Below are 230,686 nucleotides of genomic sequence, written 5' to 3'. Positions count from 1 at the left end.
GGTGTCCAGGGCCTGGCTGTACGCGACTGCCACCTGCTCGGCGCTGGCGAAGATCTTGCCCTTGCCCTCGTCGGTCGCCTTCTGCACCGCGCCGGTGTAGACCTTCTCGAAGACCCGGGGTACCGAGAGCACGAAGGTCGGTCTGAACCCCTGCAGTTCGTCGACGAGTCTCTTCGGGTCGGAGCAGTGCGCCATGGTGGCCCGGGCGTGGACCGCGCCGAGCTGGATCAGCCGGGCGAACGAGTGCGCCAGCGGCAGGAAGAGCAGTGTCGAGGCGCCCTCGTTGAAGAGGTTCGGCAGCACCGGGATGGCGTTGCGGATGTCGGAGAGCAGGTTCCGGTGGGTCAGTACGCAGCCCTTGGGGCGCCCGGTGGTGCCGCTGGTGTAGATGATGGTGGCGATGTCGGCCGCCCCGACCCCCTGGCGCCGCACGTCGACCTCGGCCGGGTCGACCCGTTCGCCGAGCGCCACCAGCTCGTCGAGGCCGCCGACCTCGATCTGCCAGACCTGCTCCAGCTTCGGCAGTTGGTCCCGGACCCCGGCCAGCGCCATCGCGTGCCCGTTGGTCTCCAGCACGCAGGCCACGGCCCCGGAGTCGGAGAGGATCCAGTTGATCTGTTCCGGGCTGGAGGTGTCGTAGATCGGCACGGTCACCCCGCCGGCCGCCCAGATCGCGTAGTCGACCAGGGTCCACTCGTACCGGGTGCGGCTCATCAGGCCGACCCGGTCGCCCGGGTTGATCCCGGCGGCGATCAGCCCTCGGGCCAGGGCGACCACCTCGTCGCGGAACTGCCGGCAGGTCACGTCGGTCCAGCCGGCCCGCGGGCCGGCGGCGTCGACGGCCCGCCGGGCGAACTGCACGGTGTCCGGGGACTCCTCGGCGTTGTCCCAGACCGGGTCGGTGAGGTTGGCCGCGTCCCCGACCGTGACCACTGGGGGAACCGAGAACTCGCGCACCTGCACTCCCTCGTGCTCGTAGCGATTCGGCCAGCTTGGCCGGTCGGACTACCCGCAACCTACCTTCGACCGGCCCGGACCGCCCGGCCAGGTGGGCGGGGGGAACGAACGGGTCGAGCCGGTCAGCCGGAGTCACCCCGTTGCGCGGTAGCCTGCCGAGCATGGCGGAATCCTCCACCCAGTCCATCATGATCGCCGCGCCGCCGCCCCAGGTGACGGCGGTGATCTGCGACTTCCGGCGATATCCCGAGTGGGCCGACGCGGTCAAGCGGGTCGAGGTGGTCGAGGAGTACGAGGACGGTTACCCGGCCAGGGTTCGGTTCGTCCTGGACGCCTCGGTGATGACCGACGAGTACACCCTGGCGTACGAGTATGCCGAGGACGTCTCGCGGATCGAGTGGCACCTGGTGGAGCCCTCGCGGATGCAGAAGGTCCAGAACGGTTCGTACGACATCGAGGACAACGGGGACGGCACCTCGACGGTGACCTACACCCTGGAGGTCGAGCTTTCGGTCGGCATGCTGGGGATGTTCCGGCGCAAGGCCGAGAAAATGATCATGGATGCCGCACTGACGCAGCTCAAGCGGCGGGTGGAGACTCTCAACGGGACGCGGTGACGGGATCGGGTGGGGCGCCGGACCCACCCGGAGCGGGGCGGGCGTAGAGGAGCCGATCATGGGAGACAGGGGTTCGTACGGCGGAGCGCCCGATCCGGGTTCCGCCCGGGACGAGGCCGAGCGGCTGGTGGCCGCCGCGCTCGCGATGGCCCGCTCGGCCGCGTCGCAGGCGCGGGACCGGGCGAATGCCTTCGGTCCGCTCGGGCAGGTGATCTCCGACGTACTGGACCAGGCCGGGGTGGTGCCCCGACCCGGCCGGCCGGGGTCGGCCACCCCACCGGCGGACCGTCCCGAGCCGACCCCCACCGACCCGCCCCGGGCGGCCCGCCCGCACGGGGCAACGGCGGAACCCGAACCGGAACCGACGCCCGAAGCGGTGGCGGAGCCCCAACCGGCGACCGAACCGGAACCGACGCCTGAAGCGACGGCGCAGCCCCAACCGGCGACCGGGCCGGAAGCGACGGCGCAGCCCCAACCGGCGACCGGGCCGGAAGCGACGGCGCAGCCCCAACCGGCGACCGGGCCAGAAGCGGCGGCGGAGCCCGAACCGGCCGGACCTGAAGCGTCGGCCGGACCCGCAGCGCCGTTCGGGGCCGGGTTCGCCACCGGCGATCCCGAATGTTGCGTCTGCCCGGTCTGCCGCTCCATCGCCGCCCTGCGCGATCCGAGTCCCGAACTCGCCGAGCGGCTGGCCACCGGCGCCGGTGACTTCGCGGCCGGGCTGGCCAGCCTGCTGCGCGCCCTCTCCTCGGTCACCGGCCCCACCGGACGCCGCGACGGTACGGCCCGAACCACCGGCCCGGGCCGGGACGCCGGGGACGACGACGCCGGGGACGACGACGCCGGGAGTCCTACCGCCGTGGTCGGTCCGGAGGCCGAAAGCGGGGACGGCCCGGAGTATTCCGCCGGCCCCTCCACCCCGCCCGGGGACGGGTCGACCGAGGCGCCGGGCAGGTGGCGGGAGACAGTGTGGCGCGATGCGGCCAGCACCAGGCATGATTCGTGGCCGGTGGACGAACCGGACGACGTCTGGGCGGCCGCCACCCGTGCCCAGGCCGGAACCCGGGAGACCGGGACGACCGCCGGCCCGGACCGGGTGACCCCGGCCGGGACGGAACCGGCCCGGCCCGACGCGCCGACGGCTGCCGGTCGACCACCGGTACCCGCGTCGCGGACCCCGGCGGGACCGGTCGCCACCGGTTCCGGCGAGCAGGCCGCACCCGGCCAGGACGGCTGACCGCCGGGCCGGGTCCGCCGGTGCCCACCGGGCCGGCACGGTACGGCGACAGTGGCGTGGCGGGACAGTGACCGCGTGGGTGCGGTGTGGCAGAGGGGAGCGGCTCGGTGACGCTGACCATCGGAGTCGACGTCGGGGGTACCAAGGTGGCAGCCGGGGTCGTCGACGTCGACGGTGAGGTGCGGGCGCAGACACGCCGGGACACTCCCGCCGAGGACGTGGCCGGGACCCGCCACGTGATCGTCGAGGTCGTCAAGGAGCTGGCGGCCGAGCACGAGGTGACCGCGGTCGGCATCGGAGCCGCCGGCTGGATCGACGCCGCCCGCTCCACCGTGCTGTTCGCCCCGAACCTCGCCTGGCGGGACGAGCCGCTGCGCGACTTCGTCGGCAACGCCGTCGGGCTGCCGGTGATCGTGGAGAACGACGCCAACGTCGCGGCCTGGGCGGAGTTCCGGTACGGGGCGGCCCGGGACGCCGACGACTCGATGGTGCTGTTCACCATCGGTACCGGGGTGGGCGGCGGCATCGTGCTCGGCGGGGAGCTACTGCGCGGCGCGCACGGCATCGCCGCCGAACTCGGGCACATGCTCTCGGTACCGGACGGCCACGTGTGCGGCTGCGGCCGGCTCGGCTGCATCGAGCAGTACGCCAGCGGCAACGCCCTGGTCAGGTTCGCCCGGGCCGGTGCCCGGCAGGAGCCGGGCCGGGCCACCATCCTGCTCGACCTGGCCGGCGGTGACGTGGACGCGATCAGCGGGCCGATGGTGACCACCGCCGCCCGCTCCGGCGATCCGGTCTCCGGTACGGCGTTCGCGCAGATCGGCCGCTGGCTCGGTACCGGGCTGGCCGACATGGCGCAGATCCTGGACCCGCAGGTGCTGGTGGTCGGCGGGGGCGTGGTGGAGGCCGGTGACCTGTTGATGGGCCCGACCCGTCGCTCCTATCTGGAGGCTCTGGCCGCGCGTGCCAGAATTCCGGTGGCCGAGATCCGCCCGGCCGAGCTGGGCAACTCGGCCGGGATGGTCGGCGCCGCAGACCTGGCCCGGCGCCGCTAGCCGGGCGGCACACGGGCCGGGGAACAGCAGCGGAGCAAGGGGTACGGCGTGGGTCAGCAGCAGTCCTCCGGCGCGGAGGCGTCACCGGTGCACCTTCGGGTGCTCTCCTACAACGTGCACGGCCAGCGGGACGACGTCGACGCGCTGGCCGAGGCGGTCCGGGCGCTGCGCCCGGACGTGGTGATCGTGCAGGAGGCACCGCGCCGGTTCCGCTGGCGGCACAGGTGCGCGGCCCTGGCCGACCGGCTCGGTCTGGTGGTTGCGGGCGGCGGCCTGCCGGCCCTGGGCAACCTGCTGCTGACCAGTCTCCGGGTCCGGGTCTACCAGACCTGGTGCCGGCAGTTTCCACTGACGCCGGGCCGGCACATGCGCGGTGCGGTCTTCGCCGAGTGCGGGGTCGGGGCGTCCCGGTTCACCCTGGCCGGCTCGCACCTCTCCACCGACCCGGCCGAGCGGCCCGGTCAGGCGTTGCTCCTCAAGCAGGAGCTGGCCGCGACGCGGCTGCCGGTGGTGGTCGGGGCGGACCTGAACGAGAACTCGGGCGGCGGCGCCTGGCGTACGGTCGCCGACGGGCTGACCGACGCGGCCGTGGTGGCCGGCGGCGAGTCCCGGTTCACCTACCCGTGCCAGCAACCGCGCGACCGGATCGACGCGCTCTTCGTCGACCCTCGGATCGGTGTCCTCGACTACGACGTGGTGGACACCGAGCAGACCCGGCGGGCCAGCGACCACTTTCCGATCCGCGCCGACCTGCTGCTCCCGGCCGCCGGCTGACCGAGACCAGGGTGCGGAGCATCGTGCTCGGGCGCGTACCCGCCGCCCCGACACCTACCGGCGGGTGTCCGAGAGCCCGCGATGGGAGTACCTTGTCCGCGTGAATCGTCGCCGATCGCGTGCCGCCGTTGGTTTTGCCCTCTTCGTCGTGCTGTTCGGATCGGGTGTGGTGGTTCCGGGCCCGGCGGCCGCGGCGACGGAGACCATCACCGTCTACGCGGGTGGTGGCGGCGACGACCGGGGGGAGGTGCCCGCCCTCCTCTTCGGTGCCAACCACCGGTACACCTTCGACGGTTACGGGGTGTGGGACGCGGCGGCCGGAGCGCCGGTCCCGGACGTCGTGGCCAAGGCCCGGGCGATGGGCATGAGCCTGCTCCGCTGGCCCGGTGGCACCGTCGGCAACACCGTCTGGTGGAAGGGCACGATCGGCCAGAACCGGATGTGCCAGCGGGACGGCCGGGCGAGCACCCTCGGCGTGCTGGCCGATCCCGCCGACGATGTGCTGCCGGCCCGCAGCCCGTCGTACGGGCTGGACGAGCACATGCGGTTCGCGGCGGCGGTCGGCGCGGAGACCCAGGTCATGGTGCCGATGACCATCGGCAACCCGTTCGACGCGGCCGACCTGGTGGAGTACCTGAACACGCCTTCCGGCGACGGGGTCAACCCCAACGGCGACATCGACTGGGCCGAGGTACGCAAGGCGAACGGGCATCCCGAGCCGTACCGGGTGACCCACTTCGAGCTCGGCAACGAGCACTACCTCGCCAACCAGCGGTACTGGATGGCGCAGAACACCGCGGGCTCCCCGACGCCGGTCAAGGAGGCCATCACCCAGTACATCAACGGGGGCACCCGACGGATCACCGGTGCGGGCCTGGGCAAGCTGACGCTGCGCGACGCCGCGGGTAACAAGCTCTGCACGGGCTCGACGGCGGCGGTGCCCAGCGACGGCACCCCGGGCCAGATCTTCAACGTCACCTACCCGTCGGTGGTGGTGGGCACGTTCACGCTCCGCGTCGGCGGCACCACCTGGCGCCGGGTGGACAGCCTGGACACGGCCGGGCCGACCGACCGGGTCTACACGCTGCGTCCGCACATCGGCGAGGTGGCCTTCGGCGACGGTCGGCACGGGGCGATCCCGCCGAGCGGGGCCTCCGTGGTCGCCGACTACACCTCCACCCACCTCGGCTTCGTCGACTTCTACCGCAAGATGAAGGCCGTCGACCCGAAGATCAGCGTCTGCGCCACCTGGGGGGCGGCGAACTTCCCGGACTGGTTCCGCAAGCTGGCCCCGGCGGGCAGCAGGTACGACTGCCTCGCCATGCACCCGTACACGAACTTCAAGGCGCAGGGCAGGGCTGACTGGGACAGCCCGCTGGAGGCACACGACTGGCACATGCTCAGCGCCTGGGACCAGAGTGAGCAGATGGTCGACGTGCGCGGGGCGGTCGACGCGCACACCGGTACGCCCCACCCGTACGTCGCGGTCTCCGAGTACGGCGCGCTCTGGGGACCCGACCAGGACAACCCCTTCCCCGAGTACGCGCACTCGATGACGCACGCGCTCTACATGGCCACCCAGTGGATCAGCTGGTTGGAGATGGGCATCCCGTGGGCGCTGGGCAACGACTTCTCCTCGCACGGCTGGTACACGTTGCTCGGCCCGCCGAACAGCGGGTTCGTCTACTCCGCCGAGGCGGTCGCCCGGGAGGCCGTCAAGCCGATGTTCGAGTCCCGCGGCAGCTGGATCCGGCACTCGATCGCCGTCGACTCGATGCGGGATCCGTCCGACACGGAGCTGTGTGACGCGAACGCCCCGGCGCGGTGCCGGGAGAAGTACCACAAGCTCTGGGTCACCGCGACGCGTGACCCGGCCGGCGCCGTCTACCTGATGGTGGTCAACCGGTCGCCGACGGCCGGTGACGCGGTCACCGCCCGGGTCGTGGTCAACGGCTTCACCGGCAACGGCACCGCCGAGGTGCGCCAGGTGGCACCCGCCGACTTCACCGCGCACAACGACGCGCAGACACCGAACGCGGTCACCATGGCCCGGTCCACCGTCCCGGTGGACGCCGACGGTTTCAACACGACCTTTCCGCCGTACTCGATAACCCTGCTCAAGCTGCCGCGAGCCTGACACGCCGGAGGCGCGGCCGGTCCCCGCCGGGGTGGTACGTACCGGGCGACCGCGCGCGTTGGGCTGGACAAGGGCGACGGCAGCCGAGAGGATTCCCCCGCACGTCGGCACTCGTGCCGGACAAAAGGAGACTCGTCGGTGTCCACCTTCAGTGACCAGGAGAGCAACGGCCCGGCCGCGACCCTCTGGCGGGACGGGCGCCCGGTCTACGACCGGGCCGGCACCGTCTGCGTGATCGGCGCCGGGGCCAGCGGCCTCACCGCGATAAAGAACCTGAAGGAGTACGGCTTCGGCGTCGACTGCTACGAACGGGAGACCGGGGTCGGCGGGGCCTGGAACTGGCGGCACGACCGCAGCCCGGTCTACGCCAGCACCCACCTCATCTCGTCCCGCCCGCTGACCGAATATCCCGACTTCCCGATGCCGGACAGCTGGCCGGACTATCCGCACCACAGCCAGTTGCTGTCCTATCTGGAGCACTACGCCGACCATTTCGACCTGCGGCCGCACATCTGGTTCGGCACCGAGGTGGTCCGGGTCGAGCCGGCCGACGGGGACCGCTGGGACGTCACCACCCGCAGCACCGGCGGCTACGGCGCCGAGCGCACCTCCCGGTACGCGGCGGTGGTGGTGGCGAACGGGCACAACTGGGCACCGAAGATGCCCTCGTACGAGGGGCTGGAGGAGTTCCGGGGCAAGGTGATCCACGCCTCGGCGTACAAGGACGCGACCCAGATCCGTGGCAAGCGGGTGCTGGTGGTCGGGGCCGGCAACACCGGCTGTGACATCGCGGTCGAAGCCGGCCAGCAGGCGGCGAAGTGCTGGCACTCCACCCGGCGCGGCTACTGGTACGCCCCGAAGTACGCCTTCGGGCGCCCGGCCGACCAGGTCAACGACTCCCTGGTCCCGTTCCGGCTGCCGCTGCGGCTACGGCAGTGGCTGTTCCACCGGATGCTGAACCTGACCGTCGGTGACCTGACCCGGTTCGGGCTGCCCCGCCCCGACCACCGGGTCTTCGAGACCCATCCGATCGTGAACAGCCACCTCGTCCACCAGCTCGGGCACGGGTCGATCACGCCGGTGCCGGACGTTGGCCGGTTCCGCCGCAACAGCGTGACCCTGGTCGACGGAGAGGAGATCGAGCCGGACCTGGTCGTCTTCGCCACCGGCTACCTGCCGCGCTTCGAGTTCCTCGCGCCGGAGCTGCTCGGCACCGACGCGGCGGGCCGGCCGGCCCTCTACCTCAACGCCTTTCCGCGGCGGCATCCGACGCTGGCCGTGGCCGGCCTGCTCCAGGCGGATTCCGGCCTGCTGCCGCTGGTGCACTGGCAGACCGTGGTGATCGCCCGCTGGCTCCGGCTGCGCGAGACGGCGCCGGATCGGGCCCGCTCCTTCGCGGCCCGGATCGATGCCGAGGCCGGCAACCGGTGGCACTCCGCCAAGGTGAAGGAGAGCACCCGGCACTGGTTCGAGATCGGGCACATCGACTACCTGCGCGTGTTGCAGCGCACCCTGGACGAGATGGAGGTGGCGGCGTGAAGACCCGGGTCGTACGGGTGCGGGACTGGACCCGTCCGGTGCCGGCGGTGTTCCGTGAGGTACGCGCCGCCACGCCGGAGGCGCCGGAGGGCAAGCCGCCACTGCTGTTCGTACCCGGATTCGGGCACGGGGCGTGGGCGTTCGCCGAGCACTGGCTCGAACACGCCGCGTCGCGGGCGTTTCCGGCGCACGCGGTCAGCCTGCGCGGGCACGGCGGCAGCGGGCCGGCGCCGGATGCGACGCTGCGGGCGTACGCGCACGACGTGGTCCAGGTGGCCACGGGCCTGGACCGGCAGGCGGTGCTGGTCGGGCACGGTGCCGGCGCGCTCGTGGTGGCACACGCGCTGGCCCGCTATCCGGCCCGGGCCGGTGTGCTGCTCGCGCCGGTCTTCGGCGGCTGGCGCACCCTGGGCACCGCGCTGCTGCGCAACCCCGTCGGGACGCTGCCGGCGGTCTTCGGCGGGCGGCTGCGACTGCACCACCGGCAGTTGTTCAGCCGGGAGCTGCCGGACGCGGCGGCCCGGGAATACACTGCCCGGCTCGGTCGCGCCTCCGCCCGGGCCCAGTGGCAGCTGCTCTGGCAGCGGTCGGTCGAGCCGGCGGTGGGCAACCCGCCGGTGCTGGTGGTCGGTAGCCCCGACGACCGGGTGGTGCCGCCGGCGGCGCTGACCCGGGCGGCCGGCCGGTACGGCGTCGCCCCGCTGCTCTTCCCCGGGATGGGGCACGACATGATGCTGGACGCCCGGTGGCGGGAGCCGATCGACGCGATCCTCGACTGGCTCGACAAGAACCCCGCCGCCTGACCACCCACCCGGCGCCCCATGATCCAGTAGCGTTCGGCGCGCTCCGGCGAGCCCAACCACCGGATCATGGGGCGCCTCGTGCGGGGCGGGTCAGGTGGTGATGCGTTGCAGCAGGTTGCCGCTCTGGTCGAGTGCGGTCAGGTAGGACCGGGCCCAGGCCTGGATGTCGTTCACCCGCAGCTGCTCGCGCATCGCGGTCATCCTGGCGGTCAGGTCGGCCGGGATGGCCTGGAGCGCGTGCATCAGGGTCAGCTTGAGCCCCTCCAGGTCGTGCGGATTGACCAGGAACGCCTCCGGGAACTCCGCGGCGGCACCGGCGAACTCGCTGAGCAGCAGGGCTCCGCCGTTGTCGACCCGGGCCGCCACGTACTCCTTGGCGACCAGGTTCATCCCGTCCCGCAGCGGGGTCACCGCCATGATGTCGGCGGCCCGGTAGAGCGCGGCGAGCTCCGCCCGGTCGAACGGTTGGGTGAGGTAGTGGATCGCCGGTTCGCCGACCCGCCCGAACTCGCCGTTGATCCGGCCGACCTCGCGCTCGACCCGCTCGCGGAGGATCTGGTACTGCTCGACCCGCTCCCGGCTCGGGACCGCGACCTGCACCATCACGGTGTCCCGCACCTTGACGTGTCCGGTGGCCAGCAGTTCGCTGTACGCCTTCAGCCGCTGCTCGATGCCCTTGGTGTAGTCCATCCGGTCGACGCTGAGCAGTACGTGCTGGGGGTCGCCGAGGTCTCGCCGGATCCGGGCGGCCCGGGCGGCCACGTCCGGGCAGCCGGCCAACGCCTCCATCTCGGCCATGTCGATGGAAACCGGGAACGCACCGATCCGCACCACCCGGTCGTCGACGGCGATCCGCCGGTCGGTGGCGGCCAGCCCGAGCACCTTCGTGGCGAGCTGGGCGAAGTTGTGCGCCGCCTGCGGGCGCTGGAAGCCGACCAGGTCGGCGCCGAGCATCCCGAGCAGCAGTTCGGCGCGGCGGGGGAGCTGCATGAACAGCTCCGGTGGCGGGAACGGCACGTGCATGAAGAAGCCGATCCGCAGGTCGGGGCGGATCGTCCTCAGCAGTCCGGGTACGAGTTGCAGGTGGTAGTCCTGCACCCAGACCACTGCGCCCGGCTCGGCGGCCTCCGCGGCGGCCTCGGCGAACCGCTGGTTGACCCGCTGGTACGCCTCCCACCAGCGACGGTGGTAGACCGGCTGCTCCACCGCGTCGTGGTAGAGCGGCCAGAGCGTCGAGTTGGCGAAGCCCTCGTAATGGTCCCGTACGTCGTCGCGGGCCAGCGCGACGGTGTGCATGCGTACGCCGTCGATGTCGGCGAGCATGGGGGCGGGGCCGGTGCCGCCGGCCCAGCCCACCCAGGTGGCCGGGGTGTGTTGGAGCAGGGGGTGCAGGGCGCTGACCAGTCCACCGGGACTGCGGCGCCATTCACAGGCGCCGTCCGGCGCCACGCTGTCGTCTACGGGCAGCCGGTTGGCCACCACCACGAGGGAACTCTGTCGCAATCGGGCACCTCGTTCCGGGCGAGGCGACCACCGCGAATAGGAGCGATCGGGGCAGTCGTGAGGGGTACGTAACTTACAGCAGTATTCCTACTGAGGCGAAATTACGCGAGTGTTACGCCTTGCCTCCACCCGGTGATGAATCTCGCGATCTGGACGGCGCGGGTCAGACCACCGCACCGTCGTCGGGGTCGTCGTCCTCGTCGTTGCCCGGCCGCAGCCGCCAGACCAGCGTGACGAAGCCGCCGAGGATGCCGGCGAAGCCGAGCAGGGTGACCAGGCCCCGGTCGATCGGCAGCAGGTGCGGGAAGAGGAAGAGCGTGAAGCCGGCGACGATGGCCAGCACCCCGACCACGGCGTACTTCGAGAGCCGGGGCAGCGGTGGCGGTGGCGGCGGTACGTAGCGTTCCTCCGGGTCGTCCGGCAGGTCCGCGCCGAAGGTGTCCAGCCCGTCGAGCAGTGACGGGTCGTCGGCCCGGCCGCCGACCGAGATCCCGGAGAACTCGGTCGCGGACGGCAGCCGGCGTACGCCCGGGTCGGCCGGCCCGGGCAGGTCCGGGCCCGGCCGGGTGGTCGCCGTCCCGGCGGCCCGGTCCGTCGACTCGCCGACGGCGACGTCCTCGGCGGCGGGCCAGGACCGGGAGTCCGCCGCGACCTCGGTGTGGTAGCCGGCGATGATCCGGGCCCACTCCGCCTCCACGTCCGGGTCGGGGTCGGGTCGGGGCGCCGGTGGCTGGCTCGGGGGGTCCTCGTCGGCGAGCTGGGTCAGGTAGTCCTTGGCGGTGGCCAGGAAGCTGCGGTCGACGTACAGCCGGTCCACCGGCCGGGGCGGCACCGTGGTGGTCCGGGTCACCGGGTTCAGGTCGGCCGAGGGTTGCAGGTAGGCGGCGATGCCGCCCGCCGCCAGCACGTCGAGCAGGTGCTCGCCCAGCCGCGGGTCCACGTCGCCGGCGACGGCGTACTCCGTCGCCTCCAGCCCGTTGTCCCGCCGTCCCCGGCGGGCGCCACCCGCTGACACCCGACACCCTCCCTACCGGCCCGTGACGCGGGCGACCGTGTTGCCGACCGCCGCTGCGCCGATTGTGCCGTGCAATGAATCGTGACACGGCGGGCACGGGTTGCGGGAGTGCGTTGTGGCGCGGCGTACCCGCTTCGTAGGCTTCTTGCCGACAGTTCCCGCCCGCGGCCGTCGACGGCGCCCCGACGCGTACCGTGTCCGTGCCCCGCCTCGGCGGCCGACGTGGGGACGCGCGGGACTCTCGGGAAGGACACCGGTGCTGTACGGGCTGATGAAGTACGTCATCCTCGGGCCGTGGCTGAAGTTGATCTTCAGGCCACAGGTCGAGGGGAGGGAGAACGTGCCCGACTCCGGTCCGGCGATCATCGCCAGCAACCACCTGTCGTTCTCCGACTCGATCTTCATGCCGCTGATGGTCAAGCGAAAAGTGACCTTCGTGGCGAAGGCCGAATACTTCACCGGCAGAGGGCTGAAGGGCGCGCTGGTGCGGATGTTCTTCGTGGGTACCGGCACCATCCCGGTGGACCGCTCCGGCGGGCGGGCCGCGCAGGCGGCGCTGGACACCCAGCTCAAGGTGCTGCGGGCCGGCAATCTGGCGGGGATCTACCCGGAGGGGACCCGCTCGCCGGACGGCCGGCTCTATCGCGGCAAGACCGGGGTGGCCCGGCTCGCGCTGGAGAGCGGCGCCCCGGTCGTCCCGGTGGTGATGCTGAACGCCGACGAGATCCAGCCGCCCGGAAAGCTGCTGCCGAGGATCAAGCGGGTGAAGATCAGGTTCGGCCGGCCGCTGGACTTCTCCCGGTACGCCGGCATGTCCGGGGACCGGTTCGTCGAGCGGGCGATCACCGACGAGATCATGTACGAGCTGATGGAGCTCTCCGGCCGGGAGTACGTCGACATCTACGCCCAGAAGGTCAAGAACCAGCAACCGACGGCGGCCGCCGGCAAGCTGGCCACCGACTCGTCCGCCGGCCCGCTGGCTGCCTGACGCCCCGACTGGCTGCCTGACGCCCGACTGGCGCTGCCTGACGGGCGGGTCGGTCGGGTCGACGGCCGGCGTCAGCAGGCGAGCATCGGGGTGCCGGCGCCTGGCGCGGGCGGGGTGTGGCCGAGCCGGAGCAGGCCGGGCACCCGGTTGCGCAGCGCGAAGCCGCGCACCTCGGCCAGCGCCGCCTCGGCGGCGGAGTCGTCGCCGGCCCGCGTCAGCTCACCCGCGGCGAGCGCCAGCCCGAACATCCGGTCGGTCACGTCCGGGATCTGCGCGTAGCTCTCCGCCGCAGCCGTGTAGAGCTGCCCGGCCCGGGCATGGTCGCCGTCCGCGCCGGCCAGCGCGGCGGTCACGGTACGCAGCGCCGCCTCGACCCAGAGCGTGGAGTGGGTGACCGCGTCCAGCATGCCCCGGACGCGTACCGCCGAGTCCCGACCGGTGAGTGCGGCCGCGTACGAGGCGGCCGGGATCCACTCCCCGCTGGCCAGCGCCGGCACCGGCGCCCACGACCCGGCCAGCTCGTCGAGCAGCGCCGCCGCCTCCCGGGTACGCCCCTGCAGGGCCCGGCAGAGCGCGCCCAGGCCGAGCATGTTCCAGTGCAGCCGGTGGAAGCCACTGCGCCGGGCGGTCACCAGGGCGTCCGTCACGTCGTCGGATGCGGCCACCCCGGGGCGGCGACCGGCGGGTGTTCCGCCCGGCACCGGCTCGGCACGCAGCACCCGCAGGTACGCCCGCATCCCCCGGACCTGCATGTCCCAGCGACCGGCCGGGGTGCCCACGAAGCCGTCGGCCACGGTCAGCAGCCGGCCGATGTCGCCCTCGTAGTACGCCCGCACCGCCTCCGCCGAGCCGCCGGTGGAGAGCGCCTCGGCCTGGGCCAGCGCGGGGCAGGAGGCGACCAACTCGTCGGCGCGGATCCAGTCGCCCTCCTCCCGCATCACGTGCGAGAGGTTGCGCACCACCCGGGGCATGACGACGAGCTGGGAGTCCTGACAGAACCGGAGGATGGCGTGCAGCTCGTCCAGCCCGGCGCGGTCGCCGGACTGGTAGCGGGCGGTCGCCACGGTGATCCGGGCGTCGGTCTGGGTCTCGACCAGGTCGAGCCGCTCGGCGATGTCGGCCGCCGCGCCGGCCGCGGCCACCGCCGGGTCGCGTTCGTAGTTGAGCATGTGCAGCCGGCCCAGCTCGGCGTAGGCGTCCGCCTTCTGCGCGGTGTCCGGCAGCGCGTCGAACAGCTCGACGGCCCGGTCCAGGCAGGACAGTGCCTCGGCCCGGTCGGCCCGCAGCCAGGCGGCCTTGCCGAGCAGCGTCCAGGCCCGGGCCGCACCGCCCGGCTCGTCGTACGCGTATAGCCGGTCGGCCAGCGCGTGCAACTGGTCGGTGCCGCCGGCGGCCAGGAAGGCGGTGCCGTCGCGGAAGTACGAGATCTCGGTGAGCAGCAGCTCCAGTTGTAGCCTGCCGACCGGATCGCTCTCGTCGGCCAGCCCGAGCGCCCGGCCGGCATGGTTTGCCGCCGCGTCGAGCGCGTGCAGCGCGTACGCCCGCCGGGCCGCCCGGTGCAGCGCATCCCGGGCCGGCGGGGCGTACCGCTCGGTGTCCACCCCGAGGGTGTGCGCGATCTCGTGCGCCGCCCAGCGGTGGTGGGCCAGCACCTCGGCCAGGTCGGTGTCCCGGCCCCGGGACATGTCGTCCAGCCAGTTCGCCGTCCGGTCGTGCCGGGCGACCCGTTCGGTCCGGGGGAGCCGCTGATAGCAGACGTCCCGGACCAGCACGTGCCGGAACCGGAACTCCGGCTGGCCGGCCATCGCCGAGCTGGCCTGCTCGTGCACGAAGTCCCGCTGCTCCAGCCGGCGCAGCGCCCGCTCCACCGCCTCGACCGGCTGGCCGAGGGCGGCGGCCACGGCTCCCGGCCAGAACTGCATGCCGACCACCGAGGCGGCCAGCAGCACCATCCGGTCGGGTCCGTCCAGCAGGTCCACCCGGTTCGCGATCACCGAGTGCACGCTCTCCGGCATCGCGAGGTCGTGCTGCTTCTCCAGCGACCAGCCCCGGCCGGACTGACGCAGGGCACCCTGCTCGACCAGCATCCGGACGTACTCGTGGGCGTAGAGCGGGTTGCCGTCGGCCACCTCGACCAGCGGGCTGAGGGTGTCGATCGAGAAGGCCGCCTGGCCGAAGATGTGCCCGTAGAGCGAGGCGATGCCGGTGTCCCGCAACGGCGGCAGGGTCACGGTCATCGAGCCGGTGATGGTGCCGGCCCAGCTCGGTTCCCGGTTGACCAGCTCGGGACGGGCGGTGCAGAGCAGCAGCAGCGGCACGTTCTGCGCGTACGCCCCGAGCAGCTCGACGAAGTTCAGCATCGCCTGGTCGGCCCAGTGCAGGTCCTCCAGGACCAGCACCGTCGGTTGGCGGGCGGCGAGCGCGACCAGGAACCGTCGCCACGCCGACTCGGACTCCTCGGCCGGCAGGGTCGGCCCGGGCAGCCCGACCACCGGACGCAGCGCGTCCATCAACCGGTCCGCCGGGCCCGGCCCGACCAGGTCGACCAGCGCCGACTTCAGCCGGCGGGTGGCGGTCGGCGCCGGGTCGGTGTCCAGGATCCCGGCCTCGGCCTTGACGATGTCGGCCAGCGCGGCGAACGTGACGTTCTCGCCGAACGGCCGGCACCGGCCGACCCGCCAGGTCAGCGGCTCGTCGGTGAGCCGTTCGGTGTGCCGGAACAGCTCCCGGACCAGCCGGCTCTTGCCGATGCCGGCGTGCCCGAGCACCGTCACCATCTGCGGCAACCGGTCCCGCATCGACCGGTGCAACGCGTTGACCAGCAGGCCCAGCTCGTGCTCCCGGTCGATCAGCGGGGTGGTGTCCGGCTCCCGGTCCGGCGGCTGTCGGTCGACCGGGGCCAGCGCCAACCACACCTCGGTCGGCGAGGAGCGTCCGCGCAGGGTCACCGGCGCCTGCTCGGAGTAGCGGACCGCGTCCCGGGTCAGCGCGTACGTGGTGCCGCAGACGAGCACCCCGCCGGGCGGTGCCACCGACTGCATCCGGGAGGCGGTGTTCACCACGTCACCGGCCACGATGGCCTGACCGCCGTCCCGGGCCGCGGCCACGTCGACCAGCGCCTCGCCGGTCGCCACCCCCACCCGGAAGCGCAGGTGGTCGGCGCCGGTCGGGGTGAACCGGGTCAGCACCCGCTGCAACTCCAGACCCGCCCGTACGCAGCGCAACGGGTCGGTCTCGGTTGCCACCGGCGCCCCGAAGATCGCCATCACGGCGTCGCCGATGTACTTCTCCACCACCCCGCCGTACTGACCGATGACCCGGCGGGCGGCCGAGAAGAAGGCGGTCTGCATGCCCCGGACCAGCTCCGGGTCGGCCCGCTCGACGTACGGGGTGAAGTCGATGAGGTCCACGAAGAGTACGCTGACCCGCCGCCGGTCCTCCTGGCTCATCGGGGCCGGCCGGGCGGGCTGGGTCGGTCGGGGCTTGCCGCAGGCCGTGCAGAACGCGGCATCGGCGGCCAGTGGCTGGTCACAGTGCGGGCAGGCCGGGGTCAGCTCGGTGCCGCAGCCGCCGCAGAAGCGGTCGCCAGCGGCGGCGATCCGGCCGCATCTGGTGCAGGTAGCGGAGATGCCGTCCTCCTACCGCGTCGAAGGGACGTGCTGTCCACCTCCGGCGGCGCCGCCCGGCCGTGGCCGCCGGGCCGGAGGCTGGGCGGGCCGCCGGCGAGTCGGGTGTGCGGGGAATGCGCCACCGCCGAGTATCGAGTGTCCGGCCCGGTGTCGGGAACCGGGCTGTTAGCTAGCGGACACTCCCACCCATAGTGATCCAAGATACAGTCGTTGACGCCTACCGATCGACGAGTTATCAGGGAGATGGGCAATGGTGTACGTCCGACTGGAGAAGGAGTGGACCGACGGCGACGGCGTCGGTCACTCCTCTGGGGACATGATCGACGTGGACGCCGCCACCCTGGCGAAGCTCCAGGCCGCCGGGATCGTCGGCGGGGAGAACGCCGACCTGCCGGGAGCGGGCGGCGGAGGCAGCCAGAGCACGACCAACTGGCCCGGGGCGACCTGATCCTCCCGGCGCCCGGCACCTGACCCGGGCGTTCCGGAGGCCGTACTCCGGCTCCGGGACGCCCGCCGTCGTGTCCGGGTTGCTCGTCGTGTCGTCGGTTCCCCGTCGTGTCCGGGGTGCTCGGTGCGGTCCGGCCGGTGGGTGGGTCAGCGCTCGGCCATGCCGGCGCGGCGGCGCAACGCCGCCACATCGGTCACCACGATCCGCCGCCCCTCGGTACGCAGCCAGCCCCGGCTGGCGAACGACCCGATGGCCTGGTTGACGCTCTGCCGCGAGCCGCCGGCCATCTCGGCCAGCTGGCTCTGGTTGAGCTCGATGGTGATCATCGGCGCCTGGCTCTCGCCGGCCAGCCGGACCAGCGTCTTGGCGACCCGGCCGGGCAGGTCGAGGAAGACGTGATCGGCGTTCTGCTCGGTCAGTCGGCGGATCAGCCCGCCCAGCGACCGCATCACCGCGTCCAGGATCCGCGGATTGGAGTGCACCAGCTCCATGAACGCGCCCCGGGACAGCGCCAGGGCGGTGCAGTCCTCGATCGCCTCGGCGGACGCCGATCGGGTGGAGGCGTCCAGTAGGGACACCTCGCCGAGTACGTCCGGCGGGCGGATGACGTTGAGCACGGCACGCTCGCCCGTCGGCGCGGTGCGGAACACCGCGACCGCCCCCCGGCGCAGGACGATCAGAGACTCGCCGGGATCGTTCTCGACGAACAGCAGCTGCCCCTTGCGATAGGTGCGCGGCACCGCCGCGGCGATCACCCGTTGGCGCACCTCTGGCTCAAGGCCGGCGAACATGTCGACGCCCGTGAGGGCGTCGCCCGGCTCAGGCAGGCGAACCTCCACGGCTCAACCCCTCCCCGGTAAATATCCCAGTTTTGCTCTCGATCGACCCGCAACCGACCGGAGAAGCAAGGTGAAACTGATACCGGTAGGGTCCGGTAGCGGTACACATCAGATCATGACGGTCGTGTCGCTTGCTGTACACCCCTCAAATCACTTCTGTGACAGTTCTGCTGCTGACCTGCGGGCATTCTGGTGTCAGATCCGCCACTGGGTGGGGACCGTACGGGGGCGTGGCGGATGCGTGGGGGCGCGGGAAGCCGCGACCGGCCGGAGGCGAGCAAGTCCCGCTGGCCGGCCGCGGTGGACCCGGCCACGATCGGCGTGGGGGCGCCGATCGGGCCGACAGGGACGGCGTGTTGATCGCCGACACTTGAACGATCACCACGCCGACCTTGTCCGCGCAGTACCCCGACCGGGCGCGGCCGGCGCCGAATGGTGGAAATTCCACCCCCGATTCCCGTACGGCGGGACGGATGGGCGAGGATGGCGGGGATGGTCTACCGCTATTTCTACGACTGCGAGTTCATCGAGGACGGCCGCCTCGTCGACCTCGTCTCAATCGGTGTCGTCGACGAGTACGGTCGTGAGTTCTACGCGGTCTCCACCGAGTTCGACGACTCCCGGGCGGTGCCGTGGGTACGCCGGCACGTGCTGGACAAGCTGCCGTCGCCGGGCGACCGGGCGTGGCGTTCCCGGGAGCGGATCCGGGACGATCTCTACGAGTTCCTGATGGAGCCGGTCCGGGACCGGCCGGGGGAGAAGCTGGAGCTCTGGGCCTGGTACGCGGCCTACGACCACGTGGCGCTCGCCCAGCTCTGGGGAGCCATGCCGGCGCTGCCCCGGGAGATACCCCGGTTCACCAAGGAGCTGCGCCAGCGCTGGGAGGACCGGGGCAGTCCGCCGCTGCCGGACGCCGCCGCCGACCGGCACGACGCACTGGTCGACGCCCGGCACAACCTGGCCCGGTGGCAGGCGATGCACGGCCCGCCACCGCGGTCCTGAACCGGTTTACGGCTCATGATCGGTTGCGCCCGGATGAAGATCATCGGGTCAGCCACGCCCACCTCGCCCGGGGTACGGTGGTCCTGCCCCGGACGGGCGACTACAGTGCGCAATGACGGCCCGCCCCGGGCCGGCAACGACGCCGACGGTCTGACCTGACTACCACCCTGGGGCTTGACGGGCTCAATCGAAGCTCCTGGAGGAGAAGCAGATCATGCGTATCGGCGTGCTCACCGGTGGTGGTGACTGCCCGGGTCTGAACGCGGTGATCCGAGCGGTGGTGCGTAAGGGTGTTGCCACCTACGACCACGAATTCGTCGGGTTCCGTAACGGCTGGCGCGGCCCGCTGGAGGGGCTGACCAGGCCGCTCGGCATCGCCGAGGTGCGGGGCATCCTGCCGCGCGGTGGCACCATTCTCGGCTCCTCCCGGACCAACCCGTTCAAGATCGAGGGCGGGGTCGAGCAGATCAAGAACAATCTGGCGGAGCAGGGCGTGGACGCGCTGGTGGCGATCGGCGGCGAGGACACCCTCGGCGTTGCCACCAAGCTGCACGATCTCGGGGTCCAGGTGGTCGGCGTACCGAAGACGATCGACAACGACCTCGGTGCCACCGACTACACCTTCGGGTTCGACACCGCGGTCAACATCGCGATGGAGGCGATCGACCGGCTGCACACCACCGCCGAGAGCCACCACCGCACCCTGGTCGTCGAGGTGATGGGCCGGCACGCCGGCTGGATCGCCCTGCACGCCGGTCTGGCCGGCGGCGCGAACGTGATCCTGCTGCCGGAGCGGCAGTTCGACGTCGACCAGGTCGCGACCTACGTCGAGAAGCGCTTCCAGAAGCAGTACGCCCCGATAGTGGTGGTCGCCGAAGGTGCCCAGCCGCTCGACGGCCAGATGCGCCTGCAGAACCAGGAACTCGACGCGTTCGGGCACGTCCGGCTCGGTGGCATCGGGCAGTGGCTCGCCGAGCAGTTGGAGGAGAAGACGGGCAAGGAGGCCCGGACGGTCGTGCTCGGGCACATCCAGCGCGGCGGTACCCCGACCGCGTTCGACCGGGTGCTCGCCACCCGGCTCGGCCTGCATGCGATCGACGCCGTCAACGAGGGCGACTGGGGCAAGATGGTCGCCCTGCAGGGCACCGACATCGTCCGGGTCCCGCTGGCCGAGGCGACCCGCGAGCTGAAGACCGTGCCGCTGCACCGCTACAGCGAGGCCGAGGTCTTCTTCGGCAGTTGACGGTCGCGGTCCCGGGGTGGCCCCTCGTGGCCGGTTCCGAGCGGTCGGCCGACCGCTCGCCGGACGCGGGGCCGCCCCGAGCCCCCTTCCACTCGCGAGGAGGAGCGATGGCGCCGGGAGCGCACACCGTTGCCGTGATCGGCACCGGCAAGATCGGTGAACTGATGCTCTCCGGGCTGCTTCGGGCGGGCTGGCCGGTGGACCGGCTGCTGGCGACCACCCGGCGGCAGGGCCGGGCCGAGGAGATCGCCATCCGGTACGGCGTACGGGTGGTGGACAACCTGGTGGCGGTCGCCGAGGCGGACGTCCTCACGGTGTCGGTCAAGCCGCAGGACGCCGACGCGCTGCTCGACGAGATCGGCCCGAAGGTACCGGCCGACAAGCTGGTCGTCTCGCTCTGCGCGGGGCTGCCGACGAACTTCTTCGCCCGGCGGCTGCCGGAGCGCACCCCGGTGATCCGGGTGATGACCAACACACCGGCCCTGGTCGACCAGGCGATGACGGCGATCTCCGCCGGGGTGCACGCCACCGCGGAGCACCTGGAACTCGCCGAGGAGATGTTCCGGCCGCTGGGCGCGACGATCCGGGTGCCGGAATCCCAGCAGGACGCGGTGACCGCGCTCTCCGGCTCCGGCCCGGCCTACTTCTATCTGCTGGTCGAGGCGATGGTCGACGCCGGCATCCTGCTCGGGCTGCCCCGCCAGGTGGCACACGAGCTGATCGTGCAGACCGCCATCGGTTCGGCGGTGATGCTGCGCGACTCCGGCGAGCACCCGGTGAAGCTGCGCGAGGCGGTGACCTCGCCCGCCGGTACCACCATCTCGGCGATCCGGGAGCTGGAGAACCACGGCGTACGCGCCGCGCTGCTGGCGGCGCTGGAGGCGGCCCGGGACCGGGCGCGGGAGATTGCCGCGCAGAACGACTGAGCGGTACCCGTCCGGCCCGCCGCCGGTCCCCGGTGGCCCATACTGTGCGCGTGTTCACCCTTGCCCAGGCACGTCACCTGGCCGCGACGCTGCGGCCCCGGATCGACGAGCTGATCGTGCTCCGCGCGGACCTGACCGAGCTGCGGGTCGACCTGACCGAGCGGGGCGAGAGCCCGCTGGGCGGGCTGGCCGAGGTCAAGGGCCTGGAGGCCCGGATCTTCGGCATCCTGGAGGAGCTGACCGGGCACGACATCCAGGTCAAGGGCTTCGCCCCGGTGCTGCTCGACTTTCCCGGTGAACGGGCCGGCCGGCCGGTGCTCTGGTGCTGGCTGGAGGGGGACAGCGACCTGAGGTGGTACCACCGGGTGGAGTGCGGTTTCGCGGGCCGGCGCCCGGTCTGACCCCGCCGGGACGGGCCCGGCGGGGTCGCCTCGACCGATCCCGGTCAGCCGGAACGGGATCCGCCGGTCACCCGCCAGGCTCGGACGATGGTCTGCTCGACGCGGTTGCCGTCCCGGTCGACGGCGGTCACCCGGAGGGTGGCGAACTCCGTTCCGGCGGGGGCGGCCGGCAGGGTCGCCACCACCTCCCGGCCGCCCCGGGTACCCGCGTCCCGCCAGTGCGCACCGTCGTCGTACGAGACGGCGACCCTTACCGTGAACCGCCCCGGTCCCGTCGCTCCGGGCTGGTATCCGGGGTGCAGTACCAGCCGGTACGGCCGATCGGCCCGGACCGCGTTGGTCAGGTCGGTCTCGATGTCGTAGCCGAGCTGCGGCAGCGGCAGCACCACCGGCCGCTCGCCCCGGGGTCGCCCGGAGCGGAACGTCCAGGTCGTCGACGTGGCGGTCGAGGTGGTCCACCAGGGACGCTCGGGGAACGAGTCCCGAACGACGTCGAGGCGGAGCTGGTAGCGCCCGGTGCCGCGCGGCACGGTGAACTGGGCGGACGACCCGCTGCTCCGGCCGACGACCCTGCCGTCCCGGGTCAGGGTCAGCTCGCTGCGGTCGGAGCGGCCGTCGACCCAGCCGTACGCGGTGACGTCGCCGTCCGCGTACTGCGGGACCGCGACCCGGATCGCGTCGTACGCCCGGTTCACCGGCAGCCCGTACGCGTGGTCGGGCGTCACCGTCGCCGGTACGGCGGGCCGGGTCAGGGCCGGGAACCACACCTGGCGGGCCCGCTCGCCGGCCCGGTACGTCCGCAGCGGACCCCACATCTGCCCCTGCGGGTTACCGACCTGGTACGCCTCCAGGATCGCGCTGCTGCGCCAAGCGACGCCCCGGGTGTTGACGTGGTCGGTGCGCCGGTGCGCGGCGGTGATGGTCCGGCTGAAGCCGAATCCGGTCGACACCCCGTCCGGGTAGCCGGAGCGGGTCTCCCGGGCGAGCATCTCCGGCGTGTGCCGGTGGAACTCGGACTCCACGGTGGCCAGCGCGAGCTCGTCGGCGCGGTAGTGCAGGTCCGTCGGCACCCGGCCCTGCTCCGGCAGTAGCAGGTCGTAGCGGTAGGGCGACCGGGCGACGGCGTCCAGCGCGACCGTCGCCGGCCCGGCCGCCAGCCGTTCCCGCAGCCGCTGCGCCACGCCCGAGTCCACCCGGTACGCCGGCACCGGCGAGCCGTACCCGTTGGCGAAGTGGTAGCCCGGCGTCGGCCCGGCCAGGAAGACCGCCCGGGCGCCGGCCGCACCCGCCGCCCGCAACTGCGCGACGCCGGGATCCTCCGCGCCACCCGGGTCGAGCCGGACCAGCACCACCGCGTCCCGGGCCCCGGCCCGGGCCAGTTCGGCGGGGGTGCCGTCGCCGCCGTCGACCAGCCGGGCGCTGCTCCGGCCGTCCAGCAGCGGTGCACCGTCGACCTTCCGCGGTTCCGGCACCGGGAAGCCGTCCGGGCCGGTCACCGTGGCGGTGAGCACCGGCGCGGCCAGGTCCCACCGACTGAAGAACCGGAAGGTACCGGTCGACACCGGTCGGGTCGGCGTCGCGTACACCCGGCGGATGGTGTCCACGTTGAACGACTCGCCGGAGAGCAGCGACGCCGCCGCCGTACCGCGCTGCCAGACCAGTGCCGCCTGGGCGGCGCTGGTCGGGTCCGGGGTGTCGATCCGGATCTCCCGCCCGCTGCGGGCGTCGTGCCGCACCGTCCGGTCCGCCTCGACGGTCAGCTCCGGTTCGGCGATCAGCGTGGCGTCCCTCGGGTAGCCCGACTCGGACATGGTGAACATCCAGGTCGCCAGGGCGTAGCGGCCGGCCGGCAGCTCGACGCTGCCGGACTGCCCGTCGAGGAAGTGCACCCAGTGCTCCTCGCCGGTGTCCAGGTTGAACAGTTGGGATCGGCTGAAGAAGTCGGTGGGAGGCTGGCCTTCCCGGTCCACCGCGTGGATCGTCAGGCGGTGGGTCGGCGGGACGAGGTGGAACCCGATCGGGGTACGCAGTTCGGTGCCGCCGCCCCGGGCGGTCAGCAGTCCGGCGTACAGGTTGGGTGCGGTACGGGTCGGGTCGAGCCGGACGACCGCGCTGGCCCGCCCGCCGGCCGGTACGGTGAGCCGGGCCGGCGAGACGCCGATGGCCGCACGCCGCTGGTCGGCCCCGAGGGCGCGGGCCTCGACGGCGAGGTGGAGCGTCACCGGCCGGCGGCCGGGGTTCGTGAAGCCGACGGTGGCCTTCCGGGTCGGCGTACCGGCGGGAACCCGGCCCAGGGCGAGCGTCGCGGTGTCGACGGTGACCGGCTGGTCCAGGGCGTCGGCGACGTCCACCCGGCCGGCGCCGTGGGTCTGCACCGGCGTGTCCCTGGTCCCGGTGGCGCTGCTGACCAGGGCCGCCTTGAGCTGGTCGGCCCGCCAGTCCGGGTGCCGCTGTGCGAGCAGTGCCGCCGCACCGGAAACGTGCGGGGCGGCCATCGAGGTGCCGGACATCGAGGTGTGGTCGGCGTCGATCACCTCGCCGAGGGTGGTGCCGGCGGCGCGGGCCGCCACGATGCCGACCCCGGGGGCGGTGATCTCCGGCTTGACCGCGCCGTCGCCGAGTCGCGGGCCCCGGCTGGAGAAGTCGGCGATCCGGTCCCGGCCGTCGACCGCGCCGACCGTCAGGGCCCGGTCCGCGGTGCCCGGCGTGCTGACCGTTTGCCGGCCCGGTCCGGCGTTGCCGGCGCTGACCACGAAGAGTGCCCCGGAGCTGGCGGTGAGCGCGTCGAGCGCCACGGTGACCGGGTCCGGTCCCTCACCGGCCGGGCCGCCGAGGCTCAGGTTGACCACCCGGGCGCCCTGGCGCACCGCCCACTCCATGCCGGCGATCACCCAGGAGAGGTCTCCGGACCCGTGGTCGTCGAGCACCTTGCCGATGAGCAGCCGGGCGCCTGGGGCGACACCCTTGCCGCCCGGTCCCTTGCCGTCGGCGGTGCCGGCGCCGGCGATGGTGGCGGCGACGTGGGTGCCGTGCCCGACCCGGTCGGTGGTGTCGGGGCTACCGGTGAAGCTGGCCGCCGCGGCGACCCGACCGGCGAGGTCGGGGTGGTTCGGGTCGTAGCCGCTGTCCAGTACGGCGACCTTCACGCCCCGGCCGTCGTACCCGGATCGCCACGCCCGCGGGGCACCGATCTGCGGCACGCTCTCGGCCAGGTCGGCCCGGACCCGCCGGTCCAGCCACAGCTTGCCGAAGCCGCTCGCCAGCGTGCTGGCGCCGGCCGCCGTCGGGCCGGACTTCGACCGGTTGCCGTCGGCGTGCGGGCCGCCGGTGACGGCGGACCAGAAGTCGGCGGCCCGGGACTTCTCGGTGCCGACCGCGATCGCCCCGATGCTGGGCAGTTCGCGGTGCCGGGTGGCGCCGGTCGGGGTCACCGGCGCGGCGGCCCGCGGGCCGGGCCCGGCCGGGGCACCGGTGAGCAGCAGCGGCAGGCTGGAGCGGGCCGCGTCGGAGTAGCCCTCGGCCACCAGGTCGGTGACGTTGAACAGGGCCGGGTCCACCCGCCCGGCGTTGACCAGCGGGAGCGCCTCGTACGGCGTGACGTGCAGGTCGCCGTCGCGCTCGGAGAGCTGGAAACCGAGCCCCCTGCGCGGGCCCCGGTCGTCCACCTCTGCGGTCTGCCGACCGTCGGCGAAGGTGTGCAGCCGGACGACGTCCCCGGTGACCAGGGTGACGGTGTGCACCGCCGCCGGTCCGGAGGGGACCGCTGGCGCGACTGCGCCACCGTGCGGCGCGGCGGCGGCCGGTGGGGGCCCGGCGGCCAGGATGGCGACGGCGACCGCGAGCGCGACGACCGTACGTGGTGGCTTGACCACGAAAGCTCCCTTGACGTGCTGCTAGATCATCGGGCAGCGTCACACTTCGTCACCGGACCGGTAAAGGATCTACAGTGAGCGCAACTGCGCCATGACCTAGATGCGCCAGGAGGGTCGGCCGTGCTGAAGTTCGCCGGGCTGAGCGCGGTGGAGGAGTCGGCGTACCTGGCGCTGATCCGGCAGGGCGGCGCCCGGCTGGTCGAACTCGGGGACCGGCTCGGGCTGTCGGAGGTGCGGGTACGCCGGGTGGTCGGGGTCCTCGAACGCGAGGGCTTCGTGCACCGCACCCCACCACCGGCCGAACGGGTCGTACCGGTGCCGCCCGACCTCGCCGTCGAGCAACTGATCCGGCGCCGGTACGCGGAACTGGAACTCACCCGGGAGGCGGCGCACCGGCTCGCCGCCGAGGCGCAGGGGCGGGCGAGCAACCGGCGTACCGAGGAGCTGATCGAGATCGTCTCTGGGCGGGCGGCGGTCGGCCGGGCCTTCGAACGGGTGCAGCGCAGCGCGCGGCAGGAGATGAGGGTGCTGGTGGCACCGCCGTACGCGGTGCCGACCTCGGTGAACAGCACCCAACTGGACCGGGAGGCCGCCGGGGTGACCTACCGGGCGGTGTACGACAGCAGCGCGCTGGACGATCCCGAGTTCGCGGCCAGTGTCGCCGCGCACGTCCGGGCGGGTGAACAGGCCCGGCTCGCCGTCGCGCTCCCCACCAAGCTGGCCGTCGCGGACCGAACCCTGGCGTTGCTCCCGCTGGCCTGGACCGCGTCCGCACACAACGCGGCGCTGCTGGTGCACCCGTGTGGCCTGCTGGACGCCCTGGTGGCGCTCTTCGAGACGCTCTGGACCCAGGCGACACCGCTGCCGGCGGCCGGCGGTGCCGGTGACCACCAGCGGGGCACCGGGCCGGAGCGGCTGCCGACGGAGGCCGGCATCTCCGCCGAGGACCGGCACCTGCTGTCGCTGCTGGTGTCGGGCCTGACCGACGAGGCGGCCGGTGCCCGGCTCGGGCTGAGCCGCCGGACCGTCGTACGCCGGGTGCAGGTGCTGATGCAGCGCACCAACTCCCGCTCCCGGCTGCAACTCGGCTGGCAGGCCCACGAGCGCGGTTGGCTCTGAGGCCGGGCCGCTGCTGGGGCCGGTCTGCGGCCCGGGACTACCGCGGCAGTACCCGCTCGATGGCGGTGGTGATCTCCGGCGACTCCGGGGCGACCTGCGGCGCGAACCTGGCGACCACCACGCCGTCCGGGTCGACCAGGAACTTCTCGAAATTCCACCGGACGTCGCCGGAGTGACCCTCGTCGTCCGCCGTGTCGACCAGCGCGGCGTAGAGCGGGTGCCGGCCGGCTCCGTTCACGTCGACCTTCTCGGTGATCGGGAAGGTCGCGCCGAAGGTGGACCGGGCGAACTCGGCGATCTCGGCCGGGGTGCCCGGTTCCTGGCCGGCGAACTGGTTGCTGGGTACGCCGAGCACGGTCAGCCCGCGGTCCGCGTACGTCTCGTGCAGGACCTGTAGCCCGGCGTACTGCGGGGTCAGTCCGCACTTGGAGGCGAGGTTGACCACCAGCATGGCGGTACCCCGGAACTGCTCCAGGCCGACGAAGCCGTCACCGGTCAGCGCACCGATCTGGACGTCGAAGACGCTCACCGGGCGTCCCCGCCGCCGGGCCGCCGTACCGGGAGGGGGCGTCGGGCCGCGCCCCGACTGGGATTCACGTTCCGCTCGGTCATGGTCGAGAGGCTACCGGGCGCCGCCGCGTCCCGATCGGCGTCCCGGCCACTCGCGTGCCTGCCTCCGTCCCGGACCCTCCGGCTGGCTCGCGGACAGAAATCGAAAGATGGACATCTTGACGAAGTGGTGAACCCGTGAGTAGCGTCGCCTCACTATCTGGAAAGTTTCCTATCAATAAGGAGACGCCACCATGAGAAGATCCATCCGCCGGGCACTCTGTGCCGGCGTCGCGGCCGCGGTGGCCGTCGCCGTGGTCCCGATCACCGCGGCCCTCGGCGCCGGCAGCCTGACCACGACCTTTGCCGCCACCTCCGACTGGGGCTCCGGCCACGAGGTCAGGGTCACGGTCACCAACGGCACCGACGCGCCGGTCGCCAGCTGGCGAATCGAGTTCGACCTGCCGGCCGGAACCACCATCGGCAGTTTCTGGGACGCCGACGTCACCCGCAGCGGCAACCGCTACGTGGCGGTCAAGAAGAGCTGGGCCGGCGCCCTCGCCCCGGGCGCCTCGGCCACCTGGGGCTACATCGGCAGCGGCGCCTACCGGGCCCCGACGAACTGCACCGTCAACGGCGGCGCCTGCGGTGGTGGCGGCACTCCCCACCCGACACCCACCACCCCCCGGCCGACCGTGACCCCGACCACCCCCACCCCGACCACCCCGCCGCCGACCACGCCGCCGCCGAACCCGGGCGCGCAGAAGGTGGTCGGCTACTTCGCGCAGTGGGGCGTCTACCAGCGGGCGTACCACGTCAAGAACATCCACACCAGCGGCTCGGCCGCCAAGCTGACCCACATCCTGTACGCCTTCGGCAACACCACCGGTGGCCGCTGCACCATCGGCGACAGCTACGCCGACTACGACCGGGCGTACTCGGCGGCGGAGAGCGTGGACGGGGTCGCCGACACCTGGGACGCGGGCGCGCTGCGCGGCAGCTTCAACCAGCTCCGCAAGCTCAAGCGGATGTACCCGCACCTGAAGGTGATCTGGTCCTTCGGCGGCTGGACCTGGTCCGGCGGCTTCACCCAGGCCGCGCAGAACCCGGCCGCGTTCGCCGAGTCCTGCTACAACCTGGTCGAGGACCCGCGCTGGGCGGACGTCTTCGACGGCATCGACATCGACTGGGAGTACCCGAACGCCTGCGGCCTGACCTGCGACGCCAGCGGCCCGAACGCGTTCAAGAACCTGATCTCCGCGCTGCGTGGCCGGTTCGGCTCGTCGAACCTCGTGACCGCGGCGATCACCGCGGACGGCAGCAACGGCGGCAAGATCGACGCGGCCGACTACGCCGGTGCGATCAACAACCTCAACTGGCTGATGCCGATGACGTACGACTACTTCGGTGCCTTCGCCCCGCAGGGTCCCACCGCCCCGCACTCGCCACTGACCTCGTACGCCGGGATCCCGCAGCAGGGCTTCTGGTCCGACGCGGCGATCCAGAAGCTGAAGGGCAAGGGCATCCCGGCCAGCAAGCTGCTGCTCGGCATCGGCTTCTACGGTCGAGGCTGGACCGGGGTCACCCAGGCCACCCCGGGCGGTACGGCCACCGGGGCGGCACCGGGCACCTACGAGGCCGGTATCGAGGACTACAAGGTGCTCAGGAACACCTGCCCGGCCACCGGCACGATCGCCGGCACGGCATACGCGAAGTGCGGCAGCAACTGGTGGAGCTACGACACCCCGGCCACCATCGGCGGCAAGATGTCGTACGCCAGGAGCCAAGGGCTGGGCGGCGCGTTCTTCTGGGAACTCTCCGGCGACACCGGCAACGGCGAACTCATCACGGCGGTCGCCAACGGGTTGCGATAGCCGGGACCCCGGAAGACGTTTCCGGGGCGGGTAGTGGGGGCCGACTCCGGCGGGACACGGAGCCGGCCCCTCTCGTCCCGCCGGGTCCGGGTAGCCGGCGCCGTCGCTGCCGGAACATCGGCGGCGCCACCGGGGGCCGAATCCTTTTCATATGACGTCGAGGGAGCCGAGTCGCGGTTTCCCCGCTTACCTGCCGGGCACGTGAATCCGCACGGTACGGGGCGACGTGCGGAGGGGCGATGCTGCCGGGACTGAACAGCGGCGAGGTGGGGAAGGCGGGGCCGACGGGTTGGGCGACCCGCTGGGTGCTGGGCACCGCGGTCGGGCAGGTCGTGTTCACCGGGACCGTACGCCTCGTGCTGGCGGTGCTGATGGGCGCCGCACTCGGTGGCCTGGTGGTCTGGCTCGTCCTGCGCCGTCGTCGGCCGGCACCGCAGCCGTACGCCTTCGCCGCGACCGCCGGCTCCATCGATCTGCGGGTGCGGGCAGGTGTCGAGGTGCCGAACCCGGCGCATCCGGGGTGTCCAACCCGGCCGGGCGTCGAACGCGTACGGCCGCGCTTCTCGCCACGGGCCAACCGGTCCGGAAATGGCTACGGGCGGACCCGACCCCACTCCTAGTGCCTCGTCTTCGAAGGTTGATTGGGTGAGCCGTTTGGTCCGGGGCATGTGGCGGACGTCTTCCAGCCGTTGCGATCGTCTCGGTGATCCGCGGCGACCGGCGGGCGGAGCGGGGGTGGTCGGCGCGGAGACTGTCGAGCTGGGTGCACAGGCGGACCCGAGTCAGGAGATCGCCGGCTCGGAGATACCTCGAAGCACCGGGTTACCCGATCAACCCTCAAAGACAGGGCACTAGGTTGGTCCGGTGGTCGCCGCCCTGGAGTTGTATCTCGACACCGACGCCACCCGACGGATCCGGGTGCTCTGGGACGCGCTGGAATCCGAGGGTGTGCAGAGCCTCCGCTCGTTGCTCGGCCAGCGGCACCGGCCACACCTCTCCCTCGCCGTCGCGCCCCGGCTCGATCCGGAGCAGGTCGCCGATGCCCTGACCGGTACGGTGGTGGCCGCTCCACTGCGACTGTCGTTCCAGTACGCCGGCCAGTTCGTCGGCCGGGTGCTGTGGCTCGGCCCGTCTCCCACCCCGGAACTGCTGGCCCACCAGGCGATGGTGCACGAGCGGCTGACCCGGGCCGGTGTGCCGGTGAGCGAGCTGTATCGCCCCGGGCGCTGGGTGCCGCACTGCACGCTTTCGATGCGGGTGCCGAACACCCTGATGGCGGCGGCGGTGCGGCGCTGCCTGGAGGTGCTGCCGGTCGAGGCGACGGTGGTCGGCGCGGCGGTCATCGACCACGCCAGGGACATCGCCCGCCCCCTGGGCTGACGGCGGGGGAGTTCTCCGGTCAGCCGGTCGGGTCGCCGGGCGCGACGAGCCCGGTCTCGTACGCCACTACCACGGCCTGGGCGCGGTCCCGGAGGTCGAGCTTGGCGAAGATCCGGGCGACGTGGGTCTTCACCGTGGCCTCGCTCAGGGTCAGCCGGTGCGCCAGCTCGGTGTTGGAGAGCCCGCGACCCAGCAGGGTCAGCACCTCCCGCTCCCGGGGCGTCAGCGCCGCGAGTGCCCGCTGCCCACCCGCCCGCCCGACCCCGTCCCCGCGCACGCCGCCCCGGGCGGGATCACCGCCGCTCCGGCCACTGCCGGTGCCGCCTGTGGCGCGAGCCGGGTCGGTGGTGGCGAACCGTTCCACCAGGCGTCTGGTGATCGACGGAGCCAGCAGGGCGTCGCCGGTGTCGACCAGCCGGACGGCGGCGGCCAGGTGTTCCGGGGTGACGTCCTTGAGCAGGAAACCGCTGGCTCCGGCGGCCAGCGCGGCGTAGACATACCGGTCCAGGTCGAAGGTGGTCAGCATGATCACCCGACACTCCGGGGACTGCGCCAGGATCCGCCGGGCCGCCTGGAGACCGTCCATGTTCGGCATCCGGATGTCCAGCAGCACGACGTCCGGCCGCAGTTCCTGCACCGCCGCCACCGCCTCGACCCCGTCGGCGGCCTCGCCCACCACGTGCAGGCCCCGCGCGGTCAGGATCATCCGGAACCCAATCCGGACCAGCGCCTGGTCGTCCACGATCAGCACCCGGGGCGTCGACTCGGCGGGATCCGTCACGGCCGGTCCAGCGGGATGCGGGCACGGACCCGGTAACCGCCGCCGAGCCGGCGGCGGGCGTCCAGGTCGCCGCCGTAGAGCGCGACCCGCTGGCGCAGCCCCAGCAGGCCCCGCCCCGCGCCAGGTCCGCCGCCCGGCCCGGCGCCTCCGGATCCCCGCCCCTCCGACGCGGACCGTTTCCCGGCGTGCCCGGTGCCCGGCCGCCCACCGGCGTGCCCGCTGCCGGATCGTCCGCCGGTGGAGGTGCCCGTGGGCCGCCGGCCGGAGAGCACGCTCGGGCCGGTGTTGAGCACCTCCACCCGCAGATAGTTGTGCGCGTACCTGATGGTCACCTCGGCCTTCTCCCCGTCGCCGTGCCGCAGCGCGTTGGTCAACGCCTCCTGCACGATCCGGTACGCGGTCAGATCGATCCCGGCCGGCAGCGGGCGCCGCTGCCCGGAGATGCGTACCTCGACGGGCAGCCCGGCGAAGGCGATCCGGTCGACCAACTGGCCGAGCCGGTCCAGCCCGGGTTGCGGATCCAGCCCTGACCCCTCGGCGGCGGGCTCCTCGCCGTCCTGCGGCGGGGCCAGCAGGCCGAGCAGGTGCCGCAGCTCGGTCATCGCGTCCCGGCCGGCGGTCTCCACCGCCAGCAGCGCGGCGTTCGCCTCGTCCGGCATGCTGGCCAGCACCTCCCGGGCTGCCCCGGCCTGCACCACCATCAGGCTCACATTGTGGCTGACGATGTCGTGCAGCTCCCGGGCGATCCGGGCCCGCTCCGCCTCGACCGCGATCCGGGCGGCGCTCTCCCGTTCCCGCTCCAGCAGCCAGCTCCGGTCGCCGAGCGCCCGCTGGTGCCGCCGCCGGGCCCGGGCCAGCGCCACCGCCAGCCACCCCACGGTCGCACCGGCCGCCGCGAGCGCGGCGACCAGCCAGCCGACCGTTCCGGTTCCCCCCACGCGACCACCTTCGCAGTACGCGGCACGATCCGCGTCATTCCCGGGCAGCATTGCCGTACATCCCCGGGATGACCTGGCCGGACGTTACCTCTCCGGGCTGATGCCGGCCGGGCCGGCCCTGCCTAGGTTGGTGGCCATGACCAGCGAAGAGAGCACGCCGGACGTCGTCGTGCGGCTGACCGACGTGCGCAAGGAGTACGGCGACACGACCGCCCTGGCCGGGGTGTCGCTGCAGATCCGGGCCGGCGAGGCGGTCGCCGTGATGGGGCCGTCCGGCTGCGGCAAGTCGACCATGCTGAACATGGTCGCCGGACTCGACCGGCCCACCTCCGGGGACGTCATCGTGCACGGCGAGGACCTGGGCCGGCTCGACGAGACGGGCCGGGCACTGTTCCGGCGTCGCCGGATCGGGATGATCTTCCAGTTCTTCAACCTGCTCGACGACCTGCCGGCGCTGGACAACGTCGCGCTGGCCGCACAGCTGGTCGGGGTATCGGCCCGGCAGGCGCGCCGGCGGGCGCTCGAACTCCTCGACGAACTCGACATCGCCGACCGGCGCGACATCTATCCGGCCGCGCTCAGCGGCGGGGAGCGGCAGCGGGTGGCGGTGGCCCGAGCGCTGATGAACCGGCCCGCCCTGCTGCTGGCCGACGAGCCGACCGGCGCACTGGACAGCTCCGCCGGTGAGCAGGTGATGGACCTGCTGCTCGACCTCAACCAGATCGGCCAGACGCTGCTGCTGGTCACCCACGACGAGCGGCTGGCGACCCGGTGCGCCAGCCGGCTGGTCGAGCTGGCCGACGGCCGGGTGACCGGCGAACGCAGCCTGGAGCGGTCGGCATGACCCGGCTGGGCCAGCCGGTGCCGTTCCGGGAGCGCGGCACGGGCGCGATGTGGCGGGCCGCCCGCGCCGCCGTACGGCGCCGGAAACTACAGACCGTCGTGATCGGGCTGGTCCTGCTCTTCTCCGCCGCCACCACCGTGATGGCGCTGGGTCTGCTGGTCGCCTCCACGGCCCCGTTCGACGACGCCTTCGCCCGGCAGCGCGGTGCGCACGTCGTGGCGACGTACGACTCCGGGCTGGTCACCGGGGCGCAGCTCGAACAGACCGCCCGGCGGCCCGGTGTCGAGGCGGTCGCCGGCCCCTTCGCGCAGGCCGTGCTGGAGGTGACGCCGACCGGCCCCGGAATGATGGGCGGGCCGCTCAACGTGGTGGGTCGGGCGGACCCGGCCGGCCCGGTGGACCGGGTGGAACTCTGGGCGGGGCGCTGGCCCAGCGCGCCCGGGGAGATCGTGCTGAACGACACGCCGCCGCCGGCCGACCTGGCGGGCTTCGGGCCGGAGCCCGGGCAGCCGCCGATCCTCGGCAGCACCGCCGAGGTCCCGGGCGGGCCGACGCTGACCGTCGTCGGCATGGCGTACAGCCTCGGCCGGACCGCCGACGCGTGGGTCACCCCGGAGCAGGTGCGGGCGTTCCGGCCGTCCTCGGTGCAGATGCTCTACCGGTTCGCCTCCGCCGCCACCGACCAACAGGTCGAGGCCGGGATGGCGACGGTGACCGAGGGACTGCCGGCGGAGGCGCTGCTCGCCGCCCAGTCGTACCTGCTGATCAAGCAGTCGGTCGCGGCCGAGCCGGGGGTGTTCGTGCCGTTCCTGATGGTCTTCGGGATCCTCGGGCTGGTGGCGGCAGTGCTGATCGTCGCGAACGTGGTCAGCGGGGCGGTGGTCTCTGGCTTCCGGCACATCGGCATCCTCAAGGCGCTCGGTTTCACCCCCGGCCAGGTGCTCGCGGTCTACCTGGTGATGGTCAGCGTGCCGGCGGTGGTCGGGTGCGCGATCGGCACCGTGCTCGGCAACATCGGGGCGCGGCCGCTGCTGGACATGTCGTTCCAGGGGATGGGCTTCGGGCCGGTCGGGATCAGCCCGCTGGTGAACGTGGCGACGCTGCTCGGGATGCCGGTCGTGGTGGTACTCGCCGCGCTGGTCCCGGCGTCGCGGGCCCGCCGGCTCTCCGCGGTCGAGGCGATCAGCGCCGGCAGCGCGCCTCGGGTCGGCCGTGGGCTGCGGGTGCAGCGCTGGCTCGGCGGTACCCGGTTGCCCCGCGCCGTCAGCCTCGGCCTCGGCCTGCCGTTCGCCCGGCCGGGCCGGACCGCGCTGACCATGTCGGCGGTGCTGCTCGGGGTGACCACGGTGACCTTCGCGACCGGTCTGACCAGCACGGTCACCCGGTACGCCGACGCCACCGACGGGAACGACCACGTCGGGGTGCGCGCCGCCGATCCGGCACCGGGTGCTGGGCGCCCCGCGTCTTCGCTGACCGATCAGCAGATCGAGGCGCTGCTGCGAACGCTCCCGGGCACCAACCGGGTGACCGTGAACCTGACCCTCGACTTCGCGCTCGTCGGCTCCACCCGACCGGTCGGGGTCAACTTCCTGCGCGGTGACGTCGAGACCCAGGGCTATCGGGAACAGCTGGTCGAGGGGCGCTGGCTGGCCGGCCCGGACGAGCTGGTCGCCCCGTCGGAGTGGTTGGGGGAGCGGGGCCTCGCCGTCGGCGACCGAATCGTCCTGGAGGCCGAGGGGCGGCGCAGCCCCGCCACCATCGTCGGCGAGACGATGAGCGGCCCACCGGGCCCGTCCAGGCTGCTCGCCGACTGGTCGGCGCTCGCCCGGCTCGCCCCGGCGCGCGAGGTCGGAAACCACGAGATCCTCTACCAGATCCAACTAGCGCCCGGCACCGACGTGCCGGCGTACACCGCGGCGGTGCAGGCGGCCGATCCGGGCCTGGACGTCTGGGACAACGGCGGTACCGACAGCTTCACCGTGGCGGCGGTCAGCCTCGCGGCAGCGGTCACCCTGATGTTGGGGCTCGTCACGGCGCTCGCCGTCTTCAACACGGTGGTGCTGAACACCCGGGAACGCCGTCGCGACATCGGGATGCTCAAGTCGATCGGGATGACCCCGAGGCAGGTGACGGCGATGATGGTCACCTCGATGGCGGTACTGGGCCTGCTTGGCGGACTGCTCGGCATCCCGGTCGGGATCGTCGTGCACCGCCTGGTCGTGCCGATCGCCTCCGGTGCGGCGCAGATCCGGGTACCGGACTCGTTGATCAACGTCTGGGAGGCGCCGCTGCTCGGTGTACTGGCGCTGGCGGGGGCGGTGATCGCGATGGTCGGGGCGCTGCTGCCGGCCCGCTCGGCGGCGCGTCTGCCGATCGCCGAGGTGCTGCACAACGAGTGAGTACCGGCTGGGCCGGTGGCGGGTGGGGCAACGGAATTCCGGCTGCCCCGCCCGCCGAGGCAGCGGTGTCTCCCGGCCCGGCGGCCGTCGGGCGCCGGGATGACGCGAACGGTCCGGGAGCTCTCGGTGTGGGAAGTGGCGGTGCGACCTGCTCAGGGACTGGCGGTGCGACCGGCTCAGGAAGTGGCGGGGATGTGCCCGCCGCTGCCCGCCCCCGGGCGTGTGGTGATCTTCCAGTGGTAACCGTCGGGGTCGGTGAAGCGCCCGACGTAGTCGCCCTGGTCGGTCTGTGTCGCGTCCGCGGTGACCCGTCCGCCAGCGGAGTCGGCGGCGGTGAGGAGCGTGTCGACCTCGGCGCGGGAGGCGGCGGTGTGGGTGAGGCCGACCGCGGAGAATCCGTCGCCCTGCTCGTCGACGCCGGCGTCCCTGGCGAGGTCCCTGCGCCGCAGCAGGCCGAGTCGGCAGACGCCGCCAGCGACGGTGAAGTCGATGAACTTGTCGCCGTAGTCGTGTTCGGTTCTCATCCCGAGCGTCTCGTAGAAGGCCTTGGACGCCTTCGGCTCGGCGACGCCGAGATAGATGGCGGTCTCGGTCGGCCTGGGCGGACTCGGGACGGGACCGCTGTCCTTCTTTGATGATGCCGCCAGTTTCCACACGGCGCCGTCGGGCGCCCGGTACACGGCGGTGAATTCGCCGAAGAGTTGTTTCTTTGCCGGCTTGACGATCGTCGCCCCGTTGGCGGTGGCGGTTTCGAGGAGGGCCCTCACCTCGCTTGGCCCACCTACGATCGACGACAGGACGTAACCGCGGAAACCCGAGGACGCCGGGCGTGCACCGACATCCGCGGCGAGCGCGTCGATCTGACGAAAGGCGAGGTGACCGGTACCGTGCAGATCCAGGCCGATAGCGCGGTCGTCGCCATTGTTCGGAGGTGCGAACGCAGCCGTGTAAAAGGTGTACGCGGCGTCTACCTGCGGTACTCCGAGGGTGATGACATCAAGCGTGATCGCCATGCGAATTTGCTCCTTGCGCTGTCAGAACGGGATGTCCATGACCGCCACGCTAGACACGGCTGTCCGCCGTGTGCTTCTTGATTCCTGACCGGGCTGCCCCGGTGGTGCCAGCACCACGACGGCACCCCGCCGGGCCGGTCATGAATCAAAGAAGCCGCGGATCCTCGGTTGTTGCACTACAGACCTTGAACGTTCAGGTCATGCCGAGATGACGGGTGGGGCGACCCGGTGCTGCCCCACTTCGGGAGGGTGGCATGCGCCCAGGCCGCTAGGTTGTCCATTATGCGATGGCTGGAGATCAGGCGACACTCGCTCACCAAGAAGGGCGATGCACGTGGGCGGGGCTCGCATCTGTCGGCGGCCGGGGTGTCTCTCGCCCGCGCGGTGGGCGCAGAGCTAGGCGCCTTCGCGTACGTGTTGAGCAGCGCGTCGCCTCGCGCCATCGAAACTGCGGTGGCCATGGGCTATTCCGTTGACGACACCGTGGAGATGCCGTCGGGCTACGTCGAAGGCGAGGTCGCACACCACGACCAGTGGCGGTGGCAATCGCCGTACGAGGTGTACACGGAGCTCATCGAGAGCAAGGGCGGCCTTGCGCAGGCGGCCCGGGCCAACCTCGACCTGTGGATCCAAGTTGCCGCATCGGTGCCGGAAGGATGCGCCGCGCTGGTCGTCGCCCATGGGGGCAGTATCGAGCCAACGTTGGTGAGTGCCTTACCGGAGGCGAACCACAGGGGCTGGGGTGCACCGTTCCGGCATTGCGACGGCTGCCGCCTCGCCTTCCGGGACGGGCGTTTCCAGGAGGTCACCTTCAGTCGGGCACCCGTCCTCGGCTGACCAGCAAGGAGCCAGCGGCGAGGCCGGTACGTCGAGCGGTCATCGAGGGTTGCGCGAGCTGAGCACGGCTCACGGCTGGCCCGTGTGCAGCGCGGCGAAGGCCAGCAGTAGCTCGGCGGTCCGTGGCGGATCTTCGAGCATGGGTGAGTGCCCGACACCGGGCAGCAGTTCGACTCTCGCGCCCGGAACGACGCGGTAGCCGTCGGCGGCCGAGGAACGCCATCGCCGGTCCTCCTCGCCGAAGATCACCAGCAGCGGCTTGTCGAGCGGCGCCAGCCGATCGGGGAGCGGGCGCTGCCTCAGATAGTCGTCGGCCGCCCGGGACGTCGCGGTGAGCGCGTGGTAGGTCATGCCCCGCACGTCGTCGACGAGCTGTTGCGGGATCTCGTAGTCGCGGCTGCTGACCGCGGTACCCAGGCCCCGGCGGACGATCCCGTCGGTCCGGGCAGGCCACAGGAGTTGCCCGACGACGGGGACGAACAGCAGTTGGCCGACGAACCCGTCCGAGATGAAGGCGTCCAGATCCGGCCCGGAGTTGACGAGGGCGAGCGCGGTCACCAGGTCGCGTCGTTGCTCGGCGAGTGCGGTGGCCACCGAGCCGCCGGTGGAATGGCCAACCACCACGGCCTGCCGCACGCCAAGCCGGTCGAGGGCCGCGCCGACCCGGCGTCCCTGTTCCGGGATCGTGTAGCCCTCGCCGGCCGGCTTGGCCGACCAGCCGTGCCCGAGCAGGTCGACCCGGATGACGCGATGGGACCTTGCCAGCATCGGCACCAGCGGGTCCCACCAGTGGGTCGACCCGGCGAGCCCGTGCACGAGTACCAGCGCCGGGGCATCAGGGGGTCCGTCCTGGCGTACGTGGATGCTGCCGCCGTCAAGGGGCAGGGTCGAGTCTGTCCTGGCTTCGGCCTCCTGCCACGACACCATCACCGTGTTCGCCAGGAGCAGACCGACGGCCGTCAGGACGACGGCCGAGGCGGTGACGCGGCGCTTCCGGCGACTTCCCGCGACTCGCGGGTCGGGCTGCCCACCAGCCGGCCGCGGATCGGTCTCGTTCGACCCGCCGGCGCTGGCGATCCTCGGAAGATCAGTCATCGGCCTACTCTGGCCGTCGATCCGGGCCGGCGGCTTGCACAAATGTCCGGGTCGCCGGGGCCCGGCGGAAGCGATCAACAAGTCCGGACCCCGGTTTGGCGGCTCGCATATCATTCGGGGATGCGGTCCGCCGTGCACGAACGCGCCGGCACGGCGGCGTGGGAGCTGGCCCGGCCGGCGCGGCCCAGCCGGGTCGCCGGGGTCAGCATGGCTGGTTTCCGCGACCGTGGCACGTCCCCGGCCGGGCATCGGGCGATCCCACACCCAGGTGTGACGCTGGCTCTGGCGTTCGGTGCCGGCCCGCTCATCGTGGACGCCGCCGGGCGGCAGCAGCGGGGCAGTGTCGTCGCCGGGCTCGGCTTCGGACCCGGCACGGTCCGGGTGCGGGGTGAGCACTTCGAGGCGGTGCAGGTACGTCTCTCTCCGGTCGTCGCCCGTGCGGTGCTGGGGGTGTCCCCGGCCGACCTGGACGGCGCCGTGCTGCCGCTGGACGACCTGTGGGGCCGCGAGGCGTCACGGATCCGTGAGCGACTAAGTGAGATTTCGTCCTGGGAGGACCGCTTCGCGTTGACGGACGCGTTGCTGGCCCGCCGCGCGGCGGGACCGGCGGTAGACCCAGAGGTGTCCTGGGCCTGGGAGCAGATCGTCGCATCGCGCGGCCGGGTCCGGGTCGACAGGCTGGCGGCCGAGATCGGATGGAGCCGCAAACGCCTCTGGTCCCGGTTCCGGTCGCAGATCGGCCTGCCGCCCAAGCGCGCCGCGAAGCTGGTCCGTTTCGATCATGCTGCCCACCGGCTCGCCGCAGGTGCGGACGCAGCCCGAGTCGCCGTGGAGGTCGGCTACGCCGACCAGTCCCACCTGCATCGGGACGTCCTGTCGTTCGCCGGGGTGACCCCGGTGGCCCTGGCCGGCGAGCCGTGGCTGGCGGTCGACGATATCGTCTGGGCCGGCCACGGCACACCGGGTCAGCGCCGTCTATGGCGCCGGTCGCCGGTCCCGGAACCTGCGGCCAGGCCACGGACTCCTTCGCCAGGGCCTGACCCGGGCGTCGTCAGGCGGTCGGGTCGAGCCGCTTGGCAAGGCTGACGAACGCCTGCCAGTTGGCCGGGGTAAAGGTGAGGGTGCCGCCGTCGCGGTCCTTGGTGTCGCGTACGAGCACGGTGCCGGGCAGGTTGTCCGCCACCTCCACACAGGACCCGCCATTCGAGCCAGAGCGGGTGGACTTGCGCCAGTTGGCGCCGGTCACGTCCATTCCTTCGTCGCCTCCCTGATCAGTTCGAGCGATTGCACCATCGGAAGGGCCTCGCTGCGGATCGCCTCCCAGGTCCCCTGGAGGGTGGCGAGATCTTCCGCCCGGTCGACGATCTGCGCCCGCACCTGATGGTCCAGATGCGCCACCACGGACTGGTCCGGCAGCGTCGCCAGGATGAAGCCTCCCTGGAGCCCAGGGTAGAGCCCGACCTCTTTCGGTACCACGAGGATCTGCACCTGCGGCAACTCCGCCATGTCGGCGAGGTGCTGAAGTTGTTGCACCATCACACCCGGCTCGCCACGCACGGGCCGCCGGAGGACCATGGCGTCGATGACGAAGACGAACTGTGCTGGGCTCTCAACGGTCAGGATCGCCTGCCGCTCCAACCGGCTCTGAGCCCGCTGCTCGATCTGCTCGGGTCTGAGGTGCCTACCGGCCATCGTCGCTCGGGCGTACGACTCGGTCTGTAGCAGGCCGGGGACGAAGGCCGGCTCGTACCAGCGGAGCAGCCGGGCAAGGCGTTCGAACTCGATCCAGTCGCGGAGCCAGGCCGGCGTGCTGTCCAGCTTGGCCAGCTTCTTGAGCATCCGGCTGAACGTGCCGCCGGTCTGGAAAGCCTGGTCGATCTTTTCCATGTATTCGTCGGTCGGCGGACGCTGGCCGGTTTCCACGGAGCTGACGTGTGATCCGGAATAGCCGATCTTGCGCCCGAACTCCTCCTGACTGAGTCGTTGCTCAGCGCGGAACAGCCTCAGCTCGGCGAGGACGTATTCCGTGACGAGTCCCATCGATAATCCCACCTCTGCTCACCGTCGGAGACGAGTTACACAAAATTGCTCGCCACCCGTGTTGACCTGCACAGATGGCGCGAGCACGTATCGACCGTAGTGCACTCCACAGCAGAGTGTCACTAGCGGAACCGCTCGGAATTCAAATGGCATGGTGACCGGCCGGGCGGAACCTGCGGGGGCCATCTCTCTTCCCCCCGTACAGAGATGGCCCCCTTCCAACCCGGAAGGAGACACGATGCGGAAAGTACGCCGCACCCCGCCCGTCCCACTCGTTTTCCGGCACCGCCTCGACTGGCGCCGGCTGTGGTGGCGGATGTGGTGCCGGTGCGGGCGGCGGTGGGCGTCGTGCCCGTACCGTGGACTCTCGATCTTGCTCCCGCAGACGGTCCCGACGCCCGACCTGCCGCCCCAACTCGCGATGCCGGCCGCTGCGCCGACACCCGGCTCGCCGCCGTCGCGCCTGTCACCGCCGTCGCGTGGGCACAACCAGCGCCCTCGCTCCAACGCCGGGCACCGGACCCACCGCGTCCTGCCGGCGTGGGCGGACGGCGGTCGCGTCGACACCGGGGCGGGGAGATGATCGACCCCGAGTCGCCGGTCGGCGTCCACACTCCACTGCGGCCGATCTGGCTGTGCCGCACCGACGGGCAGCCGTGGCCGTGCGCCGCCGCCCGGCTCAGCCTGGTCAGGGGCTATCCGGACAGCCGGCTCGCGCTCTGTGTCCGGCTCGGCTCGTCGCTCGCCGAGGCGTACCGCGATCTGCACGCGCTCCACCCGGCCGGCGCACCGGCGGCGATGGTGCTCAGCGAGCGCTTCCTCGGCTGGGTGCCCGGCCACCGCTGAGCCCGTCGGCCACGGCCGCGCTCCGGCGTGGTGCCCGACCGGTTCCCCTTACCCTCAGTTGACCAGGGCGGGAATCCGAAAACAAGACTGGAATTCGGCCCGGAACGGGCACACGATTCTGGGCATGCGATGGGACCCTCACAGCACCCTGCGGCGGGCACTCTGGATCGGTGGCGGCCAGTGGGCCGGCAAGTCGACGGTGGCCGGGATCCTCGCCGAGCGGTACGGCCTGACGCACTACCACTACGACTACCACGACGCGCGCGGGCACGACGATCGCCGGATGATGAGCCGGATCCGGCGTGGCGAACCGCCGGAACCGGACTGGGAGGCGGTCTGGGTCCGCACGACGCCGGAGGAGATGGCCCGGCAGGTACTTGTGGAGTTCGCCGAGCGATTCGAGTGGGTGCAGGACGACCTGCGCGCGCTCGTCTCGCCCCGGCCGCTGCTCGCCGAGGGCTGGGGGCTGCGCCCCGAGCTGGTCGCGCCGGTCGCCGGGTCGACCCGGCAGATGGTGGTGATGGTGCCGACCGAGGAGTTCCGGCGGCGACAACTTGACCGGCTACCCCGGGCCGGCCGGCTCGGCCACCAGGTCAGCGACCCCGAACTCGCCCAGCGGAACCGGGTCGAGCGGGACCGCCTGCTCGCCGAGGACGCCGTGTGCGGCGCCCGACGGCTGGGCATCCCGGTGATCGAGGTCGACGGCAGCCGGGACGCCGAAGGGGTCGCGGAACTGGTTGCCGAGTACTTCGCGCCGCACCTTCCCTAGCCCCACCCGTGCCTGCCTGCATCGCTGTCTCCGCAGATCAACGACATGGCCGGCCGGGGTGGTCGCGCGTCGTTTCCGACAGAAGCTCGACTGCACGACGTGTGCCGCCTTCGGAGCGCACCAGCTCGCCGATCTCGGCGGCCCTGCGGGGCATCGTGGTGTCGGATCTCGTCGCTTCGACTGCCTCGATGAGGCGTTCGGCGGTGATCTGCCGCTGTGGGACGGGGTCTGGGGCAACGCCGATGGATTGCATTCGCCCGGACCAGAACGGCTGGTCACCGGTGAAGGGGCAGATCACCTGTGGGCGTCCGGCGAGCAGCGCGGCAGCTGTCGTTCCTGCTCCGCCGTGGTGGATGATCGCCGCGGTGCGGGGGAAGAGCCAGTCGTGCGGAGCGTCGTCGACGACGTGGACGGAGTCGGTGTTCGCACCCGCCAGTGTGATCCCGCCGGCGCCGGTTGCGACAACGGCTCGTACTCCGGTTGCCTGGACCATCTGTTGGACCATCTCGCCGATCGCCTCGGGGTTCTGGCCCCGCATGCTGCCGAAGCCGACGTAGACCGGCGGCGCTCCGCTGTCGAGGAACCTGGCCAGGGCGGGCGAGGGGTCCTGGTCCTCGCTGGCGAGGGTCCAGTATCCCGTCACGGGCGCGTGTCCGGGCCAGTCGGCCGGCTGCGGCAGGACGTGGCGACTGAACGCCTGCAGTACGAAGGCCGGGCCTCCGTCGGGGCGGCGGAACGGGTCACCGGATCCACGCCGAGACCTCAGCCCGAGTCGTGCACGCCAGCGCTTGCCTACCGCTCCGAGGAGCATCCGAGGCGCGAGCGCGGCCGGCCGGTAGCTCAGGCGGTTGAGGGATCTGGGCAGCCACGGTGGGGCCCACATCGGGCACGGAAAGGCGCTGGTCGGCACCCAGTTGGGCTGCAGTGCCACCGGGACGGAGGGAACGCCGAGGGCCTCGGCGAGGTGCTGGCCGGGCAGCATGGTGTGGTGCACCACGACGTCGGTCCGGGCGGGAACGGCCGCGGTGATGTCGTCGAGCGCGGCGGCGACGTACCGCCGGGTCCGGCGCACCACCTCGATGGCTGTCCGTTTCGCCTTTGGTCCGCGGTAGTTCGTCGCGAGTGCCTCCTGGATGTGGGGCTCGTCGGTGAGCCGGTTCCACCGGTCGTCGACGGGCGCGAACGGAACGCCGGCGGCTGCGGCGAGTGACCCGTAACACGCCGGCCCGGCCACCAGTGCCTCGTGGCCGGCGTCGGCCAGCGCGCGTCCCAGGGCGACGAACGGCTGTACGTCGCCACGCGTCCCGAACGCGAGCACGAATGCCCTCATCCTGCTGGGTCCCCTCTGTTCGGCCGCGTCCCGAGGACCTCCGAGACCGGCAGTCCGCTTTCTGACCTGGCTGAAATTTCAGTACCGAGCATGACTCTCACCGCCGGGGTGGTCAAGTCCGGTTTGCGGAGAGTGTGCGATGTCGCATGGGACCGGGGTGGCCGGGCGGGCTAGGGTTTCCTCTGATGGCCGACCAGGGTGCGACGGGGAAGGCTTCGCTCACGCAGCAGGCCTACGCAGCGCTGCGTGCCCGGATCGTGACCTGTGAGCTTCCGCCGGGGTCGTCGCTCACCGAGCGGGGACTGGCCCGCTCGACTCCGTACGGGCTGACGCCGATTCGTCGGGCGCTCGCTCGTCTGGACCGCGAGGGGTTGATCATCACGCTGCCCCGGGCCGGGTACGTCGTGAGCCCCCTCGACGCTCAGGAAGTGTCGGAGCTGGTCGAGGCGTGGGATCTCATCGGTCCCGAGCTTGTCCGTCTGGGTTTGGAGCGCCTTTCCGACGTCGAGGCGGACGAGCTTGCCCGGCTGTTGATTGAGTGGTCCCCGCCCGATACCGACGGTGATGATCGGTTGGAGGCGGTCCTGCGCTTCTCCGAGCTGTCGATGCGGGTCTTCCAGGTCCTGGCCGTCGCGAGCGCGAACCGCTGGTTGCGGTCGACCTTCGACCAGCTCTCGGACCAGATGTCGCGCCTGTGGGTCACCCTGCTCAAGGGCCGCGAAGTCCCGGAACAGCTACAACAGCTCATGGACCGCTGGAACCGACACATCGCGGGCCGGCAGCCCGAAGAGATCGCCGAACATCTACCGCGGTTGATCAAAGACAGTGGCCGAGCGGCACGTGACCTGTTCCACCAACTCCCGACGGCACCGGGCCCGGCGGCACTGCCCGGGGCGACGGCGGCAGATCCCGGGTCAGGAACCCGGAGCGGGTGAGGTATCCGGACCGGGTGAGGCGTCGACGAGCAGCCGGCGGGCGGCGGCACGGGTCGGTCGTGGTGAGCGTGTCGACCCGGGCCCGGAACTCGGCGGTGGGCAGCGGCCGCCAGCCGGGCTGGTGGTGGATCGCGTCGAGTTCGACGTACGGCACGCCGAGCCGGGCGGCCAACGCCCTGGCCAGGGTGCTCTTGCCCGAACCCGAGTTACCGACCACCGACACCCGCCGCACAACCTCCGACCGTAGCCCGGCGACGCCAGCCGAGCATCCCGGCCGGGGGACGATGTCCACGATGGAAGTGATGACCGGAGGCTCCATGGAGATCGAACCGGACCTGCCCGGGGTCACGCCCTGCTGATCGCGCCCGACCCGGGCGAGGGCTGCGCCCCCGCCGACCTGGACGCGATCGAGACTTTCGCCCGGCGGCACGCCGTTCCCTGAGGGTGCTGAGCTGAACCGTCGTCCCGGGTTTACCGGGTGCCGGGTATGGGGACATTTGCCACTGTCGGCCGCGCGAGGTACCGCCGGTCGCCGCCCCAGACGCGAGGAGCAACCGAGGAGCGACCCGATGCCCGACGAGCAGCATGCCGAACCGCAGCAGGAGCCACCAGGCACCCTCGACAAGATGCGTTCCAAGCCCGACCACGGCGAGGACTCCTACCGGGGCTCCGGCCGGCTGGCGGGCAAGAAGGCGGTGATCACCGGCGCGGACAGCGGCATCGGCCGGGCGGTCGCCATCGCGTGCGCCCGGGAGGGCGCCGACGTGCTGATCTCGTACCTGAACGAGCACGAGGACGCCCGGGAGACCGCGAAGCTCGTCGAGGACGCGGGACGGCAGGCCGTACTCGTCGCCGGGGACGTCGGCGATCCGGCGGTGTGCCGTGCGGTGGTGGACCGGGCGGTCGAGGAGTTCGGCCGGATCGACGTACTGGTCAACAACGCCGCCTACCAGATGACCCACGAGAGCCTCGAAGAGGTGACCGACGAGGAGTGGCAGCACACCTTCGACGTCAACATCACGGCGATGTTCCGGCTGGTCCAGGCGGCGCTGCCGCACCTGGGCGAGAAAGCGTCGATCATCAACACCAGTTCGATCAACTACGACACGCCGCGCCCGACGCTGCTGCCGTACGCGACCACCAAGGGCGCGATCGCGAACTTCACCGCCGGGCTGGCCCAGATGCTCGGCGAGCGGGGAATCCGGGTGAACGCCGTCGCGCCCGGCCCGATCTGGACTCCGCTGATCCCGTCCACCATGCCGCCCGAGCACGTCGAGAAGTTCGGCAAGAACACCCCGCTGGGCCGCCCCGGCCAGCCCAGGGAGGTCGCCCCGGCGTACGTGCTGCTCGCCTCGGACGAGGCCAGCTACATCTCCGGCGCGATCATCCCGGTCACCGGAGGCAAGCCCATCCTCTGACCATCGTTTCTCTCCCCCGGAAGGAGTGCGTCATGCCCGCAGGGTCGAGTCCGAAGCGGGAACGCCAGTACAAGCACATCAAGGCCAGTGCGCGCAAGCGCGGCGAGTCGACCGACCGCGCCGAGGAGATCGCCGCCCGGACGGTCAACAAGGAACGCGCCCGGGCCGGCGAGTCGAAGACCGCCAGCCGTTCGTCGGTCAGGGACGTCTCCTCCGGCCACCGGGGCGGAAAGCGGTCGCACACCGGCGCGCAGGGGCGTACCAAGGAACAGCTCTACAACGAGGCGAAGAAGCGCAACATCAAGGGCCGGTCGAGCATGTCCAAGGCCCAGTTGGAGAAGGCGCTCGCGCGCTGAGCAGACCCGCGGGACGGTACGGCGGCCGTACCGTCCCGCGGGTCACGGCCGGCCGGGGTCACCGGCCGGCCGCCGTGATCCGGGCCCCGATCGCGTCGAGGACCAGGTCGAGCCCGAAGTCGAAGCGGTCCAGCGCCCGTCGAAGGGTGTAGGGGAGCGTGCTGTCGGAGACCGCGAACGCCCCCGCCGCACCGAGTGCGTCGAGCCGGGGAAACCGTCCGGCCATCCGTTCGGCCAGCAGCGGGGCGCGCCGTTCCCACCACTCGTCGTCGGTGCTGCCGGTCTGCCGGGGCGCCTGTTCGGCCTCGACCACCGCCGCCGCCGCGCCCCTGGTGTACGACTCGACGGCCGCGACGCAGGACGCCACCTCGATCGCGGCCAGGCCGTACCCGTCGAGCAGCGCCAGTGCGGCGTCATAGCGGGTGATCACGTGCGGGCCGAAGACGGTGCGCGACGTCGCCACCTGGAGCAGCCAGGGGTGGGCCCGGAAGGCGGCGAGGTCGGCGGCGGCCAGCTCACCCAGTCCGGCCCGCCAACCCGCGTCGGCGCGGGGCAGGGGCTGGCCGGCGGCGATCCGGTCGACCATCAGCTCCAGCAGCTCGGCCTTGCCCGGCACGTAGGTGTAGAGCGAGGCGGCACCGATGCCGAGCGTCTGGGCCAGGGCCCGCATCGACAGCGCGGCAGGTCCGGCGCGGTCGGCCTCGGCGATCGCCGTGTCGACGATCCGGGTCAGGTCGAGCCGGTGTCGCGGCCCGCGTCGGGGGACGGGCGCACCGTCCCAGAGCAGCGCCATCGTGCGCGCCGCGTCGCCGCGCCCCGGGTACTCCATTTCAGGCCCTCTCGCCAGCATTACTCCGAACAGCGTACGATGTTTGCGTGCCCACCGAACTCGCCATCCCCGGCCTGCCCTGCCGAGACCTGGACGACGTCCTGCCGTTCTACACCGCCCTCGGTTTCGAGGTGACGTACCGGCAGCAGCGTCCCAACCCGTACGCCGCCGTCCGGCGGGGCGGGATCGAACTGCACTTCTTCGCCGTACCCCAGTTCGACCCGGCCGACTCGATGGGAAGCGTGGTGCTGCTCGTCCCGGACACCGGCGAGTTGCACACCGCGTTCGCGGCAGGGCTGCGGGCCGCGTTCGGCAAAGTGCCGGTCGCCGGGATTCCCCGGATGACCCGGCCGCGTCGCCGCCAGGGCACCGCGGCCGGGTTCACGGTGGTCGACCCGGGCGGCAACTGGCTGCGGATCAGCCGGCACGGCGACCCGGACGAGGCCAGTACCAGCGGTACTAGCGGCACCGGGGACGGCGGGAGCGCCGGTGCCGACGGCTCCGGCGACCGGACCGGACCGGGAGGCCGGCTGACCCGGGTGGTGGCCACCGCCGCCCGGCAGGCCGACTCGCACGGCGACGAGAGCGCCGCGATCCGGGTACTGGAGAACGGCCTCGCCCGGCACGCGGACGCGGCACCCGCGCAGCGGCTTCCCGCGCTGGTCTACCTCGCCGAACTGCGCTGGCGCACCGGCGATCCTGAGGCGGCGGCCCGGCTGCTCGCCGAGGTCGACGCGGTGGAACTCTCCGCCGACGAGCGTGCGGCGCTCGCCACCGACCTGGCGACCGCCGCCGAGATCCGCGCCGAACTGGACCGCTGACCGGCGGTGCTGGCGGCGCCGGGAATACCGGTCGCGGCTGGCGGCGTTCTCGCCTAACGTGATCGCCATGTTCGGCACGCTCGGCTCTGTGCGGCCCGCAGGGTTCCTCCTGCTGGGCCCCGCCGCCGTGTGCCTGGCGTCGTCCCACCCTGCCGCGCTGCCGGTCCAGCCGATCCAGCCGAACCGGCTGGATAGCGGCGCGCGAGGCTGACCCTCCTCCCGCACCAGCAGAACCCACGGAGGAGGGTGGCCCGGATCCCCGGTGCCGCCCTTTCCTGGCGCACCGGATGCGCGGTTCTGGCGCGGTCTCCCTTCTCGCGGTCTGGCACCCGCCCGCGCTCGTCGCCCGCCGACCCGTCTCTGCAATGAGGACATTCCGATGGCCAAGAGCCAGTTCGTACGCACCAAGCCGCACCTCAACATCGGCACGATGGGACACGTCGACCACGGCAAGACCACGCTGACCGCCGCGATCACGAAGGTGCTCGCCGACCGGGACCCGGCGGTCAACCGGTTCGTCGCCTTCGACGGCATCGACCGGGCGCCGGAGGAGGTCGCCCGGGGCATCACCATTACCATCGCGCACGTCGAGTACGAGACCGCCACCCGGCACTACGCGCACGTCGACATGCCGGGCCACGCCGACTACGTGAAGAACATGATCACGGGGGCGGCGCAGGTGGACGGGGCGATCCTGGTCGTCTCGGCGCTGGACGGCGCGATGCCGCAGACCCGGGAACACATCCTGCTCGCCCAGCGGGTCGGGGTGCCGTACCTGGTGGTGGCGCTGAACAAGGCGGACGCGGTGACCGACCCCGAACTGCTGGACCTGGTCGAGCTGGAGGTGCGGGAGCTGGTCAGCGAGTACGGCTTTCCCGGTGACGAGGTGCCGGTGGTGCGGGTCTCCGCACTGCGGGCGCTGGAGGGCGACCCCGGCTGGGTCAGGTCCATCGCGGACCTGCTCGACGCGGTCGACCGGTACGTCCCGGTGCCGCCGCGCGAACTCGACCGGCCGTTCCTGATGCCGATCGAGAACGTGCTCACCATCTCCGGCCGGGGGACCGTGGTGACCGGAGCCGTCGAGCGCGGCTCGCTGCGCGCCGGTGACCCGGTCGAGGTGGTCGGGCTCGCCCCGACCCTGTCGACCGTGGCGATCGGGCTGGAGACCTTCGGCCGGTCGCTGGAGTCGGCGCAGGCCGGGGACAACGCGGCCGTACTGCTGCGCGGGGTCAAGCGCGACCAGGTGCAGCGGGGGCAGGTGGTGGCTCTGCCGGGCAGCGTCACGCCACACCGCCGGTTCACCGCCCAGCTCTACGCGCTGACCACCGCCGAGGGCGGTCGGCGTACGCCGTTCCACGCCAACTACCGGCCGCAGTTCTACTTCCGGACCACCGACGTGGTCGGCGCGGTGGACCTGGGCGAGCTGCCCCAGGTCGCCCCCGGCGACACCGTGACGATCACGGTCGAGCTGGGCAAGCCGATCGCGATGGACGTCGGGCTCGGCTTCGCCGTCCGGGAGGGCGGCCGGACGGTCGCCGCCGGCACGGTGACCGCCCTGCTCGACTAGGCTCCACCGGCAACTCGGCCGGGTTCGTCGACCAGGGCGGCTCAGCCCGGGTCTCAGCCCGGTCTCAGCCCGGGTCTCCGGCCGGGACCTCAGCCGGCGGTCCGCTCGTCGGACCGCCGGCTGATCCGGACCAGCCGGTCGCCGTCGGGCGTGCGGAAGTAGAGCACGTACCGCCCCGAGCGGCGTCGCCGCACGAGCTGGGCGTCGAGCAGCACCCGCAGGTGCCCGCCGACCGAGCCCAGCCCGTGCCCGGTCGCCGCGACCAGCCCGGTGGTACTCGCCGGCGACTCCAGCCGGGCGAGGATCTCCGCCCGGACCGGGCCGAGCAGTCGGCTCAGTGCCGCCGGAGGGGCGCCGTAGGCCGGATCGGCCAGGATTCCCCGGCACGGGTAGACCACCGTGTGTCGGTCCGGACGGTCGGAACCGACCCAGCCCCGGGCCGACGTACTCGGCACGAAGAGCAGCCCGGCGTCGCCGAGGTCCACCGGCGGCAGGTCGTACGTGTTGATCTGCAGCCGGCCGTGCCCCAACCAGCGCATCCCCGGTCGCATCTCGTCCAGGGTGGCCGCCCAGCCGCCCGAGCTGAGCAGGTGGGTCCGGGACACGATGTCGGCCTCGAAGAGTCGCTGCCGGCGCGGCCAGTCCGGGCGCAGCGTGCGGGTCCAGACCCATTCCAGCAGCTCGGCGACGCGTTCCGGCAGGTCGGCGCCGCCCAGTTCGGCCGGGAGCGGCGCGTCGAGGCCGGCCTGCAGGTCGGCCCGGGCCGTCCCGGCCGGCGTCTCGCGGATCCGGCGCAGCTCGCCGGCGAACGTCACCTCGGCGTCGCCGGCCGGCGCGCCGACGAAGCCGGCCGGCGCGCCGACGAAGCCGGCCGGCGTGCCGAGGAAGTCGGGCAGCCAGCGCGGCGGGAAGGCGGCCCGGACGAACGCCGCGCTGAACGGGTCGCCGGCCAGCCGGGACCGGTACGCGGCCGAGTGCGTGTCGAGCCAGGCCCGCTGACCCGGGAGCGTCGGATGCCCGCCCAGCGCCTTGAGGGCCGCGACAGTCTCGACCAGGGGCGAGACGGCGAACCGGCTGCGGGCCAGCACGTCCGCGTCGAGCAGCCAGAGCCCCACGACCACCTCCGGTTTCGTCTCCAGGTGAAAAGGTAACGGCTCGCCGGACGGTCCACCCAGACTGCTGCCGTGCGAACCTATCGACAGTTGTTCCGGGTCCCCGAGTTCCGCCCGCTCTTCCTGGCGACCGCCGCCCAGGTCGCGGCGGGCACCGTCAACGGGCTCGCCCTCGGCACCCTGGTGTACTCCGCCACCGGGTCACCGCTGCTCGCCGCGCTCAGCCTCTTCGGCCCCTCCTTCGCCCAGATGCTCGGCGCCACCACCCTGCTCTCGATGGCCGACCGGGTGCCGCCGCGCGCCGCGCTGGTCAGCGTCACCCTCTTCCTCTGCGCCGCCACCCTCACCATGGCGCTGCCCGGAATGCCGATCGGGGCCATGTTCGTGGTGATCGGGCTGATGGGGCTGGCCGGCTCGATGGGCGGCGGGGTCCGCTGGGGACTGCTCGGCGAGATCCTGCCGGACGGCGGCTACCTGCTCGGCCGGTCGGTCATGAACATGTCGGTCGGAGCGATGCAGATCACCGGCTTCGCGCTCGGCGGTGCCCTGCTGGCCGTCGTCGCCCCGCGCCAGGTGCTGCTGATCGGCGCCGACCTGTACCTCAGCGCCGCCCTGGTCGCCCGGTTCGGCCTCACCGGCCGCCCACCGAGGGCCGCCGGCCGGCCGTCGGTGCGGCAGACCTGGCAGGTCAACGCCCGGCTCTGGGCGGCACCCGCCCGCCGGTACGTCTACCTCGCGCTGTGGCTGCCGAACGGGCTCGTCGTCGGCTGCGAGGCGCTGTTCATCCCGTACGCCCCGGAATCGGCCGGGGTGCTCTTCGTCGCCGGTGCCCTCGGGATGCTCGCCGGAGACACCGTCGTCGGCCGGTTCGTCCCGGCCCGGTGGCGGCAGCGGCTCGTCACGCCGCTGCAACTCTCGCTCGGGGTGCCGTACCTGCTCTTCGCCCTGCCGATCCCGCTGCCGGTCGCCGCGCTCGCCGTGGCGACGGCCTCGGCCGGATTCGGCGCCGGGGTCCTGCTCCAGCAGCGCCTCGTCGATCTCACCCCGGGTCAGATGCGCGGCCAGGCGCTCGGACTGCACTCCTCGGGGATGCTGACCATGCAGGCGGTGGCGGCGACGCTGGCCGGCACCGTCGCCCAGTACCTGCCGGTCGGGATGGCGATGACCGTGATGGCGGTGCTGTCCCTGCTGGTCACGCTCCTGCTCCGCCCCGGACTGCGCGTTCCGGCCGAGGCTCGTACCCCGGAACCGGCGCCGGTGTGACCGGCCGCCGGCTGCCGGCTGCCCGCCTCGCCGGGGCGTCGGGGCGGGCCGCTCGACGGCGGCTCGACTAGGGTGGGAACCCCCTCGGTGAAAGGAGCGCGATGGTCGGCGTACGGCGGCGGCTGGTCGGCGTGGTCACGGTGCTGGCGATGGTGCCGCTGGGTCTGGCCGGCTGTAGCGTGTTCGACGGGCTCGTCGGGCAGGGCGCCGAGCCCACCCCCACCCCGGACGAGGGCCCGGACCGGGCCCGGGAGCGGGTGCAGGCATATCTGGACGCGATGAAGGCGAAGAGTGTCGCGGATGGCCGCGAACAGCTCTGCGAGCCGCTGCGGGAGTCCTTCGACCAGGCGGCCACCGGCCCGAACGGCGACTTCGCCAAGCACTTCTCGGTCTCGGCGGCGAAGATCACCGATGTCCGGGCCAACGGTGCCGACCAGGATGTCAGCACCTCGATCACGGTGAAGGTCGGTGGCAAGACCAGCGCGACCAAGGTGCTCTTCACGGTCGCCCGGGCCGACGGGCAGTGGTGCATCGCCAAGGAGGCGATCGGCGGCCACACCCCGGCCCCGTCCGGCTCCCCGACCGAGCCGACCTGATCGCTCGCCGATCGGGCCGGCCTGATCGCCCCGGTATCGCCGGATCCCCGGCCCGCCCGGGCGCCTCGGGCGGGCTCCCACGCTTCGGACGGGCATACCTCGCTCCCGGCACCGTGCGGGTTCCGCCGTACGCTTTCAGACATGCGCCATGAGTGGCACCAGTTGAGCTACCCCGCGGTGGGCAACACCGCGCTGCAGACCAGCCGGCCGACCGAGGACTCCGCCGAGGACGAGGCGCTCGGCCTGGACAGATGGCGGGAACTGCCCCGGGCCCAGACACCGCCGTGGCCGGATCCGGCGGTGGTGGACGAGGTCTGCAAGATCCTTCAGAACGTGCCCTCGATCGTCGCGCCCTACGAGGTCGACCAGCTCCGGCAGCGGCTGGCGCTGGTCTGCGAGGGGCGGGCGTTCCTGCTCCAGGGCGGCGACTGCGCCGAGACCTTCACCGACAACACCGAGAGCCACCTGCTGGCCAACGCCCGGACGCTGCTGCAGATGGCGGTGGTGCTGACGTACGGGGCGTCGCTGCCGGTGGTGAAGGTGGCCCGGGTGGCCGGGCAGTACACCAAGCCGCGGTCGCTGCCGACCGACGCGCGAGGGCTGCCGGCGTACCGGGGCGACATGATCAACTCGCTGGAGGCGGTGCCGGAGGCACGGATCGCCGACCCGCAGCGCATGATCCGGGCGTACGCGAACTCGGCCGCCGCGATGAACATGCTCCGGGCGTACCTCGCCGGAGGGCTGGCCGACCTGCACGCCGTGCACGACTGGAACAAGGGCTTCGTCAAGAACTCCCCGGCCGGCGAGCGCTACGAGGCGATCGCCCGGGAGATCGACCGGGCGCTCGCCTTCATCCGGGCCTGCGGGCTGACCGAGGAGGAGGCACTGCGCACCGTCACCCTCTACTGCTCGCACGAGGCGCTGGCCCTGGAGTACGACCGGGCGCTGACCCGGGTCTCCGACGGCCGGGCGTACGGGCTGTCCGGGCACTTCCTCTGGGTCGGCGAGCGCACCCGGCAGATCGACGGGGCGCACCTGGACTTCATCTCCCGGATCGCCAACCCGATCGGCGTCAAGCTCGGCCCCACCACCACCCCGGACCAGGCGATCGAGCTGTGCGAGAAGCTGAACCCGGAGAACGTTCCGGGCCGGCTCACCCTGATCAGCCGGATGGGCAACGGCCGCGTCCGGGAGGTACTGCCGCCGATCGTGGCCAAGGTCACCGCGGCCGGCGCCAAGGTCGTCTGGCAGTGCGACCCGATGCACGGCAACACCCACGAGTCGTCCAACGGCTACAAGACCCGGCACTTCGACCGGATCGTCGACGAGGTGCTCGGCTACTTCGAGGTGCACCGGTCGCTGGAGACGCACCCGGGCGGCCTGCACGTCGAGCTGACCGGCGAGGACGTCACGGAGTGCCTCGGCGGCGCGCAGGCGATCGAGGACATCCACCTGCCGGACCGCTACGAGACCGCCTGCGACCCCCGGCTCAACACCCAGCAGTCGCTGGAACTCGCCTTCCTGGTAGCGGAGATGCTTCGTGGCTGACGACCCGATCTCCCGGCTCGTCCCGTTCGGCGCCCGGAACGCGTCCCCGACCCCGGACCCGGACCGCCCTGTCGACCTCCGGTCCGACACCGTCACCCGACCCACCGCAGGCATGCGCGCCGAGATGGCCGCAGCCGAGGTCGGCGACGACGTCTACGCCGAGGACCCGACCGTCAACGCCCTCGAAGCCGAGGTCGCAGCCCTCTTCGGTCACGAGGCGGCCCTCTTCGCCCCGACCGGCTCGATGGCCAACCAGATCGCCATCCAGCTGCTGGTGCCGCCCGGCGAGGAACTGCTCTGCGACGCTGACGCGCACGTCGTGACGTACGAGATCGGCGCGGCGGCCGCGATCGGCGGCGTCTCCACCCGGACCTGGTCGCCGGCCGGCGCCGACCTCGACCCGGAGGTGGTCGCGGCGATGATCCGACCGGACGGCTACCACGCGGTGCCGACCCGGGCGATAGCGGTCGAGCAGACCCACAACCGGGGCGGCGGCGGGGTGATCCCGCTGGCCACCCTCGGTGAGTTGCGCCGGGTCGCCGACGACGCCGGGATCGGACTGCACTGCGACGGCGCCCGGATCTGGCACGCGCACGTCGCCGACGGCGTGCCGCTGGCCAGCTACGGCGAGCTGTTCGACACCCTGTCGGTCTGCCTCTCCAAGGGGCTCGGCGCGCCGGTCGGTTCGTTGGTGGTCGGCAGCGCGGAACGGATCGCCCGGGCCCGGGTGATCCGCAAGCGGATGGGTGGCGGGATGCGCCAGGCGGGGATCCTCGCCGCCGCCGGCCGGTACGCGCTGCGACATCACGTGCGGCGGTTGGCCGAGGACCACGCTCGGGCGGCCCGGCTGGCGGACGCGCTCGCCCCGTTCGGGGTGCTGGCCGGTTCGGTCCGCACCAACATCGTTCCGCTGGACCTGACCAAGTGCGGGATCGAGGCGGCCGAGCTGGCTACGGCGGCCCGGGACCGGGGCGTACTCGTCTCGGTGCTCGGCCCGCGCGCCGCCCGGCTGGTGACCCACCACGATCTGGACGACGCCGGAGTGGAGCTGGCCGTCACCGTGCTCACCCAGATCTTCCGGCGCTGACCGGACCGGCCGCCGGGATCGCGGCCGGCAGGGATCGCTGCCCTGCCGGGATCGCGGCCGGATGGGAACGCGGCAGGGATCACGCCCCGCCGGGATCGCGGCCGGACGGGTCGGCGGGTCAGCCGCTGGTGCGGGTGAAGTGCTGGTAGTCCGGGGAGCGCCAGCCGCCGCCCCACTGCCAGCCGGCGGCGGCGAACGCCTCGACCAGTACGCCGCCGCGGACCGCCATCCCCGGTCGGTAACCGGAGCGGTCCCGGTACGCCACCCCGGCGGGCGGCAGGACCCGACCGCCGATCAGGTACGGATTCTCCACCGGGTTGACGTCGATCGCCTTCCCGTACGCGTGCGCGGACCACTTTTCCGCGCCGGTGGTGACCGCCCGGCGACAGTTGAAGCCGGAGGTGTTGTCGTCGGCCATCGAGCGGTCGTCGCTGCCGGCGTACGCGTCGACGGGCTGTAGCCGCCGGATCGGGAAGCGTTCCCGGTAGAGGGTGGCGAAGATCTCGACCACCTCGGCGGCGACCGACCGATGCACGACGATCGTGCCGACCCGGGGTCGGCCGTCGAAGTCCCAGTAGCCGAGCCGGATCCGCCGGAGCTGCTCCGGCCCGACCGGGCAGCCGGGCCGCCAGCTCGCGCCCAGGTCGGCGGCGGTGACCGTGGAGATGTCGTACGCGAACCCGGAGAGTGCGCCCGGCGGGTCGCCGGGGCGGGTCGCCGTCGGCCCGGACGGGGTGGCCGAGGCACCCCCGCCACCGGCCGCGCCGGTCGCCGGGTCACCGGCCGCGCCGGTCGACCGACCACCGGCCGCGCCGGTCGCCGGGTCGCCGGGCGTGCCCGTCGAGTGGCTGCCGCAGCCGGCTGCCGTGAGCGCGGTCAGCAGCCCGGCCAGCAGCATCCCCCGCACACTCCGTCTCACCGCCGCCACGCTACGCCGTCCAGATCCTTCACCCCACCGGGAGAGGGGCCGGAGTCAGGGGCGGAGGCGCTTGAGGGTGGCGATGTCGTCGGCGTGTCCGTGATTCTCGCTCGGCGTCTCGGCGACCACCGGGATGCCGGCGGTCGCCGGATGGGTCATCAGCTCGGCGAAGGCCGACTCGCCGATGCTGCCCTTGCCGATCGTCTCGTGCCGGTCCCGGGTCGAGCCGCACAGGTCCCGTGAGTCGTTGGCGTGAATCAGCCACAGCCGCTCCGCGCCGATCGCGTCGACCAGCGTGTCCAGCGTCTCGCGCATGCCGCCCTCCCGGGCCAGGTCGTGCCCGGCGGCCCAGGCGTGACAGGTGTCGAAGCAGGCGCCGAGCCACGGGTGCCAGTCGACGGCCGCCAGGTACGGCTCCAGGTGCTCGACCCGGGAGGCCAGCGACCGGCCGCCACCGGCGCTCGGCTCCACCAGCAGCTTCGGCCCGCCGCTGGCGGCAGCCGAGTCGAGCAGCGGTAGCAGCCCCTCGCGTACCTGACGCATCGCCGCCTCGGCGTGCCCGGCGTCGACCGCGCTGCCGGCGTGGAAGACCACCCCGGCGGCACCGATCGCGGCGCCCCGGTCCAGCGCGTGCGCCAGGGTCGCCACCGACCTCTCGACGGTCGCCGGGGTGGGCGAGCCGAGGTTCACCAGCAGCGACGCGTGGATGTACGCCACCAGCCCGCGTTCCGCACAGCCGGCCCGGAACGCCGCGTCCTGCCCGGGGTCACCCGGGGGCAGCGCCCAGCCCCGCGAGTTGCCGACGTAGACCTGCACCACCTCCGAACCGACCGCGTCGGCGTACGGCAGGGCCGCCCTGGCCAGCCCGCCGGAGGTGGGCGTGTGCGAGCCGACGGGCCGGCTCGGCGCGACCCGGCCGCCGGACCCGCTGCCGGAGGTGGCGACGCGCTCAGAGGCGGGTTCAGAGGCAGGTGAGGACAACCTGGGTCCCTGGCGGCACCGGAGTGTTCTCGTTCGGGTTCTGGATCCGCACCGTCCCGTTCGGGTTGAGCTGCACCGCGACGGCCAGACCCTGGCCCTCCAGGAGCTGCTTCGCCTGCTGGCAGGGCAGGTCGATCACCCGGGGCATGTTGATGGCCGGTGGTCCGTTGCTGACCTCGACTTTGATCTGCGCGTTCTTCACGACGCCGGAGCCGTCCGGCGGGGTCTGCGCGATCACCTGGTCCTTGGGCTTGTCGGAATCCTTGTACTCCTCGCTGAGCTTGAGGCCGAGTTCCTTGATGATGTTGCGTACCTCTTTGATGTCCTTGCCGACCAGCACCGGGACGCTGATCGGCGCCTTGCCCTTGCTGACGATAACCGTGATCTTGTCGCCCGGCTTGACCTCGGTGCCGACCTTCGGGCTGGTGGCGATCACCACGCCCTCCGGCAGGTTGTCGTCGTACCGGTCGGTGCCGCGGGCCATGACCAGGTTCGCGTTTTCCAGGTCGAGTTGGGCCAGGTCGAGGGTCTTGCCGACCACGTCCGGGACGGGAAAGCGCTCCGGGCCGAGGGAGAGGGTGAGGGTGATCGTGCCGCCCCGCTGGATCCGGCTCGTCGACTCGGGATTTTGGGCGAGCACCTTGTCCTTGGCGATGTCCTCGCTGTAGCGGGGATTCGCGTACTTGACCTCGAAGCCCGACCGTTCGGCCCGCGCCTCCGCCTCCGTCCCGGCCAGTCCGGCCAGGTTCGGCGTCTCGGTGTAACGGCCGAACGCGAACCACCAGCCGGTCATCCCGATCACCAGGGCGAGCGCGACCACGGTCACCACGACCGGGACCCGGCCGGCGAAGAGTCGCCCGCCGACCTCGCGGACCCGGCCGAGGAAATCGGAACCGGAGCTGGCCGCCGCGCGGCGGCGGTGCGGGGTGCTGCCTTCCCGGGGCTGGTCGGGCAGGCGGGCCCAGGCCGGTCGCTGCGAGGGTTGTACCGGTGAGACGACCATGGTCGGCTGCTGCACCACCATGGTCGGCTGGTCGACGGCGGGGATCTGCCGCAGTACCGCCGTGTTGGCGTTGGCGACGGTGCCGAGGTCGTCCCGGACCACCTGGACCGCGGCCTGGAACGCGCCCGCGTCCGTCGGCCGGGCTCCCGGGTCGCGCCGGGTCGCCCGGCGGACCAGCTCGTCGAGGACCGGCGGCAGGCCGGGAACCAGCCCGGACGGCGGTGGCACGTCCCGGTCCACGTGCTGCCAGGCGACGTCCACGGCGCGGTCGGCATCGTACGGGACCCGGCCGGTGAGCATCTCGAAGAGCACGATCCCGGCGGCGTAGACGTCGGTACGCGGATCGGCGCGGCCCTCGGTGACCAGTTCCGGTGCCACGTAGGCGACCGTGGCCATCAGCTGGTTGCCGCCCTCGGTGTCGGAACTCGCCTCGACCGCCCGGGCGAGCCCGAAGTCGGCGACCTTCACCACACTGTCGACGAGGTTGCCCGCGCCGCCACTCGGCGCCTCGGCAACGAGCACGTTCTCGGGTTTCACGTCCCGGTGCACCAGGCCGGCCCGGTGCGCGGCGCCGATCGCGGCGAGCATCTGCTCCATGATCGCGAGCGCCTCGCTCGGGTTGAGTCGCTTGCGCTCCGCCAGGATCTCGCGCAGGGTCCGGCCCCGGACGTACTCCATGACCAGGTACGGCAGGCCGCCGTGGGTGCCCTGGTCGTAGACGGCCACCACGTTCGGGTGGGTCAGCCGGGCGATGGTCTTGGCCTCGTCGGTGAACCGCTCCAGGAACCCGGCGAGCTGTACCTGCGCGGCCTGCGCCTGGGTGGGGTGAATGATTTTGATCGCGACCGTACGGTCGAGCCGCTCGTCGATGGCGGTGTAGACGGTCGCCATCCCACCACGGGCCACGCGACCGCGGATGCGGTAGCGTCCGTCGATCAGCGAGTTCAGCAGCGTGTCGGCGACCTGTATGTCCATCGGCAGGCAGTCTATGTCTCCAGGGGGCAGGGGCAGAACAGGATGCCACAGCCGACACCGAAGCGAGAACTTCGTGTTGCCGTTCCGCGCTCGACGGAGATCACTTTTCGCGGGATTTGCCGGTGTCGTCCTGCTCAGGCGTGGTGCCGGCGCCACTGGCGGGGGAGTCGGGGAGCCGTTCGCCCGGCCCGGCGGCGGCGTGGCAAGGTGAACGGGTGACCGAATCCTCACCCGCCGACCCGCAGCCGACCGAGCCGACCGGCTGGCTGAGCCTCCCGGACGTCGCCGATCGCCTCGAGGTGTCGATCAGCAAGGTGCACCAGATGATCCGGGACCGCGAACTGCTGGCGGTCCGTCGGGACGGGACCCGGGTGATCCCGGCCGAGCTGGTGGCGAACCGGACCGTACGCAAGCACCTGCCGGGCATCCTCACCCTGTTGCACGACGCCGGCTACGACGATGAGGCGGCGTTGCGCTGGCTCTACCTGCCGGACGACACCCTGCCGGGCACCCCGGCGGCGGCGCTCGGCGACGATCGGGCCCGCGAGGTCAAGCGCCGGGCCCAGGCCACCGGCTTCTGAGGCGGATCCGGCCGGATGGAGCGATTCAGCTACCTGGCGGTGCTCGCCGGGTGCGTCGGCGCCGCGCTGTGGCTGGAGCCGGTCCTGCGGGTCAACGTACTGCGGCGGTGGCGGCGGTTACTGCTCACCCTGCTACCCGTGGTGGTGCTCTTCGCGCTCTGGGACCTGGCCGCGATCGCCGCCGGGCACTGGACCTTCGACCCGGCGCAGACCACCGGGGTACTGCTCCCCGGCGACCTGCCGCTGGACGAATTGCTCTTCTTCGTCGTCGTACCCTGCTGTGCTGTCCTCGGCTTCGAGGCGGTCCGCGCCGTGCTGCGCTGGCCGGCCGGTGACGAGTCGCCGATTCTGCCAGGCCGCTCAGGTGGAGGCCCGAGCCACGACGAGTCGCCGTGAGCTACACGGTGGCCGCCCTGCTCGGGGTGGCCGGAGCGGTGCTGGTCGACCTCTTCGCGCTGCGTACCCGGCTGCTGCTCCGGCCGGTGTTCTGGGCCACGTACCCGATCATCGTGTTCTTCCAGTTGATCTCCAATGGCATCCTGACCGGCCGGGACATCGTCCGGTACGACCCGGACGCGATCCTCGGCCCGCGGTTGGCGTACGCGCCGGTGGAGGACCTGCTGTTCGGCTTCGCCCTGGTGTTGCTGACCCTTGCCGTATGGGTCCGGCTGGGCCGGGCCGGCATCCAGCGGACCCCGGCCGCCGGGCAGGGCGCCGCACTGCTCCGGCTGCTCGACCGGCGACGGTCCGGCCTCCACCGGGAACCGCCCGGGACCGACCGGTCCGGCCTCCACCGGGAACCGCCCGGGACTGAACGGTCCGGCCTTCACCGAGAATCGTCCGGGACCGACCGGAGGGACTCCGGCGGGCGTCAGCGTCGGGACCGGGACCGCCACCTCCGGTAGGCCACGGCGGTGAGCACCGCCACCAGGGCCACGTCGAAGAGGGCACCGGGCAGTTTGGTCAGCACGGCCAGCCCGAGTCCGCCGGGCAGGACCAGGAAGCTGAGCACGATCACCGCGACCGCGACCCGGTGGACCTGGCGCCGCGCGCGGAGTCCCGCCGCGAGCACGGTGACGGCGATCAGCCCGTACCACGGGTAGAAGATCGGGGAGAGCAGGGCGAGGGCGGTGAAGGCCAGGCCGGTGACGGTCACCAGGCGACGGCGGGCGCGGGTCGGGTCGGGTGCCGCGACGGCCTGACCGGCCCGGACCAGCAGGGCCGCGATCGCCCCGGCCAGCGCGACGAGGCCGAGGAGTCGGGCCGCCGTCACCGCGGCATCGACCGCATCCGGCTGCCCGGCGAGCCGCAGCAGGTAGCCGGCCGCCATGCCCAGCCCGGTCGGTACCGAGGTCCACTGCACGAGCCGGCCGGTGTCGGAGAGGGCGGAGACCCAGCCGAGGTCGAGCCCGGTGGCCAGGGTCACCGCCGCGAACGCCAGGACCGAACCGGCCGATCCGGCGGCTGCCGAGGCCGCGATCTGCCGACGACCGGGGAGTACGCCGGGCCGGACCGTGATGATCAGGAGGGCGAACGGCAGTGCCACGATCGCAGTGATCTTGATCGCGACCGCCAGGCCGAGCAGTGCACCGGTGACGAACCCCGCCCGACTCGCGCCGAGCCCTCCAGGAGCGGCACCGAGCCCTTCAGGAGCGGCACCGAGCCCCGCCCCGCCGGCACCCCGCCGGAGGCGCATCATCGGCGTGCCGAACGCCGACGGTCCGCCGGCCGCCAGGGACAGCGCACTCACGACCAGCCCCAGCACCAGGGCGTCGTTGTGTGCCCCGCCGACCGCGTGGACCAGCACGAGTGGGGAGACCAGGCCGAGCCAGCAGGCCTGCACCGGGTCGAGACCACCGGCCCGGGCCAGCCGGGGCAGGAAGCCGGCGACGAGTACGACGCCGGCCAGCGCCTCGACCCGGAGCAGTGCGACGGCGACCAGTAGCTGGCCATCGGTGGAGGTGCCGACCAGCCTGGCCACCGCGACCGCCCCGCCGGCAAGGGCCAGCGCCAGCGGACCGTACGGGCTCGGGGTGTCCCGCCAGAGCGCGGGTACCGCGTCCGACCAGACGCATCCGCCCGGCAGCACCCCGACGGCGTACGGGTCGACGCCGTCGAGCCAGAGCGCGCCCTGGCAGGCGTAGGCGTAGGCGTCCCGGCTGGCGATGGGGGGTGCGACCAGCAGCGGAGTCGCCCAGAGCAGCCCGGTACGCAGCAGCCACCCCAGTGGCACGCTCGCCGGCCGGCGCCGCACCCACGCCCCGAGCCGCCACCAGATGCCCGCCAGCGCGGCCAGTCCGGCGACCCAACCGGCCAGGCCGAGCCAGTAACCCCAGGTGTCCGGCGCCGCCGCCTCGACGGGACCCGTCAGCGGTGCTCCCGCCCCGTGGGCGCCGGCCGTCAGCGTGGCACCGGCGGCCAGTCCAGCCAGCCGGAGCCGGCTGGGCCGCTCCAGGGAAGGCAGCTCACCGACGGGTCGCACGAGAACAGCATCCCCAGTCCCGGGTGGTCCGGGCCGGCGGTTCCGCTCCGGAAGCCGGGAAAGGAGCGGTGGCCGGTCGTGCCGGTCATTCCTTCCGGCGGGTGGCCACGACGGCGAGGTCGACCAACACCTCGCGGGCCTCGTCGTCCAGGTCGGCGCCGACCAGTGCGGCCAGTGCCGTGTCGGTGAGCGTGGCGATCCGCCGCTCGGTGCGGTCCAGCGCCCCGCTGCTGGTAATGATCTCGCGCAGCACCTCGATGCCGGCCGGGTCGAGCCCGGGGTCGCCGAGCCGTCGGTTCAGCAACTCCCGCCCGGTCGGGCTGGTGGCCTCCAGGGCCGCCGCCACCAGATAGGTACGTTTGCCCTCCCGCAGGTCGTCGCCGGCCGGTTTGCCGGTCTGGTCGGGATCGCCGAAGACACCGAGTACGTCGTCCCGGAGCTGGAACGCCTCGCCCAGCGGCAGCCCGTACGCCGAGTACGCGGCCCGCAGCTCGGCGGGCGCGTCGGCGAGCGCGGCGCCGAACAACAGCGGGCGCTCGACCGTGTACTTGGCGGACTTGTACCTGGCCACCTTGCTGGCCCGGTCGACCGAGGCGTCCCGGGTCGCCTGGGCGAGCACGTCCAGGTACTGCCCGATGGTGACCTCGGCGCGCATCTCGTCGAACACCGGACGAGCCCGGCTGACCACGATCGGGTCGATGCCGCTGCCGTGCAGCAGTTCGTCGGACCAGACCAGGCAGAGATCGCCGAGCAGGATGGCGCCGGACTCGCCGAACCCGTCCGGTTCGCCACCCCAGCCGGCAGCCCGGTGCTGGGCGGCGAATCGGCGGTGGATCGACGGTTCGCCGCGCCGGGTGTCGGACCGGTCCATCAGGTCGTCGTGGATCAGGGCGCTGGCCTGCACGAACTCCAGCGCGGCCAGTCCGTTGACAATCTCCTCGGAGTCGAGCCCGCCCGCCCCCCGGAAGCCCCAGTAGCCGAATGCCGGCCGCAGCCGCTTGCCGCCACCGAGCACGAACGCCTCCAGCGCCTCGGCGACCGTGTCGAGACTGTCGTCGATGTCGATCATCCAGGCACGCTGTTTGCCGAGGAACCGGGCCAACGAGTTGTCGACCCGCTGGCGCAGGCCAGCGCGGTCGACCGGTGGGACGGGGGCGGATGCGGTCACGCCATGACGCTAGTAGACCGACCATCCGAGTGCGCGGTGCGGCTACGCCACCCATCCGATGAACCGGGCGTACAGTCCGACCGGGTCCGGCCCTGGGTTCGGGTTGAGTCGGCACAGATCAGAGGATGCCTCGTACAGCATCACTCCGAGGTACACCCGCAGCGCCGTCAGGTCGGCCGCGTATTCGATCGGCAGCAACGACCGGGCCGTCAGGCACGGCCACTCGGTGTCACAGATGCGGCACGTCCACAGCGGCCGGCGGGGTGTGTGTTCGGGGCTGCCGGTCACTACGACTCCCTGCCGGGAGGAACGGCTACCCGACAGCAAACTGGCCGCACGTAGTGCCAGGTCTCCCGTACTGCCTCCAAGCCGTCCGGGTCGATCAGATAGCCACGCAGTAGTAGGAAGCCGTCTCGTGCTGAATCGTCGCGGGGTACGACGGTGACCCGTAGCCGGAGATCACCGAGGATGCGCGGTGTCGCGTCGTAGGGCTGATAGTGGTGCCCCTCCGGGGCGTACAAGGTGTCGCCCGGTGTCACAGGCTGCCGGGCGCGGCGGAAGATCGGTGCCCGGTCGGGTTTCGGGGCGCTCTCGCTGGGCATGCCCAACCGTCCCACCGGCCTTTACGACTCGTCAAGTAGCCCTGCATGACGTGTCGTAAAGGGTGGCCCGTCGGAAGGTCTGCCGGTGACCGAGGAAGTGATGGCGATGGCTGAGATTGCCGACTTCCTTGGCATCTCCCGGCAGCGAGCTAACGTCCTGGCGGACCGGGACGACTTCCCGGCACCGATCGCACACCTGACAGTTGGCCGGGTCTGGGCCACCAAGGATGTTCGAGCGTGGGCCGAGAGGCGCCGTAAGGAGCTTGAGGGCGAGCACGGCTGACCCGTAGGCAGTTGCCAAGGGGGAGCTGCCGCCGGAGGCGGTGCAGCCGATGGGACCGTACCCCGGTGGTGCCCGCTGGGTGGGACCGAAAAGCGGACTCCCCGCCCCGAATGGGACCCAATGGTGCGAGATCCGGTCGACCCGCCCGGTAGAGTCGCCGCGTGGCGCTCGGTCTTCCTTCCGTCCTCCCCGACTCGGGACCGTCGATCGGGGATCTCGTCCGTGGTCCCGCCCCGACCTTCTCCTTCGAGTTCTTCCCACCGAAGACGGAGCAGGGCGAGCGGCTGCTCTGGCAGGCGATCCGCGAGCTGGAGTCGCTGCGGCCCTCGTTCGTCTCCGTCACCTACGGTGCCGGCGGATCGAGCCGGGACACCACCGTCGCGGTGACCGAGCGGGTGGCGACCGAGACCACCCTGCTGCCGATGGCGCATCTGACCGCGGTCAACCACTCGGTCGCCGAGCTGCGCAACGTGATCGGTCGGCTGGCCGGGGCGGGGGTGCGGAACGTGCTCGCGGTGCGCGGCGACCCGCCGGGCAACCCGATGGGCGAGTGGGTGCGGCACCCGGCCGGGGTGCTCTACGCCGAGGAGCTGGTCCGGCTGGTCCGCGAGGCGGGCGACTTCAGCGTCGGGGTGGCGGCGTTCCCGTACAAACATCCCCGGTCGCCGGACATCGCCACCGACACGCGGTACTTCATCCAGAAGTGCCGGGCCGGGGCGGACTTCGCGGTCACGCAGATGTTCTTCGACGCCGACGACTACCTCCGGTTGCGCGACCGGGTGGCGGCGGCCGGTTGCGACACGCCGATCCTGCCCGGCGTCATGCCGGTCACCCAACTCAGCACGATCGAGCGCTCCCAGCAGCTCTCCGGAGCGCCGTTCCCGGCCGCGCTCGCGGCGCAGTTCGACCGGGTCGCCGACGATCCGGAGGCGGTGCGCCGGCTCGGCGTGCAGCAGGCCAGCGAGATGTGTCGCCGGCTGCTGGACGAGGGTGTGCCGGGGATCCACTTCATCACCCTCAACCGGTCGACCGCGACCCGCGAGGTCTGGCAGAGCCTCCAGGCCGGCGTCGGAGTCTGAGCGGATGCGGCCCCGAGCCGGCGTCGGCCCGGTGCGGCGACAACCGATGTCGCGCCGCGCCCGCAGCCGGCCGCGATCCGGGCCGCGGGCGCGACCTGGGCCCCCGTCCGGCGGTTGAGCCAGCGTGGGCAACTGGTTGACGTGGGACGAGTACGCCAACAAGTGGGCGCGGCTGCACGGCGGCTTCGACCCCCGGATGGCCACCACGTCGGTGCGTCGATGGCTGCGGATGTCGTACGTGCTGGGCTGTGTTCTCGCCCGGCTGCACGTGTCGCCGACCGCGGTGACGGTGCTCGGGGTGCTGCTCTGCGTCTGCGCACCGGTGGCCGTCGCCCAGTCCCGGCCGGGGCCGGTCGGGCCGCTCCTGGCGGCGGGGTTCGTGCTGCTCGCCGCCGTGGCCGACAGCATCGACGGCGCGGTAGCCGTGGTCACCGGCCGGACGACCCGGCTCGGGTACGTCTACGACTCGCTGGCCGACCGGGTCGGTGAGGTCTGCTGGCTGATCGCGTTCTGGCTGGTCGGCGCCCCCGGCGTACTGGTGGTGGCGGCCGGGGCGCTCTCCTGGTTGCACGAGTACACCCGGGCCCGTTCGGTCTCGGCGGGGATGAAGGAGATCGGCACCGTCACCGTGGGGGAGCGGCCGAGCCGGGTCAGCGTGGCCGCGGTCGGACTGGCGATCGCCGGACTAGCGCACCTGATCATGCCGGGGCTGGCGGCCGGCACGATCACCCTGGCCACCGCGATCTGGGTACTGCTCGGCTTCTTCGGCATGGTCCAGCTGCTCTCGGCGGTGCGCCGGTCGCTGGACACCGGCAAGGAGTCGCCCGCCAGGGGACCGAGCGGTTCCGGGCCGGGCGGACAGCCACCGGCCGCGGGGCGACCGGTGGCCGCGGAGTCGTCCGGCCGGCAGCCGATCGGGGACGAGGCGACCGGCACCGGGCCGGCTCCCGGCCGGGAACTGGCCCGCCGCGAGCCGACCGGAGTGGAACTGAGCCGCCGCGAACCGCCCGAGACGTAACCGCGCAACCTCGGGCGGAGCCGACGGGTCAGCGACGACGGAGCCGACGGATCAGCGCGACGATCGCCGCCGCTGACCGGGGTCAGCGTGTCGCGGCTTCCCAGGAGAACCCGTCCGGGTCGGTGAAGGATCCGGCGTCGGTGCCGATCCCTAGCCGGTGCGCCCCGGTGCCGTCCGGGGAGACCCCGGCGACCTTGGCGAGGGCGCGGCGCTTGTAGAGCGTCAGCTTGACCGGGCCCGTGTCGAACTCGACGTATCTGCCGCCAAAGCTCTTGGCCACGACGAAACCGTGGTCGGCGTAGAACCGCTTGCTCGCGGCCACGTCCTCGACGCCCAACTGGAGCACGACGTCGTCGATCTGTCGGGTGGCCGGGCCGCTGTCCTTCTTCGACGAGGACGCGAGCGTCACGATCGTGCCGTCCGGGGCCTGCACGACGCCGCCGTAGCCCCACAGCGACTTCGCGGCCGGCTTGAGTACCGTGCCGCCGGCTTCGACAGCGGCGTCGACGATGACGTTGACGGTGGCTGGCTGGGACACGATGAGTGACAGCGTGAAGCCGCGAAAGCCGCTCGTCGGTGCCTCCGAGTCGCGCACGCGCACCCGGTCTTCCAGGTTGAGCGCTTCCGTGTAGAACCGCTTGGCGACCGTAGGGTCGGTGACCTCGATGGTAACGAACTCGATGGTAGCCATAGCGCCACGTTAATTGAGGCCGGAGAGTCGCGCTTCTTGAATCCTGATCGGATGGCCATCCGGCTCGCTCGTGCTTCAGAAAACTACCCTGAGTCACCGCCTGGCTTCGACCGCCGGAGGACTCAGCGGACCTCCTGGATGCGGATCAGGTTGCCGGCGGGATCGCGGAAGGCACAGTCGCGCAGCCCGTACGGCTGCTCGGTCGGCTCCTGGACAACCTCGGCGTCGCCGGCCCGCAGCCGCTCGAAGGTGGCGTCGAGGTCGGCGGTGGCCAGGGTGATCCAGCCGTAGGTGCCCTTGGCCATCATCTCGGTGATGGTGCGGCGCTCGTCGTCGGTGATGCCGGGGTCGGCGGCCGGCGGCGCGAGCAGGATGGACGTGCCGGGCTGGTCGGCGGGACCGACCGTGATCCAGCGCATCTTCCCCTCTCCGACGTCGGTGCGGACTTCGAAGCCGACGGTGTCACGCCAGAAGGCCACGGAGGCGTCCGGCTCATCATGCGGAAGGAAGGTCGTGTGGATGGTGAGGTCCATGGCGATCACCCTAATCGCGCCTCATCGACCTGGGCCTGGCGAATCCGGATCGACCCCGGCCGGGGGAGCGGGCCGGTCAGGGGAGCGGGCCGGTCAGGCCGGGCCGACCTCGCCCGCGACGATCTGGGCCGAGAGAGTCACCATCGGCAGGCCGCCGCCGGGGTGGGTGGAGCCGCCGACCAGGAACAGGCCGCGGCACGGGCCCCGGTTGGCCGGTCGCAGCAGCCCGCCGACGCTGCCGTGGATCGCCCCGCCGGGGGCGCCGGCCGCGCCGGCCAGGTCGTCCGGGGTACGCGGTTCGCGGAACACCAGCCGGTCGCGGACGTCCACGCCGCGCTCGGCGAGCACGTCGAGAACCCGGTCGGCGTAGGCGTCCGCCAGCCCCGGCCGGCGCCAGTCGACCCCACCCAGCGTCCCTCCCTGTCGGGGCGCGTTGACCAGCACGAACCATGCCTCGTGCCCGGCCGGTCGGACCAGCGGATCGTCGGGCACGCTGACGAACACCGTCGGGTCGGCCACCGGGCGGGCCGGTACGCCCCGGCCGGGATCGCCGAAGACCGCGTCGAACTCGGCGTCGTGGTCGGTCGGGAAGAAGACGTTGTGGTGGGCCAGGCCGGAGTCGCCGCGTACCCCGAGCAGCAGTACGAAGCCGGCCAGGCTGCGGTCGGTCAGCCCGGCCAGCCGGTCCGGGGTCGGCAGCAGGTCCCGGTAGAGGGTCAGCGCGTCGGTGTTCGCCACCACCACATCCGCCGGTACCGGGCTGACGGCACCGGCCAGGCGTACCCCGTGCACCCGACCTCCGGCCGCGTCGATGCCGGTGACGGTGCTGCCGGTCGCCACCACCACACCCAGGTCGAGGCAGCGGGAGAGCAGCGCGTCGGCGAGGGTGCCGAGCCCGCCGCGCGGGTACCAGCCACCGAAGGTCAGCTCGGCGTACGGGATCGCGGCGAGCGCGGCCGGCGCCCGGCGCGGATCGGCGCCGGTGTAGGTGGCGTACCGGTCCAGCAGCATCCGGAGCCGTGGTTCGCGCAGGTGACGCCGACCCAGGTCGCGTAACGTCCGACCGGGGGCGATCGCGGCCAGGTCCCCCAGTCGCCAGGCCAGCCTCGCCAGGTCCCGGGGAGAGTCGACGGGCCGGCGCAGCACGTCCCGCCAGGAGGCCGTCCAGATCCGCCCGGCGCGGCGCCACAGCCGGCGCCAGTCGTCGGCGGCCTCCGCGCCGAACCGCTCGGCGATCCGGGCCGCGAAGATGTCGTGGTCGGCACACGAGTCGAGCACCGCCCCCGGGCCCGCCGTCCCGGCCACGGGCGCGAAGACGTGCCGGACGATCGGGTCCAGTGGCGTCAGGTCGACGTACTCGTCGAGTTTGGCGCCGGTCGCCTCGAACAGGTCGGCGAAGACCTGCGGCAGGGTGAGCAGGCTGGGACCGGTGTCGAACCGGAACGTCCCGAGCGGCGTCTCCCGAACGTACCGACCGAGTTTGCCACCGACCACATCGGAGCGCTCGTAGACGACGACCTCGTGGCCGAGAGCCGCTAATCGGGCAGCGGCGGCCAAACCGCCCACGCCCGCGCCGATGACGACCACCCGACTCACGTACTCCCCCTCGTCACGGTCACACCGCCGTCGTCGTACCGGTGGCCGGAGCAGTGCCGGTGACCCCCCGTCGCCGGCTCGGCGCACCGACGACCGTCCCCCGCACGGATCAGCGCACCGGTCGGCCCCGCCAGACGAGCCGCCCCCGCCTCCGCAGATGGTACGACCGGATGGTGAGCCAACCGAGGACCGCGACCGACAACGGATGTGCCAACGCGTCCGGCCAGCCCCGGCCGCCGGTCGCCCGGGCGCTGACCAGGCGTCCGAGTACCCCGAGCAGATAGCCGAGCAGCGCCGCCAGGGCGACCCCCGGCGCGTCGCCCAGCGCCGCGCCGACGGCGAGCAGCGGCGGCACGGCGTACAGCAGGAGCAGCAGGAGCACGACGGCGGTGGCGCCGGCCGGCGACCCGAACGCGGCCCAGAGCGACTTGGTGTAGCCGTCCCGCAGCTCCGACCAGGAGCCGTACATCCGGCACTCGGCGAGCCGGGAGCCGTCGGCGAGCGCGATCCGCCCGCCGGACCGCTTCACCGCCCGGGCCAACTCGATGTCCTCCAGGATCCGGTCCCGGACCGCCGCGTGCCCACCGGCCCGCCGGTAGCCGGCCCGGTCCAGCACCAGGAACTGGCCACCCGCGGCGGCCAGGCTCGGCCGGGGCGAGCGCTCCATCGCCGCCAGCGGCAGGAAGGTCAGCCAGAGCCACTGCAACAGCGGCTGGACCAGCCGCTCACCCGGCGAGCCGGCGACGATCCGGGGGTACGGGGAGAGCAGCACCGCCTCCGCCGACCGGAGCGTGTGTACGGCGGCGGCGACCGCGTACGGGCCGAGCGTCACGTCGGCGTCCACGAAGACCAGTACCCGGGCCGCCGGCCCGGCCCGCTCGGCGAGCTGCTGGCAGGCGTACGGCTTGCCGAGCCAGCCCGGCGGCGGCGGCGCGCCGTCGAGCAGGCGTACCCGGGGATCCCCGGCCGCGACCGTCCGGACCACCTCGGCGGTGCCGTCGGTCGAACCGTCGTCGAGCACCACGATCTCCAGCTCGGGTACGCCCCGCTGGGCGAGTAGCGCCCGCAGGCACCGCCCGACCCGGGCCGCCTCGTCGCGTACCGGTAGCAGCACCGCGACCGGCTCCTCGGTGCTGACCGGGCCGGGCGGGGGACGGCGCAGCCAGCGGGTGGCGTTGAGCCAGGCGTGCCCGGTCAGCAGGCCGATGACCACCACGACTGCCCAGCCGACCAGCGTCCCACTCATTCAGCCGACCGGTCCGTGTGTAAGGAGGGGCCCCTTCTTGTCGTTTTCTGTAGAAGGGCCCCTTCCTTCCAGGCGAGCGGGCCGGCGACGACCGCCATGACCAACCCGCCCCAGCCGGCCGACGCGGGCAGGCCGAGGAAGGCCGCGTGCGCGAGGACGCTGCCGGCGTAGGTCCAGAGGTAGAGGGCGTACATCGGGGCGTCCCCGGCGGCGGCGAGCCCGGCGGCCCGGCCGGCGACCGGCCCGAGCAGCGCCATCAGGAGCACGGCGAAGAGCAGCCAGCCGAGGTAGTTGCTGACCGGGACGTCCGGCACCCCGGGCAGGGCCGGATCCGGGTCCCGCCAGCTCCAGTAGCCCTCGGCGACCATCTGCGGGTCGAGGAACAGGTCCCAGCCGGCCAGCCCCAGCGCGGCCAGGGCGATCCGTCCCGCCCCGGGCCGGGTCAGCCGGACCGCGGCGAGCCAGGCCGGCCAGGCCATCCAGGTCCAGGCCAGCGGGATCACCAGCGGTACCCCGACCAGCATCGGACCCAGCTGGCCGGAGTAGGCGTACCCGCCGAACGGCACGCCGGTGGCCACGCCGAGCGCCTCGACCGCCAGCCCGCCGCCGGTGGTGACCAGCACCAGCCCGACGGCCGCGCGGAGACCCCGGGTGAGCAGGGCGTGGCTCACCGAGAGCAGGAAGCCGAGGCAGACCGTGACGACGGTCAGCCGGGCCCGGTCGGTGCCCCCGGTCAGCGGATAGCCGATCTGGGCCAGCACCAGTACGCCGAGCAGCAGCCAGCTCGGCCGAGCGGCCCGGACCTCCGCCGCGGTCATCGCTCCGGCGGGGGCAGTGGCAGCTCCCGGCCGAGCACCGCGAAGGCTCGCTCGTCGCCGGGGAAGTGGAAGTCCCGGAGCACGTCCACGAAACCGAACCGCCGGTAGAGCCGCCAGGCCCGCGAGGTCCGCTCGTCCGCCTCCGGGGTGGAGAGCAGCGTGGTGCTGCCCCCGGCCATCCCGAGCAGGGCGCGGAGCTGACGGGCGCCGAGCTGGTGCCCCTGGGCGGCGGGACGGACGTGCAGCTCGACCACCTCGAAGCAGTCCGCGAACCAGGTCTTGCGGGCGTCACCGGACAGCGCGCTGGAGACCTGGTCGTGCCACCACTGTCCGGGAGCGGAAAGGTAGCCGTAGCCGAAGCCGACCAGGTGACCGTTGGTGCTGAGGCTGGCGACGGCCCGGAACCCCGGCCGGCGTACGTGGGTCGCGATGTAGCCGCGCCGGGCCTCCAGCAACTCGGCCCGGTACCCCATCGCCTCGCCGTAGACCGCCATCACCTCGTCGAGCCGGCGGGCGAGATCATCCGGCTTCCACGGCACCAGCCTCATCGTCGTCCGCTCCTCACTACCTGGCCGGTGCCGGCTCCGGGGCGTCGCCGGACCCGACCCAGCCGAGTACCGCCGGGTCGCCGGCGAGATTCCGTACCTCGAACCGCGCGAACAGTTCCTCGGCGTACCAGCGCTGCTGGGGCGTACGGGTGATAGCCGTGCGGTGCTCCGGGGAACGGTACGCGAACTGACGCAGGTCCGTCGCGTTCCGCCACACGCTGACCGTGCCCTGCCAGCCGAGCGGTGCCTCGCCGATGCCGAACCGTGCCAGTAGGCCGGGGGCGTCCCGCAGCGCGGCGGCGACGGGCGGGACGGCCCGCCAGAAGGTGCCGGCCCGCAGCGGTCGCAGCCGGGCCCGGGTGAGCGCCAGCACCGGCCGGCCCGCGGTACCGTCCACCGCCGTGCCGTCCCCTGGTGCGCTGCCCGCTGGTGCGCTGCCCGCCGGTGTGTCATTCCCGTTGGGCCGGGCCGGGGCGCCGAACGGCTCTACTCCGGACCATCGGCCCCGGCTGGTCAGTGGTCGCAGGTCGAGGCGGACGCCGGTCCTGGCGATCCTCCGCCAGGCCCGGCCCACCCGGCTCTCGTCGAATGCGGTGGCCCGCTCCGGATCGGCCCAGACGATCAGGGCGGCCCAGCGGGTCGGGTCGGCGTCGGTGGGTCCGAATCCGGTGCCCGTCCCGGTGCCGAGCAGTTTGCCGAAGCGTACGCCGGGAACCGCCCACAGCCGACGCCGGTCGACGGCCATCCGGGTCAGCGCCCGGGGCAGGGCGCGCGGCGGCACCCGCCAGACGTGCAGGGTGACCAGCGGTACCGGGGTCGGTTCGCCGGGGGGCCCGGACGCGGCGCGTCCGGTCGTGCCACGGTCGGGACTGCTCACGCCACCTCGGCGGGGCTGCCGGCGGTGATCCGCAGCAGTTCGGCGAAGGTGGTCGGGAAGACGGCCCGGGGCACGCCGCCGGCCGCCCAGATCTCCGGGTAGCCGGCGAGCGCGGTGTCGACCAGGGTGCGGATCGGCTTCGGGTGGCCGAGCGGGGCGACGCCGCCGATCGGCTGGCCGGTGCGCTCCCGGACGAACTCCGGGGCGGCCCGGCGCAGCGCGGGCAGCCCGAGGTCGGCGGCGACCCGGGCGGTGTCCACCCGGTGCGCCCCCGAGGTGAGCACCAGCAGGGGCTCGCCACCCGCGTCGAAGATCAGCGAGTTGGCGATCTGGCCCACCTCGACCCCGAGGGCCGCCGCCGCGGCCGCGGCGGTGTGCACCGCCTCGGGCAGGACCCGAACCTGGCTGGGCGCGCCCGAGCCGTCGCGTCCGCCCGCGTTGTCCAGTGCGTCCTGCACCGCCCGCACGTTCGGATGTGGCTGCATGGGCTCTATCTTGCCTGCCCGGCCGGGAGTGGCGCGCCGAGGTCGCCCGCCCGACATGCATCGCCTAACAGGGTTATCATCGCGTTATGGCGATGAATGATGCGCGCAGGTGACCGGGTGGCCACGACCCTGACCCCGGGCCGACGGGTACGGCTCAACCGGCGCAGCCTGCACCTGGCCTACGCCACCGCCGGATACAACCTGCTCGAGGGCGTCGTCGCCGTCGCAGCCGGCGCTGCGGCCTCCTCCACGGCACTGATCGGCTTCGGCCTGGACTCCTTCATCGAGGTTTCCTCGGCCCTGGTCGTGATCTGGCAGTTCCGCTCCCGCGTCCCCGAAGCCCGGGAACGGATGGCGCTGCGGCTGATCGCCCTCTCGTTCTTCGCCCTCGCCGCGTGGATCGGCGTCGACGCCATCCGATCCCTGCTCGGCCAGGGCGAAGCCGAGCCGTCCCCGGTCGGGATCGGCATCGCGGCCATCTCGGTGGTCGTGATGCCGATCCTGGTCTGGGCCAAACGGCGCACCGGCCGGGAACTCGGCTCCGCCACCGTGATCGCCGACTCCACCCAGACCCTGCTCTGCACCTACCTGTCCGCGATCCTGCTCGGCGGGCTCGTCCTCAACGCGCTGGTCGGCTGGTCCTGGGCCGACCCGGTCGCCGGCCTGGTCATCGCCGCCGTCGCCGTCCGCGAGGGCGTCGAAGCATGGCGCGGCGAGCACTGCGACGACTGCGCCATCCCCACCGGTCCGGACGGCGAGCCCGACGGGTGCGACCGTGGACCAGAGCGCACCGACGCGTGCTGCATGCCCCAGGACGGGAACCCGCGATGATCGCGGCGGCCGCAGGACGTACTGCGCGGCCTCGACCAGGACCGGGCAGCCCGCCGCGAGCATCAGGATCCGGGACACCGACGCCAGCGCCGCGAACCGTAGCGGGGCGAGGTACCCCAGCGCCGCGAAGACCAGCAGGTTGCCGACGACCTGGACCGTCAGCGTCAGCAGCCCTCCGTCGGCGAGGATCGTGAACAGATCCCTCAGGCGGCACCGGGCTCACCCGACCGGGGACGGCGCCGGCCGGCCGGGGAGCCCGGTCAGCGGGGTGCGGCGACCACGCCGGAGGCGGGAAGGGGTGGGATCCGGGCCGGCGACTCGGCGATCCGGGCCGTCTCGGCGAGGGCGACGCCGACCAGTACCAGCAGGCCGCCGCCGAGCTGGGCGGCGTTGAGCGCCTCGCCGGCACCGAGCGCGACCCAGGCGACCGCGGCGGCCAGCACCGGCTCGACCATGCCGACGATGCTGACACTGGTCGCCGGCAGGTGCCGCAACGCGCCGGCCACCAGCAGGAAGGGCAGGATCGAGCCGAGCAGGACGACGTACCCGCAGAGCAGCGCGACCGGCACGCCGCCGCTGGTTTCGCGCAGCGGCGCCCAGCCATCGGTGCCGTCGGTGACCGCCCGGGTGAGCAGCCCGGCCACGGCCGCGGCGCCGAACGCCCAGGTGGTCAGGGGAAGCGTCTCGTGCCGCTGTACGCCCCGGGCGCCGATCAGGTAGTAGCTGGCCAGCATTACGGCGGCACCGAGGCCGGCGAGTATGCCGAGTCCGTCGAGTTTGAGTTCTCCCCAGATCTCGGCGACGCAGGCCAGGCCGGCGAGGCCGAACGCCAGCCCGACCCAGAGCCGGGGGCGTACCCGCTGGTGCTGGCCGAACCGGGCCCAGAGCGCGACCAGCAGCGGAGCGGTGTACTCGAACAGCAGCGCGATGCCGACCGGCAGCCGGGAGATGGCGACGAAGTAGAGCATCGGGGTCAGGAAGAACCCGGTCAGGCCGTAGGCGACCAGCAGCGGCAGTTGCCTCGCGGTGATCCGGAGCCGGCGGGCGCCGGGCCGGAGCAGCAGGCTCAGCGCGAGCAGTCCGACGAACGCGCCGGCGGCCCGGATCAGGGTGAGCTGTGTGGCCTCGATGCCGGCCCGGAGCACGAGCTTGGAGACGGTGCCGTTGACGGCGAACAGGGCGCCGGACGTGAGCACCATGAGCACGCCGAGGGCGGGTCTGCGAGTCGTCACCGGGAGAGGGTAACCGGCCGTCGGTCAGGAGCTGAATCGCTTTTGGTCATTACCTCGCCGACTCCCCGACGCCGCGCGCGGAAGGATCCGGTCCGGAGGCCCGATTCATCGATGGCGTTGACTTGATTGAAACGATTCGATACGTTGCCGACGTTGGGAAAGGCCTTTCCGTTTCCGGCCCTGTCCCGTCGGTGTGCCGTCTCGGCGCACCGGCTCCGGCGGTTGTCCTGGCGAGCCCTCCGGCCCGTCGCCCGGCACCGGGCCTTCCCGGCACACCGTTCCCCAGCTCAGGAGGACCAATGACGCTCACCACCACCACCACCGACCGGAGACCGCCCGGCCGCGGGTCGCGACGACGCGGCTGGCGAGCCGGCCTGGTGCTGGCGCTCACGACCGTGCTGGCCGGCGCCGGCACCGCGGTCGGGCTGCCGCCCGCGGCCGCCGCCACCATCGACACCAGCGCCCACTACGTCCTCGTCTCCCGGCACAGCGGCAAGGCGCTCGACCTCTACAACTTCGCCACCGACGACGGTGCGCCGATCGTGCAGTGGGCCCGCAACGACGGCAACCAGCAGCAGTGGCAGTTCGTCGACGCGGGCAGCGGCTACTACAAGATCAGGTCGCGGCACAGCGGCAAGTTCCTGGAGATGCCGAACGCCTCCGACGGTACCCAGCTGATCCAGAGCTCCGACAACGGCACCACCCGCCAGCACTTCGGGGTCGCGGACTCCGACGGCGGGTACGTGCGCCTGATCAGCCGGCACAGCGGCAAGGTGCTGGACGTCTGGGAGTGGTCCACCGCCGACGGTGGGATCATCGCCCAGTACCAGGACCTGAACGGCTACAACCAGCAGTGGCAGATGATCCGGATCGGTTCCGGCGGTGGGGACGGCGGCGGCAGCGGCGACTGCGGCAGCGGCTCGTTCAACGCCGAGGCGGTGCTGAGCGGCGGCACCTGGACCGCCCGCAACGGCGGCAGCACGGTCTACACCGGCAGCGACATGCGGTCCGCGGTGCAGGCCGCGGTGAACAGCCTGTCGTCGGGGCGTACCTCGAAGCAGCGGGTGGTCGTCCGGGGGTCGGGTTCGGTGAGCGCCAACTCCCGGATCTCCCTGCCGAGCTACACGATCCTGGACGTCTGCGGCACGATCAACGTGACCGGCTCCGGCTCCGGCGACCAGGCCCCGGTGTACGCCCGGGGCGCCACCGACATCGAGGTGCAGCACCTCAACCTGACCGGGTCGCCGCTCTACGGCATCTTCATGCGCAACGTGAACAACCTGACGCTGGGCCAGATCGACATGCGGCTGAGCAGCGGCCTCGGGGTGCGGATCGACAACCACGGGGGCGACCGGGCGGTGAAGGTGCGCAACATCCGGATCGACAACGTGTACGTGCAGGGCACCAGCAGCCAGGGCGTCGAGACGTACGGGGTGGACGGGCTGACCGTCGGCACCGTCACCGCGCGCAGCGTCGGCGAGTCCGGTCTGTTGCTCAACGACACCGTCAACGCCACCATCGGTACGGTCGACGCGGACAACGCCGGCGCCGGCACCGGGTACGCGGCCTTCCGGATGGCCAACCGCAACGGCCGGGTGGGCAGCAGCTACCCGACGAACATCCGGGTCGGCAACGTGATCGCCCGGGGTGGCGGGCGTGGCATCTTCTGCGTCTCGGAGAGCGGCGGCGCGGTGATCGACCGGGTGACCATCTCGAACACCGGCAACAACTCGATCCTGATCGAGAACTGCTACAACGTCACCATCGCCGGGCAGTCCGGCACGGTGACCGGCGGCGGCGAGGTCCGGATCGCGGCGCGCAGCGAGTTCCCGCTCTCCTCGAACATCACCCTGCAGAACCTGACGGTGACCAACACCAACATCCGGCAGAGCCCGTGCGGTGGCGCCAACAACGTGATCCGGAACGTCACCCGGAACAACTCCACGCTGACCTGGTGCTGACCCGTACCCGACGACCGCGCCGACGGATCGCGTTCGCTTGCGTTTTTGTCGGTGTCGGGGTGTACTCTCTCCAGTAGTTAGAACGAGTGTTCGATTGGCTGCCAGTTGATTGGCTGCCAGTTCGGCTGGCTGGATGTTCAGCTGACTGATGGTTCGGCTGGCTGACGTTCGATGCGAGTCGGACCGCCGGTCGGGCGCTCGGACTGACGCCGGGGGTGGCGTTCGCGGCGTAACCCCCGAGGTGCGGTTTCGCGGGCCGCACGGATCCGGATCCGCGAGTCCGGACCCACCAAGGCAGGATCGTCGTCCGCCGCCCACGACCCCCGGGCGGCGGACGACGAACCCGCCGGTTCGGCCGGCCGGGTGTGGTGTGGGGAAGCGTCCACATCCGGCCGGCTACACACCGGTGCGTCTTCCTCCGCAGCCGGCTAGTTCGACGTGGTGCGTCGCCCACGGCCGCCGCGCTGGCACCCGACCAGCGCCGTCGCCCGGCCGGCACGGTGACGCGGTGAACGGGTTGACGCGGAGGAGACAGTCCCATGCCGACCAGCCAGGCTCAGGCGCCGACGGTGCCGTCGCACGTGCTGCCGCACCGCACCCCGGCCCAACTACTGACGATCGCCCGGATGGGGTTGGCGGAGGCCGCCGAGACCCGCCCCGACGGCCTGCGGTACGCCGCCGCGCACCTGGCCGCGTTGCGGGCCGCCGCGGCGATGCTCGCCGCCCGGGCGCGTCCCGCGCCCACCCGCCGAAACCGGGTCACCAGCGTCTGGGCGCTGCTCGTGGTCGTCGCCCCGGAGTTGGGGGAGTGGGCCAACTACTTCGCCACGGGTGCCACCAAGCGGGCCGCCGCCGAGGCGGGCATCCCCCGGGTGGTGAGCGCCCGGGAGGCCGACGACCTGCTTCGCGCGGCCGAGCAGTTCGTCGCGGTGATCGAGGTGGCGCTCGGGGTGGCGCACCAGCCGGCGCTCGACGGCATGGCCGCCTGAGGTAACACCGACGGGGGGCAGGCACGATGGCGGGGCGGATGGTGCTCGGTTCCACCGCCCTGGCCGGGCTGGTGCGACCGGCGAGCGGCCCGGCGACGACCGATCCGCACCGGACTCTGCCGGTGCTGTCGGAACTGGCCGGGCTGTTACCTCAGCGCGGGCTACGGCGCGGCAGCACCGTGGCGGTCGGTCGTCCCGGCGCCAGCGGTGGCACCTCGCTGATGCTGGCGCTGCTCGTCGAGGCTTCTCGGGGTGGGGCCTGGTGTGCCGTGGTGGGGATGCCCACGCTCGGCGCGGTCGCCGCCGCCGAACTCGGCATCGCGTTGGACCGGCTCGCCCTCGTCCCCCATCCCGGCCCGGAGTGGGCGACCGTGGTCGCCGCCCTGATCGACGGAGTTGACGTCGTGGTCGCGGTGGTACCCGGCACGGTCTCCGCCTCGGTCGCAGACCGGCTCGCCGCCCGGGCCCGGCAGCGCGGCAGCGTCTTCGTGCCGTACGGCCGCTGGACCGGGGCCGATCTCACCCTCCAGGTGCTGCGCGGCCGGTGGGAGGGACTGGAGCAGGGGCGTGGCAGGTTGCGGCGACGGGAGGTGACCATCTCGGCCCGGGGCCGTGGCGCGGCGGTACGTCCCAAGGAGATCCGGGTGTGGCTCCCGGGTGACCGGCGAACGGGGCCGGCGGCACCGGTTCCGACCCCGGTCAGGTCCACCACGCGGCGAAGCGCGCTCACCGTCGTCCGGGCGTGACCGCTGTCTGCGTCCGAGGACCGCTGCACGGCGTCCGGGCGCGGTGACCGCTGTGCGTCGGAACCCCGTAGTGTTCCGCCCGCCCGTCGGTGCGAGCGGGCGGGCGGAACGCGGCCGGAAGTCCGGGCGACCGGGCTCAGCCGGTGGGCAGGCCCTCCAGGCCCTTCAGATCCTTCAGCATCTCGCCGAGGTCAGCGGTCTCCGAGTCGGCCGGAGTGTCGATGTTCACCGGCTTGCCGTAGTCGGTGTAGTCGATCTCCATGTCGGTCATCGTGCCCATCACCATGTGAGCCCGACGCGGCAGGTACTCCTCGTCGACCCAGAGGTCGATCTTGACTTCCTTGATGCCGTTCTTGGCCAGCTCCTGCTCGACCGCCTTGCGTGCGTCGGCGTCGAGCTGCCCGAGGTAGGACGCCAGCGGGGCCGTGACGGTGTAGTGGACCGTAGGCACCCCGTTCAGGGTCTCCTCGCCGACGACGGTGGTCCCCTCGATCGCCAACAGGGTCTTGACCTGCTTGGTGGGGTCGACGTCCTTGAGCTGCTGGGCGAAGTCCATACCCGTCTGGGCACTGGCGGCGCTCAGATCCATCTTGATCCAGCGCTTCCCGTCCATGTCCGCGCGGTCCGCCTCGGGCACCTCGACGTAGATGACGGCACCGATCATCCGCATGGTCATCGGGTCGCCGTCGGGACCCTTCATCGTCATCTCTGCCTTGACCGGGTCGCGCAGGTCCAGAGCCCCCTGCATCTCGACCTTCTCGCCGGCCGCGGTGCCCTTCATGGTCATGGTCACGGAACTGGTCGTGCCGGTCTTGTCGACGACCTTCTGCAGCGAACCCTTGAGGTCGCTGGCGAGCTGCTCCAGTACGCTCGGCTGCTTCGACTCGCCGGGCGTTTCCGTGCCCGAGCCGCAGGCGGTCAACGCCAGGGCCGTGAGCGCGGAGACGGTGAGGACCGCGGCGTTCTTCCAACGTGACAAGTGACAGCCTTTCCCCGAAATGGTGGGACTCCCCCAAGAACGGGCGACACAGTACCTCACCTGGGCAACCCCATGGTGGCGGGCTCGTGCGGTGGCGGGGTGGGCGGGTGGGCCGACGTCCGGGCGACGAGCCGGGACAACGCGACTCGAACACACGTTCTAAGATCGGCTTAACCGCAGGTCAAAGGAGGTGTGGATCAACGTGTCCTCGCAGCCCGTCGCCGCGCGTACCATGCTGGTCTGGTGCCCCGACTGGCCGGTGGTCGCGGCCGACATCGTCGACGGGATCTCCGCCGCCACGCCGGTCGCGGTGTCGCACGCCAACCGGGTGGTCGCCTGTTCCGGGGCGGCTCGGGCCGACGGGGTGCGACCGGGGCTGCGCAAGCGGGAGGCGCAGAGTCGCTGCCCGCAACTGACCGTCGTGGAACACGACCCCGGCCGGGACGCCCGCGCCTTCGAGCCGGTGGTCGCCGCCGTAGCGGAGATCGTCGCCGGGGTCGAGGTGATCCGTCCGGGGATGTGCGCGGTCGCCGCCCGGGGACCGGCCCGCTACTTCGGCGGCGAGGAACTGGCCGCCGAACGGATCGTCGAACACATCGCCCAGACCTGCGAGGTGGAGTGCCAGCTCGGCATCGCCGACGGGGTCTTCGCCGCCGGGCTGGCCGCCCGGTCCGGGCGGATCGTGCCGCCCGGCGGCACCCCGGAGTTTCTCGCCGGTATGCCGCTCGGGACGCTGGGCCGGCCGTCCCTGGTCGACCTGCTGCGCCGGCTGGGCCTGCGGACCCTGGGGGACTTCGCGGCGCTGCCCGCCGGGGACGTACTGGCGCGGTTCGGCTTCGACGGGGCGCTGGCGTACCGGCTGGCGAGTGCCCGGGACCACCGGCCGCTCGCGGTCCGGCGCCCGCCACCCGACCTGGCGGTGACCGAGACGTACGACGAGCCGCTCGACCGGGTCGACGCCGCCGCGTTCGCCGCCCGGGCGCTCGCCGAGCGGCTGCACGACGGACTCGCCAGGCACGCCCTGGCCTGTACCCGGCTCGGCATCGAGGCGGTCACCGCGCACGGTCAGGAACTCCACCGGATCTGGCGGCACGACGGCCTGCTGACCGCGACGGCGATCGCCGACCGGGTGCGCTGGCAGCTCGACGGCTGGATCTCCGGGACCAGTCGGCGGCCCGGCCCGGCCCGTCCGACCGCCGGGATCGTCCGGCTGCGGCTGGTCCCCGAGGGAGTACTCGCGCACCTCGGCCTGCAACCGGGGCTCTGGGGCGAGACCGGAGAGGAACGCGAGCGGGCCCGCCGGGCCCTGAGCCGGGTGCAGGGCCTGCTCGGCCCCGAGGCGGTGGTCACCGCCGTGCTCGGCGGCGGACGTTCCCCGGCCGAACAGGCCCGGTTCGTGCCGTGGGGCGACGAACGGGTCCCGCTCCGGCAGCCCGCCCCGCCCTGGCCGGGCCGACTGTCGGCCCCGGCCCCGGCCGTCGTACTGCCCGAGCCGATGCCGGCGGCCGTCCTCGACGCCACCGGTGAACCGGTCCGGGTCACCGCCCGGCTGGAGGTGAGTGCGTCGCCGGCCCGGCTGGAGATCAGCGCGCCGGCCGGTGTCGCCGGCTGGGCCGGTGGGGCCGCCGGCTGGACCGGTGAGATCGTCGGCTGGGCCGGCCCCTGGCCGGTCGACGAACGCTGGTGGGCTCCGGCCGAGGCCAGCCGGCGGGCCCGGTTCCAGGTGGGGCTGGCCGACGGCGCCGCGATGCTGCTCTCCCTCGCCGGCGGACGCTGGTGGGTGGAGGCGATCTATGACTAGCCCCCGGTGGCCCATGACCAGCTCCCGGTGGCCCGCGACCAGCCCCAGGTGGCCCGTGACCAGGGTCCGGGTGGGGACCGGATGAGTTTCCACAATCCCGACGTGCCCTGGTCGGAGCTGGAACGAGCGCTCTCCGGACGGCCGCCCCGCCGGAGCGGACACCTGCACGTGGTGGATCCGCTCGCGGTCGACGCCGACGGCGGAGACTCCCCGGCCTGGACCCGCAAGCGCCCCGGCTACACCCCGGCCGAGCTGCCCACCCCGGTCGAGGGCGCGGTGCCGTACGCGGAACTGCACGCGCACACCAACTTCAGCTTCCTCGACGGGGCCAGCCACCCCGAGGAGCTGGCCGAGGAGGCCGCCCGGCTGGGCCTGACCGGGCTGGCGGTGACCGACCACGACGGGTTCTACGGGGTGGTGCGGTTCGCCGAGGCGGCCCGGGCACTCCGGCTGCGCACCATCTTCGGCGCCGAACTGTCGCTCGGGCTGCCCGGCCCCCAGAATGGCGAACCGGACCCGCTCGGCCGGCACCTGCTGGTGCTCGCGCACGGCCCCGAGGGATACGCCCGGCTGGCCAGCACCATCGCCCGGGCCCAGCTGCGCGGCGGCGAGAAGGGCCGCCCGGTCTACGGCGAGCTGGAGGAGGTGGCCGAGGCGTTGCGGGACCACGTCCTGGTGCTGACCGGCTGCCGGAAGGGGACGGTACCGGCGGCGCTGCTCACCGAGGGGGTCGAGACGGCGGCCCGGGAGCTGGACCGGCTGACCGCGCTGTTCGGGGCGGAGACGGTGGCGGTGGAGCTGACCGACCACGGCGACCCGTACGACGGAGACCGCAACGACGCGCTTGCCGAGCTGGCCGCCACCGCCGGGCTGCCCACCGTGGCCACCAACAACGTGCACTACGCCACCCCGTCCCGCCGCCGGCTGGCCACCGCGCTGGCGGCGGTACGCGCCCGGCGCAGCCTGGACGAGATCGACGGCTGGTTGCCGGCGGCCGGTACCGCCCACCTGCGCAGCGGTGCGGAGATGGCGGCCCGGTTCGCGGCCTATCCCGGCGCGGTGGCCCGGGCCGCCGAGTTCGGCGCCGAGCTGGCCTTCGACCTCAACCTGGTGGCGCCGAGGCTGCCGGACTACCCGGTGCCACCCGGGCACACCGAGATGAGCTGGCTGCGCGAGCTGACCATGGACGGCGCACTGCGGCGGTACGGCCCCCGCGACGCGCACCCGGAGGCGTACCGGCAGCTCGACCACGAGCTGGGGATGATCGAGGCGCTCGGCTTTCCCGGCTACTTCCTGGTGGTCTACGACATCGTGAAGTTCTGCCGGGACAACGACATCTACTGCCAGGGCCGGGGTTCGGCGGCCAACTCCGCGGTCTGCTACGCGCTCTGGATCACCAATGTGGACGCGGTCCGGCACCGGCTTCTCTTCGAGCGTTTCCTCGCCCCGGAACGGGACGGGCCGCCGGACATCGACGTCGACATCGAGTCCGACCGCCGGGAGGAGGTGATCCAGCACGTCTACGCCACGTACGGCCGGGAGCACACCGCCCAGGTCGCCAACGTCATCTCGTACCGGCCCCGGTCGGCGGTGCGGGACGTCGCCAAGGCGTTCGGCTTCTCGCCCGGGCAGCAGGACGCCTGGAGCAAGCAGATCGACCGGTGGGGCAGCGTGGCGGCGGTCGACGTGGACGACATCCCCGAGCACGTGATCACCTATGCCAACGAACTCCAGACGTTCCCCCGGCACCTGGGCATCCACTCCGGCGGGATGGTGATCTGCGACCGGCCGGTCATCGAGGTGTGCCCGGTCGAGTGGGGGCGGATGCCGGGCCGCACCGTGTTGCAGTGGGACAAGGACGACTGCGCCAGCGTCGGGCTGGTCAAGTTCGACCTGCTCGGCCTCGGCATGCTCTCGGCGCTGCACTACGCGTACGACATGATCGAGTCGACCCTCGACCTGAGTTCGATGTCCCTGGACGACCCCGAGGTCTACGACATGTTGCAGCGGGCCGACTCGGTCGGGGTGTTCCAGGTGGAGAGCCGGGCCCAGATGGCGACCCTGCCCCGGCTCAAGCCCCGGGAGTTCTACGACCTGGTGGTCGAGGTGGCGCTGATCCGGCCCGGCCCGATCCAGGGCGGTTCGGTGCACCCGTACATCCGGCGCCGCAACGGGTTGGAGGAGGTCACCTTCCCGCACCCGCTGATGCGCAACGCGCTGGAGAAGACCCTCGGGGTGCCGCTGTTCCAGGAGCAGTTGATGCAGCTCGCGATCGACCTGGCCGGCTTCGACGCCGGTGGCGCCGACGAACTGCGCCGGGCGATGGGGTCGAAACGCTCGGCCGAGCGGATGGCGCAGATCCGGGACCGGCTCTACGCCGGGATGGCCGAGCGGGGCATCACCGGCGAGGTCGCCGACGACGTCTACCTCAAGCTCTCCGCCTTCGCCAGCTTCGGCTTCCCGGAGAGCCACGCGATGAGCTTCGCCTATCTGGTCTACGCCAGCTCCTGGCTCAAGCGCTACCACCCGGCGGCCTTCCTGGCCGCGCTGTTGAACGCCCAGCCGATGGGCTTCTACTCGCCGCAGACGCTGGTCGACGACGCCCGCCGGCACGGCGTCGAGGTACGCCGGCCGGACGTCAACGCCAGTGCTGCCAAGGCCACCCTGGAATCGACCCCGGAAACCCGGTGGGGGAGCGCACCCGGCGAGCCGCCGCACCGCTGGGGGCTGGGCGGCCCGGCGGTCCGGCTCGGCCTGTCCGGGATCCGCACCCTCGGCGACGACCTGGCGGAGAGGATCGAGCGGGAGCGGACCGCGCACGGACCGTACCGGGACATGGCGGACCTGGCCCGCCGGGTCGGGCTGACCGCCGCTCATCTGGAGGCGCTGGCCACCGCGGACGCCTTCGCCTGTTTCGGGCTGACTCGCCGGGCCGCGCTCTGGGCGGCCGGTGCCGCCGCGCAGGACAAGCCGGACCGGCTACCCGGGACCATCGCCGGGGCGCAGCCGCCGACCCTGCCCGGGATGGACGCGGTGGACCGGCTGGTCGCGGACGTCTGGGCCACCGGGCTCTCCCCGGAGAGCCACCCCGCCCAGTTCGTCCGGGCCCAGCTCGACGCGGCCGGCGCGGTGCCGATCGCCCGGCTGGCCCAGGTCACACCCGGCACCCGGGTCCGGGTCGGCGGCATCGTCACCCACCGGCAGCGCCCGGCCACCGCCGGTGGGGTCACCTTCATCAACCTGGAGGACGAGACCGGCATGCTCAACGTCACCTGCTCGCCGGGGCTGTGGCAGCGCTACCGGAAGGTCGCCCGGACCAGCACCGCGCTGCTGGTGCGGGGCAGGCTGGAGAGGCACGACGGGGTGACCAACCTGGTCGCCGACCGCCTCGACGCGATCACCCCACCGGTCACCCCCGCCTCCCGCGACTTCCGCTGAGCTGCGCGGAAGAGCCCTACCCGGCGACGGGTCCGATCCGGCAGCCTCGATGCAGGTAACCGGCCGTACCGAAGATGAACAACACGGCGACCGTCAGCCAGGAGGCGGTCACGCCGGATGGCTGTAGCGGCCAGGCCCACACGCCGGCGACCCCGCCGATCTGCCGAGGCCTCGCGGCGTAGACGGCGCAGGCGTATCCGAACGCGGGCAGCCAGGCCAGGCGAGTACCGAGGAGCACTGCGGCCGCGGCGACCAGTCCGGCGTAACCGAGGGTGTTGCGGACCATGGCGTACGCGCCGAACACCCCGGGCGCGTGCAGCCCGGTCAGGGCCAGCGCCGCGCCGATCGACGCGACCCCGAGCAGGATGTGGCCGGCTCGCCAACCCGGCCAGCGAAGCGAAGTGCCACGCTCCAGTTCCTCGTCGGCCCCGCCCAGGGTGGGGGCGAGCAGCAGTACGCCGAGCAGCGGCGCGAGCGCGACGACCGGTATCCGGGCGGCGGGCCCGTCGAAGTAGGGTCGGCTGGCGAGCCAGCTCCCGGCGGCCCAGGCCAACGGCGCCACGACCGCGACCCCGAGCGCGAACGCGGGGCCGCCTCTGGCCCGGGCGTGCAACAGCAGGAGCCGGCCGTTCACCGCAGTTCCCCCAACTCGATCAGGCGCGGAACGTCGCACCGGTGCGTGGCGTCGAGGAACGCGGCGAACCAGGCGCGCTGCTCGTCGAGGGAGAGTGTGTAGAGCCGTCCGACGCGGGCGTCGAGGGCCGGACGTTCCTCGAACAGCCACGCCTGTGCGACATCGAAGGTTCGCCAGACCCGTTCATCGGGCCTGGCGAGTCGCTGGTGGCAGTTCGCGGTGACGATCTGGCGCAGGTCGGCGTGGAGCCAACCGAGGTTGGCCAGGCCCTCGCCGGTCGCGGTGGGCTGGTCTCCCAGGTGCAGCCAGAGCGTGTCGTCCGCCGGCCCGCCCGGCTCACCGTCGCCCTGCAGGACCGCGTCCGCCGCCCGGGTCGGCGCTCCGGGGATGCCGGCCACCCGGTGCAGCACCGGCTGGATGAGCGGTGCCAGGTCGTCCAGCAGGAAACCGTTGATCCGGGCCACGCATACCGGCGGTCCCTCCGTCGTGCAGGTCGGCTCGACGGCACCCGGGTCGGTACGGAGACCATCGTCGCCGGCTCCGGTGGCGATCGGTACCGCCACGGCGACGGCGAGGATGCCGGAGAGCAGGGCGGCCCGACGCAGCCGGGCCGCCAGTGCGAGCAGCGTGCCGGTCAGCGCCAGCAGCCAACCGGCTTGCAGGGCGTGCGTCCCGGCGGGCGGCAGCCATTCGGGGCCGGAGCCGGGATGGACCGGGGACAGCCAACTGACGCCGCTGGTGTCCCAGTAGGTGAGGATGGCGAGCCCGAGATAGGTGCCGAGGCCGGCGATGGGGGCGACCACCCGCAGCGGGACGAGACGCCCGATCAGCACCCCGAACGCGGCGGCCGGGTAGAGCGCGAGGACGCCCACCGCCAGGGTCCACCACCAGCCGCCACCCGCGTAGGTGGCGACCCGGCCGACCAGCACCGCCGCGCCGAGGAAGGCGGCGAGCAGCCCGGCGGTACCGGCGAGTGAGACCGCCAGCCAGGCCACCACCAGTGGTTGCCAGCCCGGACGGGCCGTCGAGCCGAGTAGTTCGGCCATGCCCCGGCGCCGCTCCCGACCGGCCTGCCAGGCGCCGGCGGCGACCATCAGCGCGCAGAGCACCATCAGCGACGTCCGGAGGTACCCGGCGAGCCCGGCCCACCGACCGCCCCAGTCCGCTGGATGTACGGCCAGCAGCCACCCGCCGACACCCAACATCAGCAAAGCCGCTCCCGGTGCCGTACCCCGACGCAGTTCCACCCGCAGCGGACGCCTCACTGCCGGGCCGCCCGGGCACTGCGCAGTACGGCGGTGTAGCCGCGCTCGATCGCCGAGTCGCCACTGCCGCCGTCCACGCCCGTGCCGGCCAGCTCCTCGGGCGTGCCGGTGAAGACCAGCCGGCCGCCCTCGACCAGGCTCACCCGGCCGCACGCCGTACCGATGTCCTCGACCAGGTGGGTGCTGACCAGCACGCAGGCGTCGACGCCCAACTCCCGCAGCAGTTCCCGGAAGTCGACCCGCTGCTCCGGATCCAGACCGGCGGTCGGCTCGTCCAGCAGGATCACGCGTGGATCGTTGACGATCGCCTGTGCGATGCCGGCCCGGCGCAGCATTCCGCCCGACAGGTGCTTCATCCGCTCGTCGGCCCGGTCCAACAGCCCGACGCGGTCCAACGCCCGCTCGACCGCGAGCGGTACCCGGGTTCGGGGCATCTCCTTCAACCAGGCGAAGTACTCGACGAACTCCCGGACGGTGAAGCGCGGGTAGTAGCCGAACGTCTGCGGCAGGTAGCCCAGTTGCCGGCGCACCCGCCGGAGCGCGGCCTGGTCCGCGATGTCCTGACCCAGCAGCCGTACCCGGCCACGGTCCGGGCGGGCGACCGTGGCAAGCACCCGCATCAGGGTCGTCTTACCGGCGCCGTTGGGGCCGAGTAGCCCGTGTACGCCCACTGTCAGCTCCATGTCGAGGTCGTCGAGCACGACCCGTCTGCCGTAACCGACCCGCAACCCCTCGATGCTGACCGTCATCGTGCCGACATCTCTCTGACTGCTCCCGATCTCTCTACGCCGCATCAGGGAGCCACCTCTCCGCCCAGTCGACTCTGCCGGGCGAGCAGCAACGCCACGGCCGCCGCGATGACGGCCGTCCACACCGGTGCGGCCACCGGCGCGACCAGCCATCCGTCGCCGATCGGCGGGACTGGTGACGCGTTGCCCTGTGGCAGCAGCACCAGCACGGCCCACCCGGTCGCCACCGTCAAGCCGGCCCGGGTCGGCTCGATCAGCGAACCGAGCCCGAGGGTCAGAGCGGTCAGGCCGAGGCACGGCAGCAGCCACAGCACCGGCGTACCGATCCGGGACACCGCGCCTCCGAGGAACGCGACCGGAACCGTGACCGCCAGGACCGACAACGTCCGCCACAGGATGATCCGTAACCCGGCGTACGGGCTGGCGGCGACCAGTTCGTGCAGCGGGTCGGCGTGCCGGCCGTAGGAGACGGCAACGCCGAGCACCGGCAGCAGCGGCGCGAGCAGCAGGAGTATCCAGGGCCGGGCCGGCAGTGGACCGATCTCCATCGCCACCGCCAGCGCCAGGGTGACGACGACCGAGCCGAGCCAGCCGACCCGGGCAGCCGGTCCGGCGCCGAGCAGCACCGCGACCTGCCGCCACCGGGTACCCGGCCGGGTTCGTCCCTGGCTCGGCAGGCGTGCCGCGAGCGCCGTGCCGACCTCGGCGACGAGTCGTCCGATCGGCTCGTCCAACGGCAGTCGGGCCCGGCAGATTTCGCACCGGTCGAGATGTGCCTCGACCGACCACGCGTCGGCGTCGGCGAGCCGGTCCTCGGCGTAGGCCCGAAGCGCGGCCTCGGTCACGTGGAAGCTGTTCACGACAGCGCCGCCCGCAGTTCCCGCCGTGCCCGCATGGCCCGGGTCTTGATCGTTCCCTCTGGCAGCCCCAGCAACAGGGCGGCCTCACGCACGGTGAACCCGTCGAGGACGGTCGCCTGCACCACCGCCCGCAGCTCTGGCGACAGCCGGTGCAGGGCATGTTCCAGCCGCGCGTCGTAGGTGCCCAGCATGGCTTCCTCCTCTGCCGACGGTGACCAGGCGAGAAGGGTCTCGTCGGCCGGGGCGGCGGGCCGTGGGCGGGCGAGGGCTCGACGACTCGCGTCGACGAGACGGTGCGCGGCGATGGTCCACACCCAGCCCACCGCCTCACCGCTGCCGCGATAGGTGCCCGCCGCCCGCCAGACCGCCAGGAAGGTTTCCTGTAGCAGATCGGCAACGAGTTCCGGATCCCGGCAACGGCGGCGCAGCCGCAGAGCCAGCCACGGGGCATGCCGGGCGTAGAACATCTCGAACGCTCGCCGGTCACCGGTACCGACGAGGCGCAGCAGTTCCTCGTCGCCGACCTCCATCACATGAAGTTAGGACGCGGCCCGGCCGGAAATGGTTCTCCCGGGCCGGACGCCCCGGACGGACCTGGGAAACGTGAACTCGTCGGCCGCCGGAGGCACCCGCCCGGCCGGGCGCAGCGGGCGATCACGTCGGGGGCCGGGTGGCTTAGGCTCGTCGGGTGGAGCGAACCCAGAGTCGTCCGTCCGGCCCGGCGTCCGGCCCGCGTACCGCCGTGGTCTGGACCGTGCTGCGCCGTGAGCTTGCCCGGCAGCGGGGCGGGACGCTCACCGTGCTCGACGTCGGCGGCGGGACCGGTGGTTTCGCGGTGCCACTGGCCGAGGCCGGCCACCTGGTGACGGTGGTCGACGCCAGTCCGGACGCGCTCGCCGCGCTGACCCGGCGGGCAGCCGAGGCCGGGGTCGCCGATCGGGTACGCGCGGTGCAGGGTGACGGTGACGCCCTCGCCGGACTGGTCGAGCCGGCCAGCGCCGACCTGGTGCTCTGTCACGCCGTGCTGGAGGTGGTCGACGATCCGGCCGGAGTGGTCGGGGCGATCGGCACCGCACTGCGCCCCGGCGGCGCGGCCAGCGTACTGGTGGCGAACCGGGCCGCCGCCGTGTTGAGCCGGGTCACGAACGGGCACCTGGACGTCGCCGCCACGATGCTGCGCGACCCGGACGGGCACGCCGGGCCCCGGGACACCCTGCGCCGGCGGTACGACGCCGACGGCGCCGCCGCGCTGCTGGAGGCCGCCGGGCTGGCGGTCGAGCAGACCCACGGGGTACGCGTCTTCGCCGACCTGATCCCGGCGGTGGCCGCCGAGGCGGATCCGCCGGCCCTGCTGGAGCTGGAGTTGGCCGCCTCGGCCCTGCCGCCGTACCGGGACATCGCCGCCCAGTTGCACCTGTTCGCCCGCCGGCCGGCATGACCAACCCACTCGACCAGGTCCGGCCGCACTACGTCGGCGGCAGTCTCGCCGACGTGATGCCGAGCGCCCTGTCGGTGCTTGGCGTGCCGGCCGGTGACCCCGAAGTGCCGGGCCGGGCCGATCCGCTCGGGCTGGCCGACCAACTCGCCGGGGTACGCCGGATCGCGGTGCTGCTGGTCGACGGGCTCGGCTGGTACCAGTTGCCGGTCGCCGCCCCGCACGCACCGGCGCTGACCGACCTGGCCGCCCGGTTCGGACGCCCGCTCACCTGCGGTTTCCCCTCCACCACCCCGACCAGCCTGGTCAGCTTCGGCACCGGGGCCGCACCCGGCGCGCACGGGGTGCTCGGCTTCCGGGTCAACGTGCCCGGCACCGACCGGGTACTCACGCACATCGACTGGCCGAGGTCGCCGGTCGACGGCCCGGACTTTCCCGGCGGCGGCCCGGACTCGCCGGTCGGTGGCCCGGACTTTCCCGGCGGTGGTCCGGACTCGCCGGTCGGCGGCCCGGCGCCCGCGACCGCCGCCGGATCGGGCGACGATCCCGATCCGCGTCGCTGGCAGCCGCTGCCGACCCAGTTCCAGCGGGCCGAGGCGGCCGGGGTCGCGGTGACCGTGGTGAGCCGGCCGGCGCTGGCGAACACCGGGCTGAGCGTGGCCGCCTACCGGAGCCGGGGGTACCGTGGCGCGGCCGACGTCGACGCGCTGGCCAGCGAGATGCTCGGCGCGCTCACCGCCGGGGACGGCCCGACCCTGGTCTACGGCTACCACCCGGAGGTGGACCGGCACGGCCACCTCAGCGGCATCGACTCCGCCGGCTGGCGCTCCGCCGTCGCCGAGGTCGACGCGCTGGTCGCCCGGCTGGTCGACGGGCTGCCCCCGGACGCGGCACTGCTGGTCACCGCCGACCACGGCCAGCTCGACATCCCGGCGCAGGGGCGCTACGACCTCGACACCGACCCCCGGCTGCGGGCCGGGCTACGGGTGGTGGCCGGCGAGGCACGGGTGCGCTACCTGCACACCCTGCCCGGGGCGACCGCCGACGTGGTGGCCGCCTGGTCGGAGGTGCTCGGCGAGCAGGCCTGGGTGGCGACCCGGGCCGAGGCGGTCGCGGCCGGCTGGTTCGGCCCGGTACCCGAGGCGCACCTGCCGCGCATCGGTGACGTGGTGGTCGCCTGCCTGGCGCCGACCGTCGTACTCGCCTCGAAGACGCACCACCCGATCGAGACGACGCTGGTGGCGTACCACGGCTCGTGTACGGCGACCGAGATGACGATCCCGCTGCTGGTCGTACCGGCGCAGCGCGGTTAGCAGGCCCAACCGCATCGGTCAGGTGGGCGCGCCTGCGCTGTCCATGATCCGGCCGACCGCCTCTCGCGCGTGCGGGTGCAGGGGGCCGGGCGCGTCCAGGTCGCCACCGACGACGATGCCGTCGCGGAGCATCATCAGCATCGCGGCGGTGCTCTCCGGCTCGGGATGGCCGGCCTCGGCCAGCAGGTCGCGGAAGAGTCCACGGTTCCAGCGGCGGTAGTCGGCGATGGTTCGGCGTACCGGGTGGGTCGGATCGGGGTACTCGGCCGCGGCGTTGGTGAAGGGGCAACCGCGAAACTGTGGGTTGGCGGCGTTGCGGACCAGGAGGTCGAAGATGTCCAGCAGCGCCTCGCGTGGCCCGGTCGCGTCCTGCCGTACCGCCTCCAACGCGGCCCGCTGGCGCTGGTACTCCGCTTCCAGGTACGCGCGGACAAGCTCGTCCTTGGCCGGAAAGTGGTGGTAGAAGGTCGCCTTGGCCACCCCCGCCTCGGCGATGATCCGGTCGATGCCCACGGTGTGGATACCTTCGGCGTAGAACAGCGCCGACGCCGTTTCCAGCACGCGGCGGCGGGCGGAGCTTTCCCGCGATCTGACGATCACTCCTTGACTCTAACAGACAGCTCTGTCTAGTCTGACGACGAGCAGACAGACCTGTCTGCCTACCTAACGTTTGGAGTAGTCATGGGATCAGTTCAGAGGGAGATCGTCATCGACGCGCCGGCGGACACGGTCTGGGGCATCGTGGGCGACTTCGTGGCCGGTCCGCCGCACATGGCCGGCGGCGCCCTGGTCGAGAGCAAGCTGGTGGAGCCGGACGTCCGAGCGCTCGCCTTCGCCGACGGCACCGTCGTCCGGGAGCGGCTGGTCGCCCGCGACGAATCGGCCCGCCGCATCGCGTACGCCTGGGTCGGGGACGACGTGGCGCACGACAACACCTCGATGCAGGTCTTCGCGGATGGCCGGGCGCGATGCCGTCTGGTCTGGATCCACGACACGTTGCCCGACGAGCTCACCAACTGGCTGGCCACCACGATGGACCGGATGTCGCCCGTGCTCCAACAGACGCTCAGGTCCGCGTAACACACCGCGCCGGCATCCTCAGGGGGTACCCGACCGGTGCCAACCGACATCGTCGGCGGGGTCGCGTCGTACCTTCGGGTCGATCGTCGTACCCGGCGGTTAACCTGCCGTCATGGGTCGCAGCCACTCCGTGCCACGCGGCGGTGATCCGCGCTTCGGCGCGGACGCCGACGACTCCGGCTCGCCGATCCTGCACGTCGACATGGACGCGTTCTTCGTCGCGGTCGAGGTCCGCCGCCGCCCCGACCTGCGCGGCCGGCCCGTCGTGGTCGGCGGGATCGGCCCGCGCGGCGTGGTCAGCTCGGCCAGCTACGAGGCCCGGGTGTTCGGCGTGCGCAGCGCGATGCCGACGATGCGGGCCCGGGCGCTCTGCCCGTCGGCGGTCTTCCTACCACCCGACTTCCCGCGGGTGGCGGCCGCCTCCCGGGCGGTGATGGAGATCTTCCGCGACGTGACCCCGCTGGTCGAGCCACTCTCGCTGGACGAGGCGTTCCTCGACGTCGCCGGGGCACGCAAGCTGCTCGGCCGGCCGGCCGAGATCGCCCGGCTGATCCGGGCCCGGGTCGCCGAGCAGGAGGGGCTGACCTGTTCGGTCGGGGTGGCGCCGACCAAGTTCGTGGCCAAGCTCGGCTCCAGCCGGGCCAAGCCGGACGGGCTGCTCGTGGTGCCGACCGACCGGGTTCTGGACTTCCTGCATCCGTTGCCGGTCGAGGCGCTCTGGGGGGTGGGGGAGCGGGCGGCGGAGACGCTGCGCCGGCTCGGCCTGCGGACGGTCCGGGACATTGCCGAGGCGCCGGTCGGGATGCTCCGGGGCAGCCTGGGCGACGCGGCGGCAGCCCACCTGCACGAGCTGGCCTGGGGGCGCGATCCGCGCCGGGTCAGCCCGGAGCACGCGGAGAAGTCGATCGGTGCCGAGGTCACCTTCGACACCGATCTGGCCGAGCCGGAGACGATCCGACGGGCCCTGCTCGCGCTCGCCGAGAAGGTCGGTGTCCGGTTGCGCCGGGCGGGGCAGGTGGGCCGGACGGTTTCGATCAAGGTCCGGTTCGCCGACTTCCGGACGATCAACCGGTCCCGCACGCTCGGCGGGCCGACCGACGTGACGCGGGAGATCTTCGACACCGCATGGGCGTTGTTCGACGCTCTCGGCCCGGGTGACCGGATCCGGCTGATCGGCGTCCGGGTCGAGGGACTCAGCCACGGCGACCAGACACCGCGACAGCTCGCGCTCGGCGCGCCCGAGCACGGCTGGCGGGAGGCGGAGGCGGCGGCGGACGCGGCGGCTGCCCGATTCGGGCGTTCCATGGTGCGTCCAGCGAGTCTCCTGGGGCATCGCGACCTGCGCCAGACGGAAAATCAACCGCGGCCGTAGGTCGTCCCGCTTTCCGACCCGCGAGCCCCCTCGTAGACTGGCGGGTAAGCAGCCGGTTGGCTGCCACGGTCTGTCGGTCCGACCGGACCGGCCAACGTGACCGGGGAGGAGTGCCGTGCCGCTCTCGGAGCACGAGCAGCGGCTGTTCGAGCAGATCGAGCAGTCGCTTGCCGAGGACCCCAAATTCGCCTCGGCTGTGCGCGCCAGCGATCCGCGTTTCCACGCGCGACGTCGCCTGCTCGTCGCGGTCAGCGTGATCATCGCTGGCCTAGCATTGGTCGTCTACGGCACGGTGAGCAAAACTCCGCTGCTCGGAGTGGCGGGTTTCGTGGTGATGCTCGGTGCGGCCGCGTTCGCGATGCTGTCGCAGCGCAAGGCCCAGTCACCGGACCTGCACGTGGTCGGCGGCACCGCCAGCCGCCGCGTCCGCAGCGGGCGACGCTCGTCGTTCATCGACCGACTCGAGGAGAGGTGGCGTCAGCGGCCAGAAGGCCACCGCTGACCGTCTTTCGTCCGTGGGGCACCCCCCGCGCTGACGAGACCGCCGGGACCCGACCCGGTGAGCGGTGGTGATCCGCCATGCCTCCGCACCTGCCGCCCGACCCCCCAAGCTGCTGGCCCCGGGGGTTCCCAGCGCACCGAGAGCACAGCCCAAACGAGAGAGCACAGCCCAACCGGCCCACCCCGCGACTTTCTAGGGTGGGCCGTTGCACGGGCCCTTCCGGTCGACGTCACCGGTACGGCTCGGGTCAGCGGGACGGGCGTCCGGCGAGCACCCGTCGCGGGTTCCACCGCAGCAGGCGGTCCCGGATCCGGCCGGTGATCGTTACGAACCCGGTCGACAAGTCCATGATCGTCAATCGCCAGCGGGACAGCACCGACGGCGGCAGCGTGGCGGCGACCAGCCGGGTACGCCGGTCGGCTCCGGCGCTCAGCGCCCGGCGTACCGAGCGGAGGGCGTCGCCGAGCGGACCGTGCCGCAGCGGCTCCCGGGCGTACCTGGCGCGTTCCTCGGCGTGCCCGAGCAGGCGGATCGCCTCGTCGGCGCCGCCGGTCAGCCCGTCCCGGACCAGCCGCTCGGCGGTGGCCCGGGGCGTCTCCGTCGGATCCACCCGGAGCCGGAAGTCGACCAGGGTGTCGACCAGCTCGTCCCATGCGGCGTGTGCGTCGGCCCGGGCCCGGGCCAGCTCGGAGTCGCTGAGTACCACCCGGGCCACCCCCGGGGCCGCGTCCCGGTCCGCCGCGACCGAGGCCAGGGCGCTGGCCGCCGCGGCGGCGCGGGCCTGGCGGCGCCGCCGGAGCAGCACCCGCCGGAGGGCGGGCACGGTGAGCAGCAGGACCAGCAGCACCGCCCCGGCCAGCACCCAGAGCGGCCAGTTGGGCCCGCTCTCCGGCGCGATCCCGGCGGTGCCGTCGAACGCCTCGTCGAGCGGGCGCTCCGATCCGTCAGCAGCATCCGGGCCGGCCGACGGGTCGGCGCTCGTGCCGGTCGGGGTGTCGGTACTGGTCGAGGTCTCCGGGGGCGCGTCCGGGTCCGGCGCCCACTGGGAACGCCACGAGCCGGCGACGCTGGCCGCCGGCGTCGCGTCGAACGGGACCCAGCCGATGCCGGTGAAATAGACCTCGGTCCAGGCGTGCAGGTTGTTGTTGGTCAGGGTGTAGGTGTTGCCCGACTGGTTGGCGCTGGTGAAGCCGAAGGCCACCCGGGCCGGGATACCCGCCTCCCGGACCAGCCAGGTCAACGCGGCGGCGTACTGCTGGCAGAAGCCGGTCTTGTTGGTGAGGAAGTTGACGATGTCCTGCCCGCTGGTGCCGCCCTCGGTGTTGAGGGCGTAGCTGAACCCGTTCTTCCGGGAGAAGTGGTCGTAGAGGGCCCGGACCCGTTCGTAGTCGTTCCGCTTGCCCGCCGTCAGCCGGCCGACGAGTTCCTCGACCTCCCGGACCGGCTCCACCGTCGTGTAGAGCTTCCGGAACGCGTGCTCCGGCGCCAGCGTCGGCGCGGCGGCGAGCGCGGCCGGGGTGTACTCCGAGCGGACGAAGTCGAAGGAGTACCTCCGGTTCCGCGACGACGCCCGCTCCGAGTAGACGACCTGCATGGTCGCGTCGTAGCGCCAGTTCGCGTCGATCTGCCGGGTACTCACCGGGGCGGTGTAGATCGGCAGGAACGGCATGACGAAGTCGAGGATCTCGACATCCGCGGTGTACTCCTCCCGGCTGATGCCCGGGATGCCCCGGGTCACCGCGCGCGGGTCCGGCAGGCCCTGGGGCACCGGGGTCCCCTCCGGGGAGCGCGGCCCGAACCCGGTCCGCTCGAAGTCGTCGGCGACCGCGAACCGCAGGTAGAACGGATCGGGGTCGCTGGTGGTCACCCGGACCATGTCGCGCTGCTCCGAGCGGTTGAGTTCACCACTGAGCTGGGCGAAGAGGTTCACCCGGCCCGGCGAGCCGCCCGAGCCGGCCCGGCCGTTGCCGTCGCCGCCACCACCGGTGCTGAACTGGCTGAGCAGCCCCGAGGTCATCCCCGGTACGGCCAGCGGCAGCAGTACGGCGACCGCGACACCGATCACCGCCAGCCGACGGCCGGCGGCGGCCAGCGGCGACGGCTCCCACACGTCCACGTCCCGCCCGTCGCCGGTGAACCGGCGTCCGAAGTGGCGGACCCGGTCCACGTTGTCGGCGGCGAGCAGCCACAGGAAGCCGGCCGCCCCGACCACGAACGGCACCGCCGAGACGCTGTCGACGTGCACCGCCACCGGCACCGAGTAGATCGCCAGCATCGGCAGCCCGGCCAGGGCGGGACGGCGGATCCCGACGGTGAGCAGGTCCACCACGATCGCCACCCCGCCGACGCCGAGCGCCGTGAGGAAGAGCAGCGAGTCGAGATCCTGCACCGGTACGCCGTACGCCCGCATGTCCCCGCCGGAGCTGGCCAGCAGCGAGCCGAAGTGGGTCAGGGTGCCCGGGGTGGGCAGCAGGGAGAGCATCTCCTCCCCGCTCGGGAAGATCCAGGTGAGCCCGAACAGCAGTGCGGCCACCATGCCGAGCCCCTGGGCCCAGACCGGTGCCCGCCACCAGCGGGTCAGGGTGGCCGCACCGGCGATCAGCGCGACGACGACCGCGCACTGGACCAGCCAGGTCCACCGGTCGTAGATGGTGGACATCGGTGCGGCGGCGAGCAGGGTGGCCCCGGCCGCCACGAACCCCAGGTGTCGGCGTCCCCTCATCACACTTTCCCGTCCGTGCCGGTGCTGCGGTTCCGCTTCATCTCACCGCACCCCGCCGGCGACCGTCTCGGCCAGCACCGCCCGCCAGGCGAAGCCCTGCGAACCCCGGGCCGCCTGCGGCCACAGTGCCGGCAGCTTGCTGCCGTGTTCGACGCCGACCACCCGCCAGCCGCTCTGCATCAGCCCGAGCGCGGCGGCGCCGTGCGCGTGATTCGCCTCCTCGCGGGCCTGCTCGGTCAGGTTGAGCCAGGTCGAGCTGTCCACCAGGAACGCGATGCAGGTCGCGCCGTTGCCGCGCAACCCGGCCAGCAGGTCCGCCTCGGCGGTGGTCAGCGTGCCGAGCAGCGCGATGACCAGCCCGCCGTCGGAGCGCTGTCGGACCCGCTCGACCAGGGTGGCCACGTCGCCGCGCTGGCTGAGCCGCACGTCGGCGAGGTAGTCCAGCAGCAGGCCCTCGCCACCGGCGTCGTTCGCGCTGGCGTCGATGCCGGAGTCGCTGACCAGCCGGAGCTTGTAGCCGGCCTGCCGCAGGTGCACGGCGATGCTGGCCACCGCCGACACCGCCCACTCGAAGCTGGCGGTCGGCCCCTCACCCCGGTGCGCGAACGCCCGGGTGTCCAGCACCACCGTCGCCCGGCTCTCCCACGGCTGCTCCTCCCGGCGCACCATCAGCTCACCGGTGCGTGCCGTGGACTTCCAGTGCACCCGGCGCAGGTCGTCGCCGCGCCGGTACTCCCGGGTCGCCGCGTCGTCCTCGCCGTGCACCGCCACCGAGCGCGCCCGGCTCTCGCCGGTGCCCGCGTACTCGCCGGCCAGCCGGATCGAGGGGAGCGGGGTGACCTGCGGGATGACGGTGAGCGGGTCGACGCTGGGAAAGGCCCGGGTCAGCTCGCAGAGCCCGAACGGGTCGGTCAGCCGGATCACCAGCGGGCCCACCTCGTAGCGGCCGCGCACGTCGGCCCGGACGGTGTACGCCACCGAACTCGCCTGGTGTGCGCCGAGCCGCTCCAGCACCACCCGGGGGCGGCTGCCGAGCGCGTACGGCAGCCGGTCCTCCAGCAGCAGCGTCCCGGTCGGCAGCCGGGACATGTTCTGCAACCGGAGCACCACCCGGGAACTGGCCCCGACCGGCACCCGGCGCGGCTCCAGGGAGCGGCTGCAGGCGAGCTTGTAGCGGCTCCGCCCGACGTAGAGCGCGGCGAGCAGCGGCAGTACGCCGAGCAGGACGGCGACCCGGAGCAGGTCCTTCTCGCCGAGGATCAGCGCGGAGATCGCCGCCGCCACGGCGGCGGCCAGGAAGGACCGCCCCCGGGTGGTGAGGCCGCGTAGTGCCTCGCGCACCGTCACCGCCTCCGCGGCTCGTACTGGGAACGTCCGGTGCCGTCGGACGACGACGGCCGGGTGTCGTACGGCGAGCGCTGCCGCTCGTGCGGCAACGGCAGCCGGTGTACCAGATCGGAGACGATCGCGTCGGTGGTACGCCGGGCGAGCTGCGCGTCCGCCGTGGAGATCACCCGGTGCGCCAGCACCGGTACGGCGAGTGCCTGGAGGTCGTCGGGGAGGACGTAGTCGCGTCCCTCCAGCGCGGCGACCGCCCGGGCGGTGCGCAGCAGTTGCAGGGTGGCCCGGGGGGAGGCGCCGAGTCGCAGGTCGGGGGATTCCCGGGTGGCGGTGACCAGATCGACGGCGTACTGCTTGACGGCGTCCGCCACGTGCACCTCGCGGACAGTGGCGATCAGCTTCCGCACGGTGGCGGCGTCGGAGACCGGCCGCAGCTCGTGGATCGGGTCCCGGCCGCCGTGCACGTCCAGCATTGCCAGCTCGGCACCGGGGTCGGGGTAGCCCATCGCGATCCGGGCGGTGAACCGGTCGCGCTGCGCCTCCGGCAGCGGATAGGTCCCCTCCATCTCGATCGGGTTCTGGGTGGCGATCACCATGAACGGTGCCTGTAGTTCGTAGGTGACGCCGTCGACGGTGACCTGCCGCTCCTCCATGCTCTCCAGGAGCGCGGACTGGGTCTTCGGCGAGGCCCGGTTGATCTCGTCGCCGACCACCAGGTTGGCGAAGACCGCGCCCGGCTTGAACTCGAAGTCGTGCGTCTCCTGGTTGTAGACGCTGACCCCGGTGACGTCGCTGGGCAGCAGGTCGGGGGTGAACTGGATGCGCCGGACCGAGCAGTCGATCGACCGGGCGAGCGCCTTGGCCAGCTTGGTCTTGCCGACACCCGGCACGTCCTCGATCAGGAGGTGGCCTTCGGCCAGCAGGACTGCGAGCGCGAGCCGGACCGTCGCGGTCTTGCCCTCGATGACCTCCTCGATGTTGGCCACGATCGCGTCGCTGGCGGTACGGAACTGGTCGCTCGGCAGGGTGCCACCCAGTTCGTCCCAGGTCTGTTGAGTCACGGGCCTCCTCCTCGTCGGTCACGGCCGCCGTTAGTTAAGAGTCCTTGGGCCGACCGTATGGTTCGCGGGAGAGTACGTCCGTCCGGAGTAACCGGATCACCCGCATCACGGATCACCCGCATCACTCAGGCTAACCGTATTCGGCGGGAGAGCCGAGCACACCCGAGAGCCCGGGGGCCGGATACCGGCCGGAATCGGGTGCGACAGCCCTGCCGGCGGCGCGGTACGATGACCGCATGTCCAGGGTCCACCTGCTCCTTAGCGAGCCGTGCTGACGCGACAGACAGCGACAGCACGGCCACCCCTCCTGCGTGAGGGGCTTTTTTGTGCCCGGAGAACGGACCCGGCCCACAAACCTGAATTCGATGCTCAGCCAGCTCGGTCGACCAGGGCGGGCCGACGAGGAGAGACGTAGCGAGGAGACGACATGACGACCGAGGCAGCCGAGCCGGCCGCGGACATTCCGCCGTACCGGTACACGGCCGAGCTGGCCGGCGAGATCGAGATTCGCTGGCAGGACCGGTGGGCCGAGCGGGGCACCTTCCGGGCGCCCAACCCGGTCGGGGCGCTGGCCGACCCCGACCATCCCCGGGCGGACGCGGAGAAGCTGTTCGTGCTGGACATGTTCCCGTACCCGTCCGGGGCGGGGCTGCACGTCGGGCATCCGCTGGGCTACATCGGCACCGACTGCTACGCCCGCTACCAGCGGATGGTCGGGCGCAACGTGCTGCACACGATGGGCTTCGACGCGTTCGGGCTGCCCGCCGAGCAGTACGCGGTGCAGACCGGCACCCATCCCCGGACCACCACCGAGGCGAACATCGGCTACTACCGGTCGCAGCTGCGCCGGCTGGGGCTGGGGCACGACGACCGGCGCTCGGTGGCGACCATCGACACCGACTACTACCGCTGGACGCAGTGGATCTTCCTGCAGATCTACAACGCCTGGTACGACACCGCCGCCGCCCGGGCCCGGCCGATCGCCGAGCTGGTCGCCGAGTTCGAGGCGGGCACCCGGGACACCCCGGACGGCCGGTCGTGGGCCGAACTGTCCCCGGCGCAGCGGCGGCGGATCGTCGATGACCACCGGCTGGCCTACGTCTCCGAGGCGCCGGTCAACTGGTGCCCCGGGCTGGGCACCGTGCTGGCCAACGAGGAGGTGACCCCGGACGGCCGCTCGGACCGGGGCAACTTCCCGGTCTTCAAGCGCAACCTGAAGCAGTGGATGATGCGGATCACCGCCTACGGTGACCGGCTGATCGACGACCTGGACGCGCTGGACTGGCCCGAGCCGATCAAGCTGCAACAGCGGAACTGGATCGGCCGGTCCACCGGCGCGCACATCGAGTTCCCGACCGCCGCCGCGCCGATCCGGGTCTTCACCACCCGGCCGGACACCGTCTTCGGGGCCACCTACATGGTGCTGGCCCCGGAGCACCCGCTGGTCGAGACGCTGGCCGGCGACGCCTGGCCGGCGGGGACGAAGGACGCCTGGACCGGCGGGCAGGCCACCCCCCGGACCGCCGTGGACGCCTACCGGAAGGCGGCCGGCGCCAAGACCGACATCGAGCGGCAGGCGGAGAACCGGGAGAAGACCGGCGTCTTCATCGGGGCGTACGCCACCAACCCGGTCAACGGGGCGCAGATCCCGATCTTCATCGCCGACTACGTACTGGCCGGCTACGGCACCGGCGCGATCATGGCGGTGCCCGGGCAGGACGAGCGGGACTGGGAGTTCGCCGAGGTCTTCGAGCTGCCGATCGTGCGTACCGTGCAGCCGCCGGAGAACTTCGACGGCAAGGCGTACACCGGGGAGGGCCCGGCGATCAACAGCGCCGCACCAGAGCGCGGCCTGGACCTGAACGGGCTGTTCGTCGCCGACGCCAAGGCGAGGACCATCGAGTGGCTGGAGGCGCACGGGCACGGCTCCGGCGCGGTCACCTACCGGCTGCGGGACTGGCTGTTCAGCCGGCAGCGCTACTGGGGCGAACCGTTCCCGATCGTCTACGACGAGCAGGGCAACCCGCACCCGCTGCCCGAGGAGATGCTGCCGGTCGAGCTGCCCGAGGTGGACGACTTCGCGCCGCGCACCTTCGACCCGTCCGATGCCGACTCCGACCCGGAGACCCCGCTGTCCCGCCGCAAGGACTGGGTCGAGGTCGAGCTGGACCTGGGTGACGGGCCGCGGCGCTACACCCGGGAGACCAACGTGATGCCGCAGTGGGCCGGCTCCTGCTGGTACGAGCTGCGCTACCTGGACCCGGCCAACCCGGACCGGTTCGTCGACCCGGCCAACGAGGCGTACTGGATGGGCCCGCAGTCACCCGGCGACCCGGGCGGGGTCGACCTGTACGTCGGCGGCCAGGAGCACGCCGTGCTGCACCTGCTGTACGCCCGCTTCTGGCACAAGGTGCTGTACGACCTGGGCCACGTCTCGTCGTTCGAGCCGTACCGACGGCTGTACAACCAGGGCATGATCCAGGCGTACGCCTTCCAGAACGACCGGGGCAGCTACGTCGAGGCCGCCGAGGTGGAGGAGGTCGACGGCAGGTACTACTTCGGCGACCAGCAGGTCACCCGGGTCTACGGCAAGATGGGTAAGTCGCTGCGGAACGTGGTGACCCCGGACGAGATGTGCGAGGCGTACGGCGCCGACACCTTCCGGGTCTACGAGATGTCGATGGGCCCGCTGGACGTCTCCCGGCCCTGGGAGACCCGGGCGGTGATCGGGGCGTACCGGTTCCTGCAACGGGTCTGGCGGACCGTCGTCGACGAGCAGACCGGGCAGCTGCGGGTCACCGACGACCCGGCCGACGAGCAGACCCGGCGGCTGCTGCACCGGGTCATCGACGGGATCCGGGGTGACCTGGACGGCATCCGGATGAACACCGCGATCGCCAAGCTGATCGAGCTGACCAACGGGCTGACCCGACTGGCGGCAACCCCCCGTGAGGTGGCCGAGCCGCTGCTGCTGATGCTGTCGCCGTTCGCCCCGCACATCGCCGAGGAGCTGTGGCACCGGCTGGGGCACGCCGAGTCGCTGGCGTACGAGCCGTTCCCGGTGGCCGACCCGAGCCTGCTGGCCGCCGAGACGGTGACGTACCCGGTGCAGGTCAACGGCAAGGTCCGGGGCCGGATCGAGGTGCCGGCGCAGGCGGCCGAGGAGGCGATCCGGTCCGCCGCGCTGTCGGCGGTCGCCGAGCAGCTGGCCGGTCGAGAGCCGCGCAAGGTGATCGTGGTGCCGGCCCGGATGGTCAGCGTCGTCGTCTGACAGTCCACCCGGCGCCCCACCCCGGCCGCGGCCGGCGGCGGGTCCCCGGCGCACCGTCGCGAGCGGCGGCCGGTCTCGACCTGGACGTCCGAGGCGTTACGCGGCACGGATAACGCCTCGGACGTCCAGGTGAGCGGTCTGGCCCACCCGCCGGTGTGGCCGGGGGGCGGTCGAGGGTCGCTCGTGGCGGCTGGGCTGCGTTGCGGCGGCGCCCGAGCGGGCCCCGCATGATCCGCGGGGCCTCCTGGTCCGCTTGTAGGCTCACTCGACATGCGCGTGACCCACTCGCTCCTGCACGCCGAGGACCTCGCTCAGCTGGTGGAACGGGAGTACGCCATCGCGGCGCCGGCCAAGGTGAGCCTGTTGAACCGCGGCTTCAACGACAGCTACCTCGTCACCGACGTCGAGGGCGGCCGCCGCGTGCTGCGGGTCTACAACCGGGAGAAGTACTGGATCCGTTCGGACTCCGACCTCCGCTTCGAGCTCGACCTGCTTGAGCACCTGGCCGCGGCCGGGCTGGGCGTCATCCGCCCGTACCAGCGGACCCTCGGCGACCGGCTCGGCCGGCTGATGGCGCCCGAAGGCGAACGATGCTTCGCGCTGTTCACCCACGCGCCTGGCATGCCCTTGTACGAAGCCACGCTGACCGCCGAGCAGTGGCGCGAGTTCGGCGCCGGCATCGCCCGGATGCACCTGGAGATGGACGCCTTCCACACCGGCCACGACCGCTACCACCTCGACGGACGCATCCTCGTCGAACGGCCGCTGACCAGCCTGGCACCCTATGCCGGCTCGGGCCGGGCCGCGGCGGACCTCGCCGAACTCGGCAGGCTCGGCGAGCGACTGACCGGCGAGATCCAGCGGCTCCGAGCGATCGACGGGGCGTACGGGATCATCCATGCAGACCTGCACCGGGGCAACACCAACATCGACGGCGACGGACGGTTCGTCACGTTCGACTTTGACCACTGCGGGTTCGGGTTACGTGCGTACGACCTGACCGTCTACTATCGCGGGTCCGACGCGCCGGCGGAGGAGCGCGAACGGTGGGCAGCGGTCCTCGCCGGCTACCAGCAGGTCCGTCCGCTGAGCCGGAGCGAGGTGGCCGGCTTCCCCGTCCTGGCCGCCTGCCGGGCGATCTGGGACGTCGGTGATTGGCTGGGTGGCGCCGACCGTACCGGCGACGCCTGGATGAGGGAAACGGTGATCGCCAGGCTGCTGGCGGACGTCCGCAAAGCAGAAGTACCGTCCGGGCTGGGAACATCTGGCTTGCCGAAGGCTTGAACATCCCGTCAGGGAGGCACCTGCCCGGTGCGGCTCAGAGCAGGTCCTCGACGGTGATCGGGAGGTGCCGGATCCGCCGGCCGGTGGCGTGGTGGACGGCGTTGGCGATCGCTGCGGCGGTGCCGACGATGCCGATCTCACCGACGCCCTTCACCCCGAGCGGGTTGACCACGGAGTCGGGTACCTCGATGACGTCGACCGTGACGTCCGGGACGTCGGCGTTGAGCGGGACCAGGTAGTCGGCGAGGCTGGCGTTCGCCCAGCGCCCGGTGTGCGGGTCCATCCGGGTCGCCTCCAGCAGCGCCTGGCCCAGCCCCCAGAGCATCCCGCCCATCAGCTGACTGTGCGCGGTCCTGCGGTTGAGGACCCGGCCGGGGGCGAAGACGCCGACCAGCCGGCGTACCCGGACCAGCCCGAGTTCGGTGTCGACGGCCACCTCGGCGAACTGGGCGCCGAAGGTGTGCATGGCGTGCTCCGTCATGGGCGGCAGGACCGGCATCCAGGTGCCCACCGTCTCCACGTCCGGGATGTGGTTGCGGGTGAGCAGCTCGGCGTAGGTCTCGCCGACCTCGGGCCGGTCGCGCAGGCACATCCGGCCGTCCCGGACCACCACCCCGGCCGGGTCGGCGCCGTGCAGCGGCGAGTGCTGGTCGGCCACCGCCTGCCCGACGAGCTGGTCGCGCAACTGGGTGCAGGCCAGGTGTACCGGTGCACTGGTCGCCCCCGCGCCGGCCGAGCCGACCGCCGAGGCGACGTTCGGCAGGTCGGTGGTGCCGCCGAGGAACCGTACCCGGTCGATCGGCAGGCCGAGGCCGTCCGCGGCGACCTGGGTCATCGCGGTCAGCGCACCGGTGCCGAACTCGGAGATGCCGGCCTCGACGACCGCGCTGCCGTCGATGTACAGCCGGGCCCGGGCCCGCTGCGGGCTGATCGGGGCGGCCACCGGATATGCGGCGGTGGCCATGCCGGTGCCGATCAGACACTGCCCCTCGCGGCGGATGCCGGGGGTCGGGTCGCGGTCGGCCCAGCCGAAGAGCTCGGCGCCGCGCTGGTAGCACTCCCTGAGCCCCTTGCTCGACCAGGGTTTGCCGGTGTCCGGGTCGACGTCGGTGTGGTTGCGCAACCGCAGCTGCACCGGGTCGACCCCGGTGGCGTACGCGAGTTCGTCCATCGCGGACTCCAGCGCGAACATCCCGGTCGCCTCGCCCGGTGCCCGGGTGAAGGTCGGGGTGATGATGTTGCCGCGAACCAGCCGGTAGCCGCCGGCGTAGTTCGGCGAGGCGTACGCGATCGCGGCCGACTCCAGGGAGGTCTCGGCCCAGTCGTCGAAGTGCGAGGTCAGCGAGATCTTGTCGTGGGTGAGCGCCACGAGTGTGCCGTCCCGGCCGGCGCCGAGCCGGACCCGCTGCTCCTGCTCCTCGCGGAAGCCGCAGGAGTGGAACATCTGGTCCCGGCTGAGCGTGAGCCGGACCGGCCGGCCGACCTGTCGGGCGGCGAGCGCGGCGAGGGTGACGTGCGGCCAGATCAGTGCCTTGGCGCCGAAGCTGCCACCGACGTAGTGGCTGACCACCCGGACCTGGGTCGGTGCCAGCCCGAGCAGTTCGGCGACGCTGAGCTGGGTCGCGGTCGGCCCCTGGGTGGAGTCGTAGAGGGTGAGCCGATCGGTGTCGTCCCAGACCGCCGTGGTCGTCCCCGCCTCCAGCGGGTTCTGGTGGTTGGCCGCGAACCGGTACGTCAGGTCGAGGCGCACCTCGGCGTCGCGCAGCGCCGTCTCCGGGTCGCCCCGGGTCGGGTTCCGGCCGGGCACCAGCCCACCGAAGATTCGTTCCGGCTCGTACGCCTGCTCGCGCCCCTGGTCGAGCAGGGTCACCGACGGCGTCTCGGCGTAGGTCACCTGGACCAGGCTGCCCGCGTACTCGGCCCGTTCGACGGTGTCGGCGACCACGATCGCGACCGGCTGGCCGGCGTAGTGCACCACGTCGTCCTGGAGCGGGAAGAAGCTCTGCCCGTGCGCGGTCAGCCCGGCCAGCGACGGGAACAGCCTCGGCTGGGCCGCGACCCGGGGCAGGTCGAGGTGGGTCAGTACCGCGAACACGCCGTCCGCGACGCCTGCCTGCCGGCAGTCGATCCCGATGATCCGGCCGCTCGGCACCCGGGCACCGACCAGCACCGCGTGGGCTAGGTCGGGCAGGTTCAGTTCGCCGGAGTACCGGGCCGCGCCGGTGACCTTGGCCCGGCCGTCCACCCGGTCGAGGGCCGCCCCGAGTACCGGGCTCATCCGTGCGGTCCTTTCACGATGCGGTTCCGTCGCCGCCGACCATCCGGGCGTCGCCGGTGACCGTGCGCAGTGCCCGGACGATCGTGCGCCGACCCAGTTCGATCTTGTACGCGTTCATGCCGTGCGACACCGCGTCGGCCAGTTCCGCCTCGGCCGCCGCCCGGAACGACTCGACGCTGGCCGGGGCGCCGACCAGCACCGATTCGGCCCGTCGGGCCCGCCAGGGCGTGGTCGCGACACCGCCCAGCGCCAGCCGTACGTCGGTGACCACTCCGGTGTCAAGCGAGACGGCGACCGCCGCCGAGGCGAGCGCGAACTCGTACGACTCCCGGTCCCGCACCTTCAGGTAGTTCGACGTACTGGCCATCGCCAGCGGCGGGATCTCCACGGCGACCACGAGTTCGCCGTGCGCGGTCGGGTGCTCGCGGTCCGGAGTGTCCCCGGGCGCCAGGTAGAAGTCGTCGACGGGGATCCGGCGGTGCCCGCCCGGCCCCTGGGTGAGCACCACCGCGTCCAGCGCGACCAGTGCGACGGCCAGGTCCGAGGGGTGGGTGGCGATGCAGTACTCGCTGGTGCCCAGGACCGCGTGGCCCCGGTTGATTCCGTTCATCGCGCTGCAGCCGGTACCCGGCTCGCGCTTGTTGCAGGGCGCCGCCACGTCCCGGAAGTAGCCGCAGCGGGTCCGCTGCATCAGGTTGCCGCCGATCGAGGCCATGTTGCGCAGTTGCGGGGAGGCGCCGAGCAGCAGAGCCTGGGAGACCATCGGGAAGCGGCGCCGGACCGGCAGGGCCTGGGCGACGTCGCTCATCCGGGCGACCGCACCGATCCGGACCCCGCCGCCGGGAAGTTCCTCGACCTGGCGCAGCGGCAGGTCGTTGATGTCCACCAGCCGCCTCGCCCCGGCGACGTGGATGCGTTGCAGGTCGACCTCGGTGGTGCCGCCGGCCAGGAAGGTGCTGCCCGGGTCGGCGGCGACCGTCCCGATCGCGGTGGCCACGTCGGCCACCCGGGAGTAGCTAACCGGTCGCATCGGGCCCACCCGTCCCGGCCTCGTCCCGGACCTGCCGGATGGCGGCCCGGATGTTCGGGTACGCCGCGCACCGGCAGATGTTGCCGCTCATCCACTCCCGGATCTGCGCGTCGTCCGCGGCGTGCCCCTCGGCGAGGAAGGCCACCGCCGACATGATCTGGCCGGGGGTGCAGTATCCGCACTGGAAGGCGTCCTGGCTGATGAACGCCGTCTGCATCGGGTGCAGATCGGTCCCGTCGGAGAGCCCTTCGATCGTGGTGACCTCGCGGGTCTCGCAGGTGATCGCCAGGGTGAGGCAGGCCAGTACCCGTCGCTTGTCCACCCAGACCGTGCAGGCGCCGCAGGCGCCCTGGTTGCAGCCCTTCTTGGTGCCGGTGAGGTCGAGCCGGTCGCGAAGCGCGTCCAGCAGGCTGACCCGGGGTTCGACCAGCATGTTCCGGACGGTGCCGTTGACGGAGAGCCGGACGACGGTCGCGTTCGGGCCGCGTACGACGGCGGTGTCGGCGACCTCCACCGCGCCGGCTGTCTCGGCGTACGACTTCACCCGTCACCTCGCTGACCATCGTTGCGCGTGGGCGCCGCGCCCGGCGGAAGCGCCCACCGCCGGGGCCGGGGGTGGCCCGGCCCCGGGGTGAGGCTCGACCCTCCGTCCTCCGGGGGCTGCCGCTGAAGGAGGACGGCGGCGTCCAACAGCCTATCGCCGAACGGTCCTTATAGGGCAAATACCGTGAATCGCACGATCCCGCTCGTCCGTGTCCTCGCCGAGCCGCTACCGGCTACTCCGGGTGCGCCGCCGGACCGCTGGCCTTCGTGGCGCGTTCGGCCCGCCACCAGCGCACCGCCAGGACGACGGTGGCGACCAGGCCCAGCGCCCCCGGGGTTACCGCCAGCCAGTTCACCTCGTCCGGCGAGACCGCCGCCGCACCCACCGCCGCGTAGCCGAACGCGGACGGGGCGGCGGCCAGCACACTGCCCAGCAGGAACGGCGCGAGCCGCGCCCCGGTGGTGCCGTAGCCGTAGCTGACCAGCCCGAACCCGCCGATCGGCACCAGCCGGACGCTGATCACCCCGAGCACGCTCTGCCGGGCGAACCATCCGTCGAGCCGGGCCAGTCGGCCGCGTACCCGTTCCGCGACGAACTCCCGACCGAGCAGCCGGCCGACCGCGAAGCCGGCGAGCGCGGCGAGCAGCGCGGCGGCCAGCGTGTAGCCGGCGCCGAGCAGTGGCCCGAAGATCGCTCCCCAGACCACCGTGATCGCGGTCCGGGGCACCAGTGCGACCAGTAGCAGCGCGCCACCGCCGATCGCGGCGACCGGCGCCAGCGAACCGAGCCGGTCGGCCAGCCGGGGCAGCTCGGCCACCTCGGGCCGGGGCGCCAGCAGCAGTACCAGGCCGAAGAGGCCGAGCACCAGGAGCAGTACGGCGAATCGTGCGGCCGACCGCTGCCGCAGCGGCAGCCGGACGAATCCGGTCACCCCTTTCTCGACCCGAACCGTACGCTCGACCCGAGCCGCGCGCTCGACCCGAACCGCACGGCGCTCACGCACCGCGTTCGACCACGCGGTCCGCCGGACCCGCGGGGGTAGGTGGCGCGACTCTCACTGCCGGGCGGCGGCCAGGGCCGCGCTGCGTTCGGCCCGCAGCCGATCCGACCAGGTGTCGTCCAGCGGCGGCAGCTGCGGCGCGCCGGTCGCCCAGCGCAGCAGCAGGTCCGCCAGGGCCGGGTTGCGGGCCAGCGCCGGCCCGTGCGAGTACGTGCCCAGCAGCTTGCCCCGCCACGCCCCCTCGGTGGTGCCGTCGTTGCCGAGCCCGGCGCTGATCCGGGCCAGCGGTGACACCCCGGCGCCCAGGTGGGTACGCCCGCCGTGGTTCTCGAAGCCGCTCAGCGGCGGCAGCCCCAGCCGGGGGTCGATGGCACCGGCGAGTTCACCGACCGCCCGGGACGGACCCCGGTCGGAGTGCAGGTCGAGCAGGTCCAGGCCGGCGCACTTGGCGCCCTTGGCAAAGAACGAGCCGCCCAGCAACTGGTAGCCGGCGCAGACCGCGAAGACCACCGAGCCCTGGTCTGCGGCCCGGCGCAGCCCGCCGTCGGCGATCAGTCGCTGCGCGCCCAGCGCCTGCGGGCCGTCCTCGCCGCCGCCGAGCAGGTAGATGTCGGCCGAGACCGGCAGCCGCTGGTCGGAGCGGATCTCGATGCACTCCACCGGCAGGCCGCGCAGCTGGGCCCGGCGGGCCAGGATCAGCATGTTGCCCCGGTCGCCGTAGGTGGAGAGCAGGTCCGGATAGATCCAGACGATCCGCAGCGTGCTCTCCCCGGTGGCCGGGCCGGGCATGCGGTAGGCGGGATCAGTTGACACGGTCGCACTCCGCTCGGATGTCCTGGAACGCCGTGTAGTTGGCGATGACCTCGAGCCGGCCCGGCGGGACGCTCGTGATCGCTTCGGTGAAGGTCCTGACGTGCTGGAACGGTACGCCGTTGACGTCCAGCCGGACCGCGAGGTCGTACGCCCGGTCGCCGGTGACCAGCACCTGCCGCCCGCGCAGCGGGGCGAAGTCGACGTCGAACAGCCAGGAGGTGTCCAGCCCGTCGGGATCCCGGGCGTTGATCGACAGCAGCGTCGGCGCCTCCTCGGCCATGTCGAACGCCTCCAGCCAGCTCGCCGGGTTCTTCGCCAACAGCAGCCGGATCGTCCGGCCGTCCTTGACCACCTGGGCGTACCGGCCGGCGACCGAGGCGACCCCGCCGAGCCGGGACACCGCGTCGGTCGGGCGTACCCCGAACTCGGCCGCCACCGCCAGCGCGGTCGCCGCGTTGCCGAGGTTGACCCGGCCGGGCAGTTGCAGGACGACCTTGTGCCAGTCACCGGCCGGGTCGAGCACACCGTCGTCCTCGACCACCCACTGCGGCTCCGGCCGGCGCAGCCAGCAGCCGGTGCACCACCACTGGTCAGCCATCCGCTCGATCGGGGCGCCGCACTCCGGGCAGACCCAGGAGTCGTCGTGCCAGCGCTGTCCGGCGCTGAACCAGGTGACCGCTGCCGGGGTGACCTGCGGGCTGCGGGTCGCCGGTGGGGTGGCCGCCCAGACCACCATCGGGTCGTCGGCGTTGGCGACCACCCGTACCGACGGGTGCCGGACCAGCGCGGCCCGCCAGAGCTGGGCCATCATCGCCACTTCCTTGGCCCGGTCGAGCTGGTCGCGGGAGAGGTTCAGCAGGGCCACCACCCGGGGCTCGGTGGCCTCCAGTACCTGGGCCAGGTAGTGCTCGTCTACCTCGAGGACCGCGTACGGGGTGCTGCCGGCCTTGGCCAGTGCCGAGGTGTGTCCGGTGGGCATGTTCGCCCCGAACGAGTTGGTCGCCACCCGGCCCAGTACGCCGACGGCGGCCGCGGCCAGTCGGGTGGTGGTGGTCTTGCCGTTGGTCCCCGACACCAGCGCGATGGCCCGGCCGGTCGCCAGGTGGGCGAGGAGATCAGGATCGATCTTGAGACCGATCCACCCGCCGATCACCGACCCGTCGCCCCGGCCGGCGGCCCGGGAGAGGGCCGCGGCGGTGCGCGATACCGAACTGGCCACCTTTGCCCGGAGAGGCATCTTCCCGTCCGTCACGCGAGCGAGGTTACCGGACGGCGCCGGTCGGGTGGCCGTCGCACGAAAGCCGCGAATTTTTCCTCCACTTTCCTCCCGCCCCGCTCCGGCGGGGTGGTGGAGGCAGCCGGATGCGTCGGAAAAAGCGGTCTAAATCCGGTCGCCGAACGACCGCCGTATCGCTGTCGGATAGCGGACCCCGGCGAGGGGAGGCCCGTTTCCCTCCACCGCAGGGCACCCCTTCTGACGTGCGGTTTCACTCCGAGGACAGCCGGTCTTTCCGGGCGATTCCGGTTGCGGGTGGAGGGAAGTGGAGTAGAGTGGGGCGCGATGGGGGGCCAGGAGGGCCCGCCGGCCCGGGGGGCAGCGGCGCCGCGAACGCCGTTGGTAGGGCGAGGGGGTTGGGCCGGTGTTTCTCGGCACGCACACCCCGCGCCTGGACGACAAGGGCCGGCTGATCCTTCCGGCCAAGTTCCGGGACGAGCTGGCGGGAGGTGTCGTGATCACGAAAGGGCAGGAGCGCTGCCTCTACGTCTTCCCGATGCCCGAGTTCCAGCGCATCGCGGGACAGTTGCGCGAGCAGCCGATGACGCACAAGGCGGCCCGGGCCTACAGCCGGGTCTTCTTCGCCAGCGCGCACGACGAGATCCCGGACAAGCAGGGCCGGGTCACCATCCCGATCCACCTGCGGGAGTACGCCGCACTGGACCGGGAGCTGGTGGTCATCGGGGCGAGCACCCGGGTGGAGATCTGGGACAAGCGGTCCTGGGAGACCTACCTCGCGGAGAGCGAAGGGGACTTCGCCGACATCGAGGAGGGGGTGCTGCCGGGCGGACTGTAGGGCGGCGCGTGCCGACGCCCGACGTACTGCGAGATCTCCACCCGCTCGAAGTTCCTGGCGCCTCTTCCCCGGTGCCAGGCGCGATCCACCGAGGGTCCGAAGGTCGGCCTCGGGGAGCTGAGCGGATGGGGATCTGGCGGTACGACGAGCGCGACAGTTACCGGGCACGTCCGGACGAGACAGGGGTCACTGGGGGTCGACATGGGGGAGCTACGCGGTACGCACGTGCCGGTGCTGCTTGAGCGGTGTCTCGAGCTGTTCGCCCCCGCCCTGGACCGCGCCGACGACCGGACGACGGTGTACGTCGACGCCACCCTCGGGCTGGCCGGGCATGCCGAGGCGGTGCTCGCCGCGCATCCGCGTACCGTCCTGATCGGACTCGACCGGGACACCGAGGCCCTGGCGCACGCGCGGGCCCGGCTCGACCGGTACGCCGACCGGATCCACCTGGTGCACGCGGTCTACGACGAGTTGCCCGAGGTGCTGGAGCGGCTCGGACACGACCGGGTGGACGGCGTGCTGTTCGACCTCGGCGTCTCCTCGCTGCAACTCGACGCGCCCGATCGCGGGTTCGCCTACGCGCAGGACGCGCCGCTGGACATGCGGATGGACCAGTCCGCCGGTACGACCGCCGAGGAGGTCGTCAACGGCTACTCGCACGGCGAACTGGCCCGGGTGCTGCGGGTCTACGGCGAGGAGCGGTTCGCCGGCCGGATCGCCTCGGCGATCGTCCGGGAGCGGGAGCGCCATCGGCTCACCTCGTCGGCCCGGTTGGCCGAACTGGTCAGGGAGTCCATCCCGGCACCTGCCCGACGAACGGGTGGACATCCGGCCAAGAGGACGTTTCAGGCTTTACGGATCGAGGTAAACCGGGAACTGGCGGCGCTGGAGACGGCGTTGCCGGCCGCCCTGGACGCACTGTCCGTGGGTGGTCGCGCGGTGGTGCTGTCCTACCACTCACTGGAGGACCGGATCACCAAGCAGGTGTTCGCGGGCCGTGCCCGGAGTACCGGGCCGGTCGACCTTCCGGTCGAGCTGCCCGGTACCGGGCCGATGCTGCGGCTGCTCAGCAGGGGAGCCGAGCTGCCGGGCGAGGCGGAGGTCCAGGCGAACCCGCGGGCCGCGTCGGTGCGGCTGCGGGCGGCCGAACGGATCGAGCGGGACGGCGGTGCGAGCACGACGACGAGGCGGGCTGTCCGCGAACGGCCCGGGCGAGTCGTCGGGACGACAGGCCCGGCCGGTGCGGGGGCACCGGGCGGGTCCGACGGAGCGCGACGGGACATGCCGCGGCCGGCATCCGACGGCGGCGGCACGACAGTACAGGGGGAGGGAAGATGAACGTCAACAGGCGCGAGCGTCGGGAACAGCCCGACGCGACGCGCGACGCGCAGCAGCGCACACCGCGGTCGGGGGGCCGGACCACGGTGCAGCGGGCACAGCGGGCGGGCGGTGGCCGGTCGAACCCGGCGCCGGAGACCCGCGCGCGGGGGGCGCGACGGTATCCGACCCAGGGCAGTGCCGCACTGCGTGAGCGGGACTGGGAGCAGCCGGCGGAATCCGCCCGGGGGCTGCAGGTCTGGGACAGCTCTGACGAGCTGCCGGAGCGCGCACCGGAGTCGGCGACGCCGGCCCGGCGCTCCCGGCTCCGGGTGGCGCCACCGCTGCCGGTGGCCCGACCGCGGGTCTCCTTCGTGGCGCTGATCCTGGTGCTGGTGGTCGGCGGGATGCTCGGCATCCTGGTGGTCAACAGCAAGGTCAACGAGAACGCGTTCCGGCTGGAGCGGCTGCAGCAGCAGCAGTCCACGCTGGACATCCAACAGCAGGAGCTGGAGCAGAAGATCGCCGACGCCGAGGTGCCGGGCAACCTGGCCGCCCGGGCCCGCCAACTGGGCCTGGTCGACTCGGGGCCACCGGCCTTCATCCGGTTGCCCGACGGTCGGGTGATCGGGGTGCCGCAGCCGGCCGGCGGCGAGCCGGCGATCACCAGCCAGCAGGGCGCCGGGGGATGACCCGGTGACGCCGCGGTCGGACGAGCCGCGCCGGGACGCTTCGGCGGCCCGGCGCGGCTCTTCGCGCGCCGACCGGGACACCGAACGCGGCTCCGGCGGCCGCTCCGGCTCCGGCATCGGTGGCATCTCCGACGCCCGGGCCTACACCCCGCGCGGCCGGACCGTGCGGGACAACCCGGAACTCCGGCGCACCCCCGGCGTCGACGGCGGCTCCACCGAGCAGGGCGGCCGGTCCCGGCGTACCCCCAGGACCGGACGGTCGGCCGACCCGTTCCGGCCAGCGCTGCAGGTCCTCGACGGCGGCCGGAACGGCGCGACCCGGACGGCCCGGCGCACCGTGCCGACCGCCGCCGGACGCACCATCACCCCACGCCCCGTCCGGGGCGGTGCCGACGTCGCCAAGCCGGTCCGGCGGCGTCCGGCCGACCCGCCCGGCGGCCCCGCCCGGACCAGCACCGGAGCGCCCGCCCGGCGCCCGGCCCGGCGACCCCGCCGGCCACCCCGGCTGGCCGACCCGCACCGGCGGCTGCGGCTCGGCACGCTGCTCGCGCTCGCCATGTTCACCACCATCGGCATCCGGCTGGTCGCACTCCAGGTCGTCGACGCCCCGGAGTACGACGGCGGCGGTGTCGGCGACCGGCTGCGTACCGTCGTCCTGCCCGCCCCCCGCGGAACCATCTACGACCGCTTCGGGGCGGCGCTGGCGGAGAGCGTCGAGGCCCGTTACGTCTACGCCGACCCGGAGATGATCGACGATCCGGCCCGGACCGCCACCGCCCTCTCGCCGCTGCTCGGCACCCCCGCCTCCAAGCTGACCGAGGAGATGCGGAAGCGGAAGCGGCCCGACGGGCGTCCGTCGAACTTCGAATACCTGGCCCGGGGCGTCGAGATCGGCACCGCCGAGAAGATCATGGATCTCAACCTGAAGGGCATCGGCACCGGGCGGGACGAGCGGCGCCAGGTCCCCGGTGGCGACCTGGCCGCCAACCTGCTCGGCTTCACCAGCCAGGACCGGGTCGGCCTGGAGGGCATCGAGGCCCGCTACGACGAGCTGCTGCGCGGGGTGAACGGCGAGCGGGAGTACGAGGTCGGCAAGGGGGCACTGGCCGCCGAGATCCCCGGCGGCTACAACCGGGTCACCCCGGCCCGGCCGGGCAGCTCGCTGCAACTCACCATCGACCGGGACCTGCAGTTCATGGTGCAGCGGATCCTGGCCAAGCGGATGCAGGAGGTCAACGGCACCACCGGGGCGGCCGTGGTGCTCGACGTACGCACCGGCGAGGTGCTGGCCCAGGCGAGCTATCCGACCTACGACGCGGCCGACTGGCAGAAGTACGACGCCAGCGACCGCAACGACGCCGCCACCAGCTTCGTGGTCGACCCCGGATCGGTGCACAAGGCCGTCATCTTCGGCGCCGGGCTGGAGGAGGGGGTGATCACCCCGGACACCGCCTGGCCGACGCCGAACAGCATCCGCAAGGGCGACCAGACGTTCCGGGACACCCACAACGCGCAGGGCCGCAAGCTCAGCGTCGCCGGGATGCTCGGGTTCTCCTCCAACGTCGGCACCATCCGGATCGCCGACCGGCTCGGCGCGGAGAAGGTCTACGAGTACCAGCTCCGGTTCGGGCTGGGGCAGCCGACCGGGGAAGGGGTGCCGGGCGAGGCGTCCGGCCGGGTGCTCAAGCCGTCGGAGTACAGCGGCTCGACGTACGGGTCGGTGCCGATCGGGCACAGCGTCGACGTCACCCCGTTGCAGATGGCCGCCGCGTACGCCGCGATCGCCAACGACGGCACCTGGGTCCAGCCCCACCTGGTACGCGAGATCATCGGCCCGAAGGGCAAGCGGAAGCCGGTACCCGACCCGAAGACCCGGCAGGTACTGCGGCCGGAGACCGCCGCCGCGCTGCGTACCCTGCTGGAGGCGCCGGTGACCATCGACGGCGGCACCGCCACCCAGGCGGCGATCGAGGGCTACCGGGTCGCCGGCAAGACCGGCACCGGATCCCGTGTGGTCAACGGCGAGTACGCCCCCGGCGAGGTCGCCTCGTTCATCGGCATGGACCAGGCGGACGACCCGCGGTACGTCATCGCGGTCTTCGCGCACACCCCGTCCGGTGGTGGCGGCGACGTCTCCGCACCGGCCTTCAAGGAGATGATGGAGTACGTCCTGCGGCACTATCGGGTGCCCTCGACCGGCACCGCGCCGCCGAAGTTCGTCGTCTATCCGCGCTGACCTGCCGGAACGGGACATCATCGGTGGGTGCGGGCAAACCACCGGGGCGGCTGTGCGGGGTGGACCCTCCGACGGGGTAGGGTCTGACGCCGTGCCCGGCAATCCCCGTCCCCGCGCCGTGACGCCGGTCCGGCTCACCGATCTCGCCGCGCGAGTCGGCGCCGAGCCGCCTCCGGACGCCGCCGACCTGGCCGTCACCGGGGTGACCCATGCCAGCGGCGAGGTGCACTCCGGCGACCTCTACGCGGCACTCCCGGGTGCCCGCCGGCACGGCGCCGAGTTCGTGGCACCGGCGGCGGCGACCGGCGCGGTGGCCGTCCTCACCGATCCGGCCGGTGCCCCGGCGGCGGCCGAGGCCGGGTTGCCCGCCCTGGTCGTGCCGGATCCGCGCGCGGTGCTCGGCGAGCTTTCCAGCGCGGTATACGGCGATCCGACCGCCGGGCTGACCGTCGTCGGCATCACCGGCACCGCTGGCAAGACCAGCACCAGCTACCTGATCGAGTCGGGGCTGCGGGCCGCCGGCGGTGTCACCGGCCTGATCGGCACCGTGGAGTGCCGGCTCGGCGACCTGGTGGTGGAAAGCGTCCGGACCACTCCGGAGGCCACCGACCTGCACGCGATGCTGGCGGCGGCCCGGGAACGCGGTGTCACGGCGGTGGCGATGGAGGTCTCCAGTCACGCCCTGGCGATGGGCCGGGTCGGCGGGGTCCGGTTCACCGTCGGCGGCTACACCAACTTCGGCCACGACCACCTGGACTTCCACGCCGATGTCGCCGACTACTTCGCGGCCAAGGCGCGGCTCTTCGACGGCCGGTGCGACGTCGAGGTGCTCAACCACGACGATCCGGCGCTCGAACCGCTGCGCCGGCCCGACACCGTCACCTACTCGGCCGTCGGCGATCCGGCCGCGACCTGGCGGGCCGGCGGGATCCGGGAGTCCGGCTACACCCAGACCTTCACCGCGTACGGTCCGGACGGCCTGGCGGTCGAGGCGGGGGTGGCGCTGCCGGGCCGGCACAACGTGGCCAACGCGCTGCTGGCGATCGCCACGCTGGTCGGCGCCGGGGTCGATCCGGCGGTCGCGGCCCGGGGCGTGGTGGCCTGTCCGGGCGTTCCCGGCCGGCTGGAACTGGTCGAGGCGCCCGGCCCGGTGCGCGGGGTGGTCGACTTCGCGCACACCCCGGACGCGGTGGTGGCGGCGCTGAGGGCGCTGCGGGACCTGACCAGCGCCGGCAACCGGCTGATCTGCGTGCTCGGCTCCGGCGGCGACCGGGACCACGGCAAGCGCTCGCTGATGGGAGCCGCCGCGTCGGCCGGAGCCGACCTGGTGGTGGTCACCGACGACAACCCGCGCGGCGAGGACCCGGGAGTGATCCGGGCCGAGGTGCGGCGCGGTGCCGAGCAGGTCGGCGGGTCGGCGCTGGTGCGGGAGGTGGCCGGCCGCCGGGACGCGATCGAGGAGGCGGTCCGGCTCGCCGAGCCAGGTGACGTGGTCGCGGTCCTCGGCAAGGGGCACGAGCGCGGCCAGGAGATCGCGGGCCGGACGTACCCGTTCGACGACCGGGTCGAGCTGGCCGCCGCGCTCGCCGCCCGGTTCGGCAACCTGGTGGAGGGCCGCCGATGATCCCGTTGACCCTGTCCGAGGTGGCCGCCGCGGTCGACGGCCGGCTGGTCGCCGCCGACCCGACGCTGCGGGTCACCGGCCCGGTCGAGTTCGACTCCCGCAAGGTACGTCCCGGCGGGCTCTTCGTGGCCTTCCCGGGTGAGAAGGTGGACGGGCACGACTTCGCGGCTTCGGCGGTGGCCACCGGTGGTGCGGTCGCGGTGCTCGGCTCCCGGGCGGTCGACGGGGTGCCGACGGTGCTGGTCCCGGACGCCCGGGCCGCGCTCGGCCGGCTGGCCCGTGCGGTGCTGGACCGGCTCCCCGACCTGACCGTGATCGGCCTGACCGGGTCGTCCGGCAAGACCACCACCAAGGATTTGGTGGCCCAGCTCACCACCCGGCTCGGTGTCACCGTCGCGCCGCCCGGCTCGTTCAACAACGAGCTGGGGCACCCGTACACGGCGTTGCAGGCCGACGCCGAGACCCGGTTCCTGGTGCTGGAGAAGGGCGCCCGAGGGCTGGGACATGTCCGCTACCTGTGCGAGATCGCCCCGCCCCGGATCGCGGTCGTGCTCAACGTGGGCGTGTCGCACATCGGCGAGTTCGGCTCGCAGGAGGCGATCGCCCAGGCCAAGGGCGAACTGGTCGAAGGGCTGCCGGCCGACGGGCTCGCGGTGCTCAACGCCGACGACGAGCGGGTACGCGCGATGGCGGCCCGCACCGCCGCCCGGGTCGTGCTGGTGGGCGAGGCCGCCGACGCCGAGGTGCGGGCCGAACAGGTCGGGCTGGACGATCGCGGGCGGGCGTCGTACACCCTGGTCACGCCGGAGGGGCGGGCGGCGGTCCGGCTCGGGATCAGCGGCCGGCACCAGGTCGGCAACTCGCTCGCCGCGGCGGCGGTGGCCCGGGACCTCGGCATGCCGCTGGCCGAGTTGGCCGGTGCGCTCGGTCAGCTCGGCCTGCCCTCGACCCGCCGAATGGACGTCTTCGACCGCACCGACGGGGTGACGGTGATCGACGACTCCTACAACGCCAACCCCGCCTCGACCTCGGCGGCGCTGCGGGCGTTGGCCGGGATGGGTGAGCGGCGGCGGACCTTCGCGGTGCTCGGCTACATGGCCGAGCTGGGCGATTTCGAACGGGACGGGCACGAGCAGGTCGGTCGGCTCGCGGCCGAGCTGGGCGTCGACCGGCTGATCGTGGTCGGCGATCCGGCCGCGCCGATCCACGACGGCGCGGTGGCGATGGCGAATTGGGGAGGAGAGTCGGTGCTGGTTACCGATCAGGCGGCGGCGGTCGAGGCGCTGCGCCGCGAGTTGCGGCCGGGCGACGTCGTCCTGGTGAAGGGCTCGCGCTACCGCACCTGGGAGGTGGCCGACGCGCTGCGCGCCGAGGCCGTCCAGTCCGAGGGCGGTGCCCGGTGAGCGCGGTGGGTCGGCGGGATTCGACGGAAGGCGTTCCGGCGTGAGGGCGGTCATCGTCGCCATCGGTGTGGCGTTCCTGATTTCGCTCTTCACCACGCCAATCGCCATCAAGGTCTTCACCCGGCTCAAGGCCGGCCAGCCGATCCGGGCCGAGGGCCCGGTGATGCACCAGGGTAAGAAGGGCACGCCGACGATGGGCGGCGTGGTCTTCATCGTCGCCACGGTGATCGCGTACGTCGCCGGACACGTGGCCCTGACCACCCTGCCCGACGAGCAGATCGCCCAGGTGGAGCCGACCATCACCGCGCTGGTGCTGCTCGGGCTGATGGTCTTCTCCGGTGCGGTCGGCTTCATCGACGACTTCCTCAAGGTGCGCAAGCGGAACAGCGCCGGACTGAACAAGCGGGGCAAGCTACTCGGCCAGATCCTGGTCGGCGCCGTCTTCGGGGTGATCGCGCTCTCCTTCCCGAGCACGATGACCGACGCGTCGGGCGTGGCTACCAACACCGAGACGGTCGGCAGCACCACGCTCTCCTTCATCCGGGACATCGACGCGCTGGAGGTCGGGAAGGTCGCCTCGGTGATCATCATCATCTTCGTGGTGATGGCCGCGACCAACGGTGTCAACCTGACCGACGGACTGGACGGGCTGGCCACCGGTGCCTCGGTGATGGTGCTGGCCGCGTACGCGCTGATCGCCTTCTGGCAGTACCGGCACTGGTGTGCGGACTCGGACTACGTCCGGGGCGGTGCGTACTGCTACACCGTCCGGGACCCGCTGGAGATCGCCCTGATCGCCGGGGCGGCGGCCGGGGCCTGCGTGGGCTTCCTCTGGTGGAACACCTCACCGGCCCGGATCTTCATGGGCGACACCGGGGCACTCGGGCTGGGCGGTCTGATCGCCGGGATGGCGATGTCCACCCGGACGCTGCTGTTGCTGCCGATCCTCGGTGGTCTCTTCGTGATCATCACCATGTCGGTGGTCATCCAGATCATCTCGTTCCGGACCACCGGCAAGCGGGTGTTCCGGATGTCGCCACTGCAGCACCACTTCGAGCTGGCCGGCTGGAGCGAGGTCAACATCGTCGTACGGTTCTGGATCATCGCCGGGATCGGGGTGGCGATCGCCCTCGGCCTGTTCTACAGCGAGTTCCTCACCGCCGTCACCTGACCTTGGCCGGAGCGGATCGGTTCCGGACCCGCCCGGCGGCGGGGGCGCCGGAGCCGGTGCCCGTCCGGGGACACGCCGTACCGTTCGACACGCCGGTCGGCCGCCTGCGCCAGGCCGGCCGGACCAGCGTCGATGATGGGCGGATGGGGGAGGACGAGGGAACGGCACGCACCGGTACCGGACGACCGGAGGGCGGCGGTGGCGACCTGCCCGGGGTACGCCCGGCCGGCGCCCGGGGCGCCCCCGCCGTGGTACGCCCACCGGACCCGCCGGCCGGAGTCGACCTGGCCGGTGGGCTCGCCGCGCTGCGCGGGTTGCTGGCCCGGCCGCTCGCCTCCTACTACCTGCTCATCTCCAGCTCCGGGCTGCTGCTGCTGATCGGGCTGACGATGGTCTTCTCGGCGACCAGCGTCCGGGCGTCCGCCGCCGACGGCAACCCCTTCGCGATGGTCGCCAAGCAGGCGCTCTTCGCGCTGATCGGGCTGGTGGCCTTCTGGATCTGCCAGCGCCTGCCGGCCCGCACCTTCCGGGTGCTCGGGTTGCCGACCCTCGGCGTCGCGGCCCTGCTGCTGGTGTTGCTGGACGTCCTGCACCTGTGGGACAAGCTCAACGGCGACGACCGGGACGCCGTCCTCGGCCCGCTGGAGGCCTGGCAGCTCTGGCTGTACATCGGTCCGATCCAGCTGCAGCCCTCCGAACTGGCGAAGTTCGGTCTGGTGCTCTGGGGTGCGGACATGATCGCCCGCAAGGGCGCCGCGCTCGGCTGGTGGCGGGAGCTGGCCACCCCGCTCTTCCCGGTGGTCGGCCTGCTCTTCCTGCTGGTCGGCTACAACGACCTGGGCACCATGCTCTGCCTGCTCGCCGTCGTGGTCGGGCTGCTCTGGGCGGCCGGCATCCGCAAGCGGGTCTTCGCCACCCTCTCGGTCTTCGGCCTGATCGGGGTCGGGCTGCTGGTCGCCGCCGCCTCGATCGGCGCGGGGTCCGGTGAGGAGGGCGCCAAGAACTACCGGCTGACCCGGCTCACCATGTTCTTCAACCCGCCGCCGCCGGACGAGTGCGGACTCACCGACTGCTACCAGTACCTCCAGGCCAGGTACGCGATCGACAACGGCGGCTGGTTCGGCGTCGGGCTGGGCAAGAGCAGCCTGAAGTGGAACTGGCTGCCCGAGGCGCACAACGACTTCATCTTCGCCATCCTCGCCGAGGACCTGGGCGTGGTGGGCTGTGCCGTGGTGCTGGCCCTCTTCGCGGTGCTGGCGTACACCGGGTTGCGGATCGCCCGCCGGGTCGCCGATCCGTTCCGCCGGCTGGCCGCCACCGCCGCGACCGCCTGGCTGGTCAGCCAGGCGGTGATCAACATCGGTGGGGTGGTCGGGCTGCTGCCGATCACCGGCCTGCCGCTGCCGTTCATCTCCGACGGCGGCAGCGCCCTGGTGGTGACCCTCGCCGCGATCGGCATGCTCGCCTCGTTCGCCCGCGCCGAACCGGACGCCGCGCGTGCCCTGCACGCCCGTCCGGCGCCCCGATGGGTACGGCTACTCTGGGCCCCGCTGCCGCCGCTTCCCTCGGCGCGCCGTCGTGGGAAGCTACCCGCGCCGGCCCCCCGAGAGCCCGCGTCCCGGGCCGGGACCGGGCGGCGGCGGGAGCCCGAGGCCGGGCCAGCAGGTGGCCGGGCGAGGCGAGGGCGCGCCGGTACGGCGAGCGAGAGGAGACGCTGATGGGTCCGCTGCGGTCGGTGGTGCTAGCGGGAGGAGGCACGGGTGGGCACATCTACCCGTTACTCGCTTTCGCCGACTGCCTGCGCCAGCACGACCCGGGAGTACGGATCACCTGCGTCGGCACCCCGAAGGGGCTGGAGAACGAACTGATTCCGCCGCACGGCTACGACCTGCGGCAGATCCCGGCGTATCAGCTTCCCCGGTCGGTCAACATGAACCTGATGCGTACTCCGGACCGGATGTGGAAAGCCGCCCGGGCCGCCGGAAAGGTGATCGACGAGGTACGTGCCGACGTCGTGATCGGGTTCGGCGGCTACGTTTCGGTGCCCGCCTACCTCGCGGCGTGGCGCCGGGAACTGCCGATTGTGATCCACGAGGTGAACGTGCCCCCGGGGGTGGCGAACCGGCTCGGCATGAAGTTCACCAAGCACGTGGCGGTCGGCTTCCCGCACCAGCCGGCCCAGGCCGAGTCGCTGCGCAACGCCAGGGTGGTCGGGGTGCCGCTGCGGCGCGGCATCAGCAGGCTCGACCGGGCGGCGCACCGGGCGGCGGCACGCCGGCAGTTCGGTCTGCACCCGGACCTGCCGACCCTCTTCGTGGCCGGCGGTTCCCAGGGGGCCCGCTCGATCAACCTGGCGGTGGCCGGAGCGGCCAAGTCGCTCGCCGCCGCCGGGGTGCAGGTGCTGCACGTGATCGGCGCCCGCAACGAGCCGGTCAACGTCCCGGCCGACCTGCCGGTGCCGTACGTGACCCTGCCGTACCTCTCGCAGATGGAGCTGGGCTATGCCGCCGCCGACCTGATGCTGGGCCGGGGCGGGGCGATGACCTGCGCCGAGGTGGCGGCGATCGGGCTGCCCACCGTCTACGTGCCGTACCCGCACAGCAACCAGGAGCAGAAGCGCAACGCCCTGCCGGTGGTCGAAGCCGGTGGCGGACTGCTGGTCGACGACTCCGAGATGACCTCCGCCTGGATCGAGCACACCGTGATCCCGCTGATCCGCGACCCGCGCCGGCTGGCCGCGATGGGCGCCGCCGCCGCCGGCTACGGCCGCCGCGACGGCGACGAGGCCCTGCTCGACTTCGTCTACGAGGCGGTGGCCCGGTGAGCGCGAGGAGTGAGCCGGGTTTGCGAGCCCCGCAGTCGCGAGCGGAAGCCGGTCCGGTGAGCGCGAGGAGTGAGCCGGGTTTGCGAGCCCCGCAGTCGCGAGCGGAAGCCGGTCCGGTGAGCGCGAGGAGTGAGCCGGGTTTGCGAGCCCCGCAGTCGCGAGCGGAAGCCGGTCCGGTGAGCGCGAGGAGTGAGCCGGGTTTGCGAGCCCCGCAGTCGCGAGCGGAAGCCGGTCCGGTGAGCGCGAGGAGTGAGCCGGGTTTGCGAGCCCCGCAGTCGCGAGCGGAAGCCGGTCCGGTGAGCGCGAGGAGTGAGCCGGGTTTGCGAGCCCCGCAGTCGCGAGCGGAAGCCGGTCCGGTGAGCGCGAGGAGTGAGCCGGGTTTGCGAGCCCCGCAGTCGCGAGCGAAAGCCGGTCCGGTGATGGTGTCCGTGAGTGTGGGCAAGCCGGTGACCCGACGGATTCCGAGTGGAAGGCTGGTGTCATGAACACCGCGCAGTTCAGCCCGGTCGGCACGCTCGCCGCCGAAGACCTGGGCAGCATTCACCTGATCGGGGTCGGTGGGATCGGCATGAGCGGGCTGGCCCGGCTGCTGCTCACCCGGGGTCTGCGGGTCTCCGGCAGTGAACTGCGGGAGTGGCCGGCGCTGGCCGGGCTGCGGGCGCTGGGCGGCACCATCCACATGGGCCACGCGCCGACGAACCTGGACGGCGTCGACACCGTGGTCTACTCCAGCGCGATCCCGCAGGACCACCTGGAGCTGGTCACCGCCCGGGAGCGCGGGCTGCGGGTGCTGCACCGGTCGGAGGCGTTGGCCGCGGCGATGACCGGCCGACGGACCATCGCGGTCGCCGGCACCCACGGTAAGACCACCACCACCTCGATGGTGACGCTGATCCTCCAGCACGCCGGCCAGGACCCGTCGTTCGTGATCGGCGGGGAGATCTCCGAGGTGGGCTCGAACGCCCACCACGGCAGCGGTGAGTACTTCGTCGCCGAGGCGGACGAGAGCGACCGGTCCTTCCTGCTCTACCGGCCGTACGTCTCGATCATCACCAACATCGACGAGGACCACCTCAACACCTACGGCGACTACGCCGGGCTGGAGGAGGCGTTCGTCGACTTCGCCCGGCTGACCGACCCGGAAGGGTTCGTGGTGACCTGCGCGGACGACCCGGGCACCCGGCGGATGGCGGAGAAGCTGCGTGCCGAGGGGCGGACGGTGTACACCTACGGCACGGACCCCGGCGCCGACCTGCGGCTGACGGACGTGGTCTCGTCGGCCGGCGGCGTACGCTACCTCGCCACCCTGGGCGGGCAGTCGCTGGGCGAGATCCGGTTGCCGGTGCCTGGCGCGCACATCGGGCTGAACAGCGCCTCGGCGGTGCTCACCGCCGGCAAGCTCGGCCTGCCGATGGATTCCGTGACGTCGACGCTGGCCTCCTTCCCCGGGGTACGCCGCCGGTTCGAGCGCAAGGGGGTGGCGGCCGGCGTCCAGGTCTACGACGAGTACGCCTATCACCCGACCTCCATGACCGCCGCGCTCAAGACCCTGCGCGAGGTGGCCGGCGACGGCCGACTGATCGTCGTCTTCCAGCCGTACCGGCTCTACCGGACCCGGGACCTCCTGTCGGAGATGGCCACCGCGCTCTCCATCGCCGACGAGGCGGTGGTACTGGAGGTCTTCGCCCCGGGTGAGGTCCGGGCTCCCGGCGAGGGCGGGGCGGCGCTGACCGAGGCGATCGACCTGCCGGCCGAGCGGAAGGTCTTCCAGCCCTCCTGGGAGGAGGTACCGGCCGAGGTGGCTCGCCGGGCCCGTCGGGGTGACGTGGTGGTGACCATGGGCGCGCCGCCGATCTCGATGATGGGCGACGAGTTGCTCGACGTGCTGGCCGGGAGCCGGTCGGGGGCCGCCGGGCAGGAGGCCGGGGCGACCTCGAACGGCGCCGGGGCAGCCAGCGACGCCGGATGAGCCCGGGCACGTCCCGGGGCAGGTCCGGAGGTCCGGCTGCTCCGGGCGGTCGCTCCGGCGGGCCCGGGCAGGGTGGCCGGGGCGCCGCTGGACGGGGCACGGGACGCTCCGCCCGGGGCGGTCCGGGCGCGGGCGGTGTGCGTTCCGGGGCGGGCCGCCCCGGGACCGGCCGGTCGGGCACGGGCCGCGGTGCCGACCGGAGCTGGCGGCTGGTCCGGGCCGGCACCGACGCGGTGCCGCCGTCGGTACGCCGGTTCACCCGCCGGGCCCGGCAGCGCCGGGTGCGTGCCGCGCTGCCGTGGACGGTACTCGCCGGAGTGCTGGTGCTCAGCCTGGCCGGTGCCGGGGTCGTGTACGGCACCTCGCTCTTCGGCTTCCGGACGCTGCGGGTCGTCGGCGCCACCCTGGTCACCGACGACCAGGTGCGCCAGGCGGCCCAGGTGACCGAGGGCGTTCCACTGGCCCGGGTCGACCTCGACGCGGTCCGGGCCCGGGTCGCCGAGTTGCCGCCGGTGGCCCGGGTGACGGTGTCCCGGCAGTGGCCGAACACCCTGCGGATCGAGGTGGTGGAACGCAGCCCGGTCGCGGTGGTACCGCAGAACCGGCGCTTTCTGGTGCTCGACGCCGCCGGGGTGGTCTTCCAGACCCGACCGGACCGGCCGGCCGGGATGCCGCTGGTCCGGCTGCGTACACCCGGGCCCGACGACCCCGCGACGAAGGGGGCGCTGACCGTGCTCGCCAACCTCACCCCGGAGCTGCGGGACCGCCTCGGGGAGCTGGTGGTGGAGGGCCCGGCCCGGATCACCGTCAAACTGCGTGGCGGCCGTACGGTGCTCTGGGGCGACGCCTCGCGCAGCGACACCAAGGCGCAGGTGGCGACGTCGTTGCTGGCGCGCGAGGGGGACGTCGTCGACGTCCGGACCCCGGACGTGGTGACCATCCGCTGACCGGACTGCGCGGCGATGCTGACCGGGCTGTGCGGACCGGGCGCATCCGGCGGTGCTCGCCGGATGCGCGATGGTGCGGCACGCGGCGCCGGTCGGTCGGGTCGACACGCCGGTCGGTCGGCTCGCCGGTGACGTTTGTCGGCGGGCGTGCCGACACGCCGCGCAGGTCCTTGGGTTCGGCCGCGCGTACGCATACGTTGCCCCGAGAGGATCAATGGTTGACATAACTGTAAGCCTCTAGTAGAGGGTGAGGGTTACCCTTCGCCTCTCGTACCGAATGGTTGTCGGCCTCGCTCCGGCCGGATCGCCGGGCGGGGTGGCGGCCGCCGAGATCGAAGGAAAGGACCGGCGATGACACCTCCGCACAACTACCTGGCGGTCATCAAGGTCGTCGGCATCGGCGGCGGCGGCGTCAACGCCGTGAACCGGATGATCGAGGTCGGACTCAAGGGCGTCGAGTTCATCGCGATCAACACCGATGCCCAGGCCCTGTTGATGAGTGACGCCGACGTCAAGCTCGACGTGGGTCGGGAGCTGACCCGAGGGCTGGGTGCCGGCGCCAACCCGGACGTCGGCAAGAACGCCGCCGAGGACCACCGCGACGAGATCGAGGAGGTGCTCAAGGGCGCCGACATGGTCTTCGTGACCTGTGGCGAGGGCGGTGGCACCGGCACCGGTGGCGCTCCCGTGGTGGCGAACATCGCCCGTAAGCTGGGCGCGCTCACCATCGGTGTGGTGACCCGGCCGTTCTCCTTCGAGGGCAAGCGCCGGCAGGTGCAGGCCGAGGCCGGCATCGACGAGCTGCGCAACCAGTGCGACACCCTGATCGTCATCCCGAACGACCGGCTGCTCGCGCTCGGCGACCGGGGCATCAGCATGATGGACGCCTTCCGGCAGGCCGACCAGGTGCTGCTCTCCGGTGTGCAGGGGATCACCGACCTGATCACCACGCCGGGTCTGATCAACCTGGACTTCGCCGACGTCAAGAGCGTGATGAGCGGCGCCGGCAGCGCGCTGATGGGCATCGGCAGCGCCCGGGGGGAGAACCGGGCGGTGGAGGCGGCCGAGGCGGCCATCTCCAGCCCTCTGCTGGAGCAGAGCATGGACGGAGCCCGGGGGGTGCTGCTCTCCATCGCCGGCGGCTCCGACCTCGGCCTTTTCGAGATCAACGACGCGGCGCAGCTGGTCACCGACGCCGCCCACCCAGACGCGAACATCATCTTCGGTGCCGTGATCGACGACGCGCTCGGCGACGAGGTCCGGGTGACGGTGATCGCGGCCGGCTTCGACGGCGGTGCCCCGGCGTACAAGCCGGTCGAGCAGGCCCGTAAGGTCAGCCCGCCGGCCGTCGCGCCGGTCTCGCCGCCTCCGTCGCCGCCGGCCCAGGCCCCGCGCCGGGTGCTCTTCGACGACGTGGACGTGCCGGACTTCCTGAAGAACGGTTCCTGAGCAGCCCGATGACCGAACCACCCCTCCCGGCGCCGGAGCACGAGCGCCGGGCAGAACTCGCGGCCAACCTGGCCCGGGTACGGTCCCGGATCGACGCCGCCTGCGTCTCGGCGGGCCGGGATCCGGCCGACGTCACCATGGTCGCGGTGACCAAGACCTACCCGGCCTCCGACGTGGTGCTCCTGGCCGGGCTGGGCGTGCGCGACGTGGGGGAGAACCGCGACCAGGAGGCCGCGCCGAAGGCGGCCGAGGTGGCGGCGGCCGGTGCCCGGCCGCGCTGGCACTTCGTCGGGCAGCTCCAGCGAAACAAGGCCCGCTCCGTCGTCCGGTACGCCGACGTGGTGCACTCGGTGGACAGCGTACGGCTGGCCGGCGCCCTGGCCGACGCGGCCGCGCGGCACCGGGATCGCCCGCTGGAGGTGCTGGTCCAGATCAACCTGGACGGTGCCGCGGCCCGGGGCGGTGCGCTTGTCGCCGGTGACGACCCGGACCGGGGGGTCGAACAGGTCGCCGCGGCGGTGGCCGGCTCGGATCGGCTGCGCCTGGGTGGAGTGATGGCGGTCGCCCCGCTCGGGGCGGATCCGGAGCCCGCCTTCGCCGCGCTGGCCGGGATCGCCGCCAGGCTGCGGGCCGACCATCCGGAGGCGACCGCGGTGTCGGCGGGGATGAGCGGTGACCTGGAGGCGGCGATCGCCTACGGCGCGACACATGTGCGGATCGGCAGCGCGTTGCTCGGAATGCGTAGCACGCTGCGGTAGCCTGGCAATCGGACACCAAACTACATCAGTGTTGTTTGAGGCGACATCCCCACTGGCGGGGGTCGGGGTGAGACCAGTTTCACGGTCGTGCCGGGGGTTGCCGTCTCGGGCCGGTGGGCACTGCAGTGTTCACGCGCGTGACAGGGGCACGGCACGGGGGGGTGTGTGTCGCACGGCGGACGGAGGGGCGCGGGATGGGTGCACTGCGCAAGGCGGGGGTCTGGCTCGGGCTCGTCGAGGAGGACGACGAGCGGGCCTACGACGACGGTGGCTACGAGAAGAGTGGCTACCGCGAGTCGCGTTACCGGCAGAGCCGGTACGCCGACGAGTTCGCCGACGAGGACGAGGAGCAGGACGACGCTCCGCCACCCCGGCCCCGGGCCGGCGAGCGGACCCGGCTCGCCGAGCGCAACATGGGCCGTTCCGTCGAGCATGACCGCGTCGACGGTGACCGTCCGGAGCGGACCGACCGCACGGAGCGATCCAGCGTACGGTCGATCAGCCGGCCGAGTGGCGCCGAGCCGTCCACCGCGCTGACGTACCAGACCCGGGACAATCTCGCACTCGCGCCGCAGGCGCAGTTGCGCGAGCGACCGGTACCGGTCGAGCAGCCGGAGCAGCGTTACCAGATCACGACGCTGCACGTCACCACCTACCGCGAGGGCCGCACCATCGGCGAGCACTTCCGGGACGGCGTTCCGGTGATCATCAACCTCACCGAGATGGATGAGGCCGATGCCCGCCGATTGGTCGACTTCGCCGCCGGTCTGGCGTTCGGGCTGCGCGGTACGATCGAGCGCGTGACCAACCGGGTGTTCCTACTCTCACCGGCTAACGTCCAGGTCACCGCCGAGGACAAGGCCAAGATCGCTGAGGGTGGGTTTTTCAGCCTGAGTTAGCCCGACCGAGGGATCCGCCTGCCGTGTTTCTGTCCATCCTGTTTCAGGTCCTCTACCTGATCGTTTACGTGTTCCTCCTGGTGCTTTTGGCCCGGTTTGTCCTAGGTGCCGTCCTTCAGTACGGTCGCCGTTGGCAACCGAGCCGGGGGGCGGCAGCGGGAATGGAGTCGGTGTGGAGCGTCACTGATCCCCCTCTCAAGGCGTTGAGGCGTGTGATCCCCCCATTGCGAATTGGTACCGTGAGCATCGACCTGGCCTCCCTTGTGCTCCTGGTTATCCTGTTCGTGCTGATGAGATTCGTGTTAGGGCCGTTGATCAACAGTTCAACAACCTGGTGACCGGCGTGCCACGCGGCCGCAACTGACCCGAGGAGTTTCGATGCCGCTGACCCCGGCCGACGTGCACAACGTCGCCTTCAAGAAGCCGCCTATCGGCAAGCGGGGCTATGACGAGGAGGAAGTCGACGCGTTTCTGGACGAGGTCGAGCGCGAGCTCGCCCGTCTGATCGAGGAGAACAACGAGCTGCGTGCCCAGGTGGAGCGCGGTGGCCGTGGCGGCGCGCCAGCCGGCCCGGGCCCCGACCCACGCCTCGCCGCGGAGCTCAGCGACGTCAAGGCCCAGCTCGACCGGGTGCAGCGCGACAAGGCTGCGGCCGAGCAGGCCGCCCGGGCGATGCAGGCCGAGCTGGAGCAGGTCCGGGCCCAGGGCGGCCCGGCGGTCGGCGGCGCCGACGGGGAGCAGCAGGCTCTCCGGGTGCTGATGATGGCCCAGCGCACGGCGGACGACCACGTCTCCGACGCCCGCCGCGAGGCGGACCAGCTGCTCTCCGAGGCGCGGACCAAGGCCGAGGAGGTAACCCGCGAGGCGCGGGCCAAGGCCGACGCGCTGGAGCGGGACGCCCGCCAGCGGCACCAGGAGGCGATGGGCGGGCTGGATGCCAAGCGCACCGCACTCCAGAAGCACATCGAGGAACTCAAGCAGTTCGAGCGTGAGTACCGCACCCGGCTCAAGGCGTACCTGGAGAGCCAGTTGCGTGACCTCGACGGGCGTGGCCAGGGCCTTGAGGTGGAGATGACCCGGACCGACGGCAATCGGTCCGGTGGCAGCACCCCCGGCCTCGCCACCGCGGGCCTGGCGAACTCGTACGGCGGGAGCGGTCGCTCCGGCGCACTCGAGACCGGGCGCTGACCTCCCAGGACAGCAGCACGGTGCGACAGGACGCTACGACAACCGGAACCGATGCGTCGGGGGTGAGCCGTGATAGTCGGCAGTCTCGTGCTCATCCTCGCCGCCGTCGTGCTGCTGGTGCTCGGCCTGGGGAGCGGGTCGAGCGGTCTTCTGATCAGCTCGATCGCGGTCAGTCTGCTGGCCGCCGTCGCACTGGTGGTGGGCGCTCGGCAGGCGGCGGCGGTACGGGGCGTGGCCAGCGGCTTCGCCCCGGACGGGCCCGATGACGACGGGCTGACCGCCCCTGGCGGCGGTGAGCCCGGCGACCGGCGCGGTCGCCGCCCGCAAACCGGTGCCCGAATGGCGCCGACGGATCCCCGCCTCGGCGGCAACGGCGCGGTCGACCCGACCCCCGGGAACGGGTCGGTGCTGACCGAGCCGGTCGAGGTCACCGTTCCCGCCCAGGCCGCCCGACCCGGCGCCGAGACCGACGACACCGGCTGGCGGCAACCGGCCGGCGGATCGGCGGCGCCGGCGACCGATCCGGCCGGGCAGGGTGAGCCGGCCGGGCTGGGTGAGCCGGACGACGACGTCCCGGCGGACGAGCCGGCGCCCCAGCCGGTCTCCGAGGCCGACGCGGCGCTGGTCGCCGCCCTGCTCGACGACGTGTACGTGGTCGACGGCCGGCCGCGCTACCACCTTGCCGACTGTCCACACCTGTCCGGTTGGGAAAGTGAACCGCTTCCGGTGAGCGAGGCGGTGGAGCTCGGCTTCACTCCGTGTGGGCGCTGCGCGCCGGCAACCGCCCTGCTCACCGATGCGCGCCAGGGCTGACGGCGGGGCGCCAACGGCCACCGGCGTCCCGGGAGGGTGGACGGTTCCGGTGTGGGCGCGGTGACCGAACCCACGGCGCTGACCGTCGCGGTCCGGGTCAAGCCCGGCGCGTCCCGGGCCCGGGTCGGCGGCCGGTTCGACGGCCCGTACGGTCCGGCGCTGGTGATCGCGGTGCATCCTCCGGCGGCCGAGGGCCGGGCCACCGAGGCGGCCCGGCGGGCGCTCGCCGAGGCGCTCCGGTTGCGTCCGTCGGCGGTCAGCCTGCGTGCCGGCGCGGCCAGCCGGGACAAGCTCTTTCTGGTCGACGGGGCCGACTCCGCGGTCGACGCGCGGCTGCGTCAACTGCGCGACGGATCCGGCCGGTGAGCCCTGCACGATCTCCCGCCGCGGTCGGTCGCGGCCGCCCACGAAGCCCGGCGCCGATCCGCCGCGTGAGCCAGCGGGTCCGGCACGCGAGTCGGCGGGTCTGCGACGCGAGCCAGCGGGTCCGGCACGCGAGTCGGCGGGTCTGCGACGCGAGCCGGAAGAGCCGAGACGCGAGCCGGCGGGGTGGTGCGGTGATCGCCCGGCCCCGCGCGCGGCAGCCGTGACCGAGCGGCTCGACGTCGCCCTGCTGGTCGGCGCGGCCGTACTGCTCGTCGCGGTCGGTGCGGTCCGGCTGTCGAGCCGGCTCGGCGTACCGAGCCTGCTGGTCTATCTCGCCATCGGGGTGGCGATCGGTGAATCCGGCCTCGGCATCCAGTTCGACGACGCCGAGTTGACCCGGATGCTCGGCTACTGCGCGCTGATCGTGATCATCGCCGAGGGGGGCCTGACCGCCCGGTGGAGCACCCTGCGACCGGTACTCGGCCTCTCCGTCACGTTGGCCACGGTCGGGGTGGTGGTCAGCATCGGCGTGGTCGGGGTCGTGGTGCACGCCCTGCTCGGCCTGGACTGGCGGCTCGCGTTGCTCTACGGCGCGGTGCTCTCCTCCACCGACGCGGCGGCGGTCTTCGCCACGCTGCGCTGGCTGCGGCTGCCACGCCGGCTGGTGACCACCCTGGAGGCCGAGTCGGGGATGAACGACGCCCCGGTGGTACTGCTGGTGGTGCTCCTCTCCACCACGTCACTGGCCGGGCACGTCTGGTGGTACGAGGTGCTGCTGGTCGGCTACGAGCTGGTCGCTGGGGCCGTACTCGGCTTCGGGGTGGGGATGCTCGGGCGGTGGACCCTGCATCGGGCCGCCCTGCCGTCCTCCGGGCTCTACCCGATCGCCGCGGTCGGCCTCACCGTGCTGGCGTACGGCGTCGCCAACGTGCTGCACGCCTCCGGCTTCATCGCGGTCTACGTCGCCGGGGTGGTGCTGGGCAACTCGCGGCTGCCGCACCGGCAGGCGATCCTCGGCTTCGCCGACGGGTTGGCCTGGCTGGCCCAGATCGGCCTGTTCGTGCTGCTGGGCCTGCTCAGCTCCCCGGGTCGGCTGGAAAACGCGCTGCTGCCCGCCGTGGTCACCGGGCTGGCGCTGACCCTGCTGGCCCGGCCGCTGTCGGTCCTGGTCAGCGTGGTCGGAGTCCGGGTGGGACTGCGGGAGCAGGCGTTCCTGTCCTGGGCGGGACTGCGCGGCGCGGTGCCGATCGTGCTGGCCACGATTCCGCTCTCCGAGGGGCTGCCCGGGGCCGACCGGCTCTTCGACACCGTCTTCGTGCTTGTGGTGATCTTCACCCTGGTGCAGGCCGGCACCCTCGCCCCGGTGGCCCGCCGGCTGGGCATCGCCGCCCCGGCCGAGCCGACCGAGCTGCGGGTGGAGACCGCTCCGCTGGAACGGATGCAGGCGGACCTGTTGCAGTTGGAGATCCCGCCGGGCTCCCGGCTGGTCGGCGTACACCTGGACGAGCTGCGGTTGCCGGTGGGTGCCTCGGTCACGCTGGTCTCCCGGGACGGTGCCGGTTTCGTGCCGGGGCCGGACACCCGGCTGAAGGTGGGGGACAGCCTGTTGATCGTGGCCACCGCGCGGGTACGGGACGAGGTCGAGCGTCGGCTGCGGGCGGTGAACCGGCGCGGGCGGCTGGCCCGCTGGTTTGGGGAGTACGGGGACGAACGCAACAAATAGTGCTATTATTCCTTTTGCCCGGTTTTGTGGGTTATTACAGGTTGAAGTCAGTAACATCGGTGCGGCATGTTGTCGGACGTCTGTACGTTCCGTATTCTTGCCAACCTCCGGAGTGCGCGGCGTCCCGCCGCGCGCCCGTTTTGCAATTGGGGGACGTCGTGGTCGGACGGGCGGGAGTGGGAGGCGAGACAACCGGAAAGTCCGGTTCGTCGTTCGCCCCCGGCGCCGCCCGGCAGCCTCGCACCGCCGCGCGGCACCCGCGTCCGGCGTCCCCGGGACCCGGCGGCGGCGGATCCCGCCGCCGGCAGCACCCCACCGGTCGCGCCCGCCGGAGCGACCGCACCGTGCAGGACCCGCCGGACCGCCACGGGAGCGTCGGAGGTTCCTGTTCAGGCACGGCCGATCGCCGCGGAGTCCGCGGCCGAGGGAGCGACGATGGCTAAGCCCGCAGAGACCAGGACGGCCGGCCGCAAGTCGGCCCCGAAGGCGTCACGGAGCGCCGCGGAGACCGAGAAGATCCGCGCTGCCCTGGCGGCCCGCCGGGACGAGCTCCGTGCCGAGTACGATCAGACGCTGAGCGAGATCACCGAGCTGCAGCGCGACCGGTTGACCGACTCGGCCGGGGACGACCAGGCCGATACCGGCACCAAGACGTTCGAGCGGGAGCAGGAGATCTCCCTCGCCAACAGCATCCTGGAACGCATCACCCAGGTGGAGCGGGCACTGGAGCGGCTTGACGAGGGCAGCTACGGCTGGTGCGAGCGGTGCGGCAACCCGATCCCGGTGGAGCGGCTCGCCGCGTTCCCATCCGCCACGCTGTGCGTCTCGTGCAAGCAGTTGGAGGAGCGCCGGTGAGCCCCACCGGGTGGTGAACCTCAGGAAAGGGATCCCTGCTGAACATCGACGACGAGCGGACGACCACCGACGACGGGCCGGCCGTCGAGGCCCCGACGACCGGGCCCGGCCCGGCCCGACCCGCACCGGCGCGAAGCCGGCGGACGGCCGTCACGGTACTGCTGGCCACCGCCGTACTGGCCTGGCTCGCCGATCTCGGCACGAAGCACCTCGCCCTGGCCGCCCTGACCGACCGCGACCCGGTACGCCTGCTCGGCGGTGCGGTCTACCTGACCCTGACCCGCAACAGCGGAGCCGCGTTCAGCCTCGCCTCCGACCACACCTGGATCTTCCCGCTGGTCACGGCCGGCGTGATCGGCTGGATCGGCTGGATGGCGATCCGGCTGCGCTCGCTGCCGTGGGCCATCTCGCTCGGCCTGGTACTCGGTGGGGCGCTCGGTAACCTGACCGACCGGATCTTCCGCGCCCCCGGTGTCTTCGTCGGGCACGTGGTCGACATGGTAAGCCTCTTCGACCCGTACGGTCAGGTCTGGCCGATCTTCAACCTGGCGGACAGTGCCCTGGTCACCGGCGTCGTCCTGGCGGTGCTGCTGGAGCTGACCGGCCGGCAGCGGGACGGCACCCGACCGCGCTCCCGGCCGGGGAACGCCGGGACCGAGTCCGAGCGACGGGACCTGTCGTGACCTCCATCTCCGACGCGGGTCCGACGCGGCCCGCAGGCGACCGCCGCTCACTCCCGGTGCCCGACGGACTCGACGGCATGCGCCTGGACCAGGCGGTGTCCCGGCTCTTCGGCCTCTCCCGCACCGTGGCGGCCGCACTGGTCGAGGCCGGTGACGCCCTCGTCGACGGTGCGATTCGGCCCAAGTCCGACCGGGTCTCGGCCGGCTCCTGGCTGGAGGTGGTGCTGCCGGCGCCGCCCACCGCGCCGACCGTGATCCCGGAGACGGTGCCCGGACTGCGGGTGCTGCACTCGGACGAGGACATCGTGGTGGTCGACAAGCCGGTCGGGGTGGCGGCGCACCCGAGTCCCGGGTGGACCGGCCCGACGGTGATCGGCGGGCTGGCCGCGCTCGGGCACACCATCGCGACCAGCGGCGCCGCCGAGCGGCAGGGCGTCGTGCACCGGTTGGACGTCGGCACCACCGGGGTGATGGTGGTGGCCAAGAGCGAGCAGGCATACAGCCTCCTGAAGCGGGCGTTCAAGGCGCGCGAGGTGGAGAAGCGCTACCACGCGGTGGTGCAGGGCCACCTCGACCCGCTGCGCGGCACGGTCGACGCCCCGATCGACCGGCACCCGATCCACGACTACCGGTGGGCGGTGATGGCCGGCGGCAAGCCGAGCATCACCCACTACGACACCCTGGAGGCGTTTCCGGCGGCGAGCCTGCTCGACGTACGGCTGGAGACCGGGCGTACCCACCAGATCCGGGTGCACCTCTCCACCCTGCGGCATCCGTGTGTCGGTGATCTGACATACGGTGCCGATCCCACCCTTGCGGCCCGGCTCAGGCTCACCCGCCAGTGGTTGCACGCCCGCGAGTTGGCCTTCGCTCACCCCCGGACGGCCGAGCAGGTCCGGTTCGTCAGCGACTACCCTGACGACCTGGAAGTTGCACTCCGCATCCTGCGCGACTGACCGACCGGCAGGGATCACCCGACGAGGGAGTTACGTCCGTGCGCCTCGGCGACCTGTTGCGACAGTTGGACAACCGACTGTTGCCGCCCCTGGCCCGGGGCATGGCCCGGCTCGGGCACGGCCGGCTGCGGCTCCGACTGCTGACCACGGTCGCGCTGTTCTGCTCGGCGGCCGTGCTGGTCACCGCCGTCTGGGCGGCCGACCCGCGGCCGGTCGGCGACCCGACCGTCGGCGAGGTGACCCGGGTAGGGGTGACGCAGGGCCAGTCCATCCCCGGCTACGTGGAGGCGAGCCGGGGAGAGCTGCGAGCACTGGTCGAGGCCGCTGCCGCCGACCCGGCCCAGCCGACGTACGCCCTGGTGACCATGTCGGCCTACCTGGCACCGGACCGGCTGACTCCGGTACTGGCCGGGATCGGTGTCTCGGAGGTCTTCGCCCGGCTGTGGCGTCCCGGCACCCAGACCGAGATCGTGCGCATTCCGGCCCTGCGGGTTCCGGACGACGTGGTCGCCGGGATGGCGGAGGTCGCGGCCCGCAAGGACCAGGAGGCCCGGGACTATCAGGAGCGGGCGGCCGGGGTCACCGGCGACGGTGCCCGGGAGCGCGAACTGCGGCTGTACTACGCGAGCGGGGCCCGGGTCGCCGACGAGGAGGCGACCGCCTACCGGGCCGGGTGTTCGTGCGTGTACGCCGCCGTGGTGCGGGGCGATCCGGCCGTGCTGGAACGGATCGCCGCCCGACCCGAGGTTCGGGCGGTGGATCCGGCGCCGGAGGTGCGGCGGCTGGATCGAACCGTCTTCACCCCGCCGCTGCCCGAACAGGACGACGTGGCGCGCCCGCCGGCCGATGCGAGCATGCCGGCGACCGACGACGGGCCGTCGGCCGGGGGTGAGCCGGGGGCGGACCCGGCATCCCCGCCGACCTCGGCCGGTCCGGTGGCCGATCCGCCCGACCCGCCGGCCACCGCCACCGCCGGCCCGACCGGTCCGGGGGTGACCGAACCGCCGCCCACCGTGGACGCGCCGGTCGACGACCCCCCGCCCGAGCCGGACCCGTCGGCCGACTCGCCACTGGTCGAGAACTCGTCGAGCCGGACGGCGCCGGAACCTTCGGCCGATCCATCCGCGACCGGAGTGGGCGGCGGGACATGACGACGCGGGGCACGATGGACGTCTGGTCGACGGCGGGCACGCCGACGGCGGTGGGTGCGCTCCCTAGGTGGCCCGAATAGGGTTTGCTTCGTAGCCTGTCAGGGCGGGGACCGATGGTGCTGGGAGGGGCGAGCCGTGGACGGCACCGAGACCGGCTGGGGCCGGCCGGCGGAATCAGCGCCGCGTTGGCGGGCGCTGCTCGACCGGGCTCTGCACGGTGGCCGGACCGACGAGCAGCAGGTTCCCGACGAGCGACCCGGGTCGGGCCCGGCCGCCGACGGCGGGCGTACCGCCGGCCGGCACCCCGGCAACGGCCATCCGGGCGGGCCCGACGCCGACCCCTGGACATCGTCTCCCGGTCACCCGCCCGCGCCCGGCTATCCACCCTCGTCCGGGTACGCCGCCGGGGCCGGTCATCCGGGGGAGTCCCGTTACGCCGCTCTGGAGAGCGGTTACCGGCCCGATCCCGGATTCGGCGGCGGGCGCCCGCCCGAGCCCGGCTATCGACCGGGCCCCGGCCATCCCGCCGAGCCCGGCTATCGGCCCGGCCCCGGCCATCCCGCCGAGCCCGGCTATCGGTCCGGCCCGGAGCACCGGCCGGGCGTCGACCGGCGGGAGCCCGACCACCCGGGCGGAGGTTACGGACGCGACCCCGGCTACCGGCCAGACCCGGAGTCCTTCCGGCCAGACCCGGAGTCCTTCCGGCCAGAGCCCGGCTACCGGCCCGAACCGGTGGAACCCTACCGGCCCGAACCGGCTGGCCCGGACTTTCCCGGCGAGTCCCGCTACGCCGCGCTCGGCGGTGGCTACCAGCCCTCGCCGCCGGTGGTACCGGCGCCGCGTCCGGCCCTGCCGGGCGCGCCGGCCCCGGCCCGCCGCCCCGACCCGGGCGCCGGGTCGGCCCTGCCGCAGCGGGCGGCGCCGGCCCCGGCCACCGGCCGGTCGGTTCCGGCACCGCGTAGCGCGCTGGCGCCGTCGGCCGCCCCGCCGATCGTCCCGGTACCTGCCCCGGCACCGGGGCATCCGCCGGCCGCCGGCTATCCGGCGACGGACATCGGGTACGCCCCGGTGTCCCGCCGGGCCAGCGTCGAGCCGTATCCGAGCCGGCAGCAGCGTTCGGCCGACCCCGAGGTGGAACGCGCCCGGAACGTGCTCCGCCGCGAACTCGGCTCTCCCCGGGTGATCGCCTTCGCCAACCCGAAGGGCGGCGTGCACAAGACCACGGCGACGGTGCTCGCCGCCGCGACGGTGGGCAGCGTACGCGGCCGTGGCGTCCTCGCCTGGGACGACAACGAGCTGCGCGGCACCCTCGGCCTGCGGGCCGGCAGCGCCCGGCACGCCCGGACGATCCGGCACCTGGTCGCCGACCTGATCGAGATCGAGGTGCTGCCCAGCACCCAGCTGATCGACCGGCTCGACGACTACCTCCGGCACGCCTCCGACGGCTCGTACGACGTGCTGGCCGGCGAGGAGAGCCCCCGGTTCGCCCAGCGTCTCGACCAGCACACCGTCCGGCGGGTGCTGGAACTGCTCCGCCGCACCCACGACGTGATCTGTGTGGACACCGGCAACAACGTGGAGAGTTCCAACTGGCAGACGGTGCTGCGCGCCGCCGACCAACTGGTGGTCACCACGGTGCCCCGGGAGGACGCCGCGTTCACCGCCGACTGGATGCTCGACCTGCTGCACGACATCGGCATGGGCGAGCTGGCGGACAACGCCGTCACCCTGCTCTCCTGCCCGACCCCGGGCCGGTCCCCGCTGCTCGACGACCTGAAGCGGCACTTCGCCACCCGGACCCGTGCGGTGGCGGTGGTGCCGTACGACCCGGCGCTGGAGACCGGCTCGTCGATCGAGTACGCCCAGCTGGCCCAGGAGACCCGGGACGCCTGGATGCAGGCGGCGTCGATGATGCTGGAGCCGTTCGCCCGCTGACCCGCCGCCGCGCCGCGGGAAGCTCGCGCTCTACCCGGGAAGACTCGCGCTCTACCCGGGAAAGAGTGGCCGTCCGGTGGGTATGGGCCACTCTTTCCCATCAGTAGTGCGATCACTCCGCAGCAGTGCGATCACTCCGCGACGGATCGGGTGGGGTGGAATGTGGGACAGCTCGCCTGGTCGGGTGTCAAGCCTGGAGAGAGACGGGCCCTGGGGCTAGGCTCGGTGGCCGGCAGCCGCGCCGGCGGGGTCCGACCCCGTGCCGGGGGCGCACGGTTCGCGCCGTCCGGCCCGCACCTGGCCGGCGTCGCGCGGTGCTGCCGTTTGGGGGATGCGTCGCTGGGTGACCGGCAGCCGCCGTCGACCTTTCCGTCGGCGGGCCGGCCGGCGGCCGCGTGAGGGAAGGGGGCCCTGGGTGTCTGACTCGTTCGTGCACCTGCACGTGCACACCGAGTATTCGATGCTCGACGGGGCAGCCCGGCTCAAGGAGTTGTTCGCCGAGACCGCCCGGCTCGGCATGCCGGCGCTGGCGATGACCGACCATGGCAACCTCTTCGGCGCGTACGACTTCCACAAGCAGGCCAAGGCCGCCGGGGTGAAGCCGATCATCGGGGTGGAGAGCTACCTCACCCCGGGGACGGATCGACGGGACCGGACCCGGGTCCGGTGGGCCGACGGTGGCGAGAACGACGTCTCCGGTGGGGGCGCGTACACGCACATGACGATGATCGCCGCCGACGTGGACGGCCTGCGGAACCTGTTCCGGCTGAACTCGCGGTCGAGTCTGGAGGGTTACTACTTCAAGCCGCGGGCGGACCGGGAACTGCTGCACCAGTACGGCAAGGGGATCATCGCCACCACCGGCTGCCCCTCCGGGGAGGTGCAGACCTGGCTGCGGATCGGGAACTTCGACAAGGCGTGCGAGTCGGCGGCGGAGTTCCGGGACATCTTCGGGGCGGAGAACTACTACCTGGAGGTGATGGATCACGGGCTCGACATCGAGACCCGGATCCGGCAGGACCTGATCCGGCTGGGCAAGAGGCTCAACCTGAAGCCGGTGGCCACCAACGACCTGCACTACACGTACGACAAGGACGCGGACGCGCACGAGGTGCTGCTCTGCGTGCAGTCCGGGTCGACGCTGGCCGACCCGAAGCGGTTCAAGTTCGACGCCCGGGACTTCTACCTGAAGTCGGCGGCCGAGATGCGCACGCTGTGGGACTCCGAGGTGCCGGGAGCCTGCGACAGCACGCTGGAGATCGCCGAGCGAATCGGTGACTACTCCGAGCTGTTCGCGTCGCGCAACCTGATGCCGCAGTTCCCGGTGCCGGCGGGGGAGACCGAGGAGACGTTCCTGCGCAAGGAGGTGATGCGCGGGCTGGAGCGGCGGTTCCCGGGCGGGGTGCCGGAGGACCGGCGCCGGCAGGCCGAGTACGAGCTCGACGTGATCCTCAAGATGGGCTTCCCGGGCTACTTCCTGGTCGTCGCCGACCTGGTCGCGTATGCGAAGCGGGAGGGGATCCGGGTCGGGCCGGGGCGTGGTTCGGCCGCGGGCGCACTGATCGCGTACGCGCTCGGCATCACCGAGCTGGACCCGATGGCGCACGGCCTGCTCTTCGAGCGGTTCCTCAACCCCGACCGGGTGTCGATGCCCGACATCGACATGGACTTCGACGAGCGTAGGCGCGGCGACATGATCCGTTACGCCACGGAGAAGTACGGCGAGGAGCGGGTCGCGCAGATCATCACGTACGGCACGATCAAGGCGAAGGCGGCGATCAAGGACGCGGCCCGGGTCCTGGGGTACCCGTTCGCGATGGGTGACCGGATCACCAAGGCGATGCCCCCGGCGGTGATGGGCAAGGACATCCCGCTCGGCGGCATCTTCGACCCCGGCCACCCGCGCTATCCGGAGGCGGCCGAGTTCCGGCAGCTCTATGACGGCGACGGCGAGGTACGCAAGGTCGTCGACACCGCCAAGGGCCTTGAGGGGCTGAAGCGGCAGTGGGGGGTGCATGCGGCCGGGGTGATCCTGTCCCGGGATCCGCTGGTCGACGTGCTGCCGATCCAGAAGCGGGAGCAGGACGGCTCGATCATCACTCAGTGGGACATGGGTGCCTGCGAGACCATCGGCCTGCTCAAGATGGACTTCCTCGGCCTGCGCAACCTGACCATCATGGACGACGCTCTGGAGGCGATCCGGGAGAACCGGGGCGAGGAGCTGGTCCTGGAGGACCTGCCGCTTGACGACAAGGCGACGTACGCCCTGCTCGGCCGGGGTGACACCCTCGGGGTGTTCCAGTTCGACGGCGGTCCGATGCGGGCGCTGCTGCGGTCGATGGCGCCGGACAACTTCGAGGACATCTCGGCGGTCGGTGCGCTCTACCGGCCCGGCCCGATGGGTGCGAACGCGCACAACGAGTACGCCGACCGCAAGAACAACCGCAAGCCGGTGGTGCCGATCCACCCCGAGCTCGCCGAGTCGTTGCAGGACATCCTGGGTGACACCTACGGGCTGATCGTCTACCAGGAGCAGGTCATGGCGATCGCGCAGAAGGTGGCCGGGTACTCGCTCGGCAAGGCCGACCTGCTGCGTCGGGCGATGGGCAAGAAGAAGAAGGAGATCCTCGACAAGGAGTTCGCCCCGTTCGCCGCCGGGATGAAGGAGAACGGCTACAGCGACGCGGCGATCAAGACGCTCTGGGACATCCTGGTCCCGTTCTCCGACTACGCGTTCAACAAGGCGCACAGCGCCGCGTACGGGGTGGTCTCCTACTGGACCGCCTACCTGAAGGCGAACTATCCGGCGGAGTACATGAGCGCGCTGCTCACCTCCGTCGGCGACGACAAGGACAAGTCGGCGGTCTACCTGGCCGAATGCCGGCGGATGGGCATCAAGGTGCTGCCGCCGGACGTCAACGAGTCCAGCGCCCGGTTCGCCGCCGTCGGCACCGACATCCGGTTCGGGCTGGCCGCCGTCCGCAACGTCGGCGCGAACGTGGTCGAGTCGATCCGCCGGTCCCGCAGGGAGAAGGGCAACTTCACCGACTTCTACGACTACCTGCGCAAGGTCGACGCGGTGGCCTGCAACAAGAAGACCGTCGAATCGCTGATCAAGGCGGGTGCCTTCGACTCGCTCGGGCACACCCGCAAGGGGCTGCTCGCCGTACACACCGACGCGATCGACTCGTTCATCGCGCTCAAGCGCAACGAGGCGGTCGGCCAGTACGACCTCTTCGGCGACGCGTTCGGCGGCGGGAGCGACGGCGACTCCGGCGGCGGCATGGTGGTGACCCCGCCGATCCCGACCGGCGAGTGGGACAAGACCGACCTGCTCACCTTCGAACGCGAGATGCTCGGCCTCTACGTCTCCGACCATCCGCTCTTCGGCGTCGAGCACGTGCTCGCCGCCGCCGCCGACATGTCCATCGCGGCGCTGGCCGAGGAGGGCGGTGTCGCCGACGGGCAGGTGGTCAACCTGGCAGGCATCCTCTCCGGGGTGCAGCGTCGGATCACCAAGCAGGGCCGGGCCTGGGCCTCGGCGACCCTGGAGGACCTCGGCGGCGCGGTCGAGGTGCTCTTCTTCCCGAACACCTACGAGTTGGTCGGGCAGTACATCGCCGAGGACGCGATCGTGGTGGTCAAGGGCCGGATCGACCGCCGCGACGACCAGCCCCGGCTGATGGCGATGGACCTCTCGATGCCCGACATCACCGCGGCCGACGAGGTCAAGCCGGTGGTGCTGGCCCTGCCGCCGTCCCGCTGCACGCCACCGCTGGTGGAACGGTTGCGCGAGGTGCTGACCAGCCATCCGGGCTCGGCCGAGGTGCACGTCAAACTCGTCAACGGCTCCCGGGCCACCCTGCTGCGGCTCAGCCCGCTCCGGGTCGCCCCCACCACCGCGCTGATGGCCGACCTCAAGGCGCTGCTCGGGCCGAGCGCCGTCGTGGGCTGAGCTTCGCGCGGTGGCGCGGCGCTTTGTGCGCGCCGAGTGTCGTGATAGCGACAACCACTGCGCACACAAACTACGGTTTGATCAGTGGGTGCGGGACGGGGCTGGCGGACTGGAGTGGTTGCTGTTCGAGCAGGCGGGGGTGGTCACCTGGAGTCAGGCGGTCGCGGAGCTGACTCCCTCGAAGGTGCGGCACCTGCTCAACACCGGCCGCTGGCGCCGGGTGTCCCACAATGTGCTGGTCACGCAGGGCGGCCAGTTCACGCGGGAACAGCAGTGGTGGGTGGCGGTGCTCGCCGCTGGTGACGGCGCGCTGCTCGCCGGTCTGGCGTCGGCCCGCGCCGGCGGGCTGCGGGGGACGTGGCGCAGCGATGTGGTCGACGTGCTCGTTCCGTACGGCAAGAGGGCTCCGAACCTGCTGCGCCGGCTGCCGTTGGGTCTGCCGGCCGTACGGGTACGCCGAACTCGGCACCTGCCCGAGGCTGACCGTCAGCGGGGCCGGCCCGATCGCACCACGATGGCTCGGGCCCTCGTCGACGCGGCACAGTGGGCGCCCACCGACGACGAGGCGCAGACGATCCTCGCGGCCGGTTGCCAGCAACGCCGGGTCACGCCGGCCGAAATCGACGCGGTGATCGAGCGGATGCCTCGGCTGCGACGTCGGGCGCTGATGCGACAGACGATGGCAGACGTGGCGGGTGGAGCGGAGGCGCTTTCCGAGATCGACTTCATCCGGCTCTGCCGCCGACACCGGTTGCCGTCGCCAGATCAGCAGGAGCGTCGCAGGGACGCCAGCGGTCGGGCCCGCTATCTCGACGCCTACTGGCGGCGGTGGCGGCTGCACGCGGAGGTCGACGGCGCGCACCACATGGAGGCCCGACACTGGGCCGCGGACCTGCGGCGCCAGAACGAAATCTGGGTGGCCGGCGACCGCATTCTGCGCTTCACCGCCTTCGACGTGCGCCGCAAACCCGAGTACGTGGCGGCACAGGTGCGCGCCGCGCTCGAAGCCGCTGGCTGGCGCGAGAGTCCGTGACCACTTTCTGGCCGGCGTACGACCAGCGTACGGGCCGGATCGCATTGACCGGAGGACATCGCGCTGCCTCGGAAGCAGGTTGGGTGGTTTCCTGTACCGGGCCCCCCAGTGCTGGGCCGGGCCTGAGAGGATCATTCGGTGAGTCCGGCAACCTCCCGCCCCGACGGCCCGTTCGGCGATGGCGACGACGACCGCCCCCAGCCAACTTCAACTCCGGCTGCCCGCTCCGATCACGACGGCCCCGACGCCGCGCTGCGGGCGGACGCGCTGGACGCCGGACCGGTGGGCGCCGGACCGGTGGGCGTCGGGGTGCCGCCGGAAACGCCGGCTGGCTCGTACGGCTCTGGGCCCGCGGACGGCCCCGGATCGGCCCCTCCGCTCGGGAACCCCGTCGTCCCGCCTCCGGTCGGCGGCGATCCGGCCCCTCGACTGGTCCGGGGCCGGGCGGTACACGTCGGTGCGCTGCTGGTGTTGATCCTGCTGGGGATTCCGTTCGGTCTGGTCTGGTCGGCGGTGTCCCCCGGTGTGCCGGTGGTGCAGACCGAGGACGGGGCGCTGCTCGGCGCGCCGCAGCCGGAGGAGTTCATCGCCGCCGACGCCTGGTTCAGCGTCCTCGGATTCGGTCTCGGAGTGCTGGCCGCGATCGCGATATGGCTGCTGCTGCGCCGCCACCGGGGCCCGGTCGGCATCCTGGTGGTGGTGCTCGGCATGCTCGGCGCGGCTGTGCTCGCCTGGCAGCTCGGTCGGCAGATCGGCCTGTCCGGCTACGAGCGGCTGCTCGCCAGCGCTCCGCCGGGAACGACGTTCAGCAAGCCGCCGGACCTGCACGGCGGGCAGTACGATCTGCTGCTCGGGTTCATCCCCGCCATTCAGGACCTGCTGGTGCCGGCATTCGGCGCCGCGGTGATGTACACCCTGCTGGCCGGCTGGTCCCGGTATCCCGGGCTGCGGCCCGACGCCGAGCCGGCGCCGGTCAGTTGGGACTCGCCGGCACCGCCAGCTCCGTCAGCGGCACCGGCACCGCACGCACCTGACGCAACAGAGCCGCCTCGCGATTGAGCAGCCGCAGCTCCGCGCTCAGCCGGCCGGCGGTGTCCGGCGTCGCCAGCAGCCGCTGCCGGTCGGCGAGGGTGAGCGCGGCGGTCGCGGCCACCAGGTGCGACAGTACGGTCGGGTCGTCCGGCAGCTGTTCGGAGATCTCCTCCTGGTCGTCCCGGACCAGCGTGAGGTAGCGCCGGAAGACCGCGAGCACCCGGGGCGCGAGCAGGTCGGCGAGCTGCTCCTGCCCGGCCGGCTCGGGCAGCCACTCCACCTCCGCGGTCAGGTACGGGGTGGGGCCCTCCTCGACGCGGGCGATCCGGAACCGTCGCCGGCCGACGGTGACCACGTCCAGCCGGCCGTCCGGCAGCTCGGTCACCTGCCGGAGTTCGGCGGTGCAGCCGACCTCGTGCAGGGTGACCGGTGCACCGTCCGGACGCCGGTCGGTCAGCTCGGGCGGCGGCACCGACTCGGCGCGGGACTCCGGGCCCGGGCCGGCGGAGACCGATGCCGACCCGCCGCTGCGGATGGCGACCACCCCGAACTGCCGGGGCGTGCCGTCCGGCAGGGCGCGCAGGTGTCGCATCAGTTCGAGGTAGCGCGCCTCGAAAATGTGCAACGGCAGGACCAGACCGGGAAAGAGCACCGTCCCGAGCGGAAACACCGGCAGCCGCGCGTCCACCGGTCGAGCCTAGCCCGTCGACTCCGGCGGTGGACCGCTCCGCCGGTCGATCGTCCGCCGCCGACTCGGCCCCTCTTTCTTACGGCCGCCGTCTCGCCCCTCCTGAGGTGCTCCGGCTCAGGGTGGTCGGGCTCACCGTCCCGCCGGCTGGGCGGACGCGGTCCGATCGGTGGGCGCCCGAATAGACTGCCAAGGGTGTTGAACCGGATCGACCTGCGCGGTGGTTGGCGCGACCCGCGCGCACTGCTGCCCCGTGCCCAGCTTGACGTCTCCCTGGCGGTGGAGAAGATCCGCCCTATCGTGGAGGCGGTCCGCGAGCATGGCTTCCCGGCCATCCAGGACGCCACCCATCGGCTCGACGGCCTGCGGCTGGACCGGTTCCGGGTGCCGGCCGAGACGATCACCGAGGCCGAGGCGACGCTGGAGCCGGAGGTCCGGACCGCGCTGGTCGAGGCGATAGACCGGGCCCGCCGGGTGCACGCCGACCAGCGGCGGGCCGACGTGACCACCGAGGTGGTCCCGGGCGGGACCGTCACCGAGCGCTGGGTTCCGGTCGACCGGGTCGGGCTCTACGTCCCCGGCGGCCTCGCCATGTACCCCTCGACCGTGGTGATGAACGTGGTGCCGGCCCAGGTGGCCGGGGTCCGTTCGCTGGTGGTGGCGAGCCCTCCGCAGCAGGAGTTCGGCGGCCTGCCCGACGCCCGGGTGCTGGCCGCGTGCGCGCTGCTCGGAGTCGACGAGGTCTACGCGGTCGGTGGTGCCCAGGCGGTCGCCATGCTGGCGTACGGAGCGGACACGGACGTCGACGGAGAGACCCGGTGCGAGCCGGTCGACATGATCACCGGCCCGGGCAACATCTGGGTCACCGCCGCCAAGCGGCTGCTGCGCGGCGTGGTCGGGATCGATGCCGAGGCCGGCCCGACCGAGATCGCCGTACTCGCCGACGAGACCGCCGACCCGGTGCACGTCGCGGCCGACCTGATCAGCCAGGCCGAGCATGATCCGCTGGCCGCGAGCGTGCTGGTCACGCCGTCGGTGGAGCTGGTCGAGGCGGTCGACCGGGAGCTGCGTCGCCAGGTGCCGGAGACCAAGCACGCCGACCGGATCGGCACCGCGCTCGGCGGGCCGCAGAGCGGTGCCGTGCTCGTCGACGACCTCGAAGCGGGACTGCGGGTGGTCGACCTCTACGCCGCCGAGCACCTGGAGATCCAGACCCGGGACGCCCGGACCTGGGCGATGCGGGTACGCAACGCCGGGGCGATCTTCGTCGGGCCGTACGCGCCGGTGTCGCTCGGCGACTACTGCGCCGGTTCCAACCACGTGCTGCCGACCGGTGGCTGCGCCCGGCACTCCTCGGGACTGTCGGTGCAGTCCTTCCTGCGCGGCATCCACATCGTGGAGTACGACGAGGCGGCGCTCCGCGACACCGCCCGGCACGTGGTGACGCTCGCCAACGTGGAGGACCTACCCGCGCACGGCCAGGCGGTCCGGGCCCGGTTTCCGGAGAGCACCGGCGGGGTGGTGGCGTGACCTCCCTCTCCGGCCTGCCGATCCGGGACGACCTGCGTGGGCGTAGCCCGTACGGGGCGCCGCAGCTCGACGTGCCGGTGCGGCTGAACACCAACGAGAACTCGTACCCACTGCCGGAGCCGGTGGTGGAGGCGATGAGCAAGGCGGTCGCGGCCGAGCTGCGGGACCTGAACCGCTATCCCGACCGAGACGCGGTGGCGCTCCGTGCCGAGCTCGCCGACTACCTCGGGCACGGACTCGGCACCGCGAACGTGTGGGCGGCGAACGGCTCCAACGAGGTCCAGCAACAGCTGTTCCAGGTCTTCGGCGGGCCGGGGCGGACCGCGCTCGGCTTCACCCCGGCGTACTCGGTGCATCCGCTGCTCGCCACCGGCACCGGCACGGCTTGGCGGGACGGCAGCCGGGGTCCGGACTTCGGACTGACCGTCGGCGACGCCGTGGCGCAGGTCCGGGAGTACCGGCCGGACCTGGTCTTCCTCTGCTCGCCGAACAACCCGACCGGCACGGCCCTGGATCCGGCGGTGCTGGACGCGGTGCTGGCCGAGGCACCCGGGATGGTGGTGGTGGACGAGGCGTACACCGAGTTCTCCCGCCCCGGCACCCCGAACGCGCTGGCCCTGCTGCCCGGCCACCCCCGGCTGGTGGTGACCCGGACCATGAGCAAGGCGTTCGGCTTCGCCGGCGGACGGCTCGGCTATCTCGCCGCCGACCCGGCGGTGGTGGAGGCGGTGCAGCTCGTTCGACTGCCCTACCACCTCTCGGCGCTCACCCAGGCCGCCGCCCGGGCGGTGCTGGAGCACCGGGACCTGCTGCTCGGCACCGTCGAGGTGATCAAGGAGCAGCGGGACCGGATCGTGGCCGGGCTGCGACAGCGCGGTCTGACGGTCGCCGACAGTGACGCGAACTTCGTGCTCTTCGAGGTCGGCGGCGACCAGCGGGTGGCCTGGCGGACCCTGCTGGATCATGGGGTGCTGGTCCGTGACGTCGGGCTGCCCGGCTGGCTGCGGGTCACCGCCGGCACACCGCAGGAGACCGACGCCTTCTTCGCCGCCATAGAATCGGTGCCGACCGGCTCCGACTCCGGCCCGGCCGGCCCGGCCGGCCCGGCCGTGCCACCGGCGGCCACCGGCCCGGCGCCGACCGAGACCGGGACGGTGTGATGCGTTACCGAACAGCAGGTCGGCCGGCCCGGACACCAGGTCGGCCGCCCCGGACAGCGAAAGGTCCTACCGTGAGCAGAACCGCCCGGGTCGAGCGGACCACGGCCGAGACCAAGGTGCTCGTCGAGCTGGATCTCGACGGCTCCGGACAGGCCGACATCACCACCGGGGTCGGCTTCTACGACCACATGCTCCACCAGATCGCCCGGCACGGTGGTTTCGACCTGACCGTGCACACGGTCGGCGATCTGGAGATCGACGCCCACCACACCATCGAGGACACCTCGCTGGCCCTCGGCACCGCCTTGGACCAGGCACTCGGCAACAAGATCGGCATCCGGCGGTACGGCTCGGCCACCATTCCGATGGACGAGGTACTGGTCCGGGCCGCCGTCGACCTCTCCGGTCGGCCGTACGTGGTGCACGACGAGCCGGCGCTCGCCCCGTACATCGGGCCGGTCTACCCGACCAGCATGACCCGGCACATCTGGGAGTCCTTCGGGCAGTCCGCCCGGCTGACCCTGCACGTCTCGGTGCTCCGGGCCGCCCGGCCCGGCGGGCACCCGGACGCGCACCACGTGGTGGAGGCGCAGTTCAAGGCGGTCGCCCGGGCGCTGCGCGAGGCGGTGACGATCGATCCCCGGTCGGCCGGCGAGGTGCCGAGCACCAAGGGGCTGCTCTGATGGACACCGTCCTGCCCGTGGCGCTCTTCGCGCTGGGTGGCGTGCTGATCGGTGGTGCCTGGTCGCTGCACCGGCAGGGCGCCCCGCGGCAGATGCTCTGGATCGTGGGCCTGCTGGCCGTACTCGCCACCGTCGGTGGCGTGCTCTGGCTCGTACCGGGAGCGGATGGATGATCCCCGACCGGCCGGCGCCGCCCCGGGTGGTGGTGTTGGACTACGGTTCCGGCAACCTGCGCTCCGCACAGCGTGCGGTGGCCCGGGCCGGCGCCGAGGTGACGGTCACCGACGACCTCGACGCGGCGGCCGCCGCCGACGGACTGGTGGTACCCGGGGTCGGCGCCTTCGCCGCCTGCATGGCCGGGATCGACGCACTGCGGGCCGGTCCCATGATCGCCGAGCGGGTCGCGGCGGGCCGGCCGGTGCTGGGCATCTGTGTCGGCATGCAGATCCTCTTCGAGTACGGCGAGGAGCACGGCGTCGTCACCAAGGGGCTCGGCCTGCTGCCCGGTGGGGTGACCGGGCTGACCGCCCGGCGGGTCCCGCACATGGGCTGGAACACCGTGGCACCGCCGCCGGGATCCCGGCTCTTCGCCGGCCTACTGGCCGGCACCCGCTTCTACTTCGTGCACTCCTACGCCCCGGCCGACGTGGCCGCGCTGGCCGCCGCCGGTGCGCTGCCGACCACCGCCGAGCACGGCGGGCGGTTCGTGGCGGCGGTGGAGCGCGGGCCGCTGTCGGCCGCACAGTTCCACCCGGAGAAGTCCGCCGAGGCCGGCCGGACGCTGCTGCGCAACTGGCTGGCCACGCTGTGACCGCGTCCCGGTCCGGGGCCGTCCCGGCGTGGCGCGCGGGGGCCGTCCCGGTCTGCCGTGTGAGGGCCGTCCCGGTGTCGGGCGCGGGGGCCGTCCCGGTCTGCCGTGCCGGGGCGGTACCGGTCTGCCGTGCCGGGGCCGTCCTGGTCTGCCGCGCGGGGGCCGGTGGCGCCCGGTGAGCAAGGAACGGGCCCGCCGCCGTGCGGTTCGGCTGGCCGAGGCGGAGCGGGAACGGGCCGCCCGGGCGCGGAGGGTGGCCCGGCGTCAGCGCCGGCGAGCCGTGCTGCGCCGGATCACCCCGCGACTGCCGGATCGGCGTACCGGGCGGTTGTTCGCGCGGCGCAGCCGGGGCGAGCGGGCCGGGGTGGTCGTACTCTCCGGGGCGGCGGTGATCGGCATCTGGCTGCTCGTCGACGACCTGGCCCTGCGGCTCGGCCTGATCGCGCTGCTGTTACTGGTGCTGCCGGCGGTCGTGGTGATCGCGCTGGGCCGCCGGACCTGAGCACCACCTTCGTTCCGCCAACCGAGGAGGGCACGTTGAGCCTGACCCTGCTTCCCGCCGTCGATGTCGCGAACGGCCAGGCCGTCCGCCTGGTTCAGGGCGCCGCGGGCAGTGAGACCAGTTACGGCGAGCCGTTGGAGGCGGCCCTGGCCTGGCAGCGGGACGGCGCCGACTGGATCCACCTGGTCGACCTCGACGCCGCGTTCGGCCGGGGCTCGAACGCCGAACTCCTGGCCGAGGTGGTCGGCCGGCTCGACGTCAAGGTGGAACTCTCCGGTGGGATCCGGGACGACGAGTCGCTGCGCGCGGCGTTGGGCACCGGGGCGGCCCGGATCAACATCGGCACCGCCGCCCTGGAGGACCCGCAGTGGTGCGACCGCATCGTCGGCGAGTACGGCGACCGGGTTGCCATCGGGCTGGACGTGCGCGGGCGTACCCTGTCGGCCCGGGGCTGGACCCGGGACGGCGGCGACCTGTTCGAGGTGCTCGATCGGCTCGACAAGGCGGGAACGGCGCGGTACGTGGTGACCGACATCACCAAGGACGGCATGATGCGCGGCCCCAACCTCGACCTGCTGCGTGAGGTCTGCGCTCGTACCGACGCCCCGGTGATCGCCTCCGGCGGCGTCTCGACCCTGGACGACCTGCGGGCGCTCGCCACGCTGGAACCGGTCGGGGTGGAGGGCGTGATCGCCGGCAAGGCGCTCTACGCCGGTGCGTTCACCGTCGCCGAGGCCCTCGCCGTGCTACGCGCGGCATGACGGCGTGTGGCATGACCGCGTGTGACATGACGGCGTGCGGGGTGCCGGCGCGTGGGTGGGATGGATGGCCGGGTGTGGACGCCAGAGGTGCCGGCGTGCGGGGTGGACGGATTGATGGCGGCGGCGGTTAGGCTCGGCAGATGACGGTGGCGGTGCGGGTGATCCCCTGTCTCGACGTGGACGCGGGGCGGGTCGTCAAGGGCGTCAACTTCGTCGACCTGCGGGACGCGGGCGATCCGGTCGAGCTGGCCGCGGCGTACGACGAGGCGGGTGCCGACGAGCTGACCTTCCTGGACGTGACCGCCTCCTCCGATGACCGGGGCACCATGCTCGACGTGGTGCGCCGGACCGCCGAGACGGTCTTCATCCCGCTCACCGTCGGCGGCGGCGTGCGTCGGGTCGCCGACGTCGACGTCCTGCTCCGGGCGGGTGCGGACAAGGTGGGGGTGAACACCGCCGCGATCGCCCGCCCGGAGCTGATCGCCGAGATCGCCGAGCGGTTCGGGCGGCAGGTGCTGGTGCTCTCGCTGGACGTGCGGCGTGCTCCCGCCGGCACCAGCACCGAGAGCGGCTTCGAGGTGACCACCCACGGCGGCCGGCGCGGCACCGGAATCGACGCGGTCGCCTGGGCCGCCCGGGCGGCCGAACTGGGCGCCGGGGAGATCCTGCTCAACTCGATGGACGCGGACGGCACCAAGGCCGGATTCGACCTGGAGCTGATCGGCGCGGTGCGGCGGGTGGTGGACGTGCCGGTGGTGGCCAGTGGCGGGGCCGGCGCGGTCGCCCACTTTCCCCCGGCGGTGGCGGCCGGCGCCGACGCGGTGCTCGCGGCCAGCGTCTTCCACTTCGGCGAGCTGAGCGTCGGCGAGGTCAAGGACGCGCTGCGCGACGCCGGCCACCCTGTCCGCTGACCCGACCCGACCACCGACCGGACCCGACCCGACCACCTACCGGGCCTGATCACCCGGGTTCCGTCCGACCGTCCGGTTCTGCTCGGTCGTCGGGTTCCGCCCGGTCGTCGGGTTCTGCTCGGTCGTCGGGTTCCGACTGGGGCGCTGGTCGGGGCGGCTGGCCGGGCGTCGGTTATCCGCTGTTCTCCGGCGAGCGGCGCGGCATCGGCAGCGTGAACCGGGCGGCGTACTCCTGCACTGCCGCCGCGTGTTCGTCCTCGGCGAGTTCCCAGTCGTGGCTGCCGGGAGAATGCCGCCGGGTCAGCACCCCGTGCACCGTCTCGACCGTGGTGGCGAGACCGCCGTGCGGCCGGGTACGCCACAGGTGCTCCCCGGCGGAGGTGACCCGGAACCAGCCGTCCGAAACGGTGATCAGACCGGCGCCGACCAGGCGGCGCACCGCTGCCTCGATCTCGTGCCGGGCCGGGAGGGCCCGGTTGAGATGGTCAGCGGTGGAGAGCACGTCGGCGAGCCGGACGCCCTCAGGTCGACGGGTGCTGCTTGACCGGCGATGCCGGCCGGCACCGCCAGCGATGATCAGTGATACGAAGATCCATGCGTCGGACCAACGCCATCCCTCATCCCCCATGGGGAAATGATGCCGTGCCGGGCCATCCGACGGAACGGTTGTGCACCGGTTCATTCCGCCGAACCGGAGCGACCCGCGTTCCACGTGGGATGATCCGATCCGGATCGACGATCTTTTTCTCGGCGGGCAGCCGCGGGTCCGCGGGCATGCCCGTGTCGGTGGTCAGCCGGTACCGGCCTCGGTGACCGTTCGGGGCAGGTCGCCCGGGTCGGTCCGCGACACCGGTGGCACGGTGAACATCGGGATGAAGACGTGCACCAGCGGACCGATGGCGAGGGCGTACGCCAGCGTGCCGATCCCGACCTGGCCACCGAGGGCGAACCCGATCGCCAGTACGGTCAGCTCGATCACCGTACGGACCAGCCGCAGCGACCGGTTCGGCTGGCGGGCGACGTACCCGGTCATCAGGCCGTCGCGCGGCCCGGGGCCGAGGCGGGCGCCGATGTACAGGCCGGTCGCCATCCCGTTGAGCAGGATGCCGGCGACCAGGAAGCCGATCCGGGTGGGCAGTGCCTGGACGTTGGGCAGCAGGGCGAGCCCGAGGTCGACGGCGAGTCCGATGACGACGACGTTGCTCACCGTGCCGACGCCGGGACGCTGGCGCAGCGGGATCCAGAGCAGCAGTACGAGGGCGCCGACGGCGATGGTCACGGTGCCGAACGACGCGCCGGTGAGCTTGGAGAGCCCCTGGTGGAAGACATCCCAGGGGTCGAGCCCGAGGGACGCCTCGATCATCAACGCCATGCTGGCGCCGTAGAGCGCCAGGCCGACGTAGAGCTGCCCGAGACGCCGGACGAGCCGATCCCCACGGTTGCCAGTTCTTGCCATGCATGCCACTCTGAGGGCCAATCCGGCGTTTCTGAAGGTCCAATCGAGGTGAAGTGGCTATGACCAGCCTCGTTCGAGGAGCCCATCTGGGGCGGATGCTCGGGCAGTGGCACGCGTTGCCGGGACGCCGGCGCAACCCGGACTATGTCGCCTTGGCCGGCGCGGTGCGTGGACTGATCGCCGACGGCCGGCTGCCGCTGGGCGTACGACTGCCGGCCGAGCGGGAGCTGGCCGAGGCGCTCCGGGTGAGCCGGACCACCGTCACCGCCGCCTACCGGGAACTGCGGGAGAGCGGGCATCTGACCAGCCGCCGGGGCGCCGGCAGTTGGACCACGCTGCCCGGCGGGCACCGGGTGGCCAGCTCGGGGCTCTGGACCCCGCAGGACGACCTGGACATGATCGACCTCGGCTGTGCCGCGCTGGCCGCCCCGGCGCAGCTCGCCCCGGCGGCCCGGGCCGCCGCCGAGGATCTGCCCCGCTACCTCGGCGGCGCCGGCTACCATCCGACCGGGATCGTCGAGCTGCGCACGGCGGTGGCCCGTTCGTACACCGAGCGTGGTCTGACCACCAGCCCCGAGCAGATCATGGTGACCAACGGCGTACAGCATGCCCTGGACCTGGTGCTCCGGCTCGCGCTGCCGACCGGCGGCAGCGTACTCGTGGAGTCGCCGACCTATCCGAACGCGCTCGCCGCGCTCGCCGCGCGCCGCGCCCGGATCGCCACCCACGGCCTGTCCGCCGAGGGCGCCGGCTGGGATGCCGACCTGCTGCTGGGCAGCTTCCGGCAGACCCGTCCCCGACTCGCGTACCTGATCCCGGAGTTCCAGAATCCCACCGGTCACCTGATGCCGGCCGAGCTGCGCGAACGGGTGGTGGCGACCGCACACGCCAGCGGCACCGACCTGGTGGTCGACGAGTCCTTCGTGGATCTCGCCCTGGACGGCACCGAGGTCCCCCCGCCGACCGCCGTCTTCGATCGGCACTCCCGGGTCGTCACCATCGGCGGGATGAGCAAGCCGTACTGGGGCGGTCTGCGGATCGGCTGGATCCGTGCCTCGGCACCCCAGGTGCAGCGACTGGCGGCGGCCCGGGTCGGCGTCGACATGGCCGGTCCGGTGCTGGACCAACTGGTCGCGGTGCGGCTGCTCGCCGAAGCCGGGACGATCGTCGCGGCCCGCCGGGCGCAGTTGGCCGCCCAGCGCGACGCCCTGCTGGCCGCGCTCGGCGCGGAGCTGCCGAACTGGCGGGTGCGGACCCCGGCGGGCGGGGTGACGCTCTGGGCCGAGTTGGACGGGCCGATCGCCAGCGCGCTCGCCCGGGCGGCCGAGGAGGTCGGGGTACGGCTCGCGCCGGGCCCCCGGTTCGGCCTCGACGGCACCCTGGAACGCTTTCTCCGGCTGCCGTTCACGCTGCCCGCCGCCGAGCTGACCGAGGCGGTACGCCGCATCGCGGCGGTCCGCTACGACATCGACCGGGTGGAACGCCCGCTCTGGCGGGAGCCCGCGGTGATCGCCTGAACGGCGCCCGTCGGTTCGGGCGTTCGTCGGTTCGGAGCCGTTTGCGGTTCGAGCCGGTCAGGCCGGGTAGCCGGCCCGGGGGATGGTGGCCAGGCTGGGCATGCGCAACCGAGGCGCCGGAGTGGCGGCCATCCTCGCCCAGACGATCTTGCCGTCGGTGCCGGGCAGCACGCCCCAGTTGGTGACCGACCGGGACACCATGGCCAGCCCACGACCGCGTAGGGCGAGCGGTTGCCGCGAATCCGGGGCCGGTTCCCGCCGGGGCGGTGCCGGTACGCCGGGGTGCCGGTCGGCGACCGCGATCCGCAGTCGCTGCCGGTGGTAACAGAGGGTGAGATCGATCTCGGTGCCCGCGTGCTCGACGGCGTTCGCCACCAGCTCGGAGGCGACGAGCTGGGCATCCTCGGTGACGTCGGAGAGCCGCCACCGCTCGCAGCACTCCCGGACCAGTCCGCGCGCCGCGCTCACCGCCTGCGGCACCGGTGCCAGCCGCCGGTGGGCCCGCCGGGTGCGGGCCGTAACGGGATACGGCCGGACCCGGCTGAGCGCCTCGGCGAGCCGGGGGTAGAGCCGGACCCGCCGGGTCGGCAGGCGGCGGAGCAGCTCGGTCAGGGTCGAGGCCGGGGCGCAGACCAGTACGGTGATGCCACGCCGGCACGCCTCCCGGATCATCACCATCGCCGGCAGCAGGGTCGGCAGCAGCCCGTCCGGAGCGACCCGGGTGCAGTCCACCGCGACGTACGGCGGGTGGTGCGCGATGCAGCGCGAGAACGCCCGTTGCAGCGTGTACGCCTGGGCCACGCTCCACCGGCCCGCCATGGTGATCACCAAGGCGCCGGTCTCCACGTGTGCTGCCACCGTGGCCACCATCACCGGAAACCCCCTCGCCCGTTCGCGCTGCCGGCCGGCCACCCTGACCCGGCCCGTCGTGCGCCTGATCCTGCTATTACCCCCGTGATGGACCGGTGAAGCCGGCCGGGTGTCATGTTGTCCAGCGGTAGCCGAGCCGGGACGTCCGGTAGTGCTCCAGGTGGCAGGGCCCTCCGGACAGCACCGGACCGCCGCGCGATCGCGGGTCGCGCGGCGGTCCGGTGGGGTGCGGATCCGATCTCCGGGGGGAGAGACCGGATCCGGCACGGGTCAGATCTGGGCGAGGCTGCCCTGGTACATCTGGTCGATCTCCGTCTTGAAGCTGGTCTCCACGGCACGGCGCTTGATCTTCATCGACGGGGTCATCTCGCCGTCCTCGACGGTCAGGTCGCGGGTCAGCACGGTGACCTTCTTGATCGTCTCCCAGCGGTTCAGCTTCTTGTTCAACTCGGCGACGTACCCCTCGACCAGGGTGCGCACCTCTGCCGAGCCGACGATCTCGGCGTACGGACGGCCGGCGAGCGGGCCGCCCTCGGCCCAGGTGGCGATGGCGTCGGCGTCCAGGGTGACCAGCATCGTGCAGTAGTTGCGGGCCTGCCCGATCACCACCACCTGAGAGGTGTACGGGCACAGCGCCTTGAACAGGCCCTCGATGTGCGACGGCGAGATGTACTTGCCCCCCGACGTCTTGACCAGGTCCTTCTTCCGGTCGGTGATCTTGAGGAAGCCGTCGGCGTCGAGTTCGCCGATGTCACCGGTCCGGAAGAAGCCGTCCGGGGTGAACGCCTCGGCGGTCTCCTCCGGCAGGTTGTGGTAACCCCGCATCACCGGCGTGCCCCGGAGCAGGATCTCGCCGTCGGAGTCGATCCGGCACTCCAGGTCGCCCATGGCCTTGCCGACCGTGCCGATCTTGAGCGCGCCGGGCCGGTTGACGAAGTTGCCGGCACTGGTCTCGGTCAGCCCGTACCCCTCGGAGATCGGCAGGCCGGCGGCGGCGAAGAAGTGTGCGATCTCCTGGCTCAGCGGCGCGGCGCCGGAGACGAGCACCCGGATCCGGCCGCCCAGCCGGGCCTGGAGCTTGCTGAAGACCAGCTTCTCGGCGAGCCCGTAACGCAGCCGCAGCCCCGCCGAGACCGGCTGCCCGGCCTGCTCCAGCGCCACCTTGTGCTTGCCGGTCCGGACCGCCCAGGCGAAGATCTTCGCCTTCGCGCCGCCCGCCGTCTGCGCGGTGGTGACCGCCCGGTTGTAGACCTTCTCGAAGATCCGGGGCGCGCCGCACATCAGCGTCGGCCGGACCACGCCGAGCAGTTCGACCAGCCGATCGAGCCGGCCGTCGACGTAGGTGGGCATGCCGACGTGGATCACGCCGCAGATCAGCGTCTTGCCGAACGAGTGCGACAGCGGCAGCCAGAGGTACTGCAGGTCCTCCGCCTTGATCAGCCCGAGCTGCGCCTGGGCCACCCCCTCCCAGCACCATCCGGCGTGCAACAGCTCGACGCCCTTTGGGCGGCCGGTGGTGCCGGAGGTGTAGATCAACGTGGCCAGGTTGTCCTGGTCGATCCCGGCCACCACCCGGTCGATCTGGTCCGGGTCGCTCTCCAGCGCCAGCGCACCCTGTGCCTCCAGGTCGGCGAGGGTGAGCTGCGGCGGGGTGGCGTCCGGATCGGCGGACCCGTCGATCAGTACGACGTGGGTTAGCGCGGGCAGTTCCACCCCGGCGATCTTGGCGGCCTGCTCGGCGTTCTCGGCGATCAGCACCTTCGAGCCGGAGTCCGCGAGGATGAAGGCGGTGTCCTCCGGCTCGGTGGTCGGGTAGACCGTGGTGGTCGCGCCACCGGCGCACATGATGCCGAGGTCGGCGAGGACCCAGTCGAGCCGGGTGTTGGCCAGGATCGCCACCCGGTCCTCGGAGTCGACGCCGAGCCCGCGCAGCCCGGCGGCGATCGCCTTCGCGCGTTGACCGACCTGTGCCCAGGTCAGCCAGACCGGGCCGGAGTCGTCCGGGGCGGGGTGGGCGAAAGCGTCCCGGTCGGGGGTGGCCGAGACACGCTTCAGGAACATGTCGGGGATGGACCGGTAGGGGACGTCGAGTGCCATGGCGGGGGGTGCCTCCGGATATCGTCTCGTGACGGTGATCACGTCAACTCGCGGTTACCGAAGGGTATTGCCTGCCCCTGCACCTGGGCTAGTCCCGTTCGGCTCCGCCGATCTCGCCGATCGGGTCGCCCACCCGGTCCCCGCCTCGTGGTTTCTCCGGTTGACCGGAACGGGGCCCGAGTGGCAAACCCGAAATTTCGGGGTACGTCTCTAAGCTATCCAGGCGTCTCCAAGGCTATCCAGGCGTCGGCCCGGACCGGTCGGACAGGTGCCGCCGCCTGGACCGGGGCGCGGAGGTCATCAACCACGGGTGAGGGTCGTCAACCATGGGTCATGCAGGACCGGTCATGGGAAGTCCCGGTCACGACGATGCGGTGCCGGGCCACGTCATCCACCTTCCCGTCGCGGTACCCACCCTGCACGCCGCCACCGAACTGGCCGCGCGGCTGGCCGAGTCGCTGGCCTTCCTGCCGGAGCTCGACGCCGGCGAGGTCACGGTCTCGGCCGAGGACGCGCAGCACGAGCGGTACCGGGTCTTCTGCGACCGGCTGCTGTTCGGTGCCGGCCGGTGTGGCGAGCGGGAGGGGCACCGGGGCGCCTGTGTCGCCGGCCCCGCGGGCGGGACCGGGGCGGTGGTGGGGCGCCGGACACTGATCGACGCGACCTAGGGTCAGGTGATCCGGAGGGTCAGGGGATCCCGAGGCAGCCGCCGGGGTCGTGCGGGCGGCGGAGGTCGATCCGTTCGCCAGCACGGCGGCCCTCGCCGAGTTCTCCTCGGATGTTCGGCCTGTGGTCTCCGTTGCCCGGGTGTTGGCCGGGCGCGTCGACCACCCACGGCCGAGCCGGTTCGCCGGCCCGGCCAGCGGGGGGTGGGCCGGGCGGCCGATGTGGCAAGATGGGCGGCCGCCGGAGCCCATGGTGGTGAAGACGAGCATGAAGCGCGCCACCGGCTCTGGTTGACGAGGACGTGCCGGGCGGACACGGACACTGCCCGCCCGTGATCGACTCGCCCTCGGGCTCGGCCATCACGATGCAGGAAATGACGTACGGAGATTCGGAGCCTTCCGGAATCCTCGCGTCGTGCTCGTGTGGTCAGGGTGCGTTGTGCGACGGAGACCGTCCTGAGTGTCCCGACCAAGCGACAGGAAGAAGTGCCCATGAAGAAGCTCCTGGTTGTTCCAGCTGCCGCGTTCGCGCTGGCGCTGAGCCTCAGCGCGTGCGGAGACTCCAAGGGCGATTCCGGTGGGGCGCCGGAATCGTCGCCGTCCGTCGGTGCGAGTGCGCCCGCGACAGCCGGCGGTGGCACCATCACCGGAAACGAGGGTGGCAACAGCGAAGGCGGGAAACTTACCCCCGCCCAGCGAGAGTCCCTGACCAAGCTCAGGGACTGCATGCTCGAGAAGGGCTACGACATGCCCGAGCTGGACCCCGACAACCCGGTCGTGGCGCCGAAGAACAACAACGGCAAGAGCGACGCCCAGGTCAACCAGGATGCTGCGGAGTGCGCGACGCAGTCGCAGCCGACCGGGGGCTGATGCCGGACGGATCCGTCTGGCAGCAAGCTCGATGATGGTGGCGCGGCGGGGCGAGCGGTGTCCACTCGCCCCGCCGCCCGGGGCCGGGGGTGGAGTTCGGTGGGGTGACACCGGTCCCCGCGCCCGACTCAGTCGTCGTCGCCGTCGTCCCGGTCGTCATCGTCGCCGTGGTCGTCCCGGTCACGGTCGGTCTTGACGATCTCGCCGGTGGCCGCGTCCACCTCCACCTCGATCTCCCAGCCGTCCTTGACGATCTCGACGTCCCACACGTCGCGGCCGTGTTCCCGCTCCCGTTCGACCTCCTCAAGCTGACCGCCGCCCGCACTGGCCAGGGCGATCTCGACGGCCCGCGCCGAGTCGACAGATCCGGCGGGTACGCCTCCGCCCGGTGCCGGCGAACCGGTCGGCGTGCCCGACGGCGAGCCGCTCGGCACCGTCGACGGGATCCCGCTCGGGCCGGTGCCGGGCGTACCCGTCGGGTCGCCCCCCGGCGTCGTCGCAGCCGGGGTGGGAGCGCGGAAGCTCTGCCGCTCGCCCTCTGCCGCGCTGGCCCCGATCGCGGTACCGACGACGACGGCGGCCGCCAACACGCCACCGATACTCAGGACCAGAGTCTTTCGCCGCATCGCAGTCTCCTCCATCGTCGCGAACACCCGGTTCCGGGTTCTCGGCACAGAGGTTCGCGCGGATCGGGATAGCGGCGCGCTGTCCGAACGCTAAGCCTCGGTAAAAGAGTCCGAACGCTAGGCCTCGGTAAAGAGGTCCGAACGCTAGGCCTCGGTAAAGAGGTCCGAACGCTAGGCCTCGGTAAAGAGGTCCGAACGCTAGGCCTCGGTAGAGAGGGCGGACGGCGACCCGCTGGTGGCCAGCGGCGGTCCGAGGGTGACCGCGACCCGCGCCCCGCCACCGTCGGCCTCCGACAGCTCGAACCGGCCGCCGCTGGCCCGGGCCGCCCGGCGGGCGATGTCCAGTCCCAGCCCGGTCGAGCCGGCGGCGCTCGCCCCGCGCTCCACCACCCCGGCCGGGGCGGGTCCGACCAGGGCCGGTGGCAGTCCGGGGCCGCTGTCGGTGACCGTGAGCAGCGCACCGCCGCCGGGGCGCGGCGCCAGCACGACGGTGCAGCCGGTCCCGTCCGGGGTGTGCGCGAAGACGTTGCCGAGCAGTGCGTCCAGCACCGCGGCCAGCTCGTCGGCGGGCAGCCGCACCGGGAGCGGGCGGTCGGCCAGGTCGAGTCCGAGCAACCGCCCGGTGTCCTCGGCCAGTACGGCCCAGAACGCCACCCGGTCCCGGACCACCGCCGTCGCGTCGCAGACCGGCTCGGTACCGGTGTCGCCCCGCCGCCTGGCCTGCCTGATCAGCCCGGTCACCGCCCGCTCCACCGCGTCGACCCGGTCGCCGATCCGGGCCGCCTCCCGCGGGTCGGCCAGCGACTCGGACTCCAGCCGCAGCGAGGTCAACGGGGTACGCAGCCGGTGTGACAGGTCGGCGAGTTGCTCGCGTTCGTCCCGCAGCAACTCCTGGATCCGGGTGGCGAGGTGGTTGAGCGCACCCGCCACCGCGCGCAGCTCCGCCGGGCCGGACGGGGTGGCCCGGGCGGTCAGCTCCGCGCCGGCCAGCCGGTGCGAGACCGCGGACAGCTCGGCGATCGGGGCGGTCAGCGACCGGGCCAGCCGGTCGGCGACGGCGAGGCCGAGCAGCAGCAGCGCCACCCCGAGCCCGGCCAGCACCAGCCAGGAGCGGTAGACGCCGTGGGTCAGCTCCTCTGTGGGGACGAAGGTGCGGATCACCGCCGTACCGTCCGGGCGGCCCTGCACGGCGACCAGGATCTCCCGGCCGTCCTCGCGGGCGACCGTGAGACTCTCGCCCCGGGCGGCCAACTCGACCCCGTCGCTGCGTGGCACCGGGGCACCGAGGACAGCGCCGTCCGGCAGGAAGACCGTGACCGGCCGGTCGGCCGCGGCTCCGACCTGCTCGGCGGCGAGTCGCAGACCGTCCCGGCCGGCGGTGCCGACCAGCGGGACCAGGGCCTGCACGTCGGCGGTCGCCGCCACCACCGCCCGGTCCGCGGCGACGCCGCGCAGCAGCACCGCGAGCGGGACCAGGAAGGCCAGCAGCACCAGGCCGGTGGTGGCCGCGACGAGCAGGGTGAGCCGGCGCCTCACGACCCGGCCCCGGGCGCGTCGAGCCGGACCCCCACCCCGCGCACCGTGTGCAGGTAGCGGGGCTGCTGCGCGGTCTCGCCGAGCTTGCGGCGCAGCCACGACAGGTGTACGTCCACCGTCTTGTCCGCTCCGCCGTAGGGGAGCTGCCACACCTCGGTCAGCAGTTCCCGCTTGCCGACCACCCGGCCGGCCCGGCCGGCCAGGTAGTGCAGCAGGTCGAACTCCCGGGGCGTCAGTTCGAGTGGTGTCCCGGCCAGGGTCGCCTGCCGGGCCGCCGGATCGACCCGCAGCTCGCCGACGGTCAGTACCGCGGGTCCGTCCGCCTGGCCGGCGCCCCGGCGCAGCACCGCCCGGATCCGCGCGTCGAGCTGGGCGGCGGTGAAGGGCTTCACCACGTAGTCGTCGGCACCGGCGTCCAGTCCTCGGATGATCTCGGTCTCCTCGTCCCGGGCGGTGGCGATGATCACCGGTGTGCTGTTCACCGCCCGGAGCATCCGCAGCAGCTCCAGCCCGTCCAGGTCGGGCAGCCCGAGATCGAGTACCACCAGGTCGGGCCGGTCGTCGAGGACCCGTTGCAGCCCGGCCATCGCGGACTGCACGGCGGCGACCGCGTGTCCCCGGTCGCGCAGTGCGTGCAGCAGCGGGGTACGGATGGCCGGGTCGTCCTCGATCAGCAGTAGGCGAGCCACACCCGGCACGGTAACCCGGAAACGCCCCTCGACACCGTGCCGGCCGGGTCGGCGAGGCCGATGGGACACCGTGACGTCATCCAGGAAGACGGATCCGTTAACGGTTCCTTAGGGTCCGTCGGCGCCGGCCTTAACCGGTCGGCGGGCATCATCGGAGGATGCCTCGACGTACCCTGCTCGCCGTGGCCGGCTGGCTGCTCGCCGCGCTGGTCGCGACCGGAACCGGGCTGGCCGCGGTACAGGTGATCGGAGCCGGGCTGACCGGCCCGGCGGGTGAGGTGCGCAGCCCGGACGAGGTGGCCCGGGCACTGGCCGCCACCCCGCCGCCGGCGGCCCCGGGCGCGGTGCCCTCCGGTGACCTCGCCGGCCCGGTGCCGACCGCCTCCGGCACTGTGCCGGGCTCCGGCACTGTGCCGGGCGCCGCCGGCGACTCGCGCCGGCTGGTCTCCACCCCCGGGGGTACGGTGCTGGCCGAGTGCTCCGGCCGGCGGGTCTGGCTGAGCGCCTGGACGCCGGCCCAGGGTTACCGGGTCGGCGAGGTCGAGCGTGGCCCGGACGACGACGCCGAGGTGACCTTCCACGGATCGGGGGGCGGGCGGATCGAGATCGAGGTCGAGTGCGTCGGCGGCAGGCCGGTGCCGACCTGGAAGGCGCACGGCGGCGACGACTGACCGGCCGCCGCGCACCGGTCAGGAGTGCCGGCGGCGGCCCGGCGGTAGCGGCCCGCGCCCAGGGACGTTCAGTGGTAGCGGCCCGCGCCCAGGGACCAGTCGAAACTGCCCCGGATCCAGGCCCGGCGGGCGGTGACGAACCGGAGGGTGTCGGGGTCGCCGCCGGCCAGCAGCGTGGACTCCAGCCTCAGGTACGCCCGCAGCCCCGCGTTGAACCGCCGGGCCGCGTCGAGGAGTCCCACCCGCTCCTCCCATCCCGCCTCCCTGGCGAGTACGACGATCAGGTTGTGACCGTCCCGACCGTGCCGGCGCTCCTTGGCGTACGAGAAGACGTCGTTGCACCAGCAGACCAGGTCGGCGGCGAGGTCGTCCAGGTGGGACGCGTCGGGGTCGGCCTGGCAGATGGCCTCGGCCAGTCCGCCGTACGCCAGGTCGGTCAGCGTGAAGCTGGGGCGTACTCCGCCGGTGTGCCGGCGCATCTGGAGGTACTCGGCCACCGCCGGTACCCGGTCCCGTTCCCGGTTCGCCGCCTCCCAGAGCAGCGCCAGCAGGTAGTCGCGCATCTGGGCGGCGAACCGGAGCAGCAGCAGGGGCGGGCCGTGTGCGCGTACCCGTCGGCAGAGGTCGTGCAGGCCGGCGGCGGTCGGGCCGGCGGCGGTGGCCGAGCCCGGTGGCGCCGGCCCGCCGCGCAGGTCGAGGACGTCGAGTAGCTGCCCGACGACCGGGGCGAGCCGGCCCGGATCGTCGCCCAGGCCGTCGTCGTCGCAGCGGTCGTCGAAGGTGAACAGCCAGGTGAACAGGTCGGCGACCAGCCGGAGGTGCTCGGGCCGGGCGTCCGGGCAGGTCCGTCCGGCCAGCTCGGCCGCGTTCGCCCGGTCCAGCCGGCGGGCCGCGGCGGGGCTGCCGATCAGGCCGAGTTCGGTGGCCCAGAGCGTGGACTCCGCGCCGACCCGAACGACGTGTGCGCTCACCCGTTCCGGAAAGGGTGGCCGGGTCAGCCACGCCAGGGCGAAGGCGCGCATCGGCACGTCCGGCCGCCTGCCGGGTCAGAGCCCGAGTCTCGCGGTCCGTAGCCGCTCGGTCAGCGCGGGTGGACCGACCAGTTGTACCCGGGCGACGCGCTGCCGGCCGAAGAGGAAGATCGTCAACTCGCCGGGCGACCCGACCATCCGGACCTGCTCGCCGCCGGCTCCGGCGGTGGCCTCGCCGTGCTCCGGTGCCTGGATCAGCAGGGTGGCCGGGAACCGGCGCAGCGAGAGCCGGGCCATCGGGGGGATGCGCTTCCAGAGTGCCGCCCGCTGCCCGACCGGAAGTTCCCGGGGCTGCCAGTCCGGCCGGGCCCGCCGGGCGTCCTCGTGGTGCACGAAGAACTCGACCAGGTTCGCCAGCTCGTCGACCGGAGGCAGGGCCAGCGGGCTCCACCGGGGCGGACGCCGGACCAGGTCGACCAGGGCGGGGTACGGCTTGCCGGCCACCGCCGCCCGGACCCGCTCACCGTGCTGCCGCAGGGGCGGGAGCAGCAGCCCGGCCGCCGCGTCCGGCCGGCGTTCCCGGACCACCAGGTGGGCAGCGAGGTCCCGGGCGGTCCACTCCGGGATGATCGTGGGCGCGTCCGGCCCGATCGCGATGAGGAGATCGGCCAGTGACTGTCGCTCCGTGCTCGCGTAGCGGGGCATGTCTTGATCGTAAATCCTGATCCGGTCGCCCGGCGCGGCATGTCCGGACCGGCTCCGCTCTCCGCGCGGTCAGGCACGGTGGAACAGGCTGTGACAGCAGACACAATCAGGGCCGAGTCGGTACCACCCAGGCCAATCGGTTCGTCAAGCCCCCACCTGATCAGTAAGGATGAGCTGGACGCAGGAGGCTTACGGCGGGGGAGAGCGTGGCGGGCAAGACAAGCCGGGACATACTCGTCCGGGGGATCAGAGTCCTCGGCTACGCGATCCGCGACGAGCCACGGATCTTCGCGGTCGCGGTCGGCGGCAGCGTCCTCTACAGCCTGTTGATCATCGTCAGCGCGTACGTCGTCGGTGCCGTCGTCGGTGACGTGGTGGTGCCGTCGCTGGAGAGTGGCCGGGCCGACCGGGCCGCGGTGCTGCTCGGCGCCGGCGCGCTGCTCGCGGTCAGCCTCGGCCGGGTACTCGGCATGTTCGGTCGCCGGCTCGGCGCCGGATTCATGCAGTACCGGTTGCAGGCCAGCTACCGGCGCCGGATCACCCGCCGCTACCTGGAACTCCCGCTCTCCTGGCACCACCGGCACGCCACCGGCACCCTGCTCTCCAACGCCAACTCCGATGTCGAGGCGGCCTGGTTCCCGATCGCGCCGCTGCCGTTCGCGGTCGGCACCCTGGTGATGCTGGTAGCGGCGATGGGCTCACTCTTCGTCACCGACTGGGTGCTCGCGCTGGTCGGCGTGGCGATCTTTCCGGCGCTCTTCGCCCTGAACGTCGTCTACTCCCGACGCATGGCGCCCCGGCAGGCCCGGGCACAGCAGATGCGCGCCCAGGTCAGCGCGATCGCACACGAGAGCTTCGACGGGGCGCTGGTGGTCAAGACCATGGGCCAGGAGGCCCGCGAGACGACCCGGTTCGCCGCACAGGCCGGCGAGCTGCGGGACGCGCTGATCTCGGTCGGTCGGCTCCGGGGCGTCTTCGATCCGATGCTGGAGACCCTGCCCAGCCTCGGCACCCTGGCCGTGCTGCTGGTCGGCGCGGTCCGGTTGAGCCAGGGCGCCGTCACCATCACCGAACTGGTCAGCGTGGCCTTTCTCTTCACCGTGCTGGCCTTCCCGGTCCGGGCGATCGGCTGGGTCCTCGCCGAACTGCCGCGCAGCGTCGCCGGCTGGGACCGGTTGCAGTCCGTGCTCACCGCCACCGGCGAGATGCCGTACGGCGACACCACACTGGACCGCCGGGACGGCCGCCCGGCCACCCTCGTCTTCGACCGGGTCACCTTCGGGTACGCCTCGGCCGAACCGCCGCCGGCCACCGCTCCCGCCGAGCCGGGCCTGGCCATCGAGGAGCCGGAGGCGGCGGCGAGACCCACCGGGGTACCGCCGCCGAACGGGCCGGTTTCCGCCGAGTCGCCGGTTTCCGCCGAGTCGCCGGCGTCCGTCGGGCTGCCCGCTTCCGGCCAGCCGCCGGTCCCCGCCGTGCAGCCGGCTTCCGCCGAGCAGTCGGCTTCCGTCGAGTCGCCGGCCACCGGGCCGGTGCCGGTGCTGCACGACGTGTCGTTCACCGTGCCGGCCGGCCGCACGGTGGCGCTGGTCGGGCCCACCGGCGCCGGCAAGTCGACGATCGTCTCCCTCGCGGTACGGCTGGTCGACCCGGACGCCGGCACGGTCACCCTGGACGGGGTCGACCTGCGCTCCCTCACCGCCGCCTCCCTCGCCGGCAACACCGCGCTGGTCGCCCAGGTGCCGTTCGTCTTCGACGACACCATCCGGGAGAACATCACGCTGGGCCGGGACGGCATCACCGACGACGACGTCTGGGCCGCACTCCGGCTGGCCGAGGCGGACGGCTTCGTGGCGGCGTTGCCGGATGCGCTGGACACCCTGGTCGGAGAGCGCGGCGCGGCGCTCTCCGGCGGGCAGCGGCAGCGACTCACCCTGGCCCGGGCGCTGGCCGGTCGGCCCCGGCTGCTGGTGTTGGACGACGCCACCAGCGCGGTCGACCCGAGGGTGGAGGCGGCGATCCTGGCCGCGCTGCGCGGCGGGCAGTCGGAGCCGGCCGATCCCGACGGTCCGCCGGGACCGGGGGCGTCGATCCTGGTGGTGGCGTACCGGCGGGCGACGATCGCGCTCGCCGACGAGGTGGTCTACGTCGAGCATGGCCGGGTGGTCGGTCGGGGTACCCACGCCACGCTGCTGCGTACCACGCCCGGGTACGCGGCGCTGGTCACCGCGTACGAGCGGGCCGAGGCGGAGCGGGAGCGGGATCGGGCGTACGAGATTCCCCGGCGAGGCGAAGAGGTGGACGCGTGACCACGACCACGGCCGGGGCGGTGCCGGAGCGGGCGGAGAGTGCCTGGGGGACGCTGCGGCGAGGGCTGGCGCTCTCCCCGGAGCTGCGTACCGGCCTGGCCGGCACCCTCGGGCTGGCCCTGGTCTCGATGGTCGGCCGGGCCGCCGTACCGGTGGCGATCCAGCAGGGCATCGACCGGGGGCTGCGCGCTCCCGGCGGGCCGGACATCGGGGTGGTCGGCCTCGTGGTCGCGGCCACCGCCGCGGTGCTGGTGGTGACCACGATCTGCGGGTACCTGATGATGCGCCGGCTCTTCACGGTCAGCGAGACGGCGCTGGCCGGGGTACGGGTGCGGGCCTTCCGGCACGTGCACGACCTGTCGACCCTGCACCAGCAGGCGGAGCGGCGCGGTTCGCTGGTTTCCCGGGTCACCAGCGACGTGGACCAGATCACCCAGTTCCTCCAGTGGGGCGGGGTGATCCTCCTGGTCAACCTCGGTCAGGTGGTGGTGACCACCGTGGTGATGGCGGTCTACTCCTGGCAGTTGACCCTGGTGGTGTTCGCCGCGTTCGTCCCGGCCATGGCGGTGATCCGGATCTTCCAGCGGCGGCTCGCCGCCGCGTACGGGGTGGTCCGGCAGCGGCTCGGCGCGATGCTGGCCGCGGTCTCGGAGAGCGTGGTGGGTGCGCCGGTGATCCGGGCGTACGGCGTCTCCGGCCGTACCGCCGAACGGCTGGACCGGACCATCGACGCGCAGCGCCGGGCCCAGCAGCGGGCGATCCGGACCAGCGTGATCAGCTTCTCGACCGGCGAGATCGCCGCCGGGCTGGCCCTGGCCGGGGTGGTGGTGCTCGGGGTGCGACTGGGCGTCGACGGGTCGCTGGGCATCGGCGAGCTGACCGCCTTCCTCTTCCTGGTCACCCTCTTCATCCAGCCGGTGCAGATCGCCACCGAGGTACTCAACGAGGCGCAGAACGCGGTGGCGGGCTGGCGGCGGGTGCTGGACGTGCTCGACGTGGCGCCGGACGTGGCGGACCCGGGCGAGCAGGGTGTCGACCTGCCGGTCGGGCCGATCGACATCCGGTTCGCCGACGTCGGTTACCGCTATCCCGGCGGTCCGCCGGTGCTGGTCGACATCAACGTGGACATTCCGGCCAAGACCCGGGTCGCGGTGGTGGGCGAGACCGGCAGCGGCAAGACCACCTTCGCGAAGCTGCTGACCCGGCTGATGGACCCGTCCACCGGGGCGGTACTGCTCTCCGGGGTGCCGCTGGACCGGGTCCGGTTCGGCTCGCTGCGCTCCCGGGTGGTGATGGTGCCGCAGGACGGCTTCCTCTTCGACTCGACCGTGGCGGAGAACGTCCGGTTCGGCCGGCCCGAGCTGACCGACGAGGAACTGGCGCTGGCCTTCACCGAACTCGGTCTCGCCGACTGGGTGGCGGGGCTGCCGCTCGGGCTGGCGACCCCGGTGGGGGAGCGCGGCGAGGCGCTCAGCGTGGGGGAGCGACAGTTGGTCGCGCTGGCCCGGGCGTACGTGGCCGACCCGGACCTGCTGGTGCTGGACGAGGCGACCAGCGCGGTCGACCCGGCAACCGAGGTACGCCTGCAACGCACCCTCGACGCGGTGACCCGGGGCCGGACGACGGTGGCGATCGCACATCGGCTCTCCACCGCACAGGGCGCCGACGAGGTGATCGTGGTGGACCGGGGCCGGATCGTGCAACGCGGTCCGCACGAGGAACTGGTCAGTGACCCGCAGTCGGTCTACGGGCTGCTCTACGCCTCCTGGTTGGAGCAGACCCGGTAGCAGCCGGAGAACCGGTGTCGGTGACGAGATGGACTCCGAATGAGTCGTAGGTTAGCCTGCCCTTACTAAGCACAGCCTAACTTGCGCCGGAGGTCGACGTCATGCAGCCCAGCTCCGCGGAGGTGGCCCGTACCCTGGCCGCCGGTCGGCTCCCCGGCACCGCCCAGGTCGCGTACCGGCCCGGACCGCACCAGGTCCGGCACGCCATCGACCCGTCCGGCCGGGTGCTGCTGCTCGTCTCGGTCGTCAGTGATTTGGCCGCCGCGCTCTGGCCGACCGGCGACAGTCGGGGCACGGCGCTGGTGCTCGACGTCCGCGACCTGCCGCCGGCCGCCGGTGCGCCGCCGCTCGGCCGGGTCTGGATCTCCGGCTGGCCCGAGCCGCTGACCGGGGTCGAGGCGCGGCAGGCGGCCATCGACTTCGCCGAGGTGGTGCCGACCGGGGATCTGCTGGACGTCGGCCGGGGCTTCACACTGCACCGCTTCGAGCCGGCGGAGATCCGGCTGGAGCGGGCCGGCACCGTGCGGCAGGTCGAGCCGGCCGAGTACGCCGCCGCCGAACCGGACCCGTTGCACGCGCTGGAACGGGACCTGCTCGCCGACCTTGCGGACCATCACGGACCGGAAATCGCCGCCTTCCTCCGGCGCCAGCTCCGCGACCTCGTACCGCCGGGTGGTGCGGACGACCCACCGCCCCGGGTGGTCCGGCTGGACCGGTACGGAATGGTCGTGGCCCTCGGCGGACGCGATACCCGCTGCCGGGCCCGGCTCGCCTTCCCTCGCCCCCTCGCCGGCCAGGCGGAACTGGTCGAACTGCTGCGACCGGTGCTCTGCCGACACCGGCAGCCGGGACCGATGCCCGACCGGGGGTGGCCGGTCGGCAACCCCCCGGACCAGGCCTGGTCCGACCGGTAGCCTCCGGGACTCACCCCGCCCTGCGCCGCCCCGCCCGGCACCAGGGATCAGCCGCCCCGCCCGGCACCAGGGATCAGCCGCCCCGCCGGGTGCCCCCGGGATCAGCGGTCCCGCCGGTGAGCCGGGTGACGTCCTCGGCCAGGTAGCGCTGCAGGGTCGGCGCGACCGCCGCGACCACGACGTCCGGTGACGCCGAGGCGAGCGGCTCCAGCCGCAGGATGTAGCGGACGAGGACTATGCCGGACATCTGGGTGGCGACCAGCGACGAGCGCAGCGGCGCCTCGGCCGGGTCGATCTGGAGCATCCCGGTAGCCCGGCGGAGCACCTGGGTCTCCAGGAACTCCCGGAGCAGCCGGGCGGTCCACTCGTTGTTCATCGCGGACCGGAACAGCGCGACCGCGGCCGTACCGGCGGGGGAGTCCCAGACCCGCAGGAACGTCCGGACCAGCCGTTCGCCGACCCCGTCGAGCCCACCGGCGGCGATCTGCGGCACGATCTCCTGCGGGTCGAACGGGATGTCGATGGTGGCCAGGAAGAGCTGATCCTTGGTGCCGAAGTAGTGGTGGACCAGCGCCGGGTCGACCCCGGCGGCGGTCGCGATGGCCCGGATCGAGGTGTGGTCGAAGCCGCGTTCGGCGAACGCGCTCCGGGCGGCTCGCAGGATCCCCTCCCGGGTGTCGGGGTTGCCCGGTCGCCGTCCACTCCGTCGTGCCATCGCCGTCCTCGTCCTCGCACTCGTTCCGCCGACACCGGTCGGCGCCGCCGGTACCCGGCGCCGACCGGTGCCCCGGCCCTCAGCCGGTGCGCCGTCGCAGCGTGGCCGAGGCGAGCACCAGGGCGACGACCACCGCCGCGGCCACCACCGCGATGTCCCGCCACATCGTGCCGGTCGGTTCGCTGTGCGCGCCGACCTCCTGTAGCGCATCGACGGCGTACGACAGGGGTAGCACGTCGCTGGTCGCCTGTAGCCAGCCGGCCATCTGGTCGCGGGCGACGAACAGCCCGCAGAGCAGGAGCTGCGGGATCACCACGATCGGCATGAACTGTACGGCCTGAAACTCGGTCTGGGCGAAGGCGCTGCAGAAGAGGCCCAGCGCCACCCCGAGTACGGCGTTGAGCACCGCGATCAGCACCACCAGCCCACCGTCGCCGGCGGTGGAGAGGTCGAACAACCAGTACGCCGCGGCGGCCGCGACGCTGGCCTGGATCGCGGCGGCCAGCCCGAACGCGAGCCCGTAACCGAAGAGCAAATCCAGTTTGCCCAGCGGGGTGGTGAGCAGCCGTTCCAGCGTGCCGGAGGTGCGCTCCCGGAGCATCGCGATGCTGGTGATCAAGAACATGATCGTGAAGGGGAAGATGCCGAGCATGACCAGGGCGATCCGGTCGAAGGCGGCCGGCTGTCCCGGTGGGGCGGGCTGGTCGCCGTACATGTAGTAGACGAGCGTGAGCAGCGCCACCGGCACCACCAGCAGCATCGCCACGGTACGCCGGTCGTGCCGCAGCTGGCGCAGGATGCGGCCGGTGGTGAAGGCCAGGATCCGCGGGTTCATCGGGGCGACCTCCCCTCGCCGGTGCGGGCCAACCGGTCCCCGCCGGCCTGCTCGTTCGCCCGGATGAGCCGCAGGAACGCCTCCTCCAGGTCGTCGGTGCCGGCCGCCGTGCGTACCGCCGACAGGGTGTCGTCGGCGATCAGCCGGCCCTCCCGGATGAGCAGCAGCCGGTCGCACCGGGCCGCCTCGTCCATCACGTGACTGGACACCAGCAGCGTGGTGCCCTCGGCGGCCATCGCCCGGAACTTCTGCCACAGCTCGGCCCGGAGCACCGGGTCCTGGCCGACCGTCGGCTCGTCGAGGATCACCACCTCGGGGCGGCCGACCAGGGCGCAGGCCAGCGAGGCCCGGCTGCGCTGGCCGCCGGAGAGGGTGCCGACGAGCTGGTCGGTCGCCCCGGCGAGGCCGACATCGGCGATCGCCCGGTCGGCGTCGGCCCGGCCGAGGCCGTGGAGCCGGCCGAAGTAGCGGACGTTCTCCCGGACGGTCAGGTCCGGATAGACGCTCGGTGCCTGGGTCAGATAGCCGAGGCGTCGCCGCAGGCCGGGGGTGCCGGCCGGCTCGCCGAGCACCGTGACGGTGCCGCCGGCCACGATCTGCACGCCGACGATGGCCCGCAGCAGGGTGGTCTTGCCGCTGCCGCTCGGCCCGAGCAGCCCGGTGACGCTGCCCCGCGGGATGGTGCAGCCGATGCCGTGCAGGACCTGCCGCCTGCCCCGGGTCACGACGAGGTCGCGGACCTCGATCGCGGTCTCCATGAAGCCTCCTCAAAGAAAACTCATCAAGCGTTGAAATTCAACGCTAGTTGAAATCTTGCCCCGCCACAACCGCCGAGGGTTGTAGCAGGGCTGTAAAGGTGAGTTAACGGGATGAAAAGAATGAAACGCCCAGGCGGCGCGTGATCGGGCGTTGCGTCATGATCGGACCTGCGGCACGATGGCGCCGTGGATCACGGTCCGTTACGGCAACTCGGGTTCCTCGACGAATGGACGGACCGGCTGCGCCGGCTGCCCGGCCCGCCCGTCGTCGGGGTGCTGCTGCGCGGCAGCTACGCCCGGGGCGCCGCCACCCCGTACAGCGACGTGGACATCGATGTCCTGGTCAGCGGGGAGCGGTACGCTGCGTACCCGGCCTTTCTGGTGGAGGTCGGCGACCGGCTGACCCACCTGTCGGTCGCCGTCCGGGACATCGGATCCTGGCTCGAACGGCTCGACCGGCCCGCCGAGTGGTCCTTCGGACTGCCGGTCGTCGCGCCCGTACGGTTACTCTGGGCACACGCCGCCTGGCGCTCGTCCGTGGACCTGACCGAGATCCGTCAACGCCCCGCCGAGCCCGACCTGGAGGAGTTGGTTGCCGCGCTCGGCAAGGTCGGCGGCGCCCGCGCCAGCGATGCCGAGTACGACGCCCGGCTCGCCGCCGCCGAGCTGGCCCGACGCTGCCCGTCGGTGCTCCGGCTCGCCAACCCCGCCGTCACGGTGGCCAGCCGACGGGACGCGCTGGCCGCCGCACTGGACCTGCCGGTCGCCCCGGACGGCTACCACGACGACATGCTCACCTGCCTCGGGCTGCGCCCCGACACCCTGCCCCGGCTGCACGCCGCCGCGCACCGCCTGGTGGCCGGCACGGTGGCACTGGCCCGCCCGTACGCGGAGGAACTGGCCGAGGTGGTCGGCGCGGACCTCGCCGCCGCACTGCGGGACGGCCGGCTCGACCGCTACGTCGGCCAACTCGCCCGGGGCGGCACGAACACCCCACCGGGGACGCCGGGCTGCCCGCCCGGCGGCGTGGCGCGGGCCACTTCGGGGCGCGGGAGCGGGGACGGGTGGACGGTTCCGGTGCCGCGTGCGAAACAATCGGGAACTATGCCCGTACCCGACCTCTCCCCGGTGACCGCGCCCGGGCCGGCGCCGCGCGGTCGCGCGCGCCCCTCGGCCCTCGATCCGGCGATCGCCGCGCGCCTGCGCCGCACCCCCGACGGACTCGTCGCCGCCGTGGTCCGGGCGCACGACACCGGCGACGTGCTGATGGTCGCCTGGATGGACGACGAGGCGCTGCACCGCACCCTCACCACCGGCCGGGCCACCTACTGGTCGCGCAGCCGGCGGGAATACTGGGTCAAGGGCGAGACCTCCGGCCACCACCAGTACGTCCGCTCGGTGGCGCTGGACTGCGACGGCGACGCCCTGCTGGTCAGCGTCGACCAGGTCGGCGCGGCCTGCCACACCGGAAACCGGACCTGCTTCTCCGACGAACTGCCGGTCAGCGGGACGACGTCCGCCGGGCCGACGACATGACCGACCGGACGTGGACGTGGACGTGGGCGTGGACGTGGAGGAGTCGACCGATGTCCCCTCGGACGGTGATCCGATGACCACCGGCGCGGTGAGCCCGGACGAGGCGACCTTCCGCGACCTGGCCCGGACCCGGCGAGTGGTGCCGGTGGTCCGGCGGCTGCTCGCCGACGGGGAGACCCCGGTCGGGGTCTACCGCAAGCTGGCCGGCGGGCCGGGGACCTTCCTGCTGGAATCGGCGGAGCAGGGCGCCGGCGCGGCCGGCATCGCCTGGTCGCGCTACTCCTTCGTCGGGGTACGCAGCGCCGCCACCCTGGTCGAGCGGGACGGCCAGGCGCACTGGCTCGGTACGCCCCCGGCCGGGCTGCCGACCGGCGGCGATCCGGTGGCGGCGTTGCGGGCCACCGTGGCGGCGCTGACCGGCCCGGCCGCCGTCGGCCCGGTCGGATCCGAGCGGGACTCCATGCCACCGCTGCTCGGTGGCATGGTCGGCTACCTCGGCTACGACGTCGTACGCCGTTTCGAGCGGCTGCCCTCGCTGACCGAGGACGACCTGCGCCTGCCCGAACTGGGCATGATGCTCGCCACCGACCTGGTGGTGCTGGACCACTTCGACGGCTCCGCGATCCTGGTGGCGAACGCCCTGCTGCCGGCACCGCCGGACGCCTCCGCCGCCGGTCTGCCGCCCGGTGCCGCCGGTGAGGATCCGGAGCGGGCGGCCCAGGTCGCGGCGGCGTACCACCAGGCGGTGGGCCGGCTGGACGCGATGACAACGGCGCTGTCCCGGCCGATCCCGCCGATGATCGCCACGGTCGGCCGGCCCTCTGCGGGCGAGGTGTTCAGCCGGACCGCCGACGGGGAGTACCCGAAGGCGGTCGAGGTGGCCAAGGAGGCGATCCGGGCCGGCGAGTGCTTCCAGATCGTGCTCGCCCAGCGCTTCGAACGGGAGACCGAGGCCGACCCGCTGGACATCTACCGGGTGCTGCGGGCCACCAACCCGAGCCCGTACATGTATCTGCTCCGGTTCGACGACTTCGACATCGTCGGATCGTCCCCGGAGGCGCACCTGAAGGTCAGCGCCGACGCCGACGGCCAGCGGCGGGCCATGCTGCACCCGATCGCCGGCACCCGGCCCCGGGGAAGCAGCCCGGCCGACGACAGCCGGCTGGCCGCCGAGCTGATCACCGACCCCAAGGAGCGGGCCGAGCACGTGATGCTGGTCGACCTGGGCCGCAACGACCTGGGCCGGGTTTGCCAGCCGGGCACGGTCGAGGTGCCGGAGTTCGCCACCATCGAGCGGTACAGCCACGTGATGCACATCGTCTCCACGGTGGTGGGGACGCTGCGGGAGGACCGGACCGCGTTCGACGCGCTGGCCGCCACCTTCCCGGCCGGCACCCTCTCCGGAGCCCCGAAGGTGCGCGCGATGGAGATCATCGAGGAGCTGGAGCCCACCCGTCGCGGCCTGTACGGCGGCACGGTCGGCTACGTCGGTTTCGGTGGCGACCTGGACATGGCGATCGCGATCCGGACCGCGCTGATCCGGCGCGGACGGGCGTACGTGCAGGCGGGGGCCGGGATCGTCGCCGACTCCGACCCCGCCGCCGAGGACCGGGAGACCCGGAGCAAGGCGGCGGCGGTACTGGCCGCGATCGCGGCGGCGGAGACCCTGCGGCCGGCCCGGTGAACACCGACGGATCCCCGGAGAGCACTCCGGCGCGCCCCGGGTCACCGGCCCCGGCCGGTCCACCCCGCCCCGCCGGGGCAGCGGCGGCGGCCGGGCAGCCCTCCGCAGCGGCGGCACCGGTGGCCGGGCCACCCCCCGCCGACGCGGCACGGGTGACGGGGCGGCGGGAGTTGACGTACACCGTGCTGCTCTGCCTGCTCGGCGCCGGCCTGGCGGTCTTCGCCGCAACCCGGACCTGGTCCGTCGAGCTGACCGCCCGCCCGGCGCCGCTGCCACCCGGTCGGGTGACCCGGACCGGCGGCGACCTGCTGCCCTGGCTCCCGGCGCTGGCCCTGGTCGGGCTGGCCGCCACCGGAGCGGTGCTCGGCACCCGGGGGATCGGGCGCCGGCTGGTCGGTGGGCTGCTGGCGCTCGTCGGGGTCGGTCTGGCGGCCGGCGCCGGCTACGCCGGGCTCGGCACCGACACCGAGGTCGCTGCCGGCTGGCCGCTGCTCTGCGCGCTCGGCGGCCTGCTGGCCGGCGCGGCTGGCGCGTTCACCGCGGTGCGGAGCGGGGGATGGCCGGTAATGGGTGCCCGCTACGAGCGGGGCCGGTCCGCCGGTGCGGGTCCGGAAAGTCCGCTGCTCACCCCGGACGGCCGGGTCGACGGCCGACGGACGGCCGCCGCCTGGGACGCGCTGGACCGCGGCGAGGACCCCACGGTCGGCTGACCGGCGGCGTTGCGCGATCGGCTGACCGGCTGGCGGGCGCCCCTCGCGCCGCGCCGCGTCCCGGCCGGGCCAGCGGTCGGGACGGTCCCGGGCACCGCGTTGCCGTCCGGAGGGTTCGCGACGGTCGCGGGTGCGGCCGGTGGTGCGGTGCCGAGCGCCGCCACCAGGGCACGGATCTCGTCGCGGCGCAGCGCGCGTTCCCGGTCCGCGCAGATCGCCTCCCAGGCGTTGCCCCGGGCGGTCCGGATCCGGGCGTCGCCGATCACCGCGCGCTCCACGCTCTGCACCATGCCGACCGCGACGGAGAGTACGGCCCGGGGGATGCTGGTCAGGTCGATGGTCGAGCCAGGCTTAACAGCGCTCATCGTTTCCCCGCACGAAATCGATCGATCCGACTGGTCGGCGGCGGCCCCGCGACCAGTGTGCCCGACGGTGATGGTGCCCATCCGGTGTTTCCGGCCGGTCACCCCCGGATCAACGGTTCGTCCCGGCCCGGTCCACCATCCGGGACAACCTCCGCCGCGGCGTCCGCCTTCCTTGACATCCGTCACGTTCGTCGCCCGGTCGCCCGGTCGCCCGGTCGCCGGATCGCCGTCGCCCGGCCGTCCGGCTGCGGAGTGGCTTCGGCGGCGGCTCCGGTGCGATGGCGCAGCGTGATAGGCCGCTCACAAGGGTGGCCATTATGCCCCAGCCCATCTCGTGAAGCACGCCATACCCCCGAGGGCGTCCGCCCCGTGGCGACGCCTAGCATCGGCCCATGACGCCCGGAGAGGGGAGTCCGTTGGTGACTGCTGAGCATCCGCACACGGCGGGAGACGAAGCCGGATCGGCCACGTCCGCCAACGTGCTCGACGAGATCCTCGCCGGAGTCCGCGAGGACGTCGCACGACGGCAGGAAGAGGTGCCGCTGGAGCAGATCAAGCAACTCGCGGCGGCGGCCGTACCGCCCCGGGACGCGTACGCGGCACTGCGCCGCCCGGGCGTCGGGGTGATCGCCGAGGTGAAGCGCTCCTCGCCGTCCAAGGGGCAGCTCGCCGAGATCGCCGACCCGGCCGACCTGGCCGGTGAGTACGCGGCGGGTGGGGCACGCTGCATCAGCGTGCTCACCGAGGGGCGGTGGTTCGGCGGGTCGCTGGAGGACCTGGCGGCGGTCCGGACCGCGGTGGACATCCCCGTGCTCCGCAAGGACTTCGTGGTCTCCAGCTACCAGGTGCACGAGGCCCGGGCGCACGGCGCCGACCTGGTGCTGCTGATCGTCGCGGCGCTGGAGCAGAACGTGCTGGTCGGCCTCCTGGAGCGCATCGAGTCGCTGGGCATGACCGCCCTGGTCGAGGTGCACGACGAGGAGGAGGCGGACCGCGCGCTGGAGGCCGGCGCCCGGGTGATCGGGGTGAACGCCCGCAACCTGCGCACCCTGGAGGTCGACCGGTCGGTCTTCGAGCGGATCGCCCCGGGGCTGCCGAACAAGGTTGTCAAGATCGCCGAGTCCGGGGTACGCGGCCCGCACGACCTGATCCGCTACGCCTCGGCCGGCGCCGACGCCGTACTGGTCGGCGAGGGTCTGGTCACCCAGAAGAGTCCCCGCGAGGCGGTGGCCGAACTGGTCAACGCCGGCAACCACCCCGCGACACCCCGGCCGGTCCGATGAGCGAGCGTAGTGAGCGAATCAGCCGGCTCGGTGCGTTTGAGCCTCGTGGCGGCGCGGAGCGAAGCGGAGTGCCGACATGAGCGCGCGTAGTGAGCGAATCAGCCGGCTCGGTGCGTTTGAGCCTCGTGGCGGCGCGGAGCGAAGCGGAGTGCCGACATGAGCGCGCCCACCATGCCGACCGGTGAGACGGCCCTGCCCGACCTCGCCGGCCACTTCGGCCCGTACGGCGGTCGGTTCGTCCCCGAGGCGCTGGTCGCCGCGCTCGACGAACTCGACACGGCGTACCGGGAGGCGCTGGCCGACGAGTCGTTCACCGCCGAGTTCACCCGGATGCTGCGCGAGTACGCCAACATCCCGTCGCTGCTCTATCCGGCGCAGCGGCTCTCCGCCCGGGTCGGGGCGCGGGTGCTGCTCAAGCGCGAGGACCTCAACCACACCGGCGCGCACAAGGTTCGCAACGTGCTCGGCCAGGCGCTGCTCACCAAGCGGATGGGCAAGCCCCGGGTGATCGCCGAGACGGGTGCCGGCCAGCACGGGGTGGCCAGCGCGACCGCGGCCGCGTACCTCGACCTGGAGTGCGTGGTCTACATGGGTGAGCTGGACACCCAGCGGCAGGCACTCAACGTCGCCCGGATGCGGATGCTCGGCGCCAACGTCGTCCCGGTGACCGCCGGCTCACGTACCCTCAAGGACGCGATGAACGAGGCCATGCGCGACTGGGTGGCCAACGTCGACCGGACGCACTACCTGATCGGCACCACCGCCGGCCCGCACCCGTTCCCGGCGATGGTCCGCCAGTTCGTCCGGGGCATCGGGGTGGAGGCCCGGCAACAGTGCCTGGAACTGACCGGCGCGCTGCCGGACGCGGTGACCGCCTGCGTCGGCGGCGGCTCCAACGCCCTCGGCATCTTCCACGCTTTCGTGCCCGACGCCGACGTCCGGCTGTACGGCTTCGAGGCCGGCGGCGAGGGCATCGAGACCGGACGGCACGCGGCGAGCATCACCGGCGGCTCCTCCGGCGTACTGCACGGCACCCGCACCTACGTGCTACAGGACGCCGACGGGCAGACGGTCGAGTCACACTCGATCTCGGCCGGGCTGGACTATCCCGGGGTCGGCCCCGAGCACGCCTGGCTCAACGACACCGGGCGGGCCCGGTATGCGCCGGTCACCGACGCGGAGGCGATGGACGCCTTCCAACTGCTCTGCCGGACCGAGGGGATCATCCCGGCGATCGAGAGCGCCCACGCGCTCGCCGGCACGCTCAAGATCATCCCTGAGTTGACCGCCGAACTCGGCCGCGAGCCCACCATCGTGGTCAACCTCTCCGGCCGGGGCGACAAGGACGTGCACACCGCCGGGGAGTACTTCGGCATCCTCGACGGAGACCAGGGGTGAGCGAGATGGCCATCGCCTCCGACCGGAGCATCGGGCTCGCGTTCGAGAAGGCCCGGGCCGAGGGGCGCGCGCTGCTCTTCGGCTGCATGCCGGCCGGCTTCCCGACCATCGAGGGCAGCATCACCGCGATGCGGGCGATGGTCGACGCCGGGGTCGACGTGATCGAGCTGGAGATTCCGTACTCCGACCCGGTGATGGACGGGCCGGTCATCCAGCGGGCCAGCGACATCGCCCTGGCCGGCGGCGTACGGACCCGCGACGCGTTGCGGATCATCGAGGAGGTGGCCGCGACCGGGGCCCCGGTGGTCACGATGACCTACTGGAACCCGGTTGAGCGCTACGGCGTCGACGCCTTCGCCCGGGACCTCGCCGCCGCCGGTGGCACCGGCCTGATCACTCCGGACGTCATCCCCGAGGAGGCTGGCGAGTGGCTGGCCGCCTCCGACGCGTACGGGCTGGACCGGACGTTCCTGGTCGCGCCCTCGTCGACCGATCGGCGGCTGGCGATGACCGTCGAGCACTGCCGGGGCTTCGTCTACGCCACCGCGCTGATGGGGGTGACCGGTGCCCGGGAGAAGACCTCGGACGCCGCTCCGACCCTGGTCGGTCGGGTCCGGGCGGTCAGCACGCTGCCGGTCGGGGTGGGTCTCGGCGTTGGCACCGGCGCACAGGCCGCCGAGGTCGGCGGGTACGCCGACGCCGTCATCGTGGGCAGCGCCCTGATCCGCTGCCTGCTGGACGCCCCCGACGAGGCCGCCGGGCTGGCCGCGCTGGGCAGGCTCGGCGCCGAGCTCGCTGAGGGCGTCCGCGCCGTACAGCGCTGAGGGCCAGCCCTCGGCACCCGGACCGGTCCGCCGCCCTCGGCCCACCGGAGATTGGTCCGCGTCTTTGGCGCACCGACCGATCCGACGGCGTGTCCTTCGGTGGAAAACGGACGGCGGCCCAGCTCACCCCAGGCGTCGGGCTGAAGCGGACAGGAGTCTCCCCGGGGCGACAACCGGACCGGGGTGCCGCTGATGGGGGTCGCGACGGTAGCCTGTGCACCCGTGACCCTCGCCTCGCTCTCTCCTCAGGCGGCCCTGCCGAGCCCCGCCACCGCCGTGTGGCAGCTCGGGCCGGTGCCGATCCGGGCGTACGCACTCTGCATCGTGCTCGGGATCGTGGTCGCCTGCGTGGTGACCGAAATGCGGATGCGCCGCCGTGGCGTCGCCCCCTGGGCGGTGCTGGACATCGCCGTCTGGGCGGTGCCGTTCGGTATCGTCGGCGCCCGGATCTACCACGTGATCACATCGCCAGGCGCCTACTTCGGCGAGGGCGGTGACCCGATCAAGGCTCTCTACATCTGGGAGGGCGGGCTCGGCGTCTGGGGCGCCGTCGCGGGCGGTGCGGTCGGCGCCTGGCTCGCCGCGCGGCAGCTCGGCCTGCCGTTGACCGTGGTGGCCGACGCGCTCGCCCCGGGCCTGCCACTGGCCCAGGCCGTCGGCCGGATCGGCAACTGGTTCAACAACGAGCTGTTCGGCGGGGAGACGAAGCTGCCGTGGGGGCTGGAGATCCACCGGATGGATCCGACCAATCCCGGGCACGCGCTCCGTGACGACAGCGGCAACCCGGTCCTCGAACCCGGGCTTTTCCACCCGACCTTCCTCTACGAGGCGCTCTGGAACGTCGGCGTGGCCGGTCTGGTCCTCTTCCTCGACCGGCGGTTCAAGCTCGGCCGGGGCCGGGCCTTCGCGCTCTACGTGATGGGTTACACCGCCGGCCGGTTCTGGATCGAGATGATGCGCACCGACCCGGCGAACGAGTTCCTCGGCGCCCGGCTCAACGTCTGGACCGCCGCCCTCGTCTTCCTCGGCGCTCTGGTCTACTTCGTCCGGGTCCGGGGCCCGCAGGAGTTCCTCGTGCCGGTCGGTGGCGTGCCCGCCCCGCTGGGCGCGGATGGCGCCGCCACCGGCGACGTGTCCCAGGTCGACGTCTCCCGGAAGCCGGCCGCGGTCGGCGCGCCGAGCGCGTACCGGGTGGTGACCGAGGAGGAGTTCCGGCGCTTCCAGGAGACCGGCGAGGTGCCGCCCGCCGAACCGACCTCGGCCGTGCAGCCTGCCGACGCCGACGCCGACGCCGACGCCGACGGCGCTGAGGGCGCCGACGGCGAGGGCGACGACGACGGGTCCCGGCCGGAGGTGCCGGCAGCCTCGTCCGAGGTCGCCGGAGAGTCGGCCGCCGCCGGAGAGTCGGCCGCGGTCCGGGACGGCGAACCCGCCGACGCCGGCGCGGTGCCGGGGACGGCAGACCGGGACCGTTGAGCGGGGGAGCCGGCCCGATGCGTACGGCCGTGGTGGTGGGCGCCGGAATCGGCGGGCTGGCGACCGCCGGTGCACTCGCCCGCTCCGGGTGGCAGGTGACCCTGCTGGAGCAGGACGATCGGGTACGCGCCGGCCGCACCGCGCTGGTGCTCTGGCCCAACGGGGTACGCGCGCTGCGTGCACTCGGTCTCGGCGAGGGGTTGGCCGCCATCGCGACACCGCTGCCCGACGTCGGCGTCCGGCGCCCCGACGGACACTGGCTGGTGCAGCCCCGCCCCGGGCTCGGCGAACGCGCGCCGGTCGTCGTACACCGAGAGGACCTGCACGACGCGCTCATCGCCGGCCTCGGCGACCGGGTGGAGATCCGGACCGGCGTCGAGGTCCGGACCGTCCGGGCCGGCGACGGCGACGGCGACCGGCCGGCGGTCGGTGACGGGCGCGGCAGCTACGAGGCCGACCTGGTCGTCGCCGCCGACGGCATCGACAGCGCGGTACGCCGTCGGCTCGCCCCGGAGGCCACCGTGGTCAGCTCCGGCTGCGCGGCGTGGCGGGCGGTCATCCCGTGGTACAGGGCGCCGCAGCTTCCGGCCGACCGGCCGGTGGACGGCGAGACGCTCGGCGCCGGTTACCGGTTCGTCGCGGCCTCGCTGGGTGACCGGGGCGATTCCGGTGGCTCGACCCGGGGCGGGATCTACTGGGTGGCGACGGCGGCCGGTGCATCCCGCCCGGAGCCACCGGCCACCCAACTGACCCTGCTCCGGCGCTGGTTCGCGAACTGGCCGGCACCGATCGGCGACCTGCTCGCCGCGACCGAGCCGGAGGACCTGGTCCAGCAGGAGGTGCGCGAGCTACGCCCGCTGCCCCGCGCGTACGGCTTCCCGGCCGGCACCGGCGGGGTGGTGCTGGTCGGCGACTCCGCGCACGCCATGCCGCACCACCTGGGTCAGGGGGCCTGCCTTGCCCTGGAGGACGCCGCGACGCTGCGTTCGGCGGTCCGGGAGGCGATTCCCGGTGCGCCGCTGCGCGAGGCGGTCGAGACGTACAACCGGGTACGCCGTCCCCGGACCGTGACGGTGGTCCGGCAGACCAGGCGGATGTCGGCGGTGTTGCAGGCCAGGGGGCGGCTGGCGCTGCGAGCCCGGGACGCCGCCCTCGGCACCATCACCCCCCGGCTGCTGGGCAGCGCGGCGAGCGTGGCGGCCCAGTGGCGGCCGCCGGAGTGATCGACCGGGAATCGACCGCCGGCTGACCATCCACGGCGTCTTCGGCAGCCGGCTTGCCGTCGGCGGATCTTCGCTCGCCGGGGGAATGCTGACGGCCATTCCAGATCGTGGACACCCCGAGGTTGCGAGCCGGCCGGCGTCCGTCCGGGGGCGCGCCAGCGCCACGGCCGGAGGATCAGAGGCCGCGCAGGTGGGAAGAGCGCTCCTGCCGCGGGTGTCCCGACAACCCCCGCTGCGGGTGTCCAGATAAGAGGATGGGCCGTGGCCCGAGCGGGTCGCGCCGGACCCTCCGGTTCGTCGGCCAACCGACCGATCGGGAGGATGCCCGGTACGCCGTCGCATCGCGCACACTACCCGGGAGCGAAGGTGAGGGCTGCCAGTTGCGGCACAGCGTGCCTGGTCAACAGGCGAGTACGAAACGGCGGTACACCCCGGGCAGGGTACGGCTGCTCGGGCCGGTCCGGCTGGTCGGCCCCGACGGACCGGTCGCGCTGCCGGACGGCGCCGGTGCGCTCCTCGGGTTGCTGGCGTTGCGGCCGAACGAGCCGGTCCCGGACGCGGAACTGCTGGCCGCGCTCGCCGGTCGGGACGCGCTGTCCCGGGCCGGTGATCGTCCCCTGGAGCACGCGGCGACGCTGCTGGCGGCCGCGCTGGCCGATTGTGGATCGCCCAACGCGCTGGAGATCCGACCCGGCGGATACCTGCTCCGGATGCCGAGCGGCCGGATCGACGCGTGCCGGTTCCTCCACCTCCTCGACCGGGCTCGGCGCCGGGTCGCCGGCGGTGACCTCCGGGGCGCCGCCCGGCTGTTCCGCGCCGCACTGGCCGTCTGGCCCGAGCCGTTGGTGCCGGATCGGTCTGCCGGGCGCCGGGTGGAGGCCGGCGCCGAGGTCTGCGACACCTACCGGTTCTGCCCGTCCGGCTGGGCCGCAGTCGAGTTGGGCCGGCTGCGGCAGGCCAGGATCGACGCCTTCGAGGACCGCTGGGAGTGCGACCTGCGGCTTGCCGTGGCGGCGCACGCCGCCGCCGGTGGCCCGGTCGCCGACCGCGCGGTGGTGGCCGCCGGAGCGACCGCCGCGCGGATAGCCGGGACGGCGGTCGGCGAACTGACCCCGGCGGTGGCGGCCCATCCGCTGCGGGCACGGCTGTGGGAGCTGCTGCTCGTCGCCACCTACCTTGCCCAGGGGCGCCGGGCCGCCGCCGCGACGCACCAGCGGGCCCGGGAGGTCTTCCAGGACCAGTTGGGCGTCGAGCCGGCCGGCCGGGTGGGCGTACTGGCGGCGGCGGTGCGGACCGGTGAACTGCCCGAGGACTGGGCGACGGGGCCCCGTCCGGCACCCACCACCGAGGTTGCCGGCGGTCCGGGCACGTCCCGACCGCGTCCGGCCGCCCGGCTGCCGGTCCCGCTCACCGCCCTGCTCGGCCGGGACGAACTGCTGGAGGCCGTCGCCGAGCGGCTCGACCGGCACCGCCTGGTCACGCTCACCGGAACGGGTGGAGCCGGAAAGACCCGCCTGGCTGTCGCGGCGGCGAAGGCCCGTACCGATCGTCCGGTCTGGTTCGTGGACCTTACCGCGGTGGAGAGCCCGGTACGGGTGCCGCAGGCGGTGGCCGCCGCACTCGGCGTACCGGACCCGGGGCGGGACACGGTGGAGGCGCTCGCCGCCGACCTGGGCCCGGTCCGGGCACTGCTGGTGCTGGACAACTGCGAACACCTGGTCACCGGCTGCGCGGAGCTGGTGGACCGGCTGTTGTCCCGCTGCCCGGGGCTGCGGGTGCTGGCGACCAGCCGGGTCGCGCTGCGGCTGCCCGCCGAGTCGCTGGTCCGGGTGCCCGCGCTCGCCGTGCCCGAGGTGGGCACCGGGCACAGCCTCGCGGCACTGGCCGCACATCCGGCCACCCGACTCTTCCTCGAACGGGCCCGGGAGTTCTCCGGCCGGCCCGTCCCCGAGGCCAGTGCCGACGCGGTCGTCCGGCTCTGTGCCGACCTGGACGGGCTGCCGCTGGCGATCGAGCTGGCCGCGGCGCGTACCCCGATGCTGACGGTGCACGAGATCATCGCGCGGCTGCGTACCGACGTGCGGCTGCTGCGCAGTCCGGACCCGAGGCCGCCGGACCGGCACCGCAGCGTCGCCGCGGCGGTGGAGTCCAGCCTGGCCCTGCTCGACGACGACACCCGCCGGCTCTTCGACCGGCTCTCGGTCTGTGCGGGCGGGTTCGACACCGAGGCGGCGCGGTCGATCGGCGGTCCGCACGCACCGGCGTCCCTGGCGTCCCTGGTCGAGGCGTCCCTGATCGAACCGCTACCCGCCGCCGCGACCACGACGCCAGCCGTCCCGACCACGACGCCAGCCGTCCCGACCGCCACGTCGGCCGTCCCGACCACGACGCCAGCCGTCCCGACCGCCACGTCGGCCGTCCCGACCGCCGGACCAGCCGCCCCGACCGCTGCCCCGGTCGAGGGCGCCGGCCAGCCCGGGGCGGGCGGGGGCGACCAGGCCCGCTACCGGATGCTGGAGCCGGTCCGGCGGCACGCGCTGGCCCGGCTGGTCCGCTCCGGTGCCGAGGTGGCCGCCCGGCAGGCGCTCGCGGCGTACTGCCTGGACCTCGCCGAGCGGGCCGACGCCCGGCTGCGGGGCACCACCCGGGACTGGTGGCTGGCGCGGCTGCGCGCCGACGAGCCCAACCTGCGGTCCGCGATGACCTGGCTGGCCGAGGCGGGCGCCGGCGGCCCCGCGCGCGGGGATCTTCGACTGGCCGCCGCCCTCGCCATGTACTGCCGGCTGGAGGGCAACTACCGGGAGGGCCACGACTGGCTGTCCACGGCGCTGTCCCGGCACCCCGACGCCCCGGCCGCGCTGCGGTCCCGGGCCGGAATCGGCGCGGCCATGCTGGCGATGCTGGCCTGCGACTATCCGGCCGCGATCCGGCACGCGGAGCTGGCCCGGGCCGCCTGCCGGACGACCCGGAACCGCCGTGCCGAGGCGCGGGTGGAGCAGATCCTCGGCTCGGTGGCCCGGGAGCAGGCCCGGTACGCCGAGTCCGCCCGTCACCTGGCCACCGCCGGGGCCATCTTCGGCGACTGCGACGACGAGTGGGGCGAGGCGCAGATCACCGAGCTGCGCGGCTTCACCGCCTGGCTCTCGGGTGACCTGGACCGGGCCGACTCGCGGCTGTGGGCGAGCCTGCGCCGGCACGAGCGGCTCGGTGACGCGCTGGCGGCGGCGAGCGCGCTGATGAGTCTCGGTGCGGTCGCGCTGTACCGGGGCGACATCGACCGGGCGTCGTCGTTGCTGGACGTGGCGCTGCGGCGGTACTCGGCGGTCGGCTTCCCGGAGGGAGTCGGCTGGGCGCACAACCTGCGCGGCCTGGTGGAGCTGCGCGCCGGGTGCATCCGGCGGGCGGCCCACCACCTGCGGCTCAGCCTGGCGGCGCACCGCCAGGTCGGCGACCGGTGGCGCACCGCCAGCGTGCTGGAGGCACTCGCCGAGGCGGCCCGGCTGGCCGGCGATGCGGTCGGCGCCGCCCGGCTGCTCGGTGCGGCGACCGGGATCCGGGACGAGATCGGCGCCCCGGTGCCGTCCTGCGAGCGACCGGACGTCGACGCGACGCGCCGGGCACTTCGGGCCGAGCTTGGCCAGCGGTACGCCGAGGCGTGCCGCTCCGGTCGCGATGCGGGCCTGGACGGGGTGCTGGCGGCCGCCAGGGTGGCCCAGTCGGCGGGCTGACCGTCGGCGTCGCAGCCGACCACCGGAGAGCCACACGGCACCGACGACATGTCCGATGAGGACCGAGTTGGTGGAGTTGCTTCCTCAGGTTCTGAGCATAATCATCAACCTCTGTTGACTGCCGTCGACCCCGCAGTACACCCTTGCTCCAGTCATTGCACGGGGGAAGGTGCATAGTGGACACTGCTCTGTTTTGGCGTGCCCAAAATCAGCAACGGGGACCGGTCGGGTTTCTCGCGCTACTGGTCACGCTCGCGTCGGCGACCGTCAGCATCGGTGCACCCGCGGCCAGCGCCGCCACCGATACGGCGCCGGACTGTTCCGTTACCGAAGCCGCCGACGAAGCGTCGGCGGCCAGTCTGGCCGCGGCGTGCGGCGATCCGGTCGAGGTACTGAGCAGACGGACCGAGTCCGCGCGGGTGCTCGTCGACTCCGCCGGTGTCCGCACGCTGGTCGCCTCGGCCACCCCGCAACGGGTCCGGCGCGGCGACGGTACCTGGTCGACGATCGACCCGACCCTGCGGCGGGTCGGCGGCGGCGTCGTCCCGGCGGCGACCCTCGCCGACGTGTCGTTCTCGGCCGGCGGCTCCGGGCCCATGGTGACCTGGCGCTCCGGTGCCGCGACCTTCACGCTCGGCGCACCGTCCGGCGGGCTGCCCGCACCGCGGCTGGCCGGCGCCACGGCCGTGTACGAGTCGGTGCTGCCCGGAGTCAACCTGCACGTCACGGCGACCGCGGAGGGGTTCACCCACGCGGTCGAGGTGCTGACCCCGGCCGCTGCGGCGAATCCGGCGGTCCGGCGCCTCAGCTACCCGACCGGCGGCAACGTCCGGGTCGACCGGCTCGCCGACGGGGGCCTCCGGCTGGTGGACGCAGCCGGTGCGACGCTGGGCGTGACCCGCGCCGCCTCGATGTGGGACTCGACGCGAGAGTCGGAGCGGGCCGGCGAGGTGCTGCCCGGTGTCGCGCCGGCCGCGCCGGCCGAGCCGGCCTCCGCCGCCGAGCCCGGTGTCGCCTCCCGGCAGGCCGAGGTCGCGGTGGACGTCGTCGACGGTGGCCTGGTCGTGCGGGGCGACGAGCGGATGCTTGCGGACCCGGCGGTCACCTGGCCGGTCTTCATCGACCCACCCTTCAACGGGCTGCGGTCGAAGTGGGCATACGCCAACAACGCCAACAAGAACTGGGACGTCGGAAATCGCGCCTGGGTGGGCCGCAACCCGTACGACGGGGTGCTGTACCGCTCGTTCTTCGACTTCGACACCTCGGCGATACGGGGCACCCAGGTGCTCTCGACAAAGGTGACGATGAAGCTCGACCACTCGTACTCGTGCGACAACGACTGGGTGCACCTCTATCGCACGGCCACCGCCGGGATCACCTCCGCCAGCGGCGGCCGGATGGCCTGGGCGACCCGCCCACTCCCGTCGTCGACCTGGCTGGACTCCTGGGAGGGGCACGCGAACGAGGCCGGCGGCTGCGGCCAGACCCAGCCGGACGCCGACGCGGTGTTCGAGAGGGCCGAGTTGACCGCCGACCTGCAGGCCCAGGCGACGGCGAACGCGACCACCTACACCGTCGGGCTCTGCGCCTGTAACCCGGCGGGCGAGTACGAGTCGTCGCAGGGTCGGTGGAAGAAGTTCTTCACCGACCGGACGTACCTGATCGCGACCTACGACAAGGCGCCGAACGTGCCGACCGTAACGCCGTTCTCGACGACCACCGACTGCTACCGGGCCTGCGTCTCACCGGCCCGGGTGCGGACCGCGACCCCGACGCTGGGCGTGGGCGTGTCGGACCCGTACAACGGAAATCTGCGGACGACCTTCGAGGTCCGGGCCGCGGCCTCGGAGACGGCATCGCTGGTCGCCGGCAACGCGGCCGCGCCGGTCACCACCTCGGCTCCGGGAACGGCGACCTGGCGGGTGCCCTCGGGCGTGCTGGCCAACGGGACCAGCTACTACTGGCGGGCCTGGTCGGTCGACGAGAACAACCTGACCGGGGAGCCGACCGGCTGGCAGACGCTGACGGTGGACACCGCGGCACCGGCCGCGCCGACCGTCTCCTCGGGGCAGTATCCCGAGCAGCGCTGGGGCGCGGTGCTGGGCACCGCGGGCACGTTCCAGCTCGGTGGGGCGTCGGACGTCGCGGAGTTCGCCTGGCGGATCGACTCGGGGTCGAGCACGACCGTCGCGGCGACCGCGGGTACCACCGCCACGGCCACCGCCTCGACGACGCCCGGCACGGACATGGTGCACACGCTGGCGGTCACCGCGAAGGACACCGCCGGCAACACCAGCCCGACCCGGTCCTACCAGTTCTGGGTCTCGCCGGTGCCGAACAAGTACGCGCACTGGACCATGGACGAGGTCTCCGGGGTGACGGCGGCGGACACCGGCGGCGGTGGCAGTGCCCGTTCGCCGATGACCGCCTCCGGTGGGGTCACCTTCGGCCCCGGCTACCTGGGCAACGCGGCCTCGTTCGCCGGCGGCGGCAGCCAGCTCGCGGCCGGCGGCCCGGTGCTGGACACCACCCGCAGCTTCACCGTGATGGCCTGGGTCCGGGCGTCCGACCTCGCCACCAGCCAGGTGGCCACGGTGCTGAGCCAGGACGGCGCGACCGCCGGCCGATTCACCCTGGGCTACCGGCGCAGCGCCAACGGTGGCGCGGGTGGCTGGTGCTTCGCCATGCGGACGACCGAGGCCGGCACGCCGACCACCGCCTGCACCGACGGCTCCGGTTGGGGCCTGCCGTCCACCGGCATCTGGATGCACCTCGCCGGGGTGTACGACACCAGCACCGGCACCATCCGGGCATACGTGATGGGCGATCCGCTCAGCTGCGGCGGTGAGGTCGCCGAGACCGCGTTCACCGGTTCGTGGGCGGCCACCGGCTCTTTCGTGATCGGCCGATCCCGCAATCCGGATGCCACCACCGACCACTGGCGGGGCGCCGTCGACGACGTCCACGCCTTCCAGCGGGTGCTCTCGGCCGCCGAGATCTGCCAGCGCGCCGTCGAGTGACCCGACCGATCCCGGTCGTTCGCTGACCGCCCGGGGCACCCGGACCGCCCGGTCCGGGTGCCCGGGAGGCTCCACCCATCCCACCGCAGCCCGAACCCCTGGCTTCCCGCCGACGGGTTTCGTGGCTTCCTTCCACAGCTCCGGTCGCTGCCGATCGTCCGTTCGAACGGGGGAACAGTTCGATGAAGTCAGACGCCACGGGTAGTCCATCCTCCACACCGCAGAGAAGGGCCGCCCGACGCCGGCCGGTCCGCGTTCCCTGGCGACCGGTCCGACGTGGTGTCGCCGCGACCCTGGCGGCGGTACTCGCGGTGACGCTGCTGGGGCAGCCACCGGCCGGCGCCGTCGACCAGGGCTGGAAGCCGCCGGTGCCCCGGGACGTCCCCGGGGTCGAGGTGACCGCGCACCGACCGGCGGCGCCGCGGCCGGCCTGGTCGGCCGAGTCCCGGGCGGTACGCGGGGCCCGGCCGGTGACCTGGCCGCAGCCGGGCACCGCGACGGCCTTCCCGGCGTCCGCCGGCCGGCAGCGGGCCGGATCCCTGCCGGTGACCGTCGCCCGGGTGCCGGCCGACGTCGACCGGGCCCCGAGGGCGGCCACCGCCGGGGCCGGCGCGGTGGCGGTGACCGTCTTCGACCGGGCGGTGACCAACCGGGCCAACGTCTCCGGCCTGCTGCTGAGCCTGGCCCCGGCCGACGCCGCCGGCACCGGCCCGCTGTCGGTGGGCGTCGACTACGCCGGCTTCGCCGACGCGTACGGCGGGGACTGGGGGTCCCGGCTGCGGCTGGTCCGCCGCCCGGCGTGTGTCACCACCACCCCCGAGCTGCCCCGCTGCCAGGGCGGCACCGTCCTGCCGACGACGAACCAGGCCACCGCCCGCCGCCTCTCCGCCGAGCTGCGCCTGGCGGCGGACGGGCCGACGGTGCTGGCCGTCGAGCCCGGACCCTCCGGCGACAACGGCGACTACACCGCCTCCGATCTCTCCGCCGCCGGCACCTGGGAGGTCTCCACCCAGACCGGTGCGTTCACCTGGTCGTACGAGCTGGGGATGCCGCCCGCCCCGGAGGGCCCGGAGCCGACCGTGTCGTTGGAGTACTCCTCCGGCTCCCTCGACGGCCGGACCGGCAACTCCAACAACCAGGGTGGTTGGGTCGGTGACGGCTGGGACTCCTGGCCCGGCTTCATCGAGCGCCGCTACGCCTCCTGCGCCGACGACAATCCGGGTCACAAGACCGGGGACCAGTGCTGGTTCTCGGACAACGCGACGCTGTCGATGAATGGCCGCTCCGGTGAGCTGATCCGCAGCGGCGACGTGTGGCGACTCAAGGACGACGACGGCACGAAGATCGAGCGGCTCTCCGAGGCGGCCCGCGCCAACGGCGACAACGACAACGAGTTCTGGAAGGTCACCACCACCGACGGGATGCAGTACTTCTTCGGCTACCACCGCCTGCCGAACTGGACCGCCGACAAGCCGGTGACGAACTCGACCTGGACGGCGCCGGTCTACGGCAACAACGCCAACGAGCCCTGCAACAAGTCCACCTTCGCCGCCTCCCGCTGCGACCAGGCGTGGCGGTGGAACCTGGACTACGTCGTCGATCCGAACCAGAACACGCTGGCCTACTACTACGGCAAGGAGACCGGGGCGTACGGCCGGGACAACACGCCCAGCCAGCGGACGACGTACGACCGTGGCGGCTGGCTGGACCGGATCGAGTACGGCACCCGCTACGGCACCGAGTACTCGGCCGCCGCCCCGCTGCGGGTCCTCTTCAGCACCGCCGAGCGCTGCCTGGCGGGCTGCTGGACCGGCACCCCGTGGCAGTCCGACCCGGTCCGGTCGGCCTGGCCCGACACCCCGTGGGACCAGTACTGCAAGGCGTCCCCCTGCAACGAGCAGACCGTGGCGACCTTCTGGTCGTCCCGGCGGCTGACGAAGGTGACCGCCCAGCTGCGCAACGGGACGTCGACCTATCGCGACGTCGAGTCGTGGACGCTGCGCCAGGAGTTCGTCAATGCCGGCACCGGCGAGAGCACCCCGATGTGGCTGCGCGGACTGCTGCGCAAGGGGCACGTCACCACCGCCGGTGGCGCCGAGGTGCAGGACCCGGAGATCACCTTCGATCCGGGCGCGGAGCCGCTGCCGAACCGGGTCGACGCCCTGGACGACCAGCGGACCGAGCTGAACCGCTGGCGGATCAAGGCCATCCGGACCGAGAGCGGCGGCGACATCCTGGTCAGCTACGCCGGTGGAGACTGCACCCGGAGCAAGGCGCCGAAGCCGGAGTCGAACACGACGCGCTGCATGCCGTCGTACTACGCCTGGCCGGGCAGCGGGGATCCCACCCTGGACTGGTTCCACAAGTACGTGGTGACCCGGGTCGACCTCGACGACGTCGTCACCGACCAGCCCACCCAGTCGATCTTCTACGACTATCTGGACACCCCGGCCTGGGCCTACAACACCGACGAGCTGACCAGGGACAAGTACCGCACCTGGGGCGACTGGCGGGGCTACGGCCGGGTCCAGGTCCGCAAGGGCGACCCGACCGGCGGGGTGCGAACCGCGACCGAGTACCGCTACCTGCGTGGCATGCACGGTGACAAACAGCCCTCCGGCACCCGTACCGTGCAGGTGCCGGACACCTGGGGCGGCTCGATCACCGATCACGAGGCGTTGCGGGGCTTCCTCCGCCAGGAGATCACCTTCGACGGCGCCGGCGGCGCCGAGGTCTCCAGCAAGCTCTTCGAGCCGTGGCGGGTCGGCCCGACCGCCACCCGGACCCGGCAGACCCTGGTCACCAACGCCTGGAAGGTGGAGACGGCGACGACGCGGACCCGGACCGCGCTGGCCGACGGCCGGTTCCGGACCGCGAAGAGCACCAGCACCTTCAACACCGACGGCCTGGTGACCGCCGTCGACGACTTCGGCGACGAGAACGTCAACGGGGACGAGACCTGCGTGCGGAACCGGTATGCCCGCAACGACACCAGCTGGATGATCGACCGGATCAGCCAGACCGAGACGCTCACCGGCACCTGCGCTGCGGCGGCCGACCCACCGGCACCGTCGACGGTGCTGAGGCGGAACCGGACCTTCTACGACGTCTACCGGGACGGGTCCTCGTTCGGCGCGGCGCCGACCAGGGGCAACGCCGTCCGGACGGAGGACCTGGAACGCTTCGCCGGCAGCACCCCGGTCTACGTCCGTACCGAGACCCGTAGCTACGACGAGAACAGCGGCCGGCTGACCAGTCAGACCGACGCCCGGGGGTACACCACCCGGTTCGAGATCGTCACCGAGCATGGTGGACTGGTGACCCGTCGCAAGGAGATCAATCCGCTGGGCCACACCGTCACCACCACCGTGGAACCCGCCTGGGACCTGCCGGTGCGGACGGTCGACGCCAACGACCGGATCACCGACCAGCGCTACGACGGGCTGGGCCGGCAGATCGGCGTGTGGCTGCCGGGCCGCGACTCGGCCACGCAGAGTCCGAGTGTGCGGATCGGCTACCAGATCCGCAACGCGGGTGGCCCGAGCGCGGTCACCACCGAGACGCTGCTGGTCACCGGCAGTTCGTACCGGACGAGTATCGAGCTGTTCGACGGCTTCCTCCGGGACCGGCAGACCCAGACCCGGGCCACCGGCGGCGGCCGGCTGCTCACCGACACCTTCCACAACGCCCGGGGCGAGGTCGACTGGGTCTCGCAGCCCTACTACGACACCGGCAACGGGGCGCCGTCGACGACGTTGGGCCGGCCGGCCGGACAGATTCCCGCGGTGACCCAGACGCTCTACGATGGCGCCGGCCGGCAGATCGTCGAGATCCTCAAGGCCGCCGGGGCGGAGAAGTGGCGTACCACCACCGACTACGCCGGTGACCGGGTGCACACCGTGCCGCCGGACGGCGGTACCGCGACCACCGAGCTCAAGGACGTCCAGGACCGGACCACCGAGCTTCGGCAGTACCGGTCCCGCGCCGACGTCGGCTCCACCGACCCGGCCCGGTTCGAGGCGACGAAGTACACGTACACCCCGCTCGGGCAGCAGGAGACGGTCCGGGACCCGGCCGGAAACCTCTGGTCCTACCGGTACGACCTGCGCGGTCGCGAGGTCGTTTCGGTGGATCCGGACCGGGGCGAGAGCATCGCGACGTTCGACGCCAGCGGCAACCAGGCGTCGAGCACGGTGCGGCTGGGCAGCGGTACCGCCACCATCGCCTACACCTACGACGAGCTGAACCGGCGGACCAGCGCCCGGGACGACAGCGCGACGGGTGCGTTGCGGGCCGCCTGGGTCTACGACACCCTCCCGTACGGAAAGGGCGCACTCACCTCGGCGACCAGGTATGTCGACGGGGCGGCCTGGATCACCCGTACGGACGAGTTCGACACCCTCGGCCGGCCGCTGGCGACGTCGGTGGTGGTGCCGGCCAGCCAGCCGCAGCTCTGCGCGGCGGCGGCACCGGATCCCTGCGTCTACACCACCAGGACCAGCTACCGGGCCAACGGGAAGGTGCACCAGACCACCCTGCCGCAGGCGGCGGACCTGCCGTCCGAGCGGCTCACCAGCGGCTACACCGACGTCGACGGTGAGGGGACCCTGCTGTCGCCGCAACAGATCTACGTCAACAAGGTCACCCACGACAAGCTCGGGCAGACCATCTCGCGCGAGTTCGGCGCCTACGAGTCGCGGCTGACGGTCACGGTGCAGATCGAGGAGGCGACCGGCCGGCTCACGGAGGCCAGCGCCATCCCGGTGGGCGGCAACCCGATCGCGAAGTGGTCCTACAGCTACCAGGACAGCGGCAACCTGAAGCGGATCGTCGAGGGCGTCGACGCGGCGAGCCAGGACGTCCAGTGCTTCGGCTACGACCACCTGCGCCGGCTCGACTCGGCCTGGACGCCGCGCAGCGGTGACTGTGGTCCGGCGCCGACCGTGGCCGGGTTGGGCGGCCCGGCGCCGTACTGGCGGTCGTGGAGCTTCGACGCCAGCGGTAACCGGCGGACCGAGACCCGGCACGGCAGCACGAACACCACGTTCACGTACACCCATCCGGCGCCCGGCGCGGCCCGGCCACACGGGGTGACCCGGGTGACCGCGACCGGCGGGTCGACGGAGGTGCGCGACTACACCTACGACACCGGCGGCAACACATCCACCCGGCCCGGGGCGGCCGGTGGCACCGCCGAGCTGACCTGGGACCGGGAGGGCCGCCTGCAACGGGTGGTCGACGGCGGGGCCACGACCAGCTACCGCTACGACTCCGAGGGCAACCGGCTGACCCGCTCCGACTCCTCCGGCGACACCCTTTATCTGCCGGGCGGCCTGGAGGTGCGGGTCGACCGCTCGACCGGGGTGCGGACCGCGACCCGCTACTACACCCACGACGGGGAGACCATCGCGGTGCGCTCCGGTGGCAAGCTCTCCTGGATCGTCTCGGACCACCACGGCACCGCCGAACTCACCGTGGACGCGACCACCCTGGCGGTGGCCCGGCGGCGCACCCTGCCCTACGGTGAGTTGCGGGGCGGTGCCACCGGGGTCTGGGCACCCGGGTTGGACAAGGGGTTCGTCGGGGGCACGGTCGACCCGACCGGGACCACCCATCTCGGCGCCCGCGAATACGATCCGTTCCTCGGCCGGTTCATCTCCAGCGATCCGTTGCTGGAGACCGGGAATCCGGTGCAGATGCAGGGCTACGCGTACGCGAACCACAGCCCGACGACCGAGTCCGACCCGACCGGCCAGATCGTGCTCGGTGACAACGAGGGGAAGCTGAAGGCCTACAAGCCGGTGGGCAGCAAGAAGTACAAGATCGTGGACAGCCGGCCGAAGCCGAAGCCGAAGAAGAAGGACAGCTGCAAGTCCCTCTGCAAGGCCAACAACAAGATCAAGCCCTACAAGGCAGCCTGGAACAAGTTCTTCACCGCCCCGGTCTCGGCCGCCTGGAAACGGTACGTCTCCGACCCCGTTGCCGCAGCCCGGCAGGGCGTCACGAACTGGTTGAAGCCGAAGTGGTCGAAGTCGGCCCAGCGGCAGTCGGCCATAATCGGGAAATTCATGTCGTACGCGGCGCGGATGACCGGAGGTCAGTGTGAGGTCCGCTACGGCCTCGAAGTGTGCCAGCAAGGATGGTTGCCGATGAAGGCCCGGGGCGGCACGACATACGGCACCACGTTCATCACCGACAAGCATCCGAAGTCGGTGGGCCCGTCCCTCGCCCAGCACGAGAAGGTGCACCGGGACAAGCAGTGGGGAACGTACGGTGCGGCGTTCGGCCCGATCTATCTGTTCCACGAGTGGACCGACCGATACAAGTGGGGACAACCCTGCAACAGGTGGGAGGCCCAGGCCGAGGCTCTGTCCAAGGGTGGGGGTGGATATCCAGGATGCTGACCCGTCGGCTGCGCCGGGCCGCCGTGCTCGTCGCCGCGTTGCTGATGCTCGCCGGGTGCCTGCTGCCCAGCCACGACTACTACGGATTCGGCGTGGCCCGGATCGGCGACACCTTCCACATCTTCGCGCCGATCTGTGCCAACGAGCGGATCGTCGAAGTGGACGCGATCGACAACGTGGCTGCCGGCGAGGCGTCCTTCTACGACCCGGCCGAGACCCGCTACAGCTACTGGCGGGTGGTGGATCCGGCGGACGAGTCGGCCGCCGAGGGCTGGATCATCCTGGGCGACGATTCGGCGTACCGCCGGGTGCTGGTCGCCGCCGGCTCCGGCGGGCCACTGCCGGAGGTCGTCGCAGTCGAGTTGCGGGTCGAGGTCGCCGGAAAGCTGCACCAGGTGGGCGACACCTTCCGCCCGGCCGAGGTGCCGAGCTATCCGGCCGGCACGGACCCGAAGACCGTCGAGTACGGCTGGCAACTCAGCACGTCGGAGCCGAAACGACTGACCGCGGAGCAGATCCGGGAGCGGTCGAAGTGCGCCCGGGACTATCCGGCCTGACCGGGCTGCCGGTTCCCGTCCTCCGGGGCGGGAACCGGCACCGGCGATGGTTCCGCCAGCTTCAGGGGGTGGCGGGCGCGGGCTCGGCGATGCAGGCGGTGCCGATTCGGCGGAAGCCGACCCGCAGGTAGACCCGGGCGATCTGCTCGCTGCCGGCGGAGAGGAAGACCAGGTTCGTACCGTCGTCGAGGAGTCGGCGGGCGAGCGCGGCGGTGACCGCGGCACCCAGGCCCCGGCGGCGGGCCGTGGGCAGGGTGGCGATGCCGGCGATCTCGGCGACGTCGTCGACCCGCAACGCCATGCCGCTGGCGACCGCCCCCTGGCCGGCCAGTTCCACCAGGGCGGAGATCCGGCGTCCGGCGGCGGTCCGGGTGCGCTCCTCGTCCAGCGAGTCCACCGGCAGCTCCACCAGGGCGGTGTCCCGAGCGGCCGAGCCGGCCGGGCCGACCTCGGTGCCGGGCGCGGCGAAGCCGACCGCCGCGACCGCCCGCCGGGCCGCCACGTCGGCGGCGAACGTCGGCGCCGCCGGGTCGAGGATCCGCACCGGCGTCGCCGCGAACTCCTCGGGCGGGGGGAGCGCGGCCGGGTCGAGCACCATCAGCGGCGCCTCCAGCACCGCCAACCCCGCCGACCGGGCCACCGCGAGCAGCTCCGGATGAGTCTCGTGTACCCACTCGAACGCCTCGGGCAGCCCGAGGTCGCGCTGGCGCTGGCGGACCGCCGTGACGTCGGCGGCCGACGGCGACTCCGTGGCGTCCAACCGGGGCCGGGCGTAGAATGGCCATCCCGCGCCGTCGCGGACGAAGAGCACCAGCCCGCCGAAATTCTCTGTGTGCGCCCCGTCACGCGGCACCGCATCGTAAAAACGTTCCAACCGGTCAAACGGCTCGTCTCGTACAGATGCCACCGGGGGAGCGTACACGTACGGGCCCCGGGCCATGTGATCTATTGCGCTGCCTGTGATCGGTACCGACCTCGCGGACCCCGCCAGCCCCTACCGTAAACTCAAGAAACCCAACAGGGCCGACGTCGTCCCGACCTAATGATTGAACGTGAGTGACGACAGGAGCCCCGGTGGCCTCTCCGTACCCGCAGGAACCACGCCTCTCCTCGTCGGCGGTTGCCGACTCCGCGTCGACCGGCCCTCGCCGGGCGCCCGAGCACAGCGGCCCGCTGGCCCGGGCGCCGGAGCCGCAGGGACTCTACGACCCGGCGGCGGAGCGGGACGCCTGCGGGGTGGCCTTCGTCGCCGACCTGCACGGCCGCCGCTCCCACGACGTCGTCGCCAAGGGCCTCGCCGCGCTCTGCCGGTTGGACCACCGGGGTGCCCGGGGCGCCGAGCAGAACACCGGTGACGGGGCCGGCATCATGCTCCAGGTGCCGGACGGGTTCCTCCGGGCGGTCGTCGACTTCCCGCTCCCGCCGGCCGGGCAGTACGCCACCGGCCTGGCCTTCCTGCCCACCGACCCGGCCGAGGAGAGCCGAGCCAGGACGGTGCTGGAGAAGTACGCCCTGGTCGAGGGGGCCGAGATCCTCGGCTGGCGGGACGTACCGGTCCGCCCTGACGACCTCGGCGAGACCGCGCTGGCGGCCCGGCCGGTGATCCGGCAGGTGTTCCTGGCCGCACACCGGCTGACCGACTCGCCGGCCGGCCGGGCCGGCGCCCCGCTGACCGGCCTCGACCTGGACCGGGTCGCGTTCTGCGTCCGCAAGCAGGCCGAGCGGGAGACCGCCGAGCGGGGCGTGCCCGCCTACTTCCCCTCGCTGTCGTCCCGGACCATGGTCTACAAGGGCATGCTCACCCCGGACCAGCTCCCGGAGTTCTTCCCGGACCTGACCGACCCCCGGATGGCCAGCGCGATCGCCCTGGTGCACTCGCGGTTCTCCACCAACACCTTCCCGTCCTGGCCGCTGGCCCACCCCTACCGGTTCATCGCGCACAACGGCGAGATCAACACCATCCGGGGCAACAAGAACTGGATGCAGGCCCGGGAGGCGCTGCTGCGCAGCCCGGGTATCCCGGGCAACATCCGGCGGCTCTTCCCGGTCTGCACCCCGGCCGCCTCCGACTCGGCCAACTTCGACGAGGTACTCGAACTGCTGCACCTGGCCGGGCGGAGCCTGCCGCACGCGGTGCTGATGATGATCCCGGAGGCCTGGGAGAACGATCCGGAGATGGCCCCGGCCAAGCGGGCCTTCTACCGGTTCCACGCCAGCCTGATGGAGCCGTGGGACGGCCCCGCCTCGGTCGCCTTCACCGACGGTTCGCTGGTCGGCGCGGTGCTGGACCGCAACGGACTGCGTCCGGGCCGGTGGTGGCTCACCTCCGGCGGCCTGGTGGTGCTGGGCAGCGAGGCGGGGGTGCTCGATCTCGACCCGTCGACCGTGGTCGCCAAGGGGCGGCTCCAGCCCGGCCGGATGTTCCTGGTGGACACGACCGCCGGCCGGATCGTGCTGGACGACGAGATCAAGTCCGAGCTGGCGGCCGAGCACCCGTACGACGAGTGGCTGCACGCCGGCCTGATCGACCTGGCCGACCTGCCGCCGCGCAAGCACATCGTCTACACCCACCATTCGGTGCGCCGCCGGCAGCAGACCTTCGGCTACACCGAGGAGGAGCTGAAGATCCTGCTCGGCCCGATGGCCCGGGCCGGTGCCGAGCCGGTGGGCTCGATGGGGACCGACACCCCGATCTCGCCGCTGTCGACCCGACCCCGGCTGCTCTACGACTACTTCCACCAGCTCTTCGCGCAGGTCACGAACCCGCCGCTGGACGCCATCCGGGAGGAGTTGGTGACCAGCCTCCAGGCGACCATCGGGCCGGAGGGGAACCTGCTGGACCCGACCCCGGCGAGCTGCCGGCAGGTCGTGCTTCCGTACCCGGTGATCGACAACGACGAGCTGGCCAAGATCCTCTCCATCGACGAGGACGGCGACCTGCCCGGCTTCAAGGCGGTCCGGGTCTCCGGGCTCTACCGGATCCGGGACGGCGCGGCCGGGTTGAAGGCCCGGCTGACCGAGATCTGCCGGCACGTCTCGGAGGCGATCGAGGACGGCGTACGCATCCTGGTCCTCTCCGACCGGGACTCCACCGCCGACCTGGCGCCGATCCCGTCGCTGCTGCTCACCGCGGCCGTGCACCAGCACCTGGTGCGGGAGCAGACCCGCACCCAGGTGGCGCTGATCGTGGAGTCCGGCGACTGCCGGGAGGTGCACCACACCGCCCTGCTGATCGGGTACGGCGCGGCGGCGGTCAACCCCTACCTCGCCTTCGAGTCGGTCGAGGACCTGATCAACACGGGCGCGCTGCCGGGGATCGAGCCGACCACAGCGGTCCGCAACTACGTCAAGGCGCTCGGCAAGGGCGTACTCAAGATCATGTCGAAGATGGGCATCTCGACGGTCTCCTCGTACTGCGGCGCCCAGGTCTTCGAGGCGGTCGGCCTGGACAACCGGCTGCTCCAGCGGTATTTCGCCGGCACGCCGGGCAGGATCGGTGGCGTCGGGCTTGCCGAGATCCACGCCGAGGTCGCCGCCCGACACGCCCGGGCGTACGCCGAGAACGTCGGCCAGCGCAACCACCGGCCGCTGGAGGTCGGTGGCGAGTACCAGTGGCGCCGCGAGGGTGAACTGCACCTGTTCAACCCGGAGACGGTCTTCCTGCTCCAGCACGCCACCCGCAGCCGGCAGTACGACGTCTTCCGGGAGTACACCGCGAAGGTCGACGGGCTGGCCGAACGGGCCGGCTCGCTGCGCGGGCTGTTCCGGCTCCGCACCGGGGTCCGCCCGCCGGTCCCGATCGACGAGGTGGAGCCGGCCAGCGAGATCGTCAAGCGGTTCGCCACCGGCGCCATGTCCTACGGGTCGATCTCGGCCGAGGCGCACGAGACCCTCGCGGTCGCGATGAACTCCCTCGGCGGCAAGTCCAACACCGGCGAGGGCGGCGAGGACGTCGAACGGCTCTACGACCCGACCCGGCGCTCGGCGGTGAAGCAGGTCGCCAGCGGCCGCTTCGGGGTGACCAGCGAATACCTGGTGAACGCCGACGACATCCAGATCAAGATGGCCCAGGGCGCCAAGCCCGGCGAGGGCGGCCAGCTCCCCGGCAACAAGGTCTGGCCCTGGATCGCCCGCACCCGGCACGCCACCCCGGGCGTCGGGCTGATCTCCCCGCCGCCGCACCACGACATCTACTCCATCGAGGACCTGGCCCAGCTCGTACACGACCTGAAGAGCGTGAACCCGGCGGCCCGGGTGCACGTGAAGCTGGTCAGCGAGGTCGGGGTCGGCACGGTCGCGGCCGGGGTCGCCAAGCTGAAGGCCGACGTCATCCTGATCTCCGGGCACGACGGCGGCACCGGCGCCTCCCCACTCAACTCCCTCAAGCACGCCGGCACCCCGTGGGAGCTGGGCCTGGCCGAGGCGCAGCAGACGCTGCTGCTCAACAGGCTCCGCGACCGGGTCACCGTGCAGGTCGACGGCCAGCTCAAGACCGGCCGAGACATCATCGTCGCGGCGCTGCTCGGTGCCGAGGAGTTCGGCTTCGCCACCGCCCCGCTGATCGTCGCCGGCTGCGTGATGATGCGGGTCTGCCACCTCGACACCTGTCCGGTCGGCATCGCCACCCAGAACCCGGTACTGCGGGAGCGTTACACCGGCCGCCCCGAGTTCGTGGAGAACTTCTTCCTCTTCCTCGCCGAGGAGGTCCGGGGCTACCTCGCCGAGCTGGGCTTCCGGTCGCTGGACGAGGCGATCGGCGCCACCGAACTGCTCGACTTCGCCCCGGCCCTGGACCACTGGAAGGCGCGCGGGCTCGACCTGCGGCCGGTGCTGCACGTACCGGAGCTGCCGGCCGACGCGGCCCGGCGCGGCGTACGGGCCCAGGACCACGGGCTGGACCGGTCGCTCGACAACGAGCTGCTGGCCCTCGCCGAGCCGGCGTTGACCGGCGGCACCCGGGTCCGGGCGGCGGTGGCGGTGCGCAACGAGCACCGCAGCGTCGGCGCGATGCTCGGCGGCGAGGTCACCCGGCGGTTCGGCGGAGCCGGCCTGCCCGCCGACACCATCGAGTTCGACCTCACCGGCACCGCCGGCCAGTCGTTCGGCGCCTTCCTGCCCAGCGGCGTGACGCTGCGACTGGCCGGCGACGCCAACGACTACGTCGGCAAGGGACTCTCCGGCGGGCGGATCGTGGTCCGCCCCGATCCGACGGCACCCTTCGCCGGCGGACTGGACGCACCACCAGGCCCGAACGGCCGGGCCGAGGACCAGATCATCGCCGGCAACACCATCCTGTACGGCGCCACCGGCGGCGAGGTCTTCCTGCGCGGCCGGGTCGGCGAGCGGTTCGCGGTACGCAACTCCGGCGCGGTCGCCGTGGTGGAAGGGGTCGGGGACCACGGCTGCGAGTACATGACCGGCGGCACCGTGGTGGTGCTCGGCCAGACCGGGCGGAACTTCGCCGCCGGCATGTCCGGCGGTACGGCCTTCGTCTGGCAACTGGACCGGCGCCGGGTCAACCTGGAACTGGTCGACCTGGCCCCGCTCACCGACGACGATCGGGTCACCCTCTACGACCTTGTGCAGCGGCACTTCGCCGAGACCGACTCGTCGGTGGCGGAGGGACTGCTCAAGCGCTGGCCGGATGCGGTGCGGGAGTTCACCGCGGTGGTGCCCCGGGACTACCGGCGGGTCATGGAGATCATGCGGGTCGCCCGGGCCGAGGGCCGGGACGTGGACGAGGCGGTGATGAGCGGGCTCGCCGCGCCGGGCGTACCGGCACAGCCCGCCCCCGCCGGCAGCACACCGCCGCCGGCCGCACCGCCCGGGTCCCCGTCCGCGTCTCCGTCCGCCTCCCCGTCCGCGTCTCCGGCCCGACCGGTCGACGCCGGCCCGCGCCCGTCCCAGGAGGTGGCCCGTGCCTGACCCGAGTGGATTCCTCAAGCACGACCGGAAGCTGCCGGCCCGCCGGCCGGTGCCGGTGCGGATCTCCGACTGGCGCGAGGTGTATCCCTCCGCCGACGAGGGACTGATCCGTGACCAGGCCACCCGGTGCATGGACTGCGGCATCCCGTTCTGTCACGACGGCTGCCCGCTGGGCAACCGCATCCCGGACTGGAACGACCTGGTCCGGACCGGCAACTGGGCGACCGCGATCGAGTCGCTGCACGCCACCAACAACTTCCCGGAGTTCACCGGGCGGCTCTGCCCGGCGCCCTGCGAGGCGGCCTGCGTGCTCGGGATCAACGGTGGTGCGCCGGTCACCATCAAGCAGGTCGAGGTGGAGATCGTCAACCGGGCCTTCGACCTGGACCTGGTGGCCCCGCAGCGGGTGCCGGCCGCGTCCGGCAGGTCCGTCGCGGTGGTCGGCTCCGGCCCGGCCGGGCTCGCCGCCGCGCAGCAGCTCGTCCGGGCCGGGCACGCGGTGACGGTGTACGAGCGGGACGACGCGATCGGCGGCCTGCTCCGCTACGGCATCCCGGACTTCAAGCTGGAGAAGGAGCACATCGACCGGCGGCTGGCGCAGCTCACCGCCGAGGGGGTCCGGTTCCGGACCGGGGTGAACGTCGGGGTCGACGTCACCGCCGAACAGCTCCGGTCCGAGCACGACGCGGTACTGCTGGCCTGCGGCGCGCTCGCCGGCCGGGACACCCCGGCGACCCCGGGGCGCTCGTTGCGCGGCGTACACCAGGCGATGGAGCATCTGGTGGCGGCGAACCGGGTGGTGAGCGGCCGCGAGTCGTCGACGCCGATCGACGCCGCCGGCAGGCACGTGGTGATCATCGGTGGCGGCGACACCGCCGCCGACTGCCTGGGGGTGGCGCACCGGCAGGGCGCGGCCGGCATACACCAGCTCGACCTGTATCCGCGGCCGCCGCGAGAGCGGGACGAGGCCCGTGACCCGTGGCCGACCTGGCCGTGGATCCTGCGCGAGTACCCGGCGCACGAGGAGGGCGGCGAGCGGGTCTTCGCGGTCGCGGTCCAGGAGTTCGTCGACGACGGCACCGGCCGGGTACGCGCGGTCCGGATCGCCGAGGTGACCGTCGAGAAGCGGGACGGCCAGCGGCACCTGACCGTGCTGCCCGGCACCGAGCGGGAGTTGCCGGCCGACCTGGTGCTGCTGGCGATCGGCTTCGACGGCACCGAGGAGCAGCCGCTGCTCGACCAGCTCGGCGTGGTGCGCAACCGGCGCGGCGCGATCGACGCCGACCCGCAGTGGCAGGCAGGTACGCCGGGTGTCTTCGTCGCCGGTGACATGCACCGGGGCGCCTCGCTGATCGTCTGGGCGATCGCCGAGGGGCGGGCCGCCGCCGCCGCGATCCACCGCTACCTGGGCGGAGCCAGCCAGCTACCGGCTCCGGTGGCGCCAGCCACGCAACCGCTGGCGGTACCGGCCGGCTGACCCGGTCGGGGTCGACCTACGCCTGTGCCATGCCCTCGGGTAGCGATGCCGCCAACACCTGGCGCAGCGCGTTGTCGAGGGTGGCGCGGGTGCTCGGGCTGAGGTGGCCGAAGAGTCGCCGCCCCACCTCGTCGGCGATCCGCTGCGCCGCCTCGGCGCGCTGCCGGCCGTGCTCGGTCAGGTGGATGGCGTGGGCGCGGCGGTCACCCGGCACGGGCCTGCGCTCCGCCAGCCGCTGTCGTTCGAGTTCGTCCACGATCCGCCCCAGCGACGACTTGTCCAAATCGAGCAGGTCGCCCAGCCGACGCTGGGTGAGCGGTCCCACCCGATCGAGTACGGCCAGCACGGCGAAGTGTCGCTCCTCGAATCCCAGCGGACGCAGCGCCTCGTTGAAGAGCTTCTGGGAGTGCCGGTAGACCGTGCTGAGCTGCATGGCGGTGATGACGTCCGCTGGCAGGAAGGTGAGCCGGGAGGCGTCGGCGGGGGAGCGTGCGGAACTCATTCCTGGATCTTAGGGCTGTGGGGAGATACTCTCAGATGAGAAGGTAGCAAGTGAGAGTATCTAGGAGGAGAGCCTTGACCCGAGACGACGTGGCGACCGCCGACGGGGCGGCGCCCCCCGCATCCGCGACAGAGCTGATGACGACCCGGCTGCGCATCGCGGTCGTGTTGACCTGGGCACTGGTGGTGGAGCACCTCTACGCACTGGTCACCCCGCCGTACGAACTCGGCATCGAACACGCCTTCCACCTTAGCTTCGGCGTCGCGTACGCCTGGTTGGCGCTGCGCCTGCCGGCGGGACGTCGCTGGCAGCGCAACCTGCTGACGATCCTGCTCGGTGTGCAGTTCGTCGGCAGGTTCTTCGTCTTCGCCGCCATCCCCGACCCCACAACAAGGATCATCATCACCCTCGGCGCCCTAACCACCCTCCTCCTCCTACCCCTCCTCCACCGCCCCCCGCCCCCCCGCCCCCCCGCCCCCCAAAACTGAAGGACTCGATCGCGGATCTTGGAATTAAACTGTTGCTGTGGCGACGTTGTGGTTCCAAGATCTGCGATCTCCACAATTAGTTGCGCCAGCCGGCTGTGGTTAGGGCGCGTCGGACTTGGTCGATTACCTCTTCGGGGCGGTCGCGGACGAGCCAGGACGGAAAGCGCAGCACCCGATCACCGCAAATCCACAGCTCGTTCTGCCGTTTCATGTCCGCCCACTGCCGCCGTACATCGAGGTGCTGGCCGCCGTCGATCTCCACGTGCACGCCCCACCGTTCGTAGTAGACGTCCAGATAGCGCACCCGGCCGGTCGCGTCGCGGCGCCGATGCTGGCGGCTCGGCTCGGGCAAACCAGCTCGGCGCGCGGCGTGCAGGTAGCGCAGTTCGGGCAGCGACTCCGAACCGCTCCGGGCGTCATTGGCAGTGGCCAGGATGAGTGCCCGACGGCGCAGGGTGGGCCGCCGGTAGGCGACCTGGTGGATGTCGTCGGCGCCGAGCAGCCGCTGCTGGAAGCCGGCCGCGATCAGGGTACGGGCCTGGTCGTCGCTGCCCGCCCAGGCCGCCGCGTCGACCAGTGAGCGGGCGTTGGTGGTGTGCGGCGGCATTCCCCGCCGGTTGACGTCGTCGCGCGAAAGGGTGTCGGTGCGGCGTACGACGACGCCGGGCGGCGGGGCGATGCTGCGTAGCCGGCCCGGCCGGAGCAGCTGGATACCCTCGCTCCGGAAGCCCTTCAGGCCACACCGGATCGCCGCGGTCAGCCCGGCCAGCACGGCGTACGGTCCACAGCCGAGTACGGCGATCCAAAGGCGCTGCTCGGCGCTGATTGGGCCACTGTGGGTGACGTACACGTTGCGGTGGACCAGGCGCCACCGTCCGGAGCGGACGCGGTGCCGAACCGCCGATTCGGTGAGATGGCGGCGAGCCTGCCTACCGGTGACTACATCCTCCTGGCGGAAGAGCAGCCAGGTCAACTCGTCGGCGTCGTCGGGCGGGAGCGCCCGCTCGGGGCGGCGCCCGGGTCCGGAGAAGTACGGCACGGCGAACGACCTTGGCCGGATTCGGCGGACCCGACTGCCGCCAATCCGTCACCGCTGCCTTCCCGACACACCCCTTTCTCACGCTGCCCCCGTCGCCGTGCCGCCTCGTCGCCGTGCCGCCGTCTCCTCGCGCCGCCTCGTCGTCGTGCCGAATGGTGACGGCGAGCCGCATGGCTGGCGAGTCGGCCGGGGCGAGTCGGCCGGGAACGGGTTGCGCCAGCGAGCTTCCGGCTCCGGTGGCGCCGTCCACGCAACCCCTGGCGGCGCCGACCCGCTGAGTCGGGCACCCGGCGTCGACCGCCCGCTACCTCGGCGCCTCGCCGCCGAGCCGGGCGGTGGGCCGGCCGGCTGGCCGGAAGACCAGGTCGAGATGCTGGTCGACGACGGCGAGGGCCTCGGCGGGGGTGCGGTACCCGACCAGTACCTGCGGGACGAGGCCGTCGACGACGGTCTGCAGGGTGGCGGCCAGCTCGGCCGGGTCGAGCCCGGTCGCCACCTGCCGGGCGCGCTGTGCGGCGCGTACCTCGTCGGTGATCAGGGCGTGGGTGCCGGCCCAGGCCTCCCGGATCAGGGCGGCCAGCTCCGGGGCGGTGACCGCCCGGGTGACGAAGGCGTACCAGACCGCGGCGCCGAGCCGGCGCTCCGGAGTCGCCGGAACGGTCTGCTCGGCGATGGCCCGGATGGTGGACCGGGGCGACGGCGGTTCCGGTCGGGCCGCGAGGCTTCGACGCAGCTCCTCGCCGGCCAGTTCGACGAGGCGTTGGCCGGCGTACCGCAGGACCTGCTCCTTGGTCCTGAAGTAGTGCTGCACCTGACCCAGTGACACGCCGGCCTCGGCGGCGATGTCGCGCAGGCTGGCCGCCTCCAGACCGCGCAGGGCGACGATCGTCCAGACCGCCTCGGCGATCCGGCGGCGGCGCTGTTCGTGGTCGACCTTCCTCGGCATGGCCCGATTCTCTGCGCAATACGATCGACTTGCAAACCTCCGGTGGCGGGTTCATGCTGACCATACGACTGTATTGCTACCTGGGGAGGGCGAAATGCGGGGCTTCATTCGCCGACATCGAAAGAGGCTGCTGGTCACACTGGCCGTCGTGGCGGTGCTGGCGGCCACGCCGCCGATCGCGGCCAAGATCTACGCCTACTCCGACGACCGGAAGGCGCGGATGACCACCACCGGGCCCTACCAGGCGACCCAGGGATCGTTGAACGCCCACCCGGTCCCCGACTGGTTCTCGGACGCCAAGTTCGGGATCTTCGTCCACTGGGGGCTCTTCTCGGTGCCGGGCTTCGCCCCGACCGGCAACTTCGCCGACGTACTGCGTACCGACTACGACCGGGCGATGCTGGTGCACCCGTACGCGGAGGACTACCACAACGCGATGCGGGTCCCGGACACCCCGACCGCGCGCTTCCACCGGGCCACCTACGGAGACCTGACATACCAGGACTTCAAGGCGACCTTCGACGCCGGGCTGGAGCGGTGGGACCCGCACGCCTGGGCCAGGACGTTCCGCGAGTCCGGTGCCCGGTACGTCGTGCTGGTCGCCAAGTACCACGACGGGTATCCGCTCTGGCCGACCGAGGTGGTCAACCCGCACCGGCCCGGCTGGCACAGCGAGCGCGACATCGTCGGGGAACTCGCCGCCGCCGTCCGCGCCCAGGGTCTGCGTTTCGGCCTCTACTACTCCGGAGGCGTGGACTGGACCTTCCAGCGCGACGTCGTACGCACCCTCGGCGACTACACCTACGCCAGGTACGGCGACGGCTACGCCGACTACGCCGACGCCCAGGTCCGGGAACTGATCCGGCGCTACCAGCCCGACCTGCTCTGGAACGACATCTCCTGGCCGACCGGGCAGCGACGACTGTTCAGCCTCTTCGCCGACTACTACAACACCGTCCCGCACGGCGTGGTGAACGACCGCTGGCAGACCGACTCGCTCTGGCGCTGGCTCCTGGGCTCCCGGCTCGGCCGGGCCGGCTTCGACCAGGTGATGAGGTGGGCGATCGCCGACGACCCCGGGTTCGTCGACAACGTCAAGCCGCCGGTGGTGCCACACAGCGACTTCACCACCCCGGAATACACCAGGTACGACAGCGTGCAGGCGAAGAAGTGGGAGATGACCCGGGGCATCGGCAACTCGTACGGCTTCAACCGGAACGAGACGGACGACCACTACGCCTCGTTCGCCGGCACCCTGCTGCCCGACTTCGTCGACGCGCTGGCCAAGAACGGAAACCTGCTGCTCAACGTCGGACCCGCCGGCGGCGAGGGCACCATACCGCCGGAGCAGCTCAGCCGGCTGACGGACTTCGGCCGGTGGTTCGGGCGCAACGGCACGGCGGTCTACGGCACCCGGCCGTGGACCCGGGCCGAGACCGATGGCGCGCACTTCACCGCCGGCCCGGACGGAAGCGTCAACGTCATCCTCGACGGACCGGTCACCGGCGATGCGGTCTGGCTCGCCGGCGTGTCGCTCGCCGGTCAGGGCCGGCTGCTCGCCGACGGCAGCACCGTCACGGTGACCGCCGACGGTCCGGACACGCTGCTCCGCTTCGCCCGGCCACCCGGTCCGGACGCCTCTTTCCCGGCGGTCCGGGTCTTCGCGCCCGGCGGACGTCCAGGTGTCTGATCCGGAGCCTGCGTTTCCGCAATGACGTGCACGGACCGGCGAGGTGCCCGCTCAGGCGGCGAGGACCGCCTGCATCTCCTGCCGGCGACCGGCGGCCAGGTCGGTCAGCAACGCGGGCGCCTCGTCGAACGGCACGACCGCCGAGACCAGGTGTTCACGTACCAGGTCGCCGTGGTCGCGGAGCAGGGCGATCGTCTCCGCCGACAGGCGGTCGCGGTCCCAGGTGGGGGCCAGCCCGCGCGGCACCCGGCCGATCTGCGCGCAACGCAGCGACAGCCCGTTGTGGTGGAACTCCTCGCCGAGCCGCACCAGGTCGGCACCGCCCTGGTAGAAGGCGAGGTCGATGACGGTGCCCTGCGGGCGGAGCAGCCGCAGCGCCAGGTGCAGCGCCGACGCCTGGCCCCGGCACTGGAAGACGACGTCGGCGCCCCGGTCGTCGGCCGCGTGCCGCCACCGGGTCTTCAACACCACGGCCGGATCGTCGGCGGTCGGGTCGAGCGTCTCCAGGCCCAGCGCCCCGGCCACCGCCCGTCGCTGCGGGGTGGGATCGAGTACGACCACCGAGGCGGCACCGGCCCGCCGGGCGAAGAGCGCGGTCAACAGCGCCACCACCCCGGCCCCGGTCACCGCCACCCGGCGGCCCCGTACCCCGTCGCCGAGGTCCCGCACACCGCTGCCGTACAGGTCGGCGGCGGCGTGCAACAGCCCGTTGGCGCAGATCGGCCCCATGTGCGCCAGGTAGATCCCGAGCAGCGGATCCAGGTCGGCCGGCACCGGCACCACCCGGTCGACGCGCGGATCGCCCCGGTACCCCGTCCGGTGCCCGTACGTCATCGCCACCACCGCGCCCTCGGCGACGGCCGGGGTACGACTGTCGGTCACCCGGCCGACCTCCATGTAACCGAGCCGGGTCACCGGGTACGGCGTACCCGGCTCGCCCTGGACGAACAGCCCGAGCGTGCCGTCCCAGCGGGCCGACAGGTACGGGTTGGTGCCCTTGACGTAGCTCAGCTCGGTGCCGGCGGAGACCCCGCTGAAGAGGGTCGCGACCCGGAACGTGCCGTCGGTCAGCGGCTCCGGCTCCTCGTGCCGGAACGCCACCTCGTGCGGCCCGGTCACCACCAGGTTCCGGTCCGGCTCAGGCATTAGCCAACTCCAGCGGGGGCACCCGGACCGGCTGGCCGGTCACGACCGACTCGGCGACTGCCAGCGCCAGCAGGTGGGTCCGGAGCGCCTCCGAATAGGGCACCCGGACGTCCGCGCCGAGCCCCAGGACCGCGTCGACGAAGGCGCGGTCCACATCCGTCCGGCCCTGCTCCAGGTCGCCGGGAACCCGCCGCTCACCGTCGGCGTCCCGCACCAGCAGGCCGTCCTCGCCTACCGACATGGCCAGGCCGTCGGCGTACACCTCCAGACCGGCCCGGTGCTTCCAGCCCAACGCGCAGGTGGTGCCGAGCGTGCCGACCGCGCCGGTGACGAACCGCAGCGCGGCGGCGGTCGCGCCGTCCACGTCCGCGCCGTCCACGGCCGGCGGCGTGCCGTTGCCCACCGCCCAGACCTCGGCCACCTCGCCGACCAGGTAACGGGCCAGGTCGAGGACGTGCGCGGCCTGTTCGACGACCGGACCGCCGGACTGCTCCTGACGCGGCCACCAGCCGACCGGCGGCACCTTGTCCAGCCAGGCGCCCGCTACCAGCCGGACCGGACGGTCGGCCAGCAGCCGCCGGGCCGCCTCGACCGCCGACAGGTAGCGCCAGTAGTGGCCGACCGCCGTCACGGCGCCCCGCTCCTCGACGAGCCGGTGGATCCGCGTCGCCGTCTCCAGGTCCAGAGCGAGCGGCTTCTCCACAAAGAGGGCCAGCCCGGCGTCGAGCACCGCCTCCTCGGGCGCGCCGTGTGCGAACGGCGGCACGCAGACGTACGCCGCGTCCAGCTCCGCCGAGAGCAGCGTCCCGACGTCGGGGAAGGCCCATGCCCCCGTCGACTCGGCCAGCCGGGTGGCCGCCTGCGCCACCACGTCGGTGACCCCGACGATCCGTACGTCGTCAAAGCTCGACAGCACCCGCGCGTGCCGCTGCGCCACGCCGCCCGCGCCGATCAGCCCCACCCGGCAGACCCGCATCCTCGACCTCCCGTTCCCGACCTGCACCGGATCTCTGCCTTCTCCGGCATCGGCCGGCGGGAAACCTCCGACCGGCATCCGAAAACGCACCGTTCACCAGGCCGCTGCGGGGGACGCCGTCATCCGGAGACCAAGCTGTTAGCCGGTACCGGGTTTGCCGGGGCGGCTCGGGGAAAAGTTTCGGCCCGGCGCTGCGGATCACGACGTTTGGGGGGTGTGCCCGTGCGGCAGCAAACAGAGGCGACAGTTTCACCGATCGTAGAGGCGTGGACCACGTACCGCACCGGAAACTCGGCAGAGTGGACGAGTCGCCGGCTGCTGAAGATCAAGGGCGAGCAGCGGGTCAGCGTGGTGCTTCCGGCCCGGAACGAGGAGGCCACCGTCGGCGCGATCGTCGGCACGCTGCGCCGGCACCTGGTCGAGAGGGCCCCGATCATCGACGAGCTGATCGTGGTGGACTCGCGATCCAGCGACGCGACGGCGGCGGTGGCCTCTGCCGCCGGGGCCCGGGTGGTGAGCCAGGACGAGATGACCCGGGGGCTGCCCCGGCTCGACGGCAAGGGCGACGCGCTCTGGTCCGGGCTTGCCGCCGCGACCGGTGACATCGTCGCCTTCGTCGACGCCGACCTGCGCCGCTTCTCACCCCGGTTCGTCACCGGGCTGGTCGGGCCGCTGCTCGCCGACCCGACCGTCGCGTTCGTCAAGGGCTTCTACCACCGCCCGCTGGTCGGCGGCGGCGCCGTCAACCCCGACGGCGGCGGTCGGGTGACCGAGCTGATGGCCCGGCCCCTGATCAGCATGTTCTGGCCGGAGCTGGCCGGCGTCGTCCAGCCGCTCGCCGGGGAGTACGCCGGGCGCCGGGAGATCCTCGAACAGTTGCCGTTCGTCTCCGGGTACGGCGTCGAGATCGCCATGCTGATCGACCTGCTGGACCTGGTCGGGCTGGACGCCCTGGCCCAGGTCGACCTCGGCGAGCGGTTCCACCGGCACCAGGACACCGAGGCGCTGGGCCGGATGTCGGCGCAGATCCTCTACACCGTCTGGTCCCGGCTGCACCGGCGCGGACTGGTCGCCGAGCCGGTGCCGCCGGCCGCCGCGCTCACCCAGTTCCGGCGCGGTGGTGCCCAGGCACTGCCCAACCTGGATCGGGAGATCGTCGTCACCGACGTGGCGGTCGCCGAACGTCCACCGCTGGCCAGCCTGTCCCGGCGGACGCGGATCGCCCGTGGCCGGGCCCGCCGGCAGACGGCCACCGCAGCGGCCGTGACCGGGGCCGTGACCGGGGCGGTGACGGGCTCGTGAGCCTCACCGTACTGGTCAACGCCGGCCCGTGGCTGCCGGTGCCGCCGAACGGGTACGGGGGCATCGAGAACGTGATCGCCACCCTCGTACCCGAGCTGCGCCGGCTCGGCGTACGGGTGGTACTGGCCACCGTCGGCAGTAGCGAACTGCCCGTCGACGAGCGGCTGGCGGTCTTCGCCGACGGCCAGTTCGGCAGCCTGCAACGGCCGTACAACCAGGCGTGCGGGGTGGTGCAGAGCCACCTGCACGCGGTGGTGCGCACCCTGCGGGAGCGCGACGACATCGACCTGGTGCACGACCACGTCGAGGCGGCCGGCCTGGCCACCCTGGCCGCGCTCGGCCGGGACGCACCGCCGGTGTTGCACACCCTGCACTGGGACCTGGCCAAGCACCCCGAGCTGTACGGCAGCTTCGACGGCGCCGACCGGGTGCGCGTCAACGGGGTCTCCGCCTCGCAGCTCGCCCGGGCACCGCAGGCGCTCCGGGCGCACTCGGTCGGGCACGTCCACCTGGCCACCCCGCTGGCCACCGACGCGGACCGGCGTCGCCCCGCCGACAAGGCCGGACATGTCGTGGTGCTCGGCCGGATCAACCCGGGCAAGGGTCAGGATCTCGCCGCCCGGCTGGCCCACCGGGCCGGCTTCGACCTGGTCCTCGCCGGCCCGGTCGGCCCGTACCGGCAGCCGGCCGAGCTCGCCGCCGTCGAGCACGATCCGGTCGCGGCGGCCAACCCCGACGTGCGGTTCTGGCGGGAACGGGTCGCGCCGCACGTCGACGGGGTACGGGTGCGCTGGGTCGGCACCGTGGCCGGCCGGCAGCGCGACGAACTGGTCGCCACCGCCAGGGCCTCGCTGTTTCCGCTGCGCTGGGCCGAGCCCGGCGGTACGGCCGTGGTCGAGTCCCTCGCCCTCGGCACTCCGGTGGTCGGACTGGCCGAGGGCTGCCTCCCGGAGTTGATCCAGCATGGTGAGACCGGACTGCTCAGCTCCGACGAGGACGATCTCGCGGAGCTGGTGCACCGCGCCGGCCGGATCGACCCGCGCCGCTGCCAGACCGAGGCGGCCCGCCGGTTCAGCCCGGAGGTGATGGCCCGGTCCTATCTGGCCCTCTACGACCGGGTCCGGGCCCTGGCCGCCACCCCCGCGCTCACCTGAGGACCGGCCCCGAGCCACCCCCGTGCTCACCTGAGGACCGGCCCCGAGCCGCGACCCGCGTCGACGACGGGCCGCGGCTCGGGGCCGGCCTGGTTCGTTCCCGCGTCGGCTTCGGTTAGTGTTCCGGTGACTACGCGTACCCGACGGTTGGGGGCAGGGTGGGACTCGCAGCCACATTCGGGCGGGCGGTTGCCGCCCACCGGCAGGCCCGCGCGCACCTGGATGCGGCCCGGCACGGGTTGGCCCAGCTCCAGCCGCCGCCCGACTCCGGCGAGACCGCCGACGTCGTGGCCCGGCTGCGCCGGGTCGGCGAGGCGGTCAGCAGCGAACCCGAGCCGGCCCGGTTCTTCGCCGGCCCGCTGCCGGTGCGGCTCGGCGTGGCGGACACGGCGCACGGAAGCTTCCCGGCGGTCGTGCCGCTGTGTGGCGGCACCCACCTGGCGATCGACGCCGACGCCCGGGACGGGCGGGTCGCGGCGCTGCTGCGTACCCTGGTGGTCCGGCTGCTCGCCGCCGCACCCGCCGGCTCGGTCCGGGTGTCCGTCCTGGACAGCGCCGCGCTCGGCGCCACCTTCCTGCCGCTGCGGGTGCTGGTCGAGGCCGGGGCGGTGCCGCCGCCGGCCACCACCGAGGCCGAGGTCGCCGCCGTGCTCGACGCGGCCGAACGGCACGCCCGGGCCGCGCAGCAGGCCACCGGCGGTACGCCGGAGCTGCTGCTCCTGGTCGCCGCCTCGCTGCCGGAGGGCCGGGAACTCGGCCGGCTGGCCGCGCTCACCCACGCCGGACCGACCGCCGGGATCTGCGTGATCGCCGCCGGATATCCGCCCCGGAGCGCCGGCCCCGCCCTGCCGCCGCTGGGCGGCACCACCCAGGTCCGCCTCGACCCGCAGGGGAACGCCTGGATCGGCGACCCGCCCGGCCACCCGTTCAGCTCCGACGGCTCCGGCCTGGCCGCCCCGGTACGCCTGGACGGCGAACCACCGGCCGGTGCGGTCACGGCGCTGGCCGACCGGCTCGGCGAGATCTACCGACGCGAGTCCAGTTTCACCTTCACCGACCTGCTGCCGGCCCGGCCCTGGGCGGAGTCGTCCGGCAACGGGCTGCGTGCCGTCGTCGGCCGTTCCGGCCGGGAGCCGGTGATCTGCGCCTTCGACGACCAGACCCCACACTGGCTGGTCGGCGGCCGGACCGGTGCCGGCAAGACCGTCTTCCTGCTCGACGTCCTCTACGGACTCGCCGCCCGCTACTCCCCGGACGAGCTGTCGCTCTATCTGCTCGACTTCAAGGAGGGGGTCAGCTTCACCGAGTTCGTGCCGACCGGCCACGACCCGTCGTGGATCCCGCACGCCCGGGCGGTCGGCATCGAGTCCGACCGGGAGTACGGCGTCGCCGTGCTCCGCGAGCTGCGCCGCGAGCTGAACCGGCGGGCGTCGGCACTGAAGCGGCACGGCGTGACCAAACTGGCCGACCTGCCCCGGGACGGCCGGCCGGTACCCCGGATCGTCGCGGTGGTCGACGAGTTCCACGTGCTCTTCGCCGGCAACGACGCGGTGGCCAGGGAGGCGGTCTCGCTGCTGGAGGAGCTGGCCCGCAAGGGGCGCTCCTACGGCATCCACCTGGTGCTGGCCAGCCAGAGCATGACCGGGATCGAGGCGCTCTACGGGAAGACCGACTCGATCTTCGGGCAGTTCCCGCTCCGGGTCGCCCTGCCTGGCGGCGGGGGAGTGCTGGACGCGCTCAACGACGCCGCCGGGGCGCTGCCGATCGGCTCGGCGATCGTCAACCCCTCCGCCGGGTTGGCCGCCGCCAACACCGTGGTCCAGTTCCCGGACGCGCACGCCAGCGCCGCCGAGGTGGCCCAACTGCGGCACGAGCTGTGGCAGGCCCGCAAGCCGGGCTCGCGGCCACCGGCGATCTTCAAGGGGTACGAGTCTGCGCACGTCGAGGCCGACCCGACGTACCGGGGACTGGTCCCGGGGGGACGGCGGCCGTTGGCGCTGGTCGGCCGTACCGTCGACGTGGACCTCACCTCGGCGATGTTCCCGCTGGACGCGACCCCGGGCCGGCACCTGGCGGTGGTCGGCACCTCGCCGGTCGGCGCGAGCGTGCTGCACGCGGCGACGCTCAGCCTGGCCCGGCAGCACACCCCGGGCAGCGCCCGGTTCCTGGTCGCCCCGCTGGTCGCGGTCGCCGACGCGGTCGCCGAGGAGACGATCGCCGAACTGACCGGGGCCGGGCATCCGGTCGACCGGCTCGACGCCACCGGGCTCCGCGACGAGCTGCGCAAGCTCGCCGCCCAGCCGGCCGACGGGCCACCGGCCCGGACCTTCCTGGTCGGGTACGGCATGGACGGCGCCAGCGGCATCCTCGGCGTCCGGGACGAACACTTCAAGTCCGGGCTGGACGACCTCCAGGCGGTGCTCCGGCAGGGCCCCGCGTACGGGGTGCACCTGCTCGGCTGGTGGCGCGGGCTGCGCCGGCTCTCCGACGACATCGGCGGGTCGGGCAACCGGGACGACGTCGCCTGCCTGGTCGCGCTGAACGTGCCCGGTGGCGAACTCGGGATGTACCTCGGCCTGAACGACCTCGCGTACACCCCGAGGGCGAACCGGGCACTGCTGGTGGACCGGCACGACCAGCGGCTACGCCTGATCGTGCCGTTCGTCCGGGCCGGCTACGAAGACGACGACGAGGAGAGCTGAGGTGGCGAGCTTCGCCGAGTACGCGGCCCTGGCCCGGCACCTGCACGAGCTGCGCCGCAGTGGTGAACGGACCGCCGCCCAGCTCGCCGAGGCACGCGGCACGACCGGTGCCGCCGCCGACCGGCTCGACCAGCGGCTCGCGGTGCAGCAGCAGCGGTTGACCGCCCTCGGCCAGATGATCGGCAAGTCGGTGCCGGCCGCGCCGCCGACCGGCCCGCCGCTGCCCCCGCCGGCCGGATATCCGCCGCCACCCCCGCCGGCCGGATATCCGCCGTCCGGGCCGGCGGGGCAACCCACCGTGCCGGCCCAGTACGCCGGGCCGGACCACGTCGACCCGCCCGAGCCGCCGCCTCCGGCCGGCCACGTCTACCGGCCGAGCGGCTTCGACACCTCGGAACGGTTCGGCCAGCAGCGCGCCGACGGTTCCCGCGCGTCGGGCAGTGGGGCGGATCCGGCGGCCGGTACCCCGTACCCGGAACTGCCGGCAGGTCCGGCGCGGCGCGCGCTGCCGGCGACCCCGGCGACCGGCCCGGTGCCCGGCCCCCGGCTGCCCTCGGACGCGGCGCCCTCCGGTGCCGGCCCGACCTCCGGCGCGGGCCCGGGGACGCCACCGGCCCGGCCGGTCGATCCGGTGCGGGAGCTGGAGCTGGCCCGGCAGGCTGCCGACGGTGCGGACGTGATGATCGTGCAGACGGAGACGATGGCGCAGCAGGCGCCGCTCTTTCCGTCGATGTCACCGCTGGCCCGGGCGACGACGGTCTACCTGAGCTGCGCCGGGCTGCTCACCGTCGTCATCTGGATCGTGCTCACCGTCGCCGAGGTACGCGGGATGAAGGGCCTCGACGCCAGCACGGTCGCGGTCTTCTCGTGGAGCTGTGCCGGGCTGCCGACGATGGTCTTCTTCCTCGGCTATCTCGCGCTCAGCGTCTGGGGCAAGCCCCGGATGATCGTCGGCCGGCCCGCCCGGTACGCCCGGCTCGGCTTCCTGATCTGCTTCCTCGCCGCCCCGGTCGCCTTCCTCGGCTACTACCTGGTGTGAGGCTGCTCCGCCGGTGGTGCTCCTAGCCCTGTGAGGCTGCTCCTACCTGGCGTGCGGCCGCTCCGTCGTCGGGGTCGGAGCGGCCCCGGGCCCCCTACCGCCGACGCGGCAGCGCGGTGAGGGCGGCGAGCATCACCAGTACGGTGATGGCGAGCGCCGCCGGATAGCCGGTACCGGCGGCGACGACACCGAATCCGACCGCGCCGAGCCCGATTCCCGCGTCGTAGGCCAGGTTCCAGACCGCGCTGACCGTCCCGTACCCGGCCGGTGACACCTGCCGCAGCATGCTGGTCAGGCTGGCGTTCTGCGCGATGCCGAAACCGGCACCGAACAGCAGCATCCCGACGATGAACGCGACGGGGTGCCCGGTCACGGGAAGGATCGCGACGCCCGAGGCGGCGAGGATCACGCCCCAGCCGAGCAGCGGGGCGTGCGGACGCCGGTCGGCGTACCGGCCGGCCCACCAGCGGGTCAGCGGCGCGGTGACGGCCTGGGCGAGCAGGCCGAGGGCGATCAGGTTCGCCGAGGCGTCGGTCAGGACGGACGGCAGGAAGGTGACGACGATGCCGGACGCCAGCGCCACCCCGGCGAAGACCAGCGCCGGCCGGGTCAGCGCGGGGTTGCGCAGTCCCGCCACCATCCCGAGCGGCTGCTCCGGCTCGGCGGGCCGACCCGGCAGCCCGGTCGCGGCGGCGAGACCGGCCAGCGCGGCGAGCGCGCCGAGTGCGAAGACGCTGGGATAGCCGACCCGGTCGACCAGCCACACTCCGACCGGAAGACCGACGATGGCGGGGACCCCGACGACGGCACCGAACAGCCCGATCACCTCGCCGCGGCGCTGTGCCGGTGCCAGTTGTGCGGCCAGCGCGCCGCCGACGACGACCGCGACGGCGAACCCGAGCCCCCGGATGAGACAGACCAGCAGGACCGCCGGCATGCCGGTGGCGACCAGCAGCATCAGCGGCGGCACGCCGAGCAGCAGCAGACCCGCGATCAGGAGGCCGCGCTGCCCGAACCGGGCGGACAACCGGGGGATGGCCAGCTCGGCCAGCACGGTGGAGAGCATCAGCGTCCCGGTCACCATGCCGGCACCGACGTCACCGGCGCCGACCGAGGTCGCGTAGAGCGGTACCACGGTCAGCAGGAGGTAGAAACTCGTCATGGCGCCGAAGCTGGCCACGAAGGCCAGCAGCAGCGGCCTGCTCACCAGTGGCGGCCGAGCGTCAGTGTCAGGAACCGGGGCCGGAGCCGGAGCGGAGGCCGGGGCCGGGGCGGCGGTGGAGGTCATGCTGCTCATGGTCCCGACCCTACGAGCGAAACCGGCCTACCTTAAGGTCCACTTCCATGGTTATTGAGTGGGCCGGTTTGGGCCCGGAGCTTCTCGTACCGCTGGACCGGAGCAGTGCCGAACCGCTGCGTACGCAGTTGGAGGGCGCGCTGCGGGACGCGATCCGGCGCGGCCGGCTCCGGGCCGGCGAACGGCTGCCGTCGTCCCGGGAGCTGGCCCGGCAGCTCGGCATCTCCCGGGGCCTGGTCCAGGACTGCTACGGCCAGTTGCACGCCGAGGGCTACCTGAGCACCCGGACCGGCTCGGCCACCCGGGTCGCCGAGCTGCCCGCCGGCGCGCTCGCCCCGGTCGCGGCGCCGGCGGCGGTGCCCCGGCCGCTCCGCGCCGACTTCGCCGCCGGGGTACCGGATCTCGCCAGCTTCCCGCGCGCGGACTGGCTGGCGGCGCAGCGCGAGGCGTGCCGGCTCGCGCCGAACGCCGTCTTCGGCTACGGCGACGCCGCCGGCAACGCGACCTTCCGGGAGACCATCGCCGGCTACCTGCGGCGGGTGCGGGCGGCGCACGCGGACCCCGACAACATCGTCACCTGCGGCGGCTTCGCCCAGGGCCTCAACCTGGCCCTCGGCGTCCTAAGGCGGGCCGGTCACCGACGGGTCGCGTTCGAGGACCCCGGGTACGGCGACGGCCACACCATGGCCGCCACCGCGCACGCCGGCCTCCGGGCCGTGCCCGTACCGGTCGACGACGCGGGGATCGACGTCGACGCCCTCGCCGCGACCGGCGTACGGGCCGTGGTGGTCACCCCCGCCCACCAGTGGCCGACCGGGGTGGTGATGGCCCCGGACCGGAGGCGGGCGCTGGTCGCCTGGGCGATCCGGCACGACGCGATCATCGTCGAGGACGACTACGACGCCGAGTTCCGCTACGACCGGGAACCCGTCGGCACCCTCCAGGGTCTCGCTCCCGACCATGTCATCGGGATCGGCACGGTGAGCAAGACGCTCGCCCCGGCGATCCGGCTCGGCTGGATGCTCTGCCCGCCGGCCCTGCGCGCGGCCATCGTGGAGGACAAGCGACTCGCCGACCGTGGATCGTCGTTGTTGGACCAGCTCACCGTCGCCACCCTGATCGGCTCCGGCCGGTACGACCGGCACCTGCGCCGGATGCGCGGCCGGTACGCCGCCCGACGGGAGGCACTCGTCTCCGCCCTCGCCGAGTACGCCCCGTCCGTGACGCTCACCGGGCTGGCGGCCGGCTTCCACGCCGTGGCCCACCTGCCGGACGGCGCGGACGAGCGGACGGTGATCGAGCGGGCCCGCGTCCAGCGGATCGGCCTCTACGGGATGAGCAACTACCGTGCCGACGGGGCGAGCACGCCGCCGCAGCTCGTGGTCGGCTTCGGCAACCTGAGTGAGGACACCATCCAGGCGGCCGTCCGGACCATCGGCACGCTCCTCTAAGCGCCGCTAGTGGCCGCCCGCTGTGTCGTCCGTCGTGTCGTCCGTCGCGGTGTCCGCTGTGGGTGCTGCGTCGGCTGGCGCGTCGGCTGGTGCATTGCCGGTCGCGTCGTCTGGTGCGTCGCCGGTCGCGTCAGCTGGTGCGTCGCCGGTCGCGTCAGCTGGTGCGTCGCCGATTGTGTGGTCCTCGGCGTCGGAGAGGAAGCGGTCAAGCTCGGCACGAGACAGCCCCTCGTCGTCGAGCAGACCGATGAGCAGCAGCGTCTGCGCGGTGTGCGTCTTCGACCGCAGTGGATCCGGCGTCGGCTCGCCGGCCAGGGTCGCCCAGAGCAGCGACTCGGCCAGCCTCGGATCGAGGTCGTAGCCGGTACGGTCGTAGCGCTCCCGGACGCTGGCCACGAACCGGATCACCGGGGCGCGGTCCTCCCCGCCGGGCCGGAACCGCCGGTGCGCGGCGAGCCGGAACGCGGTCTCGACCAGTAGGCCGTACCGTCGCCAGTCCGGCTCGTCGAACCGGTCGATCCGGTGTTGGTAGTCGCGCGGCCGGCCGCTGGCAAGGTCGCGGAGTGGGGCGGCGTAGCGACTCAACACGACTGGCTCCGTTCGCGGTCGATCGGGCGTTGCCGGCGTACCCGGGCCAGGAGGCCCCGCCAGCCGGCCCACGGGTGCACACTCAGCAGCACCGCCCCGGCCGTGCGGGCTCCGGCCGCGATCGTCCCGACACCGGCCGGGTCGACGGCCGGAGCGGCGACTCCGGCGGTGCGAGGTGTCGGCCAGTTCGCCCACCGGGTTGCGGGCCGGGCCGGCGGCTGGGCGGTGCCGGCGAGCGCGGCGGCGTACCGGTCGATGGCCCTGGCCCCGAGCGCCAGCCGGGCGGTGACCAGGTCGAGCCGGGCGGCGGCGGTCCGCCACCGGTCGGCGGCGACCCGGGCCGGGGGATCGCCGCTGGTCCGGCGCAGCCGGTCCTCGGCGGCGGCGAGCTGTCGCCGGACCCGCCCGGCCAGCTCCGTGGCCCGCTCGGCGTCCACTCGGGCCACGGTCAACCCGTCCACCACCTCCTGGACACTCGCCGGGACAGTGCCGGGCAGCCGGCGGGCCTCGGCAATGCCCGCGTGGACCAGGTGGAGCGCGGTCCAGGCGTCGGTGAGCGCGTCGTCCCAACGGGCCAGCCCGGCGGCGGGCAGTGGATCATCCGCTCCGGAGAGCTGCCGGTCGGCCCGGTCGAGCGCGGACTGGACGGCCAGCCAGGCGGCACGCAGCTCGTCGGCGGGCAACGGTGAACTCACGTCCCCGGTCATCATCGGAAGCTGGCGGCGACCGTAGTCGTGCTGGCCGTTGTTGCCGCCGTAGTGGTGTGGCCGCTGGTTGACCGTCCGCTGGGTGTGGTGGGCCAGGGTTCGCCGGGCGGCGAGCAGAGTGGCGCAGGGGCCGGGCCGACCACACCCGAGACAGACCCCGGTGTACGTGCAGACGGCGTGCCCGAGCACCGCCCGCCGCGCCTCGTCCATCCGGGTACGCGCGAAGGTCGCGTACGCGCTCTGGGAGAGGGCGGTCACGGGACAGTCCTCGGGTGTGGGGTTGGATCCATTGCTGCCTCCCGTCCGCTGGGGATAGCCGGGGTGTACGTGGGCAGGTGGGGGCACCCGGCCGACCGGGAGAGAGGGCCGGCCGGGCTCTGTGCGGGACGACCGGCCCCAAGGGTGCTGACCAGGGGAACCGCTCAAGTCGGAGCCTAGGATAACAAGCTATCTCTGGTCAAGCTATCGCTTGCGATAACAGGTATGGAGTGATCAAATGGTGGTGCTGACCAGGGAGTATCACCATGCCTCCGAGCCCGAAGTGGGTTGAACTCGCCGAACACATCCGTACGCAGATCGAGTCGGGTGAGCTTTCGCCGGGTGACAAGCTGCCCTCAACGTCGCAGCTCTGCCAGATCTACGGCGTCTCGTCGATCGTTGTGCGCAACGCGATGCTCACGCTGAAAGCGGAAGGGCTGGTGGTGGGCGTCCCGGGCGTCGGAGTCTATGTTGCTGAGTCCTAGATGTTCGTAATCTCCGAGTTTCGCATCCTGATCTAGGAACGGCTAGTGGACACTCTTCGAGCTTGGGGTTCCCAACCGGCTTTTCGGACCTACCGGCTCAAAGGGGATGATGATTTGGTGAGGAACTCATTTCCGCACCTCTATATTCTCAGCTCAAGAGCCGCTGCACCCGGTCCCCGGGCCGGGTGAGGATCGCAACGAGAAGCTGCGGCAGACGATGATCGGCACCCCGGACTGCTGCACCCGGTCCCCGGGCCGGGTGAGGATCGCAACCCGCCCCCGCCGGGCGTGACGCCGCCCGCGCTGCTCCAGCTGCACCCGGTCCTCGGACCGGGTGAGGATCGCAACGGGATCGGGGCCACCTCGGCCACCCTCTCCTGGGATCGCTGCACCCGGTCCTCGGACCGGGTGAGGATCGCAACTCCAGCGCGCCGACGCGAAGACGTTGTTCGGAACGGCTGCGCCCGGCCACTGCGTCGGGCGAGGATCGCAACAACACCGACCTGGTGACGTTCCGCGCGCTGCTGCGCGGGCTGCGCCCGGCCACTGCGTCGGGCGAGGATCGCAACAGCAGGGCGTGGGGTGAGCCACCGCCGGTAGAACCCAGCTGCGCCCGGCCACTGCGTCGGGCGAGGATCGCAACGGCTGGCCGCATGGGCGGCAGCCGTCGACGCCGTACGCTGCGCCCGGCCACTGCGTCGGGCGAGGATCGCAACGAGCCGGAGCCAGTCGGCCAGGGCCGCGCGGATGGCCGCTGCGCCCGGCCACCGCGCCGGGCGAGGATCGCAATATCTCCGCCTGGTTCATCAACCAGGTCACGGACGAGGCTGCGCTCGGCCATTGGGCCGGCGTAGATCACAAGTGTGATGGTCAGCTATAGATGTCACGGCTGTGGACCGGCGCGCATCTGGCGCCAGAAGTCGACGGCCAGCTCTCGCGCGAGGCGCCAGCCGGTCGGCTCCACCTCACCCGGTTTGGTGGTCACGACGCCGCCGACCTGCTATGCATCGACGCCGATCCGGGCAGCGAGTTCACGAACCCCCGTCAGGGTGCTGCGAGTGTCGGTGGAGATGAGTTCGCGGGTCAGGTTCTGCGCCCATGGCCGGTAGCGGACCTCCTGCGGGGTGTCGCGCTCAGCCGCGAGTAGGGCTTGGAAGGCGCCGGTCGAGCGTCCCCGACCGTGCAGGGCCAGGGCGGTGTCTTCCCAGTAGCGGGCACGGCGCTCGGGCGCGGTGATGCGCGTCGGGTCGACCTGTCGGGAGTAGTCCACGGCGGCGCCGTAGTCGCCGAGCACCCGCGCCACGCTGATCTTGTAGACGGCAAGGTCGAGTGGGTTGAACCGGTCGGCGTCGGCGCTGCCGGCTCGGCGGGCGGCGTCTTCGGCTTCGCCAAGCAGGGTCCAGGCGGTGTCGCGGTCGTCGCGTATCGCTGCGGTGTACGCGGCGACGGCGAGTAGCTGCCCGTACATCGCGGTCTGCCGCAGGTTGGTCAGGCCGGTGTCGGCGTCGAGCTGCTGCGCGGCGTGCAGCACGAGGCGCTGGGCGCCGTCGCGGTGGCGGGTGCGGCGTAACACGGTCGCGGCGAGCCGGGTCGCCTCCGCGACAATCAGCGGGTCACCGGATGCTCGCGCGGCTTGGACGGCACGGTCGGACGTGGACCAGGCCATGCCGTCGTCGTGCAGCTTGATCAGTAGTTGGGTGGCGACGCCGTACGCCTGGGCCAGGCGGGCTGATGCCTGTCCCACCTGGCCAGCGGGGGCCTCGTCTCGTCCGATGGTGGCCTGGGCGAGCAGGCGGGGCAGTCGTCGGGCAAGTTGGCTGTAGCGGCAGGCCCGGAAGTCGGCCTTGGCGGCGGCCAGCTGCGCACCGAGCTGGTGGTCCGGCAACGGAACAGCGGTGACCCGGCCGAAGATCACGTCTTCCACCGTGGCGGCCATGTCCCCAGCGGCGTCCGTGGGCAGCAGGGCGGCGCCGGTGGTCAGGCCAAGAGTGCCGGCGATCAAGTCACGTCGACGCATCCAATCACCACCACCATTGTTGGGGCCTTCGATCACCCTAGCCGCACTGGTCTGCGCTGACGGGGAGGACGGGGCCAGCCCGAACAGACGCAGCGGAATCCCGTACACCTGCGCCAGTCGACGTAGCTCGGCAACGGTCCAGTCCCGCCGCCGGCCGTTCTCCCACCGGGACATGGTCGCGGCGGAGTAACCGGTGCGCTGGCCAGCTTCCTCGAGAGTCAGCCCGGATGCGGTCCGGGCGACGCGTAGCAGCGTCCCGATGTCGCCGACATCGGCGGCAGCGGCAACGGCGGGCATCCCTGTCCAGGCCGGTTCGGTCTGCATGCCCACCTCCTCACGACGGTGGTTCTTTGAGGGTGACCGATGGGTTACGGGTCGTGCAAACCGCTTGCAACGAATGCGTCCATGTCTATGGCCCTGCTTCTCGTCGCAGATGCACTGGATCCAGCCGGCCACCTTCTGGCCGGGCTCAGCCAGCAACATGAAGGAGCTGCGATGATGCACCCAACCACCACCGTCGACAGTCCGGTCACCGCGCCGGACCTCCTCCGAGCCGGGCTGCTGGAGATCGGCGACGGCTGCCGGGTTCACCCGACCGCCGTGTTCGTGCCGGCCGACATGCTCGGCACGCTGCGGCCCATCGTGCTGGGCGCCGGGGTCAGCATCGGCGCGTTCACCGTGGTCCATGGCGGTACCCGTGTCGGCGACGAGGCCCATTTCGGCCACCGGGTGATCCTCGGAGAGCCTGAGTACGGGTACGCGATCCGGCAGGTCTACCAGGGCGTCGGCGGCACCACCACGATCGGCTCCGGCGTGGTCATGAGGGCCGGCGCGACCGTCTACGCCGGCGTGTCTGTCGGAGACGACACCACGATCGGCCACAACACCCTGCTTCGCACCAACGTGGTCGTCGGATCGGGCAGCCAGCTGGCGGCCAACCTGACCGTGGAGCGGGGTACCCGGATCGGTGACGGTGTGCGCTGCTCCCCGAGCTCACACCTGACCGCCGACACCATCGTGGCGGACCGGGTGTTCCTCGGCGCCGGTGTCCGTACCGTCAACGACAAGCAGCTGATCTGGCGTGACCCGGACAACGAGCAGCCACTCGATCCGCCGGTGTTCGAGCACGGCTGCAAAGTTGGATCCGGTGCGGTCCTGCTCGCCGGGATCACCGTGGGCGCCCACGCGCTGGTGGGGGCCGGCTCGGTGGTCACCCGGGACGTGCCCGCCAACACGATTGTCTACGGCGTCCCGGCCCGGCCACACGGACAGGTGAAGCCATGACCCCGGCGCTTGCCTGGCTGGAGCCGCTGCGCTGCAGCGTGCCCGAGTTGGATGCGGGCGCGTGGGGCGACCTTGGCCGACTGTCGTGTGAGCTGGCTCGACAGGTTACCACCGCGCCGGCCACCGGCGACCCGAGCCGCTCCCGGTGGCTTCTGGACCTGCGCCGGCATCTGGCCGAACGCGTCTACCACGCGCCGGCCGGCCCGTCCGGGCTCGTGTGGCAGACGTGCGCCCAGTTCTGCGCGGGCGTGCACGATCTGGATCTGCGCGACGTGACCGGGGCAGGGCACGGGGCGATGGTCCTCAGCGACGCCGCCGAGGTCACCGCCGAGACCTGGCGAGCCCGGCTGGACCGGGGCGACCTGGTGGGTATCGCCGTGACCGAGCGGCACGGTGGCTCCCGCGTTCAGGAGATCACCAGCCAGGCCCGGTTGCGCCGGGATGGCCGTTGGCGCGTCAGCGGGGAGAAGTGTTGGGTCTCCCGGCTGGTCGAGTCGGCCGGGTTCGTGGTGTTCTTCCGCGCCCCGGACAGCCGGATCACCGCGGCGGTCGTCGACGCTGTCGACCATGGGTTGGAACGGGAGCCGATCGCGCCGTTCGGGCTAGCTGGCTGGTCGTGGGGCGTGTTGCGGCTGCATGACGTGCCCGTCGACCCGGCCGTGGATCTACTCGGCCGGGCAGGCGACGGGCTCGCAGTGTTCCGTCGCCACTTCGCCCGGTTCCGGCCCCTGATCACCGCCACCGCCCTCGGCGCCGCCGCCGGGGTCCATACCCTCGTCGCCGATGCGCTCGCGGCCCGGCGCAAGGTCGGAGTGCTGCCTCGGGTGCGCGACAACGCGCTGATCACCCTCGGGCGCACCCACGCCGAGATCACCGCCGCGCTGCTCGCCACGATCACCACCAGCCGGCTCGCCGCGACCGGACATCCGCACGCCGACCTGGCGGCCCGAGTCGGTAAGGCCGCTGGCATCGACACCGCCCACCGCGCCGTGACCGACCTCGCCCCGCTGCTGGGGGCATGGGGGTTCCAGCAGAACAGCCCGATCGCAAAGGCTCGTGCCGACCTGACCGGCCTGCTCTACGCCGACGGCGTGCACGACAGCCTGTACCGGTCCGGCGGCATCAGCCTCCTGCACGCGTCGATGGCCGCTTCGCCACCACCGGTTCAGACGACGCGAGTCCCGTCCTCCAGGTAGCCGGTAACGCCATCAGTCACCGCCTCTAGCGCGACGGCGACCCGCCGAGCCAGCAGCGGCGAAAGCCGCTGCTGCGCCTCGGCCAGGGTCGACCACGCCCAGCCACGCAGTTCGTCGGCGGGCAGATGAATCTCACCGGTCCGCGTCGCGTCCAGGATCCCGCCGTCATAGACGAACATGACCCCCTCGGTACGGCCGGTACGCGGCGGCACCCAGTCCACCACCAGCAGACGACTGGGCGCGATCGACAGGCCGAGCTCTTCCTTCAGCTCGCGCACCGCGGCGTCGTACGGCGACTCGTCCGCGTCGACCGCACCACCAGGCAGCTCCCAGTAGTCCTTGTACACCGGCTCGACCAGCAGAATCCGGCCGTCGTCGTCGCGAAGCAGCACGCCAGAACCCATCCGCTTGCGCGGCAACGTCGCGGTGTAGTCGCCAGACGATGAGGTCACCGAGGGAGGCTACCCGGCCAGCGCCACCTCATACCGGAATTCTGGTCCATCCCGACGCCCCCACCAGCGCAGACGGGGCGGACGCCGCACAGCGCGGCTCTCGCGCGCCGCCGAGACCGGTGTACGGAAGCAGCAAACCCGGGCGTACGGCGGGCCGCGTTCGCCGAGGACCGACCGCGAGGGCGGCCGTGCTGACGCGGCGCGGTACGCACCCGTCGAGTCGGCTATTCGCCGTCGTCGTGGAACTCCCAGCCGCAGTCGCGGCACTTCCGGCCCCACCATTCCTCGGCCCAGTCGTGCCGCTCGTCGATCATGGCGATGTCGCCGCAGACGACGCAGAGGAAGGCGAACTGGCAGGCGGAGGTGTCGTAGCCCTTACGGCGGTGCTCCGGTACGTCCCGGACCGGGATCCACCGGTTGCCCGGGGTCTGGTGCGAGAGCCAGTATTTCTCGTAGCCACATCGGACACAGGTCTCGACCCGCTCGCAGAGCCGGTTGCCGTCGGTGGGCTCGCCGTACTCGTGAACTGATCGGGTGGGCAGCGGGGTACGTCCGCAGACGCACCGTCGTTCCTGTCGGCACGGGTTTGCGGGGTCGACCCGCCTGTCGTGTGGCATTTCCTCGAAACTGTGCAGGGTGAGCAGGCACATCGTCCGGCGGAACCAGCCGACGTGTCGCTGCGGCGCTGTCCGGTCCACGTCCACCCTCGACCTTCGTCGGGCGTTAGCGGCGGGTGAGTCGGTCGTCGACGACAAGTGACGAGCCTCATCAAGCTTCCCGCGCGGGCCGTCGCGAACGCAAGGTTGACCTGAAGTGCGGTTGAGGAGGTGTACTGAGCCGATGATCTTCGACGGACTGCGGGTCGTCGTCACCGGTGCCGGCCGGGACACCGGCCGTACCCTGGCACTGGCGTTCGCCGAGCGCGGCGCGCACGTGGTCGTCTCGGCCCGGGATCCGGCGGCGGCCGGCCGCACCGCGGACCTGATAGCCGGGGGCGGGGTCGGCACCGCCGAGGCGTTCGGCTGCGACCTGGCCGACCCGGATTCGGTACGCGGGTTCGCGGCGGCCGTGGCCGAGCGGACCGACCGGATCGACGTCCTGGTCAACAATGGTGCCGGCTACCTGCACGGCGTCGGACTGGACCACGCCTCCGACGAGGACATCGTGCACACGATCGCCGGTGCCGCCACCGGCACCGTGCTGCTCACCCGGCACCTGCTGCCGCTGCTGCGCGCCTCGGGCCGGCCCGACATCGTCAACCTGGTTTCCGCCTGCGGCGAGGTCGGCCACCACCGCTCCGAGGCACACCCGGCCTTCTACGCGGCCAAGCACGCCCAGGCCGGGTTCGCCGGCATCCTGTCGCACCGGCTGCGCGCCGAGGGGATCCGGGTGATCTCACTGTATCCACCGGACTTCGTGCAGGAGGACGGGGCGCGCGGGCAGGAGGACGGGGCGCGCGGGCAGGAGGACGGGGCGCGCGGGCAGGAGGACGGGGCGCGCGGGCAGGAGGACGGTCCGCGCGGGCAGGAGGACGGTCCGCGCGGGCAGGAGAGCGGGTCGGGTGGGCCGCTCACCGCGCGGTCGGTCGTGGAGTGCGTGCTGTTCGCGGTCGGGCAGCCCCGGGACTGCTTCATCCGGGAGTTCCACTTCGAGCAGGTTTGAGCGGGTACGGCCGCCCGGAGAGGGCCCGCTCGGGCCGGCTCAGGGGGCACTCGGACCGGCGGGCGGGTCCGGGGCGTAGAAGCGCGTGGTGTTGGCGACCATTGCCGCCACGGCGTCCGGGTGCTCTCCGCCGGCCACCGTCGCCGCGCCCCACGCGTTGCTGCTCAGCGTCATGAACTCCCGGCCCTCCCGGGACTCGCTCCAGGCGTTCGGGTCGGTGATGGCCCCGCCGCCGAGGTAGAGGCCGAGACCGAGCAGGGAGAGGTCCCAGCCGACGCCGACGGCGCCGGGGCCGTACTCGGTCCACCGTTCCGGGTCGATCACCGCGACGTGTTCGAGTTCGAGGACGACCCGCTCGGCACCGTCACCGGGGGAGAGCCGCACCTCGACCTCGCTGAATCCGTCCTCGACCGGCTCGCCGAAGATCCAGGTCAGCCTGAACAGGCGGGGCGGCTCGCAGCGGATGATCTCGCCGCCCGCGTTCCCCTCGACCTGGTACCGGCCGCCGAGCTTGAACTCCCCGCTGACCGGCGCGAACCACCGGGGCAGCCGTTCGGGGTTGGTGACCGCGTCCCAGAGGTCGTCCACCGACGTGTCGTAGGTCCTGCGCAGCAGGACGGTCCGGCCCTCGCCGACCGGCGTCGCGGCGTGACCGACCGTTCGATGGATCGCGTTGATCTCGTCGACGATGTCCACCATCACTCCCTCAAGGCTGCCGCTGCGGAACGAACGGCAGCTTATCAGGCTTGACTTATATAAGTGCAACCGTGTGCGATATCGGTCCGGCTATCGCACCCCGATCACGAACTCGGTCGACCGGCTGGTGCCGCGATAGCTGACGGTGGCGGTGATGGTGGCGACCCCGGTCGCCTCGGCCCGGATGCCACCCGACCCGTCCACCGAGACCACCTGCGGACGTTTGCTCTGGTACCGCACGGTCGCGCCGGCCGGCAGCGGCGTGCTGGCCCCCTCGGCGCGGTAGCCGTACCGGGTGTCGTCGGTCATCGCCATGGTCAGCTTCGGGGACAGGTCGGTCCCGGCGGGGACCAACGTCGGCGCGGTCGCGGTGACGACCGACAACGCCGGGCGCAGCGCACCCCGGACGGTCACCACCGCCCGCAGCCGGGGGTCGGCGTCCGCACTGGACCGGCCGACCTGGAAGGCGTACGCGCCCGGGTCGACCACGTACCGGCCGGCGCGCTCGTCGAAGAAGGCGAGGTTGGCGACGGGTACCCGGAACTCCACCCGCCTGGTCTGCTTGGGACGCAGCGAGATCTTCTCGAAACCGGCCAGCCGCTTCGCCGGGCGTTCCCGGCTCGCCGGCGCGCCCGGGGTGGAGACGTAGAGCTGCACCACCTCGGCACCGGCCAGCCGGCCGGCGTTGGTGACGTCCACGCCGACCCGGACCGTGCCGTTAGTACTCCAACGTCACTTCGCCTGTCTGCGCTGGTAGTGGGATCGTCGGGCTCGGGCTTGGGATGTTCGTCGCCAGATCGACCAGTGCAGGGTGTGTTCTGGCGGTGGCGATGTGGCGAGGACGAAGGCGTTGAGGAGTCGGCGGATCTCGGCGACGGTCAACGCGATGATCTCCGAGTCGGGATCGGGTTGCTGGGCGGCGAGGATGGTCAGGACGGCCAGGGCGAGCATGGCCAGGGTGATGAACCGGTGCCAGCCGGTCCAGCCGCGGACCTGGTAGTGGTCGAGGCCGACCTGGCCTTTGCCGGTCTGGAACAACTCCTCGATGCTCCAGCGGGAGCCGGCCACGGTCACGAGGGTGTGCAGCGGCACCGGCCGGGGTGACCAGCACAGGTAGAAGGCCAACTCGCCGCTGGTGCGGTTGCGGCGGATGAGCAGCCACCGATACTCGCCAGGGCGGGCGGCCGTGGTGATCCAGGCCCATAGATAGTCGCGGGGCCCTTTCGCGCCCGGCCCGCAGCTGTGCCGCTGCCACTCGCGGGTGGGGATCCGCTCGGCGAGTTCGTCAACGCGGATGAGGGTGCGGCCGTCGTTGACCGCCACGCGTCGGTCGCAGCCGACCGCGAGGACGTAACCGATCCCGCGGTGTTCGAGGTCAGCGCGCAGGCCGGGGTCGGCGCCGTAGACCTCGTCGCCGGTCACCCATCCGAACGGGATTTCGGCGTCCAACGCGGCGGCGATCATCTGTCGGGCCAGCGCAGGCTTCGTGGCGAACCCGACACCGTCCGGAACGCCGGCGGCGGCGAGACGCTCGGGCTGCTGGCACCAGGTCGTCTCGGGTAGATAGAGCCGGCGGTCGATCAGCGCCCGCCCCAGAGGTGAGACATAGGCCAGGAACACCCCGACCTGGCTGTTCTCGATCCGCCCGGCGGTGCCGGTGTACTGCCGCTGCACCCCGACCGAGCACATGCCCTTCTTCAGGAAGCCTGTCTCGTCAGTGGCCAGCACGGCGTCAGGGTGGCCGAGGTGCTCGATCAGCCAGGCCCGCACGTCGTCGCGGACGGCGTCGGCGTCCCACACCGCCGTACGCAGCAGCCGCTGCATCGCCTGCGGATCATCGTGACCTGCCCGTTCCGCCAGGGACCAGCAAGTCTTGCGTTCCACGCGCGACAGCAGCCCTTCCACGAACTGCCCGGCGGTCCGGCGTGGCTCCGCGCGGACGAACCGGTCAGCGACACGCGTCACCGCCTCGTCCAGGATGACCCGCCACTGATCAAGGTCTACGCTGTGGCACACGGCCACCGCACGATCTTCGGTTGTCCTCACAAACCATCGATGATCAACGCGGTGGCCGTCCTCATGCCCACGCCACGCCCATGGCCGAAGCCAAGTGACGTTGGAGTATTAGCGTCCGCCCTCCGGCGGTCGACCCGCAGCTTCGAGTAGCCGAACCCGCTGTAGCCGAGGCCGTGGCCGAACGGGTACGACACCTCCCCATCGAAGTACATGTACGTCCGCCCGGGCCGTCCGTCGCCGCCCCGGATCGCGTAGTCGTCGATCGGCGGCAGCTGACCGGCGTCCCGGTACCAGGTGAACGGCAGGTGCCCGCTCGGGTTCCGCGCCCCGAGCAGTACGTCGGCCAGTGCCTCGCCCTTGCGCTGCCCGTTGTACGAACTCCACAGCATCGCCGGCACGGCCGGCTCGAACCCGGTCACGTCGACCTGCCCGGCCGTCTCCAGGTAGACGACGGTGTTCGGGTTCCGGGCCGCCACCTGGCTGATCAGGGACGCCTGCGCGCCCGGCAGCGCCAGTGTGGACCGGTCGACGTCCTCCCGGGAGTGCCGCTCGTCGGTGCCGGCGTACACGATCACCAGGTCGTAGTCGGCGGCGGCCGCCACCGCGGCCGGGTCCACCTCGGCCAGGCTGCCCGGGGTGACCCCGGACAGGTGCTCGACGATCGCGCCCGGGTTGATCCGCTGGATCGCCGCCCTGAGCCCCTGGTGGCCGTTGACCTCGTTGGCCTGCCCGGCACCGGCCTGGATGCTGGAGTAGCCGCCGAGGTACGTGGTCGGCGGGTTGGCGTAGTGCCCGAACACCGCCACCCGGTAGGGCCCGGACGCCGGCACCCGCAGCGGCAGCAGCGCCGTCCGCCCCGGGCCGCCGGTCCGGGCCTTCGGCGCCTGGTTCTTCAGCAGCACGATGCTCTCCGCGCCGACCTCGCGGGCCATCGCGAGCCGGGCGGCGGTCTGGGTGACCGCGCCGTTGGCATCGGAGTTCGTCCAGGTGCCGAGCGCGACCCGGGACCGGGCGGCGGTCACCCACGGTACGTCCTCCGGCCGGTCGAACTCGCCGAGCCGGATCCGGGTGGTAAGCAGCCGGACCACCGAGGCGTCGACGTGCTCCTCGGTGTACCGGCCGTACGGGGTGTCGATGCCCCGGGCGAC

194 protein-coding genes and 3 pseudogenes (2 of these 197 cut by a window edge) are annotated in these 230,686 nt (G+C 72.8%); 119 read left to right on the top strand and 78 right to left on the bottom strand.

Annotated features, from left to right (window positions below; all coding sequences use genetic code 11):
* Nucleotides 1–957, bottom strand: the 5' portion of a protein-coding gene (locus EV371_RS03510) for an AMP-binding protein (protein ID WP_130460769.1). 858 nt of this gene lie to the left of the window's left edge; 957 of the gene's 1,815 nt are visible here — the first part of the coding sequence; its start codon is at nucleotides 955–957; the stop codon falls past the left edge of the window.
* 161 nt (nucleotides 958–1,118) lie between these two features.
* Here EV371_RS03510 and EV371_RS03505 point away from each other — a divergent pair, with 161 nt between their 5' ends.
* The 7 genes from EV371_RS03505 (at nucleotide 1,119) to EV371_RS03475 (ending at nucleotide 9,119) form a co-directional block, all read left to right on the top strand.
* Complete coding sequence (locus tag EV371_RS03505; RefSeq protein ID WP_130460768.1) at nucleotides 1,119–1,574, top strand: SRPBCC family protein; 456 nt, start codon at nucleotides 1,119–1,121, stop codon at nucleotides 1,572–1,574.
* 58 nt (nucleotides 1,575–1,632) lie between these two features.
* Entirely contained in the window at nucleotides 1,633–2,811 is a 1,179-nt protein-coding gene (locus EV371_RS34055; protein ID WP_486484462.1) for a DNA polymerase III subunit gamma/tau domain-containing protein, read from the top strand.
* Nucleotides 2,812–2,918: 107 nt separating this feature from the next.
* Complete coding sequence (locus EV371_RS03495) at nucleotides 2,919–3,866, top strand: ROK family glucokinase (RefSeq protein WP_130460767.1); 948 nt, start codon at nucleotides 2,919–2,921, stop codon at nucleotides 3,864–3,866.
* A gap of 48 nt (nucleotides 3,867–3,914) precedes the next feature.
* Nucleotides 3,915–4,640, top strand: coding sequence for an endonuclease/exonuclease/phosphatase family protein (locus EV371_RS03490; RefSeq protein ID WP_349338589.1), 726 nt, complete (start codon nucleotides 3,915–3,917; stop codon nucleotides 4,638–4,640).
* 100 nt (nucleotides 4,641–4,740) lie between these two features.
* Nucleotides 4,741–6,777, top strand: coding sequence for an alpha-L-arabinofuranosidase C-terminal domain-containing protein (locus tag EV371_RS03485; protein WP_130460766.1), 2,037 nt, complete (start codon nucleotides 4,741–4,743; stop codon nucleotides 6,775–6,777).
* Between the two features lie 138 nt (nucleotides 6,778–6,915).
* Complete coding sequence (locus EV371_RS03480) at nucleotides 6,916–8,316, top strand: NAD(P)-binding domain-containing protein (RefSeq protein ID WP_130460765.1); 1,401 nt, start codon at nucleotides 6,916–6,918, stop codon at nucleotides 8,314–8,316.
* On the top strand, nucleotides 8,313–9,119 hold the full coding sequence (locus EV371_RS03475) for an alpha/beta fold hydrolase (protein ID WP_130460764.1): 807 nt from the start codon (nucleotides 8,313–8,315) through the stop codon (nucleotides 9,117–9,119). Before EV371_RS03480 ends, EV371_RS03475 begins: the two co-directional genes overlap by 4 nt.
* Before the next feature lie 90 nt (nucleotides 9,120–9,209).
* Here EV371_RS03475 and EV371_RS03470 read toward each other — a convergent pair whose 3' ends face one another.
* Together EV371_RS03470 and EV371_RS03465 are read right to left on the bottom strand one after the other, a co-directional pair.
* Nucleotides 9,210–10,622, bottom strand: coding sequence for a trehalose-6-phosphate synthase (locus tag EV371_RS03470; protein WP_130460763.1), 1,413 nt, complete (start codon nucleotides 10,620–10,622; stop codon nucleotides 9,210–9,212).
* Between the two features lie 163 nt (nucleotides 10,623–10,785).
* Entirely contained in the window at nucleotides 10,786–11,637 is an 852-nt protein-coding gene (locus tag EV371_RS03465; RefSeq protein WP_130460762.1) for a DUF308 domain-containing protein, read from the bottom strand.
* Nucleotides 11,638–11,893: 256 nt separating this feature from the next.
* Here EV371_RS03465 and EV371_RS03460 point away from each other — a divergent pair, with 256 nt between their 5' ends.
* Nucleotides 11,894–12,625: a 1-acyl-sn-glycerol-3-phosphate acyltransferase gene (locus EV371_RS03460; protein WP_130460761.1), complete on the top strand. Its 732-nt coding sequence runs from the start codon at nucleotides 11,894–11,896 to the stop codon at nucleotides 12,623–12,625.
* Between the two features lie 71 nt (nucleotides 12,626–12,696).
* On the opposite strand, the gene EV371_RS03455 is transcribed toward EV371_RS03460, so the two are convergent.
* Nucleotides 12,697–16,254: an adenylate/guanylate cyclase domain-containing protein gene (locus tag EV371_RS03455; protein ID WP_130460760.1), complete on the bottom strand. Its 3,558-nt coding sequence runs from the start codon at nucleotides 16,252–16,254 to the stop codon at nucleotides 12,697–12,699.
* A 250-nt stretch (nucleotides 16,255–16,504) separates the two neighbouring features.
* Here EV371_RS03455 and EV371_RS03450 point away from each other — a divergent pair, with 250 nt between their 5' ends.
* Nucleotides 16,505–16,702: a hypothetical protein gene (locus EV371_RS03450; RefSeq protein ID WP_130460759.1), complete on the top strand. Its 198-nt coding sequence runs from the start codon at nucleotides 16,505–16,507 to the stop codon at nucleotides 16,700–16,702.
* 146 nt (nucleotides 16,703–16,848) lie between these two features.
* On the opposite strand, the gene EV371_RS03445 is transcribed toward EV371_RS03450, so the two are convergent.
* Entirely contained in the window at nucleotides 16,849–17,541 is a 693-nt protein-coding gene (locus EV371_RS03445) for a Crp/Fnr family transcriptional regulator (protein ID WP_101367233.1), read from the bottom strand.
* Between the two features lie 492 nt (nucleotides 17,542–18,033).
* Here EV371_RS03445 and EV371_RS03440 point away from each other — a divergent pair, with 492 nt between their 5' ends.
* From EV371_RS03440 to EV371_RS03425, 4 genes are all read left to right on the top strand, one after another.
* A complete protein-coding gene (locus EV371_RS03440) occupies nucleotides 18,034–18,543 on the top strand; it encodes a polyadenylate-specific 3'-exoribonuclease AS (RefSeq protein ID WP_130460758.1) in 510 nt (169 codons plus the stop codon).
* Between the two features lie 214 nt (nucleotides 18,544–18,757).
* Nucleotides 18,758–19,786, top strand: a complete 1,029-nt coding sequence (locus EV371_RS03435; RefSeq protein ID WP_130460757.1) for an ATP-dependent 6-phosphofructokinase — start codon at nucleotides 18,758–18,760, stop codon at nucleotides 19,784–19,786.
* A 107-nt stretch (nucleotides 19,787–19,893) separates the two neighbouring features.
* Nucleotides 19,894–20,712, top strand: a complete 819-nt coding sequence (gene proC, locus EV371_RS03430) for a pyrroline-5-carboxylate reductase (RefSeq protein WP_130460756.1) — start codon at nucleotides 19,894–19,896, stop codon at nucleotides 20,710–20,712.
* A 50-nt stretch (nucleotides 20,713–20,762) separates the two neighbouring features.
* Nucleotides 20,763–21,113, top strand: coding sequence for a DUF2203 family protein (locus EV371_RS03425; RefSeq protein ID WP_130460755.1), 351 nt, complete (start codon nucleotides 20,763–20,765; stop codon nucleotides 21,111–21,113).
* Nucleotides 21,114–21,157: 44 nt separating this feature from the next.
* Here the strand turns inward: EV371_RS03425 and EV371_RS03420 are convergent, their stop codons facing one another.
* Nucleotides 21,158–24,985 carry a S8 family serine peptidase gene (locus EV371_RS03420; protein ID WP_130460754.1) on the bottom strand — a complete coding sequence of 1,276 codons (3,828 nt, stop codon included), beginning with the start codon at nucleotides 24,983–24,985 and terminating at the stop codon, nucleotides 21,158–21,160.
* 120 nt (nucleotides 24,986–25,105) lie between these two features.
* On the opposite strand from EV371_RS03420, the gene EV371_RS03415 reads away from it, so the two are divergent.
* A complete protein-coding gene (locus tag EV371_RS03415; protein ID WP_130460753.1) occupies nucleotides 25,106–26,104 on the top strand; it encodes a helix-turn-helix domain-containing protein in 999 nt (332 codons plus the stop codon).
* Nucleotides 26,105–26,141: 37 nt separating this feature from the next.
* Here EV371_RS03415 and EV371_RS03410 read toward each other — a convergent pair whose 3' ends face one another.
* Nucleotides 26,142–26,633 carry a glutathione peroxidase gene (locus EV371_RS03410; RefSeq protein WP_130460752.1) on the bottom strand — a complete coding sequence of 164 codons (492 nt, stop codon included), beginning with the start codon at nucleotides 26,631–26,633 and terminating at the stop codon, nucleotides 26,142–26,144.
* A 274-nt stretch (nucleotides 26,634–26,907) separates the two neighbouring features.
* Here EV371_RS03410 and EV371_RS03405 point away from each other — a divergent pair, with 274 nt between their 5' ends.
* The 3 genes from EV371_RS03405 (at nucleotide 26,908) to EV371_RS03395 (ending at nucleotide 29,907) form a co-directional block, all read left to right on the top strand.
* The gene (locus EV371_RS03405; RefSeq protein WP_130460751.1) at nucleotides 26,908–28,527 is read left to right on the top strand and encodes a glycosyl hydrolase family 18 protein; all 1,620 of its coding nucleotides are present in this window, start codon (nucleotides 26,908–26,910) and stop codon (nucleotides 28,525–28,527) included.
* Nucleotides 28,528–28,766: 239 nt separating this feature from the next.
* Nucleotides 28,767–29,147 carry a hypothetical protein gene (locus EV371_RS03400; protein ID WP_130460750.1) on the top strand — a complete coding sequence of 127 codons (381 nt, stop codon included), beginning with the start codon at nucleotides 28,767–28,769 and terminating at the stop codon, nucleotides 29,145–29,147.
* A gap of 244 nt (nucleotides 29,148–29,391) precedes the next feature.
* Nucleotides 29,392–29,907, top strand: coding sequence for a 2'-5' RNA ligase family protein (locus tag EV371_RS03395; protein ID WP_130460749.1), 516 nt, complete (start codon nucleotides 29,392–29,394; stop codon nucleotides 29,905–29,907).
* A gap of 19 nt (nucleotides 29,908–29,926) precedes the next feature.
* Here the strand turns inward: EV371_RS03395 and EV371_RS03390 are convergent, their stop codons facing one another.
* Both EV371_RS03390 and EV371_RS03385 read right to left on the bottom strand, forming a co-directional pair.
* Nucleotides 29,927–30,613, bottom strand: coding sequence for a response regulator (locus EV371_RS03390; protein ID WP_486484907.1), 687 nt, complete (start codon nucleotides 30,611–30,613; stop codon nucleotides 29,927–29,929).
* A gap of 71 nt (nucleotides 30,614–30,684) precedes the next feature.
* A complete protein-coding gene (locus EV371_RS03385) occupies nucleotides 30,685–31,599 on the bottom strand; it encodes a histidine kinase (RefSeq protein ID WP_130465630.1) in 915 nt (304 codons plus the stop codon).
* A 163-nt stretch (nucleotides 31,600–31,762) separates the two neighbouring features.
* On the opposite strand from EV371_RS03385, the gene EV371_RS03380 reads away from it, so the two are divergent.
* Together EV371_RS03380 and EV371_RS03375 are read left to right on the top strand one after the other, a co-directional pair.
* Entirely contained in the window at nucleotides 31,763–32,470 is a 708-nt protein-coding gene (locus EV371_RS03380; RefSeq protein ID WP_130460747.1) for an ATP-binding cassette domain-containing protein, read from the top strand.
* On the top strand, nucleotides 32,467–34,869 hold the full coding sequence (locus EV371_RS03375; RefSeq protein ID WP_486484461.1) for an ABC transporter permease: 2,403 nt from the start codon (nucleotides 32,467–32,469) through the stop codon (nucleotides 34,867–34,869). The genes EV371_RS03380 and EV371_RS03375 overlap by 4 nt, the downstream gene beginning before the upstream one ends.
* A gap of 176 nt (nucleotides 34,870–35,045) precedes the next feature.
* Here the strand turns inward: EV371_RS03375 and EV371_RS03370 are convergent, their stop codons facing one another.
* A complete protein-coding gene (locus tag EV371_RS03370; protein ID WP_130460746.1) occupies nucleotides 35,046–35,882 on the bottom strand; it encodes a VOC family protein in 837 nt (278 codons plus the stop codon).
* 282 nt (nucleotides 35,883–36,164) lie between these two features.
* Between EV371_RS03370 and EV371_RS03365 the strand changes: the two genes are divergently transcribed.
* On the top strand, nucleotides 36,165–36,719 hold the full coding sequence (locus tag EV371_RS03365) for a histidine phosphatase family protein (RefSeq protein WP_130460745.1): 555 nt from the start codon (nucleotides 36,165–36,167) through the stop codon (nucleotides 36,717–36,719).
* Nucleotides 36,720–36,788: 69 nt separating this feature from the next.
* Here the strand turns inward: EV371_RS03365 and EV371_RS03360 are convergent, their stop codons facing one another.
* Nucleotides 36,789–37,814 carry an alpha/beta fold hydrolase gene (locus EV371_RS03360; RefSeq protein ID WP_486484460.1) on the bottom strand — a complete coding sequence of 342 codons (1,026 nt, stop codon included), beginning with the start codon at nucleotides 37,812–37,814 and terminating at the stop codon, nucleotides 36,789–36,791.
* 120 nt (nucleotides 37,815–37,934) lie between these two features.
* On the opposite strand from EV371_RS03360, the gene EV371_RS03355 reads away from it, so the two are divergent.
* A complete protein-coding gene (locus tag EV371_RS03355) occupies nucleotides 37,935–38,900 on the top strand; it encodes a helix-turn-helix domain-containing protein (RefSeq protein WP_130460744.1) in 966 nt (321 codons plus the stop codon).
* Here the strand turns inward: EV371_RS03355 and EV371_RS03350 are convergent.
* Nucleotides 38,866–39,060 carry a DUF397 domain-containing protein gene (locus EV371_RS03350; protein ID WP_130460743.1) on the bottom strand — a complete coding sequence of 65 codons (195 nt, stop codon included), beginning with the start codon at nucleotides 39,058–39,060 and terminating at the stop codon, nucleotides 38,866–38,868. The two genes, EV371_RS03355 and EV371_RS03350, sit on opposite strands and share 35 nt — an antisense overlap.
* Nucleotides 39,057–39,854: a Scr1 family TA system antitoxin-like transcriptional regulator gene (locus EV371_RS03345; RefSeq protein ID WP_130460742.1), complete on the bottom strand. Its 798-nt coding sequence runs from the start codon at nucleotides 39,852–39,854 to the stop codon at nucleotides 39,057–39,059. The genes EV371_RS03350 and EV371_RS03345 overlap by 4 nt, the downstream gene beginning before the upstream one ends.
* A 579-nt stretch (nucleotides 39,855–40,433) precedes the next feature.
* Between EV371_RS03345 and EV371_RS03340 the strand changes: the two genes are divergently transcribed.
* Both EV371_RS03340 and EV371_RS03335 read left to right on the top strand, forming a co-directional pair.
* On the top strand, nucleotides 40,434–40,700 hold the full coding sequence (locus tag EV371_RS03340) for a hypothetical protein (RefSeq protein WP_349338575.1): 267 nt from the start codon (nucleotides 40,434–40,436) through the stop codon (nucleotides 40,698–40,700).
* Between the two features lie 124 nt (nucleotides 40,701–40,824).
* Complete coding sequence (locus tag EV371_RS03335; protein ID WP_130460740.1) at nucleotides 40,825–41,469, top strand: hypothetical protein; 645 nt, start codon at nucleotides 40,825–40,827, stop codon at nucleotides 41,467–41,469.
* A gap of 37 nt (nucleotides 41,470–41,506) precedes the next feature.
* Here EV371_RS03335 and EV371_RS03330 read toward each other — a convergent pair whose 3' ends face one another.
* Nucleotides 41,507–42,799, bottom strand: coding sequence for a glycosyltransferase (locus EV371_RS03330; RefSeq protein WP_130460739.1), 1,293 nt, complete (start codon nucleotides 42,797–42,799; stop codon nucleotides 41,507–41,509).
* Nucleotides 42,800–42,984: 185 nt separating this feature from the next.
* Between EV371_RS03330 and EV371_RS03325 the strand changes: the two genes are divergently transcribed.
* Nucleotides 42,985–43,734 carry a GntR family transcriptional regulator gene (locus EV371_RS03325; RefSeq protein ID WP_165436594.1) on the top strand — a complete coding sequence of 250 codons (750 nt, stop codon included), beginning with the start codon at nucleotides 42,985–42,987 and terminating at the stop codon, nucleotides 43,732–43,734.
* Here EV371_RS03325 and EV371_RS34050 read toward each other — a convergent pair.
* Nucleotides 43,616–44,053, bottom strand: coding sequence for an AAA family ATPase (locus EV371_RS34050; RefSeq protein ID WP_486484459.1), 438 nt, complete (start codon nucleotides 44,051–44,053; stop codon nucleotides 43,616–43,618). The genes EV371_RS03325 and EV371_RS34050 overlap by 119 nt on opposite strands.
* Before the next feature lie 250 nt (nucleotides 44,054–44,303).
* On the opposite strand from EV371_RS34050, the gene EV371_RS03315 reads away from it, so the two are divergent.
* Nucleotides 44,304–45,152 carry a glucose 1-dehydrogenase gene (locus EV371_RS03315; protein ID WP_130460737.1) on the top strand — a complete coding sequence of 283 codons (849 nt, stop codon included), beginning with the start codon at nucleotides 44,304–44,306 and terminating at the stop codon, nucleotides 45,150–45,152.
* 32 nt (nucleotides 45,153–45,184) lie between these two features.
* Nucleotides 45,185–45,508 (top strand): plasmid stabilization protein, encoded by a 324-nt coding sequence (locus tag EV371_RS03310; protein ID WP_130460736.1) that lies wholly within the window; start codon nucleotides 45,185–45,187, stop codon nucleotides 45,506–45,508.
* 58 nt (nucleotides 45,509–45,566) lie between these two features.
* On the opposite strand, the gene EV371_RS03305 is transcribed toward EV371_RS03310, so the two are convergent.
* Complete coding sequence (locus EV371_RS03305; protein ID WP_165436592.1) at nucleotides 45,567–46,337, bottom strand: TetR/AcrR family transcriptional regulator C-terminal domain-containing protein; 771 nt, start codon at nucleotides 46,335–46,337, stop codon at nucleotides 45,567–45,569.
* A gap of 47 nt (nucleotides 46,338–46,384) precedes the next feature.
* Here EV371_RS03305 and EV371_RS03300 point away from each other — a divergent pair, with 47 nt between their 5' ends.
* Entirely contained in the window at nucleotides 46,385–47,158 is a 774-nt protein-coding gene (locus EV371_RS03300) for a VOC family protein (RefSeq protein WP_130460734.1), read from the top strand.
* A 379-nt stretch (nucleotides 47,159–47,537) separates the two neighbouring features.
* Complete coding sequence (gene tuf / locus EV371_RS03295; RefSeq protein WP_130460733.1) at nucleotides 47,538–48,725, top strand: elongation factor Tu; 1,188 nt, start codon at nucleotides 47,538–47,540, stop codon at nucleotides 48,723–48,725.
* A gap of 89 nt (nucleotides 48,726–48,814) precedes the next feature.
* Here the strand turns inward: tuf and EV371_RS03290 are convergent, their stop codons facing one another.
* Nucleotides 48,815–49,840, bottom strand: coding sequence for a winged helix-turn-helix domain-containing protein (locus EV371_RS03290; RefSeq protein ID WP_130460732.1), 1,026 nt, complete (start codon nucleotides 49,838–49,840; stop codon nucleotides 48,815–48,817).
* Nucleotides 49,841–49,909: 69 nt separating this feature from the next.
* Here EV371_RS03290 and EV371_RS03285 point away from each other — a divergent pair, with 69 nt between their 5' ends.
* From EV371_RS03285 to EV371_RS03270, 4 genes are all read left to right on the top strand, one after another.
* Nucleotides 49,910–51,100, top strand: a complete 1,191-nt coding sequence (locus EV371_RS03285; protein WP_130460731.1) for an MFS transporter — start codon at nucleotides 49,910–49,912, stop codon at nucleotides 51,098–51,100.
* Between the two features lie 101 nt (nucleotides 51,101–51,201).
* Nucleotides 51,202–51,696 carry an Rv0361 family membrane protein gene (locus EV371_RS03280; protein ID WP_130460730.1) on the top strand — a complete coding sequence of 165 codons (495 nt, stop codon included), beginning with the start codon at nucleotides 51,202–51,204 and terminating at the stop codon, nucleotides 51,694–51,696.
* Between the two features lie 141 nt (nucleotides 51,697–51,837).
* Nucleotides 51,838–53,244: a class II 3-deoxy-7-phosphoheptulonate synthase gene (locus EV371_RS03275; protein WP_130460729.1), complete on the top strand. Its 1,407-nt coding sequence runs from the start codon at nucleotides 51,838–51,840 to the stop codon at nucleotides 53,242–53,244.
* 7 nt (nucleotides 53,245–53,251) lie between these two features.
* Entirely contained in the window at nucleotides 53,252–54,331 is a 1,080-nt protein-coding gene (locus tag EV371_RS03270) for a threonine aldolase family protein (RefSeq protein ID WP_486484906.1), read from the top strand.
* A gap of 118 nt (nucleotides 54,332–54,449) precedes the next feature.
* On the opposite strand, the gene EV371_RS03265 is transcribed toward EV371_RS03270, so the two are convergent.
* Genes EV371_RS03265 through pknB form a run of 3 tightly spaced genes read right to left on the bottom strand, consistent with a single transcriptional unit; the run spans nucleotide 54,450 to nucleotide 58,209 of the window.
* Nucleotides 54,450–55,250: a M15 family metallopeptidase gene (locus EV371_RS03265; protein ID WP_207230391.1), complete on the bottom strand. Its 801-nt coding sequence runs from the start codon at nucleotides 55,248–55,250 to the stop codon at nucleotides 54,450–54,452.
* Between the two features lie 54 nt (nucleotides 55,251–55,304).
* Nucleotides 55,305–56,231, bottom strand: a complete 927-nt coding sequence (locus EV371_RS03260; RefSeq protein WP_130460728.1) for a deoxyribonuclease IV — start codon at nucleotides 56,229–56,231, stop codon at nucleotides 55,305–55,307.
* A complete protein-coding gene (gene pknB, locus EV371_RS03255; protein WP_130460727.1) occupies nucleotides 56,212–58,209 on the bottom strand; it encodes a Stk1 family PASTA domain-containing Ser/Thr kinase in 1,998 nt (665 codons plus the stop codon). Before pknB ends, EV371_RS03260 begins: the two co-directional genes overlap by 20 nt.
* Before the next feature lie 215 nt (nucleotides 58,210–58,424).
* Between pknB and EV371_RS03250 the strand changes: the two genes are divergently transcribed.
* The 3 genes from EV371_RS03250 to EV371_RS03240 are packed head-to-tail and all read left to right on the top strand — an operon-like array spanning nucleotide 58,425 to nucleotide 59,695.
* The gene (locus EV371_RS03250; protein ID WP_130460726.1) at nucleotides 58,425–58,790 is read left to right on the top strand and encodes an Rv2175c family DNA-binding protein; all 366 of its coding nucleotides are present in this window, start codon (nucleotides 58,425–58,427) and stop codon (nucleotides 58,788–58,790) included.
* A gap of 15 nt (nucleotides 58,791–58,805) precedes the next feature.
* Nucleotides 58,806–59,186, top strand: a complete 381-nt coding sequence (locus EV371_RS03245; protein WP_130460725.1) for a lycopene cyclase domain-containing protein — start codon at nucleotides 58,806–58,808, stop codon at nucleotides 59,184–59,186.
* Entirely contained in the window at nucleotides 59,183–59,695 is a 513-nt protein-coding gene (locus EV371_RS03240; protein WP_130460724.1) for a lycopene cyclase domain-containing protein, read from the top strand. The genes EV371_RS03245 and EV371_RS03240 overlap by 4 nt, the downstream gene beginning before the upstream one ends.
* On the opposite strand, the gene mptB is transcribed toward EV371_RS03240, so the two are convergent.
* From mptB to EV371_RS03225, 3 genes are all read right to left on the bottom strand, one after another.
* Nucleotides 59,662–61,272, bottom strand: coding sequence for a polyprenol phosphomannose-dependent alpha 1,6 mannosyltransferase MptB (gene mptB, locus EV371_RS03235; protein ID WP_130460723.1), 1,611 nt, complete (start codon nucleotides 61,270–61,272; stop codon nucleotides 59,662–59,664). The genes EV371_RS03240 and mptB overlap by 34 nt on opposite strands.
* Nucleotides 61,273–61,357: 85 nt before the next feature.
* Complete coding sequence (locus EV371_RS03230; RefSeq protein WP_130460722.1) at nucleotides 61,358–62,440, bottom strand: polyprenyl synthetase family protein; 1,083 nt, start codon at nucleotides 62,438–62,440, stop codon at nucleotides 61,358–61,360.
* Nucleotides 62,441–62,482: 42 nt separating this feature from the next.
* Entirely contained in the window at nucleotides 62,483–62,728 is a 246-nt protein-coding gene (locus EV371_RS03225; protein WP_130460721.1) for a hypothetical protein, read from the bottom strand.
* A 399-nt stretch (nucleotides 62,729–63,127) separates the two neighbouring features.
* Here EV371_RS03225 and EV371_RS03220 point away from each other — a divergent pair, with 399 nt between their 5' ends.
* From EV371_RS03220 to EV371_RS03210, 3 genes and pseudogenes are all read left to right on the top strand, one after another.
* On the top strand, nucleotides 63,128–63,325 hold the full coding sequence (locus tag EV371_RS03220) for a helix-turn-helix transcriptional regulator (RefSeq protein WP_486484458.1): 198 nt from the start codon (nucleotides 63,128–63,130) through the stop codon (nucleotides 63,323–63,325).
* Nucleotides 63,326–63,486: 161 nt separating this feature from the next.
* Complete coding sequence (gene metF, locus EV371_RS03215) at nucleotides 63,487–64,404, top strand: methylenetetrahydrofolate reductase [NAD(P)H] (protein WP_130460720.1); 918 nt, start codon at nucleotides 63,487–63,489, stop codon at nucleotides 64,402–64,404.
* A gap of 124 nt (nucleotides 64,405–64,528) precedes the next feature.
* Nucleotides 64,529–65,209 (top strand): annotated as a pseudogene (locus EV371_RS03210) (CDP-alcohol phosphatidyltransferase family protein); the annotation flags it as partial.
* 295 nt (nucleotides 65,210–65,504) lie between these two features.
* Here the strand turns inward: EV371_RS03210 and EV371_RS03205 are convergent.
* From EV371_RS03205 to EV371_RS03170, 8 genes are all read right to left on the bottom strand, one after another.
* Nucleotides 65,505–66,113 carry a VOC family protein gene (locus EV371_RS03205; protein ID WP_130460719.1) on the bottom strand — a complete coding sequence of 203 codons (609 nt, stop codon included), beginning with the start codon at nucleotides 66,111–66,113 and terminating at the stop codon, nucleotides 65,505–65,507.
* Nucleotides 66,114–66,235: 122 nt separating this feature from the next.
* Nucleotides 66,236–66,646: a VOC family protein gene (locus EV371_RS03200; RefSeq protein ID WP_130460718.1), complete on the bottom strand. Its 411-nt coding sequence runs from the start codon at nucleotides 66,644–66,646 to the stop codon at nucleotides 66,236–66,238.
* Nucleotides 66,647–66,739: 93 nt separating this feature from the next.
* Complete coding sequence (locus EV371_RS03195; protein WP_130460717.1) at nucleotides 66,740–68,242, bottom strand: phytoene desaturase family protein; 1,503 nt, start codon at nucleotides 68,240–68,242, stop codon at nucleotides 66,740–66,742.
* A 109-nt stretch (nucleotides 68,243–68,351) separates the two neighbouring features.
* Nucleotides 68,352–69,488 (bottom strand): glycosyltransferase family A protein, encoded by a 1,137-nt coding sequence (locus EV371_RS03190; protein WP_130460716.1) that lies wholly within the window; start codon nucleotides 69,486–69,488, stop codon nucleotides 68,352–68,354.
* Entirely contained in the window at nucleotides 69,485–70,306 is an 822-nt protein-coding gene (locus tag EV371_RS03185; protein ID WP_130460715.1) for a carotenoid biosynthesis protein, read from the bottom strand. Before EV371_RS03185 ends, EV371_RS03190 begins: the two co-directional genes overlap by 4 nt.
* Nucleotides 70,303–70,854 (bottom strand): GNAT family N-acetyltransferase, encoded by a 552-nt coding sequence (locus EV371_RS03180; protein WP_130460714.1) that lies wholly within the window; start codon nucleotides 70,852–70,854, stop codon nucleotides 70,303–70,305. The genes EV371_RS03185 and EV371_RS03180 overlap by 4 nt, the downstream gene beginning before the upstream one ends.
* Before the next feature lie 16 nt (nucleotides 70,855–70,870).
* Nucleotides 70,871–71,731 (bottom strand): monooxygenase, encoded by an 861-nt coding sequence (locus EV371_RS03175; protein ID WP_486484457.1) that lies wholly within the window; start codon nucleotides 71,729–71,731, stop codon nucleotides 70,871–70,873.
* Nucleotides 71,728–72,216, bottom strand: a complete 489-nt coding sequence (locus EV371_RS03170; protein WP_130460713.1) for a YbaK/EbsC family protein — start codon at nucleotides 72,214–72,216, stop codon at nucleotides 71,728–71,730. The genes EV371_RS03175 and EV371_RS03170 overlap by 4 nt, the downstream gene beginning before the upstream one ends.
* A 117-nt stretch (nucleotides 72,217–72,333) precedes the next feature.
* On the opposite strand from EV371_RS03170, the gene EV371_RS03165 reads away from it, so the two are divergent.
* Nucleotides 72,334–73,047: a cation diffusion facilitator family transporter gene (locus EV371_RS03165; RefSeq protein ID WP_486484456.1), complete on the top strand. Its 714-nt coding sequence runs from the start codon at nucleotides 72,334–72,336 to the stop codon at nucleotides 73,045–73,047.
* Nucleotides 73,048–73,307: 260 nt separating this feature from the next.
* Here EV371_RS03165 and EV371_RS03155 read toward each other — a convergent pair whose 3' ends face one another.
* On the bottom strand, nucleotides 73,308–74,279 hold the full coding sequence (locus EV371_RS03155; RefSeq protein ID WP_207230389.1) for an EamA family transporter: 972 nt from the start codon (nucleotides 74,277–74,279) through the stop codon (nucleotides 73,308–73,310).
* A 299-nt stretch (nucleotides 74,280–74,578) separates the two neighbouring features.
* Here EV371_RS03155 and EV371_RS03150 point away from each other — a divergent pair, with 299 nt between their 5' ends.
* From EV371_RS03150 to EV371_RS03140, 3 genes are all read left to right on the top strand, one after another.
* A complete protein-coding gene (locus tag EV371_RS03150) occupies nucleotides 74,579–76,240 on the top strand; it encodes an RICIN domain-containing protein (protein ID WP_130460712.1) in 1,662 nt (553 codons plus the stop codon).
* Nucleotides 76,241–76,779: 539 nt separating this feature from the next.
* Entirely contained in the window at nucleotides 76,780–77,229 is a 450-nt protein-coding gene (locus EV371_RS03145) for an SAV_6107 family HEPN domain-containing protein (protein ID WP_130460711.1), read from the top strand.
* 26 nt (nucleotides 77,230–77,255) lie between these two features.
* A complete protein-coding gene (locus tag EV371_RS03140) occupies nucleotides 77,256–77,975 on the top strand; it encodes a hypothetical protein (RefSeq protein ID WP_486484455.1) in 720 nt (239 codons plus the stop codon).
* 136 nt (nucleotides 77,976–78,111) lie between these two features.
* Here the strand turns inward: EV371_RS03140 and EV371_RS03135 are convergent, their stop codons facing one another.
* Nucleotides 78,112–78,954 (bottom strand): SCO4651 family lipoprotein, encoded by an 843-nt coding sequence (locus EV371_RS03135; protein WP_130460710.1) that lies wholly within the window; start codon nucleotides 78,952–78,954, stop codon nucleotides 78,112–78,114.
* Between the two features lie 232 nt (nucleotides 78,955–79,186).
* On the opposite strand from EV371_RS03135, the gene EV371_RS03130 reads away from it, so the two are divergent.
* Nucleotides 79,187–80,755: a Y-family DNA polymerase gene (locus EV371_RS03130; RefSeq protein ID WP_130465621.1), complete on the top strand. Its 1,569-nt coding sequence runs from the start codon at nucleotides 79,187–79,189 to the stop codon at nucleotides 80,753–80,755.
* A gap of 81 nt (nucleotides 80,756–80,836) precedes the next feature.
* Nucleotides 80,837–84,193, top strand: a complete 3,357-nt coding sequence (locus tag EV371_RS03125) for an error-prone DNA polymerase (protein WP_130460709.1) — start codon at nucleotides 80,837–80,839, stop codon at nucleotides 84,191–84,193.
* 16 nt (nucleotides 84,194–84,209) lie between these two features.
* On the opposite strand, the gene EV371_RS03120 is transcribed toward EV371_RS03125, so the two are convergent.
* From EV371_RS03120 to EV371_RS03100, 5 genes are read right to left on the bottom strand one after another with little or no spacing between them, the layout of a single operon-like run.
* On the bottom strand, nucleotides 84,210–84,827 hold the full coding sequence (locus EV371_RS03120) for a hypothetical protein (protein ID WP_130460708.1): 618 nt from the start codon (nucleotides 84,825–84,827) through the stop codon (nucleotides 84,210–84,212).
* Nucleotides 84,824–86,032: an ABC-2 transporter permease gene (locus tag EV371_RS03115; protein WP_486484905.1), complete on the bottom strand. Its 1,209-nt coding sequence runs from the start codon at nucleotides 86,030–86,032 to the stop codon at nucleotides 84,824–84,826. Before EV371_RS03115 ends, EV371_RS03120 begins: the two co-directional genes overlap by 4 nt.
* A 56-nt stretch (nucleotides 86,033–86,088) precedes the next feature.
* Nucleotides 86,089–86,886 carry an ABC transporter ATP-binding protein gene (locus EV371_RS03110; protein ID WP_486484454.1) on the bottom strand — a complete coding sequence of 266 codons (798 nt, stop codon included), beginning with the start codon at nucleotides 86,884–86,886 and terminating at the stop codon, nucleotides 86,089–86,091.
* Entirely contained in the window at nucleotides 86,886–87,701 is an 816-nt protein-coding gene (locus EV371_RS03105; protein ID WP_130460705.1) for a zf-HC2 domain-containing protein, read from the bottom strand. Before EV371_RS03105 ends, EV371_RS03110 begins: the two co-directional genes overlap by 1 nt.
* Nucleotides 87,698–88,231 (bottom strand): RNA polymerase sigma factor, encoded by a 534-nt coding sequence (locus EV371_RS03100; protein ID WP_486484453.1) that lies wholly within the window; start codon nucleotides 88,229–88,231, stop codon nucleotides 87,698–87,700. The genes EV371_RS03105 and EV371_RS03100 overlap by 4 nt, the downstream gene beginning before the upstream one ends.
* Nucleotides 88,232–88,389: 158 nt before the next feature.
* Between EV371_RS03100 and EV371_RS03095 the strand changes: the two genes are divergently transcribed.
* A complete protein-coding gene (locus EV371_RS03095; protein WP_130460703.1) occupies nucleotides 88,390–89,139 on the top strand; it encodes a methyltransferase domain-containing protein in 750 nt (249 codons plus the stop codon).
* Nucleotides 89,136–90,449 (top strand): alkaline phosphatase family protein, encoded by a 1,314-nt coding sequence (locus tag EV371_RS03090; RefSeq protein WP_130460702.1) that lies wholly within the window; start codon nucleotides 89,136–89,138, stop codon nucleotides 90,447–90,449. Before EV371_RS03095 ends, EV371_RS03090 begins: the two co-directional genes overlap by 4 nt.
* Nucleotides 90,450–90,467: 18 nt before the next feature.
* Here the strand turns inward: EV371_RS03090 and EV371_RS03085 are convergent, their stop codons facing one another.
* Complete coding sequence (locus tag EV371_RS03085; protein WP_486484452.1) at nucleotides 90,468–91,049, bottom strand: TetR/AcrR family transcriptional regulator; 582 nt, start codon at nucleotides 91,047–91,049, stop codon at nucleotides 90,468–90,470.
* Nucleotides 91,050–91,130: 81 nt separating this feature from the next.
* Here EV371_RS03085 and EV371_RS03080 point away from each other — a divergent pair, with 81 nt between their 5' ends.
* The 3 genes from EV371_RS03080 to EV371_RS03070 all read left to right on the top strand — a co-directional run bounded on the left by EV371_RS03080 (nucleotide 91,131) and on the right by EV371_RS03070 (nucleotide 93,403).
* Complete coding sequence (locus EV371_RS03080; protein ID WP_130460701.1) at nucleotides 91,131–91,529, top strand: SRPBCC family protein; 399 nt, start codon at nucleotides 91,131–91,133, stop codon at nucleotides 91,527–91,529.
* Nucleotides 91,530–91,641: 112 nt separating this feature from the next.
* Nucleotides 91,642–92,901: a DNA polymerase IV gene (locus EV371_RS03075; RefSeq protein ID WP_130460700.1), complete on the top strand. Its 1,260-nt coding sequence runs from the start codon at nucleotides 91,642–91,644 to the stop codon at nucleotides 92,899–92,901.
* 115 nt (nucleotides 92,902–93,016) lie between these two features.
* Nucleotides 93,017–93,403 carry a DUF3040 domain-containing protein gene (locus tag EV371_RS03070; protein WP_130460699.1) on the top strand — a complete coding sequence of 129 codons (387 nt, stop codon included), beginning with the start codon at nucleotides 93,017–93,019 and terminating at the stop codon, nucleotides 93,401–93,403.
* Between the two features lie 247 nt (nucleotides 93,404–93,650).
* Here EV371_RS03070 and EV371_RS03065 read toward each other — a convergent pair whose 3' ends face one another.
* From EV371_RS03065 to EV371_RS03055, 3 genes are read right to left on the bottom strand one after another with little or no spacing between them, the layout of a single operon-like run.
* Entirely contained in the window at nucleotides 93,651–96,125 is a 2,475-nt protein-coding gene (locus EV371_RS03065; RefSeq protein WP_130460698.1) for a transglutaminase TgpA family protein, read from the bottom strand.
* A 42-nt stretch (nucleotides 96,126–96,167) separates the two neighbouring features.
* Nucleotides 96,168–97,466 (bottom strand): DUF58 domain-containing protein, encoded by a 1,299-nt coding sequence (locus EV371_RS03060; RefSeq protein WP_130465619.1) that lies wholly within the window; start codon nucleotides 97,464–97,466, stop codon nucleotides 96,168–96,170.
* A 2-nt stretch (nucleotides 97,467–97,468) separates the two neighbouring features.
* Nucleotides 97,469–98,527: an AAA family ATPase gene (locus EV371_RS03055; protein ID WP_130460697.1), complete on the bottom strand. Its 1,059-nt coding sequence runs from the start codon at nucleotides 98,525–98,527 to the stop codon at nucleotides 97,469–97,471.
* A gap of 427 nt (nucleotides 98,528–98,954) precedes the next feature.
* Here EV371_RS03055 and leuS point away from each other — a divergent pair, with 427 nt between their 5' ends.
* Nucleotides 98,955–101,798 carry a leucine--tRNA ligase gene (gene leuS / locus EV371_RS03050; RefSeq protein ID WP_130460696.1) on the top strand — a complete coding sequence of 948 codons (2,844 nt, stop codon included), beginning with the start codon at nucleotides 98,955–98,957 and terminating at the stop codon, nucleotides 101,796–101,798.
* A 270-nt stretch (nucleotides 101,799–102,068) separates the two neighbouring features.
* Nucleotides 102,069–103,082: a phosphotransferase gene (locus EV371_RS03045; RefSeq protein ID WP_130460695.1), complete on the top strand. Its 1,014-nt coding sequence runs from the start codon at nucleotides 102,069–102,071 to the stop codon at nucleotides 103,080–103,082.
* A 34-nt stretch (nucleotides 103,083–103,116) separates the two neighbouring features.
* On the opposite strand, the gene EV371_RS03040 is transcribed toward EV371_RS03045, so the two are convergent.
* The 6 genes from EV371_RS03040 to EV371_RS03015 all read right to left on the bottom strand — a co-directional run bounded on the left by EV371_RS03040 (nucleotide 103,117) and on the right by EV371_RS03015 (nucleotide 109,984).
* The gene (locus tag EV371_RS03040; RefSeq protein WP_130460694.1) at nucleotides 103,117–105,360 is read right to left on the bottom strand and encodes a molybdopterin cofactor-binding domain-containing protein; all 2,244 of its coding nucleotides are present in this window, start codon (nucleotides 105,358–105,360) and stop codon (nucleotides 103,117–103,119) included.
* Nucleotides 105,361–105,373: 13 nt separating this feature from the next.
* A complete protein-coding gene (locus EV371_RS03035) occupies nucleotides 105,374–106,390 on the bottom strand; it encodes an FAD binding domain-containing protein (RefSeq protein WP_130460693.1) in 1,017 nt (338 codons plus the stop codon).
* On the bottom strand, nucleotides 106,377–106,904 hold the full coding sequence (locus EV371_RS03030) for a (2Fe-2S)-binding protein (RefSeq protein ID WP_349339960.1): 528 nt from the start codon (nucleotides 106,902–106,904) through the stop codon (nucleotides 106,377–106,379). Before EV371_RS03030 ends, EV371_RS03035 begins: the two co-directional genes overlap by 14 nt.
* A gap of 262 nt (nucleotides 106,905–107,166) precedes the next feature.
* Entirely contained in the window at nucleotides 107,167–107,865 is a 699-nt protein-coding gene (locus tag EV371_RS03025) for a VTT domain-containing protein (protein WP_130460692.1), read from the bottom strand.
* 123 nt (nucleotides 107,866–107,988) lie between these two features.
* A complete protein-coding gene (locus EV371_RS03020) occupies nucleotides 107,989–108,723 on the bottom strand; it encodes a type 1 glutamine amidotransferase family protein (protein ID WP_130465617.1) in 735 nt (244 codons plus the stop codon).
* 13 nt (nucleotides 108,724–108,736) lie between these two features.
* Entirely contained in the window at nucleotides 108,737–109,984 is a 1,248-nt protein-coding gene (locus tag EV371_RS03015; protein ID WP_130465616.1) for a MurT ligase domain-containing protein, read from the bottom strand.
* A gap of 403 nt (nucleotides 109,985–110,387) precedes the next feature.
* Here EV371_RS03015 and mraZ point away from each other — a divergent pair, with 403 nt between their 5' ends.
* From mraZ to EV371_RS02880, 27 genes are all read left to right on the top strand, one after another.
* Entirely contained in the window at nucleotides 110,388–110,819 is a 432-nt protein-coding gene (gene mraZ, locus EV371_RS03010) for a division/cell wall cluster transcriptional repressor MraZ (RefSeq protein ID WP_130460691.1), read from the top strand.
* Between the two features lie 201 nt (nucleotides 110,820–111,020).
* Nucleotides 111,021–112,157: a 16S rRNA (cytosine(1402)-N(4))-methyltransferase RsmH gene (gene rsmH, locus EV371_RS03005; RefSeq protein WP_130460690.1), complete on the top strand. Its 1,137-nt coding sequence runs from the start codon at nucleotides 111,021–111,023 to the stop codon at nucleotides 112,155–112,157.
* Nucleotides 112,154–112,828: a cell division protein FtsL gene (gene ftsL, locus EV371_RS03000; RefSeq protein WP_130460689.1), complete on the top strand. Its 675-nt coding sequence runs from the start codon at nucleotides 112,154–112,156 to the stop codon at nucleotides 112,826–112,828. Before rsmH ends, ftsL begins: the two co-directional genes overlap by 4 nt.
* 4 nt (nucleotides 112,829–112,832) lie before the next feature.
* On the top strand, nucleotides 112,833–115,064 hold the full coding sequence (locus EV371_RS02995; RefSeq protein WP_130460688.1) for a peptidoglycan D,D-transpeptidase FtsI family protein: 2,232 nt from the start codon (nucleotides 112,833–112,835) through the stop codon (nucleotides 115,062–115,064).
* A gap of 52 nt (nucleotides 115,065–115,116) precedes the next feature.
* Nucleotides 115,117–116,688: a UDP-N-acetylmuramoyl-L-alanyl-D-glutamate--2,6-diaminopimelate ligase gene (locus tag EV371_RS02990; RefSeq protein ID WP_130460687.1), complete on the top strand. Its 1,572-nt coding sequence runs from the start codon at nucleotides 115,117–115,119 to the stop codon at nucleotides 116,686–116,688.
* The gene (locus EV371_RS02985; RefSeq protein WP_130460686.1) at nucleotides 116,685–118,091 is read left to right on the top strand and encodes a UDP-N-acetylmuramoyl-tripeptide--D-alanyl-D-alanine ligase; all 1,407 of its coding nucleotides are present in this window, start codon (nucleotides 116,685–116,687) and stop codon (nucleotides 118,089–118,091) included. Before EV371_RS02990 ends, EV371_RS02985 begins: the two co-directional genes overlap by 4 nt.
* Nucleotides 118,092–118,131: 40 nt before the next feature.
* Nucleotides 118,132–119,262, top strand: coding sequence for a phospho-N-acetylmuramoyl-pentapeptide-transferase (gene mraY / locus EV371_RS02980; protein ID WP_130460685.1), 1,131 nt, complete (start codon nucleotides 118,132–118,134; stop codon nucleotides 119,260–119,262).
* A 143-nt stretch (nucleotides 119,263–119,405) separates the two neighbouring features.
* Nucleotides 119,406–120,980, top strand: a complete 1,575-nt coding sequence (locus EV371_RS02975) for a peptidoglycan glycosyltransferase FtsW (RefSeq protein WP_130460684.1) — start codon at nucleotides 119,406–119,408, stop codon at nucleotides 120,978–120,980.
* Nucleotides 120,980–122,086: an undecaprenyldiphospho-muramoylpentapeptide beta-N-acetylglucosaminyltransferase gene (murG, locus tag EV371_RS02970; protein WP_130460683.1), complete on the top strand. Its 1,107-nt coding sequence runs from the start codon at nucleotides 120,980–120,982 to the stop codon at nucleotides 122,084–122,086. Before EV371_RS02975 ends, murG begins: the two co-directional genes overlap by 1 nt.
* A gap of 481 nt (nucleotides 122,087–122,567) precedes the next feature.
* Nucleotides 122,568–124,055, top strand: coding sequence for a UDP-N-acetylmuramate--L-alanine ligase (gene murC / locus EV371_RS02965; protein WP_130460682.1), 1,488 nt, complete (start codon nucleotides 122,568–122,570; stop codon nucleotides 124,053–124,055).
* Between the two features lie 137 nt (nucleotides 124,056–124,192).
* A complete protein-coding gene (locus EV371_RS02960; protein WP_207230388.1) occupies nucleotides 124,193–125,002 on the top strand; it encodes a cell division protein FtsQ/DivIB in 810 nt (269 codons plus the stop codon).
* Nucleotides 125,003–125,353: 351 nt separating this feature from the next.
* Nucleotides 125,354–126,451, top strand: coding sequence for a cell division protein FtsZ (gene ftsZ / locus EV371_RS02955; protein ID WP_130460680.1), 1,098 nt, complete (start codon nucleotides 125,354–125,356; stop codon nucleotides 126,449–126,451).
* Nucleotides 126,452–126,459: 8 nt separating this feature from the next.
* Entirely contained in the window at nucleotides 126,460–127,209 is a 750-nt protein-coding gene (locus EV371_RS02950; RefSeq protein WP_130460679.1) for a YggS family pyridoxal phosphate-dependent enzyme, read from the top strand.
* 194 nt (nucleotides 127,210–127,403) lie between these two features.
* Nucleotides 127,404–128,108 carry a cell division protein SepF gene (locus EV371_RS02945; protein ID WP_130460678.1) on the top strand — a complete coding sequence of 235 codons (705 nt, stop codon included), beginning with the start codon at nucleotides 127,404–127,406 and terminating at the stop codon, nucleotides 128,106–128,108.
* 29 nt (nucleotides 128,109–128,137) lie between these two features.
* The gene (locus EV371_RS02940) at nucleotides 128,138–128,446 is read left to right on the top strand and encodes a YggT family protein (RefSeq protein WP_130465615.1); all 309 of its coding nucleotides are present in this window, start codon (nucleotides 128,138–128,140) and stop codon (nucleotides 128,444–128,446) included.
* A gap of 40 nt (nucleotides 128,447–128,486) precedes the next feature.
* The gene (locus EV371_RS02935) at nucleotides 128,487–129,296 is read left to right on the top strand and encodes a DivIVA domain-containing protein (RefSeq protein WP_130460677.1); all 810 of its coding nucleotides are present in this window, start codon (nucleotides 128,487–128,489) and stop codon (nucleotides 129,294–129,296) included.
* 69 nt (nucleotides 129,297–129,365) lie between these two features.
* Entirely contained in the window at nucleotides 129,366–130,109 is a 744-nt protein-coding gene (locus tag EV371_RS02930; RefSeq protein WP_130460676.1) for a hypothetical protein, read from the top strand.
* 60 nt (nucleotides 130,110–130,169) lie between these two features.
* Entirely contained in the window at nucleotides 130,170–130,475 is a 306-nt protein-coding gene (locus EV371_RS02925) for a DUF167 family protein (RefSeq protein WP_130460675.1), read from the top strand.
* 220 nt (nucleotides 130,476–130,695) lie between these two features.
* Entirely contained in the window at nucleotides 130,696–132,198 is a 1,503-nt protein-coding gene (locus EV371_RS02920; RefSeq protein WP_130460674.1) for a potassium/proton antiporter, read from the top strand.
* Nucleotides 132,199–132,633: 435 nt separating this feature from the next.
* On the top strand, nucleotides 132,634–133,053 hold the full coding sequence (locus EV371_RS02915; protein WP_130460673.1) for a TraR/DksA family transcriptional regulator: 420 nt from the start codon (nucleotides 132,634–132,636) through the stop codon (nucleotides 133,051–133,053).
* Nucleotides 133,054–133,091: 38 nt separating this feature from the next.
* Nucleotides 133,092–133,736, top strand: a complete 645-nt coding sequence (gene lspA, locus EV371_RS02910; RefSeq protein ID WP_486484904.1) for a signal peptidase II — start codon at nucleotides 133,092–133,094, stop codon at nucleotides 133,734–133,736.
* 77 nt (nucleotides 133,737–133,813) lie between these two features.
* The gene (locus EV371_RS02905; RefSeq protein ID WP_130460671.1) at nucleotides 133,814–134,692 is read left to right on the top strand and encodes an RluA family pseudouridine synthase; all 879 of its coding nucleotides are present in this window, start codon (nucleotides 133,814–133,816) and stop codon (nucleotides 134,690–134,692) included.
* 38 nt (nucleotides 134,693–134,730) lie between these two features.
* Nucleotides 134,731–135,843 carry a hypothetical protein gene (locus tag EV371_RS02900; protein ID WP_130460670.1) on the top strand — a complete coding sequence of 371 codons (1,113 nt, stop codon included), beginning with the start codon at nucleotides 134,731–134,733 and terminating at the stop codon, nucleotides 135,841–135,843.
* Nucleotides 135,844–136,284: 441 nt separating this feature from the next.
* On the top strand, nucleotides 136,285–137,778 hold the full coding sequence (locus tag EV371_RS02895) for a MinD/ParA family ATP-binding protein (RefSeq protein WP_486484903.1): 1,494 nt from the start codon (nucleotides 136,285–136,287) through the stop codon (nucleotides 137,776–137,778).
* A gap of 415 nt (nucleotides 137,779–138,193) precedes the next feature.
* On the top strand, nucleotides 138,194–141,733 hold the full coding sequence (dnaE, locus tag EV371_RS02890; RefSeq protein ID WP_130460668.1) for a DNA polymerase III subunit alpha: 3,540 nt from the start codon (nucleotides 138,194–138,196) through the stop codon (nucleotides 141,731–141,733).
* Nucleotides 141,734–141,821: 88 nt separating this feature from the next.
* The gene (locus EV371_RS02885; RefSeq protein WP_349339931.1) at nucleotides 141,822–142,766 is read left to right on the top strand and encodes an endonuclease domain-containing protein; all 945 of its coding nucleotides are present in this window, start codon (nucleotides 141,822–141,824) and stop codon (nucleotides 142,764–142,766) included.
* A gap of 252 nt (nucleotides 142,767–143,018) precedes the next feature.
* Nucleotides 143,019–143,825 (top strand): DUF2567 domain-containing protein, encoded by an 807-nt coding sequence (locus EV371_RS02880; RefSeq protein ID WP_486484902.1) that lies wholly within the window; start codon nucleotides 143,019–143,021, stop codon nucleotides 143,823–143,825.
* On the opposite strand, the gene EV371_RS02875 is transcribed toward EV371_RS02880, so the two are convergent.
* Nucleotides 143,740–144,486, bottom strand: a complete 747-nt coding sequence (locus EV371_RS02875; protein ID WP_130460667.1) for an LON peptidase substrate-binding domain-containing protein — start codon at nucleotides 144,484–144,486, stop codon at nucleotides 143,740–143,742. The genes EV371_RS02880 and EV371_RS02875 overlap by 86 nt on opposite strands.
* Nucleotides 144,487–144,681: 195 nt before the next feature.
* On the opposite strand from EV371_RS02875, the gene hisD reads away from it, so the two are divergent.
* From hisD to hisF, 8 genes are all read left to right on the top strand, one after another.
* Nucleotides 144,682–146,016 (top strand): histidinol dehydrogenase, encoded by a 1,335-nt coding sequence (gene hisD / locus EV371_RS02870; RefSeq protein ID WP_130460666.1) that lies wholly within the window; start codon nucleotides 144,682–144,684, stop codon nucleotides 146,014–146,016.
* Nucleotides 146,013–147,176, top strand: a complete 1,164-nt coding sequence (locus EV371_RS02865) for a histidinol-phosphate transaminase (RefSeq protein WP_130460665.1) — start codon at nucleotides 146,013–146,015, stop codon at nucleotides 147,174–147,176. Before hisD ends, EV371_RS02865 begins: the two co-directional genes overlap by 4 nt.
* Before the next feature lie 71 nt (nucleotides 147,177–147,247).
* Nucleotides 147,248–147,859, top strand: coding sequence for an imidazoleglycerol-phosphate dehydratase HisB (gene hisB, locus EV371_RS02860; RefSeq protein WP_130460664.1), 612 nt, complete (start codon nucleotides 147,248–147,250; stop codon nucleotides 147,857–147,859).
* Nucleotides 147,859–148,032: a hypothetical protein gene (locus tag EV371_RS33250; RefSeq protein ID WP_165436591.1), complete on the top strand. Its 174-nt coding sequence runs from the start codon at nucleotides 147,859–147,861 to the stop codon at nucleotides 148,030–148,032. The genes hisB and EV371_RS33250 overlap by 1 nt, the downstream gene beginning before the upstream one ends.
* The gene (hisH, locus tag EV371_RS02855; protein WP_130460663.1) at nucleotides 148,029–148,670 is read left to right on the top strand and encodes an imidazole glycerol phosphate synthase subunit HisH; all 642 of its coding nucleotides are present in this window, start codon (nucleotides 148,029–148,031) and stop codon (nucleotides 148,668–148,670) included. Before EV371_RS33250 ends, hisH begins: the two co-directional genes overlap by 4 nt.
* Before the next feature lie 175 nt (nucleotides 148,671–148,845).
* Nucleotides 148,846–149,172, top strand: a complete 327-nt coding sequence (locus EV371_RS02850; RefSeq protein WP_130460662.1) for a hypothetical protein — start codon at nucleotides 148,846–148,848, stop codon at nucleotides 149,170–149,172.
* 35 nt (nucleotides 149,173–149,207) lie between these two features.
* The gene (gene priA / locus EV371_RS02845; RefSeq protein ID WP_130460661.1) at nucleotides 149,208–149,933 is read left to right on the top strand and encodes a bifunctional 1-(5-phosphoribosyl)-5-((5-phosphoribosylamino)methylideneamino)imidazole-4-carboxamide isomerase/phosphoribosylanthranilate isomerase PriA; all 726 of its coding nucleotides are present in this window, start codon (nucleotides 149,208–149,210) and stop codon (nucleotides 149,931–149,933) included.
* Between the two features lie 140 nt (nucleotides 149,934–150,073).
* On the top strand, nucleotides 150,074–150,844 hold the full coding sequence (hisF, locus tag EV371_RS02840) for an imidazole glycerol phosphate synthase subunit HisF (protein WP_130460660.1): 771 nt from the start codon (nucleotides 150,074–150,076) through the stop codon (nucleotides 150,842–150,844).
* Nucleotides 150,845–151,016: 172 nt separating this feature from the next.
* On the opposite strand, the gene EV371_RS02830 is transcribed toward hisF, so the two are convergent.
* Together EV371_RS02830 and yczE are read right to left on the bottom strand one after the other, a co-directional pair.
* The gene (locus tag EV371_RS02830) at nucleotides 151,017–151,472 is read right to left on the bottom strand and encodes a hypothetical protein (protein WP_130460659.1); all 456 of its coding nucleotides are present in this window, start codon (nucleotides 151,470–151,472) and stop codon (nucleotides 151,017–151,019) included.
* Nucleotides 151,473–151,634: 162 nt separating this feature from the next.
* Complete coding sequence (gene yczE, locus EV371_RS02825; protein ID WP_130460658.1) at nucleotides 151,635–152,300, bottom strand: membrane protein YczE; 666 nt, start codon at nucleotides 152,298–152,300, stop codon at nucleotides 151,635–151,637.
* A 59-nt stretch (nucleotides 152,301–152,359) separates the two neighbouring features.
* Between yczE and yczR the strand changes: the two genes are divergently transcribed.
* A complete protein-coding gene (gene yczR, locus EV371_RS02820) occupies nucleotides 152,360–153,817 on the top strand; it encodes a MocR-like transcription factor YczR (RefSeq protein ID WP_130460657.1) in 1,458 nt (485 codons plus the stop codon).
* Between the two features lie 57 nt (nucleotides 153,818–153,874).
* Here the strand turns inward: yczR and EV371_RS02815 are convergent, their stop codons facing one another.
* Both EV371_RS02815 and EV371_RS02810 read right to left on the bottom strand, forming a co-directional pair.
* Nucleotides 153,875–154,675, bottom strand: coding sequence for an ATP-binding protein (locus EV371_RS02815; protein ID WP_165436590.1), 801 nt, complete (start codon nucleotides 154,673–154,675; stop codon nucleotides 153,875–153,877).
* 282 nt (nucleotides 154,676–154,957) lie between these two features.
* A complete protein-coding gene (locus tag EV371_RS02810) occupies nucleotides 154,958–156,784 on the bottom strand; it encodes an AMP-dependent synthetase/ligase (RefSeq protein ID WP_130460655.1) in 1,827 nt (608 codons plus the stop codon).
* 347 nt (nucleotides 156,785–157,131) lie between these two features.
* Between EV371_RS02810 and EV371_RS02805 the strand changes: the two genes are divergently transcribed.
* Together EV371_RS02805 and EV371_RS02800 are read left to right on the top strand one after the other, a co-directional pair.
* Entirely contained in the window at nucleotides 157,132–157,452 is a 321-nt protein-coding gene (locus EV371_RS02805; RefSeq protein ID WP_130460654.1) for a hypothetical protein, read from the top strand.
* Between the two features lie 489 nt (nucleotides 157,453–157,941).
* Nucleotides 157,942–158,319, top strand: a complete 378-nt coding sequence (locus EV371_RS02800; RefSeq protein WP_130460653.1) for a hypothetical protein — start codon at nucleotides 157,942–157,944, stop codon at nucleotides 158,317–158,319.
* A gap of 128 nt (nucleotides 158,320–158,447) precedes the next feature.
* Here EV371_RS02800 and EV371_RS02795 read toward each other — a convergent pair whose 3' ends face one another.
* The 3 genes from EV371_RS02795 to EV371_RS02785 form a co-directional block, all read right to left on the bottom strand.
* Entirely contained in the window at nucleotides 158,448–158,945 is a 498-nt protein-coding gene (locus tag EV371_RS02795) for a PepSY domain-containing protein (RefSeq protein ID WP_165436589.1), read from the bottom strand.
* A gap of 198 nt (nucleotides 158,946–159,143) precedes the next feature.
* Nucleotides 159,144–160,481 carry a sensor histidine kinase gene (locus EV371_RS02790; RefSeq protein WP_130460651.1) on the bottom strand — a complete coding sequence of 446 codons (1,338 nt, stop codon included), beginning with the start codon at nucleotides 160,479–160,481 and terminating at the stop codon, nucleotides 159,144–159,146.
* A complete protein-coding gene (locus tag EV371_RS02785; RefSeq protein ID WP_130460650.1) occupies nucleotides 160,478–161,170 on the bottom strand; it encodes a response regulator transcription factor in 693 nt (230 codons plus the stop codon). The genes EV371_RS02790 and EV371_RS02785 overlap by 4 nt, the downstream gene beginning before the upstream one ends.
* Before the next feature lie 158 nt (nucleotides 161,171–161,328).
* Between EV371_RS02785 and EV371_RS02780 the strand changes: the two genes are divergently transcribed.
* Nucleotides 161,329–161,841, top strand: coding sequence for a septum formation initiator (locus tag EV371_RS02780; RefSeq protein WP_130460649.1), 513 nt, complete (start codon nucleotides 161,329–161,331; stop codon nucleotides 161,839–161,841).
* A gap of 68 nt (nucleotides 161,842–161,909) precedes the next feature.
* Here EV371_RS02780 and EV371_RS02775 read toward each other — a convergent pair whose 3' ends face one another.
* Both EV371_RS02775 and EV371_RS02770 read right to left on the bottom strand, forming a co-directional pair.
* Nucleotides 161,910–162,863, bottom strand: a complete 954-nt coding sequence (locus EV371_RS02775) for a terpene synthase family protein (protein ID WP_130460648.1) — start codon at nucleotides 162,861–162,863, stop codon at nucleotides 161,910–161,912.
* Nucleotides 162,864–162,887: 24 nt separating this feature from the next.
* A complete protein-coding gene (locus EV371_RS02770) occupies nucleotides 162,888–163,517 on the bottom strand; it encodes a TIGR03085 family metal-binding protein (protein ID WP_130460647.1) in 630 nt (209 codons plus the stop codon).
* 206 nt (nucleotides 163,518–163,723) lie between these two features.
* Here EV371_RS02770 and EV371_RS02765 point away from each other — a divergent pair, with 206 nt between their 5' ends.
* The 3 genes from EV371_RS02765 (at nucleotide 163,724) to EV371_RS02755 (ending at nucleotide 168,527) form a co-directional block, all read left to right on the top strand.
* Nucleotides 163,724–165,826, top strand: coding sequence for an ABC transporter transmembrane domain-containing protein (locus EV371_RS02765; RefSeq protein WP_130460646.1), 2,103 nt, complete (start codon nucleotides 163,724–163,726; stop codon nucleotides 165,824–165,826).
* On the top strand, nucleotides 165,823–167,613 hold the full coding sequence (locus EV371_RS02760; RefSeq protein ID WP_486484451.1) for an ABC transporter ATP-binding protein: 1,791 nt from the start codon (nucleotides 165,823–165,825) through the stop codon (nucleotides 167,611–167,613). Before EV371_RS02765 ends, EV371_RS02760 begins: the two co-directional genes overlap by 4 nt.
* Nucleotides 167,614–167,714: 101 nt before the next feature.
* A complete protein-coding gene (locus EV371_RS02755) occupies nucleotides 167,715–168,527 on the top strand; it encodes a DUF2470 domain-containing protein (RefSeq protein WP_486484450.1) in 813 nt (270 codons plus the stop codon).
* 73 nt (nucleotides 168,528–168,600) lie between these two features.
* On the opposite strand, the gene EV371_RS02750 is transcribed toward EV371_RS02755, so the two are convergent.
* From EV371_RS02750 to EV371_RS02740, 3 genes are all read right to left on the bottom strand, one after another.
* Complete coding sequence (locus EV371_RS02750; protein ID WP_207230386.1) at nucleotides 168,601–169,242, bottom strand: TetR/AcrR family transcriptional regulator; 642 nt, start codon at nucleotides 169,240–169,242, stop codon at nucleotides 168,601–168,603.
* Between the two features lie 79 nt (nucleotides 169,243–169,321).
* Nucleotides 169,322–170,077, bottom strand: coding sequence for an ABC transporter permease (locus EV371_RS02745; protein ID WP_130460645.1), 756 nt, complete (start codon nucleotides 170,075–170,077; stop codon nucleotides 169,322–169,324).
* The gene (locus EV371_RS02740) at nucleotides 170,074–170,835 is read right to left on the bottom strand and encodes an ATP-binding cassette domain-containing protein (RefSeq protein WP_130460644.1); all 762 of its coding nucleotides are present in this window, start codon (nucleotides 170,833–170,835) and stop codon (nucleotides 170,074–170,076) included. Before EV371_RS02740 ends, EV371_RS02745 begins: the two co-directional genes overlap by 4 nt.
* Nucleotides 170,836–171,021: 186 nt before the next feature.
* Here EV371_RS02740 and EV371_RS34045 point away from each other — a divergent pair.
* The 4 genes and pseudogenes from EV371_RS34045 to EV371_RS02725 form a co-directional block, all read left to right on the top strand.
* A pseudogene (locus EV371_RS34045) lies at nucleotides 171,022–171,696 on the top strand (nucleotidyltransferase domain-containing protein); the annotation flags it as partial.
* A gap of 243 nt (nucleotides 171,697–171,939) precedes the next feature.
* Nucleotides 171,940–172,371 (top strand): phosphoribosyl-AMP cyclohydrolase, encoded by a 432-nt coding sequence (hisI, locus tag EV371_RS34040; protein WP_349339964.1) that lies wholly within the window; start codon nucleotides 171,940–171,942, stop codon nucleotides 172,369–172,371.
* A 73-nt stretch (nucleotides 172,372–172,444) separates the two neighbouring features.
* Nucleotides 172,445–174,055: an anthranilate synthase component I gene (locus EV371_RS02730; protein ID WP_130465611.1), complete on the top strand. Its 1,611-nt coding sequence runs from the start codon at nucleotides 172,445–172,447 to the stop codon at nucleotides 174,053–174,055.
* Between the two features lie 119 nt (nucleotides 174,056–174,174).
* On the top strand, nucleotides 174,175–174,765 hold the full coding sequence (locus EV371_RS02725; protein ID WP_130465610.1) for a Trp biosynthesis-associated membrane protein: 591 nt from the start codon (nucleotides 174,175–174,177) through the stop codon (nucleotides 174,763–174,765).
* Between the two features lie 128 nt (nucleotides 174,766–174,893).
* Here EV371_RS02725 and EV371_RS02720 read toward each other — a convergent pair.
* A pseudogene (locus tag EV371_RS02720) lies at nucleotides 174,894–175,130 on the bottom strand (hypothetical protein); the annotation flags it as partial.
* Nucleotides 175,131–175,609: 479 nt separating this feature from the next.
* Here EV371_RS02720 and trpC point away from each other — a divergent pair.
* The 9 genes from trpC (at nucleotide 175,610) to EV371_RS02675 (ending at nucleotide 195,043) form a co-directional block, all read left to right on the top strand.
* Nucleotides 175,610–176,413: an indole-3-glycerol phosphate synthase TrpC gene (gene trpC / locus EV371_RS02715; protein WP_207230691.1), complete on the top strand. Its 804-nt coding sequence runs from the start codon at nucleotides 175,610–175,612 to the stop codon at nucleotides 176,411–176,413.
* A 156-nt stretch (nucleotides 176,414–176,569) separates the two neighbouring features.
* Nucleotides 176,570–177,811: a tryptophan synthase subunit beta gene (trpB, locus tag EV371_RS02710; RefSeq protein ID WP_130460641.1), complete on the top strand. Its 1,242-nt coding sequence runs from the start codon at nucleotides 176,570–176,572 to the stop codon at nucleotides 177,809–177,811.
* Nucleotides 177,812–177,816: 5 nt separating this feature from the next.
* Nucleotides 177,817–178,635, top strand: a complete 819-nt coding sequence (trpA, locus tag EV371_RS02705; RefSeq protein WP_130465609.1) for a tryptophan synthase subunit alpha — start codon at nucleotides 177,817–177,819, stop codon at nucleotides 178,633–178,635.
* 222 nt (nucleotides 178,636–178,857) lie between these two features.
* Nucleotides 178,858–180,111, top strand: a complete 1,254-nt coding sequence (lgt, locus tag EV371_RS02700; protein ID WP_130460640.1) for a prolipoprotein diacylglyceryl transferase — start codon at nucleotides 178,858–178,860, stop codon at nucleotides 180,109–180,111.
* Between the two features lie 17 nt (nucleotides 180,112–180,128).
* On the top strand, nucleotides 180,129–181,334 hold the full coding sequence (locus EV371_RS02695; RefSeq protein WP_130460639.1) for an FAD-dependent oxidoreductase: 1,206 nt from the start codon (nucleotides 180,129–180,131) through the stop codon (nucleotides 181,332–181,334).
* Between the two features lie 380 nt (nucleotides 181,335–181,714).
* Complete coding sequence (locus EV371_RS02690) at nucleotides 181,715–185,062, top strand: BTAD domain-containing putative transcriptional regulator (protein ID WP_165436588.1); 3,348 nt, start codon at nucleotides 181,715–181,717, stop codon at nucleotides 185,060–185,062.
* A gap of 176 nt (nucleotides 185,063–185,238) precedes the next feature.
* Entirely contained in the window at nucleotides 185,239–188,082 is a 2,844-nt protein-coding gene (locus EV371_RS02685; RefSeq protein ID WP_486484449.1) for a LamG domain-containing protein, read from the top strand.
* A gap of 311 nt (nucleotides 188,083–188,393) precedes the next feature.
* Nucleotides 188,394–194,486, top strand: coding sequence for an RHS repeat-associated core domain-containing protein (locus tag EV371_RS02680; RefSeq protein ID WP_130460637.1), 6,093 nt, complete (start codon nucleotides 188,394–188,396; stop codon nucleotides 194,484–194,486).
* Entirely contained in the window at nucleotides 194,480–195,043 is a 564-nt protein-coding gene (locus EV371_RS02675) for a hypothetical protein (RefSeq protein ID WP_130460636.1), read from the top strand. The genes EV371_RS02680 and EV371_RS02675 overlap by 7 nt, the downstream gene beginning before the upstream one ends.
* A 61-nt stretch (nucleotides 195,044–195,104) precedes the next feature.
* On the opposite strand, the gene EV371_RS02670 is transcribed toward EV371_RS02675, so the two are convergent.
* Entirely contained in the window at nucleotides 195,105–195,983 is an 879-nt protein-coding gene (locus EV371_RS02670) for a GNAT family N-acetyltransferase (protein ID WP_130460635.1), read from the bottom strand.
* Nucleotides 195,984–196,216: 233 nt separating this feature from the next.
* Here EV371_RS02670 and gltB point away from each other — a divergent pair, with 233 nt between their 5' ends.
* A complete protein-coding gene (gene gltB, locus EV371_RS02665; protein WP_130465607.1) occupies nucleotides 196,217–200,968 on the top strand; it encodes a glutamate synthase large subunit in 4,752 nt (1,583 codons plus the stop codon).
* Nucleotides 200,961–202,445, top strand: coding sequence for a glutamate synthase small subunit (locus EV371_RS02660; protein WP_130460634.1), 1,485 nt, complete (start codon nucleotides 200,961–200,963; stop codon nucleotides 202,443–202,445). The genes gltB and EV371_RS02660 overlap by 8 nt, the downstream gene beginning before the upstream one ends.
* Before the next feature lie 16 nt (nucleotides 202,446–202,461).
* On the opposite strand, the gene EV371_RS02655 is transcribed toward EV371_RS02660, so the two are convergent.
* Nucleotides 202,462–202,947 carry a MarR family transcriptional regulator gene (locus tag EV371_RS02655; RefSeq protein WP_130460633.1) on the bottom strand — a complete coding sequence of 162 codons (486 nt, stop codon included), beginning with the start codon at nucleotides 202,945–202,947 and terminating at the stop codon, nucleotides 202,462–202,464.
* Between the two features lie 74 nt (nucleotides 202,948–203,021).
* On the opposite strand from EV371_RS02655, the gene EV371_RS33245 reads away from it, so the two are divergent.
* Nucleotides 203,022–203,435 carry a hypothetical protein gene (locus EV371_RS33245; protein WP_165436587.1) on the top strand — a complete coding sequence of 138 codons (414 nt, stop codon included), beginning with the start codon at nucleotides 203,022–203,024 and terminating at the stop codon, nucleotides 203,433–203,435.
* A 76-nt stretch (nucleotides 203,436–203,511) separates the two neighbouring features.
* Here EV371_RS33245 and EV371_RS02645 read toward each other — a convergent pair whose 3' ends face one another.
* Both EV371_RS02645 and EV371_RS02640 read right to left on the bottom strand, forming a co-directional pair.
* On the bottom strand, nucleotides 203,512–204,474 hold the full coding sequence (locus EV371_RS02645) for a DUF559 domain-containing protein (protein WP_130460632.1): 963 nt from the start codon (nucleotides 204,472–204,474) through the stop codon (nucleotides 203,512–203,514).
* Nucleotides 204,475–204,778: 304 nt separating this feature from the next.
* A complete protein-coding gene (locus tag EV371_RS02640; protein ID WP_130460631.1) occupies nucleotides 204,779–205,420 on the bottom strand; it encodes a TetR/AcrR family transcriptional regulator in 642 nt (213 codons plus the stop codon).
* A gap of 94 nt (nucleotides 205,421–205,514) precedes the next feature.
* On the opposite strand from EV371_RS02640, the gene EV371_RS02635 reads away from it, so the two are divergent.
* Complete coding sequence (locus EV371_RS02635) at nucleotides 205,515–207,110, top strand: alpha-L-fucosidase (protein WP_207230385.1); 1,596 nt, start codon at nucleotides 205,515–205,517, stop codon at nucleotides 207,108–207,110.
* Nucleotides 207,111–207,161: 51 nt separating this feature from the next.
* Here the strand turns inward: EV371_RS02635 and EV371_RS02630 are convergent, their stop codons facing one another.
* The gene (locus tag EV371_RS02630; protein WP_130460630.1) at nucleotides 207,162–208,256 is read right to left on the bottom strand and encodes a zinc-dependent alcohol dehydrogenase; all 1,095 of its coding nucleotides are present in this window, start codon (nucleotides 208,254–208,256) and stop codon (nucleotides 207,162–207,164) included.
* Complete coding sequence (locus EV371_RS02625) at nucleotides 208,249–209,232, bottom strand: Gfo/Idh/MocA family protein (protein ID WP_130460629.1); 984 nt, start codon at nucleotides 209,230–209,232, stop codon at nucleotides 208,249–208,251. Before EV371_RS02625 ends, EV371_RS02630 begins: the two co-directional genes overlap by 8 nt.
* Before the next feature lie 318 nt (nucleotides 209,233–209,550).
* Between EV371_RS02625 and EV371_RS02620 the strand changes: the two genes are divergently transcribed.
* The 4 genes from EV371_RS02620 to EV371_RS02600 all read left to right on the top strand — a co-directional run bounded on the left by EV371_RS02620 (nucleotide 209,551) and on the right by EV371_RS02600 (nucleotide 215,429).
* The gene (locus tag EV371_RS02620; protein ID WP_486484901.1) at nucleotides 209,551–210,534 is read left to right on the top strand and encodes a glucosyl-3-phosphoglycerate synthase; all 984 of its coding nucleotides are present in this window, start codon (nucleotides 209,551–209,553) and stop codon (nucleotides 210,532–210,534) included.
* The gene (locus tag EV371_RS02615; protein WP_130460628.1) at nucleotides 210,531–211,688 is read left to right on the top strand and encodes a glycosyltransferase; all 1,158 of its coding nucleotides are present in this window, start codon (nucleotides 210,531–210,533) and stop codon (nucleotides 211,686–211,688) included. Before EV371_RS02620 ends, EV371_RS02615 begins: the two co-directional genes overlap by 4 nt.
* Nucleotides 211,689–211,846: 158 nt before the next feature.
* The gene (locus EV371_RS02610) at nucleotides 211,847–214,390 is read left to right on the top strand and encodes an FtsK/SpoIIIE domain-containing protein (protein ID WP_130460627.1); all 2,544 of its coding nucleotides are present in this window, start codon (nucleotides 211,847–211,849) and stop codon (nucleotides 214,388–214,390) included.
* Between the two features lies 1 nt (nucleotide 214,391).
* Nucleotides 214,392–215,429: a hypothetical protein gene (locus tag EV371_RS02600; RefSeq protein ID WP_165436586.1), complete on the top strand. Its 1,038-nt coding sequence runs from the start codon at nucleotides 214,392–214,394 to the stop codon at nucleotides 215,427–215,429.
* A 94-nt stretch (nucleotides 215,430–215,523) separates the two neighbouring features.
* On the opposite strand, the gene EV371_RS02595 is transcribed toward EV371_RS02600, so the two are convergent.
* Nucleotides 215,524–216,726 (bottom strand): MFS transporter, encoded by a 1,203-nt coding sequence (locus EV371_RS02595; protein ID WP_207230384.1) that lies wholly within the window; start codon nucleotides 216,724–216,726, stop codon nucleotides 215,524–215,526.
* Nucleotides 216,727–216,773: 47 nt separating this feature from the next.
* Here EV371_RS02595 and pdxR point away from each other — a divergent pair, with 47 nt between their 5' ends.
* On the top strand, nucleotides 216,774–218,177 hold the full coding sequence (gene pdxR / locus EV371_RS02590; protein ID WP_130460625.1) for a MocR-like pyridoxine biosynthesis transcription factor PdxR: 1,404 nt from the start codon (nucleotides 216,774–216,776) through the stop codon (nucleotides 218,175–218,177).
* A 6-nt stretch (nucleotides 218,178–218,183) separates the two neighbouring features.
* Here pdxR and EV371_RS02585 read toward each other — a convergent pair whose 3' ends face one another.
* Together EV371_RS02585 and EV371_RS02580 are read right to left on the bottom strand one after the other, a co-directional pair.
* On the bottom strand, nucleotides 218,184–218,765 hold the full coding sequence (locus EV371_RS02585; protein ID WP_130460624.1) for a hypothetical protein: 582 nt from the start codon (nucleotides 218,763–218,765) through the stop codon (nucleotides 218,184–218,186).
* Nucleotides 218,759–219,730 carry a hypothetical protein gene (locus EV371_RS02580; protein ID WP_130460623.1) on the bottom strand — a complete coding sequence of 324 codons (972 nt, stop codon included), beginning with the start codon at nucleotides 219,728–219,730 and terminating at the stop codon, nucleotides 218,759–218,761. The genes EV371_RS02585 and EV371_RS02580 overlap by 7 nt, the downstream gene beginning before the upstream one ends.
* A 266-nt stretch (nucleotides 219,731–219,996) precedes the next feature.
* On the opposite strand from EV371_RS02580, the gene EV371_RS02575 reads away from it, so the two are divergent.
* Entirely contained in the window at nucleotides 219,997–220,215 is a 219-nt protein-coding gene (locus EV371_RS02575; protein WP_130460622.1) for a GntR family transcriptional regulator, read from the top strand.
* 1,000 nt (nucleotides 220,216–221,215) lie between these two features.
* Here EV371_RS02575 and EV371_RS02570 read toward each other — a convergent pair.
* Nucleotides 221,216–222,736, bottom strand: coding sequence for a helix-turn-helix domain-containing protein (locus tag EV371_RS02570; RefSeq protein WP_349340955.1), 1,521 nt, complete (start codon nucleotides 222,734–222,736; stop codon nucleotides 221,216–221,218).
* On the opposite strand from EV371_RS02570, the gene EV371_RS02565 reads away from it, so the two are divergent.
* Nucleotides 222,728–223,516 (top strand): DapH/DapD/GlmU-related protein, encoded by a 789-nt coding sequence (locus EV371_RS02565; RefSeq protein ID WP_349340956.1) that lies wholly within the window; start codon nucleotides 222,728–222,730, stop codon nucleotides 223,514–223,516. The genes EV371_RS02570 and EV371_RS02565 overlap by 9 nt on opposite strands.
* Nucleotides 223,513–224,712 (top strand): acyl-CoA dehydrogenase family protein, encoded by a 1,200-nt coding sequence (locus EV371_RS02560; protein WP_130460621.1) that lies wholly within the window; start codon nucleotides 223,513–223,515, stop codon nucleotides 224,710–224,712. Before EV371_RS02565 ends, EV371_RS02560 begins: the two co-directional genes overlap by 4 nt.
* On the opposite strand, the gene EV371_RS02555 is transcribed toward EV371_RS02560, so the two are convergent.
* Together EV371_RS02555 and EV371_RS02550 are read right to left on the bottom strand one after the other, a co-directional pair.
* The gene (locus EV371_RS02555; RefSeq protein WP_486484448.1) at nucleotides 224,682–225,164 is read right to left on the bottom strand and encodes an NUDIX hydrolase; all 483 of its coding nucleotides are present in this window, start codon (nucleotides 225,162–225,164) and stop codon (nucleotides 224,682–224,684) included. The two genes, EV371_RS02560 and EV371_RS02555, sit on opposite strands and share 31 nt — an antisense overlap.
* Before the next feature lie 224 nt (nucleotides 225,165–225,388).
* Nucleotides 225,389–225,862 carry a hypothetical protein gene (locus EV371_RS02550; RefSeq protein WP_130460620.1) on the bottom strand — a complete coding sequence of 158 codons (474 nt, stop codon included), beginning with the start codon at nucleotides 225,860–225,862 and terminating at the stop codon, nucleotides 225,389–225,391.
* Nucleotides 225,863–226,004: 142 nt separating this feature from the next.
* Here EV371_RS02550 and EV371_RS02545 point away from each other — a divergent pair, with 142 nt between their 5' ends.
* Nucleotides 226,005–226,826, top strand: a complete 822-nt coding sequence (locus tag EV371_RS02545; RefSeq protein ID WP_130460619.1) for an SDR family oxidoreductase — start codon at nucleotides 226,005–226,007, stop codon at nucleotides 226,824–226,826.
* A 39-nt stretch (nucleotides 226,827–226,865) separates the two neighbouring features.
* Here EV371_RS02545 and EV371_RS02540 read toward each other — a convergent pair whose 3' ends face one another.
* From EV371_RS02540 to EV371_RS02525, 4 genes are all read right to left on the bottom strand, one after another.
* Complete coding sequence (locus tag EV371_RS02540; protein WP_130465601.1) at nucleotides 226,866–227,525, bottom strand: SRPBCC domain-containing protein; 660 nt, start codon at nucleotides 227,523–227,525, stop codon at nucleotides 226,866–226,868.
* Between the two features lie 87 nt (nucleotides 227,526–227,612).
* Nucleotides 227,613–228,221: a fibronectin type III-like domain-contianing protein gene (locus tag EV371_RS02535; RefSeq protein ID WP_130460618.1), complete on the bottom strand. Its 609-nt coding sequence runs from the start codon at nucleotides 228,219–228,221 to the stop codon at nucleotides 227,613–227,615.
* A gap of 33 nt (nucleotides 228,222–228,254) precedes the next feature.
* A complete protein-coding gene (locus EV371_RS02530; protein WP_486484425.1) occupies nucleotides 228,255–229,544 on the bottom strand; it encodes an IS701 family transposase in 1,290 nt (429 codons plus the stop codon).
* 20 nt (nucleotides 229,545–229,564) lie between these two features.
* A protein-coding gene (locus EV371_RS02525) for a glycoside hydrolase family 3 C-terminal domain-containing protein (protein WP_130460617.1) crosses the window boundary here: on the bottom strand, nucleotides 229,565–230,686 show its 3' portion. 1,053 nt of this gene lie beyond the right edge of the window; only the last 1,122 of its 2,175 coding nucleotides appear in the window; the start codon falls outside the window, past its right edge — the gene reads right to left on this strand; the stop codon is at nucleotides 229,565–229,567.

This window comes from Plantactinospora sp. CNZ321 (genome assembly GCF_004217235.1).
Note: the sequence above shows the minus strand (reverse complement) of the source record. Positions and strands in the feature narration are given on the sequence as shown.

Bases quoted from the DNA above. Each gene is read 5' to 3' on its own strand.
- EV371_RS03505 (WP_130460768.1), top strand. From the start codon at position 1,119: ATGGCGGAATCCTCCACCCAGTCCATCATGATCGCCGCGCCGCCGCCC.
- EV371_RS34055 (WP_486484462.1), top strand. From the start codon at position 1,633: ATGGGAGACAGGGGTTCGTACGGCGGAGCGCCCGATCCGGGTTCCGCC.
- EV371_RS03450 (WP_130460759.1), top strand. From the start codon at position 16,505: ATGGTGTACGTCCGACTGGAGAAGGAGTGGACCGACGGCGACGGCGTC.
- EV371_RS03440 (WP_130460758.1), top strand. From the start codon at position 18,034: ATGGTCTACCGCTATTTCTACGACTGCGAGTTCATCGAGGACGGCCGC.
- EV371_RS03435 (WP_130460757.1), top strand. From the start codon at position 18,758: ATGCGTATCGGCGTGCTCACCGGTGGTGGTGACTGCCCGGGTCTGAAC.
- proC (WP_130460756.1), top strand. From the start codon at position 19,894: ATGGCGCCGGGAGCGCACACCGTTGCCGTGATCGGCACCGGCAAGATC.
- EV371_RS03405 (WP_130460751.1), top strand. From the start codon at position 26,908: ATGAGAAGATCCATCCGCCGGGCACTCTGTGCCGGCGTCGCGGCCGCG.
- EV371_RS03400 (WP_130460750.1), top strand. From the start codon at position 28,767: ATGCTGCCGGGACTGAACAGCGGCGAGGTGGGGAAGGCGGGGCCGACG.
- EV371_RS03390 (WP_486484907.1), bottom strand. From the start codon at position 30,613: ATGATCCTGACCGCGCGGGGCCTGCACGTGGTGGGCGAGGCCGCCGAC.
- EV371_RS03380 (WP_130460747.1), top strand. From the start codon at position 31,763: ATGACCAGCGAAGAGAGCACGCCGGACGTCGTCGTGCGGCTGACCGAC.
- EV371_RS03375 (WP_486484461.1), top strand. From the start codon at position 32,467: ATGACCCGGCTGGGCCAGCCGGTGCCGTTCCGGGAGCGCGGCACGGGC.
- EV371_RS03370 (WP_130460746.1), bottom strand. From the start codon at position 35,882: ATGGCGATCACGCTTGATGTCATCACCCTCGGAGTACCGCAGGTAGAC.
- EV371_RS03365 (WP_130460745.1), top strand. From the start codon at position 36,165: ATGCGATGGCTGGAGATCAGGCGACACTCGCTCACCAAGAAGGGCGAT.
- EV371_RS03360 (WP_486484460.1), bottom strand. From the start codon at position 37,814: ATGACTGATCTTCCGAGGATCGCCAGCGCCGGCGGGTCGAACGAGACC.
- EV371_RS03355 (WP_130460744.1), top strand. From the start codon at position 37,935: ATGCGGTCCGCCGTGCACGAACGCGCCGGCACGGCGGCGTGGGAGCTG.
- EV371_RS03345 (WP_130460742.1), bottom strand. From the start codon at position 39,854: ATGGGACTCGTCACGGAATACGTCCTCGCCGAGCTGAGGCTGTTCCGC.
- EV371_RS03340 (WP_349338575.1), top strand. From the start codon at position 40,434: ATGATCGACCCCGAGTCGCCGGTCGGCGTCCACACTCCACTGCGGCCG.
- EV371_RS03335 (WP_130460740.1), top strand. From the start codon at position 40,825: ATGCGATGGGACCCTCACAGCACCCTGCGGCGGGCACTCTGGATCGGT.
- EV371_RS03330 (WP_130460739.1), bottom strand. From the start codon at position 42,799: ATGAGGGCATTCGTGCTCGCGTTCGGGACGCGTGGCGACGTACAGCCG.
- EV371_RS03325 (WP_165436594.1), top strand. From the start codon at position 42,985: ATGGCCGACCAGGGTGCGACGGGGAAGGCTTCGCTCACGCAGCAGGCC.
- EV371_RS34050 (WP_486484459.1), bottom strand. From the start codon at position 44,053: ATGGAGCCTCCGGTCATCACTTCCATCGTGGACATCGTCCCCCGGCCG.
- EV371_RS03315 (WP_130460737.1), top strand. From the start codon at position 44,304: ATGCCCGACGAGCAGCATGCCGAACCGCAGCAGGAGCCACCAGGCACC.
- EV371_RS03310 (WP_130460736.1), top strand. From the start codon at position 45,185: ATGCCCGCAGGGTCGAGTCCGAAGCGGGAACGCCAGTACAAGCACATC.
- EV371_RS03305 (WP_165436592.1), bottom strand. From the start codon at position 46,337: ATGGAGTACCCGGGGCGCGGCGACGCGGCGCGCACGATGGCGCTGCTC.
- tuf (WP_130460733.1), top strand. From the start codon at position 47,538: ATGGCCAAGAGCCAGTTCGTACGCACCAAGCCGCACCTCAACATCGGC.
- EV371_RS03280 (WP_130460730.1), top strand. From the start codon at position 51,202: ATGGTCGGCGTACGGCGGCGGCTGGTCGGCGTGGTCACGGTGCTGGCG.
- EV371_RS03275 (WP_130460729.1), top strand. From the start codon at position 51,838: ATGCGCCATGAGTGGCACCAGTTGAGCTACCCCGCGGTGGGCAACACC.
- pknB (WP_130460727.1), bottom strand. From the start codon at position 58,209: ATGGACATACAGGTCGCCGACACGCTGCTGAACTCGCTGATCGACGGA.
- EV371_RS03245 (WP_130460725.1), top strand. From the start codon at position 58,806: ATGGAGCGATTCAGCTACCTGGCGGTGCTCGCCGGGTGCGTCGGCGCC.
- EV371_RS03205 (WP_130460719.1), bottom strand. From the start codon at position 66,113: ATGGCTACCATCGAGTTCGTTACCATCGAGGTCACCGACCCTACGGTC.
- EV371_RS03200 (WP_130460718.1), bottom strand. From the start codon at position 66,646: ATGGACCTCACCATCCACACGACCTTCCTTCCGCATGATGAGCCGGAC.
- EV371_RS03190 (WP_130460716.1), bottom strand. From the start codon at position 69,488: ATGAGTGGGACGCTGGTCGGCTGGGCAGTCGTGGTGGTCATCGGCCTG.
- EV371_RS03185 (WP_130460715.1), bottom strand. From the start codon at position 70,306: ATGACCGCGGCGGAGGTCCGGGCCGCTCGGCCGAGCTGGCTGCTGCTC.
- EV371_RS03180 (WP_130460714.1), bottom strand. From the start codon at position 70,854: ATGAGGCTGGTGCCGTGGAAGCCGGATGATCTCGCCCGCCGGCTCGAC.
- EV371_RS03170 (WP_130460713.1), bottom strand. From the start codon at position 72,216: ATGCAGCCACATCCGAACGTGCGGGCGGTGCAGGACGCACTGGACAAC.
- EV371_RS03150 (WP_130460712.1), top strand. From the start codon at position 74,579: ATGACGCTCACCACCACCACCACCGACCGGAGACCGCCCGGCCGCGGG.
- EV371_RS03145 (WP_130460711.1), top strand. From the start codon at position 76,780: ATGCCGACCAGCCAGGCTCAGGCGCCGACGGTGCCGTCGCACGTGCTG.
- EV371_RS03140 (WP_486484455.1), top strand. From the start codon at position 77,256: ATGGCGGGGCGGATGGTGCTCGGTTCCACCGCCCTGGCCGGGCTGGTG.
- EV371_RS03130 (WP_130465621.1), top strand. From the start codon at position 79,187: ATGCTGGTCTGGTGCCCCGACTGGCCGGTGGTCGCGGCCGACATCGTC.
- EV371_RS03125 (WP_130460709.1), top strand. From the start codon at position 80,837: ATGAGTTTCCACAATCCCGACGTGCCCTGGTCGGAGCTGGAACGAGCG.
- EV371_RS03115 (WP_486484905.1), bottom strand. From the start codon at position 86,032: ATGTTGGGTGTCGGCGGGTGGCTGCTGGCCGTACATCCAGCGGACTGG.
- EV371_RS03110 (WP_486484454.1), bottom strand. From the start codon at position 86,886: ATGCGGCGTAGAGAGATCGGGAGCAGTCAGAGAGATGTCGGCACGATG.
- EV371_RS03100 (WP_486484453.1), bottom strand. From the start codon at position 88,231: ATGGAGGTCGGCGACGAGGAACTGCTGCGCCTCGTCGGTACCGGTGAC.
- EV371_RS03090 (WP_130460702.1), top strand. From the start codon at position 89,136: ATGACCAACCCACTCGACCAGGTCCGGCCGCACTACGTCGGCGGCAGT.
- EV371_RS03080 (WP_130460701.1), top strand. From the start codon at position 91,131: ATGGGATCAGTTCAGAGGGAGATCGTCATCGACGCGCCGGCGGACACG.
- EV371_RS03075 (WP_130460700.1), top strand. From the start codon at position 91,642: ATGGGTCGCAGCCACTCCGTGCCACGCGGCGGTGATCCGCGCTTCGGC.
- EV371_RS03065 (WP_130460698.1), bottom strand. From the start codon at position 96,125: ATGAGGGGACGCCGACACCTGGGGTTCGTGGCGGCCGGGGCCACCCTG.
- leuS (WP_130460696.1), top strand. From the start codon at position 98,955: ATGACGACCGAGGCAGCCGAGCCGGCCGCGGACATTCCGCCGTACCGG.
- EV371_RS03045 (WP_130460695.1), top strand. From the start codon at position 102,069: ATGCGCGTGACCCACTCGCTCCTGCACGCCGAGGACCTCGCTCAGCTG.
- EV371_RS03040 (WP_130460694.1), bottom strand. From the start codon at position 105,360: ATGAGCCCGGTACTCGGGGCGGCCCTCGACCGGGTGGACGGCCGGGCC.
- EV371_RS03035 (WP_130460693.1), bottom strand. From the start codon at position 106,390: ATGCGACCGGTTAGCTACTCCCGGGTGGCCGACGTGGCCACCGCGATC.
- EV371_RS03020 (WP_130465617.1), bottom strand. From the start codon at position 108,723: ATGCCCGGCCCGGCCACCGGGGAGAGCACGCTGCGGATCGTCTGGATC.
- EV371_RS03015 (WP_130465616.1), bottom strand. From the start codon at position 109,984: ATGCCTCTCCGGGCAAAGGTGGCCAGTTCGGTATCGCGCACCGCCGCG.
- rsmH (WP_130460690.1), top strand. From the start codon at position 111,021: ATGGGGGAGCTACGCGGTACGCACGTGCCGGTGCTGCTTGAGCGGTGT.
- ftsL (WP_130460689.1), top strand. From the start codon at position 112,154: ATGAACGTCAACAGGCGCGAGCGTCGGGAACAGCCCGACGCGACGCGC.
- EV371_RS02985 (WP_130460686.1), top strand. From the start codon at position 116,685: ATGATCCCGTTGACCCTGTCCGAGGTGGCCGCCGCGGTCGACGGCCGG.
- EV371_RS02975 (WP_130460684.1), top strand. From the start codon at position 119,406: ATGGGGGAGGACGAGGGAACGGCACGCACCGGTACCGGACGACCGGAG.
- murG (WP_130460683.1), top strand. From the start codon at position 120,980: ATGGGTCCGCTGCGGTCGGTGGTGCTAGCGGGAGGAGGCACGGGTGGG.
- murC (WP_130460682.1), top strand. From the start codon at position 122,568: ATGAACACCGCGCAGTTCAGCCCGGTCGGCACGCTCGCCGCCGAAGAC.
- ftsZ (WP_130460680.1), top strand. From the start codon at position 125,354: ATGACACCTCCGCACAACTACCTGGCGGTCATCAAGGTCGTCGGCATC.
- EV371_RS02950 (WP_130460679.1), top strand. From the start codon at position 126,460: ATGACCGAACCACCCCTCCCGGCGCCGGAGCACGAGCGCCGGGCAGAA.
- EV371_RS02945 (WP_130460678.1), top strand. From the start codon at position 127,404: ATGGGTGCACTGCGCAAGGCGGGGGTCTGGCTCGGGCTCGTCGAGGAG.
- EV371_RS02935 (WP_130460677.1), top strand. From the start codon at position 128,487: ATGCCGCTGACCCCGGCCGACGTGCACAACGTCGCCTTCAAGAAGCCG.
- EV371_RS02915 (WP_130460673.1), top strand. From the start codon at position 132,634: ATGGCTAAGCCCGCAGAGACCAGGACGGCCGGCCGCAAGTCGGCCCCG.
- EV371_RS02905 (WP_130460671.1), top strand. From the start codon at position 133,814: ATGCGCCTGGACCAGGCGGTGTCCCGGCTCTTCGGCCTCTCCCGCACC.
- EV371_RS33250 (WP_165436591.1), top strand. From the start codon at position 147,859: ATGGACACCGTCCTGCCCGTGGCGCTCTTCGCGCTGGGTGGCGTGCTG.
- hisH (WP_130460663.1), top strand. From the start codon at position 148,029: ATGATCCCCGACCGGCCGGCGCCGCCCCGGGTGGTGGTGTTGGACTAC.
- hisF (WP_130460660.1), top strand. From the start codon at position 150,074: ATGACGGTGGCGGTGCGGGTGATCCCCTGTCTCGACGTGGACGCGGGG.
- EV371_RS02830 (WP_130460659.1), bottom strand. From the start codon at position 151,472: ATGGGGGATGAGGGATGGCGTTGGTCCGACGCATGGATCTTCGTATCA.
- yczE (WP_130460658.1), bottom strand. From the start codon at position 152,300: ATGGCAAGAACTGGCAACCGTGGGGATCGGCTCGTCCGGCGTCTCGGG.
- yczR (WP_130460657.1), top strand. From the start codon at position 152,360: ATGACCAGCCTCGTTCGAGGAGCCCATCTGGGGCGGATGCTCGGGCAG.
- EV371_RS02810 (WP_130460655.1), bottom strand. From the start codon at position 156,784: ATGGCACTCGACGTCCCCTACCGGTCCATCCCCGACATGTTCCTGAAG.
- EV371_RS02805 (WP_130460654.1), top strand. From the start codon at position 157,132: ATGGGAAGTCCCGGTCACGACGATGCGGTGCCGGGCCACGTCATCCAC.
- EV371_RS02800 (WP_130460653.1), top strand. From the start codon at position 157,942: ATGAAGAAGCTCCTGGTTGTTCCAGCTGCCGCGTTCGCGCTGGCGCTG.
- EV371_RS02795 (WP_165436589.1), bottom strand. From the start codon at position 158,945: ATGCGGCGAAAGACTCTGGTCCTGAGTATCGGTGGCGTGTTGGCGGCC.
- EV371_RS02780 (WP_130460649.1), top strand. From the start codon at position 161,329: ATGCCTCGACGTACCCTGCTCGCCGTGGCCGGCTGGCTGCTCGCCGCG.
- EV371_RS02775 (WP_130460648.1), bottom strand. From the start codon at position 162,863: ATGCGCGCCTTCGCCCTGGCGTGGCTGACCCGGCCACCCTTTCCGGAA.
- EV371_RS02770 (WP_130460647.1), bottom strand. From the start codon at position 163,517: ATGCCCCGCTACGCGAGCACGGAGCGACAGTCACTGGCCGATCTCCTC.
- EV371_RS02755 (WP_486484450.1), top strand. From the start codon at position 167,715: ATGCAGCCCAGCTCCGCGGAGGTGGCCCGTACCCTGGCCGCCGGTCGG.
- EV371_RS02750 (WP_207230386.1), bottom strand. From the start codon at position 169,242: ATGGCACGACGGAGTGGACGGCGACCGGGCAACCCCGACACCCGGGAG.
- EV371_RS02745 (WP_130460645.1), bottom strand. From the start codon at position 170,077: ATGAACCCGCGGATCCTGGCCTTCACCACCGGCCGCATCCTGCGCCAG.
- EV371_RS02740 (WP_130460644.1), bottom strand. From the start codon at position 170,835: ATGGAGACCGCGATCGAGGTCCGCGACCTCGTCGTGACCCGGGGCAGG.
- hisI (WP_349339964.1), top strand. From the start codon at position 171,940: ATGCCCGTACCCGACCTCTCCCCGGTGACCGCGCCCGGGCCGGCGCCG.
- EV371_RS02730 (WP_130465611.1), top strand. From the start codon at position 172,445: ATGACCACCGGCGCGGTGAGCCCGGACGAGGCGACCTTCCGCGACCTG.
- trpB (WP_130460641.1), top strand. From the start codon at position 176,570: ATGAGCGCGCCCACCATGCCGACCGGTGAGACGGCCCTGCCCGACCTC.
- trpA (WP_130465609.1), top strand. From the start codon at position 177,817: ATGGCCATCGCCTCCGACCGGAGCATCGGGCTCGCGTTCGAGAAGGCC.
- EV371_RS02695 (WP_130460639.1), top strand. From the start codon at position 180,129: ATGCGTACGGCCGTGGTGGTGGGCGCCGGAATCGGCGGGCTGGCGACC.
- EV371_RS02675 (WP_130460636.1), top strand. From the start codon at position 194,480: ATGCTGACCCGTCGGCTGCGCCGGGCCGCCGTGCTCGTCGCCGCGTTG.
- EV371_RS02670 (WP_130460635.1), bottom strand. From the start codon at position 195,983: ATGGCCCGGGGCCCGTACGTGTACGCTCCCCCGGTGGCATCTGTACGA.
- EV371_RS02655 (WP_130460633.1), bottom strand. From the start codon at position 202,947: ATGAGTTCCGCACGCTCCCCCGCCGACGCCTCCCGGCTCACCTTCCTG.
- EV371_RS02640 (WP_130460631.1), bottom strand. From the start codon at position 205,420: ATGCCGAGGAAGGTCGACCACGAACAGCGCCGCCGCCGGATCGCCGAG.
- EV371_RS02635 (WP_207230385.1), top strand. From the start codon at position 205,515: ATGCGGGGCTTCATTCGCCGACATCGAAAGAGGCTGCTGGTCACACTG.
- EV371_RS02630 (WP_130460630.1), bottom strand. From the start codon at position 208,256: ATGCCTGAGCCGGACCGGAACCTGGTGGTGACCGGGCCGCACGAGGTG.
- EV371_RS02625 (WP_130460629.1), bottom strand. From the start codon at position 209,232: ATGCGGGTCTGCCGGGTGGGGCTGATCGGCGCGGGCGGCGTGGCGCAG.
- EV371_RS02595 (WP_207230384.1), bottom strand. From the start codon at position 216,726: ATGAGCAGCATGACCTCCACCGCCGCCCCGGCCCCGGCCTCCGCTCCG.
- pdxR (WP_130460625.1), top strand. From the start codon at position 216,774: ATGGTTATTGAGTGGGCCGGTTTGGGCCCGGAGCTTCTCGTACCGCTG.
- EV371_RS02575 (WP_130460622.1), top strand. From the start codon at position 219,997: ATGCCTCCGAGCCCGAAGTGGGTTGAACTCGCCGAACACATCCGTACG.
- EV371_RS02565 (WP_349340956.1), top strand. From the start codon at position 222,728: ATGATGCACCCAACCACCACCGTCGACAGTCCGGTCACCGCGCCGGAC.
- EV371_RS02560 (WP_130460621.1), top strand. From the start codon at position 223,513: ATGACCCCGGCGCTTGCCTGGCTGGAGCCGCTGCGCTGCAGCGTGCCC.
- EV371_RS02545 (WP_130460619.1), top strand. From the start codon at position 226,005: ATGATCTTCGACGGACTGCGGGTCGTCGTCACCGGTGCCGGCCGGGAC.
- EV371_RS02540 (WP_130465601.1), bottom strand. From the start codon at position 227,525: ATGGTGGACATCGTCGACGAGATCAACGCGATCCATCGAACGGTCGGT.